The following is a 206562-nucleotide window of genomic DNA, read 5'->3' on the forward strand; positions in this document are numbered from 1 at the left end:
CGACGCGCTCGGCCGGCTCGCCGCGGAACTGGCGGAGCGGGACGCCCGTATCGCCGACCTGGAGTCCGCGCTGGCCGGCGCCAGAGCCGCCGCCGCGCACACGCACCACGCGCAGCCCCACAAGAGCGAGGGTCCGGAGGAGCGGCGATGACCACCGGAGCGGCCGTCCCCGGGCCGGACGGCGCCCTGCGCTGCCCCTGGGCCCTGTCCACCGTCGACTACGTGTCGTACCACGACGAGGAGTGGGGCCGCCCGGTCCACGGCGACGACGCCCTCTTCGAGCGGCTCAGCCTGGAGGCCTTCCAGTCGGGCCTGTCCTGGATCACGATCCTGCGCCGCCGCCCGGGCTTCCGCGCGGCCTTCGCCGGCTTCCGCATCGAGAAGGTCGCCGCCTTCACCGAGGCCGACCGCGACCGCCTGCTCGCCGACCCCGGCATCATCCGCAACCGGGCCAAGATCGACGCCACCCTCGCCAATGCCCGCGTACTCGCCGACTGGCCGGGGGGCGAGCTGGAGGACCTGATCTGGTCGCACGCCCCCGATCCGGCGTCCCGCCCGGCCCCGAAGACCCTCGCGGACGTCCCGGCGGTGACCGAGGAGTCGACGGCCCTCTCCAAGGCCCTGAAGAAGCGAGGGCTCAGATTCGTGGGTCCGACGACGGCGTACGCGCTCATGCAGGCGTGCGGCCTGGTCAACGACCACTTGGAAACGTGCGTGGCGCGAGACGCCGGGTAGGGGCGCGGGGAACTCAGCGCCCCAGGTACTTCGGCTTCTCCTTGTTCACGAACGCCTGGACGGCGATGGCGTGGTCCTCGGACCGCCCCGCCCGGGTCTGGAGCTCGTCCTCCTTCTCCAGCGTCTCGGCGAGGGAGTGCGTCAGCCCGTAGGCCACCGCCTCCTTGATCGCCGCATACGCCACCGTCGGCCCCGAGGCCAGCGCCCGCGCCACCTTCTCGGCCTCCGCGCGCAGCTCGGCGCACAGGACGACCCGGTTGGCGATGCCCAGCTCCAGCGCGTCCTGCGCGCCGATGCTGCGCGGGAAGAGCAGCAGGTCGGCGGCGCGGCTCGGGCCGATCACCCGGGGCAGCGTCCAGGAGATCCCGGAGTCGGCGGTGAGAGCCACGCCGGCGAACGACGTGTTGAAGGAGGCGCTGTCGGCCACCAGCCGGTAGTCCGCGGCGAGCGCGAAGCCGAACCCGGCGCCCGCCGCCACACCGTTCACCGCCGCGACCACCGGCTTCGGCGCCCCGGCGAGCGCCCGCACGATCGGGTTGTAGTGCTCCTTGACCGTGGTCATCGTCTGCCCGGCCCCGGTCTCCCGGTCACTGGCCAGCAGCCCGATGTGCTCCTTGAGGTCCTGGCCCACGCAGAACGCCCGGTCCCCGGCGGCGGTCAGCAGGATCGCCCGTACGGCCGTGTCGCCGGCCGCCGATTCCGCCGCCTCCCGGAGGGCGACCTTGGTCGCGATGTTCAGCGCGTTCATCGCCTCGGGGCGATTCAGCGTGATCGTCGCGAGTCCGTCGCTCACCTCGTAGAGCACGGTGTCGGCCATGGCGCATCCCCTCCGGTTCGCGGCTGGTGACGTACCGCTCAGTACGTCCATGTCTGAGGACAGCATGGCGGAGATCGCCGGCCAAGGACCGGACCGGACGTGTGACCTGCGTCAAAGAAAACCCGAGCGGAAACGGTCGGCGGATCTTCGTGCGGGGGCGCAGTATCGCAGCCACATCGCCGAATTGGGTGGTTTTGCTCGCGCGCGTTGCCCAAGCGATGCCGACTGATGTTGGTCATCGGGTCCTGCGATGCGGGATAATGGCTTGGAAGCAATGTGTTCGATGCCGGTGTCGCGTGTCCGTTTCGGATGGCGGGTGCCCCCGTGGGGCCGTCGGCAGACGATGAGCTGGTTTCAGGAAGGGGAACGAGCATGGCGGCCATGAAGCCGCGGACGGGTGATGGCCCGCTCGAGGTGACCAAGGAGGGGCGGGGCATCGTCATGCGCGTTCCGCTCGAAGGCGGCGGTCGACTCGTCGTCGAGCTGACCCCTGACGAGGCCGAGGCGCTTGGCGACGCCCTCAAGAAGGTCGTCGTCTGACGCCCCAGCGATCAGTCCTTCCGGCTGCCCCGGCATCGTACGCGGTGCCGGGGCAGCCGCGTTCCTCCGCCCCCGCCTGCGGCTTCAGCGCTTGACGGCGCACAGCAGGCCGTCGCCCACCGGCAGCAGCGACGGGACCAGCTCCTGGCTCTCCCGCACGGTGCGCAGCAGCTCGCGCAGCCGCAGCACCTCGGTCGGCTGCGGCCCGGAGTCGACCGTACGGCCGTTGGCGAACACGCCCTCGAAGACCACCAGGCCGCCCGGCCGCAGCAGACGCAACGATTCAGCGAGGTAGTCCGGGTACTCCAGGCGGTCCCCGTCGCAGAAGACGAGGTCGTAGCCGGCGTCCGCGAGACGCGGGAGCACGTCCAGCGCGCGGCCGGGGATGAACCGGGCCCGGTTGCTGGCGAAGCCGCAGACGCGGAAGGCCTGCCGGGCGAACTGCTGGTGCTCCGGCTCCGGGTCCACCGTGGTGAGCACCCCGTCCGGCCGCATCCCGTGCAGCAGATGGATACCGGACACCCCGCAGCCCGTGCCGATCTCCGCGACCGCCTTCGCGTCCACGGAGGCGGCGAGCAGTCGCAGCGCGGCGCCCGTGCTGGGCGACACCGAGCGCAGCCCTGCCTCGCGGGCCCGTTCGCGGGCCCAGCGCAGCGCTTCGTCCTCGGCGACAAAGGCGTCGGCGAACGCCCAGCTCGTCTGCCGGTTGCCGGTAATGACCCTCTCCTGTCCCCGTGGTTGCCTGGGCGTGACTGTATCCGTTGGCGGCGGGAACCCGCAGATGGGACCGGGCGTTTACGAGGATGAGCCGGTGACCGGGGACGCGACGGGGGGCGACAGGTGGATCAGGACGCCGAGCAACTGCTGACGCAGGCGCATGAGCCGTATCAGCGTGTATCAAATTCTCGTAAAACCGCTTATCCGGAGCTAACGGGCGAGGTGGCTATGGTAGGGGCTCCACTGGACACCACCAGAGCCGACAGGGGAGGTGCGGCTGCGCCCGGGGACCGGGGTGGAGTGCTGCGGCGCTTCCTCGGGTCGGCGGGCAGGCCGAAATCCGTGACCGACACCGCTGCCGACAGCCACGCCGCCGGTCCCGCCGCAGGCGAGACCCAGACCGCGACCTTCGCCACCGACGCGGACGGGCAGGCGTGGACTCCGCCCGCGTGGGAGGAGATCGTCAGCACGCACAGCGGCCGGGTCTACCGACTCGCCTACCGCCTGACGGGCAACCAGCACGACGCCGAGGACCTCACCCAGGAGGTCTTCGTCCGTGTCTTCCGTTCCCTGTCCACGTACTCGCCGGGCACCTTCGAGGGCTGGCTGCACCGCATCACCACGAACCTCTTCCTGGACATGGTCCGGCGCAAGCAGCGCATCCGCTTCGACGCCCTCGGCGAGGACGCGGCCGATCGCCTGGCCAGCCGGGAGCCCACCCCGCAGCAGCTCTTCAACGACGCCCACTTCGACGCCGACGTCCAGCAGGCCCTCGACACCCTCGCGCCCGAGTTCCGCGCCGCCGTCGTCCTGTGCGACATCGAGGGACTGTCGTACGAGGAGATCGCCGCGACCCTCGGCGTGAAACTCGGCACGGTCCGCTCCCGCATCCACCGCGGCCGGTCCCAGCTCCGCAAGGCGCTCGCGCACCGCTCCCCGGAGGCCCGCGCGGCCGAGCGGCGCTCCTTCCTGGCCCCCCGTGTCCCCGCTCTGGGGGGAGGGGGCGCGACCGCGTGAGTGGATCTCGGTCGAAACCTGTCGAGGAGGCGCGCCTCGCAGAGCAGCACCTGGGAGACCGGCTCTCCGCCCTCGTGGACGGAGAGCTGGGTCATGAGACGCGTGAGCGCGTCCTCGCGCACCTGGCCACCTGCGCCCGCTGCAAGGCGGAGGCGGACGCCCAGCGCGCGCTGAAGAACGTCTTCGCGGAGGCGGCCCCGCCGCCGCCCTCGGCGAGCTTCCTGGCCCGTCTCCAGGGCCTCCCCGGGGGAGGTGACCTGGACGGCGGCGGCACGCCGTCACCCGGGGGCGGATTCCTCGGCGGCGGACCCGCCACCGGACCGTCCGGCGAGTCCGACGTCCCGGGGCCGTTCGGAGTGAGGCGCGGCGAGCGCCTCCCCTTCGGGTACGTGCCCGCCCGCGCACCCGGCTTCCTCCCGGCCCGCGCGGACCGCGCCGTCCCACCCGAGGACCGCGGCTTCCGCATCCATCCCGTCGGCCGCCCGGACGACGGCCGCTCCGCCTCACGCGGGCTGCGGTTCGCCTTCGCCGCCGCCGGCGCGGTGTCGCTGGCGGCGGTCGCCCTCGGCGGCGTCACCACCACGCTCCCCGGCGACCTGACCACGGACGCCCGCGGCGGCTCCGGCACGGGCAGCAACGTGACCCCGGCCCGCTCGGCCGGCACCGGCGCGGGCGGAGGCGCGGCCACGCCGGACAGCCAGCGCCGCCGCCCGGTGGGACCGCTGCTCGCCCAGGGCGGTGCGCTGCCCGGACCGGCCCCGGCCGCACCCACCACCCTGTCCGCGCCGCTGCTGCCCGGGGTGCCGTCCCTGGCCACCGAGCAGGACCGGGCGGAGCCGGTGCGCGCCGCGACCGCGCCGATGCTGGCCGGTGTGGCCGCCGTCTCCCCGCTCATACGCCGGCTCGACGAGACCGTGGCCCTGCCGCTCGCCGACTGGTCCACCACGCCCGGAGTCGCCGGCGCCGGCCTGCTGTCCGCCCCCGTCCCCGACACCACCCCCGCTCCCTCCGCCTCCCCGGCTTCCCCGGCCGCTCCCGCCGTGCCCCAGCAGTCGCCCTGAGCGGCCACTGCGTCCCGGCCCGCGAACCTGGTTGAATCCTGTGAGACCGCTCCCGCGGCGACGACCCGGGGGCGGTGGACGACGTTCCATGGCCGCGGCAGCGCGCGGTCGCGGCCCAGCCGTGGGGAGAGCATGAACGAGGGGAACCGTGTCGCGTCGGTGGACGGACCGGAGGGGGCGGCGAGGGTGACACCGGCCGACCGGACCCGAGCCCAGGACGCCGTGCCGGTGGCCACCGCATCCGACGGCGACTTCGAGCTGGCCGAGCCGACGCGGCCGCCGGCCGACGCGGACGCAGGGGAGACCCCCGGGACGGGTGCGGGCGGCGACGGCGGGGGAGGCGTCCGGGGAGACGCCGGAGGAGCAGGCACCCCGGGAGACGCCGTGGCGGCGACCGGTGAGACCTCCTGGGCGGCTCCCGCCGAGCGGCCCAGGCCGCTGCACGACCCCGACCCGTACAGCACCCCGCCGTACGGCGAACCCGGCCCCTGGGCGCCCGCACCGCCGGTGCAGCATCCGGCGGCGACCCCGGCGCACGGGACGGCCGTATGCGCGCCGACGGCCGCGCCGATGGCCGCACCACCGGCGCCCGTGCCCATGCTCGCGGCCACGGCGCACGCACCGGCACCCGTGCCGACCGCGACCGCGCCGCACGTACCCGGCCCCGCACCGGCACCGACCGCCGCCCCGGCACCGGCCGCCCCCGCACCGGCGCCCAGCGCCTCCGTTCCTCACGGCACCGCCCCCGCCGACCCCGTCCCGCAGGTCGCCGACCCCTGGGGCCGCTACGACCCCTGGGCCGCCGGTTCCGCCCAGGAGCAGGCGTCGGCCCGCGGGCCGCTGCAGCAGACCGGTGAGGGCGTGCCGACGGAGAAGCAGCGCAAGAGGAGCGCGCGGCGCGTCCTCTTCGCGTGGACCCTGGTCGTCGCCCTGTTCTCCGCGGGCGTCGGCGGGGTCGCCGGCGCCTATGTCCAGCGGGAGGGCCTCGGCGGCGACGTACGGCTGCCGCAGGCCGGGAGCGTGCCGGCCGGCCGGGCGCCGGACAGCGTGGCCGGGATCGCGGCCCGCGCCCTGCCCAGCGTGGTCACGCTGCACGTCCGGGGGGCCGACGAGGCGGGCACCGGCACCGGCTTCGTGCTCGACACCGTGGGGCACATCCTCACCAACAACCACGTGGTCGAGCCCGCGGGGACAGGCGGCGAGATATCCGTGACGTTCAGCACCGGCGACACCGTCAAGGCCAAGGTCGTCGGCCGGGACAGCGGCTACGACCTCGCCGTGGTCCAGGTGCGCGGGGTCCACGGACTCACCCCGCTGCCGCTCGGCAACTCCGACGACGTCGAGGTCGGCGACCCGGTCGTCGCCATCGGCGCCCCCTTCGACCTCGCCAACACGGTCACCTCCGGCATCATCAGCGCCAAGGAACGGCCCATCACCGCCGGTGGTGAGAAGAGCGACGGCAGCGATGTGTCGTACGTCGACGCGCTCCAGACCGACGCGCCCATCAACCCGGGCAACTCCGGCGGTCCGCTGCTCGACTCCCGGGCGCAGGTCATCGGCATCAACTCCGCCATCCGTTCCGCCGGCAGCGGCTCCGAAGCCGACGGCGGCCAGGCCGGGTCCATCGGTCTCGGCTTCGCCATACCCGTCAACCAGGCCAAGCGCGTCGCCGAGGAACTGATCAACGACGGCCACGCCACGCACCCTGTGATCGGCGTCACCCTCGACATGGGTTACACCGGCGACGGCGCCCGCATCGACAGCCAGAGCGCGGGCGGCGGCCCCGCCGTCCTCCGGGGCGGCCCTGGCGAGCGGGCCGGGCTCAGGGCGGGCGACGTCATCACCGAGGTCGGCGGAGAGCGCGTCCACAGCGGTGAGGAGCTGATCGTCAAGATCCGCGCCCACCGGCCGGGGGACCGGCTGCGGCTCACGGTCGAGCGCGGCGGCGGCGAGCGGGAGGTGTCACTCGTGCTGGGCGCGTCGGAGCAGAACTGACACAAGTCTCACCTCGGGACGGTACCGGTCGGACAGGAACGCCGGGTACCGTTGAGCGACCGAGGACATCGCAAGGAGCGTCAGGTGTTCAATGACATAGGACCACTGGAGCTGGTGACGATCGCCGTGCTCGCCGTGCTCGTCTTCGGTCCGGACAAGCTCCCGAAGGTCATCCAGGACGTGATGCGCACGATCCGGAAGATCCGCGAGTTCTCGGAGAGCGCGAAGCAGGACATCCGTAACGAACTGGGTCCCGAGTTCAAGGATTTCGAGTTCGAGGATCTCAACCCCAAGACGTTCATCCGTAAGCAGCTCGACAACGACGAGCTGGGGCTCAAGGAGATCCGCAACGGGTTCGACCTGAAGAAGGAGATGGCGGAGGTCACGGACGCGGTCCACAGCCGCGACGGTTCGCCCTCCTCGCCCTCCTCCTCGTCGCCCTTGTCGTCGTCCGGTGGACGCGTCGACATGACCAAGAAGCCCGAGACGCCCGGGGACGACGAGCGCCCGCCCTTCGACGCGGACGCCACGTAAGCGCGTCCACCGGCGCTCCTCCCTGCCGACACGCGCACGCGTGCGTACGCCGTGCACGTGACGCGTTCCATGACGCACGCCCGTCGCACACGACCTGATCAGGCTGTTCGCGCGACCCACGCATCCAGCGCCCGCCCTGCCGCCTCCGGCGGTTGTGGATATGCTGCCGAGTTGTTGTGCGGACCGGACACGTACGCCCGAATGGGGGGCGGGTCTCCCCGGTCCGACGAGAGCGAGGAGGCGTCCGGGCAGATGGAGACGACGAGTCGGGTGGGCGCGAAGGCGCCGGCCGCGGAGGGCGGACAGCAACTCCCCTCCGCCCGGCGTACGGTCGACGGTTACCTGCGGGCGCCCTTCCCGTGGTACGGGCTCGACGAGGCGTTCACGGGGCCGCGCTGGCTGATGCAGGTCGGCACGGCCGCCGACGGTGCCGTCGAGCACGGTTCGATCGGGCACGGCGACGAGCCCTCGGTGCGGGCGGAGACCGGCTCCGCCGGCGAGCCCCGGGAGAAGTTCGCGGTCGTGGTCACCGTCGCCGCGCAGCCGTCCCGGCGGAGCGCCGACGGTACGGGGCTGCTGGAGGCCACGTCGGTGTCCTCGGCGGCATGGCTGGCCGGGGTGGGGCTGCTGTCGTTCACCTGGCCCGGGCAGATGGACCACAGCCTGCGGGACGACTGGCTGGACCAGCAGACGGAGACGGCGTGGGCCCTGGCCGACGACCTGGAGGGCCCGGAGTGGTCCAAGCTGTCCCTTCCCGTGGACGGGGTGGCGGCCTCCTTCCACTACCGCGAGTCCGAGTACGGCTGGGTGCTGGCCGGCAGCACGGAGGCGGGGGTCCACCTGGGCGCGTACGGGCGGGGGATGAGTGCGTACGGCCTCGGCTTCTCGGTGATCAAGGACATCGCCGCCTACGCCTGACGGTTCGGGCCGGGGCGTGCCGCCGCCCGGGCCCGCCCGTCCGTTCAGTGGGTCAGGCTCGTGAAGATCGTCACGATGGCCCCGAGCTGGGCCAGGATCCAGGTGATCCCTACGGACAAGCCGCGTAGCTGGTGGATGGACAGCAGCAGGGCGAAACCGCTGGGCCAGTACTTACGCTCCCTCCGGAACGTCGCCAAGTCCATCCAGACGCTGGTGAGCGTCAGGATGGCGAGGAGGAGCGCGGCGTACAGGAGGAGCTGGCGGGGGTCCGTGTCCATGAAGTGGATGAGCGCGGCGGCCAGCACCGCGGGAAAGCCGTAGGCGGCCGTGAGGAGCCAGGCCCGCGCCTGGCTGCGGTGTCCGGGCAGCAGACGCCACAGCGCCCCCAGCGTGAAGCCGGCGACCGCCCACCCCAGCTGGTAGAGGACCAGGTCCGCGATGAACTCCGGAAGGCCGATGGGGGAGTACAGGGCCTGCTGTCGCGCGTAGGAGTCCTGTGCCTCGTAGTAGACGAGCAGCGCGGTGGCCGGCGTCCCGAACCAGAAGGCCAGACGCGCCGCGCGAACCGCGTTGGACCACCAGTGTCCTTCCGGTCCCCAGGCCAGCGCGACGTCCAGCACCGAGATGTGCTCCGGCGGGTCGTCTCCTTCGTACGCGGTGACCACCCACTGGTGCTGCTCGTTCAGTTTCTCTTCCAGCTGCTCGCAGGTCACTCCGTCGGCGTGACCCTGGTCCAGCAGGTGCATCTGGTGGTTCGCGTTGCGGTACTGGCGGGCCCTCTCCAGCAGTTCGCTCCTGTCCTGCTCGCCGGCCAGCCGCGTCCTGCGAAAGCTCTCCCCCAGCCGGCTCAGCACGGACCACCGCCGCCCCAGGGCGAGAAGGGCGTACAGGGCGAGGATGTTCAGGCCCAGCCAGATGCCGTACAGCGCGCCCGCGCCCGCGAACCTCGCGGCCCGGACGCCGACGAAGAAGGCGAACAGGGAGACGGTCAGCAGGAGATCCGGCTTGCTCGGCCCCAGCGGGAACCGCTCGTGTCGCCGGCGGCCGGCTGCCCCGGGCGGTCTGCTGCGGAAGCGCAGCAGAGCCAGCAGGGCGATACCTGTCAGCACCCAGCTGTAGGCGAAGAGCCATCTCAGGTCGGTGTAGAAGAAGTTCGCGAACATCTGGCTCAGGGCCGCGTTGTGAGCAGCGGGGTCAGGTTGCTCGACGAGCCAGTTGACGCGTTTCCACCGTCGTTCGTTCACCCACCAGGCGCACGCGAGGAGTGCCACGGCGACGGCGGCCAGCAGGCTTCCCACGACGGCCACGCACCGGACCGGGTCGTCGTCCCAGCACCTGGTCCAGCGTCGCCCCTGGAGCAGTCCTCCCTCGCGTACGAAGCGCCAGGCCCAGGCGGCCATCGCGGCCAGCCACAGCCACACGGTCACCAGCCCCAGCAGGGCGAGCCCGAAGCGGCCGAAGGCGGTCGTCGTCTTCGCCCCCAGGCCCGCGGGAAGCCCGAAGACATCGTGGGCCAGGATCACCAGCAGGCCGGTGCCCGCCACCGCACATGTGGTCGCCGTGACGGCGAGCGCCTGACGATGGCGGCTGTCTGCCGGCCGGGCCGGCGCGTCCGGGCCGGTGCCGGCCGGGGTCCGTGACGCGCCCAGGCTCCACGGGCGGGCGGCGAAGACCAGGGCCACGCCCGCGGGGATGCACAGAAGGGCGTGCGACCGGGGGGAGAACCGGCCCTGCGGGACGAACAGGAGCAGTGCCAGAGCGACCCCCGCGCTCAGACCGGCCCACTCCAGCAGCGTGCGCGTGAAACTGACGTCCTGTCCGGAGCCGCTGTCCGGGGCGTCCGCGGTGGGCCGCCGGGCCTCCTCCGCCGGCGCTGGTCGCCGTGCCGCTCCGGGCCCGGTGGCCGCCTCGGCGGGCTCGGCACGGAGTGCGGCCACAGCGATCAGGATCGAGGCGCACAGCCACCACGAGGCGATGCCCGCGGTGGCCCAGAGCGACTGACCGAGCCTCATCGGCAGCAGGCGCTGCCAGGGTGGATCGACCTCCACCTGTACCTCTTCGGGCAGCTTGTTCTTCCACACCAGGTGGTTCTCGGTGGAGAGCGACGCGTGTTCCACGAGGTCGTTGAAATTGAGGCCGCCCAGATCGACCTCGATCCGCTCCCACCGGACGGTCTGGAGCGTCGGCGGCCACAGGTAGATCATCCATGTCCTCCCCGTGGGGATGACCTGCCAAGGACCCACGAGGACGGGATTTTCCGAGGTGATCCAGTTGTAGGCGACGTAGCGCACCGTGACCGCGGCGTCGGTGGCGGTCACCACCGGGTGGTGGGCGCGCCATTCGTTCCGTGCCCCGGGGGCCTCGTCCCCGAGCAGCAGGCATCGCATCGCCTGGCGGTACTGCGGGGACTTCTCACCGAACGTCAGATGCCTGGCGTGCGGCCACTGTCTGGGCACCCGTACCGTCATGTCGGAAGTGAGCCGGGGAGTCGAGCGCTTGTGCTGCTCCAGCCGCAGGGTGGCGCTGACGGTGCTTCCCCTGAGGCCGTCCGACATGCAGTCGGTACCGGCGTCGCGCTGCCGTGCCTGAGCCGGACCGCACCCACCGGCCCATGCCACCAGCACCAGGAGCGGCAGCAACAGCCGCCACCACCGAGTCATCGCCATAGGGCCGACACCTCTCCATGTCCCCGGCGAATGTAGACAAAGCGTTGTACATGTCATGCTCGGACACACGGCGGGCCGCCGACACACACCTGCTTGGGCGTGCCATTGGCATTTGCGGGGGCCGGTTCGGCGTCCGACAATGGAAGCCCGGTGACCGTCACTCGATTGACGGAGGACCCATGACCGACACCGAAACGGGCGTCCCGCGCAATCCGCTTCCCCGATTCGAGGAGGCCGAAGGACTGGGGCCCCAGGACGCCGAGTTCGTCGAGGATCTGGTGGCGGTGCTGGCCAAGCACGGGAATCTGAACCGTTTCGGCCTCTGCCTGTTGCACGACCACTTCCCGCTCCGCGCCGGCGAAGTGCTGGTGGAGACGAACGACCCCGCGGCCCGCACGCTGCACGCCCATGTCGAGAAGGCGGACAGGACGCAGCACGCCAAAGCATCGCAATGGCGGTTCGTGCCGCATGCCGGCCGCGAGCCGGGCGCGGGGTCCGAGGGCGGCTCCTATCAGGAGATCATGCTGTGCACCACGCTCGATCTCTGCCCGGGGCGCGCGGACGACCGCGACGGTCGTTGAGCACGCCGGGTACGACGCAGGGGCGCCGTCCGTGAGGACGACGCCCCTTCGGCGTGGCAGACCTAGAACTTGTTCTTCGGAGTGATCCCCAGCGACAGCCCCGCCAGCCCCCGCTGCCGCCCGCCCAGCTTGCCGGCGATCGCGCGCAGTGCGGAGCCCGCCGGGGAGTCCGGGTCGGTCAGGACGACCGGCTTGCCCTCGTCGCCGCCCTCGCGGAGGCGGACGTCGATCGGGATGTTGCCGAGGACGGGAACGGACGTGCCCGTGGTGCGGGTGAGGCCGTCGGCGACGAGCTGGCCGCCGCCGGTGCCGAAGACGTCGACCATCTCGCCGCAGTGCGGGCAGGGCAGGCCGGACATGTTCTCGACCACGCCGACGATCTTCTGGTGGGTCTGTACGGCGATGGAGCCGGCCCGTTCGGCCACCTCGGCCGCCGCCTGCTGCGGGGTCGTCACGACGAGGATCTCGGCGTTCGGGACGAGCTGCGCGACGGAGATCGCGATGTCACCGGTGCCGGGCGGGAGGTCCAGCAGCAGGACGTCCAGGTCGCCCCAGTAGACGTCCGCCAGGAACTGCTGGAGGGCGCGGTGCAGCATCGGGCCGCGCCACACGACCGGGGCGTTGCCCGGGGTGAACATGCCGATGGAGATGACCTTCACGCCGTTCGCGGACGGCGGCATGATCATGTTCTCGACCTGGGTGGGCCGGCCGTCGGCGCCCAGCATGCGCGGCACGCTGTGGCCGTAGATGTCGGCGTCCACGACACCGACCTTCAGCCCGTCGGCGGCCATCGCCGCCGCCAGGTTCACCGTCACCGAGGACTTGCCGACGCCGCCCTTGCCGGACGCGACCGCGTAGACCCGGGTGAGGTTGCCCGGCTTGGCGAAGGGGACCTCGCGCTCGGCCTGGCCGCCGCGCAGGGCCGCCGCCAGCTCCTTGCGCTGCTCGTCGCTCATCACGTCCAGCGTGACGTCGACGCGGGTGACGCCCTCGACCCGGGAGACCGCCTCGGTGACGCGCTGCGTGATGGTGTCGCGCATCGGGCAGCCGGACACCGTCAGGTACACGGTGACCGCGACCGCTCCGTCCGCGCCGATCTCCACCGATTTGACCATGCCGAGTTCGGTGATCGGGCGGTTGATCTCGGGGTCGTTCACCGTCGCCAGTGCCTCGCGCACCGCGTCTTCCGTAGCCATAAGGACGATGGTACGGCGCGCCGAGGGGCGTCCGGGATGCCCCTCAGCGGTCTTCTGTGTCACGTCCCGGCGGTCGTTCCGCCCGTTCCGCCGGGAATACGACGTGACCTGGGTGTCCGTCGTGGCGGCGACGCTCCTCCAGCTCCTTGACCAGGTCCTGGAGCTCGGAGCGGATCCAGTCGCGGGTGGCCACCTCGCCCAGCCCCGTGCGCAGGGCGGCGACCTCCCGGGTCAGGTACTCGGTGTCGGCGATGGACCGCTCGTTCTGCTTGCGGTCCTGCTCCAGGTTGACCCGGTCGCGGTCGTCCTGCCTGTTCTGCGCGAGCAGGATCAGCGGGGCCGCGTAGGACGCCTGAAGGGACAGCATCAGGGTGAGGAAGATGAACGGGTACTCGTCGAAGCGCAGATGGCGGGGCGCGGCGATGTTCCACACCACCCACACGATGATGACGACCGTCATCCAGACGATGAAGCGCCCGGTGCCCAGGAACCGGGCGATCTTCTCCGACAGCCGGCCGAAGGCCTCCGGGTCCCACTCGGGCAGGATCCGCCGGCGCGGCGAGCGCGGCTGGTCCAGCCGGGCCCGGGGCCGGCCGGCGGCGGTGGCGCCCGCCGGATGACGCTCGCGGGTCGCGGTCTCGCGCTCAGGAGCCATGCGTGGCCGCCCCCTCTCCTTGATCGAGCCCCTCTTCGAGGTGGAACTCCGTCTCCCGCCAGTCCTCGGGCAGCATGTGGTCCAGTACGTCGTCCACGGTCACCGCGCCGAGCAGCGACCCGGACTCGTCCACCACGGGCGCCGCCACCATGTCGTACGTCGCGAAGAACCCGGCGATGACGTGCAGGCCGGCGTCCGGGGACAGCGCCTGCAGATCGTCGTCCACGAGCGAGCTGACCAGGGTGTACGGCGGGTCGCGCAGCAGCCGCTGGAAGTGGACGGTGCCCAGGTACTTGCCGGTGGGGGTCTCGTCCGGCGGGCGGCAGACGTAGACCTGGGCGGCGAGGGCGGGGGACAGGTCCGGGTTGCGGACCCGGGCGAGCGCGTCGGCGACGGTGGCGTCGGGCCGCAGCACGATCGGCTCCGTCGTCATCAGGCCGCCGGCCGTGTGCTCCTCGTACGACATCAGGCGGCGCATGTCGGCCGCGTCGGCGGGCTGCATCAGGCTCAGCAGCCGCTCCTTGTCCGCCTCGGGCAGTTCGGCGAGCAGGTCGGCCGCGTCGTCCGGGTCCATGGCCTCCAGCACGTCCGCCGCTCGTTCCTCCTTCAGCTTGCCGAGGATCTCGATCTGGTCGTCCTCCGGCAGCTCCTCCAGCACGTCGGCGAGCCGGTCGTCGTCCAGGGCGGCGGCGACCTCGGCCCGGCGTTTCGGGGAGAGGTGGTGCAGGACGTTGGCGAGGTCGGCCGGGCGTAGCTGCTCGAAGGTGGCGAGCAGGCTCTCGGCGCCCTGTCCGTGCTCCTCCAGGGAGAACCCGGTGACGGCGGACCACTCGGCCGTCAGCGTCTCCCCCCTGGCCCGGCGGAAGGCGCCGCCCTTGCGCCCCTTGCGCAGGAAGACGCGGTCGACCTCCCAGTCCCGGCGGGCGGGCAGCTGCTGCACGGACACGTCGAGGACGGTGACCTCCTCGCCGGTCTCCACCAGCGTCACGCGTCGGTCCAGCAGCTCGCCGAAGACCAGCCGCTCGGTGGGCCTCTGCTCGAAGCGGCGGACGTTGACCACGCCGGTGGTGATGACCTGGCCGGACTCGATGCCGGTGACCCGGGTCATGGGCAGGAAGATACGGCGCCGGGTGGACAGCTCGACGACGAGCCCGAGGACGCGCGGGGGCCGTCGCCCGACGCGCAGCATGACGACCAGATCGCGGACGCGACCCACCTGGTCGCCGGTCGGATCGAAGACGGGAACCCCGGCGAGGTGCGAGACGAAGATCCGGGGGGCGCCGGCTGCCATGGCTCTGCTTCCTTTGCCTGGGAATCGCTGGGAGTCTGCGGGGGAGTCGCTGAGGACTGCTCTGGGTGGAATTTGCTCGGATTTGCCCGCGCGGGTGCGCTTCAGGCTAGCCCGTACCGCTCGGATACGCCCTGGTGGGGGGTCCGGACGGACTGGCTCCGCCGGGCGGGCGGGGCACCGGTACGCTGCGGTACGCCGCTCAGGAACCGTCAGAAAGGCGACCTCACCTGTGACTGCGATGCCCCGGGGCCGTACCCGCCGGACCGCGCTGCTGACCGCGACCTGCGCCTTGGCCGTGACGGGAGCGATGGCGTTGTCGGGGTGCGGTGGCGACGACGACCCGGACGCGGGCACCAACGGGGTGGGCAAGCTGCCCGCAGGCACGATCCAGGCGAAGACGCGGGCGGCGGCGGAGACGGCGTCGGCCGTGCGGCTGGCCGGGACCGTGGTCACCAGTGGCCGTACGTACCGGCTGGACATGCGGCTCAAGGACGACGGCGGGACCGGGTCGGTGACCTCGCAGGGGGCGACCTTCAAGCTCCTGCGGGTCGGCGAGGAGCTGTACCTCAAGGCCGACGCGGACTTCTGGAACCACGCCGACGGCAACGACGGTGCCGCGGGCAAGCTGGACGGCAAGTACGTGAAGGTGCCGCAGGGGGATCCCTCGTACAAGAAGTTCAGCGGTTTCACGGACAAGGACGTCCTCCTCGACGGTCTGCTGACGCTGCACGGCGCGTTGGCGACGGACGGCCACCACACCGACGGGGCGGGTACCCGCACGATCCGCATCACCGGCGACAAGGGGTCCGGAGGCACGCTGGACGTGTCCCTCCAGGGCACGCCCTATCCCCTGCGCCTGGTCCGCGCCGGCGACGCGGGGACGCTCCGCTTCTCCGACTGGGGCAAGAACTTCACCGTCGAGGAACCGGCCAAGTCGGACACGGTGGACTACGGCAGACAACTGCCGACGTCGTAGGGGAGCGGCGGGGCCGTGGGACGGTTGCCGGCGGTGCGGCCGGTCACTTGCCCTTGCGGCGTCTGAGCAACAGTTTCGGCAGGCCCGCCGGCACCGGTCTGCGAGTGGTCGCCGGAGTCGGCACCGGGCGTTGCGCCAGGTCGCCGTCCGGCAGCGGCGCCACCGGCCCCGTCGGCACCAGGCGGAGCACCCGGCACTCCCGGGCCCAGCGGGCCGGCATCCGTTCCCCGTCGGGGGCGTTCAGCCGCTTGCCCTTCAGCTCGGCGACGGCCGCCTCCCACTCCGGCGAGCCGGACGGCAGCTCGGACACGGTCGCCGTGAACGTCACCAGCCGGCCGCCCTTGTCCTTGCTGCGCACGCTCACCTCGGCGGAGCCCCCGTCGGCGAGCCCCTCCAGCGGCTGCTCACCGGGCCCGTCACCGACCACGCACACCGCACCCTCGTGCCACACGTGCCACAGCGCCCGCGCGGCGGGGGTCCCGGCGCCCCTGACCCAGATCAGGCCGGACTTCTTCGCGGCCTCCTCGATGAGGGCCCGGTCGAGCAGCTCGCTTGTCATGCGTCCCAGCCTAACCAGGCCGTACCGGCCCGCTCACAGCCAGCCGTTGCGCTTCAGCGTGCGGTGGATGCCCAGGCAGAGCGCGGCGGTGATGCCCATGATCACCGGGTAGCCGTACCTCCAGTGCAGCTCGGGCATGTACTGGAAGTTCATGCCGTACACCCCGCACACCATCGTCGGTACGGCGATGATGGCCGCCCACGCCGTGATCTTGCGCATGTCCTCGTTCTGCGCGACGGACGCCTGCGCGAGGTTGGCCTGGAGGATGGAGTTGAGCAGTTCGTCGAAGCCCAGCACCTGCTCCTGGACCCGGGCGAGGTGGTCGGCGACGTCCCGGAAGTACTTCTGGATGTCCGGGTCGATCAGCCGCATCGGCCGCTCGCTCAGCAGCTGCATCGGCCGCAGCAGCGGCGCCACCGCCCGCTTGAACTCCAGCACCTCACGCTTGAGTTGGTAGATCCGTGCGGAGTCCACGCCGCGCGAGACGCCGCCCCGGCGGCCGGGTGAGAAGACCTCGGTCTCCACCTCGTCGATGTCGTCCTGGACCGCGTCGGCGACCGCGATGTAGCCGTCCACGACGTGGTCGGCGATGGCGTGCAGCACGGCCGAGGGGCCCTTGGCGAGCAGCTCCGGGTCGTCCTGGAGGCGGTGCCGCAGGGCGCGCAGCGAACCCTGGCCGCCGTGCCGGACGGTGATGAAGAAGTCCCGGCCGGTGAAGCACATCACCTCGCCGGTCTCCACGACCTCGCTGTTGGCGGTGAGCCGGTCGTGCTCGACGTAGTGGATGGTCTTGAAGACGGTGAACAGCGAGTCGTCGTACCGCTCCAGCTTCGGCCGCTGGTGCGCCTGCACGGCGTCCTCGACGGCCAGCGGGTGCAGCCCGAACTCGCCCGCGATACCGGCGAATTCCGCCTCGGTGGGCTCGTGCAGCCCGATCCAGACGAACCCGCCGTCGCGGCGCACCAGCCGCATGGCCTCGTGCGGGCTGAGCGGCCCCGGGCTCTGCACGCGGGCGCCGTCGCGGTAGACGGCGCAGTCGACGACGGCCGAGGGCGTGCCGGGGGCGCGCGTGGCGTCGTACGACGTGCTGGTGTCCTTGCGCAGCGAGACACGGGACGACGGGCGGACCACGGCGCGCAGGTCGCGGATCATCGACATGGGCAGGCTCCTTCGCGGGCGGGCAGCGAGGGCACGCGGCGACGGGTGGAACTACCCGGAATGGGGACGTCCTGTGTGCGTGTGTTTGGCACGTCCACAAAGCGGGGAGCACCGCACCGTCACGGTGGCGACTTCGCTGCTGACGCAGAACTGATTCAGGTCAGACAGATCAGGCAAAGCGAAACGAAGTGCTCTTCCGAACGACGGAGCGCGAGGGAAGGCGGCGGCCAGCCGGTAACTACATCAGCAGCCGGAAGAGCGAGTGGTACTGCACGGTCGACTTCGATCCATGACAGCCCCACCTCCTCCGGCCGGTCCCTCGTAAGGGAGTCTCTCGGCGTCGGGACCCGATAGCACGCTTCGGCGTGCTGGCCCCGAACCACCGGCTCAGAGTACCAGCCGCCCGTACTGTCAAGGCGCCGCTTTGCCCGCTGCTGACGAGTTCTATGCTCAGCGCATGGCTGATGTTCTTCCTCTGGTCGAGGCCCGGTTGACCACCGCGCTGGGCGAGCCGGACGCCCGCGCCGCGGTCACCTTCCTCGGCACGGACCGCATCGAGGTGCTCCGCTTCCAGGAGGGGGACGTCGTCCGGTACGCCACCCTCGGCATGTCCCAGCACCCGATGGCGGACCCCACGGCGGTGCTCGCCGACCCGGTCAAGGGTCCCCGTGCCGAGCTCGTCCTGTCGGTCCGCGCGGGCCTCGCCGACACCGACAAGGTGCTCCGCCCGCTCGCCGTGCTGGCCGCGACTCCGCAGGTGGAGGGCCTGGTGGTGACCCCGGGTGCCTCACTCGACGTGGGGGAGCCGCTGTGGCCCGGCGCCCCCTTCACCTCGGTGCTGGTGGGCGAACCCGGCGGGCTGGTGGAGGACCTGGAGCTGGACGCGCCGATGGACCCGGTGCGCTTCCTGCCGCTGCTGCCGATGACGCCGAACGAGGCCGCCTGGAAGCGGGTGCACGGCGCCCAGGCCCTCCAGGAGCGCTGGCTCGGGCACGGGACGGACCTGAGGGACCCCGCCCGCCGATCCGCCCCGCTGGACTGACACGGCACCGGCCGTGAGTGACCCATCTCACCAACACAAGGCCGGATCCGGTCAGTTGGCGAAGACGCCGACCCCGTCCTCGGTCGCGTGCCCGGGTTCCAGTTCCTCGGCGTCGTGGACCAGGGCCTTACGCCGTACGACGACCACGAGCGCGCCCAGCACGGCCGTGACGGCCGCGACCACGAACGGGACGTGGATGTCGGTCCACTCCTCGATCTTCGGCGCGAAGTAGGGCGCCGCCGCGGCGGCGAACCAGCGGACGAAGTTGTAGCCCGCGCTCGCCACCGGGCGCGGGGCGTCCGACACCCCGAGGGCCAGCTCGGTGTAGACGGTGTTGTTCACGCCGATGAAGGCACCGGACAGGATCGTGCAGACGACGGCCGCGGTGTGACCGCCGTAGCCGAGCACGAGCACGTCCGCCGCCAGCAGCATCAGCGAGCCGCCGAGCACCTTCAGCGAGCCGAACCGCGCTTGCAGGCGGGGGGCGACGATCACCGAGAAGACGGCGAGCAGCAGACCCCAGGCGAAGAAGACCGCGCCCGAGCGGTACGGCGTCATGTTCAGCACGAACGGCGTGAAGGCCAGCACGGTGAAGAACGTGTAGTTGTAGAAGAACGCCGAGACCGCCGCCGAGGCCAGGCCGCCGTGACCGAGCGCCTTGAGCGGGTCCAGGACCGAGGTCTTCCGTGCCGGCTTCGGCTGCTCCTTCAGGAACGCCGTGATGCACAGGAAGCCGACCGCCATCAGCGTGGCCGTGCCGAAGAAGGGGTAGCGCCAGCTCACGTTGCCGAGGACGGCGCCGAGCAGCGGGCCGCAGGCCATGCCGAGGCCTAGCGCGGACTCGTAGAGCAGGATCGCCGCCGCGCTGCCCCCGGCCGCCGCGCCGACGATGACCGCGAGGGCGGTGGAGACGAAGAGCGCGTTGCCGAGCCCCCAGCCGGCCCGGAACCCGACGAGCTGGCCGACCGAGCCGGAGGTGCCGGCCAGGCCCGCGAAGACGACCACGAGGGCGAGACCGAGCAGCAGGGTCTTGCGGCCGCCGATGCGGCTGGAGACGAAGCCGGTCAGCAGCATGGCGACGGCGGTGATCAGGAAGTACGAGGTGAAGAGCAGGGACACCTGGCTGGCGGTGGCGTGCAGGCCCTGCGCGATCGACGGCAGGATCGGGTCGACTAGGCCGATGCCCATGAAGGCGACGACGGAGGCGCCGGCCGTGGCCCAGACCGCCTTGGGCTGTCGCAGGATGCCGCCGGCTCCCGCGTCGAAGGGGTCCATGTGCTTCTCCCGTCCTCACATAGATGGTTGGGTTATGCACATAGTAAGTTAGCGCAGCTAATTAATGCAAGATGCATCTATCGTGGGCGTGGGGCATCGGGGCGGCACTTCGGTCCGGACGGGTGATCGTCCTTGACGTGGGCGTGCTGGGGTAGGACCGTGGAGCCCTATGAGGGGCGAACCCAGTTGCCCGAGGTGCGGTGGCCGGGTCAGGGCTCCCGGACTCTTCGCCGATGCGTGGCAGTGCGATGTGCACGGCACGGTGTATCCGCTGCAGCCCGTGATCCCGCCCAGCGTCGAGGCGCTCAACGTCGTCGTCCACCGCACTCAGGTGCCGGTGTGGATGCCGTGGCCGCTGCCGGTCGGCTGGCTGTTCACGGGTGTGGGGTACGCCGGTGACGACCGCAGCGGCGGCCGGGCGACCGCGGTGGCCTGCTCCGGCCCCGGACCGCTCGGCGGGCCGGGCGAGCTGATCCTGATCGCCGAGGAGCTGGGCGTCGGCCTCGGCGCGCACTACGCCGGCATCGACGGCCCGGATCCGGGGTCGTACATGAACGTGGAGAAGCCGCCGGAGGCCAAGGTGCTGGCCGCGGGCCGGCCCACCCCGCTCTGGCACGTCTACCGCACCCCCGACGACCGCGCCGTCTTCGCCGGCGAGGCGCTCGGGATGTGGCTGTGGGCGGTGATGTGGCCCGAACAGTCCGGTCTGCTGATGTACGACGAGCTGGTGCTGACCGACTTGCGGGAGGCGGGGGCGGAGCTGGACCTGGTGCCCTGCGGAGCGTTGTCGCCGCGCTTGCTCCGGCCGTAGCGCCCATGGGGGTGCCGGGTTCTGTCCGTTCGCGGCTGCGGGTGCGTCGTGGCTTGTCGCGCAGTTCCCCGCGCCCCTAGGGGGTTGCGGTAGGGGGCGCTCACCGGTTGCGGGTGTGACAGTGGGGCTCGGAAACACCGCTATCCTTAGGTGTCCCCTTGCTTCCGTCCGTGTCCTGGAGTTGTCGTGCGTATTGATCTGCACTGTCACTCCACCGCTTCCGACGGCACGGACACGCCCGCTGAGCTGGTGCGGAACGCCGCCGCCGCAGGCCTGGACGTCGTCGCGCTGACCGATCACGACACCACGCGGGGGTACGCCGAGGCGATCGGTGCGTTGCCCGAGGGGCTGACGCTGGTCACCGGGGCGGAGCTGTCCTGCCGGGTCGACGGCGTCTCGATGCACCTGCTGGCCTACCTGTTCGACCCCGAGGAGCCCGCTCTGCTCGCCGAGCGCGAGCTGGTCCGGGACGACCGGGTGCCGCGGGCCAAGGGCATGGTCGCAAAGCTGAACGCGCTGGGCGTGCCGGTCACCTGGGAGCAGGTCGAGCGGATCGCCGCCGGTGGCTCGGTGGGGCGCCCGCACGTCGCCTCGGCGCTGGTCGAGCTGGGTGTCGTACCGACGGTGAGCGACGCGTTCACCGAGGAGTGGCTGGCCGACGGCGGGCGTGCCTTCGTGGAGAAGCACGAGACCGACCCCTTCGAGGCGATCCGGCTGGTCAAGGCCGCGGGCGGGGTCTGCGTGTTCGCGCATCCGGCCGCCGCCAAGCGTGGCCGTACCGTGCCGGAGTCCCGGATCGCGGAGATGGCCGAGGCCGGCCTGGACGGCATCGAGGTCGACCACATGGACCACGACGCCGAGGCCCGGGACCGCCTGCGGGGCCTGGCGAAGGAGCTGGGGCTGCTCGTCACGGGCTCGTCGGACTACCACGGCAGCCGCAAGACCGTGGCGCTGGGCGCGTACACGACCGACCCCGAGGTGTACGGGGAGATCACCCGGCGGGCGACGGGCGCGTTCCCGGTGCCGGGGACCGGCGGAGCCTGAGGCCCCGAAGGGCCTCCCCGCCGTACCGCTTCACACCCGCGGTCCGTACTGCCTCATGCCCGCGGTCCGTACCGCCTCACGCCCTTAGTTCCTCTTCCCGCAAGGCCTGTACTTCCCCCATGTTCGACATCGCCGTCTTCGGCTCCCTGTTCCTGACCCTTTTCGTCATCATGGATCCCCCCGGGATCACCCCGATCTTCCTCGCCCTGACCGCCGGGCGGCCGGCCAAGGTGCAGCGGCGGATGGCCTTCCAGGCCGTCTGCGTGGCGGGCGGGGTCATCGCCGTCTTCGGTGTCCTGGGCCACCAGATCCTGAACTACCTGCACGTCTCCGTGCCCGCCCTGATGATCGCGGGTGGGCTGCTGCTCCTGCTGATCGCGCTGGACCTGCTGACGGGCAAGACCGACGAGCCGAAGCAGACCAAGGACGTGAACGTGGCGCTCGTACCGCTGGGCATGCCGCTGCTGGCGGGGCCCGGGGCGATCGTGTCCGTGATCCTCGCCGTCCAGAAGGCGGACAGCCTGACCACGCAGCTCTCGGTGTGGTCCGCGATCCTCGCGATCCACGTGGTGCTGTGGCTGGTGATGCGTTACTCGCTGCTGATCATCCGGGTCATCAAGGACGGCGGTGTGGTCCTGGTGACGCGGCTCGCGGGCATGATGCTCTCCGCGATCGCCGTCCAGCAGATCATCAACGGGGTCACTCAGGTGATCCGGGGGAGCTGAGCCGTCTGCGGCTCGGCTCCCCCGGAAAGCTTGAGTGGCGGAGGCCCGCGCGCGGGCTACGAGGCCGGGGTGTCGGCCGGGCGGATCCACAGGCGCTGTCCGATGGCGGCGGCCTGCTGCACGATCCGGTTGACGGAGGCGGCGTCCACGACGGTGCTGTCCACGGCGGTGCCGTCGACCTCGTCGAGTCGCATGATTTCGAAGCGCATGGGCTTCTCCCTTCGTCTGGTCATCCTCCTGCGGAGAACTACTTGGTGTGACCTCTGGTGTATCCAGCGTCGTACGTAGTCAACGCGCCGGTTGTTACGAACATTCCCTACGCTAAAGAAATTTTTCGAACAACTAATTACCGACCGGTAAGCGACATGCTCACGACGGGAGAGGGACCCGCTGGGACCGGTTGTGTTCGCACTGTGACCACCGGGACAATGGAGCTGATGAACGACGACCTGGCCGCCCTCGGCGCCCGTATCGACCGCACGAACGAGCTGCTGGAACGCATGCTCGCCGAGGTGGCCAAGACGCCCTCGACCCATGCGATCTTCGTCGACGCGGGCTACCTGTACGCGGCCGCCGGTCGGCTGGTCGCCGGGACCGAGGACCGCCGCGCCTTCGACCTGGACGCCGAGGGCCTGATCGACGCCTTCATCGACAGGGCGCGCACCATCTTCGCGGACAGCCGGCTGCTGCGCGTCTACTGGTACGACGGCGCCCGGCGCCGCATCCACACCGCCGAGCAGCAGGTCATCGCCGAACTGCCCGACGTCAAGGTGCGCCTCGGCAACCTCAACGCCAACAACCAGCAGAAGGGCGTCGACTCGCTGATCCGGACCGACCTGGAGTCACTGGCGCGGCACCGCGCGATCAGCGACGCGGCCCTCCTCGGCGGCGACGAGGACCTGGTCTCGGCGGTGGAGGCGGCACAGGGCTACGGCGCCCGCGTCCACCTCTGGGGCATCGAGGCGCCCGAAGGGCGCAACCAGGCCGAGCCGTTGCTCTGGGAGGTCGACAGCCAGCGCACCTTCGACCTGGAGTTCTTCAAGCCGTACGTCTCCCGGCGCACGGCCGCCGCGTTCGAGGCCGTCGGCGGTGCCCGCCCCAGCCGTGAGGACGTGCGTTTCGTCGGCGCCCAGATCGCGGCGAGATGGCTCGCCTCCCGGGGCCGCGAAGCGCTGGTCGAACTGTTCCCCGGCCATCCCTACCTGCCCGGCTCCGTCGACCAGGACCTGCTGGTCGAGGCCGAGGAACTGCTCCAGTACTCCCTGCGCGGCCAGGCGGACCTGCGGCGGGCGCTCAGGGACGGGTTCTGGGAGCATCTTCAGTCGCAGTACTAGGCGTTCGTCCTACCGCCGGGTGCCCGGGGCGTCGTCCCAGAAGTCCGCGAGCGCGCGGGCCGTCTCCAGCGGGCGGTCGGTGTTGGGGGAGTGCTCGGCGCCCTCGACGACCGTCCGGCGCGCCCTCAGCCGTACCGCCATGTCGTCGAGCAGCGGCAGCGGCCAGGTGTCGTCCCGTGCACCCGACAGCACGTGGAACGGCAGCGGTACGGCCGCCAGTTCGGCGACCCGGTCCGGTTCCGTGCACAACTGGCGTCCGGTGGCGAGGAGTTGGGCGGGCTTGGTGCCCAGCCAGCGGCGCCGCAGGTCGTCCCGGTCGTCCAGGCCCGCGTCGAGCGCCGGCGTCTCCGTCTCCTCCGGCGGCTCCATCGCCTGGATCGTCTCCCACACCTCCGCCATGCTCAGCACCATGAGCGCGTCCCGCAGCAGTTTCACGCGCTCCTGCTGGGGCGTCGAGATCTGCGCCGGACCCGAGGCCATCAGGGTGAACGACAGGAAGGGGGTGTGGTCGAGCAGTACGGCCGCGCGCGCGATCTGGCCGCCGAGGGAGTGGCCCAGCAGATGCACCGGACCGCCGATCGCCTCCACCTGCGCGAGCACGTCCCGCGCCAACTCCTCCTGCGCGTAGGCGGACTCGTCCGTCGCCGGGCCGTCCGACTCGAACTGGCCCCGCCCGTCCACGGCGACGGTCCGGTACCCGCGTTCGGCGAGCGGCGCGTGCAGCGGATTGAAGTCCTCCTTGCTGCCGGTGAACCCCGGCAGCAGCAGTGCCACGCCCTTCGGTTCGGCACCGACGGCCACGGGTGCGTCGACCACGGCGAATTCACCGCGCGCCGTCCGGAGGGAGTACGCGCGGGCGCCGGGGGGCGGGACGAAGGTGGGGGGCCTGCTCATGGGGAGAGGTTATCGGGAGGGAGCGGGGGCGGCCGTTCGGGAGGGGCGGGTGACGCGGTGCGGGGTGACGCGGGAGGTGGGGTGGTGGCGCTGGACGGGGCGGTGGCGCGGGGGCGGGCGCGAGGTGCGGGGGCGGGCGCGAAGTGCCTCCTAAAACACCGGTGGCCGGGTTCACTGTCGTGAACCCGGCCACCGGACCGGCACTTACGCTGCCGCTGTGCCGCCTACGCGGCGCACGGTCAGGCCTCCGGAGCCTCCACGGCCGCCGTGGCCTTACGGGTCCGGCGCGGCTTGGGCGTCGTCTCGGCGCCCTCACCGGCCGCCTCGGCAGCGGACGCCGCGGTCTTGCGGGTCCGGCGCCGCGGCTTGACCTCCGGCTCCTCGGTGGCCTGCGCCGGAATCTCCGGAGCAGCCGCCTCGGCAACGGCCTTACGGGTCCGTCGCGCCTTCGGAGCGGCGACCGCTTCCCCGTCGACCGCGTCCACGGTGGCGACGGTCTTGCGCGTGCGGCGCGGCTTGGCCTCGGCCTCGGCCGTCTCCGGCTCGGCTGCGGCAGCCTTGTGGGTGCGGCGCGGCTTGGCCTCGGTGTCCTCGGCGGTGTCCACGGCGGCCTCGGCGGCAGCCGCGGTCTTCCGCGTGCGACGCGGCTTGGCCTCTCGGGTGCCGTGGCGGCCGTCTTGCGGGTGCGGCGCGGCTTCGCCTCCGTGCCTTCGGCGGTGTCCACGGCGGCCTCGGCGGCAGCCGCGGTCTTCCGGGTCCGGCGCGGCTTGGCCTCGGCCTCAGGGGCGTCGGGCGTGGCCGGCTCCGCTGCCTTGCGGGTGCGGCGGGGCTTCGCCTCCGTGGCCTCGGCCGTCTCCGGCGCGGCCGTGGTGGCCTTGCGGGTGCGGCGCGGCTTGGCCTCGGTGGCTTCGGCGGTGTCCACGGCGGCCTCGGCGGCAGCCGCGGTCTTCCGGGTCCGGCGCGGCTTGGCCTCCGCGGCCTCGGCCGTGTCCAGGGCCGACTCCGCCGGGCCGGTGGGCTCGGCCGCCTTGCGGGTGCGGCGACGGGGCTTGGTCTCCGCGGCCGGGGCCGCCTCGGAGACGGGCTCCGACACCGGGCTGTCCGCGGCCACGGGCTCGGCCACCGGGGCCTTGTCCACGGTCGGTTCGGTCACCGGGGACTCGGCCTGAGCCGGGGCCGCAGCGGACTCGGTCACCGGGGACTCGGTCGCGGCCGACCTGCGGGTGCGGCGGCGGCGCGGCTTCTCCGGGGTGTCGAGGGCAGCGGGGCCCTCGGCCGTGGTCACCGTCTCGACGGCGGCCTCGGGGGCCGTCGTCGGCGTGGCGGCGGCCGTCACCGGCTCCGCCGACGCTCCGCCGCGCGTACGGCGACGGCGGCGCGGGGTGCGGGTCTCGGCCTGCGTCTCCTCCGTACCGGAGGTCCGCGTGGCCTCGGCGGCCGGCGCGGCCGGAGAGGCGTCCAGCGGGGTGCCACCGCGCGTGCGGCGACGGCGACGCGGCGTACGGGCCGGGCGCTCACGCTCGGCAGGGGCCGACTCGGCACGGCCACCGCGGCCACCACGGCCCCGCGCGCCCCGTCCGCCGGTCTCGCCCAGGTCCTCCAGCTCCTCCGCGTCCAGACCGGCACGGATCCGCTCCGAGCGCGGCAGGGTGCCCTTCGTGCCCTCGGGGATGCCGAGGTCGGAGAACAGGTGCGGGGAGCTCGAGTACGTCTCCACGGGGTCGTTGAAGTCCAGCTCCAGCGCCTTGTTGATCAGCTGCCAGCGCGGGATGTCGTCCCAGTCGACGAACGTGATCGCCGTACCCTTGGCGCCCGCGCGGCCGGTCCGGCCGACCCGGTGCAGGTACGTCTTCTCGTCCTCGGGGGACTGGTAGTTGATGACGTGGGTGACGCCCTCGACGTCGATGCCGCGCGCGGCGACGTCGGTGCAGACGAGGACGTCGACCTTGCCGTTGCGGAAGGCCCGCAGGGCCTGCTCGCGGGCGCCCTGGCCGAGGTCGCCGTGGACCGCGCCGGCGGCGAAGCCGCGGTTCTGCAGCTGCTCGGCGATGTCGGCGGCCGTGCGCTTCGTACGGCAGAAGATCATCGCCAGCCCACGGCCCTCGGCCTGCAGGATGCGGGCGACCATCTCGGGCTTGTCCATGTTGTGCGCGCGGTAGACGAACTGCTTGATGTTCGCGACCGTCACGCCCTCGTCGTCCGGCGCCGTGGCGCGGATGTGGACGGGCTGCGACATGTAGCGGCGCGCGAGGCCGATGACCGCGCCCGGCATGGTCGCCGAGAACAGCATGGTCTGGCGCTTGGCCGGAATCATGTTGATGATCTTCTCGACGTCGGGCAGGAAGCCCAGGTCGAGCATCTCGTCGGCCTCGTCGAGGACCAGACTCTTGATGTGGTTCAGGTTCAGCTTCTTCTGGCCCGCGAGGTCGAGCAGACGGCCCGGGGTGCCGACGACCACGTCGACGCCCTTCTTCAGGGCTTCCACCTGGGGCTCGTAGGCCCGGCCGCCGTAGATCGCCAGGACGCGCACGTTACGGACCTTGCCGGCCGTCAGCAGGTCGTTGGTGACCTGGGTGCACAGCTCGCGCGTGGGGACGACGACGAGCGCCTGCGGGGCGTCCGTGAGGGCCTCGGGGGCGGCGCGTCCGGCCTCGACGTCGGCGGGGACGGTGACGCGCTCGAGGAGCGGCAGACCGAAGCCCAGCGTCTTGCCGGTGCCGGTCTTGGCCTGGCCGATGACATCCGTGCCGGAGAGGGCGACGGGGAGTGTCATCTCCTGGATGGGGAAGGGGGTGGTGATGCCGACGGCCTCCAGGGCCTCGGCGGTCTCGGGGAGGATTCCGAGTTCTCGAAACGTCGTAGTCAGGGTGCTGCCTCTTCTGTGTGCGCGGTGCGAGGCGAGCGAGCGGGGGTCATGTCTGACCGTGCCGGGGACGTCGGCTGCCGTACGGACGAACCACTCGGGCAAGCCGTATGACACGGGACCTCTGCCGACGCTCTAGCGCTCGTACCGCTGAGGGGTCCCTCCTGCCGTCGTACGATCATTGCCGTACGGCCTTGGAGGGCTGTCGGGTCGGAGCCGATCGGGCCACCGACCGGGCATCCTCATGCGTGCGGCCTGTCGTGACACGTCGAGCATCGTCGACGCACTCTGGCAGGCGCATTACCACCATACCCCGGAATCGCGCACATGCGATGGCCGATTTGGTCACGTAGTCGTGGTCACACTCGTTGACCAGGGCTTGAGCGGAGCGTCGAGCGGACTATTGTGCGCCTCATGACTAGCTCTGACAAGCCTGAGAACGCGTCCGCCGAACCCGCCGAACCGACCGGTGTCGCCGCCCAGGACTGGGCGCAGGCGTCCGCCGACCCGCAGTACCGCGCCGCGGTCGTGGATCTGCTCGGCGCGCTCGCGTACGGGGAGCTGGCGGCGTTCGAGCGGCTCGCGGAGGACGCCAAGCTGGCGCCGACCCTCGCGGACAAGGCGGAGCTGGCGAAGATGGCCTCGGCCGAGTTCCACCACTTCGAACGGCTGCGGGACCGGCTGACCGAGATCGGCGAGGAGCCCACGGCCGCGATGGACCCGTTCGTCGCCGCGCTCGACGGCTTCCACCGGCAGACCGCGCCATCGGACTGGCTGGAGGGCCTGGTCAAGGCGTACGTCGGCGACTCGATCGCGAGCGACTTCTACCGGGAGGTCGCGGCCCGGCTCGACTCCGACACGCGCGAGCTGGTGCTCGCCGTCCTGGACGACACCGGGCACGCCGGGTTCGCGGTGGAGAAGGTGCGGGCCGCCATCGACGCCGACCCGCGCGTGGGCGGCCGGCTGGCGCTGTGGGCGCGGCGGCTGATGGGGGAGGCGCTGTCGCAGTCCCAGCGGGTGGTGGCCGACCGGGACGCGCTGTCCACGATGCTCGTGGGCGGGGTGGCCGACGGGTTCGACCTCGCCGAGGTCGGCAGGATGTTCTCGCGGATCACCGAGGCCCACACGAAGCGGATGGCCGCGCTGGGCCTGGCGGCGTAGCGCTCCGTGGGGGCGGGCCTGCCGCTCTCCCGGCCGCGGGCCGTCGCGGCTGCTCGCGCGGTTCCCCGCGCCCCTGCCGGGGCGCGGCCCTTACGCCGTGGCTGATCGGCGGCGGAGGCGGCCCGCGGGGCGGAGGAGCAGGGACAGGGACGCGACCGAGATGACCGCGGCGCCCAGGAGGCTGAGCAGGGCCGAGCCGGGGCCCAGGGCGCTGTGGGTGACGAAGTCCCCGAAGAGGGCTCCGGCGATGCCCGTGCAGTACACCAGCGGGCGGGCCGGCAGCCGGTGGGCGAGGCGCTGGGTCGCCGCCCACGCGAGGATCAGACCGAGCACGGCGGAGCCGAGTGCTTCGAGGATCATGTCGGGGGTCCCTCCCACGGCCGGTCTGGCTCGACGGTCGTAGCCCGTCATACCCGTGACCTGCGGATTGCAATCCTGCGCTGTGAAGGGCCTGTGCTCCATCCGTGCGCACGTCATGCGGAAGGGCCCGGCGGCACACGGCCGCCGGGCCCTTCTCACGACTGCGGCCTAGAGCGCGCCGAAACCGACCTTGCGCACGGTCGGCTCGCCGATCTCCACGTACGCCAGACGGTCCGTCGGTACGAGGACCTTGCGGCCCTTCTCGTCCTGGAGGCTGAGCAGCCCCGTCTTTCCGGCCAGCGCCTCGGCCACCACGCGCTCGACCTCCTCGACGCTCTGACCGCTCTCCAGAACGATCTCGCGGGGCGCGTGCTGCACGCCGATCTTGACCTCCACGGCTATGTCCCTCCGACGGTCAGTGATGTGCGCGATCTTCCGCGCCCTACGCTGCACACATTAGCCCGGTGAGGGGACGTACACGCTGTGGGCCGGAACGCCAGGAGCGAACACCGAGCGGGAACAAACGGCCGTCAGTGGTGCTCGCTGCCGTGCAGCGGAAAACCGGCGATGCCGCGCCAGGCCAGCGAGGTCAGCAACTGCACCGCCTGGTCGCGCGGCACACTGCGGTCGCTGTGCAGCCAGGAGCGGGCGACCACCTGGGCGAGACCGCCGAGACCGGAGGCGAGCAGCATCGACTCCGCGCGCGAGAGGCCGGTGTCCTCGGCGATGACGTCGCAGATCGCCTCGGCGCACTCGTTGGTGACCTTGTCCACGCGCTCGCGCACCGCGGGCTCGTTCGTCAGGTCCGACTCGAAGACCAGGCGGAAGGCACCGCCGTCGTCCTCCACGTAGGCGAAGTAGGCGTCCATCGTGGCCCGGACGCGCTGCTTGTTGTCGGTCGTCGACGCCAGCGCGCCGCGCACCGCCTGGATCAGCGACTCGCAGTGCTGGTCCAGCAGGGCGAGGTAGAGGTCGAGCTTGCCGGGGAAGTGCTGGTAGAGCACCGGCTTGCTCACGCCGGCCCGCTCGGCGATGTCGTCCATCGCCGCCGCGTGGTAGCCCTGCGCGACGAAAACCTCCTGAGCGGCACCCAGCAACTGGTTCCGCCGGGCTCGGCGCGGCAGACGGGTGCCCCGTGGGCGTGCCGCCTCAGTTTGCTCGATGGCTGTCACGCCGCCTCCCAAAGTCGTCCACATGCGGTGTAGGCCGCGCGGCCATCGTACTTTTCGGTAACCGTGGTGTGCGCGGTGCGAGCGCAGAATTTCACGTACCGGACGGATGGCGAAAGCCGTACGGCCCGTCGAACGGGGTCGGGCGGGGGCCGTGCGGTCCTGCGAGGTCAGCCGGCATCGCCCCTCGTCGGCATGCGTGATCGCCCCTCGTCGACGCGGCGGTGGCCGTCCTCGGTGCGGCTAGCGGTAGTCGTCCTCGTCGAGCGAGACGACGCGCGCCTGTTCGACGAGATCGGCCTCGTTCCCGCGCGCGGGGTCCAAGCCGGTCAGGGGGTCGTCACGGTCGGGCGCGATGTCCGCGTGCTGCTCGGCGGCGTCCACCTCGGGCGCCTCGACGTCCCTCTCCACTGCCGCGTCGGCCTCCAGGTCCTCGATGTCCACGATCGCGTCGGGCTCGGTGGGGTCATAGGCCATGGTGGGCTCCCTTCCTACGAACGTCCCTGTAAGCGGCAGGGGCCACACGCGGGTGCCCTCTGTACGAGCCTAGGAGACGGCTGATCCGGACGCCATGCATCAGGCCCGTTCGGTGCCTGGTTCTCCGGATCCGGGCGGTTCAGTCTGTGACGGCGAACACACCGACCTTGACGTGATCACCTCGTAACATTGCCGCATGTCTTCGACCGAGTCGCCCTCCGTGCCGGCCGCCAGTGTGCTCCCCAGGGTGGCGCCCGTCCCGGCCGGCGAGGGCGAGCGGCTGCGCTCCGTGGGCCTGCCCGGCGCCACCCTGACGGTCCGTTCCCGGCCCCCCGCGCGCGAGGACCTGCCGCCCGCGCTGTACGTCCACGGGCTCGGCGGATCCTCGCAGAACTGGTCGTCGCTCATGGCCGAGCTGGACGGCGTCGTCGACAGCGAGGCGGTCGACCTCCCGGGCTTCGGCGACTCCCCGCCCCCGGACGACGGCGACTACTCCGTCACCGGGCACGCGCGCGCGGTGATCCGCTATCTCGACGCGGCCGGCCGCGGCCCGGTCCACCTCTTCGGCAACTCGCTCGGTGGCGCGGTCGCCACGCGCGTGGCCGCCGTACGCCCCGACCTGGTCCGCACGCTCACGCTCGTCTCGCCCGCCCTGCCCGAGATGCGGGTGCAGCGCAGCGCGGTGCCGACCGCACTGCTCGGCGTACCGGGCATCGCCGCGCTCTTCATCCGGCTCACCAAGGAGTGGACGGCGGAGCAGCGCGTACGCGGCATCATGGCGCTCTGCTACGGCGACCCGGGGCGGGTCTCGCCGGAGGCGTTCCAGTACGCCGTGGAGGAGCTGGAACGACGGCTGCGGCTGCCGTACTTCTGGGACGCGATGACCCGCTCGGCGCGCGGGATCGTCAATGCCTACACGCTCGGCGGGCAGCACGGGCTGTGGCGCCAGGCCGAGCGGGTGCTCGCCCCGACGCTGCTGATCTACGGCGGCCGGGACCAGCTCGTCGGGTTCCGCATGGCCCGCAAGGCCGCCCGCGCCTTCCGTCACTCCAGGCTGCTCTCCCTGCCGGACGCCGGGCACGTGGCGATGATGGAGTACCCCGACGTGGTGGCGGGCGCGTTCCGGGAGCTGCTGGCGCAGACGGCCGGTTCCCGCGACGGCGCCGACGCGGCCGTCGCGGGCGCGAGGAGCTGAGGTCCGGGGTGGGACGTCACAGCCGCCGCGGACCGGCCCCGAAGAGCGATTCCGCACGGCGGGGGGAGCGGCGCGGTGCGCGCTCCGAGGACGGGCGTGGTGCGCGCTCCGAGGGTGACAGAGGGGACAGGGGCGGCGCGGCCCGGCTGCCGGGAGCCGGCCCCACGGGTGCGCCTCGTCCGTCCGACGGCACTCCGGCGCAGGGTGTGCCGGGGTTTCCCGGTGGCACTCCGGCCCGTGGAGTGCCGGGGTTTCCCGGTGGTGCTCGGGCGCAGGGTGCGCGGAGCGGGCACCCCGAGCAGCGGGAAGCCGGCGGCGGCTGGGGGGAGTTCGCCGGGCGGCCGGCCGGCACCGGCGGGCCCGGTGTCGTGCTGCCTCGGCAGCGGCAGGCGGAGCCGGGTGCCCCGGGGCCGGGTGGGGCGCGGCGCCGCCCCGGGCCCCGGCAGGAGTACCTGGAAGCCTTCGACGGCTCCGGAGACGGCCCACGCGACACCGGGGACGCCGGGGCCTCCGCGGCCGGCGGCGGTGTGCCCGCGCAGCGCGGCGGGAACAAGGGGTGGGCCTTCACCGGCATCGCGGCGGCCGCCGTCACCACCGTGCTGGCGGTGGTCGTCGCCGGACAGGTGACCAAGGGGCAGGGCGACGCCGGCGCGAGATCGCGGTCCGCCGCCGACCAGGCCGGTGCGGCGGATCTCCCGGGCGACGTCCGGGGCGCACCGACGCCCTCCGTCGCGCCGAGCGCGGTGACGCTGACGTACGACCAGAAGATGGGCAAGAAGTACCCGCTCGGCGCCGCGTCGAAGGGCTCGGGGAAGTTCGACGCCGTGCCCGGGGTCGACAAGGCACCGGGCACCGGGCAGAAGTACCGGTACCGCGTCGACGTCGAGCAGGGGCTCGGCCTGGACGGCGCGCTGTTCGCCGAGGCCGTGCAGCGGACCCTGAACGACAAGCGGAGCTGGGCCCACGGCGGTGCCCGTACCTTCGAGCGGATCTCCTCCGGCAAGCCGGACTTCGTGATCACGCTGGCCAGCCCCGGCACCACGGCGAAGTGGTGCGCCAAGTCGGGCCTGGACACCACGGAGGACAACGTTTCCTGCGACTCGGCCGCGACCGAACGCGTCATGATCAATGCGTACCGGTGGGCTCAAGGAAGCAAGACATACGGTGACCGGATCCATGCGTACCGGCAAATGTTGATCAACCATGAAGTCGGCCACCGGCTCGGCAACGGACACGTGAGCTGCCAGAAGGACGGCGAGCTGGCGCCCGTCATGCAGCAGCAGACCAAGTTCCTGGACCACGACGGAATCCACTGCCGGCCCAACCCTTGGCCGTATCCCGGGAGTTGACAGGCGCCGCTTGTGTCACATTGACATCAGCCGCACGGTCGTTCATATTTCTGCCCATGTGGTCTAGTCATGCCGTCTGCAGCAGCGCCGCCATCGAGCTGGCGCTCATCGGCGTGACCGCGCTCTGCGTGGCCGACATTCACTGTCGCTGACGCCGCCTCCCCGGCGTTCGCGTCGCGACTCTTCTCTCCCTTTCGTCCGTGACCGTGTCACGGACTTCTTCGACGACCCGACGCCGGGGCCGACGTCTGTCCGCAGACGTCTCACTCCTCGTCCACATGTCTCATCTGTCGAGAAACCCTCGACCAACCACGCCACGTCACCCCGAGAGGTCGTCATTCCGATGCGTCAACCGTCCGTCATAGCGCGCCGCGTGGCAGCGGCATCCGTCAGCCTGGTCGTGGCAGCGGGCGCCGCCGCCTGCGGCCCGGAGGACAACGATGCCAAGGGCGCCGGTGGCGACTCCACGCCCCACAAGGGCGGCACGCTCACGGTCCTGAACTCGCAGCCGCAGTCCGACTTCGACCCCGCGCGGCTGTACACCTCCGGCGGCGGAAACGTTCCCTCACTGGTTTTCCGCACCCTCACCACGCGCAACCGGGAGAACGGCGCGGCCGGCGCCAAGGTCGTCCCCGACCTCGCCACCGACACCGGGCGCCCCAACAAGGACGCGACCGTGTGGACGTACACCCTGAAGAAGGGCCTGAAGTACGAGGACGGCACGCCGATCACCTCGGCCGACATCAAGTACGGCATCGAGCGCTCCTTCGCCCCCGAGCTCTCCGGCGGCGCCCCCTACCTGCGGGACTGGCTGGTCGGCGCCGCCGGCTACCAGGGGCCGTACAAGGACAAGAAGGGCCTGTCCGCGATCGAGACGCCGGACTCCCGGACGATCGTCTTCCACCTGAACAAGCCCGAGGGCGAGTTCCCGTACCTCGCCACGCAGACGCAGTTCACCCCGGTGCCCAAGAGCAAGGACACGGGCACCAAGTACGAGTCGCACCCGGTCTCGTCCGGCCCGTACAAGGTCGTCGAGAACGAGAACGACGGCGAGCACCTCGTCCTGGAGCGCAACACGCACTGGTCGGCGGCGACCGACGAGGAGCGCAAGGCGTTCCCGGACCGGATCGACGTGCGTTCCGGCCTGGACTCCTCGGTGATCAACCAGCGGCTGTCCGCGTCCCAGGGTGCGGACGCTGCCGCCGTCACCACGGACACCAACCTCGGCCCGGCCGAACTCGCCAAGGTGACCGGCGACAAGGAGCTGGCCGCGCGCGTGGGCACCGGCCACTTCGGCTACACCGACTACCTGGCCTTCAACCCGAAGGTGAAGCCGTTCGACAAGCCCGAGGTGCGCCAGGCGATCGCCTACGCCATCGACCGGTCCTCCGTGGTCAACGCGGCCGGCGGCAGCGCCCTCGCCGAGCCCGCCACCACCTTCCTGCCGAACCAGAAGTCCTTCGGCTACACGCCGTACGACCCGTTCCCGGCGGGCGCCTCCGGCAACCCGGCGAAGGCCAAGGAGCTGCTCGCCAAGGCCGGTTACAAGAACGGCCTCACCCTGACGCTGACCCACTCCAACAGCAAGGACTTCGAGACCAGCCCGGAGATCGCCACCGCCGTCCAGGACGCCCTCAAGAAGGCCGGCATCACGGTCAAGCTTCAGGGCCTGGAGGAGAACGACTACGGGGACAAGATCCACAACGTGAAGACCGAGCCCGGTCTCTTCCTCGCCCACTGGGGTGCCGACTGGCCCTCCGGCGGCCCCTTCCTCGCCCCCATCTTCGACGGCCGGCAGATCGTCAAGGACGGAGCGAACTTCAACACGGGCCAGCTCAACGACAAGTCGGTCAATGACGAGATTGACGCGATCAACAAGTTGACCGACCTTGACGCCGCCGCGCAGCGCTGGGGCGCACTGGACAAGAAGATCGGCGAGAAGGCCCTCGTCGTGCCGCTCTTCCACCCGGTCTACAAGCGCCTGTACGGCAAGGACGTCAAGAACGTCGTCATCAGCGACTGGACCGGCGTCCTGGACATCTCCCAGGTCGCGGTGAAGTAGCGCCGTGAGCGAGGCACTTGCCGTCGTCGAGACCGCCGGGACGGGCACCCCCGTCCCGGCGGTCTCGGGGGCACGTCAGTTCTGGCGGCGGCTGCGGGCGCAGCGCGCCGCCCTGGTCGCCGCGGCCGTCGTCGCGCTGCTCGTCCTGGTCGCGCTCGCTGCGCCGCTGCTCACCGCGCTGGAGGGCCAGGACCCCACCACCTACCACCCGTCCCTGATCGACTCCGCGCGCGGGGGCGTGCCCATCGGCTCCTTCGGCGGCATCGGCGCCGACCACTGGCTGGGCGTCGAACCGCAGACCGGACGGGACATGTTCGCCCGGCTGGTCTACGGCGCCCGGGTGTCGCTGGGCGTGGCGCTCGCGGCGACGGTGGTCCAGGTCGCCATCGGGGTCGCGGTCGGCGTGGCCTCCGCGCTCGGCAACCGCTGGGTTGATCAACTGTTGAGCCGGGCCACGGACGTCATCGTTTCGATGCCCTTGATGATCATGTCGTTGGCGCTGCTGGCCATCGTGCCCTCCAGCTTCCCCCGGCCGGTCCTGGTGACCCTGGTCATCGGCCTGATCGCCTGGGGCACCATCGCGAAGATCGTGCGGGCCCAGACCCTCTCCCTGAAGGGCCTCGACTACGTCTCCGCCGCCCGGCTGAGCGGCTGGGGCACCTGGCGCGTCGCGCGCCGCGAACTCCTGCCCGGCCTCGCCGCGCCCGTCATCACGTACGCCGCGCTGCTCGTGCCCGCGAACATCTCCGTCGAGGCGGCACTGTCCTTCCTCGGCGTCGGCGTGAAGCCGCCCACGCCGTCCTGGGGCCAGATGCTGACCGCCGCGGACGTCTGGTACCAGGCGGCACCCCAGTACCTGCTGCTGCCGGCCGGCGCCCTGTTCGTCACCGTCCTCGCCCTCACCGTCCTCGGCGACGGCGTGCGCACCGCCCTCGACCCGCGCGCCGCCTCCCGCCTGCGCGTCGGCACCGGACGCAAGGGCTCCACCGCGGCCGGCAACGCGCCCGGGAACGTGTCCGCGAACGCGACCGACGGCGCGACCCGCGGGGCGGCCGGGAACGCGACCGAGAAGGAGGCCTCCGCATGAGCGGCTTCGGTGGATTCCTGCTGCGCCGGGCCGCCGGCGCGATCGTCACCCTGCTCGCCATCTCGGTGATCGTCTACGTCGTCTTCTACGTCACCCCCGGCAACGTCGCCCAGATCACCTGCGGCCCGCGCTGCTCCCCGGAACAGGTGCACCAGGTCGCCGAACAGCTCAAGCTCGGCGACCCCCTCTACCTGCGGTACTGGCACTTCCTCCAGGGGCTGTTCGCCGGCCAGGACTTCTCCACGGGCACCTCGGTCGAGCACTGTGCCGCGCCCTGCCTGGGGCAGTCGTACCAGACCGACCAGCAGGTGCTGGACATCATCCTGGCGAAGCTGCCGGTCAGTGTGTCCCTGGTCATCGGCGCCATGGTGCTGTGGCTCCTGCTCGGCATCGGCACCGGTGTGCTGGCCGCCTGGCGCCGCGGCCGGGTCTCCGAGCGCGTGCTGACCGCCGTCACCCTCGCGGGCACGGCCACACCCGTCTTCGTCATCGGCCTCGTGCTGATGATCGTCGTCTGCGGCGAACTGCGGCTGCTGCCCTTCCCGCAGTACGTGAACTTCTCGGACGACCCCGAGCAGTGGGCGTGGAACCTCCTGCTGCCCTGGCTCTCGCTCGCCCTGATCGAGGCGGCGGCCTTCGCCCGCCTCACCCGCGCGGCCATGCTGGAGACCCTCGCCGAGGACCACATCCGCACCTTCCGCGCGTACGGCGTCGCGGAGCGCTCCGTCGTCGGCCGGCACGCCCTGCGCGGCGCCCTCGCGCCCGTGATCGCGCTGAACGCCAACAACGTGGGCTCCGCCGTCGGCGGCGCCGTCCTCACCGAGACCCTCTTCGGCCTGCCCGGCATCGGCCAGGAGCTGGTGCACGCGGTCAAGGTCGTCGACCTGCCGGTGGTCGTCGGCATGGTCCTGGTGACCGGCTTCTTCGTGGTCCTCGCCAACGCCGTCGCGGACGTCCTGTACGCGGTGGCCGACCGACGGGTGGTACTCGCATGAACCTGGTGGAAGCGGCGGACGCGAGCGTGGCAGCGACGGACGGCGCCCTGGTGGAGGTGAGGGACCTGACCGTCGAGTTCGGCGCCCTGCGCGCCGTCGACGGGCTCTCCTTCCGCCTGGCGAAGGGCGCGGCCCTGGCCCTGGTCGGCGAGTCCGGCTCCGGCAAGTCCACGGTCGCGGGCGCCCTGCTGGGCCTGCACCGGGGCACCGGAGCCCGGGTCGGCGGCTCGGTGCGGGTCGCGGGCACCGACGTACAGGCGGCCTCCGACGAGGAGCTGCGCCGGCTGCGCGGCGCCAAGGCGGCCATGGTCTTCCAGGACCCGCTGTCCTCGCTCGACCCGTACTACGCCGTCGGCGACCAGATCGCCGAGGTCCATCGCGTCCACGCGCGCGTGTCGCGTCGCGCCGCACGCGCGCGTGCCGTCGAGGTGCTGGAACGGGTCGGGATCCCGGACGCGGCACGGCGGGCCCGGTCCCGGCCGCACGAGTTCAGCGGCGGCATGCGCCAGCGCGCCCTCATCGCCATGGCCCTCGCCTGCGAGCCGGACCTGCTGATCGCCGACGAGCCGACCACCGCCCTCGACGTCACCGTCCAGGCGCAGATCCTCGACCTGCTGCACGGGCTGCGCGAGGAGACCGGGATGGGCCTGCTGCTCGTCACCCACGACGTGGGCGTGGCCGCCGAGAGCGTGGACGACGTCCTCGTCATGCGGAACGGCCGGGCCGTCGAGCGCGGCCCGGTCGGCGCGATCCTCGCGGCACCCGCGGAGCCGTACACCCGTGAACTGCTCGACGCCGTCCCGCGCGTGGACGCCCGCCGCACCGGCTCACCGGCCGGCGACGAGGTCGTGCTGGAGGCCACCGGCGTCCGGCGCGAGTTCGGGCGCGGCAAGCGGGCGTTCGCGGCCGTGGACGACGTCTCGGTGACCGTCCGGCGGGGGGAGACCCTCGGCGTGGTCGGCGAGAGCGGCAGCGGCAAGACCACGCTCGGCCGCATGCTCGTCGGGCTGCTGGAGCCCACCGCCGGGGAGATCCGCTACGAAGGGCGCCCGCACACCGGCGTGAACCCGTCCGTCCAGATGGTCTTCCAGGACCCCGTCTCCTCCCTCAACCCGCGGCGCAGCGTGGGCGAGTCCATCGCCGACCCGCTCCGCGCGCGCGGCGAACGGGGGGAGGAGCACATCCGGGGGCGGGTGACCGAACTGCTGGAGCGCGTGGGGCTCGAAGCGGCGCACTACGACCGCTACCCGCACGAGTTCAGCGGCGGACAGCGCCAGCGGATCGGCATCGCGCGGGCGCTCGCCGCCGAGCCGCGCGCCATCGTCTGCGACGAGCCCGTCTCCGCGCTCGACGTCACCACACAGGCGCAGGTGGTCGCCCTGCTCGGCGAACTCCAGCGGGAACTCGGCCTCGCCCTGGTCTTCATCGCGCACGACCTCGCCGTCGTCCGCCAGGTCAGCGACCGGGTCGCGGTGATGCGGCGCGGCCGGCTCGTCGAGTACGGACCCGCCGACGAGGTGTACGACAGCCCGCGCGAGCCGTACACCAAGCAGCTCCTGGCCGCCGTACCCGCGCTCGACCCGGAACTCGCGGCCCGGCGGCGCGCCGCCCGGCGCGAACCGGCGGCGGTGTAGGACGCGGGCGCCCCAGCGGCCCCGCGTCCCGGGTTGGCGTAACGTTTCGCGCTCGCACGATCACCGGCTGATCCCCTAGCGCGACGGAACGCGACCCGCACGCGAAAGTTACGACCGTTCACCCCTTTTGGTGGTGCGACGGACAACCGTCCGTCGCACCACCGCCTTGTCCCCTTACGTTCGTCCCGCTGCGAGCCGCCAGGACAACGGCGGCTCCCCAGACGGGAGATCGGGGGTGCACACGTGCGCATAGGACTGCTTACCGAGGGTGGCTATCCCTATGTGGGCGGTGACGCCATGCTCTGGTGCGACCGGCTCGTGCGCGGTCTCGACCAGCACGAGTTCGACGTCTACGCGCTCAGCCGCGGCCGGCACCAGGAGGCCGAGGGCTGCGTTCCGCTCCCACCGCAGGTCAGCCGGGTCCGCACAGCGCCGCTGTGGACGGCCGAGGACCATGGGACCGCGTACGGGCGACGCGCACGCCGGCGCTTCGCCGAGTGCTACGGGGAGCTGGTGGCGGCGGTGTGCGCCGGGGCCGACGGGAGCGGGGCCCAGGGCGCGGGAGGTGACGGGGCCGGCTCCGGGCGCGCGCCGGACATCCGGTCGCAGGACGCTTCCACCGATCTGGCGGACCGTTTCGGCAGCGCGCTGTACGCGCTCGCCGAACTCGCCCGCGAGGAGGGCGGACTCGTCGGCGCCCTGCGCTCCGACGCGGCCGTGCGCACACTGGAACGCGCCTGTCGCGCCCCTCGCGCCCTGCGCACGGCGCGCGAGGCGCGCGTACCCGATCTGCTCACCGTCGCCGCGCACCTCGAACGCGCCCTGCGCCCCCTCTCCCTCGACTGGTACGGCGACGACGGCCTCGGCGCGGCCGACCTCTGCCACGCCACCTCGGGCGGCCCCGCCGCCCTCTGCGGCCTCCTCGCCCGGCACTTCTCCGGCGTACCGCTGCTCGTCACCGAGTACGGCGTGCAGCTGCGCTCGCACTACCTGACCCTCGGCCCCGACACCGCCGCCCCCGCCGTGCGCGCCCTGCTCGGCGCCTTCCACGGGCGGCTCGCCGCCGAGGTCTACCGCGGAGCCGAGATCCTCACCCCGGGCAACGCCCACGCCCGCCGCTGGCAGGAACGGTGCGGCGCCGACCGCGCCCGGATCCGTACGGTGTACCCCGGCATGGCGGCCGACCGCTTCACGGAGGTCGGCGAGTCCCCGGACCGCGCCGATCCGCACACCCTGGTCTGGGTGGGGCGCGTGGACCCCGCCAAGGACCTGGTGTCGCTGCTGCACGCCTTCGCGGAGGTGCGCAAGGAGGAGCCCGAGGCGCGGCTGCGGATCGTCGGCGCGCCCTACGGCACCGAGGGCGAGGCGTACCTGGGCCACTGCCGGGCGCTCGCCGCGCAACTCTTCCCGGACGAGGCGGAGGGCGCGCACGCCGTGGGCGACAACCCCGTCTCCTTCGAGGAGATCGGCGCCCCCGACGTCCCGACGCTGCCCGACGCGTACGCCGCCGGAGCGGTCGTCGTCCTCTCCAGCGTCGTGGAAGGCTTCCCGATCAGCCTCGTCGAGGCCATGTTCTGCGGCCGGGCCACGGTGTCCACGGACGTGGGCGCGGTGGTGGAGGTCATCGGCGGCACGGGACTGGTCGTGCCACCGCGCAACCCCAGGGCGCTCGCCGAGGCGTGCGTGGCGCTGCTGCGCGACCCCGAGCGCCGTGAGCGCCTCGGTGCCGCCGCACGCGCCCGGGCGCTCGAACTGTTCACCGTCGAGCAGAACATCGCGGCATTTCACGGCATTTACCTGGAGATCGTCTCGCACTGCCCGGTCCGCCGGGTGGTCCTGGACGAGTCCGGCGAACCCCTGCCGTTCGCCGCCCCCGCCGAGTCCCACGTCCCCGGCCACTGGACCGGCCCCACACCCCGCGTCCTTCCCCGCGGCCTCCCCACCTGGGCCACGAACACCCCGGTCCGGGCGACCCCGCTGGCGACGGAGGGCGCCCGATGAACGAGTGGGACAGCACCCGCACGCCCGGCAGGGCTCTCGCCGACGCGGAGTTCGGTCCCGGGCTGGTGGGCGAGCGGGGGGAGCCGGTCGCGGTGGACGCCGTGGACGGTGTCGCCGCCGATGGACTGGGTGGCCTGGAGGGTGGGCCGGGTACGGGCCCGGACCGGCCGGGGATGCCGATCGGGGCCGATCCGTGGGACGCCCGGTCGGGGGAGTGGCTGGCGGGCGCGCCCGACGACGTCGTAGGAGGGGAGCCGTCGACAGGGGCCGCCAGCACGACCTCCGCGCGGGTGCTTTCGGCGGAGGCCGCCACGAGGCCTGCGGCGCGGGTGCCGTCGGACATCGCGCACGGCACCGGTGACGCGACCGGGCGGACGGACCGGCAGGGCCAGCCCCTTGAGCAGGTCCCGGGTTCGCCGGACGTCCCTGCTGGGCAGCGCTCCGTGCGGGAGTTCGTATCACCGGCCGCCTCCGCCGAGCAGCTCGCGCAAGCCCCCGGCACCGCGCCCGCCCCCCATGCCGTACCGGACGCCAGGGCCGGAGCGAGCACCCCACGGCGGGCCCCCGCACCCCGCCGAGGGTCCGTCGACCCGGTGAAATCCCTGCTGCACCGGCACCGGGAACTGTGCGAGCGGGCCGTGGACCCGTTGGAGATCGCCGCGGGGCTGGAGGCGCACGGCGTCACCGACCGCACCGCGGCCCGCTTCCGCCACCGTGACGTCTTCTCGCTCGCCGAAGAGCTGTACGCGCGCGTGCCGCGCACCGCCGAGTCACGCCCGGAGGCCGAGCCCCTGCCGGTGCCCCGGGTCCGCGTCGGCTGGGTCCTGCTCGTCCTCCTGCCCGGAGCGCTCGGCGCGGCCACGGTCACCGGACTGCGCCTCACCCAGGGACACTCCCGCGGGCTGGTGGCCCTCGGGGGCGTCCTCGCCGTCGCCCTCGCCACGCGGGCGGCACTGCGGCACGGCCCGCTCGCCGGCCCGCCCGGCAGGCGCGCCTGGGGCACCACCGTCGGCACGCGCGCGTGGACGCTCTGGCTGTTCGGGTACGCCCTCGCCGGCGACGGCCTCCTCCACGCCGTCCTGACGGGCGGCCCCGACACGCCGCCCACCACGGCCCCGGACGGCCCCTGGCCCACGGCCACCGCACCCGTCCTGGCCCTCCTGGTGGCCTGCGCCCCGGCGGCCTGGTCGGCGCACCTCCTCGCGGCCGGCGCCCGCCGCAGGCTCGCCCGCAGCCGGGGCCTGGAGGACTTCACGGCAGCCGCGAGACCCCTGCTGCTCGGCGTGCTCGCCCTGTTCCTGGGCGCCCTCGCCGCACTGCTCGCCCTCTGCGGCGCCCTCCTGCACACGTCCGCGGCCTACCCGCAGGCCCTCACCCTGGGCGCCCTGCTCCTGCTCGCCCGCCTGCTCACCGTGCACCGCCACCGGCACGCCCCCGCCCTCACGCTCGGCGCCGCCGCGGCCACGGAGGCGGCGGCCCTGGCGCTGCCACTGGCCGGCCGGCTGCCCGGCTGCGCCTTCCTGGCGGTCCCCGTCGAGACCCTCGCCGGCGCCTGGGGCGAGGCCGCCGTACCGGCTCTCGCCTGCGGCACCGCGGCCCTGGCCCTGCTCTGGCACGCGGGCCGCACCCTCACCCAGGCCTCGGCCCACGCGCCGACGGGAGCTCCCGACTGAACCTTCCGCCACCGGCCCGACGCACCGCCGGAGGCAACCGCACGACCCCCCTGAAGGAGAACACCAGATGACCACCTCCCGACCCGGAGCGTCCGCGACCGCCGGAACGCCCGGCGCAGCCGAAGGAGCCGTCGAGACGGCCGGTACCACCGGCGCGCACACCCCGGGAGCCGCCCGATGAGGGTCCTGCTGATCGGAGCCAACGGATTCATCGGCCGCTTCGTCGCCGACCGCCTGCTCGCCGACCCGGCCGTCCAGCTCACCGCGCTCGGCCGCGGCGACGACGCCGACGTCCGCTTCGACCTCGCCACCGGCAGCCCGGGCGCGCTCACCCGCTTCCTCGACGCGGTCCACCCCGGAGTCGTCGTCAACTGCGCCGGCGCCACGCGCGGGGGCGCCCGCGACCTCACCCGGCACAACACGGTCGCCGTGGCCACCGTCTGCGAGGCCCTGCGCCGCAGCGGCTGCGGTGCCCGCCTGGTGCAGATCGGCTGCGGTTCCGAGTACGGCCCCAGCCAGCCCGGTTCCTCCACGGCCGAGGACGCCGTACCGCGCCCCGGCGGCCCGTACGGCGTCAGCAAGCTCGCCGCGACCGAACTGGTCCTCGGCTCCGGCCTGGACGCCGTCGTGCTGCGCGTCTTCTCGCCGGCCGGCCCCGGCACCCCGGCCGGCTCCCCGCTGGGCCGGCTCGCGGAGGCCATGCGCCGCGCCATGCAGTCCGGCGACGGCGAACTCAAGCTCGGCGGCCTCGGCGTCCAGCGCGACTTCGTCGACGTCCGCGACGTCGCCCGGGCCGTGCACGCCGCCTCGCTCTCCGCCGCGCAAGGCGTGATCAACATCGGCTCCGGCCGTGCCGTCCGGCTCAGAGACGCCGCCGCCGTCCTCGCGCGCGTGGCCGGATACGGCGGCGCCCTCCATGAACTCGACGCCCCGCCCGGGCCGTTGCGCGGCGCCATCGGGCACCCACGCGCCGAGTCCGAGCACGGGCTCCCGGTGGCGTACCCGTACCCGGACGGCTGCGGCAGCTGGCAGCAGGCCGATGTACGCACCGCGCGCGACCGGCTCGGCTGGCGGCCGCGCATCAACCTCGAAGAGTCCCTGGCCGACATCTGGATGGAGGCGGCATGCCGCATCTGACCAGCACCACAGCGGGCGCCACCGGCACCGGCGTCCGCACCGCCCTCGGCATTCCCGGCTACGCCCACCCGCTCGTCGCCCCGGCCCAGTGGGCGGAACTCACCCGCCCCGGCACCCCGCTGGACTGGGTGGTCCTCGACGTCGCCGCGGGCCCCGGCACCCGCCCCGACCCGCACTGCCTGGAAGCCGCGGGCCGGCTGCGCGCCGCGGGCGTCCGCGTCCTCGGCCACCTGGACCTCACCTACGGCGCCCGCGCCTTCGCAGAGCTGCTCTCCGACGCCCACCGCCACCTCGACTGGTACGGCGTCGACGGCTTCCTGCTGGACCGCTGCCCCACCGAGCGCACCGCGCTCCCCGAGGTACGGCGCGCGACCACCACGCTCCGGGCGATCAGTGACACCGCCCACATCGTCCTCGGCCACGGCCGCCACCCGCACCCCGGCTACGCCGAGAACGCCGATCAGTTGGTGACCTTCAGCGGCCCCTGGTCCGACTACCGCTGGTCGCAGGCGGCCGAGTGGACCGCCGACTACCCGCCCGACCGCTTCTGCCACTTCGTGCACGGCGTGCCCCGCGGTCACCTGGACGAGGCGCTGCGGATCGCCCGCTGGCAGGGGGCGGCCACGATCTACTTCACGGACCGTACGGACAGGGACGGTCGCGTGGACCCCTGGGAGAGCATGCCCGGCTACTGGGACGACATCGTCTCGCGAGTCGGAATGGGTGTCTCGGAATGAAGAAGGCCGTGGCAGTGTTACGAGTAGAACAACTGTAGTGATCGACCGACCAACGGAGTCCCCGTGTCGCTGCCACCCCTGGTCGAGCCAGCTCCTGAGCTCACCGTAGACGAGGTCCGCAGGTACTCCCGCCACCTGATCATCCCCGACGTGGGCATGGACGGGCAGAAGCGGCTGAAGAACGCCAAGGTGCTCTGTGTGGGCGCAGGCGGCCTGGGCTCGCCGGCGCTGATGTACCTGGCCGCCGCGGGCGTGGGCACCCTCGGCATCGTGGAGTTCGACGAGGTCGACGAGTCGAACCTGCAGCGCCAGATCATCCACAGCCAGGCCGACATCGGCCGTTCCAAGGCCGAGTCCGCGCGCGACTCCGTCCTCGGCATCAACCCGTACGTGAACGTGATCCTTCACGAGGAGCGGCTCGAAGCCGACAACGTGATGGACATCTTCAGCCAGTACGACCTGATCGTCGACGGCACCGACAACTTCGCGACCCGCTACCTGGTCAACGACGCGTGCGTGCTGCTGAACAAGCCGTACGTGTGGGGTTCGATCTACCGCTTCGACGGCCAGGCCTCGGTGTTCTGGTCCGAGCACGGCCCTTGCTACCGGTGCCTCTACCCGGAGCCCCCGCCCCCCGGCATGGTCCCCTCCTGCGCCGAGGGCGGCGTCCTGGGCGTGCTGTGCGCGTCCATCGGCTCCATCCAGGTCACCGAGGCGATCAAGGTCCTCACCGGCACCGGTGAGCCGCTGGTCGGCCGTCTGATGATCTACGACGCCCTGGAGATGCAGTACCGCCAGGTCAAGGTCCGCAAGGACCCCGACTGCGCGGTCTGCGGCGAGAACCCGACCGTCACCGAGCTCATCGACTACGAGGCCTTCTGCGGCGTCGTCTCGGAGGAGGCCCAGGCGGCGGCGGCCGACTCCACGATCACTCCGAAGCAGCTCAAGGAGTGGATCGACGACGGCGAGAACATCGAGATCATCGACGTCCGCGAGCCGAACGAGTACGAGATCGTCTCCATCCCGGGCGCCAAGCTGATCCCGAAGAACGAGTTCCTCATGGGCACCGCCCTGGAGGGCCTCCCGCAGGACAAGAAGATCGTCTTGCACTGCAAGACGGGTGTCCGCAGTGCGGAAGTCCTCGCGGTCCTGAAGTCCGCGGGCTTCTCCGACGCGGTCCACGTCGGCGGCGGCGTCATCGGCTGGGTCAACCAGATCGAACCGGAGAAGCCGGTCTACTGATCACGGGTCTCGCTCACCAGCGAGGCTGACGAAGCCCACGGCTCTGACCAGCTCAGATGCCGTGGGCCTCTGTCGTTGTCGGTCGGGGTCATCACACCGGCGCCATAGCCGCTGTCGCGGTGATGCTTGATCGTTTACGGGGCAGGGCTGCCCTGCTGGAACGGCCTGTTCCTGACTATGCAGACTCGGCAGCCATCGATCGTGAGTGCGGTGTGATCGAAAGTGGCCCTCGGGGCGGGTGATTCTGGCGTGGCGGAGCATGAAGACAGGGCCTCTGGCACGCGTCTTTGGGTTCCGCGTCGAGCCGACCCCCGGTCGCAGACGCATGTCAGCCGTCGCCTGGTCCGGGGTCCGGGGCTGTCCTCGATCACCGTACGCAACTTTTGCGAACCAGGACATAACAAGGTGAGGTTCCGCACCGGATACGCCGGCGCGGAACCTCACCTTGAAGAACGGTTCACCCGGTCCAGTTCATCGCCACGGTGTGCGGCTGATCAGTCCTTGCTCAGCGCGACCACGGCGGTCTGCGTCACCGTCACGGTCTGGCCGTAGTGCGGGTCCTGGGCCTGAGCCTGGGCCTGCACCTCGACGTCGCCCTTCTGGAACGGGGTGGTTCCGGTGGGCGTGGCCGTCGCGGTCCAGGCGACCGGGGCGCCGGGCTCGCAGGCCACCTTGGTGGCGTAGGAGCCCTTGATGAGGATGCGGTGGGCGACCTGAGTGACAGTGCCGGAGACGTCCACCTGGGTCGGCTCGTTGCAGCTGACGGTGCCGCCGATGGTGGCCTTGCCGTTCAGGTAGCTCGCCGTGCCCTTGAGGTCGATGGCGACGCCCAGGTCGAGTGCAGCCGGCGGCACCGGGTTGTCGATGTGGATCTCGCCGCGCAGCGCGGCGGTGCCGCCCTCACAGTGCTGCTCGTAGGTGGCGTCGAGTTTCTGCACATAGCCGTTCGGGCCGAAGACCACGTCTGCGACGGAAAACGATCCGGTCAGCGTGTTGCACCCGCGTCCGTTGCCGTCGATGGAAAGGCCGGGCTCCGCGGCCTCGTTGAACGGATAGCGGGTGGCGCCGGTGTAGTCACCGGGCGCGAGCTGTTGCCCGGCGGGGGCAGCGAGATCGAGGTACCACCAGTCACCGTTGGCGCCGTCGACGCTGACGGAGATGTGGTTGTCGTCGCTCGAACCGTTGACGTTGAGGGTATCGCCGGCGGCCGGCGAGTAGGAGTACGACTGGCCGCCGCTGATGTAGTCGCCCGCGTCGCCGCTGAAGCTCATCGAGCCGGACGATACGGTCAGTGCCTGCGCTTCGTGCCCGTGCAGCAGGCCGGTGCTCGCACCGGCGAAGGCCAGAGTGAGCGCGAGCGCGGTGGCAACTCTGGTGAAGGCGCGGTTGGACACGCGAAGGTTCAAGGGTCCCCCTGGGACGTGTGGACAGAGGAATGCGAGTGGAGGCGAACTTCGATGACACCTCCCCACATGCACTCAGCGCACAGCGGATGCCCAGACGTCACAGGTTGCGCGCATGTCGCTTCTCACGCGTCGAGTTGGACCGGCGTGCACAACCCTTGGTCGGTGTCGTGAGTCTTTCCATGCCCCATACGGGCCCGCCTCGTGCACCGCTGCCGCACACGACTGCTCATTGCCGTCGCCGTCCGCCGCCGTTGACGTCATTCGTGGATGTCGGAACGCTGCGACCGCATGCAAGCATGTCACCGTGATCACCATTGACGTCAGCGAGGTGACCGACGAGCGCGCCCTGCACCTGCTTCTGAAGCGGGAGCTGCGCTTCCCGGACTTCTACGGCATGAACTGGGCTGCCTTCTGGGACGCAATCACTGGCCTAGTCAGGATCCCGGACCATGTGCGCTTCCTTGGGTGGGAGCACCTGGCGGCCGGCGTTCCCAGCGGGGCCGTCATGCTTCGGCAGGCGCTCGGCAACTATCAAGCCACGTACCGCCCGAAGTTCGTCGCTGAGTATGCCTAGCATGAGCAATCTCCGGGCTTGGGCATGGTGCTACCAGCAGGTCACGGGGTGCATCGCCTGGAGGGCCGGTCTACTGACCGGACCTCCCGCCGGGCGGTGAGCCAGTAGGAGCCCATGGAACCTGACCAGGTCAGCTGGCGTGGGCTCCTCTTCGTTTGCCGGATGCACAACCGATACACGGCTCAGCGGCGGCGGATACACGGTCATCGCGATCCGGACACACGGGCCCGGGACTGTGGGTGACATCCCACTTTCCCCGGTTCGGAGGTCGTCCGATGCTGCTGTACTCCCCGCCCGGCCGGCGGCCGCGCCATGCGCCGCCGTGGATCGCGCTCATCTCGCTGCCGGCCCTGACCGCCCTCGCCGTCACCGTCACCGTCGCCGCCGCCGTCGGCGTCGGCCGGCCCGGGTCCACCGACGGCCACAGCGCAGCGCCGGACCGGCGTGTCGCCACCTTGGCGGCAGAGCTGCCGTGGCCGGCCGACGGTCAGTCGAGCGTGGAGGTCGAGGGGCTGGGCAGCCTCGGGACGCGGGGTGAGCAGACGCCGGTACCGATCGCCAGCCTCACCAAGGTGATGACGGCGTACGTGATCCTGCGCGACCACCCGCTGCACGGCACGCAGCAGGGCCCGGAGATCACCGTCGACCGGCAGGCGGCCGACGAGTCGGTGTCCGGGACGGAGTCGACGGCTCCGGTGCAGGCGGGACAGCGGTTCTCGCAGCGCCGGCTGCTCGAACTGCTGTTGCTCCCGTCGGCCAACAACATCGCGCGGATGCTGGCACGTTGGGACGCGGGCAGCCAGGAGGCGTTCACCGAGAAGATGAACCGGGCAGCGTCCGGGCTCGGCATGGACCGCACGACCTACACGGGCGCGAGCGGCATCGAGACGACGACCGTCAGCACCTCGTGGGATCAGCTGAGACTGGCCCGGGAGGCGATGAAGAACAGTGTGTTCCGGAAGATCGTCGCCACCCGGAGCACGACCATGCCCGGGATCCCGGGGGCGGTCACGAACACGAACACTCTGCTGCGGATCCCCGGGGTCGTGGGCCTCAAGACCGGCTCCAGCACCCCGGCCGGCGGGAACCTGGCGTGGGCGGCGACGGCGGACAGCGACGGCCGGGAGCGGCTGGTGCTGGGGGTGGTCCTGCACCAGCGGGCGAACACGTCCCCGGAACAGGGACTCCAGGCGGCCCTCGAGCGCAGCGAGCGACTGATCACAGCAGTCCGCGCGGCGCTGGCCTCGGGACGGGGGGCGTCGGCGTGAGCGGGGGTGCGGGCACAGCGCCGCAGGTATCAGCCGGGCCTGAGCAGGGAGGGCCTGAGCAGGGAGCCGGGGCCGGACAGCGGACCGAGCCCGAGCAGGGGACCGGGGCCGAGCAGGAGACCGGGCCCTCGCAGGGGACCGGGGTCGCCAGGGCCGGAGGCCTTGCGGCGCCGTGGTCGTGGCGGCGCGGGCGGGTGACGGCGGGGCTCGCGCTGCTGTGCACGGCCGTGCTCCTGCTGCACCGCCGGATACCCAACGGCCCCGGCCGGCTGCCCAGCCTCGTCGAGACCTTTCTGCCCTGGGTGGGCGCGGCCGTGCTCCCGCTGCTGGCGATCGCCTTGGTCCGACGGTCGGCGACGGCGCTGGTCGCCGTGTTGTTGCCGGCCGTGACCTGGGTGTCCCTCTTCGGCGGCACGCTCGCCGACAAACGCGGCACGGGTGGTGACCTGACCGTGGTCAGCCACAATGTGGGTGACGCCGACCCCGAACGGGCCGGCCGTGTACTGGTCGCCTCCGGCGCCGATGTGATCGGGCTGGAGGAGCTGACCGACGCGAACGCCCCCGCGTACGAGCGGGTGCTGGCCGGCGTCTATCCGTACCACCGGGTGGACGGCACCGTCGGCGTGTGGAGCAGACGGCCGTTGCGGGACGTGCGGCCGGTGCCGATCATGGCGTGGACGCGGGCGATGCGCGCGACGGTCGAGACACCGGAGGGGCCTGTCGTCGTGTTCGTGGCCCACCTGCCGTCGGTGCGGGTACGGCCTGCCGAAGGGTTCGCGACGAACTGGCGTGACCACGCCGTGGTGCGGCTCGTCGACGCGGTCCGCGAAGCCCCGGAGCGGCGGCGTATCCTCATGGGCGATTTCAACGGAAGCCCGGACGACCGCGGACTGGCCCCGGTGACCTCGGTGATGCGGTCGGCGCAGCAGGCGGCCGGCGCGGGCTTCGGTTTCACCTGGCCGGCGGCCCTGCCGGTGGTGCGGCCCGACCAGGTGTTCACGCAGGGGGTCGAGCCCGTGGCGGCGTGGACGCTGCCGCGGACCGGCAGCGACCACCGACCGGTCGCCGCTTCGGTCGACTTCCGGCCGTAGTCTTCCTGACTCCGGCGATGGCTGGTGAGCAATTCGTGCGTATGTGGCGAGTGGGGCAGGTGTGGCAGGCGTGTCCGAATCCGTGAACGTGCTCCTCGTCGAGGACGACACCGTGATCCGCAGGGCCGTGGGGCTCGTGCTGGAGCGCTACGGCTACACCGTGACATCCGCGGAGGACGGGCTGACGGGCCTGGATCTGTTCCGCGCGGGCGGCCACGACCTGCTGCTCCTGGACGTGATGCTGCCGGGCCTCGACGGCATCGGACTGTGCCGGCGGGTGCGGGAGACGAGCTCGGTGCCGATCCTGATGATGTCCGCTCGCGGTGACGCGATCGACGTGGTCGGGGGCCTGGAGGCAGGCGCGGACGACTACGTCGTCAAGCCCGTCGAGCCCTCGGTCCTGCTGGCGCGGATACGCGCGCTGCTGCGCAGGGCCACCTTCACCCGCGCCGAGCCGGCCCCCGAGCCGGCCGTCGGCGGCCACCAGGTGCTCACCTTCGGAGACCTGACGCTCGACACGGAGGGGCTGGAGGCGCGCGTGGCCGGCGAGCCCGTGGCCCTGACACCGACCGAGCTGCGGCTGTTGCTGGAGTTCGCCGCGTATCCGGGGACGGTGCTGGAGCGGCAGAGGCTGCTGCGCGACGTGTGGGACTACGGCTGGGACGGCGACAGCAGGGTCGTGGACCTGGGCGTGCAACGGCTGCGGAAGAAGATCGGCGCCGAGCGGATCGAGACGGTCCGCGGCTTCGGCTACAAGCTGGTGCGCTGACATGACCCACCCGTTCGCCTCACTGCGTTGGAAGATCACCGCTCTGGTGGCCACCGCCTGCTGCGTGGTCGCCCTGGTCATCGGTGTCCTCGTGCACTCCGCGACGTACGAGCGCTCGATCGCGGAGGGCAGGGCCAAGGCCCTCGCCCAGCTCGCCGACGCGGAGCGGCACGAGCCGGGCGCGTACGACGTCCTCACCAGTCCCCGGGAACTGCCCCCTGCCCTCCGCGACGAGGTACGCGCGGCCGGCGGCAGGCCCCAGACCCTGTACGACACACACGTGGCCAACGTGCCGTGGATGTGGGCCGCCGAGGAGTCCCAGGGCCGGTGGACGGGCGTCCGCGTCATCATGGACCTCGACTGGCTCAGCCGTAAGGCCCTCGACCGGCACATGGTGTATGCGGCGATCGCGGCGCTGGCTGTGGTGCTGCCGCTGTCGGCGCTGGCCACGGGGCTCCTGGTCCGCAGACTGCGCCGGGTCGCCGCCACCGCTCGCCGCATCACCGACGGCGAACTGGATGCGCGGACCGGCGGCCCGGGGCGGGGCGGGGACGAGATCGCGGACATCTCGGTGGCCTTCGACCAGATGGCGGGGAGCCTTGAGCGGCGGCTGCGCAGCGAGCAGCGGTTCACCGCCGACGTGGCGCATGAACTGCGGACCCCGCTGATGGGGCTGGTCACCTCCGCGGAACTGCTGCCCGGGAGCGAGGCGACCGACCTGGTGCGGGACCGGGTCCGGGCGCTGAGCACGCTGGTCGAGGAGCTGCTGGAGGTGTCGAGGCTGGACGCGGGCGCGGAACAGGCTGACACGGTGACCGTCCCGCTCGGCGAGGTGGTGGCGGACTCGGTACGGCGCACCGGCCTGACGGTGCGGATGTCGGCGGCGGACGCCGGGACGGTACGCACCGATCCGCGGCGCTTGGACCGGATCCTCGCGAACCTGGTCGGCAACGCCCACCGGCACGGGCGGGCACCGGTCACCGTGACGGTGGACGGCGCCACCGTCGTCGTACGCGACCACGGCCCGGGCTTCCCGGCGGAACTGCTCGCCCACGGGCCGCAACGTTTCCGCACCGGAGCGGCCGAGCGCGGCCGGGGCCACGGCCTCGGGCTGACGGTCGCGCTGGGCCAGGCCCAGGTCATCGAGGCGCGTCTGGAGTTCGCCAACGCGCCCGACGGAGGCGCGATGGCCACGCTGCGTCTGCCGCCCGGCTGACCGACGCCCCGGTTCCGCCAACCGGCCCTCGCGGACGGCCCGGCACCGACGACGCGGCGTCCGGGCCCGGCCCGCCTCAGGAGCAGACCGTGCCGGCCTTCGGTTTCTTCCCGTCCAGCAGGTAGCCGTTCACCGCGCTCTGCACGCACTCGTTCTTGCTGTCGTACGCACCGTGCCCCTGGCCCTTGTACGTCAGCTCCACGCCGACGCCCTTGCCGAGCGCCTCCACCATCTTCCGTGCGCCCTCGTACGGAGTGGCCGGGTCGCCGGTGTTGCCGACGACGAGGATGGGCGCCGCCCCGGGTGCGCTGACGTCGGGATGGTCGGCGGCGCCCGGCACGGCCCAGTCGGTGCAGCTGACCATGCCCCAGGCCAGGTAGTCCCCGAAAAGCGAGGACGCGGCGTGGAACTCGGGCAGACTCCGCCGGACGTCGTCCGCGGTGTACCGGGGCTTGTCGTCCGCGCAGTTGATGGCGGTGTTCGCCGCGGTGAGGTTGCTGTACTCGCCGTTCTCGTTGCGGCCGTTCATCGAGTCGGAGAGCAGCATGAGGATCTTGCCGTCGCCGTCGTACGCCTGCTCCAGCCCCTCGGTGAGGTACTCCCAGAAGTCCTTCGAGTACAGGGACTGCGCGATGCCGTTGGTGGCGGCGGTCTGCGTCAGCTGACGCGGGAAGATGCCCGGGATCGGCTTCTTCTCCAGGTCGGCGAGGAGTTTCGCGATGCGGTCCTTCACCTTTTGCTCGGTGCTGCCGATCGGGCACTCCTCGGGCTTCGAGGTGCAGTCCTTCGCGTAGTTGTCCAGCGCGAGCTGGAAGCCCCTGGCCTGCCCGAGCGCGCTCTGCTCGGGGTCCTGCGTGGGGTCCACCACCGCGTCCAGGACGGCCCTGCCCACCCGCTTCGGGAACAGGTGGGCGTAGACACCGCCCAGTTCGGTGCCGTAGGAGATGCCGAAGTAGTGCAGTTTGTCGTCGCCGAGGACCTGGCGCATCAGGTCCATGTCGCGGGCCGCGTCCGTGGTGCGCACGTGCGGCAGGATCTTCTCGGAGTTCTTCTCACAGGCCCCGTTGAACTGCTTGGTCCGGTTCAGGAGCTGGACCTGTTCGGCGTGGTCGTCCGGGGTCGCGTCCTGCTGGAAGTACTCGTCGAGCTGGGCATCGCTCTCGCACTCCACCGGTGCGCTGCGGCCGACTCCGCGCGGGTCGAAGCTGACCAGGTCGTAGCGGGTGCCGAGGGCCGCGTAGTCCGCGCCGAACGCGGGCAGTGTGGTCACGCCGCTGCCGCCCGGGCCGCCGAAGTTGAACACGAGCGAGCCGATCCGCCTGCTCGCGGGGCCGGTGGCCTGGGCGCGGATCATGGCGATGCCGATGGTGTCGCCCTTCGGCCTGCTCCAGTCCAGCGGGGCCTTCATGGTCGCGCACTGCCACTTGGCGCCGTTCGGCAGCGGGGAGGGAGGGCTGCCGCCGCCCTCCGCCTCGGAGGGGGCCGGGCAGTCCTTCCAGTCCAGTTTCTGCGCCGTGAGGTCCCCGTCCTCGCCACTGCCGCCGCATCCGGCCAGCACAGCGGAGAGCAGCACAGCGGTGGTGGTCAGCGCGGCGGCGCGCAGCCGGAACGGGTTCGCCATACCCCCATCGTGGGGGCGCGCACGCCGGGGCGCGCGGGACGCGGGCCGTACGAGGTACCTCACCGGCGGGCCCGGACGGGCCCGCTTACAGGGCGCCCTTGCGGGTGAGGTGGTTGAAGGCAAGCCAGCCCGGCAGCACCGGCAGCCACAGGGTCAGCAGCCGGAACAGCAGGACGGCCGGCGCGGCGACCTCCTTGGGCAGGCCCACGGCGATCAGGCCGACGGTGAGGGTCGCCTCGACCGCGCCCACGCCGCCGGGAGTGGGCGCCGCGGAGCCGAGCGCGTTGCCGGCGAGGAAGACGACGGCGACGCTGGCGATGCTCAGCGACACCGATCCGTCGCCGAAGGCCCGGATGGAGGCGTCCAGGCACATCACGAAGCACGCGGTCAGCAGCAGCATGCCGCCGATGCCGGTGATGAGCTTCTGGGGCCGCTGCAGCACGTCGAGCATCCGCGGCACGACACCGGCGAACAGCGACCTCACGCGCGTGACGACGAATTTCCGCAGGAACGGCACCGAGGTGACCACGAGGACCAGGACCGCCACGGTCAGCAGACCCGCGATGACCGTGCGGGACGGCGACAGCGACGGCGTCTTCTCCGTGCCGGTGAGATAGCCGAAGGACAGCAGCATCAGGATGTGGCAGCCGAGTCCGAACAGCTGCGAGGCGCCGACGCTCGCCACCGCGAGCCCCGGGCGTACGCCGGCGCGCTGGAGGAAGCGCGTGTTGAGGGCAACACCGCCGACCGCGGCCGGCGCCACGATCTTCACGAACGACCCGGCGACCTGTGCCGCCACGGTCCGCGGGAACGGCACCCGTTCCGGTACGAAGCCCAGCAGGGCCATCGCGGCGGCGACGTAGCTGAGCGCGGAGAACAGCACCGCGGCGGCCACCCAGCCCCACTGGGCCTGCGCGAACAGCGTGCCGAACTCGATGTGGGTGAGCTGCGTCAGCAGGTAGTACGCGCCGATCGCACCGGCGATGAAGCTGATCAGGGTGCGCGGCCGGACCCGCTCCAGGCGGGCCGGTTCCACGGGCGCCTGGGGCCTGATCCGCAGCACCTGGTGCCGGATCTGGGTGAGCAGATCCTCCTCGCGGGCCTCTTCGAGGGCTTCGTCGATGGCCCGCTTCTCCGCGCGCTGCTCGGCGCGGACCGCCTTCTTGTCGGGCTTCTCGAGCCCGGGCGGGGCCGTCTCGGGCGCCTCCTCCAGACGGGCCAGCTTGGCCTGCCGGGAGGCTTCGAGCACGGCTTCCCGTTCGCGCTCGGCCCGCTCCCGGGCCAGTCGGCGCAGCGTCGCGCGCGTGGAGCGCGTCAGCGCGATCGGCTGGAGCATCGGCAGACAGTCGGCGACCGCGTCCGGGCCGAGCACCTTCACCGCCGAGGCCACCGCCCGCTCGGCACCGACCCGCAGACCGAGCGTGGTGACCAGCTGGGCGACGTCCATGCGCAGCAGCAGATCACCGGCCGCGATCTCGCCGCCGCGCAGTTCGGTGAGGATCACCCTGCCGGAACGATCCACCAGAATCGCGTCTCCGGCCAGCCTGCGGTGCGCGATGCGCCGGGACTGCAGCGCCCGCACCTGGTGCCAGGTGTTGCGCAGCAGGTCGTCGGTGATGTCCTCGTCGGCCAGCGAGTCCAGCGTGCGCCCGCCGGTGTGCTCGTAGACGAGCATGACCGCGTCCGGGCCCAGTTCCGAGGTGGCGATGAGCTTGGGCGCGTTGGCGCCGGCCGCGATCGCCGCGTACGCCAGCAGCGCCTCCTGCTCCAGTGCCTGGCGCAGCGACTGGAGGCTGGAGCGGGTGGCGAAGCCGCGCAGGGTGAGATTGCGCCAGGCCCGGTAGAAGAAGCCCTGGGCCTGCTGTTCCCGGTCGACGACCGTGACGTCCAGCGGCGGGCCGTCCTCCAGGGAGACGAAGTAGCGCCGGCCCCGGTCGCCGTTCTCCGTCTCCACCACTTCCTCGCGGGCCGCACCGACGGGGTGGAAGCCGACGTGCCGCAGGCCCGCCATCAGGGTCTGGCCGGTCGGGCGGACGTTGGGGGAGCCGACCGCGTACAGGGTGCCGTAGGCGATGGTCCAGCCGATCAGCACCGTCAGGATGATCGAGAAGGGGGTCGTGTAGCCGGTGACCAGCATCGAGAACGCGTCGAGCAGCAGCACGATCCACAGCACCGCGCGCCATCTGGGTCTGCGGGACATGCCGACGGCCGTCATATAGGCGATCACGGGCGCCAGATAGCCGTGCACCGGGTCGGTCAGGGCGTGGATGTCGCCCGGCGAGGGCTGGGTGAGCGCCTCCTGGATCGAGTCCGGGGCGGCCCGGGCGACCCACAGGTCGGTGGCGAGCGTCACCCCGTGCGCCAGGACCGCCGCGAGGACGCCGTCGGCGATGCGCAGCCCGTCCCGTTTGATCAGCCGTTCGATCGCGAACGCGACCGGCACCAGCAGGATCGCGATGCTGGACGCGAGCCCCGCGATCTTGATCAGCAGGTCCGGGGCCTGCCCGGTGCCCTTGTTGATGTCCTGTTCGAGGCCCGAGGTGGTGCCGTGCGCGAACGCGGCGATCGCGAGCAGCACCACGATGCCGAGCAGGCCCACCAGGAGCCGCATCAGGTCGGAGGGGCGGTGCACGCGCGCGGGGAGCAGCGGTTCGTCGCGCTCCACCTGCTCGGCGTGGGGGTCGTCGTCGGCGCACGGACGGCGGTCCGAGGGCGCGGTCCCGGGGACGTGCGCCGCCTCGGCGGGCGGTCCCCCGGCGGTGTCGAGCGCGCTCTCGCCCTCGTCCGCCTCGGGGGCGTCTTCCCGCGCGCGCGTGCCGTCGTCGTCCTTGGGCTGAGTGTCGTCCTGCTCGCGCTGGCCGATGTCGTCCTGCTCGCGCGGACCGGCGTCGTCCCGTTCGCGCGGACCGTTGCCCTTCCGCGTCTGCGGACCGATGTCTTCCTGTTGCGCGCCGGTGCCGCCGTCGTCCGCGCGGGCGGGACCGGGACGCGCGGAGGCGTCAGGGGTGCCCGCCGCTCCTTCGGGGTGCACGCCCTGCTCCTTCATGGTCTCTTCTTGGTCTCGTATCACCAGTCACCGCCCGCACGATGGTGGCATGCCCCACCGACACTCACGGGCATCAGGGTGCGGATGCGCGGGCGCACAGTCTGCCCCAAGGACCGCGCGGGGGCGAGAGGACCGTTCCTCACGGCCCCCGCCGGAACGTCGGCGGGGTGCGGCAGGATGGGGTGGATGAGCGAGCAGAGCCCTCCCGAAGACGCCCGCGCGGAGTACGCGGACGCGCTGCCGGCGTACGCGGACGCGCCGCCGGAGGACTCGGACGCGCTGCCCGAGTACGCCGAGCGGGTCCTGGACGTCGCCGAGCGGATTCCGCCGGGCCGGGTCATGACCTACGGCGACGTCGCGGAGTGGCTGGAGGAGGGCGGGCCGCGCCAGGTCGGCCGGGTGATGGCCCTCTACGGCGGCGCCGTCCCGTGGTGGCGTGTCGTACGCGCCGACGGCGTGCTGCTGCCCGGACACGAACTGCGCGCGCTCGCCCACTACCGCGCGGAGGGCACCCCGCTGAAGCAGGCGGGCAGGAGCACCGAGGGCCATCTGCCACGGCTCGACATGCGACGGGCCCGATGGGACGGCGGCGCGGGTGCGGAGGGTCACACCTGACAGCTTCCGCCATCGGATGCCGCCGCGGAGGGCCTGTGATCCGTTCGGGGGACATGGGGGACGTCCGTGGCATGCCGTACGTTCGTGAGATGTGGGACGCGCGTGACGCGAGCGCCGCGAGGGAAGAAGCGGAAGCCCTGCTTCCGTCCGGAGCGGCGGCGTAGCGTCGGCAGCACGTGTCCACGTCATCCCGCGGTCACCGCCTCGCGCGCGTGACCGCCTGCCCGCCAGTACGACCACCAGGACCGGCACATCACGTGAGCTCCTCTTCCTCCACCAGGCGCCCGCCGCACCCACCGGTGCGGCAGGGGAGCCGTGGCGCTTACCGACTGGTCCGTACCCCTCCGGCCGTCGTGGATCCCCCTCGTCTTGACGCGGCGCAGCGTGCCGTGGTTGACCACCGGACCGGACCGCTCCTCGTCCTCGCCGGTCCCGGCACCGGCAAGACCACCACGCTGGTCGAGTCCGTCGCCGCCCGGATCGCCCGGGGCGGCGACCCCGAGCGGATCCTGGTGCTCACGTTCAGCCGCAAAGCCGCCGTCGACCTGCGCGACCGCATGGCCCTGCGCATGGGTGCCGCCCGCGCCCCCAGGGCGACCACGTTCCATTCGTACTGCTACGCGCTGGTCCGCGCCCACCAGGACAGCGGCCGGTTCACCGAGCCGCTGCGCCTGCTCTCCGGCCCCGAGCAGGACGTCACCGTCCGCGAGCTGCTCGCCGGCCAGCCCGAGCTGGAGCGGCTCGGTCTGACCCATGTGCGCTGGCCGGACGAACTGCGCGCCTGCCTGACCACGCGCGGCTTCGCCGACGAGGTCCGTGCCGTCCTCGCCCGCAGCCGTGAGCTGGGGCTCGGCCCGGACGCCCTGGACGCCTTCGCCCGCCGCATCGGCCGCCCCGACTGGCGGGCGGCGGCCGCGTTCCTCGCCGAGTACCTCGACACCCTCGACCTCCAGGGCGTGCTCGACTACGCGGAACTGGTCCACCGCGCGGTCCTGCTCGCCCGCCGCCCGGAGACGGCGGCACGGCTCGCGGCCCAGTACGACGCCGTGTACGTCGACGAGTACCAGGACACCGACGCCGCCCAGGTCCGGCTGCTGCACGCCCTGGCCGGCGGGGGGCGCACCCTGGTCGCCTTCGGCGACCCCGACCAGTCGATCTACGCCTTCCGGGGTGCCGACGTGAACGGCATCCTCGACTTCCCGGCCGCCTTCCGGCGCGCGGACGGCCGTCCCGCCCCCGTCGCGGTGCTGCGCACCTCACGCCGCTCCGGCGCCGCCCTGCTGGCCGCGACCCGCCTGATCACCCAGCGCATGCCGCTGTCCCGGCTGCCCGCCGAGAAGGTCCGCGCCCACCGGGAGCCGGCCGCCGTACGGGACGGCGGCCGGGTCGAGGTCCACACGTACCCGACGCCCGGCGCGGAAGTGGACAACATCGCGGACGTCCTGCGCCGCGCGCACCTGGAGGACGGCGTGCCCTGGAGCGACATGGCCGTCCTCGTACGCGCCGGCTCCCGCCTCCCGGCCCTCCGCCGTGCCCTCACCGCGGCCGGCGTCCCCCTGGACGTCGACGGCGACGAGCTGCCCCTGCGGCACGAGCCCGCGGTCGCACCACTGCTCACGGCCCTTCGCGCGGTGGCAACGGCGGAGGCACGGCACCGGGACGAGGAACCGGCCGGGGCTCCGGAGGGGGGCGAACCGGCTGGTGAGGAGACGACCGGGGAACGCGCCGGCGGGGCCGGGGAAGGCGCGGCTACCGACGCCTCCGGGGAACGGGCCGGTGCGTCCGGGGAACACGTCGATATTGTCGGCGGACGTACCGGTGCCGCCGGGGAACGCACCTCCGCCGTCGCGGAACCCGCTCCGGGCGCCTCCTGGCTCGACACCGAGACCGCCCTCACCCTGCTCACCTCACCGCTCGCCGGCATGGACGCCGCCGACCTGCGCCGTCTCGGGCGTGCCCTGCGCGAGGAGGAACGGGCCGCCGGGAACCCCCTGCCGCCCCCGTCCGACGAGCTGCTCGCGCGGGCGCTCGCCGAACCCGAGCGCCTGGCCGTGCACGACCCGGCGTACGCGCGCGGAGCGCAACGCCTCGGCGCGCTGCTCCGCAAGGTCCGCGAGCGCCTCGCCGGCGGCGGTACGGCCGAGGAGGCGCTGTGGGACCTGTGGCAGGGCACACCGTGGCCCGGACGGCTGGAGCGGGCCGCCCGGCGCGGCGGCGCGGCCGGCCGCAACGCCGACCGGGACCTGGACGCCGTGTGCGCGCTGTTCGCCACCGCCGCGCGCGCGGAGGAGCGCATCGGCGGCCGCGGCGCCCTGAACTTCCTGGAACAGATCGAGGCCGAGGACATAGCCGCCGACACGCTCGCCCGCCGCGCGGTACGCCCGGACGCCGTCCGCGTGATGACCGCGCACCGCGCCAAGGGTCTGGAGTGGCGCCTGGTCGTCGTGGCGGGCGTCCAGGAGGGACTCTGGCCCGACCTGCGGCGCCGCGGCTCGCTGCTGGAGGCCGACCGCATCGGCCGCGACGGACTCGCCGAGCCCCTCACCCCGGGCGCGCTGCTCGCCGAGGAGCGCCGCCTGTTCTACGTAGCCGCCACGCGCGCGCGTGACCGCCTCGTCGTCACCGCCGTGAAGGCACCGGCCGACGACGGCGACCAGCCGTCCCGGTTCCTCACCGAGCTGGGCGTCGAGCCGAGGGACGTCACGGGGCGTCCCCGCCGGCCGCTGTCCGTCGCCGCGCTCGTCGCCGAGCTGCGCGCGACCACGGTCGACCCGCGCGCGTCGGCCGCGCTGCGGGAGGCCGCCGCCCGCCGGCTCGCCCGGCTCGCCGCGCTCGCCGACGAGGACGGCCGCCCGCTGGTGCCGTCCGCACACCCCTACCGCTGGTGGGGCATGTTCGAGCCGACCGAGAGCAAGGTGCCGCTGCGCCACCGGGACCAGCCCGTGGTGCTCTCCGGCAGCGCCCTCGACCAGCTCGCCAACACCTGCGCGCTGCAGTGGTTCCTGGGCCGCGAGGTGAGGGCGGACGCCCCCGCCACCACCGCGCAGGGCTTCGGCAACGTCGTCCACGTCCTCGCCGACGAGGTCGCCTCCGGCCGTACCCCCGCCGACCTCGACGTCCTCATGGAACGCCTGGACTCCGTGTGGAACGCGCTCGCCTTCGACGCGCCGTGGAAGTCGCGGCAGGAGAAGGACAACGCGCGCGTGGCGCTGGAACGCTTCCTGAACTGGCACGTGCTGGACCGGGCGGGCCGCACCCCGGTGGTGAGCGAGCACGACTTCGACGTCACCCTCGAAGCGGGCGACTACCAGGTCCGCATCCGCGGCCAGATGGACCGCGTGGAGACGGACGCCGAGGGCCGCGCCTACGTGGTCGACTTCAAGACCGGCAAACAGGCGCCCACCGCCGGCGAGGTGGAGCGGCACCCCCAGCTCGCCGTCTACCAGCTCGCCGTCCGCGAAGGCGCCGTCGACACGGCCTTCGACGGCGTACGCCCCGAGCCGGGCGGCGCCGAACTCGTCCACCTCAGACAGGGCGCCGCCAAGCGCGACGGGGGCGACGACCTGCCCAAGGTGCAGACCCAGGAGCCGCCGACGGGGGAGTGGGTCGGCGAGCTGCTGGCCACCGCCGCGGGGAAGGTCCTCGACGAGCGGTTCACACCGAGTGCCGGCCAGCACTGCACGCACTGCGCGTTCCGGGCATCGTGCAGCGCGCGCCCGGAGGGACGGCACGTGGTCGAGTGACCCGACCGCGACGCGAGCGACGTGGCCCCGACCAGGGTGACGTGGGTCTCACCCAGGGTGACGTGACCCTGGCGAGGGTGATGTACGGCACCACAGGGGCTGACCTGCGCTTCTTCCGTCCCGGGCGGCCGATCCGGTCTCGATTGTCAGTCCCCGCCGCTAGCCTCTTTCGACATGCCCGCCCGTATCACCGACCCCGAGCAGCTCAAAGAGCTCCTCGGCATCCCGTTCACCCCGGAGCAGACGGCCTGCATCACCGCGCCGCCCGCCCCGCAGGTGATCGTGGCCGGTGCCGGGTCGGGCAAGACCACCGTGATGGCGGCCCGCGTGGTCTGGCTGGTCGGCACCGGACAGGTCGCCCCCGAACAGGTCCTCGGCCTGACCTTCACCAACAAGGCCGCCGGCGAGCTGGCCGAACGCGTCCGCAAGGCGCTGATCAAGGCCGGCGTCACCGACCCCGATGTCATCGACCCGGACAACCCCCCGGGCGAGCCGGTCATTTCGACGTACCACTCCTTCGCCGGCCGCCTGCTCACCGACCACGGCCTGCGGCTCGGCCTGGAGCCCAGTTCACGCCTGCTGGCCGACGCCACCCGCTACCAGCTCGCCGCGCGCGTGCTGCGCGAGGCCCCTGGCCCGTACCCGGCACTGACCCGCTCCTTCGCCGACCTCGTCAGCGACCTGCTCGCACTCGACTCCGAACTCGCCGAGCACCTCGTGGACCCCGAGGAACTGCGCACCTGGGACAGCGGCCTGCTGCGCACCCTGGACGGGGCCAAGCTCACCAACGCCGACCTGCGCAAGATCCCGGAGGCCGCAGCGGCCCGCCGGGAACTCGCCGAACTCGTCCAGCGCTACCGGGCCGCCAAGCGCGCGCGGGACCTGCTCGACTTCGGCGACCAGATCGCCCTGTCGGCCCGCCTCGCCCGCATCCCCGAGGTGGGCCGCCTGCTGCGCGACGAGTTCCGCGTGGTGCTCCTGGACGAGTACCAGGACACCTCCGTGGCCCAGCGCGTCCTGCTCGCCGGCCTGTTCGGCGCCGGCACCGGCCACCCGGTGACCGCCGTCGGCGACCCCTGCCAGGCCATCTACGGCTGGCGCGGCGCCTCCGTCGCCAACCTGGACGACTTCCCCGACCACTTCGCCCACGCCGACGGCAGGCCCGCCACCCGGCACGCGCTCAGCGAGAACCGCCGCAGCGGCGGGCGCCTGCTCGACCTCGCCAACGACCTCGCCGCACCCCTGCGCGCCCTGCACGCGGGCGTGGAGGCCCTCCGCCCGGCCCCCGGCGCCGAGTACGACGGCACGGTCCGCTGCGCCCTGCTGCCCACCCACGCCGAGGAGATCGACTGGATCGCCGACTCCCTCGCCCACCTCGTGCACACCGGCACGCCACCCGGTGAGATCGCCGTACTGTGCCGAACCGCGACCGACTTCGCCGAGATCCAGGGCGCCCTCGTCGCCCGTGACATCCCCGTGGAGGTCGTCGGCCTCTCCGGCCTGCTCCACCTGCCCGAGATCGCCGACCTCGTCGCCGTGTGCGAGGTCCTCCAGGACCCCGGCGCCAACGCCGCCCTGGTGCGCCTGCTGACCGGACCGCGCTGGCGCATCGGGCCCCGCGACCTCGCCCTGCTGGGCCGCCGCGCCCGGCTGCTGGTCGCCCACGCGCGCGTGGACGGCACCGACGACCCGGACCGCCGGCTCGCCGAGGCCGTGGAGGGCGTCGACCCGTCCGAGGTGATCTCGCTCGCGGACGCCCTGGACACCTTCCTGGAAGCGCCCATGGAGAAGGGCGACGACGACGGGCTGCCGTTCTCCCCGGACGCGCGCGTGCGCTTCGCCCGGCTCGCCGCCGAGCTGCGCGACCTGCGCCGCTCGCTGTCCGACCCGCTGATGGACGTCCTGCACCGCGTCCTCGCCGTCACCGGCCTGGAGGTGGAGCTGTCGGCGTCCCCGCACGCGCTCGCCGCCCGCCGCCGCGAGACCCTGTCCAACTTCCTGGACATCGCCGCCTCCTTCGCCGCGAGCGACAGCGAGGCCACCCTGCTGGCCTTCCTCGGCTTCCTGCGCACCGCCGCCCAGTACGAGAAGGGCCTCGACAACGCCCTGCCCGGCGGCGAGAACACCGTCAAGGTGCTCACCGCGCACAAGTCCAAGGGCCTGGAGTGGGACGTCGTGGCCGTCCCCGGACTCGTGACCGGCACCTTCCCCAGCGGCCAGGGCCGCGAGAAGTGGACCGCGCAGGCCAAGGTGCTGCCGCACGCCCTGCGCGGCGACACCGACACCCTGCCCGACGTGCACTCCTGGGACTCGCGCGGCATGAAGGCCTTCCACGAGGCCATGAAGGAGCACCAGCACACCGAGGAACTCCGCCTCGGCTACGTCACCTTCACCCGCCCCCGCTCGCTCCTGCTCGGCTCCGGCCACTGGTGGGGGCCCAGCCAGAAGAAGCCGCGCGGCCCCTCCGACTTCCTCCAGGCCCTGTACGACCACTGCGCCGCCGGGTACGGCGAGATCGAGGTGTGGGCGGACCCGCCCGCCGAGGACGCGGAGAACCCGGCCCTGCGCGCGGCCACCGCCGACCAGGTGTGGCCGCTCCCGCTGGACGCCGCCGCCCTGGCCCGCCGCCGCGCCGCCGCCGAGACCGTCCTCGCCCACCTGGACGCCCTCGCCGCCGGACCCGCCGACGGGCGCCGACCGGCCCTGCACGACCCCGCCGGCGCCGACCACCCGGACTGGCCCGCGCCACCGGACGACGACCCGTACGGCGACGACCCGTACGGCGACGACCCGTACGGCGACGATCCGTACGGCGAGGAGCGGTACGCGGGCGTCCCGCACGAGGAGGATCTTCCGCACGACGATCCGTTCGGCGACGACCCCTTCCACGCCGAGCCCTTCGACGGCGACCCCTCCCACGCCGAGCCCCTCCACGACGACCCCTTCGGCGGCGAGCCCTTCGACCGGGACTCCTGGCACGCCGAACGACCCACGGTCCCGCACCAGGCGCCCGCCCCGCAGGACCGTCCCCGGGTCGCCGAACCGCAGCCCACCACCGCCCTCACCCCGGAGGAGGCCCGCACCATCGCCTCCTGGGACCGTGACCTGGACGCGCTCACCGGAGAGCTGCTGCGCGCCCGGCAGACCGTCACCGAGGTCCCCCTGCCCACCACGCTCACCGCGACCCAGCTGCTGCGGCTCGCCGAGGACCCGGACGGGCTCGCACAGGAACTCGCGCGCCCCATGCCGCGCCCCCCGCAACCGGCCGCGCGCCGGGGCACCCGGTTCCACGCCTGGGTGGAAACCCGCTTCGAGGAGCTGACCCTGCCCCTGCTGGAACCGGACGAGCTGCCCGGCGGCGACGCCGAGATCGCCGACGAACGCGACCTGGAAGCCCTCAAGGAGGCCTTCGAACGCACCGAGTACGCCCGGCGCACCCCGTACCGGGTCGAGACCCCCTTCCAGCTCACCCTCGCCGGCCGCGTCGTCCGGGGCCGCATCGACGCCGTCTACCGGCACGGCGACGGCGACGGGGCGACGTACGAGATCGTCGACTGGAAGACCGGCCGCACCGGCACCGCCGACCCGCTCCAGCTCGCCGTGTACCGGCTGGCCTGGGCCGAGCAGCAGGGCATACCGCCCGAGTCGGTCACCGCGTCGTTCCTGTACGTGCGCACCGGCGAGGTCGTACGCCCCGAGGGCCTGCCGGACCGGGCCGCGCTGGAGCGGCTGCTCACGGGCGAGGCGGAACGCACACCGGAGGCAGGCTGAGTGTGACGAACCGCCCGCCGAGGATGCCGGCGCGGGCGGATAGGCTCGTGAGCATGAGCCAGACCCCGGACAGCGCCGTCCGCACGTACATCGAGCAGCACCGCGCCGCCTTCCTCGACGACCTCACCGCGTGGCTGCGCATCCCCTCCGTGTCGGCCCAGCCCGAGCACGCTCCCGACGTACGGCGCAGCGCGGACTGGCTCGCCGCCGAGCTGAAGCGGAGCGGCTTCCCGACCGCCGAGGTCTGGCAGACCCCCGGTGCCCCCGCCGTCTTCGCCGAGTGGCCGTCCGGCGACCCGGAGGCACCCACGGTCCTGGTCTACGGTCATCACGACGTGCAGCCCGCCGCCCGCGAGGACGGCTGGGACAGCGACCCCTTCGAACCGGTCGTCCGCGAGAACCGCCTCTACGCGCGCGGGGCGGCCGACGACAAGGGCCAGGTGTTCTTCCACACACTCGGCGTCCGCGCCCACCTCGCCGCGACCGGCCGCACCGCGCCGGCCGTCAACCTCAAGCTGCTGATCGAGGGCGAGGAGGAGTCCGGCTCCCCGCACTTCCGGACCCTGGTGGAAGAGCGCGCGGGGCGCGTCGCCGCCGACGCCGTGATCGTCTCCGACACCGGCATGTGGTCCGAGGACACCCCGACCGTGTGCACCGGCATGCGCGGCCTCGCCGAGTGCGAGATCCGGCTGTACGGACCCGGCCAGGACATCCACTCCGGCTCCTTCGGCGGCGCCGTGCCCAACCCGGCCACCGCCGCCGCCCGCCTGGTCGCCGCCCTCCACGACGAGCACGCGCGCGTGGCGGTCCCCGGCTTCTACGACGGCATCGTCGAGCTGACCGACCGCGAACGCGAACTGTTCGCCGAGCTGCCCTTCGACGAGGAGCGCTGGCTGCGCACCGCCAAGTCCTCCGCCCTCCACGGCGAGGCCGGCTACTCGACCCTGGAGCGCATCTGGGCCCGCCCGACCGCCGAGGTCAACGGCATCGGCGGCGGCTACCAGGGCCCCGGCAGCAAGACGATCATCCCCGCCACCGCCATGGTGAAGCTGTCCTTCCGGCTGGTCGCCGGCCAGGACCCCGACCAGATCGAGAAGGCCGTCCGCGCCTGGGCCGCCGAGCAGGTGCCCGCCGGGATCCGGTACGAGATCGACTTCGGCTCGGCCACGCGCCCCTGCCTGACCCCGCTCGACCACCCCGCGCTGCAGTCCGTGGCCCGCGCCATGGGCCGCGCCTTCCAGGGGCCGGTCCGCTTCACCCGGGAGGGCGGCTCCGGACCCGCCGCCGACCTCCAGGAAGTCCTCGGCGCCCCCGTGCTCTTCCTGGGCATCTCCGTCCCGTCCGACGGCTGGCACGCACCCAACGAGAAGGTCGAGCTGGACCTCCTCCTCAAGGGCGTCGAGACCAGCGCCTACCTGTGGGACGACCTGGCCCGGAACTGGCGTACCGCACCCTGACCGGCCGGCGCCGTACGGCCGGGCACCGCGCGCGGGGCACACTGGAGGGACCGCCCCGACCGTCCCGCCGCCCCGGCCGCACCCGGCCCGGTGCCCTCCCGCCCTACGTCCCGCCGAACCGCCCGCCGAAAGAACCGCTGCACTGGGGGAGTTGGAAGCACCCGTGACCACCTGGACCGACCACACAGCCGACCGACCCATCTCGCTGACCGCCCCGAGCGGCATCGACCGCGCCGCCCACCACCGGCTGGACGAGGCCTGGCTCGCGGCGGCGTGGAGCCACCCCACGACCCGCTGTTTCGTGGTCTCCGGCGGTCAGGTGCTCATCGACGAGACCCCGGACGGCCGGACCGAACTCGTCATGACGCCGTCCTTCGAGGCCCCGCTCACCGAGGCGCACCGCTACTTCCTCGGCATCGACGAGGAGGGTGTCAGCTACTTCGCGCTCCAGAAGGACGCGCTGCCCGGCCGCATCGACCAGTCCGCGCGCCCCGCGGGCCTGCGGGAAGCCGGCCTGCTGCTGTCCCCGCGCGACGTCGGGCTCATGGTGCACGCGGTCGGGCTGGAGAACTGGCAGCGCACCCACCGCTTCTGCTCCCGCTGCGGCGAGCGCACGGTCATCGCGGCCGCCGGCCACATCCGCCGCTGCCCGGCCTGCGGCGCCGAGCACTACCCGCGTACCGACCCCGCCGTGATCATGGCGGTCACCGACGAGGACGACCGCATCCTGCTCGGCCGTCAGGTGCACTGGCCCGAGGGCCGCTTCTCCACGCTCGCCGGGTTCGTGGAGCCCGGCGAGTCCATCGAGCAGGCGGTGCGCCGCGAGGTGTCCGAGGAGGTCGGCGTCACCGTCGGCCCGGTCGAGTACGTCGCCAGCCAGCCCTGGCCCTTCCCGTCCAGCCTGATGCTCGGCTTCATGGCCCGCGCCACGTCCACCGAGATCGACGTGGACGGGGACGAGATCCACGAGGCCCGCTGGTTCTCCCGCGAGGAACTGCACGCGGCCTTCGAGTCCGGCGAGGTGCTGCCGCCCTACGGCATCTCCATCGCGGCCCGCCTGATCGAAATGTGGTACGGCAAGCCCCTGCCGACCCGCAGCTTCGTCTGAGACGGCGAACGGCGGCTCCCGAGCCGGTTGGGACTCGGGAGCCGCCGTTCGGTGCGGCTCGGGCTCAGGCGGCGAGCTTCTGCTTGACCTGGGCCAGCGACGGGTTCGTCAGGGTGGAGCCGTCCGCGAAGAGCACGGTCGGGACAGTCTGGTTTCCGCCGTTCGCCTTCTCGACGAAGGCCGCGGACTCGGGGTCCTGCTCGATGTTGATCTCGGTGTAGGCGATGCCCTCCCGGTCCAGCTGGCTCTTCAGCCGCCGGCAGTAACCGCACCAAGTCGTGCTGTACATCGTCACAGTGCCCTGCATGTCTCTCGCGCTCCTCAGGCAGCTCGGAAAAGGTCGTCCAGGGTGTGAACGTAAGGGACCGGCCCGCCATTCCCGAGCGACTGGGCCGCCATTTCGGAGCGACCGGGCCGCCGTTCGGGAGCGACCGGGCCGCCGTTCCCGAGCGGCTGGGCCGCCATTGCGGAGCGGCTGGGCCGCCATCCCAGAGCGGCTGGGCCGCCATCCCAGAGCGACCGGGCCACCCTTCCCGAGTGACCGGGCCACCCTTCCAAAGCGTCCAGCGTGCCAGCCCCGGGCGACCGAGCCCGATTCCAGGGCGCCCGGCCCGCCAGTCCCCGGCGACCGGACCCGCAGTACCGGGCCACTGGTCCGCCGATCCCGGACGCCCGGCCCGCCCGCCCCGGCGTGCCCTCCCGGCTGTGACGCCTGCCGCATTAGTACGACTGCGAGCCCCAGCCTGTGGACAACCGGCACAGCCGTCCCGGACGACCTGGCAGCATGGCGGTGTGACAGCAGCAACGCATTCCACCCTTTTCCCGCAGGGCACCGGTGGCTCTCCCTGCTCGGCTCAGCCGAGCGGGGCGGACGCGGTGCTCGAAGGGCTCGACCCCGAGCAGCGCGAGGTGGCCACCTCCCTGCACGGTCCGGTGTGCGTGCTGGCCGGAGCGGGCACCGGCAAGACCCGGGCGATCACCCACCGCATCGCCTACGGGGTGCGCGCCGGCATCCTCCAGCCGTCCACCGTGCTCGCCGTCACCTTCACCAACCGCGCCGCCGGAGAGATGCGCGGCCGGCTGCGCCAGCTCGGAGCCCAGGGCGTCCAGGCCCGCACCTTCCACTCCGCCGCCCTGCGCCAGCTCCAGTACTTCTGGCCGAAAGCGATCGGCGGCTCCATGCCCCGGCTCGTCGACCGCAAGATCCAGCTCGTCGCCGACGCGGCCGCCGCCCTCGGCACCCGGCTCGACCGCAACGAGCTGCGGGACGTGACCGCCGAGATCGAATGGTCCAAGGTCACCCAGACCGTCCCCGCCGACTACCCGTACGCGGCTGCGAAGGCCGGCCGAGAGGCCCCCCGCGACCCGGCCGAGATCGCCCACCTCTACGCCGCCTACGAGGACCTCAAGCGCGACCGCGCGGTCATCGACTTCGAGGACGTCCTGCTGCTCACCGTCGCCATCCTCCAGGACCGGCACGACATCGCCGAACAGGTCCGCGCGCAGTACCAGCACTTCGTCGTGGACGAGTACCAGGACGTCAGCCCCCTCCAGCAGCGGCTGCTGGACCTGTGGCTCGGCGACCGCGACAACCTGTGCGTCGTCGGTGACGCCAGCCAGACCATCTACTCGTTCACGGGAGCAACCCCCGACCACCTGCTCGACTTCCGCGCCCGTCACCCCGGCGCCACCGTCGTCAAACTGGTCCGTGACTACCGCTCCAGCCCCCAGATCGTCCACCTCGCCAACGGCCTGCTCGCCCAGGCCCGGGGCCGTGCCGCCGGCCACCGGCTGGAACTCGTCTCCCAGCGCCCCCCGGGGCCCGAGCCCGTCTACACCGAGTACACCGACGAGCCCGCCGAGGCCGAGGGCGCCGCCCGCCGCATCCGCGAGCTGATCGACGCGGGCGTCCCGGCCGCCGAGATCGCCGTCCTGTTCCGCACCAACTCCCAGTCCGAGACCTACGAGCAGGCGCTCGCCGACGCCGGAGTGCCCTACCAGCTGCGCGGCGCCGAGCGCTTCTTCGACCGGCCCGAGGTCCGCAAGGCCGGCATCGCCCTGCGCGGCGCGGCCCGCTTCGGCGGCAACGACTCCCTCCTCGACGACGTCGTGGACCTGCCCTCCCAGGTGCGCGCCGTCCTCTCCGGCGAAGGCTGGACCAGCGAACCCCCGGCCGGCTCCGGCGCCGTCAGAGAACGCTGGGAATCCCTGGCCGCCCTGGTCAACCTCGCCCACGACCTCGCCGCGGCACGACCCGGAGTCACCCTCGCCGACTTCGTCGCGGAACTGGACGAACGGGCGAACGCCCAGCACGCCCCCATCGTCCAGGGCGTCACCCTGGCCTCCCTGCACGCCGCCAAGGGCCTGGAGTGGGACGTCGTCTTCCTCGTCGGCATCGCCGAGGGCATGCTGCCCATCACCTACGCCCGCACCGACGAGCAGATCGAGGAGGAACGCCGACTGCTCTACGTCGGCGTGACCCGCGCCCGCGAACGCCTCCACCTGTCCTGGGCCCTGTCCCGCTCACCCGGCGGGCGCCCCAACCGGCGTCCGAGCCGCTTCCTCGACGGTCTGCGCCCCGGCACCACCCCCACCGTCGGCCACACCGGCGCCGGCACGGGCGCGGGCGTCGAGCGCGGGACCGCCGCGAGCGCCGCCGTCACCCCCCGGCGCACCCAGCGCACCCCCGCCCGCTGCCGGGTCTGCCGCCGCACGCTCACCGACGCGGGCGAGATGAAGCTGATGCGCTGCGCGGACTGCCCCTCCGACATGGACGAAGGCCTCTACGAACGGCTCCGGGAGTGGCGCGCGGTACAGGCCGAGCGCAGCGGCCAGCCGGACTTCTGCGTCTTCACCGACCGGACGCTGATGGCCATCGCGGAGGCGTGCCCGGAGAACCCCGCCGAACTCGCCCGCATCCCCGGCGTCCTCAACCGCAAGCTGCGCAGCTACGGAGCCGATGTTCTGGCCATCTGTGCAGGTCAAGAACCCGGTGGAGACGACGTGGGCGACTGATCCCAACTCGTCGAAAAAATAGTTTGCGCATGCCCCGCGAATCCCCATAGGTTCTAGGCACGGAAGCAGCGGCCTTCTCCAAGGCCCGGGTTCCGTGATGTACTTGCATATCCGAACGGGACCGGTTCACCCCGGTCCCTTGAGACGCCGAGAGGAGGCGAGTCCAGTGATCAGCATCAACACCAGCACCACCGTCAGCACGGCCAAACTGACCGATCGCTCGACCGTCTCCACGTGCATGCTCGGCGCCTCGAACCAGGGCACCGGTCTGTCCGGCATCCGTGCCGTGCGTCCGGCGTCCTCCCCTGCCCTCGCGGGTCTTCCCGTCCGCGAGCGCAATGAGCGACCGACCAAGGCACTGGAAGCAGTAGCGGCACAGGCGCACGCCTATGCCTTTGCGGCGGCCGGTGCCGGATTCCGGAAGCAGACGACGCAGCACCACCTGATGTGGGCCTTCCGTGGGCCAGAACCCTGGAGTGATCCAGCCTGATCGCCGATCAGGCCGGCGCCTTCAGGGCCGCGGAACCCCATCCGGGATCCGCGGCCCTTCTGTTTTCCCCGAACGGGGACGACGGAACGAAGGGGCCTCGGGACAGGAAGAGAACCCGGTACCCAGCCGACACCCGGTCAACCGGCCGGACCGACCAGACGAGGAAAACCACCCGTGCAACTCGAAGCGCACGCCCCGTCCGTACCGCCTTCGCAAACGATCCCCCCGCCCGGCCTCACGGAGGACTCCACCTTGACCCCCCTCACCGCGCTCACCGCGCTCGACGACGCCATCGAGAACCTCGGCGTACCGGTCCCCTGCCGCTCCTACGACCCCGAGGTCTTCTTCGCCGAGTCGCCGGCGGACGTGGAGTACGCCAAGTCCCTCTGCCGTACCTGCCCGCTGGTCGAGGCCTGCCTCGCCGGCGCCAAGGAGCGGCGTGAGCCCTGGGGCGTCTGGGGTGGCGAGCTGTTCGTCCAGGGCGTCGTCGTTGCCCGGAAGCGGCCCCGTGGCCGCCCGCGGAAGAACCCGGTCACGGCATGAACACCGCAGGAACGATCGACCGACCCCTCACGCACGACCCCAAGAAGCAGGCCCCGATGAAGCCGTCCACCAGCGAGCCCGCCGGCTCCGCGACCACAGACTTCACCACCACCGGCGCGACCGAAGCGCGCCAGAACAGGAACCGTGAGATGCAACTCATGCAAGAAGCCCTGGCTCGTGCGCATATGCACGAGCGACTCCATGACGCCGCGCGCGAACGCCGGGCCGTGCGCCTGGCGGTCGCCCAGCGGATGCAGCGGCGAGCCGAGCGTGCCTCGCTGCGCGCCCGCCGCGCGCTCGCCATGGCCGTCATGCAGTAACGAACACACCTGAGCAGCGGTGGCTTCCCGGAACAGGGAGGCGAAGCCTTCCCGCGGGGGCCGGTCCGGCCGAACGGACCGGCCCCCGCGGTGCGTTGCGCAGGCGATCCGCCGACGCCGGGGTTATCGTCACCGGGTGACGAGTCTTCCCGGCGGAAGTGATCAGGGCGGCTCCACCGCGGAGCGCCGCCGCCTCGTGTGCGCCCGCTGCGGTACCCCCGCCGACGGCCCCCCGCCGGCCACCTGGACCTGCTCCGTGGAGAACGGCGTCCGCCAGTACTTCTGTGACGCCTGCTCCCGGGAGAACCTCCGGGCGATCGAGGGGCGGCTGGACTCGGCCTGGTGGTGAGCACCCTTTCTCCCGGGCCCCCTCCCCCTCCCCCCGCCCCACCCCTCGGAATCTCAAGGCACGCCGATCACGCCCCCGCCGCCGACTCCTCCTCGTCGGTGTCGTCCTCGGGCAGGTCGGGATCGAAGCCCGGCAGCCACTCCTGCAGTTCGTCGCGGAGTCGTACCGTGGCACCCAGTTGGCACAGGACCCCGATCGTGCTGAGGGTCACCCGGTGTATCAGCAGGTAGGCCGGCGGCAGGTTGAGCCGCTTGCCGAGCTGGTAGGCGGGGGAGCGGGGGTCGGCGATGCGGGCGGCCTGGCTGCGCATCCAGGAGCGGGTGAAGGTGAAGGCCTCCACGCGGGCCGGCTCGATGATCGGCAGCAGGTAGTCGAGGACCGCGTCCGGGTCCAGCTCCACGGTGTCCTTCACGAAGCCCTCGGCGCACAGCAGCTCGTAGACCGTCTCCGCCTCACCGTCCAGCGTCATCCGCAGTGAGATGCCGATCGGGTTCGGCAGGCCGCCGGGGAGCCGGTCGACGGTGCCGAAGTCCAGGACACCCAGTCGCCAGTCGTCCGGTCCGTCCGGGCCGCCCGGCAGCAGACGGAAGTTGCCCGGGTGGGGGTCGGCGTGCAGCAGGCCGGTGCGGGCCGGGCCGGAGAAGAGGAAGCGGGCCAGGAGCTGGCCGGCCCGGTCGCGCTGCTCCTGGGTGCCGTCCGCGATGACCTCGGACAGCGGGATGCCGTCGATCCACTCGGTCACCAGCACCTGCTCGCACTGGTGCACCACCGCCGGGACGACCACGTCCGGGTCGTCCGCGAACTCCTCCGCGTGGGCGCTCTGCGCCTGGGCCTCCAGCCCGTAGTCCAGCTCCTCCGAGACGCGGTCCCTCAGCTCCGCGATCAGCGGCTTGATGTCCATGCCCGGGATGAGCGGGCCCAACAGCCGGGCGAACCGGCTCAGTTGGCCGAGGTCGGAGAGCAGGGCCTCACCCGCGCCCGGGTACTGCACCTTGACCGCCACCTCACGGCCGTCGTGCCACACCGCCCGGTGCACCTGGCCGATCGAGGCGGCGGCGGCCGGTTTGTCCTCGAACTCCTCGAAGAGGTCGCGCCAGTCCGGCCCGAGCCGCTCCTGGAGCACGCCGTGCACGGTGCGGGTGGGCATCGGCGGGGCGGCCTCCTGGAGCTTTGTCAGGGCCGCGCGGTAGGGGCCGGCGATCTCCTCCGGCAGCGCCGACTCGAAGACGGACAGTGCCTGCCCGAACTTCATCGCGCCGCCCTTGAGCTCGCCGAGCACCTTGAAGAGCTGCTCCGCCGTGCGCTGTTGCAGCTCACGGCCGACGATCTCCGCGGACTCGCCCACGATCCGCTTGCCCAGCCCCCAGGTCGCCCGGCCGGCGAAGCCGAGCGGGAGCGCGGCGAGCTTGGCGGTACGGGTGACCGCCTTCCGGGGAAGATCAGACATGCGCCCTCCAGGTCCCAGTCGGCCGTGCCGCGCCTGCTTCGCGTCGCCGCTTCGTCGACGGCCGTTGCACCGCCATTGTCGCGCGCGTTTCGCCATCGGTTGCGGAGTGCTCCCGTTTCTCTCTCCTGGCCGCTCCGCAGGCGCATTCCGGATGCGGCCGGACCGGCCGGGCGCGCCAGTCCAGACCGGGCAGGGACGCCTCCCAGCGAGTACCAGTGGCGGACGGTGACCCCCCGTCGAGGAAGGCCAGGGCGTGCGCCGCGGCGAGCCCGGCCACCGCCGTGGCCAGGGTCACATCGCAGGCCCCGACCCGGCGGGCCCTGCCGGAGCGCCACTGGGTGACCAGGCGAGGCCAGGCCGGATCCCGGTCCGTGCGGTCCCGGTCCAGGCAGCCGGCGCAGCCCGACTCGCCGGGCAGGACGAGCGGGCCGACGACACCGGTGCCCTCCACGACCCCGGCGTAGAGATGAGGGGTGCCGGTGGTCATGAGCGGTTCGGCGGTGAACGGGTCCGGGGCGTGCACGGCGACGTCGTCGCGGGGCGCGAAGATCACCAGGGAGAAGCCGGGCTCCTCGGCGCCGGAGCCCGGGGAGTGGGCGTGGCGCGGTGGGCGGTCGGGTGCGGCGCGGCGGACGGCGGTCCGGGCCGCCGCGTCCCGGCGGTCGCCGAGCGACTCGGCGGTCAGTCCGCCCGGCGCCACGTCCCAGGGCTCCACCCGGCCGACGTCGCACACGTCGACCTCGCCGACGCCGGCGGCCGACAGCGCGGAGGCGAGCAGGGCGCCCACCCGGCCCGCGCCCCGCACCCGGACGCGCAGTGCGCGCCGGGCCGCGAGCCGCGCCAGCGCGCCGCCCGGCTCGGGTGTGAGGAGGGACAGTGAGGCGAGGTCGGGGCGCAGTCGTTCGAGGACGTCCGTCTTCTCCCGCAGCGCGTCCGCGGCCGGTCCGCCGCCGCGCGCGTCGTCGACGAGGCCCGCGCGGGCCAGCCGCTCCACCAGTGCGTCGACGTGGCCGGCCGGCACGTCGGCCCGGCGGCCCTCCTCGCGCAGCAGCGGCAGCCCGCGGGTGCCGTCGAGCAGGTCCAGGAAGCTGCCGGTCGCCGTGGCGACCGGGCCCAGTGTCAGGGCGTGCGCCGGGGTCATCCCGAATTGCACGGTGTTGCGATCGCGCCAGCCGCGCCGCAGCGCGGGCTTCATCACCGGATGCATGACTGGCCCCCCGTGTCCGTGAATGCGTGTCTGCGCCAGCATGCCTGGGCCGGGGTCCGGGCGTCGGGAGTTATCCACAGGCTGGGGATGTTCTTCATATCAATCAGACGGGGTGAAGTGGTGCAAAAAGGATGGACGGATCGGTCGTAGGAATCAAACACATGGTGGGGGATCCGGAGTGAACCGTCCCCGGCCCGGGACTTTGCCCCTGTCCAGCGGGTAACGTCGGGGCGTGCCCGCCGACCCACTGCACCGCGCCGGTGAACCACAGCGCAGCACGACGAGCCAGCCGCCCCGCGGCTCGGGGACGAGCGCGATCGAGGTCCGCAGGAGCGCCCGGCGCCGCCGGACGGTCTCCGCGTACCGCGAGGGCGACCGCACCGTCGTGCTGATCCCCGCCCGGATGTCGAAGGCGGAGGAGCAGCGCTGGGTCACCGTCATGCTCGACAAGCTCGCCGCCCAGGAGAGCAAGCGGGTGCTGGGCGACGCCGAGCTGGCCGAGCGTGCCGAGCGGCTGTCCGCCCAGTACTTCGAGGGCCGGGCCAGGCCCGCCTCCGTACGCTGGGTCACCAACCAGAACACCCGCTGGGGTTCGTGCACCCCGGCCGAGGGCAGCATCCGGCTGTCGCACCGGTTGCAGGGGATGCCGGAGTACGTCGTCGACTACGTGCTCTGCCACGAGCTGGCGCATCTGCTCGTCCCCGGCCACGGCGCCGACTTCTGGCGGCTGCTGGAGGCCTACCCGCGCACCGAGCGGGCCCGCGGCTACCTCGAAGGGGTGGTCGCCGCCGCCCGGCTGCCGCATCTGCCGGGCGAGCGCGACGAGCAGGACACCTGAGCCGCCTACCGGGCGTCCGGCGTCCTTTCGGGGTGGCCGAGAGCCGTCCCGCGCGCCGAGCCACCTCCGTGTGAGCGACCGGGTGCGGTTGTGTACCGGGTCTGTACCGACCAGCACCCTCGGGGGTCGCTGTCGGTCTTTGCCGTTAGCCTGACGCGACGCACTCACATTCGGGATGGGGGACGGTCGTAACGCATGGCCAGGGAATTCCAACGCGGCCACAAGGCCAGGATCAGTGACCTCACCGCGGGCACGGATCTGTACGTAGGCGTGCAGATCTCCGGCCCCGGACTGACCTTCGACATCAGCTGCTTCGGTCTGGACGCCGACGAGCGTCTCTCGGACGACCGGTACTTCGTCTTCTTCAACCAGCCGAAGTCCCCGGAGGAATCCATCCAGCTGCTGGGTGCCCAGGCGGGTGACACGGAGTCGTTCCGGGTCACGCTCGACCGGATCCCCTCGCACATCCGCAAGCTGTCCTTCACGGCGACCCTCGACGGCGCCGGACAGATGTCCCAGATCGCTCCCGGATACCTGCGCATCGTGGCGGGCGGCGAGGAGGTCGCGCGGTACTCGTTCAGCGGCGCGGAGTTCTCCACCGAGCGGGCCGTGATGCTCGGTGACTTCTACTTCAAGGACGGGTGGCGGTTCGCCGCAGTCGGACAGGGCTTCGACGGCGGTCTGGAGGCGCTGCTGAGGAACTTCGGCGGCGAGGTGCTGGAGGAGGAGGCACCCGCCGCCCCGCAGCAGCCCCAGTCCGGCGCGGCCCCGGGCTTCGCCCCGCCCGCCCAGACCACGCCCCCGCCCGCGTTCGGCGCCCCGAACCGCCCCGGCCCCCGCACCCCCCCCGGCGCCCGCCCCGCAAGGCTTCGCCCCGCCCCCCGGCCACACCCCGCCCCCTGCCCCGGCGCCCGGCCCGAACGTGCACGTCGCGCCGACGGTCGTCGCCCCCCTGACCCCGCCCGGAGGCGGCACCGTCCCGCCGCCGGCCGCGCCGCAGGCCCCCGCACCCGCGCCCTACGGACAGCCGCCGCAGCAGCCGTCGTACGGCGGCCAGCCCGGCGCGCCGATGCCCCCGGGATACGGCCAGCAGCCCGCCCCCTACGGCGGTCAGCCGACCGCTCCCATGCCCCCGGGCTACGGGCAGGTCCCCGGCCAGCAGCCCGCCGCCTACGGAGTGCCGCAGGGCGCGCCCCAGGGCGGTGCCGGGGTGACGGCCGCGCTCCAGGCGTTCAAGGAGACGCCGACCGGCCAGCGCTGGACGCAGCAGAACAAGAAGCTCATCCGCGTCGACCTCGGCATCGGCGGCCAGCCCGTGCTGGCCAAGCAGGGCAGCATGGTGCTCTACCAGGGCAAGGTCGACTTCAGCTACAAGGGCGCCGGGTTCGCCGGGCGGATCGTCGGCAACGCCACCGGCCAGGAGATGCAGCTCATGCGCTGCACCGGCCAGGGCCAGGTGTTCCTCGCCGAGAGCTCCACCCATCTGCACCCCGTCGAGCTCCAGGGCGACGCCATCTGCGTGTCCGCCGAGAACGTCCTCGCCTTCGACGAGAGCCTCCAGTACGAGGTCCGCCGCATCGAGGGCCACGGCATCCCCGGCGGCGCGCTGTTCACCATGCAGTTCCAGGGCACCGGCACGATCGTCGTCAAGACGCACGGCACGCCCGTGGTGCTGCCGGTCACGCCGACCACCTTCGCCGACTGCAACGCCGTCGTCGCCTGGTCGGCCGCGTCCCAGGTGATCGTCTCCAGCCAGGTCCGCATGCGACGCAACGCCTACCCGGGCGACACCGGGGAGAGCGTCAACCTCCAGTTCCGGGGCGCGCCCGGCAACTTCATCGTCGTCCAGCCGTACGAGGTCTAGAGGGAGCCCGTCATGAACCAGCCGCTCGCGGGCTTCGCCCCCGCACCCGTCACCGCCCGCATGGAGAACCACGGCGACCACATGCTGAAGGTCGCCCTGCAGACCGGGAACGACCTCCTCGCGCGCGTGGGCTCGATGGTCGCCTACGAAGGCTTCATCCAGTACGAGCCCAACCCGCCGGCCGTCCGCCAGATCGCCCGCGACTGGGTCACCGGCGAGGGCGCGCCGCTGATGAAGTGCTCCGGCGACGGTCTGCTCTACCTCGCCGACTACGGGGCGAACGTCGTCGTGATCAACCTCAACGGTGACGGCATCTCCGTCAACGCCACCAACCTCCTCGCCTTCGACGCCCACCTCACCTGGGGCGTGGAGCGCGTGAAGGGGCTCGCGAAGTTCGCCGGCCAGGGCCTGTGGAACACGAAGATCTCCGGGCAGGGCTGGGTGGCCCTCACCTCCCGGGGCAAGCCGATCGTCGTGGACTGCGGCGGCGGCGAGGACGAGACGTACGTCGACCCGGACGCGCTCGTCGCCTGGTCGCCCAACCTGAAGGTGAAGGGCAAGCGCAGCTTCAAGGCCCAGTCGCTGATCGGCCGGGGCAGCGGCGAGGCCTACCAGATGGCCTTCTCCGGCCAGGGCATCGTCGTCGTCCAGCCCAGCGAGGACAGCACCGACCGCCTCCGGATCCGGGGCTGAGGGGGAGCCAGAACACCATGCAGAGCCCGCTTTTCGCGCACAACGACGTCCAGACGCAGGAGCGCTGGAGCCTGCAGAACCCGCAGATGCTCCGGGTCACCCTGGAAGGTCACGACGACCTGCTCGCCCGCAAGGGCACCATGGTCGCCTACCAGGGCCTGGTCGAGTTCGACGCCGAGTACCGCAGCAACAGCCAGGCACGCGCGCGTGCGCACACCGGCGAGGGCCTGGACCTGATGCGCTGTCACGGACAGGGCACCGTCTACCTCGCGAACCTCGCCCAGCACGTGCACATCATGGACGTCGAGCAGGACGGGCTGACCGTCGACAGCTCCTACGTCCTCGCCATGGACTCCTCGCTGCACCACGAGGTCATCGCCGTCGACAGCCTCTACGGCATCTCCGGGTCCGGGAAGTACCAGCTCAACATCACCGGACGGGGCCGGGTCGCCCTCATGACCTCCGGGGCGCCGCTGCTGATGCAGGTCACGCCCGACAGGTACGTCAACTGCGACGCCGACGCGATCGTGGCCTGGTCCACCGGACTGCGCGTGCAGATGCAGGCCCAGACGCACTCCTCCGGTGTGTGGCGCCGGCGCGGCAGCACCGGTGAGGGCTGGGAGCTGAGCTTCATGGGCACCGGCTTCGCGCTGGTGCAGCCCAGCGAGCTGCTGCCGCCGCAGAACGCGGTGATCGGGCAGGGCCTCGCCGCCCAGTTCGGCATGGGGCAGCAGGGCGCGCGCGGCCAGAACCAGGGCAACGTCTGGAGCTGATCGCTCCGCTGGTCCCGCCGAGGGGTTCCGGGGGCTGCCGGCCGTATTCGGCCGCGGCTCGTGTGCGGCTGGTCGCGCAGTTCCCCGCGCCCCCTGAGGGGCGCGATCGACCGCCCAGGCAAGGGGCGACCGCCCACGGCGGTCGCCCCTTGCCCGTGTTCACAGGCGGGCGCGGGCCGCTTCCAGCAGCCGTGCGACCGACTCGTCCGCCACGTCGGCCACCTCGTCGTAGGCGTACCAGCGCAGGTCGAGCGACTCGTCGCTGATCTCGTGCACCGCGCCGGGCGGGGCGAGGACCGCGTACTGGACGTCGAAGTGCCAGTGGCACGGCGCCGGGATGGGATGCCGGTCCAGCCTCACCGGGCCGCCGGGAAGGAGCGACAGCCCGGTGATACCGGACTCCTCGGCCGCCTCCCGCAGGGCCGCCGCCTCGAGCGTCGGATCGCCCGGCTCACAGTGGCCGCCCATCTGCAGCCACATCCGCAGCTTCCGGTGCAGCGTGAGCAGCACCCGGCCGCGCCCGGGGTCGATCACCAGGGCGCTCGCCGTGAGATGACCCGCGTGGCAGGCCTTCCACAGGCCGTCCGGGTGGGCCGCCAGATGGTCCAGGTAGGCCTGGCGCAGCTCTTCCTGGCCCTCGTACTCCTTCAGGACGAGGACCGCGTCGTCGTACAGGCTCACTCGGCGTCGTCGTCCTTGCTGTCGTCCGCCTCGGCCTCGTCCTTCTTGCCGCCCTCCGTCTTGCGCAGGTCGGGCTTGCCCGCGGAGCCGCCCGCCGCCTCGCCGAGCATCTTGTCCAGCTCGGAGAAGTCGAGCTGCTCGCGGTGCACGAAGCCGTCCGGGTCGTCCAGATCGGTCGCGGTCGGCAGCATGTCCGGGTGGGCCCACAGGCCGTCCCGGCCGTCGACCCCGCGCGCGTCCGTGAGCGAGGCCCACAGACGGGAGGCGTCACGCAGCCGGCGCGGACGCAGCTCCAGGCCGATCAGCGTGGCGAACGTCTGCTCCGCCGGGCCACCGGTCGCGCGGCGGCGGCGCAGCGTCTCGCGCAGGGCGTCGGCGGACGACAGACGCGGCTTCGCGGCGGCGTGGACCACCGCGTCCACCCAGCCCTCCACGAGCGCCAGGGCGGTCTCCAGACGGGCCAGGGCGGCCTTCTGCTCGGGCGTGTCCTCCGGCTGGAACATGCCCTGCTGGAGCGCGTCCTGCAACTGCTCGGGGTTCTGCGGGTCGAACTGGCCGACCACGTCCTCCAGCTTGGCCGTGTCGACCTTGATGCCGCGCGCGTAGCCGTCGACCGCGCCGAACAGGTGCGAGCGCAGCCACGGCACGTGCGCGAACAGCCGCTGGTGCGCGGCCTCGCGCAGCGCCAGGTACAGCCGCACCTCCTCCTGCGGAACGCCCAGGTCCTTGCCGAACGCCTCCACGTTGGCCGGGAGCAGCGCGGCCTTGCCGGCCGGGCCCAGCGGCAGGCCGATGTCGGTCGAGCCGACGACCTCGCCCGCGAGCACGCCCACGGCCTGCCCGATCTGCGTGCCGAACATGGCGCCGCCCATCGAGCGCATCATGCCGATCAGCGGGCCCGCCATGGCCTGCATCTCCTCCGGCAGGACGTCGCCCATGGCCGCGCCGACCCGCTCGGCGACCGGGTCGACCAGCTCCTGCCAGGCGGGCAGGGTGGCCTCGACCCACTCCGCGCGCGACCAGGCCACCGCCGAGCCGGAGCCCGACGGCAGGGACGTCGCGTCGTCCAGCCACAGGTCGGCCAGGCGGACGGCGTCCTCCACCGCCTTGCGCTCGGACGGGCCGACGCTCGCGTCCTTGGTGCCGTCAGACGTGCCCTGGGCGACCGTCTGGCGGGCGATCTGCTTGGCCATGTCCCAGTTCACCGGGCCGCCCTCGTACGAGAGCATCTGGCCCAGCTGCTGGAACGCGGCGCCCAGGTCGGTGGGGTTCAGGGAACCGAACATGGCTGCGAGCGGGTTGTCGGCGCCGGGGCCGCCAAAGCCGCCGGCTCCGGGCAGGCCGCCGAAACCGAACGGATTGGCCGGTCCCTGCCCACCACCGCTCTGCTGGTCCTTCTTCTTGCCCTCGTCGCCGTCTTCCGGCTCCTCCGGCGGAAGGCCGAAACCGAATGGGGTGTCACTCACGGGATTCCTCGGCTGGTAAGGCCACCGGTTTCGCTCCGGCGGCGCGGCTGCCCGACAACACCACCCAGCGTAGACACCCCGACCCGATCGGGCCTCGGTGCTTCGCCCACGGAACGCCTGCGGCAGGATGGATGCACCTGGTACGTACGCGTCACTCGCGCCCGTACTGAAGACAACCGCTGGAGACGCCCGGTGAGTTCCCCAGATCCGCAGGTTCGCGCAGCGCGAAACCTCTCAACCTCTCCCGCCGTGCGCGGGCCCGTCGTCGCGGTGACCGGCGCCGCCACCGGGGTCGGCGCCCTGCTCACCGAGCGGCTCGCCGCGTCGCAGGAGATCAGACGGGTCCTCGCCATCGACGAACGGCGGGGCGAGTGCGCCGACGCGCAGTGGCACATCCTCGACGTCCGCGACCCCGCCATCGCGGACAAACTGCGGGGCGCCGACGTCGTCGTCCACCTCGCGCTCGACCTCGACCTGGAGACCGATCCGGCGGCGCGCACCGCTTACAACGTCCGGGGGACACAGACCGTCCTGACCGCCGCCGCGGCGGCCGGTGTGCACCGGGTGGTGCTGTGCACCTCGGCGATGGTCTACGGCGCGCTGCCCGACAACGAGCTGCCGCTGTCGGAGGACGCCGAGCTGCGCGCCACCGCCGAGGCGACCGGCGTCGGGGACCTGCTGGAGATCGAACGCCTGGCGCGGCGGGCCCCCCGCGCGCACCCGGGCCTGAACGTCACGGTGGTGCGGCCGGCCGTCCTGGTCGGCGGCACGGACACCGCGCTGACCAGGTACTTCGAGTCGCCGCGGCTGCTGGTCGTGGCCGGGTCGCGGCCCGCGTGGCAGTTCTGCCACGTCGAGGATCTGTGCAGCGCCCTGGAGTACGCCGTGCTGGAGAAGGTCGACGGGGAGCTGGCCGTCGGCTGCGACGGGTGGCTGGAGCAGGAGGAGGTCGAGGAGCTGAGCGGCATCCGGCGGATGGAGCTCCCCTCGGCGGTCGCGCTCGGCGCGGCGGCCCGGCTGCACCGGATCGGGCTCACCCCGTCCCCGGCCGGGGACCTCGCCTACACGATGTACCCCTGGGTGGTCAGCGGGAGCCGGCTGCACGATTCCGGATGGCGGCCGAAGTGGACGAACGAGGAGGTGCTCGCCGAACTGCTGGAGGAGGTGTCCGGCCGGCACACCGTGGCCGGGCGGCGACTGGGGCGGAAGGACGCGACGGCCGCCGGTGCGGCGGGGGCGACGGTCGCCCTGCTGGGCGCGGCGGCCGTCGTACGGCGGGCCCGGAAGGCGCGGCGACGCGTCTGAGGTGCGTGGGGCAACCGGTGCTCCGCTGTAGGAGCCTCCAAAACGTCCCGCGCGCGTGCCTGCGGAAACTCGTATTCCCCGTTGTCACCCCCGTGGGGCACGATGGGGGGCATGGCGCTTACGAACGATCACCCCGGTGAGCAGGCGGCTCCGAACCCCATCAAGCTGATCGGCATCCGGGAGACCCCGCTCTCCGTGGACGAGGTGTTCCAGGCCGTCGGGGACGACGCGGCCGGGGGTGTCGCGCTGTTCGTGGGGACCGTGCGGAACCACGACGGGGGCGCCGACGTGGACACGCTCGGGTACTCCTGTCACCCGAGTGCCGAGGCCGAGATGCGGCGGATCGCGGAGAAGGTCGCCGCCGACCACCCCGTGCGGGCGCTGGCCGCCGTCCACCGGGTGGGGGACCTCCGGGTCGGGGATCTGGCCGTCGTCGTCGCCGTGGCGTGCCCGCACCGCGCGGAGGCCTTCGACGCCTGCCGCAAGCTGATCGACGACCTCAAGCACGAGGTGCCGATCTGGAAGCACCAGAAGTTCTCGGACGGCACGGAGGAGTGGGTCGGCGCCTGCTGACCCCGGCCCGGCCGCAGGCCCGGTCCGGACACCTGTTCGTTCGGCCGGAGCCCCCCTCAGCTCCCGGCCGGCCGCCTGCCGATCCGGCCGGCGCTCGCCGATCCCGCCTCACGCCCGCGGCTCCCGGCCCGGCTCGCCGACCCCGCCCAACGCCCGCGCCGCCCGGCGTCCGGCGCCCGCAGACGCCCGCCCAGCGCCCGCAGCCCACCCGGTGCCGCTGATCCGTCTGGTCTTCGCCGGTCCCCCGAAGGCGTCACACCGGGCACACGCTTCCCTCCGGTTGCGTAACCGGCACCCTAGCGTGAGCGTTGTTCATGCAAATGGTTAATCTGCTGATCAGTCATTTGCGGACGCTCGTGGCGTATGGGAGGTCGGCATGGGGGTGCTTGTCTGGCTGCTGATTCCGCTTGTGGCTGCGATCGGCGGTGGGCTGTGGGGAACGTGGGCCAACCGAACCCGCAGGACGCGGAGCGACGGCCCTGAGCTGGACGGATACGCCCGGTTCCGCGAGGCCATGGAGAAGTCGCACACGGGTGCGCGCGGCGCCTGACGGGGGTGCCCTGACGGTGCGCTGACAGACGCGTCCCGTACTGTCGTGACATGCCACGCCGCACCGCGACGATGCTCGCCTCGACCCTGATGCTGATCGCGCTCCTGTGCGCGGGAGTCCTCATCCCCGTGCCGTACGCGGAGATGTCTCCCGGCCCGACCGTGAACACGCTCGGAGAGCACGACGGCGAGCCGGTGCTGCAGATCGCGGGGCACAAGACCTATCCGACGGACGGCCATCTGAACATGACCACCGTCCGGGTCACCAGCGCCGACTACCGGATGAACCTCGTCGAGGCCGTCTACGGCTGGCTCGCCCACGACAGCAAGATCGTCCCGCACGACACGCTGTACCCGGACGGCAAGACGGAGGAGCAGTCCACCCAGGAGAACGCCGAGGAGTTCAGCCAGTCCCAGGAGAGCGCCAAGGTCGCCGCCCTGAAGGAGCTGGGCGTCCCGGTGAAGTCCTGGGTGATCGTCTCCACGGTCGTCAAGGGCTCCCCGGCCGAGGGCAGGCTGCACGCCGGCGACGTGATCAAGGCAGTCGACGGTACGGCGGTCAAGCAGCCGTCCGACGTCGCCAAGCTGGTCACCAAGCACAAGGCGGGGCAGAAGGCCGTCTTCACCGTCGTCCCCGCCAAGGAGCAGGCCGCCGCCGAGAAGGCGAACAGGACGGCGACCAGGACGCAGGACGTCACCATCACGACGACGACCTCCCACGACACCGGGGCCAAGCGGGCCATCGTCGGCATCTCCGCCGGGACCGACCACACCTTCCCGTTCACCATCGACATCAAGCTCGCCGACGTCGGCGGGCCCAGCGCCGGTCTGATGTTCGCCCTCGGCATCTACGACAAGCTCACCCCGGGCAGCCTCACCGGCGGGAAGTTCGTCGCCGGCACCGGCACCATCGACGACAAGGGCGCGGTCGGCCCGATCGGCGGCATCGAGATGAAGACCGTCGGCGCGCGCGACCGCGGCGCCCAGTACTTCCTGACCCCCGCCGACAACTGCGCGGCGGCCGCCAAGGACACCCCGGGCGGGCTCACCCTGGTCAGGGTCAAGACCATCGGCGACGCGCTCGACGCGCTGAAGGACATCCGCAGCGGGGACACCGCCGCCCTGCCGAAGTGCACCACCAAGGGCTGAGCGGGCCGTGACACGGCTGGGGGCGCCCCTGACGATCAGGGGCGCCCCCAGCGCCGTACCCCGGACGGGACGGGGTCCGTCCGCGAAACGGGATCAGTCGGCGAACGTCGCCGCCAGGGCGTCCGCCAGGCCCGGCACCAGGTCGGGACCGGTCAGGACCTCCGTCGGGGAGTCCTTCTCCCGCAGCCGCAGCGCCGACTCGCGGCTGCCGTCCCGCAGCACGGCCACCGTCATCCGGACCTCCTGGCGTTCGGGGTGCTCGGCCACCCACCTGGCCAGCCCGGCCTCGTCGAGACCGGAGGGAACCTGGGCCTCGGCGGACGGCGGCAGCATCAGGCGCTCCACCGCGAGCGCGCAGCCGGTCACCGCGTCGGGCCAGGCGATGGTGCCGAGGAACTCGTCGAGCGGCTTGCCGGACGGGAGCTCGTCCTGCTCGATCGGGGTGAGACCGGTGGTCTCGGGCTCGTCCTCCAGGCCCAGCTGGGCCGCGAGCGAAGGTTCCTGAGCCCGCAGCCGTGCGGTGTCTACGAGGGCGAAGAGGCGAGCGGGCTGGTCCCAGCCGAGGCCGGAGACGTACTCGTCGATCTCGAGTACGGCCCGGGTGAGCGGGCTCGCTGCCATGGGAGTGTTGGACATGGTCACAATCCTGCCTCGTTCCCGGCCGGAATCGGGAACCGAGTAAACCGTGAGTAAGTTGCATAGGTGTGGGCCCGCGATCACGGGGGGCCACGGCGGGCCCGCGAACCCGAGGGTCTGACGGATCGACAGCGAACTTCGAGGTGCGCACCTTGGCTTTCCAGATGCCGGACCGCGGCGGAGGCCCGACGGGGCCACGGATCAGAGCGGGCCGCCCGTCCCGGAGGGTGAGGACCCTGCTCGTGACACTGGGCGTCCTCGCCGTGCTCGGCATGGTCTTCACCATGTTCGCGGGCTTCTGGACGGACTGGCTGTGGTATCGGTCGGTGCACTACTCGTCCGTGTTCACCACCACCCTGTCGACCAAGATCGGGCTCTTCTTCGTCTTCGGCCTGCTGATGGCGGCCGCGGTCGGCCTCAACATCTGGCTCGCGCACCGGCTGCGGCCCCCGCTCAGCGCCATGTCCATGGAGCAGCAGAGCCTCGACCGCTACCGCATGGCCATCGCGCCGTACAAGAAGTGGCTGCTGCTCGCCGTCACCGCCCTGGTCGGACTGATCGCGGGCGCCTCGGCGGCCGGCCAGTGGCGGACCTGGCTGATGTGGGTGAACGGCGTGCCCTTCCACCAGAAGGACCCGCAGTTCCACCTCGACGTCTCCTTCTACGCCTTCGACCTGCCCTGGTACCGCTTCCTGCTGGGCTTCGGCTTCGCCGCCGCCATCCTGTGCCTGATCGCCGCCGCGCTCACGCACTACCTGTACGGCGGGCTGCGCGTCACCAGCCCGGGGGCGCGCGCCACCGCCGCCGCGACCGGACACCTGTCGGTGCTGCTCGGCATCTTCGTCGCCCTCAAGGCGGTCGCCTACTGGCTGGACCGGTACGGCCTCGCCGTCAAGTCCAGCGACTTCAAGGCCACGGGCAACTGGACCGGCCTGCGCTACGTCGACGCCAACGCCTACCTGCCGGCCAAGACGATCCTGTTCTGCATCGCCGTCATCTGCGCGCTGCTGTTCTTCGCCACCCTCTGGCGCCGCACCTGGCAGCTTCCGGTCATCGGCTTCGGCCTGATGGTCCTGTCGGCGATCCTGATCGGCGGCCTGTACCCGGCCATCGTGCAGAAGTTCCAGGTCCAGCCGAACGAGCAGGCCAAGGAGGCGCCGTACGTCCAGAAGAACCTGAAGGCGACCCGCGAGGCCTACGGCATCGACCAGGCCAAGGTCACCGAGTACCCGGGCAAGTCCACGACCCCGGACAAGACCAAGCTGCGCGACCAGGTCGACGCCACGGCCAGCATCCGCATCATGGACCCGAACGTCGTCTCGCCGACGTTCCAGCAGCTCCAGCAGATCAAGGCCTACTACGGATTCCCGACCAACCTCGACGTCGACCGGTACACCAAGGACGGCAAGGAGCAGGACACCGTCATCGGTCTGCGCGAACTGAACCTGGACGGCATCCCGAAGAACAACTGGATCAACGACCACTTCCGCTACACGCACGGCTTCGGCGTGGTGGCCGCCAAGGGCACCGAGGCGGACTCCGAGGGCCGGCCGGTCTTCACGGAGAAGAACCTGCCGTCCCAGGGCGACCTCGGGACGTACGAACAGCGGATCTACTACGGCGAGAAGACCACCACGTACTCGATCGTCGGAGGCCCCCAGAAGGAGGTCGACTACTCCGACAACGACCGTGAGATGACCACCAGCTACCAGGGCAAGAGCGGGGTCAACCTCGACAACCCGGTCAACCGGGCCGCGTACGCGGTGGCGTTCAACGAGCCGCAGATCCTCTACTCGGGCGCGATCGGCAAGGGCTCACGGATCCTGTACAACCGCACGCCCAAGGAGCGCGTGGAGGCGGTCGCCCCCTGGCTGACCATCGACGGCGACGCGTACCCGGCGGTCGTGAACGGCCGCATCCAGTGGATCGTCGACGCGTACACGACGTCGAACGGCTACCCGTACTCCTCCCGTACGACCCTCGGTGACACGACGGCCGACTCGCTGACCGCGACGAACAACTCGCGCGCGGTGGTGGCCCAGCAGAACCAGGTCAACTACATCCGCAACTCGGTGAAGGCGACCGTCGACGCGTACACCGGCGAGGTCAAGCTGTACCAGTGGGACACCCAGGACCCGGTGCTGAAGACCTGGATGAAGGCCTTCCCCGACACGGTGGAGCCACGCAGCGCGATCTCCGCGGAGCTGATGGACCACCTGCGCTATCCGCAGGACCTGTTCAAGGTGCAGCGCGAGCTGCTCACCCGCTACCACGTGACGGACGCGCAGACCTTCCTCACCGGCAGCGAGGTGTGGGAGGTCCCGGACGATCCGACGAACAACTCGGGCAGCGCGGTGCCGCCGTACTACCTGAGCATGAAGATGCCGGGCCAGAGCGAGCAGGCGTTCTCGCTGACGACGACGTTCACACCCAACGGGCGGGACAACCTCAGCGCCTTCATGGCCGTCGACTCCGACCCGCGCACCAGCGACTACGGCAGGATCAGAGTCCTGAAGCTGCCGACGAACACGACCGTCGACGGCCCCAAACAGGTGCAGAGCCAGTTCAACTCGGAATCGGACATCGCGGAGACCATCAGCCTGCTCAGCCGCGGGCACTCGAAGGTCGAGTACGGCAATCTGCTGACCGTGCCGCTGGACGGGGGCCTGCTGTACGCGGAGCCCGTCTACGTCCGCGGTGGCTCGCTCAAGTACCCGTTGCTGAGGAAGGTCCTGGTCACCTACGGGGGCAGGACCGCCTTCAAGGACACCCTGGACGAGGCCCTCAACGAGGTGTTCGGGGTGAAGAGTTCGACCAGACCGCCGGAGACCACCCCCCCGCCCAACACCAGCAATCCGACGGTCAAGCAGGCGTTGGAAGACGCCCAGAAGGCGTTCGACGCCGGGCAGGAAGCGCTGAAGAACGGGCCGGACTGGGACGCGTACGCCAAGGCGCAGAAGGACCTCCAGGACGCGCTGAAGCAGGCCGAGAAGGCCCAGTCCACGACGGGCGGCACCGGCGGCAAGAACGGCGACAAGAAGCAGAGTTGATCAAGACCGCCTCGCGCCGTGGTACGGTTGACACACAACGGCGCGGGGTGGAGCAGCTCGGTAGCTCGCTGGGCTCATAACCCAGAGGTCGCAGGTTCAAATCCTGTCCCCGCTACTGAAGTCGAAGGCCCGGATCCAATACGGATCCGGGCCTTCGTGGTGTGCGAACTCATGTACTGAGGGGAGGGACGGCCGCGCCGCCGTGGGGAGTTGGGCGGTATGTGTTTGACTTGTCTCTCTGTGGGCATGTCGACAAAACGCTCAAGTGACCTCACGGGCTGCGGTATACCGGGTGTACCCAGGTTGCAGGTGGTGCGACGATGGACGTTATGGGGGACAAGGCAACTCTGTTCGAGTCAGGGCGATTTGTGCAGCCTTCCGACATGGAGCCGGCCCGCGACGAGATGGTGGACATGGGGGACGCCGCCGAGGAGACACGCCTCGCGCTCGCCGCGCAGAGCGGTGACGCCGAGGCGGCCAGCGTCCTCGGAGCCATGCTGCTGCGCCGCGGCGACCTCGACGGAGCCGAACCCCACCTGCGCGCGGCCACCGCGGCCGGTGACCGGGCCGCCGCCAACAACCTGGGCGTCCTGCTGCACCAGCGCGGCTACCCCGAGGAGGCGGCCGGCTGGTGGCGGATCGCCGCCGTCGCCGGTTCCGCCGCCGCCGCGCACGCGCTGGGCCGCCACCACCGCGAGCGCGGGGACGAACCCGCCGCCGAGTACTGGCTGCGGCAGTCCGCCGAGCAGGGCCATGCCCTCGGCGCCTACGCGCTCGCCGACCTGCTGGAGCACCGCGGGGACGTCGGCGCGGAGCACTGGATGCGTGCCGCCGCCGAGCGCGGGCACCGGGAGGCCGCCTACCGGCTGGCGCGCGCGCTCGACCGCACGGCCGGACCCGGGGACGAGACCGGGGGTGACAACGCTGTCGCGGAGGCCGAGCAGTGGTACCGGCAGGCCGCCGCACGCGGGCACCGGCGGGCCGCGCTGCAGCTCGGGGCGATCCTGGAGAAGCGCGGCGAGCTGAAGGAGGCCGGGCGCTGGTACCTGACCTCCGCCAAGGACGGCGAGCCGCGGGCCGCCTGCGCACTGGGCTTCCTGCTGCGCGACGCCGGCGACACCGAGAGCGCGGCCGTGTGGTGGCTGCGCGCCGCCCAGGACGGCGACGGCAACGCGGCCAACGCGCTGGGCGCGCTGCACGCCGAGCGCGGCGAGACCCAGACCGCCGAGCGGTGGTACCGGGCCGCGCTGGACGCGGGCGACGACAACGGCGCCTACAACCTCGGGCTGCTCTGCGCCGAGCAGGGCCGGACCGCGCAGGCCGAGCAGTGGTACCGCCGGGCCGCGTACGCCGGACACCGGGAGGCCGCGAACGCGCTGGCCATCCTGCTGCTCCAGAACGGCGACCCGACCGGGGCCGAGCCGTGGTTCTCCAAGGCCGCCGAGGCCGGAAGCGTGGACGCCGCGTTCAACCTCGGCATCCTCTACGCCGGGCGCGGCGAGGACGCGATGGCGCTGCGCTGGTACGAGCGGGCGGCGGCCGCCGGGCACGCCGAGGCCGCGCTCCAGGTCGGGATCGCCCGGCTGCGCCAGGGCGACGAGCAGGAGGCCGAACGGCATCTGCGCTGTGCGGCGGGCAGCGGCAGCGCGGAGGGCGCATACCGGCTGGCCGCCCTGCTCGACGCGCGCCGGCCGCCGGAGCCCGCGCACGAGCTGGGGGAGACCGTGCAGGAGAAGACCGAGTGCGAGGAGTGGTACGAGCGTGCCGCCTCGCAGGGGCACCGGCGGGCGCAGGTGCGGGTCGGCATGCTCGCGGCGGCGCGGGGAGACGTCGTGGAGGCGGCGCGGTGGTACCGGGCGGCCGCCGAGGCCGGCTCGCGCAACGGCGCCTTCAACCTGGGGCTGCTGCTCGCCCGCGAGGGGAGCGAGCCCGAGGCGGCGGTGTGGTGGACCCGGGCCGCCGACGCCGGGCACGGGCGGGCGGCGCTGCGGCTGGCCCTCGTCTACGCGCGTCGCGGCGAGCTGGCGGAGGGGCAGCGGTGGGCCGACAGAGCGGTCGCGCTGGGGCCGGCGGAGGTGTCCGAGCGGGCGGGACGACTGCGGGACGCGCTGCGGGAGGAGCTCTCGGCGTGACGCTGGACACCCCGGCCTCAACTGATTTGCTTCTCGATGCTTCCCTCACGTAGTGTCGTGTTCACCGACGCGGGGTGGAGCAGCTCGGTAGCTCGCTGGGCTCATAACCCAGAGGTCGCAGGTTCAAATCCTGTCCCCGCTACTGAAGGCCGAGGGCCGGAATCCAGAGATGGGTTCCGGCCCTCGGTGCTTTCGTGCGCGAAGGGCCTCCGTGCGCGCAGACGCTCGTACGTACGCGAAGAGCCCCGGCGGATGCCGGGGCTCCAGGGAAGCGGGTGTGCTACGCGCCCGCGCAGTTCGGGCACAGCCCCCGGTACGTCACCTCGACGTCCGACACCGTGAAGCCGAAGCGCTCGGTGTCGGGGAGGTCGGCGAGGGGGTTGCCGGTCGGGTGCACGTCACGGATCGCGCCGCACCGGGCGCAGACCAGGTGATGGTGTGGCTGGTGCGCGTTCGGGTCGTACCGCTTGGCGCGCTTGTCCGTGGTGACTTCCAGCACCTCGCCGAGCGTGACCAGCTCGCCCAGCGTGTTGTAGACGGTGGCCCGGGAGATCTCGGGCAGCTTCGCGACAGCCCGTGCGTGGACCTCGTCGGCCGTCAGATGGACGTGCTCGCCGTTCAGGACCTCGGCCACCACGCGCCGCTGCGCGGTCATCCGCCATCCGCGTCCACGCAGCCGTTCCAGAAGGTCGCTCATGGCTACCAGCCTAACAGGAAGGGTCCCCAGATCGGGAACAGGTGTGACTTTGGATCGTCGTTTGACTTAGACAATGTCCATTGTAGGATCGGAACCGGCTTTGGCCACAGGACAGGACTAGTCAGTGATGACGCAGGAGGCGCACGTGACGCAGGGACCGCTCACCACGGAGGCCGGTGCCCCGGTCGCCGACAACCAGAACAGCGAGACGGCGGGCGTCGGCGGGCCGGTCCTCGTCCAGGACCAGCTCCTGCTGGAGAAGCTGGCGCACTTCAACCGCGAGCGCATCCCGGAGCGTGTGGTGCACGCCCGTGGCGCCGGCGCGTACGGCACCTTCACGGTGACCGCCGATGTCACGCCGTACACGCGCGCCGCGTTCCTCTCCGAGGCCGGCAAGCAGACCGAGGTCTTCCTGCGCTTCTCGACCGTGGCCGGCAACCTCGGCGCGGCGGACGCCGTCCGCGACCCGCGCGGCTTCGCGCTGAAGTTCTACACCGAGGAGGGCAACTACGACCTCGTCGGCAACAACACCCCGGTCTTCTTCATCCGGGACGCGATCAAGTTCCCGGACTTCATCCACACCCAGAAGCGCGACCCGTACACGGGCAGCACCGAGGCCGACAACGTGTGGGACTTCTGGTCGCTGTCGCCCGAGTCGACCCACCAGGTGACCTGGCTCTTCGGTGACCGCGGCATCCCGGCGTCGTACCGCCACATGGACGGCTTCGGCTCGCACACCTACCAGTGGAACAACGCGGCCGGCGAGGTCTTCTGGGTCAAGTACCACTTCAAGACCGACCAGGGGATCAAGAACCTCACCGCCGAGGAGGCCGAGGTCCTCGCGGGCAAGGACCCCGACTCGCACCAGCGCGACCTGCGAGAGGCGATCGAGCGCGGCGAGTTCCCGAGCTGGACCGTGGGCGTGCAGATCATGCCGGCGGCGGACGCGGCGACGTACCGCTTCAACCCGTTCGACCTGACCAAGGTCTGGCCGCACGCGGACTACCCGGTCATCGAGATCGGCAAGCTGGAGCTGAACCGCAACCCGCAGAACATCTTCGCCGAGGTCGAGCAGTCGATCTTCTCCCCGGCGCACTTCGTGCCCGGCATCGGCCCGTCGCCCGACAAGATGCTCCAGGGCCGGCTCTTCGCCTACGGCGACGCCCACCGCTACCGCGTCGGCATCAACGCCGACCACCTGCCGGTGAACCGCCCGCACGCCACCGAGGCGCGGACCAACTCCCGTGACGGCTTCCTCTACGACGGCCGGCACGGCGGTGCCAAGAACTACGAGCCGAACAGCTTCGGCGGTCCGCAGCAGACCGGCCGTCCGCTCTGGCAGCCGTTCGACGGCTTCACGGCCGGCACCGGCAACCACCCGACGCCCCTGCACGCCGAGGACGACGACTTCGTGCAGGCGGGCAACCTCTACCGGCTGATGTCGGAGGCGGAGAAGGAGCGACTGATCGCCAACCTGGCGGGCGCCATCTCCCAGGTGTCCCGCGAGGACATCGCCGAGCGCGCGATCGGCAACTTCGCGAGCGCCGACGCCGACTTCGGCAAGCGGCTGGAAGCGGCGGTGCGGGAGCTGCGCGGCTGAGCCGAGCGCCCTCGCGGCTGGGCGGGCCGGACCCCACGGTGCTCGGGGTCCGGCCCGCTTCGCATGTCACAGCGCGGGCGTGGGCTCGCGGGCCGGCAGCCAGCGGCGGACGATGTCGCGGACCGAGACGATCCCGGCCACGTCGCCGCGGTCGAGGACGACGAGGTGGCGGAAGCCGCCGTGCGCCATGGCGCGGGCCGCCTCCTCGAGGGTCCAGGTGGGGGTGGCGAAGACGACGTCGGTGGTGGTGTGGGCGTGGGCGCGCTCGGCGTCCGGGTTCTGCCCGAGGCCGACGGAGTTGAGGATGTCGCGTTCGGTCAGGATGCCGATGCCGCCGGCATCCGGGTCGAGGACCACGGCGGCGCCGACGCGGCGGGCGGACATCAGGGCGGCTGCCTGGCGGAGGGTGTGGGCGGGGCCGAGGGTGAGTATCACCGTGCTCATGGCGTCACGGACGAGCATGGACGGACCACCTCCTAGGAACCCCTGGGAACAGTTCAGGGATTCACAAATTCACAAGTGGGGGTGGGTTCAGAGTGCCAGGTAAAGGGAGGGTCAACAAGGGGGCGCGCGGCGCCAGTTGAGGGCGTAGCGGGGGTACTCCCGTTCCTCTCCCGGTTCCTCACGGGCGCGGGTTGAGATACTCCAGCAGCTCGTCGTGGAGGAGGCCGTTGGACGCCCCGGCGTTGCCGCTGTGCGGGCCCGGGCGACCGTCGAGGCCGGTGAAGGTGCCGCCCGCCTCCGTCACGATGACCGCGTTGGCGGCCATGTCCCACAGGGACAGCTCCGGCTCGGCGCAGATGTCCACGGAGCCCTCGGCGACCATCATGTACGGCCAGAAGTCGCCGTAGGCGCGCGTGCGCCACACCTGGCGGGACAGGTCCAGGAAGCCGTCCAGGCGGTTCTGCTCCTCCCAGCCCGACAGCGACGAGTACGCGAACGAGGCGTCCGCGAGCTTGCCGACGCGCGAGACGTGGATACGGGTCGCCGAGGTGAGGTTGCGGCCCGTGAAGGCGCCGTGGCCCTTCGCGGCCCACCAGCGGCGGCCGAGAGCGGGCGCGGAGACGACGCCGACGACGGGCTCGTACCCGCCCTGCCCCGCCTCCATCAGGGAGATCAGGGTGGCCCAGACCGGGACGCCCCGGACGTAGTTCTTCGTGCCGTCGATCGGGTCGATCACCCAGCGGCGGGGACCCGTGCCCTCGATGCCGTACTCCTCGCCGAGGACGGCGTCCCGCGGGCGGGCGCGCTGGAGCTGGCCGCGGATGAGTTCTTCCGCCGCCTTGTCCGCTTCGCTCACCGGGGTCATGTCCGGCTTCGTCTCCACCTTGAGGTCGAGGGCCTTGAAGCGGGCCGTGGTGGCGGCGTCGGCCGCGTCCGCGAGGACGTGGGCGAGGCGGAGGTCGTCGAGGTAGTCGGGCATGTGAGGAACGGTATCGCTTCCCGGCGCCGGCAGGCTGCCTCCGCGCGGCCGGCGCAAACCCTTGACAGTGCATACAAGCGCGTCAAATCTGGGCGCAGAGTCGCTGTGGCCCAGGGAGGCGAGGATGCCTGCTGCCCGGGAATCGCTGTTGGACGCCGCGTACACGGCGCTCGCGCGCCGGCCGTGGTCCGCTGTGCGGATGGTCGACGTCGCCGCGTCGGCCGGGGTGTCCCGGCAGACCCTGTACAACGAGTTCGGCAGCAAGGACGGCCTGGCCCGGGCGCTGGTGCGGCGGGAGGCCGACGGATACCTCGCCGGCGTCGAGCGGGCCCTCGCCGGTTCCGCCGAGGCGCGGGACCGGCTCACCGCCACCGCCGAGTGGACGGCCACCGCGGCCCGGGACAACGCGCTGGTCCGCGCCATGCTCACCGGTTGCTGGACCGAGCGGCTGCCGAGCCCGCCGCTCACCGCCGTACCCTCCGCCACCGCGATACCGGCACAGCGCCGGGCGGACGGGCCGCTGCCCGCGCCCCGCGACTTCGTGCGGATCGTCCGGGACCGCGCGGCGACCGCGCTGGCCGGTCCCGGCGCCGACCCGGCCGACACCGCCGACCTGCTCCGCTCCTGTGAGCTGGTCGTACGCCTCGCGCTGTCCTGCGTGGCGGCGCCGCCGGGGGAGGGCGGGATGGCGGAGCTGGTCCGGGCGGTGCTGCCACGGCACCTGGTGTGAGGGCGGCCTCAGACACCGTCCTCGTAGGGCCCGCCCCGGAAGTACAGGGCCCCGTAGTGGCGGGGCCGGTCCCCGCGTGCGTGCGCGGCGTCGGAGCGGTCGGCGGGTGCGGAGCGCCGGGCGAGGTCCCGCAGCCGGTCCAGGCCGGCCAGCACCTCGGCACGGTGGCCGGACTCCTTCATCCACCGGGGCAGCCGCGCGAACATCGCCATGGTCGGACGCGCGGGGCCCCGCTCGCGCAACCCGGCACCGACGTAGGCGGCCAGCGCTTCGAGATGCTCCTCGTTGAAGGCCCACAGCACGCGGCCGAGGCACCGGGTCTGGAGCCACAGGGGGCGCCGGAAGAAGGGGTCCTCGGTGCCGCCCGGCTGGGCCCCGACCAGTCCCCGGCCGCGCAGGTCCGCCGTCCAGCGGGCGATCGCGCCGCAGCCCGCGCAGGTCAGCCGGCGAGGCAGGACCAGCAGCTCGCTGAAGTACGGCGGCGCAGGCAGGTCCGGCCGGGGGATGACCAGCGCGCGGCCACCGCAGCCCGGGCAGACCACCAGCACCCGGCCGGTGTACTGGACCAGCCAGCGGCCCGAGTCGTGGTGCCGGGACGGATCCGTGCCCTCCATGCCCCGCCCCCTAGTGCGCCGATCCCTAGTGCGCCGACCCCGACAACTGCAGCCCGATCACCCCGATGATGACCAGGCTGATCGACACGATCTTCAGGGTGGAGACCAGGTCGCCGAGGAAGACCATGCCGTAGATGGCGGTGCCCGCCGCGCCGATGCCGGTCCACACGGCATAGGCGGGGCCGACGTCCAGCTTCTTCAGGGACAGGGTGAGCAGGCCGAAGCTGCCCAGGGCGAACGACGCGAAGGCGATCGTCGGCCACAGGCGCGTGAACCCGTGCGAGAGCTTCAGGCACACGGCGAAGCCGGTCTCCAGTATCCCGGCCACTATGACCAGCAGCCACGCCATGTGTGGTCCTCCCGTTGATCCGGATCTCCGGCTCGGTGCGATTATGCACTTACCGGCCTCGCACCCCGGCAAACAACGCGAGGCTCAGTCGCCCTCCTTGCGCTCCCTGGTGGCCAGCAGCCGACGCAGCGAGTACAGCCGTGCCGGGTCCGCGTGTCCCTCCTCCACCCACGCGTCCAGCGCGCAGTCCGGCTCGTCGTGGCTGCACGCGCGCGGGCAGCCCGCCGTGCCGGGTTCGAGGTCGGGGAAGGCGTGGATGACCCGGGACGGGTCGATGTGCGCGAGCCCGAAGGAGCGGACCCCCGGCGTGTCGACGACCCAGCCTCCCCCACTCTCGGCTCCGCTCGAGCGGGAGGTGCCCCCACCACCGGTGAGCGGCAGGGCGAGGGCGGAGGTGGTGGTGTGCCGGCCCCGGCCGGTCACCGCGTTGACGTGTCCCGTCATACGCCGGCGCTCCTTGGGCACCAGCGCGTTGACCAGGGTCGTCTTGCCGACGCCCGAGTGGCCCACGAACGCGGTGATCTTGCCGTCCAGGTGCTCGCGGACCCGGTCCGCCGCGTCCCCGGTCTCCAGTTCCTCGCGGCTGGTGACGACGTACGGGATGTCGAGGGCGCCGTACAGCTCCAGCAGCTTGTCCGGCGGGGCCAGGTCCGACTTGGTCATCACCAGCAGCGGCTCCAGACCGCCGTCGAAGGCCGCGACCAGGCAGCGGTCGATCAGCCGGGGGCGGGGTTCGGGATCGGCCAGGGCCGTCACGATCGCGAGCTGGTCGGCGTTGGCGACGACCACCCGCTCGAACGGATCGTCGTCGTCGGCCGTGCGGCGCAGCACCGACGTCCGCTCCTCGATGCGGACGATCCGCGCGAGCGTGTCCTTCTTGCCGGACAGGTCCCCGACCAGGGCCACCCGGTCGCCCACCACGGCCGCCTTGCGGCCCAGCTCACGCGCCTTCATCGCCATCACGACCCGGTCGTCGACCAGGCAGGTCAGCCGCCCCCGGTCGACGGTGAGGACCATGCCCTCTGCCGCGTCCTCGTGCTTGGGTCGGATGTTCGTCCGCGGCCGGTTGCCCTTGCGGTTGGGACGGCTGCGGATGTCGTCCTCGTCGGTGTGCTTGCCGTAGCGGCGCATGGCGTACGTCCCTACTGCCCGAGCATCCCGGTCCACAGCTCGGGGAAGTCCGGCAGGGTCTTCGCCGTCGTCGCCACGTTCTCGATCAGCACGCCCGGCACGGCCAGGCCGATGATCGCACCGGCGGTCGCCATGCGGTGGTCCTCGTAGGTGTGGAAGGTCCCGCCGTGCAGCGCGCGCGGGCGGATGTGCAGGCCGTCGGCCGTCTCCGTGACGTCACCGCCCAGCTCGTTGATCTCCTTGGTGAGCGCGGCCAGCCGGTCCGTCTCGTGCAGCCGCAGATGGGCCACGCCCCGCAGGGTGGACGGCGAGTCGGCGAGCGCGGCCACCGCCGCGATGCCCGGGGTCAGCTCGCCCACGTCGCCGAGGTCCACGTCGATGCCGTGGATGGTCCCCGAACCGGTGAACTGGAGGCCGTACTCGGTCAGTTCGCAGGAACCGCCCATCTCGGTGAAGATCTCCCGCAGCCGGTCACCCGGCTGGGTGGTACGGGCCGGCCAGTCCGGGATCACCACCTTGCCACCGGTGACCAGGGCCGCCGCCAGGAACGGCTGCGCGTTGGACAGATCCGGCTCGATCGTCAGGTCCCGGCCGAGCAGCGCGCCCGGCGTCACCCGCCACACGTTCGGCTCGCCGCCCGACTCCGGGGTGTCCACCTGGGCGCCGACCGCGCGCAGCATGTCCACCGTCATCCGGATGTGCGGCATCGAGGGCAGGCTGGCGCCGGTGTGGCGGACCTCCACCCCCTGGTTGAAACGGGGGCCCGACAGCAGCAGCGCCGACACGAACTGCGAGGACGAGGAGGCGTCGATCGACACCGGGCCGCCGTCCAGGGCGCCCCCGCCGTGCACGGTCAGCGGCAGCGTGCCCCGGCCGTCGTCGTCGATCCGGGCGCCGAGCACCCGCAGCGCGTCGATCACGCCGTTCAGGGGACGCTCGTACGACCGCGGGTCCCCGTCGAACCGGACCGGGCCGTCGGCCAGCGCGGCCACCGGCGGCAGGAACCGCATCACCGTGCCCGCGTTGCCGACGTCGACCGTGGCCGGGCCGGACAGGCCCGTGGGCAGCACCCGCCAGGCCTCGCCGGTACCGTCCGGGCCCACTCCCTCCTCGATCTCCACGCCCATGGCCCGCAGGGCACCGGCCATCAGCAGGGTGTCCCGGGACCGCAGCGGGCGGCGCAGCCAGCCCGGCTCGGAGGCCAGGGCCGCGAGAACCAGGGCGCGGTTGGTGACCGACTTGGACCCCGGCACGTGGACCGTCGCGTCGACGGCTCCGCTCGCGTGCGGGGCGGGCCAGAGGGCGGTGGAGGAGGTGTTCGGGGCCATGGGGCCACTTTATAAGGAGGGTGCGGTCTCAACCTTCCAGCAGCCAGCGGCCCCCGCCGATCAGCGAGCACAGCGACACCGCGTGGAACAGGAACAGCCACAGGCCCGCCGGTACGTGCGTCAGCCGCGAGAGCTGGTCCGCGTCCGAGTCCCCGGCCCCGCCCCGGGACCGCTTGGCCTGCAGCTCGAACGGCGGCCGTACCCCGCCGAACAGCAGGAACCACACCACCGCGTACGCGAACGCCGCCTGCACCTGCGACCCCGCCAGCCAGGACACCAGCAGGAACGCCCCGCCGGCGAGGAGCACGGTCAGCACGCCGTACGCGTTGCGGATCATCACCAGCATCGCCACCAGCAGGGCGGTGGCCACCCACAGCAGGAGGGTGATGCGCCCGGCGGCCAGCAGGGCGGCCCCGCCGAGGCCCAGCAGCGAGGGGGCCGTGTAGCCCGCGGCGGCCGTCAGGATCATGCCCAGCCCGTGCGGCTTGCCCCGGCTCACGGTGAGCCCGCTGGTGTCGGAGTGCAGCCGGATCCCGGTGAGCTGCCGGCCGGTGAGCAGGGCGATCAGGCCGTGTCCACCCTCGTGCGCGATGGTGATCGCGTTGCGGGATATCCGCCACACCGGGTGCGGGACGACCACGGCGAGCGCGGCGGCCAGCGTGGCCAGCACCACCCACAGGTCGGGATCGGGCTGGGTTCCGGCGAGCCGGTCCCAGAGGCCGGGCAGCGCGGTGGCGGCGAGGCTGTCCATATCTGCTGGTGGCTCCCTTTCGCTGGACGGAATCTGGCAGTGTGGCACGTATGTGCGGACGGTATGCATCGAGTCGTAGGCCCGAGGATCTCGCGGGGATCTTCGAGGTCGAGAAGTGGGAGCCCGAGGAGACCTTGGAGCCCGACTACAACGTGGCGCCGACCAAGGAGGTCCACGCCGTCCTGGACCGCCCTCTGAAAGACGCGGACTCCCCGCGTCCGGTTCGCCAGCTGCGCACGCTGAAGTGGGGCCTGGTCCCGTCCTGGGCGAAGACCCCGGAGGGCGGCGCCCGGATGATCAACGCCCGCGCCGAGACCGTGCACGAGAAGCCCGCCTACCGGCGCGCCTTCGCCGCCCGCCGCTGCATCCTGCCGGCCGACGGCTACTACGAGTGGGTCACCGGCGAGCAGGAGCGCGACCTGGAGGTGGAGGGCAGGAAGAAGCGGCCGCGCAAGCAGCCGTACTTCGTGCTGCCCGCCGACGGCTCGGTGTTCGCGATGGCCGGGCTGTACGAGTTCTGGCGCGACCGGACCCTGCCCGACGACCACCCACGGGCCTGGTGGGTCACCTGCTCGGTGATCACCACCGAGGCGGAGAAGACCCCGCTGGCCGTGGCCCCGGCCGAGGGCCCGCGCTCCCTCGCCGAGATCCACCCCCGGATGCCGCTGATGCTCACCCCGGACCGCTGGGACGCCTGGCTCGACCCCTCCCGCACCGACCCCGACGACCTGCGCGACCTGCTCGCCCCGCCTCCGGCCGGCCTGATGCGGGCCTACCCGGTGTCCACCGCCGTCAGCAACGTCCGCAACAACAGCCCGGAGCTGCTGAAGGAGCTGGAGGGACCGGAAGAGGGCACACTCTTCTGACGTGACGCACGTGACAGAGGTGACCACGCAGACGGTCGGAACGGACGCCGGGGACGCCCGGATCACCTGGCACCCGGCGAAGAGGGCCCGGCTGGTGCTGGCCGTGAGCCACGGCGCCGGCGGCGGCATCGAGGCACGCGACCTCCGGGCGCTCGCGGCCGCGCTGCCCGCCGACGGCGTGACCGTCGCCCTCGTCGAGCAGCCCTGGCGGGTCGCCGGCAAGAAGGTCGCTCCCGCGCCGAAGACCCTGGACACCGGGTGGCGGGGCGTGTGGCCCGCGCTCGCGGAACCCGGCCTGCCGGTGATCTCCGGGGGCCGCAGCGCCGGCGCCCGGGTCGCCTGCCGCACGGCGGCCGGGCTGGGCGCGCACGCCGTGCTCGCGCTGAGCTTCCCGTTGCACCCGCCGGGCAAGCCGGAGAAGTCCCGGGCGGACGAGCTGCTCGGGGCCGGGGTGCCCACGCTGGTCGTCCAGGGCGGCAACGACCCCTTCGGGAAGCCGGCGGAGTTCCCGGAGGGTGACTTCCGGCTCATCGAGGTGCCGCACGGCGATCACGGGTTCGCCGTCCCCAAGCGCGCGGAGATCACCCAGGAGCGGGCGATGGAGATCATCACCGGCGCGGTACGGGAGTGGATCGCGTCACTCGGGTGACCCGGGAATGTTGGGCGGGGGACCGCTGTTGAGCCGGACGGAAGTGCCGACGGCTTCGGCACCGACGTCGCAGGAGAGGAAGTCCGCCGCATGGGTTCGACCATCTGCCCGGCCCGCAGCAGCCGCACTGACCTGGACTGGTCCGTGCTGCACGCGGCCAAGACCGCTCCTATTCGAGCGGCGGCAGGGACGGGTCGTGTTCTATCCTCCGAAACGAGTGGGATCGGTTTCGGTCCCGCCCGGGATCTTGAGGAGGTGGGTCCGGTCACCGGTACCGACGCAGGGACCGACAACGGCCAGGCGGAGCGGCCCGAGGGCCAGGGCGTCAGCGCGGACGCGTCCGACGAGTCGACCACGGCTCGCAGCGCGCGCTTCGAGCGGGACGCGCTCGAATTCCTCGACCAGATGTACTCGGCCGCGCTGCGCATGACGCGCAACCCGGCCGACGCCGAGGACCTGGTGCAGGAGACGTACGCCAAGGCGTACGCGTCCTTCCACCAGTTCCGCGAGGGCACCAACCTCAAGGCGTGGCTGTACCGCATCCTCACGAACACCTTCATCAACTCCTACCGCAAGAAGCAGCGCGAGCCCCAGCGCTCCGCCGCGGAGGAGATCGAGGACTGGCAGCTCGCCCGTGCCGAGTCGCACATGTCGACGGGTCTGCGCTCCGCCGAGTCGCAGGCGCTCGACCACCTGCCCGACTCGGACGTGAAGGAAGCGCTCCAGGCCATCCCCGAGGAGTTCCGCATCGCCGTCTATCTCGCGGACGTCGAGGGGTTTGCCTACAAGGAGATCGCGGACATCATGGGGACACCCATCGGTACGGTGATGTCCCGGCTGCACCGGGGCCGCCGTCAGCTGCGCGGCATGCTGGAGGACTACGCCCGTGAGCGCGGGCTGGTCCCGGCCGGCGCCGGAGAGTCGAACGAAGCGAAAGGCTCGGGCTCATGAGCTGCGGAGAGCCGCACGAGACGGACTGCAGTGAGGTCCTCGACCACCTGTACGAGTTCCTCGACAGCGAGATGCCGGACGTCGACCGCGACAAGTTCCAGCACCACTTCGAGGAATGCTCGCCGTGCCTGGAGAAGTACGGCCTGGAGCAGGCCGTGAAGAAGCTGGTGAAGCGGTGCTGCGGGCATGACGACGTGCCCGCCGACCTGCGGGCCAAGGTCATGGGACGGATCGACCTGATCCGCTCCGGGCAGACCGTGCCGGAGCACGATGTGACCAAGGCCCCGGCGGCACCGCAGGAGTCCTGACACGCCGGGGCATATCACCCGAACGTGCTAATCCTCAGGTCATAAGCCCCGCACCCCCCGATGCCCGTCCTAGGCTCCGAGCCCGGAGGAGGCACGGTCGGGGAGGGGCGAGATGGACGCGGTACCGGCAAGGGCACGCGGCTATGTCGTCGCCGTCGCCCTGTCGGCCGTCTTCTGCCTGCTTCCCCTGCCGCGGACGCACACCCCCTGGTGGGAGCTGGCCCTGCTCGCCGCGCTGTACGCGGCCTGCGAGCACGCCGTACGCCGCCGCTTCGGCGGCACCTTCTACCCGGTGCTGCTCGCCGGCGCGTTCCTGCTGCCCCCGGCCGCCGCCGCGCTCGTCCCGGTGCCCGCCGCGCTGCTCACCCCGGTCGAGCACGGGCCCGCCCTGCTCCGGCGCGTGTGGCGGGCCGCGCAGCCCGCGCTCGCCGTGTGGGCCGCCGCCCGGACGCACCGCGCCCTCGGCGGCGAGGACGCCGTCGTCGGCTCCGACTTCCCCACCGCCCTGCTGCCGGCGGGCGCGGCCGTCCTCGCGTTCTGCCTGGTGCTCACCGCGCTCGACGGCGGCCTGCGCGCGGCGGCCGGGCTGGTGCCGCTGCGGCGGGCCTGGCGCGGGCTGCTGGCGCGCTCGCTGGCCCCGGTCGCGGTGCACGGACTCGCCGGCCTGATGATGGCCGTGCTCTGGCGCAGTCCCTACGGCCCGGTCGCCGCGCTCCTCGTGCTGCTGCCGATGGGCGTCTCCTGGTGGGTCTTCGCCCAGTACCACCGCGAACGCGCCGCCCACCAGGCCACCATCCGCGCCCTCGTCCAGGCCGTCGACATCAAGGACGGCTACACCCGCGGTCACAGCGAACGCGTCGGACACGCCTCCGTGCTGATCGCCCGCGAACTCGGCATGGACGACGACCGCGTCGAGGTGCTGCGCTTCGCTGGCATCCTGCACGACGTCGGCAAGCTGGGCGTGCCCACCCGGCTGCTGCGCAAGGACGGCCCGCTCACCCCGGAGGAGCGGCGGATCATCGAGCTGCACCCCGAGTACGGCCACGAGATGGTCCGCGGGATCTCCTTCCTCGGCGAGGCCCGCGCGGCCATCCTCCACCACCACGAACGGCTCGACGGCAGCGGCTACCCGTACGGCCTGGCGGGCAGCCAGATCCCCGAGTGCGCCCGGATCGTCGCCGTCGCGGATGCCTTCGACGCCATGACCTCCACCCGCTGCTACAGCAGGGCCCGCCCGGTCGAGGCCGCCGTCGCCGAGCTGGAGCGCTGCGCCGGGGCGCACTTCGACCCCCGTATGGTCGGCGCGCTCGTCCGCGCCCTGCGCCGCTCCGGCTGGCACCCGGCGGTCACCGCCGACGAACCGGCGCACGGCACCCCGCCCGCGGAGCGGGCCCCCAGCACCGGGGCGCCCCGATGACCACCCTGCGGCTGATCCACGGCGCCGCCGCCCTCGTCGCGGCCGGCTCCCTCGCCGTCACCCTCTGGACCGGCCTGCACGACCAGGGCGTCGCGCTCGCCTTCGGCGTGCTCATAGCCGTCGGCGAACTGACCCGGTGGAGCGACGAACAGGGACAGCGGCAGGCCGCGCCCCTCGGTGCCGCCGGCGCCCTGTCGTACGCCCTGCTCGGCGCCGACGCCGGGCGGCCCGGCCACCACGGCGCCGCCCAGGTCGTCACCGTCGTCCTCGTCGCCACCGTGCTCGGCGCCGTCCCGCACATCTGGTCCGGCCGCAGCCCCACCGTCGACCACCTGACCCGCCGGATCCTCACCGTCGGCTTCGCCGCCGTCTGCTTCCAACCCCTCTACGGCCAGGGCGTCTTCGCCCATTGGGGCGGTCCCGCCTACGCCCTCCTGCTGCTCACCCTGCTCGCCCTCACCTCCCTGTGCGGGGCGGTCCTGGCCGCCGCGCTCGCCCACTGCCGCACCCACTGGCCGTTCGGCCCCCTGCTGCGCGAGGAACTGCGCGGACTGCTCGGCATCGGCTCCGCGATCTGCTCGACCGGCGCGGTGATGGCGCTCGCGGTCGCCGTCGTCGGTCTGTGGGCGCTGCCCGTGTTCTGCCTGCCCATGCTGCTCGTCCAGCTCTCCCTGCGCCGGTACGCGGCCGTCCGCGCCACCTACCGGCAGACCATCGCCTCCCTCGCCCGCGCCACCGAGATCGCGGGCTGCACCCCCGCCGGGCACGCCCACCGCGTCGCCGCGCTCAGCCTCGCCGTCGGCCGGGACCTCGGCCTGACCGGGCCCGAACTGACCGTCCTGGAGTACGCGGCGCTGATGCACGACATCGGCCAGCTCAGCCTGGTCGACCCGGTCCCGGCCGGCGCCACCGCCGGCCTGCCCGCCGCGGAGCAGCGGCGCATCGCCCTGCTCGGTGGGGCCGTCGTCCGGCAGACCGGCGTGGACGCGGCCGTCGCCGTCGTCGTGGAACGGCAGGCCGACCCCTACCGGGAACAGCCGCTCGCCGCCCGCATCGTCCGGGCCGTGAACGCCTACGAGGAGAAGACCCGGGACGCCGGTCCCGAAGGCCCGCTGCGCGCACTGGAGGAGCTGCGGCTCGGCACCGCCGGGGACTACGCTCCCGAGGTCGTGGAGTCGCTCGCCCGGGTGCTGGCCAGGCCTCCCGGCGTGCGGGAGCGCGTGCCGGTGCGACGAACGGGACTGTCTGACCCCGCGCCCGGCTGGGTAACCCATGGGTAATGAGCGCCTTTCCCGCGGCACGTGGTTGGATGCGAGGGAGAGGGTGTCCGGGGGCACAAGCCAGCCCACAGCGGGAAATGGAACTGGCAGGCGGGAATCGTGAGGATCTTCGGCAAGGGACGGCACCGGCCCTCCGCCTCCTGGCGGCAGGCCACCGACCGCGCGTTCACACTCATCGGCGACGGCCGGTACGAGGACGCGGGCGAGCTGCTGACACGCGCCGCCGACCTGGAGCCCTGGCTGTCGGAGTCCTGGTTCAACCTCGCCCTGCTGCACAAGTTCCGGCACGACTGGGAGCAGGCGCGCGCGGCCGGACTGCGCGCGGTCGCCCTCCTCGACCGGGAGACCGGGGCTCCCGACTGGTGGAACGTCGGCATCGCCGCGACCGCCCTGCAGGACTGGCCGCTGGCCCGCCGCGCCTGGCAGGCGTACGGGCTGAAGGTGCCGGGGGGTGCCGCGGTCTCCGCGGAGCCCGTCGGCATGGAGCTGGGCAGTGCGGCCGTACGGCTCTCCCCGGAGGGGGAGGCCGAGGTGGTCTGGGGCCGCCGGCTGGACCCCGCGCGGATCGAGGTGCTGTCGATCCCGCTGCCCTCCTCCGGGCGGCGCTGGGGCGAGGTCGTGCTGCACGACGGCGTCCCGCACGGCGAGCGCACCACCTCGACCGGGCACTCCTACCCGGTCTTCGACGAGATCGAGCTGTGGGCGCCGTCGCCCGTGCCCACCTGGGTGGTCCTGCTGGAGGCGGCCACCGAGGCCGACCGGGACGCGCTGGAGCAACTGGCCGCGGACGCGGGCTTCGCGGCGGAGGACTGGTCGTCGTCGGTACGGCTGCTGTGCCGGATGTGCAGCGAGTCCCGTATGCCCTCCGACGAGGGCGAGGGGGTGCACCTGGACCCGCACGACCACAGCGAGCCGGGGCATCCCGGGCCGCTCGGACACCGGACGGACGGGCAGCTGTGGGTGCCGGAGCGGGAGTGTGGCGTCGCGGCCCCGGCATCGCTCGTGCGGGGGCTTCTCGACGGGTGGGTCGCCGACAGTCCGGACTCGAGGGACTGGCGCGATCTGGAAGAGGTCTGCTGACCGGGCGCCGTACCCTGTATCAGCAACATCTCTCCCTGTTCTTTGAGGAAGGCGTACGTCGGTCATGGCGCAGCAGGACACCGATCAGCAGCACGCGGGCGTGCTCCCCGTCGACGACGAGGGCTACGTCGTCGACACGGAGGACTGCGAGGAGCGCGAGAGGACCTGGCGCGAGCGCGGCACCTCCCGGCCGATCACGGTCGTCGGCAACCCGGTGCTGCACAAGGAGTGCAAGGACGTCACCGAGTTCGGCGAGGAGCTGCAGCAGCTGGTCGCCGACATGTTCGCCAGCCAGCGCACCGCCGAGGGCGTGGGCCTGGCCGCCAACCAGATCGGCGTCGACCTGAAGGTCTTCGTCTACGACTGCCCGGACGACGAGGGCGTCCGGCACGTCGGCGTGGTGTGCAACCCGAAGCTGGTCGACCTGCCCGCCGAGAAGCGCCGGCTGGACGACAGCAACGAGGGCTGTCTGTCGGTGCCCACGGCGTACGCGTCGCTCGCCCGTCCCGACTACGCCGAGGTGACCGGCCAGGACGAGCGGGGCAACCCGATCAAGGTCCGTGGCACCGGCTACTTCGCACGCTGTTTGCAGCACGAGACCGACCACCTCTACGGCTACCTGTACATCGACCGGTTGTCGAAGCGGGACCGCAAGGACGCGCTGCGGCAGATGGCGGAGAACGAGCCACGCTACCCCGTGGTCGCCAACGACTGATCAGCGCTGCGCAGTTGGGGCGCCCCGGCCGGGATCCTTCCTGGCCGGGGCGCCTTCGTGTTGCCGCGATTAGCTCGTTCGTGCGTCGTACAACCAGTCCCTTCTGTGCTCCTGATGATCTCTAACCAGTCAGACAGGGGGAGATTCGCGGCACCTTGGGGTGGTGAATGGAGCAAATCCGTTCCCACGACGGTCAGTTGTGGTGCTGAATGGAAGTGCGGGATACGCAACGGCGCACGCCCGGCACAACGGGAGGGGTGTGCGCTCCTGGCGGCTGAGAGGGGTTTGTTCGTGCAAGCTTTCCCACACAGCACCACAGCGACGCAGACGGCGGTCGTAGTCCCACCCTCACTGGCACTCCCGGTGATCGAGTCCGCCTTTCCCCGGCAACTGCATCCGTATTGGCCGAGACTCCAGGAGAAGACCCGGCTCTGGCTCCTGGAAAAGCGGCTCATGCCGCCGGTCAAGGTCCGGGAATATGCCGATGGCCTGTGCTACACCGACCTCATGGCGGGCTACTACACCGGCGCCCCCGGCGAGGTCCTGCAGGCCATAGCCGACTACAGCGCCTGGTTCTTCGTCTGGGACGACCGCCACGACCGTGACATCGTGCACGGCCGGGCGGGCGACTGGCGGCGGCTGCGGCACCGGCTGCACGCGGCTCTGGACGCACCCAGGCACCATCTGCACCACCCCGACCCGCTGGTGGCAGGCTTCGCGGACAGCGTGCTGCGGCTGTACGGCTTCCTGTCGCCCACCTGGAACCAGCGGTTCGCCCGGCACTTCCACGCGGTCATCGAGGCCTACGACCGTGAATTCCGCAACCGCACCGAGGGATACATACCCGGCGTCGAGGAATACCTCGCCCTGCGCCGGCTCACCTTCGCGCACTGGATATGGACCGACCTCCTCGAACTCAGTGCCGGATATGAACTCCCCGACGAGGTGCGGAAGAATCCGGCGTACCGCCGGGCGGCCCTTCTCAGTCAGGAATTCGCCGCCTGGTACAACGACCTCTGCTCACTGCCGAAGGAAATAGCGGGCGACGAGGTGCACAATCTCGGAATCAGCCTCATCACCCATGCGGGGCTGACGCTCGAAGAAGCGGTGGACGACGTCCGGCGGCGCGTCGTGGAATGCATCAGCGAATTCCTCGAAGCGGAGCAGGACGCCCTGAGGTTCGCCCGCGAGATCGACGACGGAACGGTCCACGGAAAAGAGTTGAGCACCGCCGTGCAGGCCTGCGTCGGCAATATGCGCAACTGGTTCAGCTCCGTCTACTGGTTCCACCACGAGTCCGGCCGGTACATGGTCGACAGCTGGGACGACCGCTCCACGCCCCCGTACGTCACGAACGAAGCGGCAGGTGAGAAATGACCGTCGAGTCCGTACAGCCCGCGAACACCGGGACCCCCGGGACGTCTGAGAACCCCGAGACCCCCGACCTGCGCGAACCGCCCCTGGCCGGGGGTGCCGTGCCCGTCCTCGGGCACGGTCTGAAACTGGTCCGCGACCCGCTCGCCTTCATGTCCGGGCTGCACGAGCACGGAGACGTCGTGCGTCTGAAGCTCGGCCCCAAGACGGTGTACGCCGTCACCACCCCGGCCCTCACCGGAGCACTGGCCCTCAACCCCGGCTTCAAGATCGACGGCCCGCTGTGGGAGTCCCTCGAAGGCCTGCTCGGCAAGGAGGGCGTGGCCACCGCGAACGGCCCCCGGCACCGCCGGCAGCGGCGCACCATACAGCCCGCGTTCCGGCTCGACGCGATACCCGACTACGGGCCGATCATGGAGGAGGAGGCGCACGCGCTGACCGACCGCTGGAAACCCGGCGGCACCATCGACTGCACCTCCGAGTCCTTCCGGGTCGCCGTCCGCATCGCGGCCCGCTGCCTGCTGCGCGGCGACTACATGGACGAGCGCGCGGAACGGCTCAGCATCGACCTCGCCACCGTCTTCCGTGGTATGTACCGCCGGATGGTGGTCCCGCTCGGTCCGCTCTACCGGCTGCCGTTCCCGGCCAACCGCGAATTCAACCGGGCGCTGGCCGATTTGCATCTGCTGGTGGACGAGATCGTCGCCGAGCGGAGGGCATCTGGTCAAAAGCCGGACGATTTGCTGACGGCATTGCTGGAGGCGAAGGACGACAATGGCGACCCCATCGGGGAACAGGAGATCCACGACCAGGTCGTCGCCATACTCACCCCCGGCAGCGAAACAGTGGCGTCCACGATCATGTGGCTGCTCCAGGTCCTCGCCGAACACCCGGAACACGCCGAGAAGGTACGGACCGAGGTCGAATCCGTGACCGGTGGCCGACCGGTCGGATTCGAGCACGTCCGCTCACTCACGCACACCAACAATGTCGTCGTCGAGGCCATGCGACTGCGGCCCGCCGTATGGATATTGACGCGGCGCGCGGTGACCGACACCGCGCTCGGCGGCTATCGCATTCCGGCGGGGGCGGACATCGTCTACAGCCCGTACGCCATCCAGCGTGACGCCCGCTCCTACGCCCGCCACCTCGACTTCGACCCCGACCGCTGGCTGCCCGAGCGGGCCAAGGAGGTGCCGAAGTACGCGATGAGCCCGTTCAGCGTGGGCAACCGCAAGTGCCCCAGCGACCACTTCTCCATGACCCAGCTGAGCCTGATCACCGCGGCGATCTCCGCGAAGTACCGCTTCGAGCAGGTCAGCGGGTCCGACGACACCACCCGCGTGGGCATCACGCTCCGCCCGCAGAACCTGCTGCTGCGGGCGATGCCCTGGTAGGCCACCTGGTACCGGCGCGCGCTCAGGCGGCCTCCGGGCCGCGGAACGCGCGCCGGTAGGCGTTCGGGGTCGTACCCAGCGCCCGGACGAACTGGTGCCGCAGCGCGGCGGCCGTACCGAACCCGGTGCGCCAGGCGATGGCGTCCATGGTCTCGTCCGTGCCCTCCAGCAACTCCTGTGCCAGCAGCACCCGTTGGCGAAGGATCCACCGGTACGGCGTGGTCCCGGTCTCCTGCTGGAAGCGCCGGGCGAAGGTGCGCGGCGCCATGTGGGCGCGGGCGGCGAGCTGCTCGACGGTCACCTCCTGCTCGAGGTGGGCCTCCATCCAGGCGAGCACCTCCCCGACCGTGTCGCAGGGCGCCTTCGGCAGGGGGCGCTCGATGAACTGCGCCTGCCCGCCGTCCCGGTGCGGCGGCACCACCATCCGGCGGGCGATCTTGTTGGCCACCTCCGGCCCCTGCTCCTTGCGCACGAGGTGCAGACAGGCGTCGATCCCGGCGGCGGTGCCGGCGGAGGTGATCACCGGGTCCTCGTCCACGTACAGCACGTCCGGCTCGACCGTGAGCCGCGGATAGCGCCGGGACAGCTGATCGGCGTGGTGCCAGTGCACCGCGCACCGCCGCCCGTCCAGCAGTCCCGCCGCGGCCAGCACGAACACCCCGGAGCAGACGCTGAGCACCCGGGTGCCCCGGTCCGCGGCCCGCCGCAGCGCCGCCAGCAGCTCCTCCGGATACGCGCGCTCCGCATAGGTCTCACCCGCCGGCACGGCGATCAGGTCGGCCTCCTCCAGCCGCTCCAGGCCGTACGGCGTGGACACGGTGAACCCGCAGTGGGTGCCCAGGACGGGCCCCTCCGCCGACACCACGGCGAAGTCGTACACGGGCAGCCCGTCGTCGCTGCGGTCGATGCCGAACACCTCGCACACGACACCCAGCTCGAAGGGATGCACCCCGTCCAGCAGCACTGCGGCCACGTTCTTCAGCATGCTGCCAGTGTGCCTCGGCAGTGGCAGTAATTCGAGGCTCTACGGCAGTCCTGCCACTCCCGGTAAGGGGTGTACGGCGCGACAGTGGTGTCCATGAACGGAAACCAGATCGAAGGCCTGATCGGAATGCTCGCCACCCTCGGGATCCTGGTCCTCCTGGTCCTCCCGTCCGTGCTCGGCATCGTGCGCGACCGGCGCATCGACCGCCAGCTCGGCGCGGCCGGGCGGCGCGGGACGCCCGGGCCCGCCGAGCCGGCGGAAGAGCCCGAGCCCCGCAGGAGGCGCCACGGCGCGGCCCGCCCCGCCTGACAGCAACCACGTACGACGCCGGAAGGCCCGCCCCGAAGGTCAGAAGTCCTCGTCGAAGTCGACGGTGCCTTCGACCGCGACCTGGTAGGCCGAGGGGCGGCGTTCGAAGAAGTTGGTCAGCTCCTGGACGCCCTGCAGCTCCATGAAGGAGAAGGGGTTCTCCGAGCCGTACACCGGGGCGAAGCCGAGGCGGGTGAGGCGCTGGTCGGCGGCACACTCCAGGTACTGGCGCATGGAGTCGGTGTTCATGCCGGGCAGGCCGTCGCCGCACAGGTCGCGCGCGAACTGCAGCTCGGCCTCCACGGCCTCCCTGAGCATGTCGGTGACCTGCTGACCGAGCTCCTCGTCGAAGAGGTCCGGCTCCTCCTTGCGGACGGTGTCGACCACGTCGAAGGCGAAGCTCATGTGCATGGTCTCGTCGCGGAACACCCAGTTGGTGCCGGTGGCGAGACCGTGCAGCAGGCCCCGGCTGCGGAACCAGTAGACGTAGGCGAAGGCGCCGTAGAAGAAGAGTCCTTCGATGCAGGCGGCGAAGCAGATCAGGTTGAGCAGGAAGCGGCGCCGGTCGGCCCTGGACTCCAGGCGCTCCAGCTTCTCGACCTCGTTGATCCACTTGAAGCAGAACTCGGCCTTCTCGCGGATGGAGGGGATGTTCTCCACGGCGGCGAAGGCGGCGGCGCGGTCGTCCGGGTCGGGCAGGTAGGTGTCCAGCAGCGTCAGATAGAACTGGACGTGCACGGCCTCCTCGAAGAGCTGGCGTGACAGGTACAGGCGCGCTTCGGGGGAGTTGATGTGCTTGTACAGCGTCAGCACGAGGTTGTTCGCGACGATCGAGTCGCCCGTCGCGAAGAACGCCACCAGGCGGCCGATGAGGTGCTGTTCTTCCGGTGTCAGCTTCGCGAGGTCGGCGACGTCGGAGTGGAGGTCGACCTCTTCGACGGTCCAGGTGTTCTTGATGGCGTCCCGGTAGCGCTCGTAGAAGTCGGGGTAGCGCATGGGGCGCAGGGTCAACTCGAAGCCCGGGTCGAGGAGGTTCTGGTTTCGGGTGGTCATTACTGGCAGGCCTCGCAGGACTCGGGGTTTTCCAGGGAGCAGGCGATCGCGTCGGGATCGGTGACCTGCTGGACGGGGACGGTGGCCTGCGCCTGGGCGGCGCGGGCGATGCGCGTCGCGGGGCGCGAGCGCAGGTAGTACGTCGTCTTCAGCCCGGACTTCCAGGCGTAGGCGTACATCGAGGAGAGCTTGCCGATGGTGGGCGTCTCCAGGAAGAGGTTGAGGGACTGCGCCTGGTCGAGGAACGGGGTGCGCGCCGCCGCCATGTCGATCAGACCGCGCTGCGGGATCTCCCACGCCGTGCGGTACAGGGCGCGGACGTCCTCGGGGATCCAGGCGAAGTCCTGCACCGAGCCGCTCGACTCGCGCAGCGCCTCACGGGTGCGGGCGTCCCACACGCCGAGCTTCTTCAGGTCGGCGACCAGGTAGGAGTTCACCTGGAGGAACTCGCCGGACAGCGTCTCGCGCTTGAACAGGTTGGACACCTGCGGCTCGATGCACTCGTACACGCCCGCGATGGAGGCGATGGTGGCGGTCGGCGCGATGGCCAGCAGCAGGCTGTTGCGCATGCCGGTCTCGGCGATCCGGGCGCGCAGTGCCGCCCAGCGCTCCGGCCACGTCAGCTCCACGTCGTAGTGGTCGGGGTGCAGCACACCCCGGGCGGTGCGGGTCTTCTCCCAGGCCGGCAGCGGGCCGTTGCGTTCGGCGAGGTCGGCGGACGCCTCGTACGCGGCGAGCATGATCCGCTCGGCGATCCGGGTGGAGAGGGTCTTCGCCTCGGGGGAGTCGAAGGGCAGGCGCAGCTTGAAGAAGACGTCCTGAAGGCCCATGGCGCCGAGGCCGACCGGGCGCCACCTGGCGTTGGACCGGCCCGCCTGCTCGGTCGGGTAGAAGTTGATGTCGACGACCCGGTCCAGGAAGGTGACGGCCGTGCGGACCGTCTCGTCCAGCCGCTCCCAGTCGATGTTCCCGCCCTGCACGAAGGCGCCGAGGTTGACGGACCCCAGGTTGCAGACGGCCGTCTCGCCGTCGTTGGTGACCTCCAGGATCTCGGTGCAGAGGTTGGAGGAGTGGATGACGTTGCCGGGTTCGGCGGTCTGGTTGGCGGTGCGGTTGGCGGCGTCCTTGAAGGTCATCCAGCCGTTGCCGGTCTGGGCGAGGGTGCGCATCATCCGGCCGTACAGGTCGCGGGCCGGGATGGTCTTCTTCGCCAGGCCCGCGGCCTCGGCCTCGCGGTAGGCGGCGTCGAACTCCTCGCCCCACAGGTCGACCAGCTCGGGCACGTCGGCGGGGGAGAACAGCGACCACTGCTCGTCGGCGTTGACCCGGCGCATGAACTCGTCCGGGATCCAGTGCGCGAGGTTGAGGTTGTGGGTGCGGCGGGCGTCCTCGCCGGTGTTGTCCCGCAGCTCCAGGAACTCCTCGATGTCGGAGTGCCAGGTCTCCAGGTAGACCGCCGCCGCGCCCTTGCGCCGGCCGCCCTGGTTCACCGCCGCCACCGAGGCGTCCAGCGTCTTCAGGAACGGCACGATCCCGTTGGAGTGCCCGTTCGTGCCCCGGATCAGCGAACCGCGCGAGCGGATGCGGGAGTAGGACAGGCCGATGCCGCCGGCGTGCTTCGACAGCCGGGCCACCTGGTGGTAGCGGTCGTAGATGGAGTCCAGCTCGTCCAGCGGAGAGTCCAGCAGGTAGCAGGACGACATCTGGGGGTGTCGCGTACCGGAGTTGAAGAGCGTGGGCGAGGACGGCAGGTAGTCCAGGCGGCTCATCAGCCGGTACAGCGCCGCGACTTCGTCCACGGAGCGGGTCGTGTCGTCCTCCGCCAGGCCGCTCGCCACGCGCAGCAGGAAGTGCTGGGGCGTCTCCACGACCTTGCGGGTGACCGGGTGGCGCAGCAGGTAGCGGCTGTGCAGGGTGCGCAGACCGAAGTAGCCGAACCGGTCGTCGGCCGTGGGGTCGACCAGCGCGTCGAGGCGCTCGGCGTGCAGCCGCACGAACTCGGCGGTTCGGTCGGCGATCAGGCCCTCGCGCCGGCCGACCGCGATGGACTCGGTGAAGGACGTCACGCCCTGGGAGGCGGCCTCGTCGCGGATCGCGAGGGTCAGCAGCCGGGCGGCCAGCTTCGAGTAGGCGGGGTCCTCGGAGATGAGCCCGGCGGCGGCCTCCGTGGCCAGCTCCCGCAGCTCCGCTTCGTCGGCCCGCGCGGACCGGCCGCGCAGCGCGGCGGCGGCGACCCGGCCCGGGTCGGCGTCGGGCAGGTCGGCGGTCAGCTCGGTCAGGGTCCGCAGCAGCGCGGCACCGGGACCGTCGGTCTCCAGCTCGCTGACTGAAGCCGGGTCGGCTGGCGCGATGGTCACGTGGGGCTCTCCCTCGCTCGGCACGGGGCCTGGCGGGGGGCGGGGGCAGTCACGAGCGCGCACGGCGTCGCGTCCACCGGCCCACTCCACGAGGCCCGGACGTCAGAACCACCCGGGCCTGGACGGCCGGGTGCGCCGCCGGCAGGTCTTCGGACTCGACAGGCGTGCGGAGGCACGCGAGTACACCGTTGCGGGACAGTTCCGGATTCGCACCGGATTCCCCTGCGACGACAGCGAGGACGAGCATACATCTAGTGCCGGGCTGCCATGTCACCCCCAGATGTAGTGCTGATCCGGTCTCAGAGGGTCAACTCGTACGCCAGGAGCGTGAGGTCGTCGCGGCCCGGCAGGGGGTTCCAGTCCCGCTCGGGGGCACGGACGAGACCGATGCGGGTGTAGATGCGGTGGGCGGTGTGCATGGTCCGCTGGGTGGAGAGGACCACGCGCACGCACCCCTCGGTGGCCCGCGCGCGCTCGATGCAGGCCCGCACCAGCGCCTCGCCGACTCCTTGGCCCCGGGCCGCCGGGGCGACCGCGAGCATCCGGATCTCGGCCTCTCCCGGGCCCGCGATGTCGGTCATGGGGCCGCCGGAGCGGACGAAGGTGACCCCGCCGAGGAGGACGCCGTCACGGACGGCCACGAGGACGTCCGCGGCGGCGGCCCGCTTGGCCACGTCCCTCAGCTCGCCGAGGTACCAGCCGCTCTCGTCGAAGGCGAGGAGGCCGTCGCCGAGGTAGGCCTCGGCGGTGATCTCGCCCAGGGCGTCGTACTCGTCGGGAGCGGCCCGCCGGATCACGAAGTCCATGACACCGAGTCTGCCGCAGGGGCACGGCGAGGGTGCCTGGGAATCCGTGGGGGCGCTTGCCGGGTTGCGGGGCGGACTGCCGGTGTCTTCGCCGGTCTCGGAAGGAGCCCGCGCCATGACGGCGTGGCGCCGGGTCCGACCGAACTTCAAGCGCATGGCCAGGCAACGGTGCGCCGAGGAAGCGCCGCGCGGCATCCTGCCACGCACCAAGAACGACCGGGTCCGGCCGTGACTGCTCGCGGACGACAAGGTGGTCGTCATCGCCGACGGGCCGGAAGAGGCGGTCCTGGACGAGCGCCTCCAGGAGGGCAGGGCCCGGCACCGCCGCCCCGTCCGCGTCGGGCAGCGCCCGTACCCGCCCCGGGGCAGTGTTCCCCGGGGCGGGATCCGCGAGCCCTTCTGCCGCCGGCAGCAGGTCCGGGCGGCGACGGCCGGGCGCACGCGTGAACGGGGCGCCCGGCCGGGACGTGGGCTAGTGAGCGCTGCCCGCGGTGGCCGGCGGCAGCTCCACCTGGACACCGGGGTCGCCGGCGTCCGCGGTGTAGTCCTCCGGCCGGGTCTCGTCGACGCCCTCAGGGGCCTTGACGGCCTTCAGGACGAGGGTGAGGAGCACGGTCACCAGGACGTTCAGGACGAACGCGGTGAGGCCGATGTAGCCGATCTCCCCGATGCCGGGGATCTCCTTCGCGGAGCCGCCGAAGTGCTTCTGCGTCGGCGAGGCCACGCCGTAGGCCCTTGTAGATGTTGCGCGTGAAGAGGTTGGCCGCCGCGATGGACATGATCGCCGCCGGGACCAGCGCGCCGATGCCGATCGCGGCGAACGCCACGCCCGCGAACCAGTCCGGGAACATGCCCTCGAACAGCTGCGGGATGGCCAGCTGGCCGTTGGTGACCTTCACGCCGGCCGCGATCGCCATGAACCCGAGCAGGGCGAGCAGGCCCAGCATGAGCGAGTACAGCGGCAGGATCGTGGTGTTGCGGCGGATCACCTCACGGCTCCTGGACGACAGGGTCGCGGTGATCGAGTGCGGGTACATGAACAGCGCCAGCGCGGAGCCGAGGGCCAGCGTGGCGTACGTCCACTGTCCCGCCTCGCCCGGCGCGAGCGCCCCGCGTGGCGCCTTCGTGGCCGGGTTGACCTGGCTGAAGGCCTCACCCGCCTTGGCGAAGATGTCGTCGAACCCGCCCAGCTTGATCGGGATGTAGATGATCGCCACCGCGATGACGATGTAGATCAGCGTGTCCTTGACGAACGCGATCAGCGCGGGGGCACGCAGACCGGACGAGTAGGTGTAGGCCGCCAGCACACCGAAGGCGATGAGCAGCGGCAGGTCCTTCACGAACCAGTTGGTGTTCTCGCCGCCGCCGACGCCCATCACGTCCAGCACCGCCTGGATGCCGACGAGCTGGAGCGCGATGTACGGCATCGTCGCCAGGATGCCGGTCACCGCCACCGCCAGCGACAGGCCCTTCGAGCCGAACCGTCCGCGCACGAAGTCGGAGGTGGTGACGTACCCGTGGCGGTGCGAGACCGACCACAGACGGGGCAGGAACGTGAAGATCAGCGGGTACACCAGAATCGTGTACGGCACCGCGAAGAACCCGGCCGCGCCCGCCGCGTAGATCGCCGCGGGAACGGCGACGAAGGTGTACGCCGTGTACAGGTCACCGCCCAGCAGGAACCAGGTGATCCAGGTGCCGAAGGACCGGCCGCCCAGACCCCATTCGTCCAGGGAGTGCTCGTTCTCGGCCCTGCGCCAGCGCGCGGCCAGGAAGCCCACGACCGTGACGGCCAGGAAGAAGAAGATGAAGACGCCGAGCGCGACGCCGTTCACACCGTCCTTCACTTCACCGCACCCCCGTTCGTGTCCTTGCGGCCACGCTGGTCACGCTGCCAGAGCTTGTACGCCAGCATCGTGAGCGCGGTGGAGATCAGCACCCAGAGCATCTGGTACCAGTAGAAGAACGGGATCCCGATGAACGCGGGATCCGTCTTGGCGTACGAGCCGACCCACAGCATCGCCACGAAGGGCGCGACGAGACACAAGGCGATGATCACCCTGACCGGTGTCACCACCGGTGGTCTCACTTCAGGCGTTTCGGACATGCCACGGCTCCGTCCCTCGCTGATCACCTGTGTAATGAGCAGGCAATCTAGGTGACGGTGTCGCGAGAGTGGAAGACCTCGTCCGCATATCGGTATATCGATTCAGCGAACATGCCGGGCTCCGGCAGTCCGGAGGTTACTCCGCCGGCCGCTTGAGCCGGGCCACGAACTTGTACCGGTCCCCGCGGTACACCGACCGCACCCACTCCACCGGCTTGCCCTCGCGGTCCAGCGAGTGCCGGGAGAGCATCAGCATCGGCAGGCCCACGTCGGTGCCGAGCAGCCCCGCCTCCCGCGGCGTGGCCAGGGAGGTCTCGATGGTCTCCTCGGCCTCGGCGAGGTGGACGTCGTAGACCTCGGCGAGCGCGGTGTACAGGGACGTGTACTTCACCAGCGAGCGCCTGAGGGCCGGGAAGCGCTTGGCCGACAGGTGGGTGGTCTCGATGGCCATCGGCTCGCCGTTGGCCATGCGCAGCCGCTCGATGCGCAGCACACGCCCGCCGGCCGTGATGTCCAGCAGCTCGGCGAGCCGGTCGTCGGCGGTGACGTACCCGATGTCCAGCAGCTGCGAGGTCGGCTCCAGGCCCTGGGCGCGCATGTCCTCGGTGTAGGAGGTGAGCTGCAGCGCCTGGGAGACCTTGGGCTTGGCCACGAAGGTGCCCTTGCCCTGGATGCGTTCGAGCCGGCCCTCCACGACCAGCTCCTGCAGGGCCTGGCGCACCGTGGTGCGGGAGGTGTCGAACTCGGCGGCCAGCGTGCGCTCGGGCGGGACCGGGGTGCCCGGCGCCTGCGTCTCCGTCATGTCGAGCAGGTGCTTCTTCAAGCGGTAGTACTTCGGCACGCGCGCGGTACGGGTGGTGCCGGCCTCGTTCTCCGCACTGCTGACGTCGGTGCTCATGCTCTGCCTTCCCGGCTCCTGATGCCGAAAGCGACCGACATCCCCATCGGCCACGGCTCACATCGTGGCACGGGTTGCCGTGTCAGTACTCCACCCGCACGCTCCGTGATCTCCTCTATATACCGTTGCGCCCGCTGTTGGTCTAGTCCATCGGGAGGGTGAGCCCGGTGAGCCCGCTGGGCGGGCCCGCCCTCCCACGGGGCGCCCCGGGCTAGATCCCCTGCCAGTCCGGCTTGTTGGCGTACGTGTGCCGGAAGTAGTCGGCCAGCTTCAGCTTGGACGCGGCGGCCTCGTCGGCGACGACCGTGGCGTGCGGGTGGAGCTGGAGCGCGGAGGCCGGGCAGACGGCCGCCACCGGGCCCTCGACGGTCGCGGCGACCGCGTCCGCCTTGCCCTCGCCGGTCGCCAGCAGCACCAGGTGGCGGGCCTCCAGGATCGTCCCGATGCCCTGGGTGATGACGTGGTGCGGGACCTGCTCGATGTCGCCGTCGAAGAAGCGGGCGTTGTCGATCCGCGTCTGCTCGGTCAGCGTCTTGATCCGGGTGCGCGAGGCGAGCGAGGAGCACGGCTCGTTGAACCCGATGTGCCCGTCGGTCCCGATGCCGAGCAGTTGCAGGTCCACCCCGCCGGCCTCGGCGAGCGCCCGGTCGTAGGCCTCGCACGCCGCCTGGACGTCCCGCGCCGTGCCGTCCGGCCCCATGAACGCTTCCATGCCTATGCCCAGCGGCTCCAGCACCTCACGGCGCAGCACCGAGCGGTAGGACTCGGGGTGCGCCGCGGGCAGTCCCACGTACTCGTCGAGCTGGACTATCCGCGCCCGGGAGGCGTCCACGGCGCCGGAGCGCACCTTGGCGGCCAGTGCCTGGTAGACGGGCAGCGGGGTGGAGCCGGTGGCCACGCCGAGCAGGGCGTCGGGCTTGCGTCGCAGCAGCTGCGCCATGGCCTCGGCGATCAGCTCGCCGCCCGCCGCGGCGTCCGGAACGATGACAACTTCCACGCTGGGCCTGCCGTTCTGAAGAGGGCTCTGTGCGTCTCTATGTGGTTTAGACCAATCTAACAGAATCGGCGTTCCGGGGCGCGGGAAAACGGGGTCGGACGCGGGGCCGGGCAGCCCTCAGACGAGGGAACCTCCCGTCGCGTCCAGCCAGTGCCCGGTCACCCAGCGGCCGTCCTCCGAGACCAGGAAGGCCACCACGTCGGCGATGTCCGCCGGCGTGCCCACCCGGCCCAGCGCCGAGTAGCCGGCCGCCCGCTGCCACGCCTCGTCGCTCGCGCGCAGCCAGGAGGCGTTGACGTCGGTGTCCACGATGCCGGGCGCCACCGAGTTGACCGTGATCCCGCGGGGGCCGAGCACCTTGGACAGGTCCCGGGTGAAGACGTCCAAAGCCGCCTTCGTCATCGAGTACGCCATCAGTTCGGGCATGGCGGCCGTCCGGGAGAGGCCGGACGATATGGTCACCACCCGGCCGCCGTCCCGCAGCCGCTCCGCCCCGAGCCGGGTGAGGAAGAACGGGGCCTTCACGTTCACCGCGAAGAGCCGGTCGTACTCCTCCTCGTCGATGTCCGCGAACGGGCGGGCCGTGCCGATGCCCGCGTTGTGCACGAGGATGTCCAGCCCGTCCGCGTGCCGGTCGAACTCCGTCCATAGTCGTGCGGCGTCGCCGGGCGCCCCCAGTTCCACCCCGAGCGGGAACGCGGAGCCGCCGGCGGCCTCGATGGCCGCGACCGTCTCCTTCGCGGCGGTCTCGTCGCGCCCGTAGTGCACCGCCACCCGCGCCCCGTCGCGCCCCAGCCGTTCCGCGATGCCCCGTCCGATGCCCCGGCTCGCGCCCGTGACCAGCGCCGTCTTCCCCGTGAGCACGCCCATGTCCGCCCCCTTCAGATTTGTATAGCGGTCGCTACAAAAAGAACGTACACCACCCCGCCGACAATTTTCTAGGGGGCGCTATAAAATAGTCCCCATGGCGACGGGTCAGGACACGCGGACAGAGGGCGGCACGGGCAGGACGCGGGGCCGGCCGCGCTCCTTCGACCGGGCCACCGCGCTGGAGAAGGCGCTGATGGCGTTCTGGGAGCACGGGTACGAGGCCACCTCGGTCTCCGACCTCACCCGGCTCATGGGCATCGGCGCGCCCAGCCTGTACGCGGCCTTCGGTGACAAGCGGACCCTGTTCGACGAGGTCGTCCGGGTCTACGCCGGCTCGCACGGCGCCTTCACCGACCGCGCCCTCGCCGAGGAGCCCACGGCGCGGGCGGGCGTCGCCCGCATGCTCCGCGAGGCCGCCGCCGAGTACACCGACCCCGCCCACCCGCACGGCTGCCTGATCGTCCACGCGGCCACCAACTGCACCAGCCCCGAGGTGGAGACGCTGCTGCGGGACATGCGCAACGCCAACATCGCCACCGTCGAGAGCCGGATTCGGGCGGACATCGCGGCCGGGCTGCTGCCGGCCGGCACCGACGCCGCCGCTCTCGCCCGGCACACCGGCGCGGTGATCCAGGGCATGTCCCAGCAGGCCCGCGACGGCGCACGCCGGGAGGAACTGGAAGCACTCGCTGAAATTGCCATGGCCGTCTGGCCCCACGATTGACCCGAGCGGGCTAGGCTGCGTGGCATCGCGTGCCGGCGCCCCCGCGGCGCGGACGCCCCCACACCATGGACACGCCGTGGTGGTCTAGTCCACAATCGGGAACAACACGCTTCCGTCTTCCCCGCACAGGAAGACGGATCGAGGAACCGGCGCTCTCTGCCCTGACTGCCCCGGCTCCTCGGCCTTCGGCCGACCGGGACCGCACACCCCACGGCCGATGATGCTCCGGGCTGCGGTGCCGGGAGGGTTGAGGGTCCCTTCCAGGCGCCGCGGCCCGCGGGTGTTTTTTCGGCCACTCCCAAGGCCCCGGGTACGCTCGCAGACGTGCCCTCCATGAACGAACTCGTACGCCAGCACACCGCCCTCGACGACTCCGACCTCGAGTGGCTCCACCTGCTGGTCTCGGAGTGGCAGCTGCTCTCCGACCTCTCCTTCGCCGACCTGGTGCTGTGGGTCCCCACCCGGGACGGCACCCGGTACGTCTCGGTCGCCCAGATGCGCCCCAACACCGGCCCGACCTCCTACCAGGACGACATGGTCGGCCACCTGGTGCCGCGCGGCCGGCGGCCCATGCTGGACGCGGCCCTGGACGAAGGCCGGATCGTGCGCGAGGGCGACCCGGAGTGGCGCGAAGAGGTCCCCGTACGGGTCGAGTCCATCCCCGTACGGCGTGAGGGCCGCGTCCTCGGCGTGATCGCCCGGAACACCAACCTGCTCACCGTGCGCACCCCGAGCCGCCTGGAGCTGACCTACCTCCAGAGCGCCTCCGACCTCGCGCAGATGATCGCGGCCGGCGCCTTCCCCTTCCCGGACCAGCAGGTCGACATGGACGCCTCGCCGCGCGTCGGCGACGGCCTGATCCGGCTGGACGCGGACGGCATCGTCCAGTACGCCTCACCGAACGCCCTGTCCGCCTACCACCGGCTCGGCCTCGCCGCCGACCTCGTCGGCCACCACCTCGGCCAGACCACCGCCGAACTCGCCCCGACCCGGGGGCCGGTGGACGAGGCGCTGGCCAAGGTGGCCAGCGGCTGGGCGCCGCGCGAGTTCGAGATCGAGGCCCACGACGGGGTCATCCAGTTCCGGGCCATCCCGCTCAAACCCAAGGGCACACGCATCGGTTCGCTCGTGCTGCTCCGGGACGTCACCGAACTGCGGCGCCGCGAACGCGAGTTGATCACCAAGGACGCCACCATCCGGGAGATCCACCACCGGGTGAAGAACAACCTCCAGACGGTCGCCGCCCTGCTCCGCCTCCAGGCCCGGCGCATCGAGTCCGAACGGGGCCGGGAGGCGCTGGAGGAGGCGGTCCGCAGGGTCGGCTCCATCGCGATCGTCCATGAGACGCTGTCTCAGAACCTGGACGAGCGGGTGGAGTTCGACGACATCGCCGACCGGGTGCTGGCCATGGTCGCCGAGATCTCGCCGGGCAAGGTGACCGGCCGACGCAGCGGACGGTTCGGCATACTCGACGCCGAGGTCGCCACTCCGCTGTCCATGGTCCTCACCGAGGTGCTGCAGAACGCCCTGGAACACGGCTTCCGTGAGGGCGACACCGGCACGGTCGAGGTCTCCGCGGTGCGTGGCGGCACCACCAAGGAGGCCCGGTTGCTGGTCACCGTCCAGGACGACGGGGTCGGACTGCCCGAGGGCTTCGACCCGCACCGCTCGGGCAACCTCGGCCTGCAGATCGTACGAACGCTGGTGGAGGGCGAGTTGGGCGGCTCGTTCGACATGGTGCCGGCGCCGGAGCGCGGGACGCGGGTGATCCTCGACATTCCGGTGCGGGCGCAGAAGTGAGCCGCCGGGCCCGGCGCACCGGGTGACGGACACGCGCCGGGGGAGCGGGCGCCGGGGAGCCTGCGCTGGCAAGCGACACAGCAAAAAGCCCCGGACCGCCATTGGTCCGAGGCTGTCGCTCGTTGCTGCTCTGCTTGTATCGCGATGGGGGTCCCCCCGGCTCGAGCGTAGCCGAGAGTTGGGGGAGCATCGGGGGAACTGCGCGCTGCGACTCGGGGGCGGGAGATGCGTACGTGCTGTGCGCGCCGCCAAGCTCAGGCTGTCAGCAGGGGTGGGTATGTCAGGCGGAGGCCTGACGAGCCCGGTTGCGGGCGGCGCGGCGCTTCATGGCACGGCGCTCGTCCTCGCTGAGACCACCCCAGACGCCGGAGTCCTGACCGGACTCGAGCGCCCACTGCAGACACTGCTCGATCACCGGGCAGCGACGGCAGACGGCCTTGGCTTCCTCGATCTGCAGCAGCGCAGGACCGGTGTTGCCGATGGGGAAGAAGAGCTCGGGGTCTTCCTCGCGGCAAACGGCGTTGTGACGCCAGTCCATGGCTGCTACCTCTCCTTGGTATTACGTGCAGGTTGCTTGTGAATGTGAACGCTTTCACGAATCCCTCAACAAGTGAAGGGCCGACCGCCGAGTCTTCACCCGGCGTGGTCCTGTGTTTGAAGAGGGGTTCTGGTGATCAGTGGAGGCCGGTGTTGCGGGCCGTCCCGATCGCCACGTAGAGACTCGCAAACCTCAGCGGCGGATACAACCCCTTCCGGAAAGTTTTTTTTGATTCCTCGGTGTCGACTAGGTCACAGCCGTACTTCCATGGGGTGGACCCTGGCCTAAACGTTCGAGTGAAAGGACTTTCGCCCGTTCCGCTCACACAATCACACGCAGTGCACGGCGTACGCCTGTGAACGTCACGCTCGTACGCAGCCCCAGGTGGTCACCGTCCATCTGAAGGGGGAGAGGCGCCTTCGAATGCAAGGTGAACCGGTCCAGATCGTGCAAGGAGACAGCGTGCTTCCCCTGCGGTCCCCGCTCGGGGGACGAAGTGAGCAACTGGGTGCCATACCGGGCAACCGCGGCCGTGGACAGACGGCTGAGGCCGAGCACGTCGATGCCTGTATCGAACGACGCCTTAGGTGACGTGTACATCGGGCGATTGCCGAGATACGTCCACGGGGACGTGTTCGAGACTATGGCGACGACGAGATCCTCGATCGGGTCCGCGCCGGGCTGTTCCAGTGTGATCGTGCCGTGCCGGCGGTTCGGCTCACCGAGGAACTGCCGGACCACCTGACGGACGTACAACGCGTGCGTCGACTTCTTCCCGCGCTCGCGCTGCTGCTCCACCCGCCCCACCACGCCCGCGTCGAAGCCGAGCCCGGCGTTGAAGGTGAACCAGCGGGCCGGCACCGCCTCGTCCTCGGTGCCCGGCGTGCCCGAGGTCAGGCCGAGGCCGACGACCCGCTCGGTGCCGTCGCGCAGCGCGTCCAGCAGCGCTCCGGTGGCCTCGACGGGGTCGTTGGGCAGGCCCAGCGCGCGGGCGAAGACGTTCGTGGAGCCGCCGGGGACGACGGCGAGACCGGGGAGGTGGTCCGGGGCGGGACCGGCGTGCAGGAGGCCGTTGACGACCTCGTTGACCGTGCCGTCGCCGCCGAGGGCCACCACCAGGTCGATGTCGTCGCTCTCCGCAGCCTGCCGGCCGAGGTCGCGGGCGTGGCCGCGGTACTCGGTGGTGACCGCCTCCAGCTTCATCTCGCTCGCCAGCGCATGGATCAGTACGTCACGCCTGCGTGCGCTTGTGGTGGTTGCCGCCGGATTGACCACGAGAAGTGCACGCATGCATGGCAGCGTACCTACTGGGGGGTACCGGGCCCAGACCGAGTTAGGGATCCGGTAAGAGACCGGGGCGTGAGCCTGGACACTCGGGGGTGCGGGGCACGGCGGCGCGCCGGAGGCGGAGGGCTACCCTGCTGAGGTGAGCAGTCAGCAGAATCCCGCCCCGGACACCGCCAAAGCCGCCACGGCCGACGCAGCCGACCCGGCCGCCGGGCCGCGCCCGCGCCGGCTGACGTACGCGGCGGCGCTGGCCGCGCTGGAGGGCGCGGCGCTGGTGGCCGGCGGCGTGTGGGTGCTCGTCCTCGGGCTCACCGGTGACCCGGACGACCGGCAGCAGGCCGTGACCCTGGGGATCACCCTGGCCGTCCTCGCGCTGCTGCCGCTGCTCGCAGCGCGCGGTCTGCTGCTGCGGCGCGGCTGGAGCCGGGGGCCCGCGCTGATCACCCAGCTCATGGCCCTTCCCGTGGCCTACAACCTGGTCCGGGCCGACAGCATGGCCATCCCGGCCGGTGTCGTGCTCGGAGTGGTCGCCGTGGTGGCGCTGGTGCTCCTGGTCAACGGCGAGACGACCCGGGCCCTCGGGATCAAGGGACCGGGCCGGGGCGAGTAGGGCTCACCGGGCGGGGCCGGTCCGGACCGAGCCTCGCCGGGCAGGGCTCACTCCCCGCTCACTCCTCCACGAGGAGCTTCTCGCGGAGCTGGGCCAGGGTGCGGGCCAGCAGGCGGGAGACGTGCATCTGCGAGATGCCGACCTCCTGCGCGATCTGCGACTGGGTCATGTTCCCGAAGAAGCGCAGCAGCAGGATCCGCTTCTCGCGCGGCGGCAGGTCCTCCAGCAGCGGCTTGAGGGACTCGCGGTACTCCACGCCCTCCAGCGCCTCGTCCTCGGCGCCCAGGGTGTCGGCGACCGCCGGTGACTCGTCGTCCGTGTCGGGGACGTCCAGCGACAGCGTGGAGTACGCGTTCGCGGACTCCAGGCCCTCCAGGACCTCCTCCTCGGAGATGGCGAGCTTCTCGGCCAGCTCGTGGACCGTCGGGGAACGGCCGTGCAGCTGGGACAGCTCGGCCGTCGCGGTGGTCAGCGCGAGCCGCAGCTCCTGGAGCCGGCGCGGTACGCGGACCGCCCAGCCCTTGTCGCGGAAGTGCCGCTTGATCTCGCCGACGACGGTCGGCGTGGCGTACGTGGAGAACTCCACGCCACGCTCGGGGTCGAACCGGTCGACGGACTTGATGAGACCGATCGTGGCGACCTGGGTGAGGTCGTCCAGCGGCTCCCCGCGGTTGCGGAACCGGCGTGCCAGGTGCTCCACGAGCGGCAGGTGCATACGGACGAGCTGGTTGCGCAGCTCCGCGTACTCCGTGCTGCCCTCCGGCAGTGTGCGCAGCTCGACGAACATCGCCCGCGCCCCGCTGCGGTCCTGGGGGTCGTGCTGTACTGCCTGCACGGCCTCCGTGCCCAGCGCGTCGTCCTCGGCGTATCGCTCGTGCTCGCTCATCGTCCCGCCCGTAGCCCTTCCCCGAGCCCTGGCCCCCGCGCGGACGGCGGGTCCGGCGCCGTCGCGTGCCTTCGGTGGCGTGCCGGTGGCACCGTCACCGTCGACCCGCGCGGAGTCGTCCTCCGGGTGCGGTCTGGCCTGCTCGGGGATGCCGTCGATGCCGTCCGCCATGCGCCGGGAACCGTCCCGGGGGCCCGCCCCGGAGGTCTCGGCGTCGCCCGACCAGGAGGCACCCCCGTCCCCGGTCGGCAGCTCCCGTGTGCCGCGCTCTTCGTCCCGCACCGGCCCGTCCCCGTTCCTCACGCCGGCCCGGGGCCGGCGCCACGCTGTTTGTAGAGGCTGATCGACACCGTCTTGTCCTCGTCCACGGCGGACGAGACCTTGCCCGCGAGGGCCGACAGCACGGTCCAGGCGAAGGTGTCCCGCGAGGGGGCGTGGCCGTCCGTGGTCGGCGCCGACACCGTGACTTCCAGTGAGTCGTCGACGAGCCGGAAGACACAGCTCAGCACCGAGCCGGGCACGGCTTGCTGGAGCAGGATCGCGCAGGCCTCGTCCACGGCGATGCGCAGGTCCTCGATCTCGTCCAGGGTGAAGTCCAAGCGGGCCGCGAGACCGGCCGTGGCCGTCCGCAGCACCGACAGGTAGGCACCCGCGGCCGGCAGCCGGACTTCCACGAAGTCCTGGTTCGCCGCGGGCTCGCCTGCGATCTGGGACACCCTCACCTCCATGGTGGTACAAGCTTTACAGGGCCGAGGGTCGCCCCCCGGGGTAACGCGTAGATGGTTCAAGCGGTGACGCTATCGCGCTCCGAACGTTTCTGTCCCCGGGACCCCAACCCCCTGGCGTCACTCACAGTAAAGCTGTGGATACGCTCCGTGTCTAGGGGGTTTGCGTGCCCAAATGGGAAGAGCGCGCGCCGGGTTGACGTACCCAGACGTCAGACGCTCGAACCGTCGTGCGGCAGCCGCCGCATGCAGTGTCACACGAGAACGCGGTCGGACGGGACGCTCCCGGGGAGAACGCTCTCAATGACACGGTCGAAGGGGCACTTCAGGGGACGCGGTCGTGGGCACTCCGGGACGATGCTCGAAGCGCGCCCGGAAGCGGTCGGGGCAGGGATCGGACAGGTCAGACGAGTACGTGGTCCACGAAGCACCACCGCCAGTCCTCGCCGGGCTCGAAGGTCCGCATCACCGGATGACCGGACTGCGCGTGGTGCTCCGTCGCGTGCCGACCCGGCGAGGAGTCGCAGCAGCCGACGTGGCCGCAGCTGAGGCACAGCCGCAGCTGGACCGGGTTCGTGCCGTCCCGCAGGCACTCCGGACAGGTCTCGTCGAGCGGCTCCGGTTCCGGGTGCGGCAGCGCGTCGGCGTGCGTGCACTGTTTCATGATTGCCAGATTACGACGGTTGTGCGGGTTGCCGCGCGAAAGACGAGGGTGGGCGAGGACATGGACGTGATGCCCCTGCTGGTACTGGTGGCGGGCAGTGCCGCGGTGGCCGCGGCGGCCCGGCGCACCCCGGCGCCGGCGCCCCTGCTGCTGGTCGCGGTCGGTCTGGCGGTCTCCTACATCCCCGGCGTGCCGTCCTACACCCTCGATCCGCACATCGTCCTCCCGCTGCTGCTGCCCCCGTTGCTGTACACCTCGGCGAGCGACAGCTCCTACCTCGGCCTGCGGGCGCAGATGCGGCCGGTGGCGCTGCTCTCGGTGGGATACGTGCTCTTCGCGACCGTGGCCGTCGGCTGGGCCGCCTACCTGCTCATCCCCGGCCTGCCGCTGACCGCCGCGCTGGTGCTGGGCGCGGTGGTGGCACCGCCGGACGCGGTCGCCGCCACGGCGGTCGCGCGCCGGGTGGGCCTGCCGTCCCGGATCACCACCGTCCTCCAGGGCGAGTCCCTGCTGAACGACGCCACGGCGATCACCGCCTACAAGGTGGCGCTCGGCGCCGCCATCGGGGAAGGGGCCACCTGGGCGGGCGGGATCCGCGAGTTCGCGCTCGCCGCGGTCGGCGGTGTCGGGATCGGTCTCGTCCTCATGGCGCCCCTGCACTGGCTGCGCACCCACCTGACCGAGCCCCTCCTGCAGAACACGCTCTCCCTGCTCATCCCGTTCGTCGCCTACGGGGTCGCCGAGCAGGCGCACGCCTCCGGGGTGCTCGCGGTGGTGGTCGTCGCCCTGTACCTCGGCCACCGCGCGTGGGAGGTCGACTTCGCCACCCGCCTCCAGGAGGCGGCGGTGTGGAAGATGGTCGCCTTCGTGCTGGAGTCCGCGGTGTTCGCCCTGATCGGTCTGCAACTGCCGATCGTCCTGAAGCGGCTCGGGGAGTACGAGGGCGCCTCCGCCGCCTGGTACGCGGTCGCGGTCTTCCTGGTCGTGGTGGTGGCCCGGTTCGTCTGGGTCTACCCGGCCACCTTCCTGCCCCGGATCATGTCGAAGCGCATCAGGGAGCGCGAGCAGGATCCCACCTGGCGGGGCGCGATGGTCACCTCGTGGGCCGGCATGCGCGGTGTCGTCTCCCTGGCCATCGCCTTCGCCATCCCGCCGAGCATGCCCGCCGGCCCACGCAACCTGATCCTCTTCCTGACCTTCACCACCGTCATCTCCACCCTCGTCGTGCAGGGCGTGACGCTGCCGCCGCTGATCCGGCTGCTGAAGTTCCCCGGCCGCGACCGGCAGGCCGAGACGCTCGCCGAGGCCAACGCCCAGGCACAGGCCTCCCGGGCCGCCGAGGCCCGGCTCGACGAACTCCTCTCCGACGAGCGCAACGCCCTGCCACAGCCGCTCGCCGACCGGCTCCGCATGGTCCTGGAGCGCCGCCGCAACGCCGTCTGGGAACGGCTCGGGCAGGTCAACCCGATCACCGGCGAGTCCGTGGACGACACCTACCGCCGGCTGTCCCGCGAGATGATCAGCGCCGAGCGCGAGGTCTTCGTCCGGCTCCGCGACCTGCGCTACATCGACGACGAGATGCTGCGCGCCCTGCTCAGACGCCTTGACCTGGAGGAGGCGGCGGCCTACCGGGAGGCCGGTTAGCGCTCCGGGGCCGTGGTCGCGGGTTCCGGGAACGGCCGGCCCGTGACCACGGCGGCGACCGTCGTCCCGCGCGCGAAGGCGTTCTCTTCCGCCAGGGCGACGAGTCCGAACAGCAACTTGGCGACATAAAGGCGCTCGACGGGCAGCCCGTGCCGCTGCTCGAAGTCCTGTGCGAACGTCTCGAGTTCCGGTGTCGTACGGGCGTAACCGCCGCCGTGGAAGCGGTCGTCCAGGGACCAGGTGCCGCGCCGGGCGCCGAAGGCACGTTCCTGCAGGGCCTGTACTTCGGCCTCCAGGAAGCCGCCCTTCAGGACCGGGACGCCGAGCGCGCGCTGGCCGGCCGCGAGTCCGGCGGCGAGGCCCGCGAGGGTGCCGCCGGTGCCACACGCGACGGCGACGACGTCGGCCTGGCCGCGCAGTTCCGTGCCGAGGGCGCGGCAGCCGCGCACCGCCTCGGCGTTGCTGCCGCCCTCGGGTACGACGTACGCGTCCTCGGCGCCGCACGCGCGCAGGATCTCGGCCAGGGTCCCCGGTTCGGTCTTGCGGCGATATGTCGATCTGTCGACGAAGTGCAGTCGCATGCCGTCGGCCGCACACCGGGCCAGGGACGGGTTGAGCGGGCGGTCGGCGAGCTCCTGGCCGCGGACCACGCCCGTGGTCGGCAGGCCCAGCAGACGGCCCGCGGCGGCGGTGGCCCGCAGGTGGTTGGAGTAGGCCCCGCCGAAGGTGACCAGGGCGCGGCCGTCGGCCGCCGCGATGTTCGGCACCAGCTTGCGCCACTTGTTGCCGATCAGCTGCGGGTGGATGAGGTCGTCGCGCTTGAGCAGCAGCCGGAGCCCACGGCGCTCGAACCGGCCGTCCCGCACCTCGCGGAGGGGCGAGGGGAGGCGGGGGCTGAGCGGGTCGGCGCTGGTCACGGCTTCATTGTCGCCCGGTACGGGGGGTGGACGGGGGTGGGGTCACCCACCGGCGCCGACGGGGTTGCGCTGAGCGCCCCGAGGGGGCGGGACTGCGCGGCCGGCCGCGGCGGACCGGCGCGGCCCACGGACGGCCCCACCCCCACGGCGCTAGTCCTTCAGCCGTTCCCGCACCCGCTCCCTCAGCCAGGACATCTCGAAGCCGCGGGGGTCCACCTTCCCCGGCTGCCACTCCCGGTGGCCGATGACCGACCGTTCCGTCCACCCGTGGTGCCGGCACAGCGCCGCCGCCACCCGCTCGATCGCCTCCAGCTGTTCCGCCGGCCACGGGTCCTCCCCGTCGCCGAGGTTCTCGCACTCGAAGCCGTAGAAGTGCCGGTTGCCGTCGGTGTTGGCCTCGTTGTCCGGCGGCAGCCCCTTCTCGGCGATCACCGCGCGCAGCACCTCGTCGTCCCCGAGCCCGGCGTGGTTGGCGCGGCCGTAACCGACCAGGTGGACCGTGCCGTCCTTGGTGATCACGCCGTGGCACAGCGGTCCCGGCAGGTCCGGGTGACCGTCCCGGCACACCTCCACCGTGCGCGCGCTGCCCTTGGTCACCGTGTGGTGGATCATCACGCCGTGGACCGGACCCCAGGGGCCCTTGTGGTTGCGGTTGTGGTGCTGCCAGTCGCCGACCTCCACGACCGTGACGCCCTCCGCGATGAGAGCGTCCAGGAACCCGCTCGCCGACATGGGTGGGGCCATGCCCGACTCCTTCGTGCCGTGCCCGTGCGGCCGCCGGTCGCGGCCGCCGGATGTCCTGCCTGCTTCTACCGAAACCGGACGTCCCGGAACACATCGTTCGTACGGTGTGCGAGCCGATCCGGACAGACGGGGCATGCCGAGCGGGTCGGGGCGAGGTCCCCCGTTGTGCCCAGTAATCCGATGATCCATTCCCGCTCTTTCGGGTAATGGCGCGGGCACGCGCCGTGATGGGACGCTCGATGCGAGACCGGTGCCCGGTGCGCTTCGGCACCGGGCATACATGGGAGGGCATTTCTCTATGTCGGTAGGCGAAGAGGTCCGCACGGATCAGGGCAGGCCGCAGCAGTCCCTCGGGACGGCGGCCGCGCGGAACCTGGCCACCACCACCAAGTCCGTTCCGCAGATGCAGGAGATCAGCTCCCGCTGGCTGCTGCGCACGCTTCCCTGGGTGGACGTCCAGGGCGGCACGTACCGGGTGAACCGGCGCCTCACGTACGCCGTCGGCGACGGCCGGATCACCTTCGTGAAGACCGGCAACCAGGTGGAGGTCATCCCGAACGAACTGGGCGAGCTGCCGGCCCTGCGGTCCTACGAGGACGAGGAGGTGCTGACCGAGCTGGCCCGCCGTTGCCGGCAGCGCGACTTCGCGCCCGGCGAAGTGATCGCCGACTTCGGCAACCAGACGGACGAGGTCTACCTGCTCGCCCACGGCCGGGTGGAGAAGGTCGGCACGGGTCCCTACGGCGACGACGCCGTCCTCGGTGTCCTCGCCGACGGCGCCTACTTCGGCGACCAGGCGCTGGTCGACCCGGAGGCGATCTGGGAGTACACCGTCCGCGCGGACACCTCGACCACGGTGCTGATCCTCAGCCGCCAGGACTTCCAGCAGGTCGCGGAGCGCTCCGACTCGCTGCGCGCGCACCTGGAACGGCTGCGCTCGATCCCCGAGCAGCGGACCAACAAGTACGGGGAGAAGGCGGTCGAGCTGGCGGCCGGCCACTCCGGCGAGCCCGACATCCCGCACACCTTCGTGGACTACGAGCCACGGCCCCGCGAGTACGAACTGAGCATCGCGCAGACCGTGCTGCGCATCCACTCGCGCGTGGCCGACCTCTACAACCAGCCGATGAACCAGACCGAGCAGCAGCTGCGGCTCACGGTCGAGGCGCTGAAGGAGCGCCAGGAGCACGAGCTGGTCAACAACCCGGAGTTCGGTCTGCTCAGCAACTGCGAGTACGACCAGCGGATCCAGCCGCACGACGGCGTGCCGAGCCCGGACGACCTGGACGAGCTGCTCAGCCGCCGCCGCGGCACCAAGCTCCTCCTGGCCCACCCGCGCGCCATCGCCGCGATCGGGCGGGAGCTGAACAAGCGGGGACTGGTCCCGGAGACCATCGACATCGCCGGCAACCGCATCCCCACCTGGCGCGGGGTGCCGATCTACCCGTGCAACAAGATCCCGATCAGCGACGCCCGCACGACCTCCATCATCGCCATGCGTACCGGCGAGGCCGACCAGGGCGTCATCGGCCTCAGGCAGTCCGGCATCCCGGACGAGATCGAGCCGAGCCTGTCCGTCCGGTTCATGGGGATCAACGAGCAGGCCATCATCAAGTACCTGGTGACGGCGTACTACTCGGCCGCGGTCCTGGTGCCCGACGCGCTCGGCGTGCTGGAGAACGTCGAGATCGGTCGATGGAGGTGACGTTTCCGCACGTCGCGGCCGTGTCCCCGCCCTCCGGGGCGGGTAGGCCCTCGGGGTACGCGTCCGGCAGAGCCGGTGACGGCGTACTCCGCGGACCTGGCGAGGGGGAGGCATGGCCGAGTTCATGACGGAGACCGAAGAGCGTTCCCCCGGTGTGCCGCGTCCCGGCACACCGGGGGAGCCACCGGAGAAGGCCGGGGGCGGCGCCGCCGGTCCGCTCGACGGGCAGGAGGCGGCGGCCCAGCTGGAGCGCGCCCGGGCGCTGGTCGACCCGGAGTTGCGCGCGGCCGTCGAGTCGCTGCCCGGCTCCATGCGCCGGATCGCGCGCTACCACTTCGGCTGGCAGCAGGCCGACGGCACCCCGGCGGCGGGCAACGCGGGCAAGGCGATCAGACCCGCGCTCGTGCTGGCGGCCGCCGCCGCGCTCGGCGGTCCGGCGGCCCGCACGGCGGCCGTCCCGGCGGCAGCGGCGGTCGAACTGGTCCACAACTTCACGCTGTTGCACGACGACGTGATGGACCGGGACACCACCCGCCGCCACCGGCCGACGGCGTGGACCGTGTTCGGCGACGCCGACGCGATCCTCGCCGGGGACGCCCTCCAGGCGCTGGCCCTGCGGCTGCTCGCCGAGGATGCGCACCCGGCCTCCGTGCCGGCCGCGGCCCGGCTCGCGGCCTGTGTCGTGGAGCTGTGCGAGGGCCAGCACACCGACACCGACCTGGAGCGTCGCGCGCCGGACGCGGTCACCCTGGACGAGGTGCTCGCGATGGCCGAGGCCAAGACCGGCGCCCTGCTGGGCTGTGCCTGCGCGCTCGGTGCGCTGTACGCGGGCGCGGACGAGGAGGAGGTGGCCGCGCTGGACGGCTTCGGCCGGCAGGCCGGGCTCGCCTTCCAGCTCATCGACGACGTCATCGGCATATGGGGAGACCCGCGGCACACCGGCAAGCCGGCCGGCGCGGATCTCGCCGCCCGCAAGAAGTCCCTGCCGGTGGTGGCGGCGCTCACCTCCGGCACCCCGGCGGCGGCCGAGCTCGCCGCGCTGTACGGGACGCCGTCCCGCGAGGGGGACGCGGAGGCCGGGGAGATCGCGCGGACGGCGCTGGCGGTGGAGCGGGCCGGCGGCCGGGACTGGGCGCAGGCCGAGGCGGCCGACCGGATGGCCCGGGCCATGCAGGAGCTGGCCCGCGCGGTCCCCGATCCGGAGGCGGCGGGCGGTCTGCTGGCGCTCGCCGAGTTCGTGACCCGGCGCACCAGCTGAGGCCGCCCGTCCCGGCGGCCGAGCAGACCCCGGAGTCCCCGGGCCCGTGCGGCTCCTGACCCCGCACGGTCATCGGGGGCTCCGGCCCGGCGGGCCCCGCACAGCCCACTGTGTGCGGGGCCGCCGATCCCTCGACGACGGACGTCGGGGGCATCGCGGAAAGGAGCGGAGCGGGCGGTACCGATCTACCCTGAGGACATGGACAGCGAGGAACACGTCTGTCCCGTCTGCGGACAGCCCGTGGAAACGGTCGTCAAGCGGCACAAGACCCTGGGCGCCTGGGTGCCGGTCTGGGGCCCCGGTCCCTGCCGCAACCCGGATTGCGCGGCGTACGCCGAGACCGGCCGTCCCGCGGACTCCGGCCGATCCGCTGAGACCGGCCGATCCGGCCGGAGTGGCCCCCGGCCCGCCGGGCACGAGCGGTCCGCCGATGCGCAGGAACGGCCGGGTGGCGGCAGCGGTCCGGAGGACCCGTCGGCGGCGGGCACCGAGAACAGCGCCGTCTGAGCAGGGGGCGGGCGGGGGCGCCGTAGCGTGGGCGCATGCCGAAACTGCCGTACATCCTGCACATCACCGAGCGCTCCCTGTGGGAGGCGGCGCGCGAGCGCGGCGCCTATGAGATGTCCACCCGGGGCCGCACCCTCCAGGAGGAAGGCTTCATCCACTGCTCCACCCGCGAGCAGCTCCCGCGCGTCGCCGACTTCCTCTACGGCGGCTACGACGGCCCGGACGAGCTGGTCGTGCTGGTCGTGGATCCGGCGCGGGTGGGGGTGCCGGTGAGGTACGAGTCCGTCGAGCCGGGCGGGGAGGAGTTCCCGCACGTGTACGGGCCGGTGCCGGTCGAGGCGGTGGTGGACGTGGAGTCCTGGGGCTGAGCCGGGAGGCAGCGCAGGCAGGCCCCGCACGGTCCCGCGTGGCGGCTAGCGGGCGCCGGCGTCCTGCTCACGCAGACCACCGCCGGCCGGCAGTCCGCCCGTCTCCGGGTCGCGGCCGGTCAGGCAGTACGTCCCGCCGGCCGGGTCGCGCATCACCGTCCAGTGGGCGCCGTCGCGCACCGCGGCCGCGCCCAGTTCCTCGTGCCGCGCCCGGACGGCGGTGATGTCCGTGCAGGCCAGGTCGAGGTGGGCGGAGGCGGGGCGCTCCTCGTCGAGCCGCTGGAGCAGCAGCCGTACCGGCAAGCCCGCCGGCGGCCGCAGTACGGCGAACTCCGGCCGGGAGCCGGCCTGCCGCTCCCACCCGGTCAGCGCGGCCCAGAACGCGGACTCGGCGTCGTACCGGGACGGCGGGATGTCGAGGCACACCTGGTCCAGGCGGCTGCAGGACACCACCGGCGGCCGTACCGTCTCCCCGTGCCAGGGCACGGCGCAGAACAACTGCCCTGCCGGAGAGCGCAGTACGGCCCAGTCGCTGTGGTCCGCCACGAGATCGGCGCCGAGTCGCCGGGCGCGTGCCGTCAACTCCCGTACGTCGTCGGCGCACAGGTCGATGTGGGCGCCGCCGTCGCCCTCGGTGACGCCCTGGAGCTTCACGCCGGGGTCCGCCGCCTCGGGCAGCAGGGTCACGAACTCGCCGTGTTCGCCCCGGAACGCCGAGAGCCGGGTGCCGGTGACGGCCGTCCAGAAGGCACACGCTTCGGCGAGGCGCGCGGCGGGCCGGTCGGCGAAGGCGTACGTCCAGCGGATGGTCATCCGGGGAGTCTAGGCGGAGCGGTGTCCGAACAGGGCCACGGGCAGCGGGAGTTCAGCGGGTCAGCCCGTGGGGCGCTCGATGAAGCGGAGCTGGTTGCCGGCCGGGTCCCGGAACGCGCAGTCGCGCACCCCGTACGGCTGGTCCATCGGCTCCTGGAGGACGTCGGCGCCGGACTCGCGTACCCGCTCGTACAGCGCGTCGCAGTCGGGCGTGGTGAAGATGACACCGCGCAGCAGACCCTTGGCGAGGAGTTCGTTGAGCGCCTGCTTGTCGGCGGGGGAGGCGTCCGGGCTCGCGTCCGGCGGCTCCAGGACGATCTCCACGTCAGGCTGGAGCGGGGAGCCCAGGGTCACCCAGCGCATCCCCTCGAAGCCCACGTCGTTGCGGATCTCCAGACCGAGCACATCGCGGTAGAAGGCGATGGCCTTGTCGTGGTCGTCCACGGCAAGGAAACACTGCGCGAGTTTCACGTCCATGGACTCACCCTAGGACCGAGGGACGGCTCGCGCCTCAGTACGGGCGGCGGCGCGGCCGGGTCAGCCTGCGGGCGACACAGGGCGGGATCGCCGCGGTCTCCTCGTGATCGCGGGCGCGGTAGGCGCTCGGTGTCTCGCCGACCAGCTCGGTGAAGCGGGAGCTGAAGGAGCCGAGCGAGGTGCAGCCGACGGCGAGGCACACCTCGGTCACGGTGAGATCGCCCCGGCGCAACAGCGCCTTGGCCCGCTCGATCCGCCGGGTCATCAGGTAGCTGTACGGCGTCTCCCCGTACGCCTTGCGGAAGCTGCGCTGGAAGTGACCCGGGGACATGAGGGCGTCACGGGCCAGCTCGGTCATGTCGAGCGGCTCGGCGTACTCGCGGTCCATGCGGTCGCGCACGCGCCGCAGCCGTCGCAGGTCCTCCAGGGCGGTCACCCGCTCAGCTTCGCACAGGACCGCGCGACGGAGTCCCGCGAGTCGGACGGAGCGTTCTCCTCCAGTTATCCGGGCATTGACCTGCCCTTGCTTGCCATTGGGGAATGGACCACATCACGTTCCTCGTGGCGGTCGTCATCGTCACGGCACTGGCGTTCGACTTCACGAACGGGTTCCACGACACCGCGAACGCGATGGCCACCTCCATCGCCACCGGCGCGCTCAAGCCCCGGACCGCGGTCCTGGGCGTCCTCGGCCTGTCCCGCGCCGAGGAGGCCGGTGACGGCGGGTCCGGCACCGGCCGGGCCCAGGCGGGGTTGTGCTTCCTCGCGTGCGCGGCGGTGGTGGCGTACGGGATCCATCTGATCGTGCCGCAGTTCCACTAGGGGAGGCTGGGTCGGGTCGCCCTGACGCGGGCGGCACGCGGGCCTCAGGACGCCAGAGCGGCCCGCCCGGGTGTCCGGGCGGGCCGCTCTCGCGTGGATTCCGGCCTGCGGCACAACCGGCCGCGGGTACGGGATCAAAGGGCCTCGGGTCAGGCCTTCTTGGTCTCCCAGAAGATCTTGTCGATCTGGGCGATGTAGTCCAGCGCCTTCTGGCCCGTCGCCGGGTCGGTGGACGCCTTGGCGGCCGAGAGGGCCTTCAGGGTGTCGTTGACCAGCTGGTGCAGCTCCGGGTACTTCTCGAAGTGCGGGGCCTTGAAGTAGTCGCTCCAGAGCACGGAGACGTGGTGCTTGGCCAGCTCCGCGCGCTGCTCCTTGATGACGGTGGCGCGCGCCTGGAAGTGGGGGTCGTCGTTGCCGGCCATCTTCTCCTGGACGGCCTTCACCGACTCCGCCTCGATGCGGGCCTGGGCCGGGTCGTACACGCCGCAGGGCAGGTCGCAGTGGGCGCTGACCTTGACCTTGGGGGCAAACAGGCGGGAAAGCATGGAGCATTCCTTCCTCGTGATCGTCTTCTCAGGTGCGACATTACTCCCTGAGCAAGGCGATTTCTCGGGTGCCCCCTAGGGCTTAGGACAAAAGTCCAGGGTGAGACTGAGACTGGTGGAGGAACGGACCGGGGAGGTGCCGGGGATGCCGGAGCTGTCGCAGGAGACCGAACGGGGGAGGGCCGTGGCGCCCTTCGGACTGGCCGAGGTGACCGGCCCGTCCATGGTGCCCACGCTGCACCACGGGGACCAGCTTCTCGTGCGGTACGGGGGTGCGGTCAGGCCCGGAGACGTCGTGGTCCTGCGTCATCCGTTCCAGCAGGACCTGCTGGTCGTCAAGCGTGCCGTGGAGCGGCGCGAGGGCGGCTGGTGGGTGCTCGGCGACAACCCGTACGCGGGCGGCGACAGCACGGATTACGGGGTCGTGCCCGAGGAGCTGATTCTCGGGACGGCCCGGTTCCGGTTCCGGCCGCTCCGGGCCGGTCAGCGCTCGCCGCTCGCGCTGCTGCGCTGGGCGCTCTCGGCGGCGAGGCCGCTGCTGCCCGTCCGGTCGGCCTCCAGGCGCTTGCGGGCCCGGTAGGCGGCGACGTTGGCGCGGGTGGCGCAGCGGTCCGAGCAGTAGCGGCGGGAGCGGTTGGTCGAGGTGTCCAGGTAGGCGTTGCGGCACGGGGTGGCTTCGCACAGGCCGAGCCGGTCGACGCCGTACTCGGTGAGGTGGAAGGCCAGGCCCATCGCCGCGATCGCCGCGTAGCCGGCGGTGGCGTTGGACGGGTGGTCGGCCAGGTGCATGTGCCAGAGCGGGCGCCCGTCCTCGTCGCGGAGGTCGTGCCCGGAGATCTGCGGGCTGACCGGGAACTCCAGCAGGAGGGAGTTCAGCAGGTCCACGGCCAGGGTCTCGTCGCCCTGGTCGGCGGCCTCGAAGACCCCGCGCAGCCGCGCCCGCACCGACCGGAAGCGTGTGACGTCGGCGTCGGTGGCGCGGCGGGCCGCCGACGAGTTGTCACCGAAGAGATCGCGGACGGCCTCGACCGTGGTCAGGGTGTCCCTGCCCCTGGCCGGTTCCTCGCTGTTGACGAGACGGACGGCGTAATCCGAGTAATAGGCCAGTTCCACTTGTAGTCCTTACGGAGGCGCTTTATCGTCGGGTCTGCGGTCGGGTAACAGCCGGTCGTGCTTCCAGGGTATTACGCGAACCGAGGGGAGTCGGGGTTCCATGACGACGAGTACCGGGACCGACTGGGCGGCTTGGCAGGAGAGCTGGGACCGGCAGCAGGAGTGGTACATGCCGGACCGTGAGGAACGCTTCCGGATCATGCTCGACATGGTCGAGGCGCTCGTCGGTACGGCCCCCCGCGTGCTGGACCTCGCGTGCGGCACCGGCAGCATCACCGCCCGGCTGCTGCGCCGCTTCCCCGACGCCACCAGCACCGGTGTGGACCTCGACCCCGCGCTGCTCGCCATAGCCCAGGGCACCTTCGCGGGCGACGACAGGGTCTCCCTCGTCACCGCAGACCTCAAGGACCCCGACTGGCCGGCCGCGCTGCCGTACGACTCCTACGACGCCGTAGTGACCGCCACGGCCCTCCACTGGCTGCACAGCGAACCCCTCGCGGCCCTCTACGGTCAGGTCGCGGGGCTGGTCCGCGACGGCGGTGTCTTCATGAACGCGGACCACATGATCGACGACACCACGCCCCGGATCAACGCGGCCGAGCGCGCCCAGCGCCACGCCCGCATGGATCAGGCCAAGCGGGACGGCGCCCTGGACTGGACCGACTGGTGGCAACTGGCCGCCCAGGACCCGGTCCTCGCCGAGCCGACCGCCCGCCGCTTCGAGATCTACGGCGAACACGCGGACGGGGACGTGCCGTCGGCGGCGTGGCACGCGCGCACCCTGCTCGCCCAGGGCTTCAGCGAGGCCCGGCCGGTGTGGTGCTCACCCTCCGACACGCTGCTCCTCGCCCTCAAGTAGACCGGCGCCCGTCCCCACCGACGAAGGGCGAGGGCGGTACGGAGATCCCGTACCGCCCTCGCCCGGTGTGGCGTCGGAGCACCCGCGTCGGAGCACCCGTCCCAGCCGTTTCAGCGCACCCGTCTCAGAGCACCTTGGACAGGAACGACTGCGTCCGCTCGTGCTGCGGGTTCGTCAGGACGTCCCGCGGGTGGCCGGATTCCACCACCACACCGTCGTCCATGAACACCAGGCTGTCGCCCACCTCGCGGGCGAAGCCCATCTCGTGGGTGACCACGACCATGGTCATGCCGGACTCGGCGAGGTCGCGCATGACGTCCAGGACGTCACCGACCAGCTCCGGGTCCAGGGCCGAGGTCGGCTCGTCGAACAGCATCAGCTTCGGGTCCATCGCCAGCGCCCGGGCGATCGCCACGCGCTGCTGCTGGCCACCGGAGAGCTGCGAGGGGTAGTGCCCGGCCCGGTCGGCCAGCCCCACGCGCTCCAGGAGCTGCATGGCGCGTTCCCTGGCCTGCGTCCGGTTCGCGCCCTTGACCTGCACCGGCGCCTCCATGACGTTCTCCACGGCCGTCATGTGCGGGAACAGGTTGAAGCGCTGGAAGACCATGCCGATGTCACGGCGCTTCATCGCGACCTCGCGGTCGCGCAGCTCGTACAGCTTGTCGCCCTGCTGGCGGTAGCCGACCAGCTCGCCGTCGACGTACAGCCGTCCGGCGTTGATCTTCTCCAGGTGGTTGATGCACCGCAGGAAGGTCGACTTGCCGGAACCGGAGGGGCCGATGAGGCAGAACACCTCGCCCGGCTCGACCTCCAGGTCGATGCCCTTGAGCACCTCGACATGGCCGAAGGACTTGTGCACGCCCTGCGCCTTGACCATCGGGACGGTGGTCCGCGGCGCGCCGTCCTGCGTCTTGCTCAGCTTGTCGGTCATGCCATGCCTCCCTTGGGCCGGCCCAGGGACAGCATGTTCGTCTTCACTTTCTGCCAGGGCGTCGGCGGCAGCTGGCGGCTGGAGCCGCGGGCGTAGTACCGCTCGATGTAGTACTGGCCGACGCTCAGCACCGAGGTCATGATCAGGTACCAGGCCGCGGCGAGGAAGTACATCTCCACCGGGGCGCCGGAGTTCTGGCCGATGTCCTGGGCGTAACGGAAGAGCTCGGGATACTGGACGGCCGCCACGAGCGAGGTCGTCTTCAGCATGTTGATCACTTCGTTGCCCGTCGGCGGCACGATCACGCGCATCGCCTGCGGGATGACCACCCGGCGCAGCGTCTTGCCGTGGCTCATGCCGAGCGCGTGGGCCGCCTCGGTCTGGCCCTCGTCCACCGCCAGCAGGCCGGCCCGGCAGATCTCGGCCATGTACGCCGCCTCGTTCAGACCCAGGCCGAGCAACGCCGTCAGCAGCGGCGTCATGAAGTTCGACCAGTAGTCCTTGTAGAACGGCATCAGGTTGATGTACTCGAAGACCAGGCCCAGGTTGAACCAGAGGAACAGCTGGACCAGGACCGGGGTGCCGCGGAAGAACCAGATGTAGAACCAGGCGATGGACGAGGTCACCGGGTTCTTCGACAGCCGCATCACCGCGAGGACGATGCCGCCGACGATGCCGATCAGCATCGACAGCACCGTCAGCAGGAGGGTCTTGCCGACACCGGTCAGGATCCGGTGGTCGAAGAAGTAGTCCGGTACCGCGTGCCAGTTGATCCTGCCCTGGCCGAACGCGTAGATGATCGCGACGAGGAGCGCGATCGCGATGACGGCGGAGACATAGCGTCCGTAGTGCCGGACCGGAATGGCCTTGATGGCCTCCGCGCCGGCCGGGGGCGTGTCCACCGGCCCCGCCGTCTTGTCGATGTCAGTCACGGGAATTGCCTCTCAGTGGCCGCTTGGTGCCGCGGGTCACTTGCCGCCGTTGATCACGGACTCCTTGACGGCGCCGTCCTGCGCGCCCCACTTCTCGAGGATCTTCTGGTACTCGCCGTTCTTGATGATCGCGTTCATCGCGGCCTGGAGGGCGTCGCGCAGCTGGGTCTCCTTCTTGGAGACCGCGATGCCGTACGGGGCCGCCTCGACCTGGTCGCCGACGATCTCGAAGTCCTTGCCGCCGCCGGAGGTCTTCACCGCGTACGCCGCCACCGGGAAGTCGGCGGACACGGCGTCCGCGCCGCCCGAGCGCAGCCGGGTCTGGGCCTGCTGGTTGTCGTCGAAGGCCTCGATGGCGAGCTTCTTGCCGCTCGGACACTTCTTGGCCTGCTGCTTGGCCAGGTCCTCCGAGGTGGTGCCACGCTGGACGGCGAGCTTCTTGCCGCACAGGTCGTCCCAGGTCGTGATGCCCTTGGTGTCGCCCTTGCGGGTGTAGATCGAGACACCGGCGGTCAGGTAGTCGACGAAGTCGACGCCCTCACCGACCTTCTTGCCGGTGTCCGGGTCGACGCCATCCTGACGGTTCTTGTTGTCCGTCATGGCCGACATGGCGATGTCGTAGCGGTCCGAGCGCAGACCGGTGAGCAGGGCGTCGAAGGTGCCGTTCTGGAAGTCGAACGTCACCCCGAGCTGCTTGCCGAGGGCCGCCGCCAGGTCGGGGTCCAGGCCGACGACCTTGCCTGCGGAGTCCTTGTACTCCACCGGGGCGTACGCGATGTCGGAACCGACCCTGATCTTGCCCTTGCTCCGGATGTCCTGCGGGAGCTTGTCGGCGAGCGGGGCGCTGCCGGCGGAAGCGCTGCCGGAGTTCTCGTTCTTGTCCTTGGTCTGGTCACCGCAGCCGGTGATCAGCAGGGCCCCTGCGACCGCGATCGCACCGGCCGCGGCCAGACGGGAGCGCGCTGCGGTCGTACGACGGGTGGAGCTTGCGGTCATCGTGGTTCCTCCGGCGGATGGGAAGAGTTGCCGATGGGTCGACGGAAACACACACCTTCGGGTGTCGCGACCTCGTGGGTTTACGGCATCTTGCCATTCGGACTACGCCATTCAGGGGCGTCGCTATGTCAAAATCGGATAACGGGTGACCCCCGAACCGCATCAGGTCGGTACATCCCCGGTCCATCACCACCGAACCATCTGCGGGAATCCAGCGCTCCGGCCGCAAAATCTTCAGCCTGTCTCAGAATGTGGTCACTCCTTCGCCCGTCCTATCGGTCGCGCTTGGGCGTTTTCGGGCCATTCCGGTCCGTCGGGCGCGCGTCGCCTGCGTGGCGCGTACCGGATCCGGAATGTGACCTTGCACCTAATGGACTCGTCGCGGGCGCCGTCCGTCCGGTAAGAAGGTTCTTTACACCCCTCATCCGGGGCTCAGGGCGCGTGTGCGGCGCGCCCGTCGCGTATGAGCTCGTACGTATCCGCAATCGAGCCGTACGCGGTGCCCGCCCACCCCTCACCAGGAGTGGTCGACCCTCAAACCATGCATACCTAAGGGGTAAAACAAAGTGGCAGCGGAGATCGTCAATCCTCGCAGCGACGGCACAACGGACCAGGACGGCGGGGCCGAGCCCCTCGATTCCTTCGATCCGGCGTTCGCCCTGCACCGCGGCGGCAAGATGGCCGTGCAGGCCACCGTGCCGGTCCGCGACAAGGACGACCTTTCCCTCGCGTACACGCCCGGCGTCGCTCGCGTGTGCACCGCGATCGCGGAAACGCCGGAGCTGGTCAACGACTACACATGGAAGTCCAACGTGGTCGCCGTCGTCACCGACGGTACGGCCGTGCTCGGACTCGGGGACATCGGTCCCCAGGCCTCCCTCCCCGTGATGGAGGGCAAGGCGATCCTGTTCAAGCAGTTCGGCGGCGTCGACGCGGTGCCGATCGCGCTCGACTGCACCGACGTGGACGACATCATCGAGACCGTCGTCCGGCTCGCTCCCTCCTTCGGCGGAGTGAACCTGGAGGACATCTCGGCACCCCGGTGCTTCGAGATCGAGCGCCGGCTCCAGGAGCGCCTGGACATCCCGGTCTTCCACGACGACCAGCACGGCACGGCCGTCGTGACGCTGGCGGCGCTGCGGAACGCGGCGCGGCTCAGCGGGCGCGAGATCGGCCAGCTGCGGGCCGTCATCTCCGGCGCGGGAGCGGCCGGTGTCGCCATCGCCAAGATGCTGATCGAGGCCGGCATCGGGGACGTGGCGGTGGCCGACCGCAAGGGCGTCGTGTCGGCCGACCGGGCGGACCTGACCCCGGTCAAGCGCGAGGTGGCCGGCTTCACGAACAAGGCCGGCCTCACCGGCTCGCTGGAGGACGCCCTCGCGGGCGCCGACGTCTTCATCGGCGTCTCCGGCGGTACGGTCCCCGAGAAGGCCGTCGCCTCCATGGCCAAGGGCGCCTTCGTCTTCGCGATGGCCAACCCGAACCCCGAGGTGCACCCGGACGTCGCGCACAAGTACGCCGCGGTCGTCGCCACCGGGCGCTCGGACTTCCCGAACCAGATCAACAACGTGCTGGCCTTCCCCGGGATCTTCGCGGGCGCCCTCCAGGTGCGGGCCACGCGGATCACCGAGGGGATGAAGATCGCCGCCGCCGAGGCGCTGGCCGCCGTGGTCGGTGACGATCTTGCCGCCGACTACGTGATCCCGTCCCCGTTCGACGAGCGGGTCGCCCCCGCGGTCACGGCGGCGGTCGCCGCTGCCGCGCGGGCCGAGGGCGTCGCTCGTCGGTGACATCGCGCTGAGCCGCGCTGAACGGCCCCGTCCGTCAGGGCGGGGCCATGTTCCTTTCCCGCCCGCCCGCTCGTATCCGGCGCCGAGAGGGTGCCCTGAGGGCGCTTGTGCCGGGCTGCGCCGCAAGGGTGCCCTTCTGCAAGAGGGCATGTGTCACAGGGCCGCATGGTTCCGTCGGCTGATCAGCCCACCTATCGTCGGCAGCATGTTCGCTGTCTACGCCGCCCGAATCGACCGCGACCAGCCGCTCCGCGGCCTCGAGTTGGGGGAGCGTCCGGCTCCCGAGGCCCGTCCCGGCTGGAGCACCGTCACGGTGCGGGCCGCTTCCCTCAATCACCATGACCTCTGGTCCCTGCGGGGCGTCGGCCTCCCCGAGGACCGGCTGCCCATGATCCTCGGCTGCGACGCCGCCGGCGTCGACGCGGACGGCAACGAGGTCGTCCTGCACTCCGTCATCGGCCAGACCGGCCACGGCGTCGGCCCCGACGAGCCGCGCTCCATCCTCACCGAGCGGTACCAGGGCACCTTCGCCGAGCAGGTCGCCGTGCCGACCTGGAACATCCTGCCCAAGCCGAAGGAGCTGTCCTTCGCCGAGGCGGCCTGTCTGCCGACCGCCTGGCTGACGGCGTACCGGATGCTGTTCACCAACGCCGGGGTACGACCCGGTGACTCCGTCCTCGTGCAGGGCGCGGGCGGCGGTGTCGCCACGGCCGCGATCGTCCTCGGCAAGGCCGCCGGGCTGCGGGTCTTCGCCACCAGCCGGGACGAGGCCAAGCGAAAGCGGGCCCTGGAGCTGGGCGCGGTGGAGGCCGTGGAGCCCGGGGCGCGGCTGCCGCAGCGGGTGGACGCCGTCATCGAGACCGTGGGCGCCGCCACCTGGTCCCACTCCGTGAAGTCGCTGCGGCCCGGCGGGACGCTCGTCATCTCCGGTGCCACCAGCGGGGACCGGCCCTCGCACGCCGAGCTGACCCGGATCTTCTTCCTGGAACTGAAGGTGGTCGGCTCCACCATGGGCACCAAGGACGAGCTGGAGGACCTGCTCGCCTTCTGCGCCGCGACGGGGGTACGGCCCGTCATCGACGAGGAGCTGCCGCTGGACCGGGCCCGTGAGGGCTTCGAACGGCTGGCGTCCGGGGAGCAGTTCGGGAAGATCGTGCTGACCAACTCCTGAGGCTCGGTGGGTCGTCGGGCTGAGAGATCGAGAGGCGGGTCCGGTGTCGGGCCCGCCTTTTCCACGGCTCGTTTGTCAACCAGGGTTGACGGTTGAGTGGTGTCAACCTACATTGACAGCATGAGTGAGGCAACCGATCTCGCCGAGCGTGCCGGTGACCGTGATCCGCGGGTCGGACTGCGGGCCGTGGCCGCGCTGCGCCGGCTGCTGGAGCAGCTGGAGGCGGTGCAGGTGCGCAGTGCGCGCAATCAGGGCTGGTCGTGGCAGGAGATCGCCGCGGAGCTGGGTGTCAGCAGGCAGGCCGTGCACAAGAAGTACGGGAGGCATTGATGTTCGAGCGGTTCACCAAGGACGCCCGGGCGGTGGTCGAGGGGGCGTTCGTGTACGCCGAGGACGGCGGGGCGCGGTCCGTGGACGCCGAGCATCTGCTGCTCGCGCTCCTCGACCGCGAGGGCAGCCGGGCGTCCTTCGCGCTGTCCGCCCTGGGGCTCGCGGAGCCGGAGGCGCGGGAGCGGGTACGGCGCGACGTGGGGGAGGCCCGGCGGCGGGCCGGGCTGACCCGGGCCGATGCGGATGCCCTGGCCGGGCTGGGGATCGATGTGTCGGAGATCGTGGCGCGGGTGGAGGAGGCGCACGGCGTCGGAGCGATGTCCGGTGACCGTGGGCGGGGTGGAGGTGGGGGCCGGCCGGGGCGGTCGTCGGTCGGGCGTCGGCCCGGCTTCGGTCGAGGGGCCAAGGGGGTGCTGGAGCGGGCGTTGCGGGTTGCCGTGGCTCGGCGTGACCGGGGTATCGGGGATGAGCATCTGCTGTTGGCGCTCACCGTGCTGCCGGGGGTGGCGGGGGAGGTGCTGGCGGATCACGGGGTGACGTTCGAGGGGGTGTCGCGCGTGTGCCCGCCGGCTCGGTCGGCTGGAGGGTGAGCGGGGGGCGCCCGCCCGATTCGGTCGGCTGGGAGGTGGGCGCCCGGGGGCTCCGCCCGGACCCCGGGTGTTTGCCCGCCCGCCCGCCCGACTCGGTCGGCTGTGGGGTGGGCGCCCGGGGGCTTCGCCCCGGACCCCGGGTGTTTGCCCGCCCGCCCACCCGATTCGGTCGGCCGGGAGGTGGGCGCCCAGGGGCTCCGTCCCGGACCCGGATGTGCGCCCGCGCCTCCACCCGACTCGGTCGGCTGGGGAGGCGGTGTCCCGGGGCGGTCGGCTCGTGCGGCCGGGAGGTGGGCGTCCCCGGGGCGGTCGGCTCCGTCGGCTGGGAGGTGGGCGTTCAGGGCGGCCGGCTCGGCCGGCCGGGGTGTCAGGGTTTGGGGGTGTGGAGGAGGGCCGCGATGTGGGCCGCCGCCGTGGAGAGGTGGTGGCGGGCCTCGCGGAGTTGCGTGGGGGTGACCCCGTGGTCGCGGGCCGCGTCGCGGATGTCGTCGCGGAAGCGGTCCAGGAGGCGGTCCAGGTCGCGGGCCGGGTCGCCGGTGGCGTCCTCGTGGGCCCAGGACGGTTCGTAGTCGGCGGGGAAGTCCTCCCGGGGAGAGGTGTGGTGCGGTTCTTCGGTGGGGCGGGCGAAGGTCCAGTCCCTGCCGAAGTCCTTGCCGAAGTCCTTTCCGAAGTCCCCGAGCTCCTTGGCCAGTTCCGTCAGGCCCTCGCGGACGCCGGTCGGCCAGTCGCCGCGCGTGAAGTGGTCCTGGACACGGTCCTGGACGCGGCGGGCGATGCGCTGCATCTCCTCCTGCGCCTGGGCCCGTGCGCGTGCCTGTGCCTCCTGGGCCTGGCGGCGGGCCCGCTGGGCCTCCTCGCGGGCCCGGCGGCTCTCGTCCTTGGCGCGCCGCGCCTGCTCCTTCCACTCCTGCTTGACCCGGCGCATCTCCTCCTTGGCGGTCTTCCAGGCCTCCTTCTCGCTCATGTCGCCGTACTCCCCGAAGGCGTACTCGGCCCCGGATGCCTTCGGGCCACGGCGGGCCTCGGAGGCGGCGGCGCGCACCTCGCGGCGCAGGTCGCCGGCCGCGCCGCGGACGTCGGCCCTTATCTCGGCGGCCAGTTCCGCGACCGACTCGCGGATCTCCAGCTCCAGGTCGGCCAGCTCGCCGCTGCGGTCGGCGAGTTCGGCGCGGCCCGCGTCCGTGATGGCGTACACCTTGCGGCCGCCCTCGGTGGTGTGCCGGACCAGGCCCTCCGCCTCCAGCTTGGCCAGCCGGGGGTACACCGTGCCCGCCGAGGGGGCGTAGAGACCCTGGAAGCGCTCCTCGAGAAGCCTGATCACCTCGTAGCCGTGGCGCGGGGCCTCGTCGAGCAGCTTGAGCAGGTACAGGCGGAGGCGGCCGTGGGCGAAGACGGGAGGCATGTCAGAGCACCTTCTTGTCGGTCGTGCCGTCGGCCGGGTCGCCGGTGGAAGCGGTGGCATCGGTGGCGTCCCCGGTGGCGTCCTGGCCGGAGACGGAATTGTCTCCCGGGGCGGCGGGGGCGTGGTCGGCCGGGTGGGGCTTGGTGTCCCAGGGGGTGCTCTCGTCGTCGTCCCTGGGTGGGCGGCGCAGCAGGGCGATCGAGCCGGAGACCGTGGTGGCGCGCAGCTTGCCGGTGCCGGCGCCCAGGCGGCCGGTGATCTTGTGCGCGCCCCACTGGCCGTGCACCCGCAGGCCGTCGAAGGCGTTGGAGATCTTGCCGCTCGCGGTGTTCGCCTCCACCTCGGCGTCGGCCGGGTGCGGCAGGCGGATGGCGATCTCACCGGAGACGCTGGTGAGGCCGACGTCCGTCGGGCCGTCCGGGTCCAGGTCGACGATCATGGAGCCGCTGACGGTGTCGGCGCGCACGGAGGGGCCGGAGCCCTCGACCACGGTCAGGTCGCCCGAGACCGAGTGGTACCGCAGGTCGCCGGTGACCGCCTGGGCATCCAGGTTCCCGGAGACGGTGTCGGCGCGGACCGGGCCCGAGACGCCGACCAGGGTGGTGTCGCCGGTCACTCCCTTGATCACCGCGGGGCCGCGGACGCCGGAGACGACCGCGGCGGCGCCGACCACGCCCACTTCCACGCGCGTGTCGGCGGGGACCGCGAGGGAGACGACGGCGCTGCGGCGCCAGCCCTTCCGGTCGAGCCACTTGAGGAAGCCCTTCCAGGGCAGGTCCTCGTAGGCCACCGTGAGGGTGGTGCCGTTCTGGGTGACGATCAGGGGCGGGCCTTCCAGCTCCGAGACCTCCAGGCGTGCCGAGCCCTCGTCCGTGCCCACCACGTTCACCGTGCCGTTGACGATGCGGACCTGGAGGTCGCGCACGGGGGAGTCGAAGGTCAGCTTCTGGGGTTCGGTGACGGACCACTCGGACATGGGGCCTCCTCGGCCGGGCGGGGCACGTGTCGCGACACGCCATATCGCGTTCTCTGAGATTCACGATATATCGTGCCTGCGGGAAGTCAAGGCGCTCTTTCGGGGGTCGCTGCGGCGGGGGCCGGCCCGGGGGCCGGGCGGGGGGCCGGGCGGGTCCCGGTCACGGCCCGGCTGGGCCCGGCCCCTGCCTGGCCGCCCCTGGGCCCGGCCCCTGCCGGCCGCGCCCGGGCCCGCCCAGGCGGCGGCATAGGCTGGTGGGAGTTGTTGTCAGGCCGATGGCCGATGTACCTGCTGGAGATGGGCACCGATGTACTTCACCGACCGCGGTATCGAGGAGTTGGAGAAGCGGCGTGGCGAGGAAGAGGTCACCTTCGAGTGGCTGGCGGAACAGCTGCGTACGTTCGTGGACCTGAACCCGGACTTCGAGGTGCCCGTGGAGCGGCTGGCCACCTGGCTCGCGCGGCTCGACGACGAGGAGGACGAGTAGGGGCGATCATCGGCCGATCCATCGCCGGCACCCCTCTTCCCCTCCCCCTCTCCGTCCCCGGGAGTTAGCCTTCTCCTTCCATCGGCGAACGGGGGCGTCATGGCTGGAGGAATCGAACGCGTGCGCCTGGACGACGGAACCGTCGTCTGGGCCAGGATCAGCGCCGCCGACCAGGAGGAGCTGGACGAGGGCGGCTACTGGGACACCGGGCTCGGCGACCGGGTCATCGACATGGCGGGGGGACTGGCCGGCACGGTCGGTGGCGTCGTGCGCTCCCTGCGCGCCGGTCTGGACACGCCGGCCCCCGTCGAGGTCTCCGTCAGCTTCGGTATCGAACTGACGGCGCAGTCCGGCAAGATCGTCAGCGCCATCGCCGAGGGCGGCGGCACCTCCTCCCTCACCGTGTCCCTGACCTGGACCGAACCGGCCGCGGCGGCGGGCGGCACGGACCCGGCGACGGCGGGCGGCGCGGTCGTACCGTCGCAGTCCCCGGCCCCCGGCGCCGTATGAGCGCCTTCGGCGAGATGGTGCGCCCCTCCCTCGCGCGCATCGGCGCACCGGGTGACGGGTATGCAACGGACCGTGACTCGTACTGGGGGTCGGGGTTCTTCATAGCCCCGGGTTGGCTGTTGACCTGCGCCCACGTCGTGGGAAAGGGGGGAGCCGCGGTGTGCCGAGGGGAGAGCGCCCTGAGCGTGACCTGGCAGGAGCGCACCGCCGACGGCGCCTGGGAGCCGCGCGACGGCACCGGGACGGCGGTCGTCGTGGCGCCCCGGCCCGAGGCCGGGCGGCCGGCGCGTGATCCCTGGCCGTTCCCCGACCTCGCGCTCGTCCGGGTGACCGGCGCCGACAAGGTGCGCTGCCTGTGGCTCGGCGACCGGGAAGCCGGCCCGCGCACCCCGCTCGGGCTCTACGGCTGGTCGGTGCAGACCGGCGAGCTGGGCATCCGGCAGGGCAGCGGCGAACTCGCCGGTTCCGACGCCCGCGCCCTGTTGCTCACCGGCATCCTGCCCATCGGCGGACTCTCCGGCGGGCCGGTGCTCGACCTGCGGCACGGCTCCGTCATCGGAGTGATCAAAGGGCGTCGGCGGGAGGAGGGCGTCGCCGTCCCGGTCACCGCGCTGTACGAACTGCTGGACTCGCGCGAGGCCGGGCGCGCGGTGCGTGAGGCGCTGCGCGCCCACGACCTCCATCACGCGAGCCTCCTCGACGCCCCCTCGCCGTACCCGCACTGGACCGCCGTCCAGGCCACCCTGCCAGGTCACGCGCCCTCCGTCTCCGGGATCACCACCGAACTGCGCACCCGGCTGTACGGCCATCTCGCCCATCTGCCGCCGCCGGCCGGAGCGGGTGAGGTCGTCCACCTCGTGGAGGACGTGAAGGAGCAGGTGCGGGGCGAGCGGCTGCCGTCGCTGGTGCTGCCCAACGTCCGCACCTGGCGCGAGGGCGCCGCGCTGCTGTACGGCCTGCGCATGCTCGACCCCGGCGGCGGCGGTGGAACGCTGGTCGACCTGGACGCCGTACTGCTGTACGCCGCCCGGGTGGCCCGCAAGGCCGCGCGCGAGCACGCCGGGGAGGTGGCGGAGGGGCGGCTGCGGGCGTTCACCGCGTGGATAGCCGGGCAGGCCGCCGGCCACCGGCACTGGGCGGTAGGCGAGGCCATACGCGCGCTGCTGGAGGGCGCGGAGGGCGCCGAGGGAGCGGCGCGGGCCGACGGTTCGACCACCGCCGCGACCGGTTGGCCGTCCGGCGGCCCTTCCGACAGCCAGAGCGGCAGCCGGCCCGGTGGCCCGCCCGACAGCCGGCCCGGTGGCCCGTCCAACGGAGTGCCCGTGGCGAACGGGGCGGTCGTGACTCCGGCGCAGGCCATTCCGGCGCAGAGCGGAGCCGTCGACGTGCCGACACCGGTCGGAGCCCTAGACGCGCCGTCCGCCCTCGAAGCGCCGTCCACCGTCGAATGCCCCGGCACTGCGACACCCACCGAGCCCGGCGCGGCGCCGCTCCCCGCCGGGTCCGCCGAGACGGCCGAGTGGGGCCGCGCGACGCAGCCGCAGGTCACCGCCCCCGCCCTCCTCACCCCCTCCGCCGACACCCGCACCGACGTCCTCGTCAAGGTCGGCCCGGCCACCTACGGCCGGCATCCCTGGAGCGTGCAGCTCATCTACGGCGGGCAGGACGTCACGCCGGTCGCCGGGGACGACCGGGGCGTGCGGGCCGAGGAGCTGGCGCGGGTGCTGCGCGAGCCGTTGGCCAAGGCGCTGAACGTGGGGGACCACGGGGAGCATCTCGCCGCGATCGAGGTCTTCCTGCCCCGCAAGCTGTTCGATCTCCCGGTGGACGACTGGCAGTTGCTCCCCGATCCCCGCGCCGCCGCAACGGACGAGGACGACGAGGACGACGACTTCGTGGACGAGCGGGCCCTGCCGCTCGGGATGCGGCGGACCGTCGTCGTCCGGGACGTCCGGCGCAACGGCCTGCCCCCCTCCCCGGAGTGGCGCCGCCGCTGGAAGGGCGTCCTGCGCGGACCGCTGGCGCACGGGACGCTGCACGGGCGGCCCGCCGCCGAGGGGCATCCGCCGGGGGTCCGGGCCGGGGGCAGGTTCCCGTACTACGGCGCCCTGTCGGCGATGAGCGACGCGTCCGTGCCCGTCTACTGCGGTCCCGTCGGCAGCGGTGAGGGCTACGCGGCCATGCGGGACGCGCTGCGCTCCGGGCACTCGGTGGTGCTGTGGCGCCGTGACCTGCATGATCACGACGAGTGCGGGGACTTCCACCGGCAGGCCGCCGACCTGCTGGGGCTCGCCGGGCACGCGGACGGGCTGCACGGTCCGGTTCGCGATCTGCGCATCCGCCTGGCCGACCCGGACACCGCACGGGCGCAGGGCCTGCGCGGCAAGATCGCCGTACTTTTCGACCCGCCGCCGGACCGGCCGCCGTACGGGACGGAGAGCATGCGACCGCCGCCGCTGGCCGCGCCCGGCGGCTGACCCGTCGGCGGCCCCCGCCGCTCCCGGTGGACGTCCCGTCAACTCTGTTGAGTCGCACGGCTGTTCGCGGGAAGAGGGAGGGGGCGTCGTACGCCGCGAACCTCGGCGGGCGCGGCCGGCGGGCGGTAGCCTCGTACGTCGGACGGCCGGGCCCGCTGCATGATCACCAGAGCCGGGAGGAGCCCAAGGTGAACGACTGGCGGATCTACCGCGGAGTGGGTCAGCCGCACGACGGCATGCGACGGTTGCCGGCGCCGCCGCCCTGGCGTGACTTCGCCGCCTCCCGGGACGGCGGGGACAGCGGCCCGGAAGATCCCAGCAGCCCCCGCCGGCTCGGCGTGCGCCGCCGTCTGGTCGAGAACTACGCGCCCCGGCCGGCCGAGGTCGACGCGGTCAACGCGGCCCTCTATCTGCGCCGGCCCCTGCTGGTGACCGGCAACCCGGGAACCGGCAAGTCGACCCTGGCGTACGCGATCGCCCACGAACTCGGCCTGGGCAAGGTGCTGCGCTGGCCCATCGTCAGCCGTACCACCCTCCAGGACGGCCTGTACCGGTACGACGCCATCGCCCGGCTCCAGGACGTCCAGCTCGAGCGCGCCCGCGGCGACGACCGCGGTGCCGAGGCCTCCGGGATCGGCTCCTACATCCGCCTCGGACCCCTCGGCACCGCGCTCCTGCCCGCGGAGCAGCCCCGCGTCCTGCTCATCGACGAGCTGGACAAGAGCGACCTCGATCTGCCCAACGACCTGCTGAACACGCTGGAGGAAGGCGAGTTCTCGGTCCCCGAGCTGGAACGGCTGGCCGACCGGGAACCCGTCGTCGAGGTGCTCACGCACGACGGCGACCGGGTGGCCGTGCGCGGCGGACGCGTCGCGTGCACCGCGTTCCCGGTGATCGTGATGACCTCCAACGGCGAACGCGACTTCCCCGCCCCGCTGCTGCGCCGCTGCGTCCAGCTCGAACTGGACCCGCCCGGCGAGGAGCAGCTCACCGCCATGGTCGAGGCGCACCTCGGCACGGACGGCGTCGCCGCCGGCAGCGATCTCATCCGCCGCTTCCTGGAGCGGGAACCCGGCGAGGTGCTCGCCGCCGACCAGCTCCTCAACGCCCTGTTCCTCACCCAGCACGATCCGCACGCGCAGGGCCTCACCCGGGAGCGGATCGCCGAGATGCTGATGCAACCGCTCGACCGCACGAGGTGAGAGGCGGATGCCGGGGATGCGCCTGGACGAGCTGATCGGCAAGCTGCGCCAGGGCGGGCTCCAGCCGACCGCCGAGGACGTGGCCGACGCGCTCTGGCTGGCCGGGCGGCTGGGCACGGCCGCGTCCGGCGACCCCGACGGCACGTCCGGCCCGGGGCCGGGCGGCCCGCCCGGCTCTTCCGGTTCCTCCGGCGCGGGCGGCGCGTCCGGTCCGGGGGCGGCGGACGTACCGCCGGACGACCACCGCGCGGACGGCCCCGGCAGCCCGCAGGCGCTCCGCGCGGACGCGCCCGCCCCCGCCGTCCCGCTGCACACCCCGAGCCCCGCCCCCTACGCCCGGACCGACGGCGACCCCGCGGCCTTCCCGGTCCGCGCCCCCGCCGCCGGCGCCCTGCCCGGACTGCTCGGCCTGCAGAAGGCACTGCGTGCCCTCGGCCGCTACCGCACCCCCTCCGCGCGCGGCCGGGACGAGCGGATCGACGAGGCGGCCACCGCCGACCGGGCCGCCGCCAGCGGCATCCTGCTCCCCGTCACCCGGCCCGGCCGCCACCGGCGCTGCGACGTCCAGCTCCTCATGGACACCGGGCCCGCCATGGCCGTGTGGGGCGAGATGGTCGAGGAACTGCGCCAGGCCTGCCAGCAGTCCGGCGCGTTCGCCTCCGTCCGCGTCCACCACCTGTACGCCGACGGCTCCGGCACCCCCCTCGTCGGTACGACCGTCGGTCCCGGCCGGCGTACCCGGCTGCGGCCCGCCGACGAGCTGCACGACCCCAGCGGACGCCGGCTCACCTTCGTCATCAGCGACTGCGTCGGCCCGCTGTGGCAGAACGGCACCGCGCAGCGCCTGCTGCACGGCTGGCCGCGCACCGCCCCGCTGGCGGTGGTCCAGCCGCTGCCGCCCCGGCTGTGGGGCCGGACCGCGCTGCCCGCCGAGCCCGGGCTGCTGGTCCGCACCGGCGAGTCCGGAGGACGCCTCGACTTCCTGCCCGAGGACGAGCCGTGGGAGGAAGCGGAGGAACCGCCGCCGGGCGCGCGGCCCGTGCCCGTGCTCCAGCCCACCCCGGAGGCGTTCGCGGCCTTCGCCCGGCTGCTCGCCGGGACCGGGCCGACCCGCGAGCACGCCTGGGCCGGCTTCGCCCACCCCGCCACCGCACCGGGGGCCGTCGCCGCCGCACCGCCGGCCCGCAGCGACGAGGAGCTGCTGCGCGCCTTCCGCGCCGGCGCCTCACCCGGCGCCCTCCGGCTGGCCGTCTACCTCGCCGCCGCGCCCCTCACCCTGCCCGTGATGCGGCTGGTCCAGCGGGCCATGCTGCCCGACACCGGCCCCATGGAACTGGCCGAGGTGCTGCTCGGCGGACTGCTGCGGCAGCTGCCCGGCACCGAGGAGCAGCCGTGCTTCGCGTACTCGCCGCGCATGCAGGACCTGCTGCTGTCCTCCCTCGACCAGGACACCGCCGGGCTCGTCCTCAAGCACTGCTCGGCCTATGTGGAACGCCACTTCGGCAAGGGCACCCGCAACTTCGCCGCCCTGGCCGCGGCCAGGCTCGCCGACCACGACCCGGACGCCGGTACCGCACGCCCCGCCGAGGACGGCGGTGCGCGGGACGGCGGCAGCGTGGAGGCCGAGCTGTTCGCCCGCATCCCGGCGCGCGTGCTGCGCTTCTACCTGCCGGACCTGGTCACCCCCGATCCGCTGGCGGAGGCCGAGCGGCTGCTCGACCGGTGGCGGCAGCTGGCCGACCCGGAGATGCTGCGCCGGGCCCGGGAACAGGCGCGCGTCGCCGCGGCGGGCACGGGTGCCGACGGTCCCGGCCCCACGGCCCGGGCCCGCCTGGTCCTCGGCCGCGTGCTGCGCGCGGAGGCCGGTACGGCGGGCGCGCGGGCGGCGGGGCGGCGCGCCGGGCTGCTGCGCGAGGCGGCGGCCGAACTCGCCGGCGCGTACGGGACGGCTCCCGCCGACAGCCGGGAACGGGCGGAAGCGGCTCTGGAGCTGGCCTCGTGCCGACGGGAGCTGTGGCGGCTGACGGCGGAACGGGACCACCTGACGGAAGCGCTCGGCACCCTGGACGGCGAGGTCCCGCCCTGGCCCCGCATAACGGCCGTCGCCCGCCGCTGGCGGCCCGGCCTCGGGGAACCCGGGGGCGCGGCTTTGGGCGAGAGCGGCTCCGGTGGGCCGGCCGAGCGCACCGCCGACGAGGACGCCTTCTCGCGGGACGGCGCCGGTGGGGTGGTCCCGGGCCGAGGCGCGGCGGGCTTCGGCGGCCCCGGTGAGAGTGGGGCCGCCGGCGGTGAGCTCGCTGACGGGGCGTCCGGTGAGGACCGGTCCGGTGACAGCGGGCTCCGTGACGGGGCGCTCGGTGAAGACCAGGGCCACGATGTCGGTCCCGGTGACGCGCGGATCGGTGACAGCCAGATCGACGCCGACGGTTCCGGTGACGCTGGGGCCGGCGACAGCGGCTCCGCTGACAGCGAGGTCGGCCTCGCCGGTTCCGGCGACGCCCGGGACACCGGGGGCGCCGGGGTCGCTCGCGGCCGTACCGGTGATGACGGCGGTTCCGGGTACGGCGTCGACGGCACGGACACCGCCGTACCCGCCGCCGGCGAGCCGCCACCGGAAGGCGTTCCCGAGTCCCCCGCGAGCCGGGACGGCGTGCCCTGGGAGGTGACCGCCCACCGGGCCCGGCTGTTGTTGCGCGGGCGGGTTCTGCTCGATCTGCGGCATCCCGGTGCCGCCGTGCCCGAACTGCGGGAGGCCGGCGCGGTGTTGGCCCGGGAGCGGGTGCCCGACGCCGTACGGGGACCCGCGCTGCTCGACCTCGCGCGGGCGCTGCGCGGGGCCGGCGCCGAGGACGCCGAGACCCGGCGGGCGTTCGGCGAGGCGCTGGCCGCCGCCGGGGACGATCCGGACCTGCTGCTGCCGTGCCTGGCCGCGCTGGCCGCGTTCCACGACGCGGCCGGGGAGACCGGGGAGGCCGACGCGGCGTACGAGCGGGCCGCGCTGCTCGCCCCCGCCGACGGCCCGCTGCGCGTCCAGCTCCTCACCGCCTGGGGCGAGTCACTGCTGCGGCGGGCCTCGGCCGGTGACGGGGCCGGTGTGGTGGACCGGGCCGAGTACGTGCTGCGCGAGGCGCTGAAGTCGCTGCCCGCCCGGTCCGCGCACCGCGGCCGGCTCCAGGGCCTGGTCGGCAGCGCGCTCGCCCAGCGCTTCCGCCACGTCGGCTTCCTGCCCGACCTCTTCGAGAGCCGGCACCTGCTCGGCCAGGCGGTGCGCGCGGCGACCGACGCGGCCGTACGGGCCGAGGTCTGGCTGCAGTTGGGCCGGGTGCGGCTGGAGGGCTGGTACCACGCGGGCGCGCCGGTGCTGATGGAGGCGTTGCAGGCGTACGAGAACGCCGAGCGGGAGGCGGAGGCGGCCCACGGCGGTGACCCCGGCTCGGTGACGGCCGCGCGAGCCCGGCACGGCTGCGGGGCGGTGCTGGCGCTGATGGGGCGGCCCGGCGCGGCCCGTGGCGCGTTCCGGGCGGCCGTGGAGCAGTGGCAGCGGCTCGTCGGGGCGCTGCGCGAGGTCGACTGGGCCGATGTCGAGCTGACCCGGCGGGCGGAGCGGCAACCGCCGCCCGCGGACGCCCGGTCGCTGCCGGAACCGGACTGGCGGGAAACGGCCCCGCCGTGGTGGCCGTGGTCCCAGGACTGGACCGACGCGCGCGAACTTGACCGGAGTTGAACCGTCCAGGGTTTCTGGTTCCGGCCTGTCGGGAAGAAGTGGGCAGCCACTGCGGCTGTGCGGGGCGGGCGTAGGGCAGGGAGGAGCCGAGGGTGGGGGAGCTTAGGACACGGGGGGCCGGCCTCGGCGAGGACGCCGAAGAGGTCGTGCTCCCGCCCGACCTCACCGACGTCGACCTGCGGACACTGCGTGCCATGGACGATCCGGCGGTGCTCGCGGCGGTCGCCGGGGTGCTCGCCGACCCGGACGGGCTGCGCCGGGTCTGGTACACCACCGGCGGGGACGACGAGATCATGCCGGGCCGGCCAGGGCGTGCGTTTTCGGCCGGTCCCGCACGGCAGCCCTTACGCGGCGAGGACACCGTGGCATGACCCCGGGAGCCGTGGGGCCCCTGGGGGACATACGGCCGGCCGCCCCGGCCGCCCCCGCTTCCGGGCCGGTCCCGCCCGAGGTCCTCGACGCCCTGGCCCGCACCCGGCCGCTGCCCGCCGTCACCGCGGCCCTGCGCGCCGCTCTGCACGCCCGGCGGATGCTGCTGCTGAAGGCCCTCCTGGTCCGCTTCGACCGGGTGCGCGGCACCCTGCCTGCCACGGTGCGGCGGCGTTTCGAGGACGACTGGGCGCTGCTGGAGCGGGCCGAGCGGTCCGACGCCCCCGCCGTCCGTGCCGTCCTCGACTACCCGACGACCGGTGCCTGGCTGGCCACGGCGCTCGCCGCGCCCGACGGCCCGGAGTTCGCCGACGGGCTCGCCGGACTGGGCGCGGTGGCCGTCGCCGCCGCCCTGCGCGCCGGCTGCCGCTTCACCACCACCCGCCCGCTGCCCGCCGGCATCCTGCCGCTGCCCGGCATCGGGCTGCTGCGCTGCGCCCGGGGCCGGGCCCGGCTCAGCGGCAGGTCCGGAGCCCTCCGCGTCACCGACGGCGCGGGCCAGACCCTGCTGCTGCCCGGGGCCGCCCCGGCCGGACCCGGCACCCGGTGGACCGCCGACGGCGCCCTGGCCTGGTCGGCGCTGCACACCCTGCCCGGTGGCACCGCCGTACTCGACGACGTCGACCCCTACCGGGTGCCCCCGGACGGCATAGGGCCGGCGGCACTGCCCGCGGCCGAGCGGCCGTACTCCGACCCGGCCGCGTGGGCCGCCCGCTGGCGCGACGCGCACGCCCTGCTGGCCGCGACGCACCCCGCCCGGGCCGCCGAGACCCTGGGGCTGGTCCGTGCCGTCGTCCCGCTGGTGCCGTCGGCGGCCGGCGGACCGCCGCTGAGCGCCACCGTGCGGACCGCGCCCGGCGCCGTCCTCGCCCAGCTGCCGGCCGACCGGCGGGAGCTGGGCGAACTGCTGGTGCACGAGACGCACCACACCAAGCTGGCGGTGCTGGACGAGCTGGTCCCGCTGTGGCGGCCCGGCGGCAGCCTGCACCGGGTGGGCTGGCGGCGGGACCCGCGCCCGGTGCCGGGGGTGCTCCAGGGCGCGTACGCGCACCTGGCGCTGCTGGACCTGTGGTCGCGGGCCCGCACCGGACCCGCCTGGGTGTGGCGGCGGCGCGCCGCCGAACGGTTCGAGACGTGCCGTGAGCAGGTCGCCGAGGCCTTGTCGGTGCTGGCCGAGTCCGATGAACTTACCCCCTGCGGAAGGGAGTTCGTCCGGCACATGGGCAGTCACCACGCGCGCCTCGCGGGGAGCGCCCGCGCGCCGGGCTGACGCTCCGTCGCAGGCCTATTGCGTTACGTTATGCGTGCGGCCGCCCAGCAGACCGGTGGCCGCGGTGGAAGCAGGGAGCGGCGATGGCGGAACAGCGGCGGCCGGGCGCGAACGGTGCGGCGGCACCCGAGCACGTGCTCGTGGTCTTCCCGGGGTACTACCGCTCGTGGGCGGCGTGGATCGCGCAGTGCCTGGAGCGGCACGGACACCGGGCCACCCTCCAGCGCTGGGACCCGCCGCGCGAGGTCGCGCTGGAGGACTCGCTCGGCGACCTGCTGCTGGCCAGCGGAAAGGTACTGCTGGTCCTCAACGACTGGTTCTTCGAACTGGGCCCCCGCCCGCCGGGCGAGTGGAACGACGCGCTGCGCGGCTTCGTCGCCGCCCACGCCGACCGGTTCGCGGCCGTCAACCTCACCAACCGGCCGCTGCTGCCCGCCACCGCCGTCCTGGAACCGGCCAGCCTGTGGGCGCTGAGCGAGGAGGCCGCCGAGGACCGCCTGCTGCGCCGCCTGGGCCTGGAACCGCTCGCCCGCCCCCGCACGCTCGCCGGCCGGATCCGCTACCCGGACGAGCGCTGCGAGATCTGGGGCGAGGTGCCGCGCCGCAACCCGCGCTTCACCGGCCGCGACGACCTGCTGGGCGAACTCCACCAGCGGCTCGCCGACGCCGAGCGCGGCGCCGCCGCCTGCACGCTCGTCGGCATGTCCGGCATCGGCAAGACCCAGCTGGCCGCCGAGTACGCGCACCGCTTCAGCACCGACTACGACCTGGTGTGGTGGGTCAACAGCGACGACCGCACCATCCAGCGCGACCGCCTCGGCGAACTCGCCGTCGAACTCGGCCTGCGCATCGGCAGCGAGCCCGGCGAGCGCATCCGCGCGGTCCGCAACGCGCTCAGGCGCGGGGAGCCGTACGCGAACTGGCTGCTGGTCTTCGACGGCTGGGACGACATCGAGGGCGTGACCTCGCTGCTCCCGCAGGGCACCGGGCACGTGCTGATCACCTCCCGCAACCGGGGCTGGAGCGAGCACACCGACGTGCTGGAGATCCCCGCGTTCCTGCGCCCCGAGTCCACCGCCTACCTGATGCGCCGCGCCCCGCACATCAGCGCCCACGAGGCCGACGAGGTGGCCGCCGAGTTCGGGGACGTGCCGCTGCCGCTGGTGCAGGCCGCGTCCTGGCTCGGCGAGTCCGGCATGGAGGCCGCCGAGTACCTGCGGATGGTGCGCGAACGGCGGCTGTCCACCGTCGACGAGCCCGTCACCGGCGAGGGCTTCCCGCAGTCCTCCCTCACCTCCTGGGCCATACTGCTCAACCGGCTGCGCCGCTCCCAGCCGCAGGCCATCGAGGTGCTCGGCCTGTGCACCTCCTTCGCCCCCGGACGCATCCCGCTCGGCCTCATCCGCGCCTACCCGCGCGCCGAACTGCCCGAGGAACTGCGCTGGATGTCCACCGACCTGCCCGCGTGGACCCGGGCCCTGGACACCCTCGTCAACTACTCGGTGCTCACCCGCGAGACCCGCGGCCCGCTGGCCGCCGAGATGGGCCCGCACCAGGAGTCGGTGCACATGCACCGGCTCGTCCACGACATCGTCTCCAAGCTGACCGGCGACGGCAGCCACGAACTGCACCGGCGGGCGGTGCGCACCCTGCTCGCCGAGGCCGACCCCGGCAACCCCGCCGACAGCCGCAACTGGCCGCGCTACGCCGAACTGCTGCCCCACCTCGAACCCTCCGGCGCGCTGGAGAGCCGGCAGCCGCGCGTGCAGGAGCTGGTCCTGAACTGTCTGCGGTACTGCACCCGCAGCGGCGAGTACAGCGGCGGCCTGGAACTGGCGCAGCAGGTGCGCGAGCACTGGTCCCGGTTCATGGACCCGATCGACCAGCCGATGCTCGACCTGGCCACCCAGGAGGGCAACATGCTCCGCAACAGCGGCCGGTTCCGCGAGCTGTACGAGCTGCACCGGGGCGTGCTCAAACAGCTCCAGGCCGCGCCCCGGCGCAACGAGATCGGCGAGCTGGTCAGCAAGAGCGCCATCGCCTCCGGCCTGCGCTCCCTGGGCCGCTACCAGGAGGCGTACGACCTCCAGCGCGAGGTCCTCGACGGCAACGAGCGGCTCCTCGGCCCGGACGAGCCGCCCACCCTGGTCGCCCGGCACAACCTCGGCGTCACCCTGCGCATGCTGGGCCGGTACGCCGAGGCGCTGGACCTCGACCTGGAGACCCTGGCCCGGCGCGAGAGCGTGCTGCGGGCCCGGCACATCAACACCCTCCACTCCGGGAACGCGGTCACCCACAGCCTCCGCCTGCTCGGCCGCTACCGCGAGGCGCTGGCCCGCCAGGAACCCGTCGTACGGCTCCATGTGCAGGTGCTCGGCCCGCAGCATCCGCAGACCCTCGAAGCCCGCTCCCAGCTCGCCATGTGCCGGCGCCGGGAGGGCGGTCACGCGCCGGACGTCGGCCCCGGCATGGCCAGCCTGCTGGACCAGCTCATCCAGCTGCACGGCCGCGAGCACTACCGCACGCTGGCGTTCCTCACCAACTACGGCAACTACCTGCGGGAGCACGGCGATCTCAGCCAGGCCCGCGACCTCATCGACGAGGCGGAGGCCGGCTACCGGTCGCTGCTCGGCCCCGCGCACCCCGTGGCCACCGGCATGCTGTCCAACACCGGGCTGGTGATGCAGGCGGCCGGTGAGCGGGGCGAGGCCCTGTCCATGTTCGAGTCCGCGCTCGCCGGCCTCGGCGCCACGCTCGGCCCGGACCACCCCTGGGTCCTGGGCTGCGCCCTCAACGCGACCGGCGCGCGCAACCTCAACGGCCGCATCGAGGACGCGATGGAACTGAGCCGCGACACCCTGCGCCGGTCCCGGCACACACTGGGCCACGAGCACCCGCTCACGCTGTCGTGCCAGGTCGCTCTCGCCGCGGACCTGAGGGCGGCACACGAGCAGGAGGAGGCGGGGAAGCTGGAGGAGGACGCCCTGTTCGCCCTCACCCGCACGCTGGGAGCCCAACACCCCCACACGATCTCGGCCCGCCAACGGACCAGGCCCTACTGGGACTTCGAGGCGTACCTGGGCTGAAAGCGTCCCGCAAGGGGCGCGGGGAACCGCGCGAGCAACCGAGGACGGTCCGCAGCCGCGCACCATCCGCTACCGCCCCGCCGGGCAGGCGAAGAGCCCGGTACCGAGTCGGAACTCGGCACCGGGCTCTCAGCTTGGCTGACCGCCGGAGGCACTACGCGTCGAAGACCTCACGCACGAGCTGCTCCTGCTCCGCCTGGTGCCGCTTCGCGGAGCCGACCGCCGGGGACGAGGAGTGCGGACGCGAGATGCGCCGCAGGCGCTCGCCGTGCGGGACGTCCGCGCCGACCGCCAGGTCCAGGTGGTCGATCAGGTTGAGCGCGATGAACGGCCACGCACCCTGGTTCGCCGGCTCCTCCTGCGCCCACAGGTACTTCTCGGCGTTCGGGTACTTGTTGACCTCCGCCTGGATCTCGGCACCCGGCAGCGGGTACAGCCGCTCGATGCGGATGATCGCGGTGTCCGTCACGCCCCGCTTCTGCCGCTCGGCCTCGAGGTCGTAGTACAGCTTGCCGGCCACGAAGACGACCTTGCGGACCGCGGCCGGGTCCGCCGCCGTGTCCCCGATGACGGGACGGAACTGACCCGACGTGAACTCCTCCGTCTTCGACGCGGCGGCCTTCAGGCGCAGCATCGACTTCGGGGTGAAGACCACCAGCGGCTTGTGGTGCGGGTTGTGCACCTGCCACCGCAGGAGGTGGAAGTAGTTCGACGGCAGGGTCGGCATGGCGACCGTCATGTTGTTCTGCGCGCAGAGCTGGAGGAAGCGCTCGACCCGGGCCGAGGAGTGGTCCGGGCCCTGGCCCTCGTAGCCGTGCGGCAGGAGCAGGGTGACGCCGGACGTCTGGCCCCACTTCTGCTCCGCTGCCGAGATGTACTCGTCGACCACCGTCTGGGCGCCGTTGACGAAGTCGCCGAACTGCGCCTCCCACATCACGAGCGCGTCGGGACGGGCCAGCGAGTAGCCGTACTCGAAGCCCATGACCGCGTACTCGGACAGCAGGGAGTTGTAGACGTTGTAGCGCGCCTGGTCCTCGGCGAGGTACTGGAGCGGGGTGTACTCCTCGCCCGTCTCACGGTCGATGAGGACCGCGTGGCGCTGGCCGAAGGTGCCGCGCTGGGAGTCCTGGCCGGACAGCCGGACCGGGGTGCCCTCCAGCAGCAGGGAGCCGACGGCGAGGGTCTCGCCCATGCCCCAGTCGATCGTGCCGTCCTCGACCATCGCCGCCCGGCGCTGCAGCTGGGGCAGCAGACGCGGGTGGACGTGGAAGGAGTCGGGGATGTTGACCTGGGACTCGGCGATGCGCTTGACGACCTCCGAGGAGATCGCGGTGTTCACGGCGACCGGGAAGTCCGCCTGCGGGTCCGGCACGGGGCCGGTGGCCTGTTGGGTCGTGACGGCCTCGCGGACCTCCGTGAAGACCTTCTCCAGCTGACCCTGGTAGTCCTGGAGGGCCTGCTCGGCCTCTTCCAGGGTGATGTCGCCGCGACCGATCAGGGACTCGGTGTAGAGCTTGCGCACCGAGCGCTTCTTGTCGATCAGGTCGTACATCAGCGGCTGGGTGAAGGCCGGGTTGTCCGACTCGTTGTGACCGCGGCGGCGGTAGCAGATGAGGTCGATCACCACGTCCTTGTTGAACGCCTGGCGGAACTCGAAGGCCAGCCGCGCGACGCGGACCACGGCCTCCGGGTCGTCGCCGTTCACGTGGAAGATCGGGGCCTCGATCATGCGGGCCACGTCCGTCGCGTACATGGAGGAACGCGAGGACTCGGGGGCCGCGGTGAAGCCGACCTGGTTGTTGATGACGATGTGGACCGTGCCGCCGGTGCGGTAACCGCGCAGCTGCGACATGTTGAGGGTCTCGGCCACCACGCCCTGGCCCGCGAAGGCCGCGTCGCCGTGCAGGGCGACGGGCAGCACGGTGAAGTCCGTCCCGCCCTTGTTGATGATGTCCTGCTTGGCGCGGGCGATGCCCTCGATGACCGGGTCGACCGTCTCCAGGTGGGACGGGTTGGCGGCCAGCGAGACCTTGATCTGCTCGCCGTCCAGGCCGGTGAAGGTGCCCTCGGCGCCCAGGTGGTACTTGACGTCGCCGGAGCCGTGCATCGACTTCGGGTCGAGGTTGCCCTCGAACTCGCGGAAGATCTGCGCGTAGGACTTGCCGACGATGTTGGCGAGGACGTTCAGGCGGCCGCGGTGGGCCATGCCGATGACGACCTCGTCCAGGCGGGACTCGGCGGCGGAGTCGATCACCGCGTCGAGCAGCGGGATGACGGACTCGCCGCCCTCCAGCGAGAAGCGCTTCTGGCCGACGTACTTCGTCTGCAGGAAGGTCTCGAAGGCCTCCGCGGCGTTCAGCCGGCGCAGGATGCGCAGCTGCTCCTCACGCTCCATCTTGGAGTGCGGGCGCTCGACGCGGTCCTGGATCCACTTGCGCTGCTTGGGGTCCTGGATGTGCATGAACTCGATGCCGGTGGTGCGGCAGTACGAGTCGCGCAGCACGCCGAGGATGTCGCGCAGCTTCATCATCGACTTGCCGGCGAAGCCGCCGACCGCGAAGTCGCGCTCCAGGTCCCACAGGGTGAGCCCGTGCTCGGTGATGTCCAGGTCGGGGTGCTTGCGCTGCTTGTACTCCAGCGGGTCGGTGTCGGCCATGACGTGGCCGCGGACCCGGTAGGAGTGGATCAGCTCGAAGACGCGGGCGGCCTTGGTGACGTCGTCGTCGTGGCTGGCGTCGATGTCCTTGAGCCAGCGGACCGGCTCGTAGGGGATGCGCAGCGCCTGGAAGATGTCGTCGTAGAAGCCGTTCTCGCCGAGCAGCAGGTTCGCGACCTGGCGGAGGAACTCGCCGGAGGCGGCGCCCTGGATGACCCGGTGGTCGTAGGTCGACGTGAGCGTCATGACCTTCGAGATGCCGAGCTTGTTCAGGGTGTCCTGGCTGGTGCCCTGGAACTCCGCCGGGTAGTCCATGGAGCCGACGCCCATGATCACGGACTGGCCGGGCATCAGGCGCGGCACCGAGTGGACGGTGCCGAGGCCGCCGGGGTTGGTCAGGGAGACCGTGACGCCGGTGAAGTCGTCCATCGTCAGCTTGCCCTCGCGGGCACGGCGGACGATGTCCTCGTAGGCCTGCCAGAACTCGAAGAAGTTCAGCGTCTCGGCCTTCTTGATGGCGGCCACGACGAGCTGGCGGTCACCGTTCGGCTTGACCAGGTCGATGGCCAGGCCGAGGTTGACGTGCGGCGGCTTGACGAGGGTCGGCTTGCCGTCCTTCTCGCCGAACGACCAGTTCATCGACGGCATGGCCTTGATGGCCTGCACCATCGCGAAGCCGATCAGGTGCGTGAAGGAGATCTTCCCGCCCCGGGCGCGCTTCAGGTGGTTGTTGATGACGATGCGGTTGTCGAACAGCAGCTTCACCGGGACGGCGCGGACCGAGGTGGCGGTCGGCAGCTCCAGGGAGGCGTTCATGTTCTTGGCGACGGCGGCGGCCGGGCCGCGCAGCGTGATCAGCTCCGGTCCCTCGGGGGCCTCGGCGGCGGGGGCGGCCTTGGCCTTGGGCTGAGCGGGCGCCTGTGCGGGCTGCGCCGGCTTGGCCGGGGCGGGGGCCTTCGCCGCGGGGGCCGGGGCCGGGGCCGGTGCGGGGGCCGCGGCGGGCTTCGGAGCCGCGGGGGCGGCCGGGGCGGCGGCCTGGGGGGCCGGGGCCGCGGGCCGGGCCTGCGGGGCCGTGGTGGGGGTCTCTGCGGCCCCCGTGGCCGCAGTACCCGCCGGAGCCGGGGTGGCAGGTGCACCCGGCTTGTAATCGGCGAAGAAGTCCCACCAGGCACGGTCTACCGAATTCGGGTCCTGGAGGTACTGCTGATAGATCTCGTCGACGAGCCACTCGTTCGGACCGAACGCGGCAGCGGGGTTCTTCCCGGCTTGGTCGTCGGTGGAGATGCTCGAGTTACTGGGGGACTGTGGCGACACGGCGGCAACCGCCCTCTTCCGCTTCACAAGGTGATGGACAGCGGGAATAAAGGCTACGCCTCCCTGGCCGGGAAGGTCAGGTCGAGCAAGGTCATCGTCGCGTAAGTCACATCAAGAATCTTGTTTCAGGGCTTGAAATGGCGGGAAACAAGCGTGGTTCCACACGTCGGAGGGTGTGCGGGCCCGGGCCCTGCGCGTCTTCGTTCGACGGGTGGCGCGGGCCTGCCCTGATCACACGTGTCCGGCTGCGCGGACCGGCGGTCGACCGGCGTGGATCTTGTTGTTCGCTCGGACTTTACGTCAACTTGGGGTGGAAGTCAGTCCCGGAAGAGTGACGATGATCCGGCAGCCCCGCTCGGATTCGGCCACACCGATCCGGCCGCCGTGCAGATCCACCGCCCACCGGGCGATCGCCAGGCCCAGCCCCGTGCCGCCGTCGCTGCCCGGACCGTGCGGCCGGGTCACCGCACCGCGGTTGAACCGCTCGAACACCCGGTGCCACTCCGACCGGGGGATGCCGGGGCCCTCGTCCAGGACCTCCAGCTCCAGCGACTCCGGCTGCGGCCCGCGCCGCGCCCGCACGGTGACCCGGCCGTGCGGCGGGCTGTGCTTGACCGCGTTGTCGATCAGGTTCGCGACGACCTGGTGGATGCGCTCGGGATCCGCGTGCGCGGTCAGCTCCGGCGGGGAGACGTCGAGGTGCAGATGGACGTCCGTGCGCGTGTGGCTGCCGGAGCCGGTGGCCATGCCCGCGCGCGCGGAGGCGACCATGTTGGCCTCCTTCAGCACGCCGGACAGGTACGGCCACACCTCGAACCGCCGCAGCTTCAGCGGTACGACGCCGTTGTCCAGCCGGGACAGGTCCAGCAGGGTCTCGACCAGGCGGCCGAGCCGCTCGGTCTGCTTCAGGGCCGTCCGCATGGTCTCCGGGTCGGCCTCGGTCACCCCGTCGACGATGTTCTCCAGCACCGCGCGCAGCCCGGCGATCGGGGTGCGCAGCTCGTGCGAGACGTTCGCGACGAGCTCCTTGCGCTGGTTGTCCTGGGCCTCCAGCTCGTCGGCCATGACGTTGATCGTCTGAGCCAGGTCACCGAGCTCGTCCCGGCGGTTCTCGCGCACCCGGCGGGTGTAGTCGCCCTGGGAGATGGAGCGGGCCACCGCGTTCATCTCGTCCAGCGGCATGGTGAGCGAGTGCGCCACGAACTGCGTGATCAGCAGGGTGGCGATCATCGAGAAGACCGTGATGAAGCGCAGCTCCGTCTTGGTGTGCACCGCCACGATCGACAGACCCGTGGTGATCAGCACCGAGATGACGACGAGCACGCCCAGCTTGGTCTTGATCGAGAACGGGCGCACGCCGCCCCAGGGATCCTCGCCGAGGGTCCCTGGGCTCCTCCGTGCGGCCTGGCGCCCGCCGCCGCTCATGGGGTCGGCGTCTCCAGCGCGTACCCCACGCCGTGCACCGTACGGATCCGCTCGGCGCCGATCTTCCGCCGCAGCGCCTTGATGTGGCTGTCGACCGTGCGGGTGCCGGAGGCGTCCGCCCAGTCCCACACCTCGGCCAGGAGCTGCTCCCGGGAGAGCACCGCGCGCGGGGTGTTCGCCAGGCACACCAGCAGGTCGAACTCGGTGGGCGTCAGGTGGACGTCCTCGGACTTCACCCGCACCCGGCGCTGTGCGTGGTCGATCTCCAGCTCGCCGAGCCGCAGGATGCCGGAGCGCGGGGTGGTGGCGGCCAGCGCGGCCCGCTCCACCCGGCGCAGCAGCACGTGCACGCGTGCGGCCAGCTCCCGCATCGAGAACGGCTTGGTCATGTAGTCGTCGGCGCCCACGCCGAGCCCGACCAGCATGTCGGTCTCGTCGTCCCGCGCGGTCAGCATCAGCACCGGCACCGGCCGCTGCGCCTGCACCCGCCGGCACACTTCGAGCCCGTCGAAGCCCGGCAGCATGATGTCGAGGATCAGCAGATCGGGCTGCCAGGCCTCGGCGGTGTCGACCGCGGCCGGACCGTCGGCCGCCGTTTGCACCAGAAATCCCTCGGCGCGGAGCCGGGCCGCGATGGCGTCGACGATCGTGGGGTCGTCCTCGACGACCAGCACCCGGCGCTGTGCGCCCGGGGTGGTCGTCGCCGCGCCGCTCTGGGAGGTGTGTGTCTGCTCCATCGCCCGCCCCTGTTGTTGCTTTCCGGAATCAGTGGGGTGATCCCATGTCTGCGTTTGACGCTTGAATGATCGGCGTCAGGGCAGCACATTACGGTGACCGACCGCGCTGTCGCTATCCAGGTCGGACGGCGAGGTGGATGGCGTCCGGAACGCCCCGGGCAACCGGCACCTCTTCGGTACGCACCTGCTGGAACCCGGCATTCCGCAAGCTTCCTTCAAATTCCGGAGAGGGCTCGGCCGACCACACCGCGAGCACCCCGCCAGGCCTCAAAACCCTTGCGCAGGCAGCGAGTCCGGCCGGTGAGTAGAGGCTGTCGTTGTCCTCGGTGACGGTCCAGCCGGGGCCGTTGTCGATGTCGAGACACAGCGCGTCGAACGTGTCCGATGTCTCATTGACGTACCGCACGAGATCCGCTTCCACGATCGCGGTGCGCGGATCGGCGAGCGCGTCGGCGGACAGCTCCGCCAGCGGTCCGTCCCGGTGCCAGTCGACGACGGCCGGTTCCCGCTCCACCACGGTGATCCGCCCCCACCGGGGGTCGGCGGCGGCATGTGCGAGCGAGAACCCCACGCCCAGCCCGCCGATCAGCACCTCCGGCGTGGGCCGCCCGTCCAGCGCGGCGCGGGCCGCGTCGACCAGCAGCCGCTCCGAGCGGCCGTCCGAGGTGTCCATCAGGAAGCAGCCGTTGGCGATGATCTGCAGCAGCGCACCGTGTCTGCGCAGCACCACCTCGCCGTACGGGCCGTCGCGTCGGTCCAGGACCACGGGAGTGTCGTACACGGCAGTCATGACCCCATCCTGCTTGAACGGAGCCTGGCATTCACGGGAATTGCGCATGACCCCCACGGACGGGTGGTCCGCGCCGGGCCGGACGCGGCCGGCGGGTGAGAGGTTGCCGTGAATCCGCTCCCGGGTGGCGTCGGTCATAGACAGCGGGCACGCCGGGCACGAAGGGTGGGGCGGGACGGAAGGAGCGCCTCACCGTGGAACGGAGCACGACGGGCCCCACGCCGGACGCGTGCCCGCCCGCGCCGGGCACGCCCCTTCCCGACGGCACGGCCGCCGTCCCGGCCCCGGTCCTCGCGGGCCTGCTGGACGGCATGCCCCGCCAGCGCGCCGCCATCCCCGAGGCGGCCCCCGCCCCGGCGCGCGGTACCCCACCGCCGCACCGGCCCCCGCCCCGCCCGTGGCACCTGCTGCCGACCCCCCTCGGCACCCCCTTCACCTTCGCCTACGCGGCCGTCCTGGCCGTCACCTCCCTGTTCGCGGCCCACGCCGACCCCGGCCTGGTGCACACGCTCCACCAGGACTCCAGCACCGACGTGGCCCACCTGGTGCGCACACCCGCGCTCGTGCTGCTGGCGAGCGCGCTGTGGGTCGCGGGCGGGATCCTCTCGCCGTACACGGTGGCGTTCCTGCTGGTGCTCACGGCACTGGAGCGGCGTATAGGCGGGGCGCGGGCCGCCTGCGTCTTCCTGGCCGGCCACGTCCTGGCCACCCTCGCCACCGAGGTGCCGGTGGGCCTCGCCGTCCTGCTGGGCCACCTGCCCGACACCTCGCTGCACCGCCTCGACTACGGCATCAGCTTCGGCGTGGCCGCGAGCACCGGTGCCCTGACGGGCCTCCTGCGTCCGTGGCTGCGCTGGCCGTTGCTGGCCCTGGCGGCCGGCGGGCTGCTGAGCGACCTGCTGGCGTACGCGGACCCGCTGACGAACTGGGGGCATGTCATCGCCCTGACGATCGGTGTGGCCGCCTGGCCTCTCGTCCGACGCCGGCACCAGCGGGCCTGAGGCGCGGGGGAGCCGCGCGAACCACCCCAACGCGCCCGCCCCCGCGCACGTTTCCGCAGCTCATCCCGCCTGGGCGCAGGTGATCGCTCAGAGCGAACAGAGCCCCGGGAACAATAGACCTCGCCAGAACATTGAGTCGGCATAGCTCAAGTTGACTGCCGAAGGGGAGATCATGGCTGCTGAGTCACCGGCGTTCACGCTGAACCTGCCCGTGCTGCCGCTCGACGACGAGGTCGTGCTGCCCGGCATGGTGGTCCCGCTGGACCTGAGCGACGCCGAGGTGCGGGCCGCGGTGGAGGCCGCGCAGGCCGCCGCCCGCTCCGAACCCGGAAAGCCCAAGGTGCTGCTGGTGCCACGCATCGACGGCACGTACGCCAAGACCGGCGTCCTCGGCACGGTGGAACAGGTCGGCCGGCTCGCCGACGGTGACCCGGGAGCCCTGATCCGCGGCCGCAGCCGCGTCCGCATCGGCGCCGGCACCACCGGCCCGGGCGCCGCGCTCTGGGTCGAGGGCGCACGTGTCGAGGAGACGGTTCCCGAGCCGCTGCCGGGCCAGGTCGCCGAACTGGTCAAGGAGTACAAGGCGCTCGCCACCACCTGGCTGAAGAAGCGCGGCGCCTGGCAGGTCGTGGACCGCGTCCAGGCCATCGACGACGTGTCGGCGCTGGCCGACAACTCCGGCTACTCGCCGTTCCTGACGACCGACCAGAAGGTCGAACTGCTCGAGACCGCCGACCCGGTGGCCCGGCTCAAGCTCGCCACGCAGCAGCTCCGCGACCACCTCGCGGAGCAGGACGTCGCCGAGACCATCGCCAAGGACGTCCAGGAAGGCGTCGACAAGCAGCAGCGCGAGTTCCTGCTGCGCCGTCAGCTCGAGGCCGTCCGCAAGGAGCTGCGCGAGCTCAACGGCGAGAAGGAGGGCGAGGAGTCCGACGACTACCGCGCCCGCGTCGAGGCCGCCGACCTGCCGGAGAAGGTCCGCGAGGCCGCCCTCAAGGAGGTCGACAAGCTGGAGCGCGCCTCCGACCAGTCGCCCGAGGGCTCCTGGATCCGCACCTGGCTGGACACCGTCCTGGAGATGCCGTGGAACGAGCGGACCGAGGACGCGTACGACATCCAGGGCGCGAAGGCCGTGCTGGACGCCGAGCACGCGGGCCTGGACGACGTGAAGGAACGCATCACCGAGTACCTGGCCGTGCGCAAGCGGCGCGGTGAACGGGGCCTGGGCGTCATCGGCGGGCGGCGCGGCGGTGCCGTGCTCGCGCTCGTCGGCCCGCCCGGTGTCGGCAAGACCTCGCTGGGCGAGTCCGTGGCGCACGCCATGGGCCGCAAGTTCGTCCGCGTCGCCCTCGGCGGCGTCCGCGACGAGGCCGAGATCCGCGGTCACCGCCGTACGTACGTCGGCGCGCTGCCCGGCCGGATCGTGCGCGCCGTCAAGGAGGCCGGGTCCATGAACCCGGTGGTCCTGCTGGACGAGATCGACAAGGTGGGCTCCGACTTCCGGGGCGACCCGGCCGCCGCCCTCCTCGAAGTGCTCGACCCGGCGCAGAACCACACCTTCCGGGACCACTACCTGGAGGTCGAGCTGGACCTGTCCGACGTGGTCTTCCTCGCCACCGCCAACGTCCTGGAGGCCATCCCCGAGGCGCTCGCCGACCGTATGGAGATCGTGCGCCTGGACGGCTACACCGAGGACGAGAAGGTCGTCATCGCCCGGGACCACCTGCTCCCGCGCCAGCTGGAGCGGGCCGGCCTGGACAAGGACGAGGTCACGCTGGACGAGAGCGCGCTGCGCAAGCTCGCCGGCGAGTACACGCGGGAGGCGGGCGTGCGGACCCTGGAGCGGTCCATCGCACGGCTGCTGCGGAAGGTCGCCGCCCAGCACGAACTGGGCGAGCGCGAACTGCCGTTCACCGTCACCGACGGTGATCTGCGCGGGCTGATCGGCCGGCCGCACCACGTGCCCGAGTCCGCCCAGGACCCGGCCGAGCGCCGTACGGCCGTCCCCGGTGTGGCGACCGGCCTCGCGGTCACCGGCGCCGGCGGCGACGTGCTCTTCGTGGAGGCGTCCCTGGCCGACCCGGAGACGGGCGGGGCGGGGCTGACCCTGACCGGTCAGCTCGGGGACGTGATGAAGGAGTCGGCGCAGATCGCGCTGAGCTTCCTGCGCAGCCACGGCGCCGAGCTGGAGCTGCCGGTGGCCGACCTGAAGGACCGGGGCGTGCACATCCACTTCCCGGCGGGCGCGGTGCCGAAGGACGGCCCGAGCGCGGGCATCACGATGACCACGGCCCTCGCCTCGCTGCTCTCCGGCCGCCTGGTCCGCACGGACGTCGCCATGACCGGCGAGGTCTCGCTGACCGGCCGGGTGCTGCCCATCGGCGGCGTGAAGCAGAAGCTGCTCGCCGCCCAGCGCGCCGGGGTGACCACCGTCATCATCCCCAAGCGCAACGAGCCCGACCTGGACGACGTCCCGGCCGAGGTGCTGGACAAGCTCGACGTCCACACCGTGACCGACGTCCGCCAGGTCCTGGAACTGGCGCTCGCGCCCGCCACGAGCGACGCGACGCCGGAGGTTCCGGTAGCGGCGTGACGGACGCTGCCGGATGAGGCAGGGCCCGGGTCCCGTGAGGGAGGCCCGGGCCTTCGCCATGCGCCGTGCGGTGTCAGAGCGCGGTCAGCGACTGCTCCGCCCACACCGTCTTGCCGATCCGGTCGTGCCGGGTGCCCCAGCGCTCGGCGAGCTGGGCGACCAGCAGCAGGCCCCGGCCGCCCTCGTCGAAGATCCGGGCCCGGCGCATGTGCGGGGTGGTGCCGCTGGCGTCGTAGACCTCGCTGATCAGCGTCTTGCCCTGGTGGATCAGCCGGAGCCGGATGGGCGGGCGGCCGTAGCGGATGGCGTTGGTGACCAGCTCGCTGACCATCAGCTCGGTGGTGAACGCGGCCTCGTCCAGGCCCCACGCGGAGAGCTGGTCGGTGGCGTACCGGCGGGCCAGGGAGACCACGGTGGGCTCGTCGGACAGTTCCCAGGAGGCGACCATGTCCTCGTGCAGGCCCCGGGTACGGGCCACCAGGAGAGCGATGTCGTCGTCGGGGCGGTGGCTGAGCAGGTCGGTGAGGACCCGGTCGCACACCGACTCCAGCGACTCCGCGGGACGGCCGAGCGCGATGAACATCTTGTCCAGCGCCTCGTCGATGTCGTGGTCGCGGGCCTCCAGCAGCCCGTCGGTGTAGAGCGCGAGCAGACTGCCCTCGGGCAGCTCCGTCTCCATCGCCTCGAAGGGCAGCCCGCCGAGCCCGAGCGGCGGCCCCGGCGGCACGTCGAGGAAGCGTACGGCGCCGTCCGGGGTCACCACGGCGGGCGGCGGATGCCCGGCCCGGGCCACGGAGCAGCGGCGCGAGACCGGGTCGTAGACGGCGTACAGGCAGGTGGTGCCGATGCCGCCGACGGTGTCGGCGCCCGGGTCGGCGCTGCCCTCGTCGGCGGCCAGCCGCAGCACCAGGTCGTCCAGGTGGGTGAGCAGCTCGTCGGCGGGCAGATCGACGTCGGCCAGGGTGCGCACCGCCGTGCGCAGCCGGCCCATGGTGGCCGAGGCCCGGATGCCGTGGCCCACCACGTCACCCACGACCAGCGCCACCCGCGCCCCGGACAGCGGGATCACGTCGAACCAGTCGCCGCCCACGCCGGCCCGGCTCGCGGCCGGCAGATAGCGGGTGGCGATCTCCAGCGCCCCCTGGTCGGGCACCGGGTGCGGGAGCAGGCTGCGCTGCAACGCCACGGTGGTGGTGCGGGACCGGGAGTAGCCGCGGACCTGCTCCATGCCGGCGGCCGCCTTGGCGGTGAACTCCTCGGCGAGCCGCAGGTCCTCCGGGCCGAAGAACCCCCGCTGCCCGTGCCGGCCGAACAGGGCCACGCCGAGCGTGCTGCCCTGGGCGAGCAGCGGGACCGCGAGCAGGGAGCGCGTCCCGGACGTGCGCAGCCACGAGGCGCCCGGGTCCAGCGCGGCCCACTCGGCCACGGCCGGGTCCGCCATGTCGTACAGCATCGGTCGGGCCGCCGTCAGACACCGGGCGGGCGGTGAGTCCGCCGGGCAGACGACCACCTCACCGATGCCGGCACCGGCACCGGTTCCGACGCCGCTGCCGTGGCCGCGCCCGCCGCCGCCCCGCACCGCGCGCAGGGCGGCGCGGCGCAGGACCACCTGCTCCGGCGGCCGGCCGGCCGCCTCGGCGGTGTTCCACGGGGAGTCCAGGAGGTCCACCGCCATGAGGTCGGCCAGCCGGGGGACCGTGACCTCGCCGAGTTCCTGGGCCGCGCGGGCCTGGTCCGCCGCCGTGCCGACGGGCGCGCCGGACTCGCCCGAGGGGCGCGGCCCGCCGGCGGTCTCCTGGGCCGGCTCCGGCACGGACAGGCAGACGGCCCGTACCCGGCCGTCGGCGTCCTTCAGCGGGGTGAGGACCGTGGCCGGGCCGAGGTCCGGGCCGAGCCGGCCCCGCGCCTCCTGCGGCCGGCCGCACTCCAGCGCCCGCCGCATCGACCGGTCGGCCTCCTCGCTCGCGGTGCCCGGCGTGATGTGGGCGAGGCGGAGCCCGCGCATCGCCGCCTCGGGCAGGGCGAGGGCGTGTTCCATCCGGCGGTTGGCGCGCACCAGGCGCAGGTCCGCGTCGAAGATGGCCAGCGGAAAGGGGGACTGGAGGAACGTCCACTCCTCCAGGGGTTCGCCGCGCGGGGGTTGGGTCCGGGCCGTCACCGCGCTCACCACGAGCCAGTCGGTGGCGCCGGTGCGCGAGGTCCGGCGGTGGGCGAGCACGCCCAGCTCCAGGAGCCTGCCGTCCTGGTGGCGCAGCGGGACGGTGCCGTTCCAGCGGGTCCGGCCGGCCAGCGCCCGCCGGACCGCCGCGGCGTCGGCGGCGAGCAGCGCGGTGGCGGGCCGGCCGACCACCGCCGGGGAGTCGTAGCCGAGCAGCCGCCGCGCGCCCTCGCTCCAGCCGGTGAGGATGCCTTGCTCATCGATGGTGGCCGTGGCCGTGTACGTCGACTGTCGCTCCATCGCCGCTCATCTCGCCCTTGCTCGGCAGGCTCTCCTGACCAGCATGATCCCGGGCGGCGCGGAGCACCAACGCAACGCGGCGCACACGGTGGCCCCGCCGTCGGGCGGGAGCCACGGTGTGCGCCGTTAGCCGTTAGCCGTGAGTCGTCGGCGGTTGGCGGTCAGCGTTCAGCCGTCAGCCGAGGGCCAGGGCCTGCACCCGGTCCAGGGCGCCGTTGAACTTGTCGTGGTCGCCGACCGTCGGGCCGGAGGAGGTGTACTGCCACATCGTGTAGTACGACCAGCCGGCCGGCAGCGTCCCCGGGTCGGAGGCGTAGCGGGCGATCCACAGCGGGTTGTTCACGGCGAAGCCGCCGTAGTTGCCGGTGCACTGGGTCCACCAGCTCGTGGCGGTGTAGATCACCGGGTAGCGGCTGGTGCGCGCCTTGTACGTGTTGATGAAGTCGGCGATCCAGCTGACCATCTGGCTCGCGGTCTTGCCGTAGCAGGCGGCGCCGTACGGGTTCCACTCGATGTCGAGGGCGCCGGGCAACGTCTTGCCGTCCCGGGACCAGCCGCCGCCGTGGTCCACGAAGTAGTTGGCCTGGGTGGCGCCGCTCGTGGTGTCCGGGGTGGCGAAGTGGTACGAGCCGCGGATCATGCCGACGTTGTAGGAGCCGTTGTACTGCTGGGCGAAGTACGGGTTCGTGTAGTACGTGCCTTCCGTGGCCTTCGTGTACGCCCAGCGGACCCCGCTGTTCCACAGGGTCGACCAGGCCACGTTGCCCTGGTAGCCGGAGACGTCGACGCCCTCGGTCTGGGTGACGTCACCGGTGCTGGGCGTGCCGTCCTGGCCGTCGTGGGCGAGGACGCCCATGCCCATGTGGGCCGAGCCGCGGCTGGGCGTGCTCGCGGCCTGGGCGGAGGTGAGCGGGAGCGTGAGGGAGAGCGCCGCGAGCAGGGCCGTGAGGAGGACGGCGAGGGGGCGCGGGTGGATCGGCAGGGGGGAGCGGGGGGAGCGGGTGGAGCCGGGTCTGAGCACGGGCATGACGTGCCTCCGGGGAGTGGAGTGGGGGGAGTGACGTGGGGGACTGCGACACCGACCGTCGGCCCACTGGCGTGGGCATGCCATTAACGACGTGGTAAAGAAGCTACGCACGTAGATGAAGGCGTGGGAAGAGGGTCCGGACGACGCCGTTGGTCTACGCCTGCGAAATACTGACAGAGCTGCGGCAATGACGACTTTTGACAGAAACTTTCAGGACCGCGAAACCGAGCAGGGGTGCTGACGTGCACGAGGACGGAAGCGACGGCGCGCACGGCGCCGTCGGCCACATGACGCCCAGTGGTGCAGACCAGGAATTCCTGGCGCTGGAGCGCGAGTTGACCGTGCTGTTCCGGCGTGCCCGGGCCAACCAGGGCGAGATGGCCCGGGAGGTCCACCCCGACCTGGAGTCCTCCGCGTACGGCCTGCTCATCCGGCTGGACGAACTGGGCGGACAGCGGGCCACGGAACTCGCCGCCTACATCGGGGTCGGCAAGGCCACCATGTCCCGCCAGCTACGCGCCCTGGAGAACCTGGGCCTGATCGCCCGCGAGCCCGACCCGGCCGACGGCCGCGCCTGGCTCGTCACCCTCACCGACGAGGGCCGCCGCCGCGTCGGCACGGTCCGCGAGGCCCGCCGCGCCCGCTACGTCCGCCAGCTCGCCCACTGGGACCGCCACGAGGTCGCCGAACTGGCCCGGCTGCTGCACGAACTGAACGGCGTCATGGCGAAATAGCGCAGCACCGGCGTCACGGCCCGGCACGGCGAACCAGTCGGCACCACGGCCCTGCCGGGCGCCACCGCACGGCCGGGCACGACAGCAGCACCGGCCCGGCATCGGCGCGTGGTCCGGCACCGGCGCACGGCCCGGCACGGGCCCGGCTCTGGTACCGGCCCGGCTCTGGTGGCAATTCGGCATCGGTGGCGGTTCGGCCGTGGCGTGCGGTCCGGCACCGGTATCGCGGCCGGCCGGCACCGGTATTGGTGCGCGTCCTCGCGCCGGTAGCGCCGGCAACTCGGCACCGGCCCGGTTCTGGTACTGGCCCGGCTCTGGTGGCAACTCGGCGGCGGCTCGGCCATGGCGTGTGGTCCGGCACCGGTTTCGAGCACGGCCGGTACCGGCATCAGTGCGCGGCCTCGCGCCGGTACCGGCGGCAATTCGGCAGCGGCGGCGGCTCGGCCGTGGCGTGCGGTCCGGCACTGGTATCGCGCACGGCCGGCACCGGCATCATTGCGCGCCCTCGGACGGGTACCGGCGGCAACTCGGTATCGGCCCGGTCCTGGCGCCAACCCGGCATCGGCGGCGGCTCGGCTCTGGCGTGCGGTCCGGCACCGGGTTCGCGTACGGCCGGCACTGGCATCAGCGCGCGGCCTCGCGTCGGTACCGGCGGCATTTCGGCAGCGGCGGCGGCTCGGCCGTGGCGTGCGGTCCGGCACCGGTATCGCGCGCGGCCGACACCGGCATCAGTACGCGGTCCCGCGCCGGCACCAGCGGCAACTCGGCACCGACCCGGCCCTGGCACCAACCCGGCATCGGCACCGGCCCGGCCCTGGTGCGTGGCCCGGCCCTTGCGTGCGGCCCTATATCAGCGCGCGGCCCGGCCCCAGCCACGGCATCCCGCCCAGCCCCCAAGGTCCCGCCCCGCCCCCGGCGTCACACCGGCCCCGGCGTCACACCCCGCCCCCAGCGTCACACCTCGTCCTGCCCCGCCCCAGCGTCACGCCCCGCCCCGCCCCGCCCCTCACAGCTCCACATACACCACCGTCGCGTCGTCGTGCGTCTTGGCGCGGCCGAGGAACGCCCGTTCCTCCCGGTCCGCCGTCTCCAGTTCCCGTACCCGTTCCACCAGCGACCGGGCGCCCTCCTTGGCGACCAGGTCGAGCAGGGCCGTCCAGTCGCCCTCGCGGAACGTCTCCGTCCAGCGCGTCGCGCCGTCCGTCAGTGCCGCCAGCGCCCGGACCTGCCGCCGGGGCAGGGTGCCGGTGACCGCCCGGGCGGCCACGGCGGGGTCGGCGGCGGCCGTGAAGAAGCCGCCCTCCTTGTTGCGCAGGTTCGCGTCGACCAGGGCGTCCGTGGCGAGCGCGGAGCGGGGGAGGCGGGCGAGCCGGTCGTCCAGCACCGGGGTGACCGTGCCGTCGGGCCCCCGCACCAGCAGCGCGGAATCGGACAGCACCAGGTACTCGACCGTGTCGGCGGACCAGCGGGTCAGGACGACGGTTGCCTGGGGGGTTCGCGGGTGAGAAAGCTCACAGGTGTCCGCATGGGCGTCGGCGGTGCGCCGGATCGCCCGCGCGAGAATCTCCGAGAGCGTCAGATCTCGACCGGAAACGGTCAGTTCGGTCAGGGCGCCGCCCAGTCGCGCGGTGAACCAGGGGACGGAATGCAGACAGCCCGTCCCGCCGCTGGGCGGAGTCACTCCGTCCAGGACGACCGCGCAACCTCCCTGTCCGGAGGCGGGTAGTCCGACACCGGCGAAGTCCTCGTTGGGGCGGGACGCGTCGCCGGGCTCCGAGACGAGATCAGTGCGCATCCAGCCAGTCTGCACGAGCCCTTCACACGCTGCGCCAAAGGCTGGCACCTGCCGGTGTTTTCTTACGACCCCGCAGGTCAGGCGCCTGGTTTGGGCGGGAATGATGTACTCCGGGAAGACGTGCTGGCGAATATTGCCAAAGCCTGCCGCGTGCGTCCAACCGGCCCGCCGCGCAAGACCGTCGCACGCGCCAGAGGAACTTGCCCGCCAACTCCCCTCCGATGTTCACTCCTTCGGGTGGCGGGTCAGGTGATGCGCGACCACTGCCCACCGGCGCTGGGAGGGTCGGGAACCGTACGAACCGGGTGTACGCACCACTTGGCACCGAGCTGACGGGGTGCCACCCGGGCCCCTGGGTAGACGAGTTCAGGAATGCGAGCACCGGTGCAGAAGAAGCGGCCTCGGCGCACAGGCAGGCAGACGGCCCCCGAGGGGACCGTCCCCCAGACCCCCGTGGGCTCCGGTCGCCCCACCCATGTGCGCACCCGGCTGATCGTCGCCGTCGCCGTGGTGGCCGCCGCGGTCGCGGGAGCCGGGGCGCCCGCACTGCTCACCGCCTCCCAGGACGTGAGCGAGTCCCAGGACCTGGTGACGCTGGCCGCCCGCACCCAGGACGCGCTCACCCTCGCCCACTCCCTGGCCGACGAACGCGACGAGGTCACCTCCTACGTCGCGGCCGGCCGGCCCAAGGCCAAGGCGCCCTCCGAGGACCGCAGCGCCCGCGTGGACCGGCAGGTCGAGGAGCTGCGCGCCGACACCGACACCCCGGCGAGCCTGCGCACCGCACTCGACGGCATCGACGCGCTCCGCCGGAGCGCCCTCACCGGCAAGACCAGTGCCCTCCAGACCCACCAGGCGTACTCGGCGACGATCACCGCGCTGCACCGGCTCGCCGAGCAGCTCGCCGAGCAGACGCCCCCGCGGGCCGGCTCCGGCGCCCACGCCCTCGCCGAGCTGGACTCCGCCGTCCAGCAGTCCGCCGCCGCCCGCGGCCTGCTGCTGGCCGCGCTGAACATCCCGTCCAGCACCCAGACGGTGATCGACCCCACGACCGGCCTGCCCACCACGACGGCCACCAGCAGCGACGCCGACCGCAAGCAGCGCGACGCGCTCACCGCCGCGGCCCAGCAGGCCCGGCTGCGCGCCGACGCGGCCCTCGTCGGCTTCCGCGAGACCGCGCCGAAGGCGGCCGTGGACTCCTACGACTCCACGGTCACCGGTCCCGAGGTCAACTCGGCCGACAAGTACCTGGCCTCGCTCACCGACCAGCCGACCCTCGCCGACAGCGAGCTGACCACCAGCACCAAGAAGCTGGACGCGGCCCTGTCCGCCCGGGTCGACCTGATGCGCGGCGCCGAGTCGGCGCTCTACGACCACCGCACCAAGGACCTCGCGAAGCTCCGGGACGACGACGTCACCGCCCTGGAGATCCGCGTCGCCGTCCTCGGCGCGCTGATGCTGGTCGCGGTCGGCATCGCCACGGCCATGGCCCGCACCCTGACCCGCCCGCTGTCGGTCCTGCGCCGCGGTTCGGCCCGCCTCGCCGAGTCCGGGGACCCGGCGGCCCAGGAACCGATCGCCTTCACGGGCCGCAACGACGAGTTCGCCCAGGTGGTCCGCTCGGTCAACGCCCTGCACGCGCACGCCGTGACGCTGCACGAGCGGGTCAGCACCCTGGAGACCGACCGCAAGCACCTGGTGGGCCAGCGCCAGAAGATGGCCGACGCCCGCGAGGAACTGCGCGCCGAACTCGCCGAGTCCACCGCCCAGCTGGAGCGGCTGCGCACCAGCATCGGCTCCACCTTCGTCAACCTGGCCCTGCGCACCCTCGGCCTGGTCGAGCGCCAGCTCGCGGTCATCGAGGGCCTGGAGGACCGCGAGCAGGACCCCGACCGCCTCGCCACCCTGTTCAAGCTGGACCACTTCGCCACGGTCATGCGCCGGCACAGCGAGAACCTCCTGGTCCTGGCCGGCACCGAGCACGTCCAGCAGCATCCGGGCCCGGTGCCGCTGGTCGACGTGGTCCGGGCGGCGGTCAGCGAGATCGAACGCTACGAGCGCGTCCGCATCGCGGCCCTCCCGCCGCACGCGCACGTCGCGGGCTTCGCCGCCGACGACCTCTCCCACCTGCTGGCCGAACTGATGGAGAACGCCACCTCGTTCTCCCCGCCGGACCTGCCCGTCGAGGTCTCCGGCTGGCTGCTGGAGTCGGGCGAGGTCATGCTGTCGGTCCAGGACGAGGGCATCGGCATGACCGCCGACCGCCTGGACACCCTCAACGCCCGCCTCGGCGACTTCGACCCCGAGTCCCTCTACGACCAGGAGGGCGAGGAGGGCCTCGGTCTCGGCCTGTACGTCGTCGCGCGCCTCGCCCACCGGCACGGCGCCCGCGTCCAGCTGCGCGAGCAGAAGCAGGGCGGCATCGCGGCGGTGGTGGTCCTCCCGGCCTCGCTGCTCGTCGAGGCCCCGCCCACCGCGCTCCCGCCCCAGAGCGCCGCCCCCGGCGCCACGGGCACCTTCAGCCTTCCCGGCGCCGACGCCGAGGCCAACTCCAACGTCCTCCCCACCCGCACCAAGCACCAGGACCCCTTGGTCACCCTGGCGGAACAGGCCGTACGGGAGGCCGCGGAGGCACCGGAGCCCGCACCGCGGGAGACCCACGAGCAGGCCGCCCAGCCCGCCCAGGACACGGAGACCCGCCCCAAGGCCCCGGCGGAGACGTACGCCGAGACGACGATGGAGCTGCTGCTCCCGAACGCACCGGCGGAGCCCACGAACTCGGTGACCGGCAGCCTCGACGACCCGCGGGCCGCCGACGGCGAGCACACCCCACCGGGGCCATCCGCGCCCGACGACGAGACCCGCACCGGTGGTGCGGGTGGGAACGCGGGCGCCGAAGGCGCGGCCGAGGTGCACGCACCCGGTGAAGCGCCGCAGGCACCCCGCGAAGCCGAAGAGGAGCGGCTCACCAGCAAGGGTCTCCCCAAGCGCACACCGAAGATCACCGCCCCCACCACCCCGCCCCGCCAGCGCAGCACCAGCGTCGACGCCGAAGCCCTGCGCCGCAGGCTCGGCGGCTTCCGCACCGGCGCCCAGGCCGGCTACCGCGACGTAGAGGCGGAGATCGCCGAACAGACGGCCAACAACCGGCGGCCGACCAGCCACGCACACGCCGAAGAAGCCACGGGGGGCACAGCCGAGGAGGCAAGCAGTTGACCGCGCCCACTACCTACGGACTGAGCAGCGAAGCCCGCAACCTGCACTGGCTGCTGACCAACCTGGTCGAGGAAGTCCCCGGCATCCAGTCCGTCGCCGTGGTGTCCTCCGACGGACTGCTCCTGCTGTCGTCCGACCCGGGTCACACGGAGGACGCCCGCCAGTCCCGCGACACCAAGCGGACCGGCCCCCGGGGCTCCGCCGCCGACCTCGCCACCATCGTCTCCGGCATCGGCAGCCTCACCGTCGGCGCCGCCAAGCTGATGGAGTTCGGGGGGGTCAAGCACACGATGGTCGCGATGGAGGAGGGCAGCCTGTTCGTGATGTCGATCAGCGACGGCTCGCTGCTCGGCGTGCACGGCTCCGCCGAGTGCGACATGAGCGTCGTGGCGTACCACATGGCGCTCTTCGTCGGCCGCGCCGGCCACGTCCTGACGCCCGAGCTCCGCAGCGAACTGCGCAAGAACCTGGAAGCCGAGTCGACCGGGAGCGACCGATGACCGGCACCCCGAAGAAACCAGGCAAGACGCAGCTCCCGGTGCGCGGCGGCGACCGCAAACCCGCCCGCGTCCGCCCCTACTCGCTCACCGGCGGCCGTACCCGCTTCGGCCACGTCCTCCTCGTGGAGACGTTCGTGGCGGCGCTGGAGGCCCCCGAGGAGCGCAAGGAACTGACGAACGGCTCGCTCACCACCCGGGTCATGCCGGAGATGCGGGCCATCGTCGAACTGTGCCGCCGTATGCGCACGGTGGCCGAGATCGCCGCGCTGCTGAAGATGCCGCTCGGCGTGGTCCGCGTGCTCCTCAGCGATCTCGCGGACCAGGGAAAGATCCGTGTGTACGGCACCGGAACCGGTCACGGCACCGGCCGCCCGGACCGCGCTCTGCTGGAAAGGGTGCTGAGTGGACTCCGCCGTCTCTGACGCCACCGCCTCCTTCGGGGGCACCCCCCTCGTCGCCGGGTTCAACGAGCCGGACGAGGATCTGAAGTCCTGGCAGACGGACCGGACGCGCGCTCCCATCGCGACGAAGATCGTGGTGGCGGGCGGGTTCGGCGTCGGCAAGACCACGCTCGTCACCTCCGTCTCGGAGATCACGCCCCTGCAGACCGAGGCGCTGATGACCGAGGCCAGCGAGGGCACCGACGATCTGTCCGCCACGCCGGGCAAGCTCACCACCACCGTGGCCATGGACTTCGGCCGCATCACGCTCGACGACGACCTGGTGCTCTACCTGTTCGGCACGCCGGGCCAGCAGCGGTTCTGGTTCATGTGGGACGACCTGGTGCGCGGCGCGATCGGCGCCGTCGTCATGGCGGACACCCGCCGTCTGAAGGACTGCTTCCCGGCCCTCGACTACTTCGAGAGCTGCGGACTGCCCTACGTCGTCGCGGTCAACCACTTCGACGGCAGTGAGCGGTTCGAGCCGGAGGACGTGCGGGAGGCGCTGACGATACCGGCGCACATTCCTGTCATGATCATGGACGCGCGGCGGCGGATCTCGGCGATCGAGACCCTCCTGGCCCTCGTGGGCCACGCGCTGGACGAAACCCCCGAGTAGTCCTCACACCTCGTCCTCATCCCGTAGGAGGCACCACCCGCATGCGGAAGATACTCGTCGTCGGAGCCGGCCAGTCCGGCCTCCAGCTCGCCCTCGGCCTGCAGTCGCACGGCTACGAGGTCACCCTGATGTCCAACCGGACCGCGGACGAGATCCGCTCCGGCCGGGTCATGTCGACGCAGTGCATGTTCCACACGGCACTCCAGTACGAGCGCGATCTCCAGCTGAACTTCTGGGAGTCCCAGGCCCCGAAGATCGAAGGACTCGGCGTCTCGGTCGCCGCGCCCGGCTCGCACGACCCGGGCCCGACCCAGCGGGCGATCGACTGGGTGGGCAGGCTCGACGGGTACGCGCAGTCGGTGGACCAGCGGGTGAAGATGGCCGGCTGGATGGAGACCTTCGCCCAGCGCGGCGGCCAGCTGGTCATCCACGGCGCGGCGGTCGGCGACCTCGACTACTTCTCCCGCACCTACGACCTCGTCCTGGTCGCGGCGGGCAAGGGTGAGCTGGTCTCGATGTTCGCCCGCGACCCGGAGCGCTCCCCGTACAGCGAGCCCCAGCGGGCGCTGGCGGTGGCGTACGTCCACGGGCTCGGCCCGCGCCCGGAGCACCCGGAGTTCGACGCGGTCCGCTGCAACCTGGTCCCCGGTGTCGGCGAGCTGTTCGTCATGCCGACGCTCACCACGTCCGGCCGCGCCGACATCCTGTTCTGGGAGGGCATACCCGGCGGCCCGCTCGACGTCTTCCACGGCGTCAAGGACCCGGCGGAGCACCTCTCCCTGACCCTGGAACTCATGGAGAAGTTCACGCCCTGGGAGTACGCGCGGGCCACGAAGGTCGAACTCACGGACGCGGGCGGCACCTTGTCCGGCCGCTACGCCCCGACCGTCCGCAACCCCATCGGCCGGCTGCCCTCGGGTGGCCTGGTGCTGGGCGTGGCCGACGTGGTCGTCGCCAACGACCCGATCACCGGCCAGGGCTCCAACTCGGCGTCCAAGTGCGCCGCCGCGTACCTCGCGTCGATCCTGGAGCACGGTGACAAGCCGTTCGACGAGGAGTGGATGCGGCAGACGTTCGACCGGTACTGGGCCACCGCCCAGCACGTCACCAAGTGGACGAACGCGATGCTGGCGCCGCCGCCGGAGCACGTCCTGAACCTCATCGGCGCGGCCGGGCAGTTGCAGCCGGTGGCGGATCGATTCGCCAACGCCTTCAACGACCCCGCCGACTTCGAGGACTTCTTCTACGACCCGGACAAGACGTCCGCGTACCTGGCCTCGCTCACCGGAGCCTGACGGGTCCGTCTTCGCTACTGGCCGCGCCCGCCCGCACCCGGACGTACGGCGCCCAGGACCGGATAGCTGGCGATCGGTGACACCGTGACCTTCTCGCCGGGCCTGGGCGCCTGGACGACCTTTCCGCCGCCCACGTACATCGCCACGTGCGTCGCCTCCGGGAAGTACACCACCAGGTCGCCCGGCCGGAGCTGGTTCAGCGGTACCCGCCTCAGCCGGTCCCACTGCTCCTGGCTGGTGCGCGGGATCGGTGTTCCCGCGTGGGACCACGCCTGTGACGTCAGGCCCGAGCAGTCGTACGCGTCGGGGCCCTGCGCGCCCCACTGGTACGGCTTGCCGAGCTGGTCCATGGCGTAGCGGACGGCACGGTCGCCGGCCGGGGTGGCCGCACGGTCGGCGGGCAGGGCGCCCGCGGTGGTCAGGCGCTGCTGGGCCGCGGTGACCCCCTGCTGTTCGAGCCGGGCCACGGCCGCGAGCTGGGCCGGGGTGAGGCCCGCCAGCATGCGTTCCACCTCGGCGAGCTTCGCCCGGACGTCGTCGCGCTGCCGCTTCTGCCGGCCGGCCAGGCCGAGCTGGGTGTCGAGGGCCTTGCGGGCGGCGCGGGCCAGCGCGTCCTTGCGCCGCTCCGCGGCGGTGAACCGAGCCACCGTACGGGCCTGTTCGCGTGCCAGTTCGCCGAGGACATGACCCTCGTCCAGCGCGTGCTGCGGGTCGGGCGCGAGGAGCACGCGCGCGTACGGGCCGAGGCCGCCGCTGTTCTGGTACTGCTGCCGGGCCAGGCGCCCGGCCGCGATGCGGCTGCCCTGGAGGGTGAGCCGGGCGCGGGCGAGTTCGCCGTCGAGCCGGGCCACCTCGGCGCGCTGCCGCTCCAGTCGCACGGTCGTGGCGTTGTAGGTCTCGGTGGCCTGCTCGGTCCTCCGGTAAAGCTGCTGAAGGTCGGTCAGCAGCTCGGCCACGGACCGCTGGGGGTCCGGCGTGGCCACGGCGGGCGCGGGCGCGAGGACCGCCTGGGCCGCCACCGCCGCCGTACAGGCCAGACGTAGAAGCCTTCCTGACACGTCATCACCTCCGCTGCGAGGGAAGCGGAATCTCCGCTTCCCAGCGCAACCCGATAATCAGACGTGTCGGTGCCGGCTGGATACGAAGCCTGCGCGGTTCGGCGCAGTGGTTTCACCCGTTCGCGTCGTCCGGCTTGCCGGACGGCGTGGCGTCCGGCTTGGACCAGGGCCAGCGGAGCTTCCCGCCCGACTTGTCGTCCGGGTCGTACCGGTACTTCCACCCCTGGATCAGTCCCAGCCTCCTGCTGTGCCCCCGGGGCACGCGGCGGTAGACCAGCACGGTGGGCGGGCCGCCCCCGGGGTCCGGGACGGGGATGCGGTACGTCTTCGGGGGGTGCCCGGTGGGGCCGACCAGGACGGGCAGCACGCGCCCGTCCATGGGCCCGCCCTCGAAGGGGGTGTCCTGGCTCTTCACGGCTCCAGTCTCAGCCATCCGCCGACAGCGCGGTGACCAGCGCGGCCGTCTGCGGGTCCCGGCCCGCGGTGACCGTGAGGACGGCCACGAACTGCTCCACCAGCCAGTCGCGCAGCTCCTCCACCGGGGGCTGCTTGCCCTCGTCCAGCCAGATCAGGGAGGCCGCCTCCACGGCCGTGATCCACATCCGCACGGTCATGCGCAGCCGGGGGCCCGGGTCGGTGATGCCGAGGTGCTGGTGGATGTGCGCGGCGGCGGACCGGCGCACCCCGTCCACGATGGCGGTGGTGCGGGAGGTCTCCACCACGCTGCCGCCCTGGAGCAGCGCGCTGAAGCCGGTGTCGTGCTCGTCCACGAAGGCCAGATAGCGGTCCAGGGCGCGGGCCAGCCGGGGCAGCAGGGGGCCTTCGCGGGGTTCGGCGAAGCACTGCCGGAGTTCCTCGGCGGCGGAGCGCAGGGCGGCCTCGTAGAGCTGCTGCTTGCCGCCGGGGAAGTACCGGTACACCAGCGGGCGGGACACCCCGGCCGCCTCCGCCACGTCGTCCAGGGAGACGTCCTCGGGCGCGCGGTGCGCGAAGAGGCCCAGGGCGGCGTCGAGAAGCTGACTTCGTCGCTCCTCGACGCTGAGGCGACGGTATGCGGGGGTGGCCGACGGGGTCATGCATCGCAGCCTAATCGCCGCGCGGCTTCGCCCGTCTTCCGTCCGCCGGCCGGCAGTGGTCGCCGGCCGGGCGGCGGGAGCCTGCCGCGTGGTGCCGTCGCCCTCGCACGGTTCCCTAGGCCAAGAGGCCCGACGACCTCCACAGGCGCCGTCCGACCCCCCGCAGCACCCCGATGTCGTCCAGGAAGTCCGTCAACCGCTTCGCGCCCGTCTGCATGACCTCCCGCCGGTGCGCACTGGCCTTCACCTGCGCCATCGCCTCCCGCTTGTCCAGGCCGACGTTGGTGTAGACCTCCGGGTTGACGAAGGCGACCGAGAAGACGCGGGCGAACTCGCCCGACGTGACCCGGGTGAACTCCTGGGACCACTTCGGCGCCGTCACCATCTGGCGCCGCAACTCCTCACGGGCGTACCGGACGTGCCGCGCCTCCTCCACCACGTGGATCCGCGTGACACCCCGGATCAGCGGCTGCACCCGCTCGTCGGGGAACGTCAGCCGCTGCATCCAGTCCAGCACCTCCTCGCCGAGCAGCGTGGCGGTGAAGGAACCGGGGGTCGTGGAGATCGTCTTGAACAGGCGGCCCAGGTTCTGGTGGGCGCGGCTCACCGGGTACCAGGGCGTGCCGCCGTGCGAGATCAGCCGGGCGAACATTTTCGAGTGCCGGCACTCGTCCTCGATCTCGGTGAGCGCGTACCGCACGTGCGCGCTCGTCGCCGCCTTGTCGTAGATGTGCCGGACGAGCAACTGCATGAGGATGATCTCGAACCAGATGCCGAGCGAGGCCAGCGCGGCGGCCTCGTGCCGGGAGAGCAGGATGCGCTGTTCCTCGCTCATCCGCTTCCACATCGGGGTGTCGTACAGCGACACCAGTTCCGGCGGCCAGAACCACTTGCCGTCCTCGAAGGGCGCGTCCCAGTCCAGTTCCTCGTCCGGGTCGAAGGAGTGCTTGGCGGAAGAGACGAGCAGCCGTTCGGCCACCTGTTCCCGGTCCTTGAGCAGGCCGAGCGCGTCGCGCAGCCCGTCCAGCGCGTCCGCTTCCGTCAGGGTCGTCATGGCTCCCTCACCTCGTTACCCGGGGGTAGTCGTCCTTGCCTCTTATGAGACTGCCTGTCAGCAAGACCGTCAATCCCTTCCGCACGACTTGTTGACTCGGCGTCTACGTGTGAGCCTGCGGGGTATGCCGACCCATGAGCTCTACGCCAACGACCCGGGAGACTCGTCCTGGCAGGTCCCCGCCGCCGGCGCGGCCCGGTTCAGCTGGGAGTACGACGACGGCCGCGACCGCCTCCTCGCCCTGTACCAGAAGGGCAAGGACAAGCAGTGGGACGGGCGGACGCGGATCGACTGGGACCTGGAGGTCGACCCGTACGACGCGCTCGGCACGCCCGACGAGGCGATGTCCCTGTACGGCACCCCGTACTGGGACAAGCTCTCGGAGCGGGACAAGGGCGAGCTGCGCCGGCACTACGCCTCCTGGCAGTTCAGCCAGTTCCTGCACGGCGAGCAGGGCGCGATGATCTGCGCGGCGCGGATCGTGGAGTCGGCGCCCGACCTGGACGCCAAGTTCTACTCCGCGACCCAGACCATGGACGAGGCCCGGCACGCCGAGATCTACGGCCGGTTCCTGCACGAGAAGATGGGGCTCGTCTACCCGATCAACGACAACCTCCAGTCACTGCTCGGCGACACCCTGCGCGACAGCCGCTGGGACATGCCCTACCTCGGCATGCAGGTGCTGATCGAGGGCCTGGCGCTGGCCGCCTTCGGTCTGATCCGGGACACCACGAACAAGCCGCTGCCCAAGCAGATCCTCACGTACGTCATGCAGGACGAGGCCCGGCACGTGGCCTTCGGACGGATGGCGCTGCGCGACTACTACAAGCAGCTCACCGACGCCGAACTGCGCGAGCGCGAGGAGTTCGTCATCGAGGGCTGCCATCTGATGCGCGACCGGCTGCGCGGGGTGGAGGTGCTGGAGAACTTCGGCATCCCCAAGGCCGAGGCGGAGGAGCTGAGCGAGCGGTCCGAGTTCCTCCGGCTCTTCCGCAAGCTGCTGTTCAGCCGCATCGTCCCGTGCGTGAAGGACATCGGCCTGTGGGGCAAGCGGCTCCAGCAGGCCTATGTGGACATGGGCGTACTGGAACTGGGCGACTCCGATTTGGACCTGCTGATGGCCCAGGACGAGGAACTGGCCGAGCGGCTGGACGCCGAGCGCTTCGCCGCCGAGGAGCGGGCACGGGTGGCCGAGGTGGAGACGGCGATCGCGTCGGGGGCGGCGGAGGACTGACGGGCGCGGAACGCGGTGCCGGTTCGTCACCCGGGTGCAGTAGCGTGCTGGCGTGTCCATGCCTCCACCGCCGCAGAATCCCGGCCCCTACGGCCAGCAGCCCCCTTACGGTCAGCAGGCCCCGGGTCCGTACGGCCAGCAACCCCCGTACGGTCAGCAGGCCCCGGGCCCGTACGGTTCGCCGTACCCGCCCCAGCAGCCCTATCCCCAGCAGCAGCCGTACCCGGCCCAGCAGCCGTACCCCGGCTGGGGGGTGCCGCCCATGGCCCCGCCGCCGAAGAAGCGGCGGGTCGGGCTGGTCCTCGGCATCGTGGGCGGTGTCGTCGCGGCCGTCGTGGTGCTGCTCATCGTGCTCGGGATGGTGGCCGAGAGCGGCTTCCCCGCGGCGGAGAACAAGCTCACCCTGCCCGGCAAGCTGCTCGACGGGACGTACGAACTCGTCGACGACCTCTCCGGGTCCGAGGGCAAGAAGATCAGCGACGAGGCCGACGGAGCCTGGGACGCCAAGGACACCCACGGCGTGGTCGGCACCTACAGCCCCGGTGGTGACGAGGCCAAGGGCACCCTGGTGGTGTCCGGCATGTACGGCCGGTTCAAGAACACCGAAGAGGCCCGTACGAACATGATGAAGGGCGCCGGCGAGGGCGACGGCGCCACGATCGCCGTACCGGCGAAGGAGTTCCGGCTGGACGGCGTCACCATCAGCTGCGAGGTGATGACCGAGGAGCACCTCGGCACGAAGATCACCGTGCCGGTGTGCGCCTGGGCCGACGGCAACACCGGGGCCACGGTCGCCGAGGTGGCCACGGCGGCGATGGACCAGGCTCCGGCGGACGTCGACCTGGAGGCGTTCGCGCGCAAGACCCTCACGATCCGCTCGGAGATGCGCAAGCCGATCGGCTGACGCTCACCGCCCCAGCACCGCCCGCATCACCTCCCGCGCGATCGGCGCCGCGTCCCCGCCGCCGCTGATCTCGCCCCGGTCCGCCGAGGCGTCCTCCACCACCACCGCGACCGCCACCTGCGGCTCCAGCGCGTCCTCGGCCTGCGCCCAGGAGACGAACCAGGCGTACGGCACCCCGGCGTTGCCGATCCCGTGCTGGGCGGTGCCGGTCTTGCCGCCGACCAGCGCGCCGGGGATGGCGGCGTTGGTGCCGGTGCCCTCCTCCACCACGCCGGCCATCAGCTCCTTCATCCGGGCCGCGGTGGCCGGCCGCATCACCTGCCGCCCCGGCCGGGCCGCGCTGCCGGAGACCGTCTCGCCGCCGTGCCGGGTGGTCCGCTCCACCAGGTACGGCGGACGCAGCCGGCCGCCGTCCGCGACGGCCGCCGCGACCATCGCCATCTGCAACGGCGTGGCCCGCGTGTTGTACTGCCCGATCGAGGACAGCGCGAGCTGGGCCTTGTCCACCCGCGTGTCGAAGGTGCTGGGCGCCACGGTGAACGGGATGCGCACCCCGGTGTCGTTGAACCCGAACGCCTGGGCCGTGGTCGACATGTCCCGCACCCCCACGTCCACGCCCAGCTTGGCGAAGACCGTGTTGCAGGACCACTCGAAGGCGTCCCGCACCGAGGCGTCCCGGCAGCCGTCGCCCTCGTTGGTCAGCCGGGTGGTGGTGCCGGGCAGCCGGTAGGGATCGGGGGAGTCGGTGCGCTCGTCGAGGTCCGTGACCACCCCCGCGTCCAGCGCCGCCGCCGCGGTGACCACCTTGAACGTCGACCCCGGCGGATAGGTCTGCCGCACCGCCCGGTTGAGCATCGGCCTCTCCGGGTCGTCGTTGAGCCGCGCCCACGCCGACGTCACCGCCTCGCTGTTGCCGGACAGCTCCGAGGGGTCGTACGACGGGCTGCTCACCAGCGCCAGGACCCGGCCCGTGGCCGGCTCGATCGCGGCCACCGCGCCCTTCCGCCCGGCGAGCCCCCGGTACGCGGCCTCCTGCGCCTGCCGGTTCAGGGTCGTGACGACGTCACCGCCGCGGTTCGGCGCCCGCGTCACGTCGTTCCACAGCGGCAGCGGCGCGAGCATCGGATCGCTACCGGAGAGCACCCCGTCCTCGGCGTGCTCCAGGAACGCGGTGCCGTACTTCTGCGAGGAGAAGCCGGTGACCGGCGCGTACAACGGGCCGTTCCGGTAGGTGCGTTCGTAGCGCAACTGCTCGCCGGTGTCCACGGACCCGGTGACCGGCTCGCCGCCCACCAGGATGTTCCCGCGCGGCACCTGGTAGCGGGCGATCGCCGCCCGGCGGTTGGCCGGATTGCCGTCGTACTCGTTCGACTGCACGACCTGCACCCGCGTCGCGTTGGCCAGCAAAGCCGCCAGCAGCAGGGCGCAGAACACGCAGGCGTGCCGGATGTACTTCGCCATGGGACGCCCGCCATCGGGCAGGCCGTACTCGGTCACGGTGCCTCCCGGCCGTCGTACTGACTGCGCGCCGAATCGCTCACCCGGACCAGCAGCGCCACGATCGCCCAGTTGGTGACCACCGAGGAGCCGCCCTGGGCGAGGAACGGCATCGCCATGCCGGTCAGCGGGATCAGCCCGGTGACCCCGCCCGCGATCACGAACACCTGCAACGCCACGATCGAGGCGAGCCCGACCGCCAGCAGCCGGCCGAACGGCTCGCGCAGCGCCAGGCCCGCCCGGTAGCCACGCTCCACCAGCAGGGCGTACAGCAGCACGATCCCCGCGAGACCCGCGAGGCCCAGTTCCTCACCGGCGGTCGCCAGGATGAAGTCCGACTTGGCGGCGAACCCGATCAGGATGGAGTGGCCGAGTCCGAGCCCGGTGCCGAGGAACCCGCCGGCGGCGAAGGCGAACAGCGACTGGGAGAGCTGGTTGGGGCCCTGCCCGGCGTCGATGGTGGCGAACGGGTGCAGCCAGTCCTCGATCCGCGCGCCCACATGCGGTTCCAGCCGCCCCACGGCGAACGCTCCGAGCACCGCCAGCAGCAGCCCGACCGCGATCCAGCCGGTGCGCCCGGTCGCGACGTACAGCAGCACCACGAACAGCCCGAAGAACAGCAGCGAGGTCCCCAGGTCCCGCTCCAGCACCAGCACGCCCACGCTCACCAGCCAGATCGTCAGGATCGGCCCGAGCACCCGCCCGGTCGGGAACTGCAACCGCCACAGCCGGCGCCCGGTGTACGCGAGCGCGCTGCGGTTGGCGGCCAGATAGGCGGCGAAGAACACCGCGAGCAGCACCTTCGCGAACTCGCCCGGCTGGATGGAGAACCCCGCGATCCGGATCCAGATCCGGGCCCCGTTCACCGGCGGGAACAGGATCGGCAGCGCCAGCAGCACGAGGGCGGCCACCACACAGACGTACGCGTACCGCTGGAGCACCCGGTGGTCGCGCAGCACCAGCACGACGGCGATGAACAACCCCACCCCGAGCGTGGACCACACCAGTTGCGTGGGGGCCGCCTGGTCGCCCGGCGTCTCCAGGTCCAGCCGGTAGATCAGGACCAGCCCGAGCCCGTTGAGCAGCACGCCGATGGGCAGCGGCAGCGGATCGGCGTACGGCGCCCGGATACGGACCGCGACATGGGCGAACAGGGCGAGCACGCCGAGCCCGGCGCCGTAACCGACGGCACCGGGCGGCACGGTACCGGCCCGCGCCAGCCCCACCGCGCAGTAGCCGTACACGGACAGCAGGACGGCCAGCACGAGCAGGGACAGCTCGACGCCCCGGCGCCGGGGGAGGCGCGCGGCACGCGCGGGAGCGGGAGCCGCCGCCAGGGTGGTTCCTGCCTTCGTCATGCCCGGAACCTACCTAAATAGGGCGTCTTGTGTGCGGAGGGCGGGGCCGCGCCCCCACCTCGAGCCCTACTCGGCCACCGGCAACCTCAACGTCGCCACCGCGCCCCCGTCCACCGCGTTGGCGAAGGAGAGCCGCGCCCCCAGCACCTCCGCCTGCCCCACCGCGATGGTCAGCCCCAGCCCGTGGCCCTTCGCCCCGCCCTCCGTACGGAACCGCTGCGGCCCGTGCGCGAGGAGATACCCCGGATAGCCGCCCCCGTGATCCCGCACGGTCACCACCGGCCCGTCCACCGTCAGCACCACCGGAGGCGCCCCGTGCTTGTGCGCGTTGGCCACCAGATTCCCCAGCACCCGCTCCAGCCGCCGCCGGTCGGTCTCCACCCGCGCGTCCCGGAGGATCCGCACCCGCGTCCGCGTACCGGACGCCCGCACCACCCGCTCGGCCAGCGCGCCCAGCTCCTCCGTGTCGGCCTCCAGCCGCTCCCGTCCGGTGTCCAGCCGCGAGATCTCCAGCAGGTCCTCGGTGAGCGTGCGCAGCGCCGCCACCCGGTCCCGGACCAGCTCCGTCGGCCGCCCGGGAGGCAACAGCTCCGCCGCCGCGTGCAGCCCCGTCAGCGGAGTGCGCAGCTCGTGCGCGACGTCCGCGGTGAACCGCTGCTCGCTCAGCAGCTTGCCCTGGAGGCTCGACGCCATCGAGTCCAGCGCCGCGGCCACCGCCGCCACCTCGTCCTGCGGACGGGTCGGGTCCTTCGTCCGGGGGTCGTTCACCCGGGCGTCCAGATCGCCCGCGCTGATCCGCCGGGCCACCCGCGCGGTGCCGTGCAGCCGCCGGGTCACCCGGGTCACCGCGAACAAGCCGACCAGCACGGTCGCGCCGATCGCCAGCACCGACGACCACAGGATCGACTGGTCGAGACCGGCGATGGTGCGGGACTGCTGCGAGTAGTCGACCTCCACGGCCAGCGCCCGGTGCCCGGCCGCCGGCCCCGCCGCCCACATGGTCGGGCGCCCCCGGTACGAGGCCACCATCGTGCCCCGGTGCCCGGACACCGCGAGCGTCCGCAGCGACGCCGGCAGCCCCTTCGGGTCCACGCCGGCACCCGGCAGCAGCGTGTCGCCGGCCTCGTACGCCTCGGTGGCGTCCGCGAGCCGGGACAGCGCCAGGTCACGGGCCTGGCCGACGGTCTGGTTGCGCACCGAGACGTGCACGAGCACACCGAGCAGCGCGGCCAGCGCGCAGCACATCACCGTGATGAACGCGGCGGCCTTGACGGCGAGGGTCCCGGCCCAGTGGGGGAGCGCGAGCCTCATCACGGGCTCTGCGCCGGAGAGGGGGACGGGGACGGCGTCTTGCCGTGCCGGCCGTCGCCGACGTGCAGGTACTCGTCGCGGGAGAACACCATCGCGCGCTGGCCCGGGTCCCACAGCCAGGTGGTGCGGTACTCGTAGCCGGAGATGTCGGCCGGCGAGCGTTCGATCAGCGCCCGGCCGGCCAGCTCCACCCCGATGATCGCGTCGTTGTCGGCCAGCACCTGCACCAGTTGGTGCCCCTCGACGGTGTACACCCGCACCGCCGTCTGGTTGGTCGGGTACAGCCGGAAGCCGAGCGTCAGATCGGCCCGGCCGTCCCCGGTGAGGTCCCGGTAGTACGGCTTCAGCAGCGGACACCGGGCCCGGACCCCGCCCGGCCGGCACTCCTTCATCCGGTCCACGGTCGCGTGGTACGCGCCCTTGGACCCGTAGTCGTCGGGGCGCGCCTTCAGCTCCGCCTCCACGACGTCCACGGGGTCGACCTTCCGGATGTCGTCACCGGGAACCGTGACGCCCTTCACGGTCGCCCTGGTCGCCACGTCGTACGGATAGGCCGGGCTGGACGCCGGGCGCAGGTCGGGCCAGAGCTTGGCGGGGCTGACGGCGGTGGGGGTCGACCCGGCGCCGCGCAGTTCCCCGGTGTCCCCGCAGGCCGCCGCGGTCGCCGAGAGCAGGGCGACGACGGCCACGGCGAGGGCGGTGCGCACGGGACGGCGGACTGGCATGGTCACATTCTGACGGAAGTGAGCTTTGTGCTGCTTCGAGGGTCGGGTGAGGTTTGATCGTGCCCGGGACGCCGCAGGCCTGCTCCTGCTTGCTCCGGATGCCGGCGGAGCTGATCGTGCTCGGGGCGCGGGCATGGATGTTCGTGCCCGGGGTGCAGGCGGGGATGTTCGTACCCGGTGCACGAGGGAGGCTACTCGGCCAGCTCCTCCAGCAGCCGCACGGTCGTCAGCCCCGCCCGCAGGTACTCCACGAACAGCTCGTTGTGCAGCGCCCAGGCCGAGCGCCTGGCCCGGATCAGCTGGATCGCCTGGTCGGCCGAGTCACCCCGCTGCACCAGGGCGTGCGCGATCACCAGCCCCGAGCGGTTGTACCCGTGGTAACAGCGCACGAGCACCCGCCGGCCGGCGTCCAGCGCCTCGTTCGCCGCGCGCGCCAGCCGGATCACCCCGGCGAGCTGCGTCCCGTCCAGGGGACCGTCCGGGATCGGCCACACATGGTGCTCCACGCCCGGATCGGGGCCGTACCCCGGCAGCCGCAGCAAGGACTGCACCACATCGAACTCGTCATGGACGACGGCGAACTCCAGGCCTCCGGACCGGCCGCGGAACTCGTGCCCGCCCATCCACAGGCCGGGCACGATCTCGCTCCACGGGCTGTCCGGAGCCGGTACGTCGGGCTGCTTTCCGCGGGTCCGCAACGGCGCCTCCCCAACTCCCCCTCACGGGCCGCCCTCCACGGTAACCGGTCTTGCCCCCGGAGCACCCCGCCTGTTCCCATGGTCGAGGGGTGATGGCGCATGAGCGGACTGCGCGTGGTGCCGGCCTTCCGGCACGGCCGGGAGCGGCTGTACGTCTGCCGCGAGGACGGCAGCAATATCGCCTGGTACGACCGTGAGACAGGCCGGGTCAACCTGCTCGGCGAGGACAGCAGGGACGATGTGCTCCACGCCCTGAAGCCCTTCCTGACCGGCCCGGTGACCGTGGGCCCGCCCCCGGTCCCGACCCCCGCCGAACTCGCCCGGCTGACCCTGCACCCGGACGACGACCTGGCCCCCAACCGCCCCGGCGAGGCCCTGCTCGTCGCCCTCGACCGCGACCCCGGCCCCGTCCACCGGCTCCGCCCCGACCCGCGCCGCCGCGCCCTCACCGCCGAGCAGACCGTCGGCGAGGCCCTGGACGGCCTGGAGGGGGCCGGCTGGCACACCCTGCACTCCCTCTCCCTGCCCGGCGGCGACCGCATCCATCACCTGGTGATCGGCCCCGGCGGCCTGTTCGCCGTCCACGCCCTCCACGCCCGCAGGACCCGGGTCCTGGTCGCCGACCCGATGGTCACCCTGGGCCGCCGCGAGGCCGAGCCGCTGCTGCGCCGGCTGCGCGCCGACGCCGACCGCGCCTCCTACGCCCTGACCGCCGAGGTCCGCCCGCTGCTGGCCCTCGTCGGCCCGTCCGAGGTGACCGTGACGGCGCAGCCGCGCGGGGTGCGGATCATGACGGACACGGAGCTGGCGGGCCTGGCCCGGCTGGGCGGTGTGCTCAAACCGGCGGACGTGGAAGCGCTGCACGGGATGGCCCGGGACCGGAACACGTGGGGGAGGCTGTAGCGAGGGCGGCCCGCGCGGGGTGCGGATCATGACGGACCCGGGGCCGACGGGCCTGGCCCGGCTGGGCGGGGTGCCCAAGCCGGCGGACGTGGCAGGCTGCGTGGGGTGGCCTGGGACCGGGATGCGTGTGGGCGCTGCGTGGGGTGGCCGGGGACCGGGACGGGTGTGGGCGCTGCGTGGGATGGCCTGGGACCGGAACACGAGAGGCGCCGCACTCGATGGCCCGGGACCGGAACGCGAGAGGCGTTGCACGGAATGGCCCGGGACCGGAACGCGAGAGGCGCTGCACGGAATGGCCCGGGACCGGAACACGTGGGGGAGGCTGTAGCGAGGGCGGCCCGCGCGGGGTGACGTGCCGTTACGGCAGCGGAGCCGCCGATCGCCGGTCCAGCAACGGTTCCATCAGGTCCCCGTGGTCCTGCAGGCGCGGCGCCATGTCCTCCGCGTGGATCTCCAGTTGTCCGGGACTCCGGCAGTCGGCCACCTCCTCCCAGGTCACCGGCGCGGACACCAGGGGCAGGCGGCGGGCGCGCACGGTGTACGGGGTGGCCGTGGTCTTGCGGGCCGCGTTCTGGCTCCAGTCGACGAACACCTTCCCCGGCCGCAGGCTCTTCGTCATCCGGTGCACGACCAGCCGGGGCATCGCCCGCTCCGCCTCCACCGCCAGCGCCTTCGCGTACTCGGACGTCTGTTCGGAGGAGCTCCCGCGCACCGCCGCGAGCACATGCAGCCCCTTGGACCCGGCGGTCTTCGGGTACGCCTCGATCCCGTCCACCGCGAGCCGCTCGCGCAGCCACAGGGCGACCTCGCAGCAGTGCACGATCGTCGCGGGCGCGCCCGGATCGAGGTCGAAGACCAGCCGGTCGGCCTCCTCCGGGGACTGCACCAGCCACTGGTGGGTGTGGAACTCGGTGACGAGGTTCGCCGCCCAGACCAGGCTCGGCAGGTCCTGCACCACGACCATCCGGGCCGGGCTGTCCGCCGACGACCGCGGGACCGCGGCCGTGGTGACCCACTCGGGCGTACCCGGCGGCACGTTCTTCGTGAAGAAGAGCTGCCCTTCGGGGCCGTCCGGATAGCGCAGGAAGGACACCGCCCGGTCGCGCAGGTGCGGCAGCAGGGCCGCCGCGGAGGTCGCGTAGTAGTGCAGCAGCTCCCCTTTGGTGAAGCCGGTCTCCGGATACAGCACCTTCTCCAGGTTGCTGAGCGCGACCCGGCGCCCCTCCACCTCTGTGATAGGCGTCATAGGATGACAATCCCAGACGAACCGGAAAAATCGCCAAAGGGAAGGTCCGGCACGTGCGATCGATATGGAACGGCGCCATCTCCTTCGGGCTCGTCAGCATTCCGATCAAGCTGGTGAACGCCACGGAGAGCCACGCCATCTCCTTCCGGCAGATCCACACCGAGGACAACGGCCGCATCCGCTACCGCAAGGTCTGCGAACTGGACGACCGTGAGGTCAGCCAGGCCGAGATCGGCAAGGCGTACGAGGACGCCGACGGCTCGATCATCCCGATCACCGACGAGGACCTCTCCCACCTCCCGATCCCGACCGCTCGCACGATCGACATCGTCGCCTTCGTCCCGGCCGAGCGGATCGACCCGCTCCAGATGGGCGCGGCCTACTACCTGGCCGCCGGCGGAGCCCCCGCCGCCAAGCCGTACACCCTCCTGCGCGAGGCCCTCAAACGCAGCAACAAGGTCGCGATCGCCAAGTACGCCCTGCGCGGCCGGGAACGCCTCGGCATGCTCCGCGTGGTCGGCGACGCCATCGCCATGCACGGCCTGCTCTGGCCGGACGAGGTCCGGTCCCCGGAGGGCGTCGCCCCCGACACCTCCGTCACCATCCGCGACAAGGAACTCGACCTCGCCGACGCCCTGATGGACACCCTCGGCGAGGTCGACCTCGAGGACCTGCACGACGAGTACCGGGAGGCGCTGGAGGAGGTCATCGCCGCGAAGGCCTCCGGCGAGGCCCCGCCCGAGGCCCCGGAGCCCGCGGCCGGCGGCAAGGTGCTGGACCTGATGGCCGCGCTGGAGAGCAGCGTCCGGGCCGCCCGCGAGTCCCGCGGCGTCCCGCCCCCCGGCGAGGAGGCCGAGGTCAGACCCCTGCGACAGGGGAGGGCCGAGCCGAAGGAGACGGAGGGAAAGAAGTCGACGGCGAAGAAGACGGCCGCCGCGAAGAAGGCGGCACCCGCACGCAAGTCGACGGCCAAGGCGGTGGAGGGGACGAAGAAGGCGGCGAGCGCGAAGAGCACGGCGACCGCGAAGAGCACGTCGACCGCGAAGAGTACGGGGGCGAAGAAGACGGCGACGAAGAAGACGGCGTCACGGAAGCGGTCGGCGTGAGAGTACGGGGACGGTTCGTCCACGTCTGCGCGGGCCAGCCGTGGCTGATCGCGCAGTCCCCCCTGCCTTCAGGCTGGAGACGGTGCTGGGCGCGCTCAGCGCCCCCCTGCGGCTGCGGATCGTCCGCGACTTCTCTGGGAGTTGGAAAAGTTCGCTGCTGCCGAGGATGCGCGAGGCGGACGTCACCCATCAGCACCAGTACGGCCAGGAGCGCCGCAGCCACGTCCGGGTGGCCGACCTGAACGCCCGCTTCCCCGGCCTGATGGACCTCGTGGCCGCGTGGACCCCACCGGAGGCCGACTGAGCCGGTACCGCCACCCGAACGACGCCGACCGGACCCACCCGGCGATCGTCACGGCGTGCACGCTGGGCCCGGCAGCCGTCCTGGCCGTAATCCAGTCCTTCGCCCCCGCCCAAGTCCCGCTCGGTCGTCGCGCTGATCTCCCGGGCCCAGAGGCTGACGGACGGACGTACGCCACCCACCAAGACATCCGTGTCCGATTCACGCTCTTTACGCAGACCCCTCCCCCTGCCGAACCTGCCCTCAGGGTCTTGGTCGCGCGAAGGGGGGAGGCGCCTACTGCCCGGGCGCCGGCGACGATGGATGCTGCCTCGACGGCCACTTTGCTGGCCGCGTTCACCACCGCGTTGGTGGCACTCATGGGCTACTGGATCAACCAGCACGCCAAGCGCCGTGAGCAGAAGAGCCGTATGTACGCGGAGGCGCTCCAGGTCATTCACTCGTACGAAGACCTCCCCTACCTGATCAGATGCCGCCCCGCATCAGATCCGGAAACGAGGGCGGCGCTGGCCCAGCAGATCAGCGACGTCTTCACGAAGATCAACCTGCACCAGAACCTTCTGTTCATGGATTCCTACGTCGTCGGCGAGGCGTACGCCGACCTGTTCCAGCAGACCCGCCGCCATGCCGGCCCCCACCGCCTGGAGGCCTGGAACACACCCCCCGTCGCGACCGACCAGGAAATGTCCGGGAGGGCGTACTTCCCCTACGACAACCAACCGGAACAGGAAATCTGCCTCTTGGCGATGAGAAGAGAACTGACCCCCTGGGGCTGGCTGCTTCGCCCCCACACCCACAGACAAATACGCCACCTACGCCACCGACGCACCCCATGGTCCGAGCCCGACTTCATGAGGGAGACCCGGGCCAGACTCCTGTCGCCTCGGGGCGGAGGGGCCAACGACTAGATCGCGGGCGCAGCAGGCACGAGCAGGTGATGAGGTAGAACTGCCTGCGGTCTCCCGTAGGAGCTCAACAGTCGGGGAAGACGAGACGCAGCACGACCTCGCCGTCATCGATCTCCCCGGTGGGCTCGAAGCCGAACTTCTGATAGAAGGGCCACGGTTCACCCTCGCCGGGATCGTAGCTGGTCAGCAGCTCGGTGGCGCCGTCCGCACGAACCAGGGCGGCGATCTGCGTGAGAGTCTCCCGGCCGATCCCCCGCCCCTGGTGCCGCTTGTCGACGAGGAGACGCCAGATGAAGTGCCGCCCCTTGTAAGGACCAGCCGGCGGCTTCCACGACAGCATCACGAACCCGACCGGCTCGTCACCGACGTACACCGCGCGGTACCAGGGATTGGCCTCCGGGTGCTGTGCCGCCTGCTTGAGCGACTTGGACACGGAGGCGACGAACTGCTTCTGATCACGTCGGACGCGGAGGGCACGAACGGCATCCCGGTTGTCGTCGGTGATCTCCCGCAGGTGCACGCCTGGAGACCTCATGCCACATCCCTTCCTGCACGCGGCGGAGCCGCCGCCGGTCGGCAGTCAGCGTGCGCATTGCACTGTCAAGGACGTCAGGTCGGACGTCCTCGCAGCATATTCGGCGCCGCGGATCCGGACCGGGACCGGCACGCCGGTCTACGCCCGCTCCGAAGTAGCCGCTGTGACCTGGTCAGACACGCTCAGATCCTGTCCACGAACAGTCCACGGACCCCGTCCCAGGGCCGCTCAGTGCTGCATACGCGTGCACAAACGGACTGCGCCGTGGGGTTGCTCTAGTCGTTGAGAAAGGGGCTGTGGCGTTCGGTGAGTGGGCCAACGCCGAGGTCTTCACGCATGAGCCTGCGCATCTTGGCGGCTGCTTTGCCGCGTGCCTCCCAGCGGGCGCGGTCTTCTGGGCTGCTGACAGCGGTGCCGTCGATGTAGCCGTCGCGGATGCTTCGAAGGCAGTGGAACACGCTGTTGGAGGCATTGACGACGGGTTGGGGCGCGACGAGCCACATCCGTTCCGAGGCGATGGCTATGCCGGACTCCCGAAAGGCTTCGCGCAGCGCGTGCGCCCGCTCGTCGTCGGACGGGTGCTCCCGCTCGGCGAGGCCCCGCAGGGTCTCACCGAGGACCTTCACGATGGTCGTGTACTGCGTGTAGACGTCGAGCCGCAGCCGAAGAGCCTCTTTGGCATCCTCGCGCTTCCACCGATTCCGATCGGCGATGAGAGTAGCGACGATACCGATCGCGGCCCCGGCCAGGGTGGAGAGCAGTGGCAACCAATCCATGCGGGCCAGCTTGGGCCATCCCCTAACGGCAACACCAGGCGGGCTGCGAGGACGAACCTGCGCCGCCGGCGCTGAGCCGACCCCGATCACCCCGGCCCTCTCCACCCCGTCGCCGGCCTCCCAGACTCCGGCCGCATCCCGCGCGACCGTCCAGCTCACCCCCGGAACCGTTCTCGCCCTCGTCGGCGGCGGCACCGCCGTGGTCCTGGTCGTCGGTGCCGTCCTCGTCTCCATGCTCCTCGCCGTCGCCCTGACTGCTACCTCGGTTGCCGTCTGCGCAGTCGTCACCCGCTCCCTTCTCACCCGCCGCTGATTTCAACGGCTGCTCCCGCCCGGCTTGCCTTTGCTGTCTAGCCCCCTGGACAGGCAAGCCGGGCGGCCACCCAACACCCGACCACTCAAGGAGGAACCCGCACATGCGCCCGCCGGCTCCCATGGGAGCCATCCGTCACCTGGCGGCCCTCGCCCGGCATGGCGACGTGAGTGCTTACGCCCGGCAGATCCAGCGTCTCGGCGGCTGTGAGCAGCCCGTGCGAATGGAGGGCTACCGGCTGGACGTCCACGCCGCCACGGGCGAGATCGTCCGGGAAGTCATCGGCCGTGACTTGCCTGCCGGACAGCTCCTCATTCGCTGCAACAACCGCCGTGCCACCCGGTGCGCCGCCTGCGCCGAGACGTACCGCAAAGACACCTTCCATCTGGTCACCGCTGGCCTGAGCGGCGGCAAGGGCATCGGTCCGGCCGTCGCCCAACACCCGCGCGTCTTCGCTACCTTCACCGCCCCCTCCTTCGGCCCCGTCCACAACCGCCCTGCCGCTGGCCGCTGCCGCTGCGGACGCTCCCACCCAGAGGACGACCCCGCCCTAGGTACACCGCTGAACGCGGAGCGGTACGACTACCGGGCGGCTGTCCTCTGGAACGCTCACGCCGGTGCCCTCTGGGCCCGCTTCACCACCTACCTGCGTCAGCAGCTCGCTTCCTGCGCGGGCGTTACCCGGACCGCGCTGCGTGACTGCCTGAAGGTGTCGTACGCCAAGGTCGCCGAGTACCAGCGGCGCGGCGCCGTCCACTTCCACGCCGTCATCCGCCTCGACGGCCCGGACGGTGCCGAGTCCACCCCACCGACCTGGGCCACGACCGAACTTCTCAACGACGCGATCCGCTCGGCGGTCCGCCTCGCCGAGGCACCCGGCCCCATCCTCGACGGCCGCACGTACACCTTCCGCTTCGGTGCTCAGCTCGACATCCGCCCCATCCGCTCCGCCGACTTCGCAGGCAGCTCGGAGCTCTCCAGCCGGGCCGTGGCCGCCTACATCGCCAAGTACGCCACCAAGGGCGCCGAGACCGCCGGCACCCTGGACCGTCCCGTCCGTAACCCGATCACGGACCTGATCGGCTCCGGCGTCACCGACCACGCCCGCCGGATGATCCTCACCTGCTGGCACCTCGGTGGGCTCCCCGAACTCGAAGCCCTGCGCCTGCGCAAGTGGGCCCACATGCTCGGCTTCCGCGGGCACTTCTCCACCAAGTCCCGGGCCTACTCCGTGACCCTCGGCGCCCTCCGCCAGGAGCGCGCCGACCACAACGAAGCCTTGGCCCGCGCACGCGCCGCCGAGGCGGGTCACCCGCTGCCCGACCCGGACACCGTCCTCGTTCTCTCCCACTGGCGCTTCGCAGGCACCGGGTGGACGAACGCGGAACTCCTCATCGCTCACGGCACCTCGCCTCGCTCGACCGACTCACAGACGGAAGGAGAACCGACATGGCCCAGCGTGTTCCCGACGAGTTGATGACCGTCCGCCAAGTGCTCGATGAGCTGGGTGGTGTCTCTCGCCGGACCTTCTATCGATGGCGCGAGCTCGGTCAAGGGCCCGCAGCATTCAAGCTCCCGAATGGAGAACTTCGCGTGTGGCGCAGCGACTTCACGACGTGGTTGCGGCAGCTGGAGGCAGCGGCGTGAAGTCTCTCGACGTGAAGGTTTGGGGCGTGCGGAAGAGGAACACCAAGAAGTCGTCCTATGACGCCCGATGGACCGTTGCCGGGAACGTCTTCTCCGAACAGTTCCGAACTAAGGCGCTCGCGGACCACTACCGTTCCAAGTTGCTCCGCGCCACTCATGCCGGCGAAGAATTCGACACGGTGACGGGGCTGCCCGACTCGATGGTCGAGAAAGCGGCCTCGATGACCTGGTACGCCTTCGCTCTGAAGTACCTGGCCATGAAGTGGCCGCACGCGGCGCCGAACACGCGCAACGGGATTAATGAGGCCCTGACCGCCGTGACGATGGCCCTTCTCGACGATCGCCCTGGGCAGCCATCCGAGGAACTGATCAGGAAGGCACTCCGCAACTGGGCCTTCGTCCTTCCCGGTCCGGAGGAGCGTGAATTGCCGACCGAGATTGCGAACACCTTGCACTGGGTGGCCAGGGCGTCGCGCCCGCTCTCGGATCTCGGTGACGCCGCGATCGGCAGGGCGGTCCTCGACTCGCTAAAGCTGAAGCTCGACGGGACAGCGGCGGCCGCGGAGACCGTTCGGCGCAAGCGTCGGACACTCGTCAACGCGATGCACTACGCGGTAGACCTCGGCGAGTTCAAAGAGAACCCGATTACGGGCATCCGTTGGAAGAAGCCGAAGGTCGCCGGAGAGGTCGACCCCCGGGTTGTCGCCAATCCTGAGCAGGCTCGTTCCCTGCTGACTGCGGTTTCGTATGTCGGTGGGTACGGCCGTGCGCGTGGTCGCCGACTCGTCGGCCTGTTCGCCTGCATGTACTACGGCGGCCTGCGCCCGGCTGAGGCAGTCGGCCTCACCAGTGCAGACCTGAAGCTGCCCGAGGTCGGCTGGGGGACGGCACTGCTGAACCGGACGCGTCCCAGTGTCGGCAAGCAGTGGACGGACTCCGGTGAGACCCACGACGACCGGGGCCTGAAGAACCGGCCGGTGGAAGAGGTCCGGCTCGTACCGATCCCGCCCCAGCTCGTCGCCATCCTCCAGCAGCACCTCGCCACCTTCGGCACCGCCGAGGACGGGCGGCTGTTCACCAACGAGCGCGGGGGAGTGGTCGGCTCCTCGACGTACTACCGCGTGTGGCAGGAAGCCCGTGCATTGGCGCTCCCGCCGGCCGCGGTCGCCTCGCCGCTCGCCGCGCGCCCGTACGACCTACGGCACTCGGCGCTGTCGACCTGGCTCAACTCCGGAGTGGACCCGACCGAGGTGGCCGAGCGTGCCGGCAACAGCGTCGAGGTCCTGCTGAGCCGCTATGCCAAGTGCATCGACGGACGGAAGGAGATCGCCAACCGGAAGATCGAAGAGCTGCTACGCGAGTACGAGTGAGTTGAGCTCATCACTGGGCTTCAGCCCCCTGGACCTTCCCAGGGGGCTTCGCATTTCAAAGCTGCGACATTACGCGCGCCTATCCCGCTCGGCCAGTGCGGCACGGTACAGCTGAACGGTCTCGCCGTCTGAGAGCCGCACGGCAGCCCCATAACTTCCCGCCTCACGGCTGAGCCATTGGACTCTCTCTAGCAGTTCAGTGCCGGGGGTACCTCGCCGCCAGGCCACAATGTGGTGATCCTGGTTGCGCGGCAGGCGAATGGGCAGGTACTCCAACTTTCGGGCGCGCAGAATCTCGGTGATATGCGTGAGAGCCTGTTCCCGCAAGCTTCGATGCTTCCCGATACGGCGGAGTTCTTTCATCGAGAAGAGCGCGATCTCGCCGCGGCCCGCAAACGTCTCGATGATGCGCACGGTTTCGGAATCAGCGCGCAGGCGTTCAACTGCGGTTGTCATAGTCCCCCCTTGGGCATGGCAGCACGGGGCAGCCTAGAACGCGACTGGCAGGGATGCGTGGTGAACGTGCACTCAACATCGCACGGCGCGACTCTCGGCCTGCCGGTCGGCCAGGCAGGTGATCCGCCCTCCGGTGCTCAGCGGCGGCGGTTCCTGGCTTGCCCGATGACCTCCCCGCGCGGTGGCTGACCAGGGAGAACGCTTCAAGATCCTGTCCACGAATAGTCCACGGACCGTGTCGCAGGGCTGCTTCGGACGGCACACGCCTGCACATACGCGAAGACCCCGGCCTCAGCGTTTCCGCTGGTGACGGGGTCTTTGGGCACCTCATGCTGGGTGCCCCCGGCAGGATTCGAACCTGCGCACACGGCTCCGGAGGCCGTTGCTCTATCCCCTGAGCTACGGGGGCGTGTCAGGCGCTGAGCTCTCGCTTGCGCCGACGGGTAGAACATTAGCAGGTCCGGCGGGGTGATCAGGAACCCGTTTCCCCGGGTGGGGGTCGGCGGGTCCCCTGTACGGGGTGGAAGTGGGGAAAACCCGGACGCGGTGGCCGGTCCGGACCTACTCTCGACTTGTGCCAGGCGCTTCGGGTCGGGTGCTTGTTGTGGACGACAACAAGGTCATCCGACAGCTGATCAGGGTCAACCTCGAACTGGAAGGGCTAGAGGTCGTGACCGCGGCCGATGGTGCCGAGTGTCTGGACGTGGTCCACGAGGTGCGGCCCGACGTCGTGACGCTCGACGTCGTCATGCCCCGGCTGGACGGGCTCCGCACCGCCGCCCGCCTCCGGGCCGATCCCCGTACACACCACCTGCCCCTCGCCATCATCAGCGCGTGTTCGCAGTACGAGGTCGAGACCGGTCTCGATGTGGGCGTGGACGCCTTCCTCGCCAAGCCCTTCGAGCCCGCCGAGCTGGTACGGCTCGTGAAGCAGCTCATGGAGCGACGGATCGGGCCTGAGAGCCATGGCGAGCATGACGAGCATGAGGGGTCGGGTGGAGCTGGGGGCTCCGGGCGAGATGGCGGAGGGGGTGGCAGGGGAGACGGCGGGCGGGATCCCCGCGGTGGGGGGCCCGGTCCGGCCGGTCCAGGTGGGTACGGTCCCGGTGCCGGCGGTGGGGGAGACCCTGGCAAGGGCGGCCCCGGCAGCGGAGGCCCGGGTGACGGAGATCGGGACGGGGGTGGCGATGGCGTCACCCCCAGCCACGCAGCCGCCCTTGACCACGCTGACACTCTCCGCGACAGGGCCCACACTGCCAGCCCTGGCCACGCAGCCACCATGGACCGCCCGGCCACCCTGGACCACGGCATCACCCTCGACCACGGCGCGACCCACGACCACAGCGTCACCTTCGACCGCGCAGCCACCGTGGACCACGCTGCCCCCCTCAACCCCAGCGCCACCCTCGACCACAGCCCCACCCTCGACCATGCAACCCCCGCCCCCGAACCCACCTCCGGCCCCAGCCCCAGCGCCAGCGATGGTCTCCCCCGCCGGATGTCCTTCGGAAGCTAGGTCAAGCCGTGGTCGGGATAACCGGGTAGGGACAGCCGGTACGGACAGGCAGTAAGGCAGCCGGTACGACAGCCGATACCGATAACCGCCTCGCATACCCACCCCCCTCCTCCCCTACGCTTGTCCCGTGACCCCCGTCGAGCTCTCCCGCACCGTGTTGCACGCGGTGCGTCGTGCCGTCGATGACGGGGTGCTGAGTGTGACCGTGCCCGAGCGGGCCGTGGTGACCGAGCCGGGGCCCGGGGGGTGCGGGGACTTCGCCACCACCATCGCGCTCCAGCTGGCCCGGCCGGCCGGGGAGCCGCCGTTGCGGGTCGCCGAGATTCTGCGGGCCCGGCTCGCCGAGGCCGAGGGCATCCGGGACGTCGTCGTCACCGGGCCCGGGTTTCTCAACATCAGCCTCGACGAGCAGGTCGACCCCGTTGCCGCGCTGGTCCGGGAGATCCGGGAGAAGGGCACCCGGTACGGGTACGGAGACGCCCTGGCCGGACAGGTCGTCGCGCTCCGCGTGCCGTACGAGGTGCGGGCCGAGGTCGTCGCCGACGCCGTCGTACGCCTCGTGGCGACCCAGGGCGGGCGCGCCACCGTCGAGCACGGCGAGCCCGTCAATCTGCGGCCCGTGCCCGCGCCGGAGGACCCCGCCCCGCTCGGGCCCGACGCCGCCCAGTGGGCCCTCCTCCACCCCGCCCCGCACGACCGGCCCCGGATCAGCGCCGATCACCTCATCCAGCGGGAGAGCAACCCGCTGTTCCGTGTGCGGTACGCGCACGCCCGCGTCCGTGCTCTCAGCCGCAACGCGGCCCGCCTCGGCTTCTGCGCCGAGCCCGGCCCGATCGGACTCGTCGACCCTCCCGGTGCCGGCCCCTTCGGCATCCGTGGGCAGGGTGGCGGACGTCGTCCGGGGGTTGCCGCGGAGGCTGTCGCCGACCCCTTCGGGACCTCCGCGAGCGCCGGTGGCCGCAGCCTCCTCGGAGCCCTCGCGCATGCCGATGCCGGCCCCCTCGCCACCCGCGCGAACGCCGACACCGGCCTGCTCGCTCCGATGAACGCCGGCACCGCCCCCCTCGCCCCTGAGAACCCCGGCGCCGACTCGCTCGCGGTCCCCACGGCCGCCGCCGGCAACGCCGAAAGCACCCCCGCCGCCCCCACCCCCCTCCTGACCCCCCTAGCC

General features: G+C 72.1%; 183 protein-coding genes, 3 tRNA genes, 5 pseudogenes and 1 riboswitch (1 of these 192 running past the window's edge). Of the genes and pseudogenes, 111 read left to right on the forward strand and 80 right to left on the reverse strand.

The genetic code is table 11. The annotated features are described in order from the left end of the window. On the forward strand, positions 1 to 151 hold the 3' portion of the coding sequence (locus tag OO52_RS35170) for a DivIVA domain-containing protein (RefSeq protein WP_030649772.1). The gene continues 215 nt to the left of window position 1, outside the view; 151 of the gene's 366 nt are visible here — the last part of the coding sequence; its start codon lies off the left edge, out of view; its stop codon occupies positions 149 to 151. Continuing rightward, positions 148 to 735: a DNA-3-methyladenine glycosylase I gene (locus OO52_RS35175; RefSeq protein WP_030649767.1), complete on the forward strand. Its 588-nt coding sequence runs from the start codon at positions 148 to 150 to the stop codon at positions 733 to 735. Before OO52_RS35170 ends, OO52_RS35175 begins: the two co-directional genes overlap by 4 nt. 13 nt (positions 736 to 748) lie before the next feature. Here the strand turns inward: OO52_RS35175 and OO52_RS35180 are convergent, their stop codons facing one another. Further along, entirely contained in the window at positions 749 to 1552 is an 804-nt protein-coding gene (locus OO52_RS35180) for an enoyl-CoA hydratase-related protein (RefSeq protein WP_030649764.1), read from the reverse strand. Positions 1553 to 1924: 372 nt separating this feature from the next. Between OO52_RS35180 and OO52_RS48305 the strand changes: the two genes are divergently transcribed. Further along, positions 1925 to 2092 (forward strand): DUF3117 domain-containing protein, encoded by a 168-nt coding sequence (locus OO52_RS48305; RefSeq protein ID WP_018544333.1) that lies wholly within the window; start codon positions 1925 to 1927, stop codon positions 2090 to 2092. An 84-nt stretch (positions 2093 to 2176) separates the two neighbouring features. Here the strand turns inward: OO52_RS48305 and OO52_RS35185 are convergent, their stop codons facing one another. Beyond that, complete coding sequence (locus tag OO52_RS35185; protein WP_078629848.1) at positions 2177 to 2875, reverse strand: O-methyltransferase; 699 nt, start codon at positions 2873 to 2875, stop codon at positions 2177 to 2179. A 234-nt stretch (positions 2876 to 3109) separates the two neighbouring features. Here OO52_RS35185 and sigE point away from each other — a divergent pair, with 234 nt between their 5' ends. From sigE to OO52_RS35210, 5 genes are all read left to right on the forward strand, one after another. Further along, on the forward strand, positions 3110 to 3826 hold the full coding sequence (sigE, locus tag OO52_RS35190) for an RNA polymerase sigma factor SigE (protein ID WP_199820008.1): 717 nt from the start codon (positions 3110 to 3112) through the stop codon (positions 3824 to 3826). Continuing rightward, positions 3823 to 4887: a zf-HC2 domain-containing protein gene (locus OO52_RS35195; RefSeq protein ID WP_030939378.1), complete on the forward strand. Its 1065-nt coding sequence runs from the start codon at positions 3823 to 3825 to the stop codon at positions 4885 to 4887. The genes sigE and OO52_RS35195 overlap by 4 nt, the downstream gene beginning before the upstream one ends. Positions 4888 to 5019: 132 nt before the next feature. Continuing rightward, the gene (locus OO52_RS35200; protein WP_078877264.1) at positions 5020 to 6882 is read left to right on the forward strand and encodes a trypsin-like peptidase domain-containing protein; all 1863 of its coding nucleotides are present in this window, start codon (positions 5020 to 5022) and stop codon (positions 6880 to 6882) included. An 84-nt stretch (positions 6883 to 6966) separates the two neighbouring features. Further along, positions 6967 to 7416 (forward strand): sec-independent translocase, encoded by a 450-nt coding sequence (locus tag OO52_RS35205; RefSeq protein WP_030649756.1) that lies wholly within the window; start codon positions 6967 to 6969, stop codon positions 7414 to 7416. 252 nt (positions 7417 to 7668) lie between these two features. After that, positions 7669 to 8334: a hypothetical protein gene (locus tag OO52_RS35210; RefSeq protein ID WP_030649755.1), complete on the forward strand. Its 666-nt coding sequence runs from the start codon at positions 7669 to 7671 to the stop codon at positions 8332 to 8334. A 44-nt stretch (positions 8335 to 8378) separates the two neighbouring features. Here the strand turns inward: OO52_RS35210 and OO52_RS35215 are convergent, their stop codons facing one another. Next, positions 8379 to 11000 carry a DUF6185 family protein gene (locus OO52_RS35215; RefSeq protein ID WP_030649754.1) on the reverse strand — a complete coding sequence of 874 codons (2622 nt, stop codon included), beginning with the start codon at positions 10998 to 11000 and terminating at the stop codon, positions 8379 to 8381. Positions 11001 to 11179: 179 nt separating this feature from the next. Between OO52_RS35215 and OO52_RS35220 the strand changes: the two genes are divergently transcribed. Further along, entirely contained in the window at positions 11180 to 11581 is a 402-nt protein-coding gene (locus tag OO52_RS35220; RefSeq protein ID WP_030649753.1) for a hypothetical protein, read from the forward strand. A 62-nt stretch (positions 11582 to 11643) separates the two neighbouring features. On the opposite strand, the gene OO52_RS35225 is transcribed toward OO52_RS35220, so the two are convergent. From OO52_RS35225 to OO52_RS35235, 3 genes are read right to left on the reverse strand one after another with little or no spacing between them, the layout of a single operon-like run. Next, a complete protein-coding gene (locus OO52_RS35225) occupies positions 11644 to 12777 on the reverse strand; it encodes an Mrp/NBP35 family ATP-binding protein (RefSeq protein ID WP_030649752.1) in 1134 nt (377 codons plus the stop codon). A 43-nt stretch (positions 12778 to 12820) separates the two neighbouring features. Beyond that, positions 12821 to 13432: a DUF1003 domain-containing protein gene (locus tag OO52_RS35230; protein ID WP_030649751.1), complete on the reverse strand. Its 612-nt coding sequence runs from the start codon at positions 13430 to 13432 to the stop codon at positions 12821 to 12823. Beyond that, the gene (locus OO52_RS35235; RefSeq protein ID WP_030649749.1) at positions 13422 to 14723 is read right to left on the reverse strand and encodes a magnesium transporter MgtE N-terminal domain-containing protein; all 1302 of its coding nucleotides are present in this window, start codon (positions 14721 to 14723) and stop codon (positions 13422 to 13424) included. The genes OO52_RS35230 and OO52_RS35235 overlap by 11 nt, the downstream gene beginning before the upstream one ends. A gap of 229 nt (positions 14724 to 14952) precedes the next feature. Between OO52_RS35235 and OO52_RS35240 the strand changes: the two genes are divergently transcribed. Beyond that, a complete protein-coding gene (locus OO52_RS35240; RefSeq protein WP_030649746.1) occupies positions 14953 to 15699 on the forward strand; it encodes a hypothetical protein in 747 nt (248 codons plus the stop codon). Between the two features lie 43 nt (positions 15700 to 15742). Here OO52_RS35240 and OO52_RS35245 read toward each other — a convergent pair whose 3' ends face one another. Together OO52_RS35245 and OO52_RS35250 are read right to left on the reverse strand one after the other, a co-directional pair. Next, positions 15743 to 16258 carry a hypothetical protein gene (locus OO52_RS35245; protein WP_030649742.1) on the reverse strand — a complete coding sequence of 172 codons (516 nt, stop codon included), beginning with the start codon at positions 16256 to 16258 and terminating at the stop codon, positions 15743 to 15745. A 33-nt stretch (positions 16259 to 16291) separates the two neighbouring features. Continuing rightward, the gene (locus tag OO52_RS35250; RefSeq protein WP_030649739.1) at positions 16292 to 17416 is read right to left on the reverse strand and encodes a magnesium and cobalt transport protein CorA; all 1125 of its coding nucleotides are present in this window, start codon (positions 17414 to 17416) and stop codon (positions 16292 to 16294) included. A gap of 457 nt (positions 17417 to 17873) precedes the next feature. Here OO52_RS35250 and OO52_RS35255 point away from each other — a divergent pair, with 457 nt between their 5' ends. Continuing rightward, positions 17874 to 18458 (forward strand): suppressor of fused domain protein, encoded by a 585-nt coding sequence (locus tag OO52_RS35255; RefSeq protein WP_030649737.1) that lies wholly within the window; start codon positions 17874 to 17876, stop codon positions 18456 to 18458. A gap of 51 nt (positions 18459 to 18509) precedes the next feature. Here the strand turns inward: OO52_RS35255 and OO52_RS35260 are convergent, their stop codons facing one another. Beyond that, positions 18510 to 19733 carry an MFS transporter gene (locus tag OO52_RS35260; RefSeq protein WP_030649727.1) on the reverse strand — a complete coding sequence of 408 codons (1224 nt, stop codon included), beginning with the start codon at positions 19731 to 19733 and terminating at the stop codon, positions 18510 to 18512. A gap of 169 nt (positions 19734 to 19902) precedes the next feature. Here OO52_RS35260 and OO52_RS35265 point away from each other — a divergent pair, with 169 nt between their 5' ends. From OO52_RS35265 to OO52_RS35275, 3 genes are all read left to right on the forward strand, one after another. Further along, positions 19903 to 20544, forward strand: coding sequence for a DUF6758 family protein (locus OO52_RS35265; RefSeq protein WP_030649725.1), 642 nt, complete (start codon positions 19903 to 19905; stop codon positions 20542 to 20544). Between the two features lie 186 nt (positions 20545 to 20730). Continuing rightward, the gene (locus OO52_RS35270) at positions 20731 to 21588 is read left to right on the forward strand and encodes a PHP domain-containing protein (protein WP_030649722.1); all 858 of its coding nucleotides are present in this window, start codon (positions 20731 to 20733) and stop codon (positions 21586 to 21588) included. Between the two features lie 119 nt (positions 21589 to 21707). Then, a complete protein-coding gene (locus OO52_RS35275) occupies positions 21708 to 22313 on the forward strand; it encodes a MarC family protein (RefSeq protein ID WP_030649717.1) in 606 nt (201 codons plus the stop codon). A gap of 56 nt (positions 22314 to 22369) precedes the next feature. Here the strand turns inward: OO52_RS35275 and OO52_RS51740 are convergent, their stop codons facing one another. Further along, positions 22370 to 22522: a hypothetical protein gene (locus OO52_RS51740; protein WP_107054713.1), complete on the reverse strand. Its 153-nt coding sequence runs from the start codon at positions 22520 to 22522 to the stop codon at positions 22370 to 22372. 228 nt (positions 22523 to 22750) lie between these two features. On the opposite strand from OO52_RS51740, the gene OO52_RS35280 reads away from it, so the two are divergent. Further along, a complete protein-coding gene (locus tag OO52_RS35280; RefSeq protein ID WP_037629895.1) occupies positions 22751 to 23647 on the forward strand; it encodes an NYN domain-containing protein in 897 nt (298 codons plus the stop codon). 9 nt (positions 23648 to 23656) lie between these two features. On the opposite strand, the gene OO52_RS35285 is transcribed toward OO52_RS35280, so the two are convergent. Together OO52_RS35285 and OO52_RS35290 are read right to left on the reverse strand one after the other, a co-directional pair. After that, positions 23657 to 24541, reverse strand: a complete 885-nt coding sequence (locus OO52_RS35285; RefSeq protein ID WP_030649712.1) for an alpha/beta fold hydrolase — start codon at positions 24539 to 24541, stop codon at positions 23657 to 23659. A gap of 239 nt (positions 24542 to 24780) precedes the next feature. Beyond that, positions 24781 to 27314, reverse strand: a pseudogene (locus OO52_RS35290) (DEAD/DEAH box helicase). Between the two features lie 504 nt (positions 27315 to 27818). On the opposite strand from OO52_RS35290, the gene OO52_RS35295 reads away from it, so the two are divergent. Next, positions 27819 to 28565, forward strand: a complete 747-nt coding sequence (locus OO52_RS35295; protein ID WP_231406414.1) for a ferritin-like fold-containing protein — start codon at positions 27819 to 27821, stop codon at positions 28563 to 28565. Positions 28566 to 28655: 90 nt separating this feature from the next. Here the strand turns inward: OO52_RS35295 and OO52_RS35300 are convergent, their stop codons facing one another. The 4 genes from OO52_RS35300 to OO52_RS35315 form a co-directional block, all read right to left on the reverse strand. Then, entirely contained in the window at positions 28656 to 28925 is a 270-nt protein-coding gene (locus tag OO52_RS35300; protein WP_030649702.1) for a hypothetical protein, read from the reverse strand. A 168-nt stretch (positions 28926 to 29093) separates the two neighbouring features. Next, a complete protein-coding gene (locus OO52_RS35305; protein ID WP_030649699.1) occupies positions 29094 to 29321 on the reverse strand; it encodes a DUF3107 domain-containing protein in 228 nt (75 codons plus the stop codon). A 134-nt stretch (positions 29322 to 29455) separates the two neighbouring features. After that, entirely contained in the window at positions 29456 to 30097 is a 642-nt protein-coding gene (locus OO52_RS35310) for a TetR/AcrR family transcriptional regulator (RefSeq protein WP_030649695.1), read from the reverse strand. A 240-nt stretch (positions 30098 to 30337) separates the two neighbouring features. Further along, a complete protein-coding gene (locus OO52_RS35315; RefSeq protein ID WP_030649692.1) occupies positions 30338 to 30571 on the reverse strand; it encodes a hypothetical protein in 234 nt (77 codons plus the stop codon). Positions 30572 to 30767: 196 nt separating this feature from the next. On the opposite strand from OO52_RS35315, the gene OO52_RS35320 reads away from it, so the two are divergent. The 12 genes from OO52_RS35320 to moeZ all read left to right on the forward strand — a co-directional run bounded on the left by OO52_RS35320 (position 30768) and on the right by moeZ (position 45683). Beyond that, a complete protein-coding gene (locus OO52_RS35320; RefSeq protein ID WP_030649689.1) occupies positions 30768 to 31766 on the forward strand; it encodes an alpha/beta fold hydrolase in 999 nt (332 codons plus the stop codon). An 8-nt stretch (positions 31767 to 31774) separates the two neighbouring features. After that, the gene (locus tag OO52_RS35325) at positions 31775 to 33115 is read left to right on the forward strand and encodes a DUF3152 domain-containing protein (RefSeq protein WP_199820038.1); all 1341 of its coding nucleotides are present in this window, start codon (positions 31775 to 31777) and stop codon (positions 33113 to 33115) included. Between the two features lie 56 nt (positions 33116 to 33171). Then, a complete protein-coding gene (locus OO52_RS54360) occupies positions 33172 to 33267 on the forward strand; it encodes an Ms4533A family Cys-rich leader peptide (RefSeq protein ID WP_309550493.1) in 96 nt (31 codons plus the stop codon). Positions 33268 to 33458: 191 nt separating this feature from the next. Beyond that, a complete protein-coding gene (locus OO52_RS35330) occupies positions 33459 to 35177 on the forward strand; it encodes an ABC transporter substrate-binding protein (protein WP_030649683.1) in 1719 nt (572 codons plus the stop codon). 4 nt (positions 35178 to 35181) lie between these two features. Continuing rightward, the gene (locus tag OO52_RS35335; protein ID WP_030649681.1) at positions 35182 to 36264 is read left to right on the forward strand and encodes an ABC transporter permease; all 1083 of its coding nucleotides are present in this window, start codon (positions 35182 to 35184) and stop codon (positions 36262 to 36264) included. Beyond that, positions 36261 to 37259: an ABC transporter permease gene (locus OO52_RS35340; RefSeq protein ID WP_030649678.1), complete on the forward strand. Its 999-nt coding sequence runs from the start codon at positions 36261 to 36263 to the stop codon at positions 37257 to 37259. Before OO52_RS35335 ends, OO52_RS35340 begins: the two co-directional genes overlap by 4 nt. Then, complete coding sequence (locus OO52_RS35345) at positions 37256 to 38893, forward strand: dipeptide ABC transporter ATP-binding protein (protein WP_037629862.1); 1638 nt, start codon at positions 37256 to 37258, stop codon at positions 38891 to 38893. The genes OO52_RS35340 and OO52_RS35345 overlap by 4 nt, the downstream gene beginning before the upstream one ends. 243 nt (positions 38894 to 39136) lie before the next feature. Next, the gene (locus tag OO52_RS35350) at positions 39137 to 40894 is read left to right on the forward strand and encodes a DUF3492 domain-containing protein (protein ID WP_078877406.1); all 1758 of its coding nucleotides are present in this window, start codon (positions 39137 to 39139) and stop codon (positions 40892 to 40894) included. After that, positions 40891 to 42567 carry a hypothetical protein gene (locus OO52_RS35355; protein ID WP_420711455.1) on the forward strand — a complete coding sequence of 559 codons (1677 nt, stop codon included), beginning with the start codon at positions 40891 to 40893 and terminating at the stop codon, positions 42565 to 42567. Before OO52_RS35350 ends, OO52_RS35355 begins: the two co-directional genes overlap by 4 nt. A gap of 177 nt (positions 42568 to 42744) precedes the next feature. Then, the gene (locus OO52_RS35360) at positions 42745 to 43704 is read left to right on the forward strand and encodes an NAD-dependent epimerase/dehydratase family protein (RefSeq protein WP_030649666.1); all 960 of its coding nucleotides are present in this window, start codon (positions 42745 to 42747) and stop codon (positions 43702 to 43704) included. Next, on the forward strand, positions 43692 to 44441 hold the full coding sequence (locus tag OO52_RS35365; protein WP_030649663.1) for a spherulation-specific family 4 protein: 750 nt from the start codon (positions 43692 to 43694) through the stop codon (positions 44439 to 44441). The genes OO52_RS35360 and OO52_RS35365 overlap by 13 nt, the downstream gene beginning before the upstream one ends. Before the next feature lie 63 nt (positions 44442 to 44504). Beyond that, the gene (gene moeZ / locus OO52_RS35370) at positions 44505 to 45683 is read left to right on the forward strand and encodes an adenylyltransferase/sulfurtransferase MoeZ (RefSeq protein WP_030649660.1); all 1179 of its coding nucleotides are present in this window, start codon (positions 44505 to 44507) and stop codon (positions 45681 to 45683) included. Between the two features lie 494 nt (positions 45684 to 46177). Here moeZ and OO52_RS35375 read toward each other — a convergent pair whose 3' ends face one another. Continuing rightward, the gene (locus OO52_RS35375; protein WP_030649657.1) at positions 46178 to 47089 is read right to left on the reverse strand and encodes a hypothetical protein; all 912 of its coding nucleotides are present in this window, start codon (positions 47087 to 47089) and stop codon (positions 46178 to 46180) included. A gap of 304 nt (positions 47090 to 47393) precedes the next feature. On the opposite strand from OO52_RS35375, the gene OO52_RS35380 reads away from it, so the two are divergent. The 5 genes from OO52_RS35380 to OO52_RS35400 all read left to right on the forward strand — a co-directional run bounded on the left by OO52_RS35380 (position 47394) and on the right by OO52_RS35400 (position 52007). Beyond that, positions 47394 to 47663, forward strand: a complete 270-nt coding sequence (locus tag OO52_RS35380) for a barstar family protein (RefSeq protein WP_030649655.1) — start codon at positions 47394 to 47396, stop codon at positions 47661 to 47663. Between the two features lie 275 nt (positions 47664 to 47938). After that, positions 47939 to 48931: a D-alanyl-D-alanine carboxypeptidase family protein gene (locus tag OO52_RS35385; RefSeq protein ID WP_078877408.1), complete on the forward strand. Its 993-nt coding sequence runs from the start codon at positions 47939 to 47941 to the stop codon at positions 48929 to 48931. Between the two features lie 194 nt (positions 48932 to 49125). After that, complete coding sequence (locus OO52_RS35390) at positions 49126 to 50022, forward strand: endonuclease/exonuclease/phosphatase family protein (protein ID WP_078877410.1); 897 nt, start codon at positions 49126 to 49128, stop codon at positions 50020 to 50022. A gap of 43 nt (positions 50023 to 50065) precedes the next feature. Continuing rightward, entirely contained in the window at positions 50066 to 50791 is a 726-nt protein-coding gene (gene cseB, locus OO52_RS35395; RefSeq protein WP_051818721.1) for a two-component system response regulator CseB, read from the forward strand. A gap of 1 nt (position 50792) precedes the next feature. Next, positions 50793 to 52007 carry a sensor histidine kinase gene (locus OO52_RS35400; RefSeq protein ID WP_030649644.1) on the forward strand — a complete coding sequence of 405 codons (1215 nt, stop codon included), beginning with the start codon at positions 50793 to 50795 and terminating at the stop codon, positions 52005 to 52007. A 76-nt stretch (positions 52008 to 52083) separates the two neighbouring features. On the opposite strand, the gene OO52_RS35405 is transcribed toward OO52_RS35400, so the two are convergent. Together OO52_RS35405 and OO52_RS35410 are read right to left on the reverse strand one after the other, a co-directional pair. Next, positions 52084 to 53628, reverse strand: coding sequence for an alpha/beta hydrolase (locus OO52_RS35405; protein ID WP_030649640.1), 1545 nt, complete (start codon positions 53626 to 53628; stop codon positions 52084 to 52086). 85 nt (positions 53629 to 53713) lie between these two features. Further along, positions 53714 to 56674, reverse strand: a complete 2961-nt coding sequence (locus tag OO52_RS35410) for a lysylphosphatidylglycerol synthetase family protein (RefSeq protein ID WP_030649638.1) — start codon at positions 56672 to 56674, stop codon at positions 53714 to 53716. Between the two features lie 186 nt (positions 56675 to 56860). Between OO52_RS35410 and OO52_RS35415 the strand changes: the two genes are divergently transcribed. The 5 genes from OO52_RS35415 (at position 56861) to nudC (ending at position 67368) form a co-directional block, all read left to right on the forward strand. Next, entirely contained in the window at positions 56861 to 57289 is a 429-nt protein-coding gene (locus tag OO52_RS35415; RefSeq protein ID WP_231406411.1) for an MGMT family protein, read from the forward strand. A 257-nt stretch (positions 57290 to 57546) separates the two neighbouring features. Next, the gene (locus tag OO52_RS35420; RefSeq protein WP_106972112.1) at positions 57547 to 61032 is read left to right on the forward strand and encodes an ATP-dependent helicase; all 3486 of its coding nucleotides are present in this window, start codon (positions 57547 to 57549) and stop codon (positions 61030 to 61032) included. A gap of 174 nt (positions 61033 to 61206) precedes the next feature. After that, positions 61207 to 64803, forward strand: coding sequence for an ATP-dependent helicase (locus tag OO52_RS35425; RefSeq protein ID WP_030649629.1), 3597 nt, complete (start codon positions 61207 to 61209; stop codon positions 64801 to 64803). Between the two features lie 53 nt (positions 64804 to 64856). Then, positions 64857 to 66260: a dipeptidase gene (locus OO52_RS35430; protein WP_030649626.1), complete on the forward strand. Its 1404-nt coding sequence runs from the start codon at positions 64857 to 64859 to the stop codon at positions 66258 to 66260. A gap of 163 nt (positions 66261 to 66423) precedes the next feature. After that, positions 66424 to 67368, forward strand: a complete 945-nt coding sequence (nudC, locus tag OO52_RS35435) for an NAD(+) diphosphatase (protein ID WP_030649622.1) — start codon at positions 66424 to 66426, stop codon at positions 67366 to 67368. 64 nt (positions 67369 to 67432) lie between these two features. On the opposite strand, the gene OO52_RS35440 is transcribed toward nudC, so the two are convergent. Further along, the gene (locus OO52_RS35440) at positions 67433 to 67675 is read right to left on the reverse strand and encodes a mycoredoxin (RefSeq protein WP_030649619.1); all 243 of its coding nucleotides are present in this window, start codon (positions 67673 to 67675) and stop codon (positions 67433 to 67435) included. Between the two features lie 398 nt (positions 67676 to 68073). Between OO52_RS35440 and OO52_RS35445 the strand changes: the two genes are divergently transcribed. From OO52_RS35445 to OO52_RS51105, 5 genes are all read left to right on the forward strand, one after another. Beyond that, positions 68074 to 70383: an ATP-dependent DNA helicase UvrD2 gene (locus OO52_RS35445; protein WP_280923286.1), complete on the forward strand. Its 2310-nt coding sequence runs from the start codon at positions 68074 to 68076 to the stop codon at positions 70381 to 70383. A gap of 166 nt (positions 70384 to 70549) precedes the next feature. Beyond that, positions 70550 to 70873: a hypothetical protein gene (locus tag OO52_RS48315; protein ID WP_078865124.1), complete on the forward strand. Its 324-nt coding sequence runs from the start codon at positions 70550 to 70552 to the stop codon at positions 70871 to 70873. A gap of 174 nt (positions 70874 to 71047) precedes the next feature. Beyond that, positions 71048 to 71416, forward strand: coding sequence for a WhiB family transcriptional regulator (locus tag OO52_RS35450; protein ID WP_030649612.1), 369 nt, complete (start codon positions 71048 to 71050; stop codon positions 71414 to 71416). Further along, positions 71413 to 71736, forward strand: coding sequence for a hypothetical protein (locus OO52_RS35455; RefSeq protein ID WP_014674859.1), 324 nt, complete (start codon positions 71413 to 71415; stop codon positions 71734 to 71736). Before OO52_RS35450 ends, OO52_RS35455 begins: the two co-directional genes overlap by 4 nt. 136 nt (positions 71737 to 71872) lie before the next feature. Continuing rightward, positions 71873 to 72085 (forward strand): hypothetical protein, encoded by a 213-nt coding sequence (locus OO52_RS51105; RefSeq protein WP_158712599.1) that lies wholly within the window; start codon positions 71873 to 71875, stop codon positions 72083 to 72085. A 67-nt stretch (positions 72086 to 72152) separates the two neighbouring features. Here the strand turns inward: OO52_RS51105 and OO52_RS35460 are convergent, their stop codons facing one another. Both OO52_RS35460 and OO52_RS35465 read right to left on the reverse strand, forming a co-directional pair. Then, positions 72153 to 73532: an ABC1 kinase family protein gene (locus OO52_RS35460; RefSeq protein ID WP_030939998.1), complete on the reverse strand. Its 1380-nt coding sequence runs from the start codon at positions 73530 to 73532 to the stop codon at positions 72153 to 72155. After that, complete coding sequence (locus OO52_RS35465; RefSeq protein ID WP_030649603.1) at positions 73525 to 74739, reverse strand: TOMM precursor leader peptide-binding protein; 1215 nt, start codon at positions 74737 to 74739, stop codon at positions 73525 to 73527. The genes OO52_RS35460 and OO52_RS35465 overlap by 8 nt, the downstream gene beginning before the upstream one ends. 232 nt (positions 74740 to 74971) lie before the next feature. Here OO52_RS35465 and OO52_RS35470 point away from each other — a divergent pair, with 232 nt between their 5' ends. The 4 genes and pseudogenes from OO52_RS35470 (at position 74972) to OO52_RS35485 (ending at position 78907) form a co-directional block, all read left to right on the forward strand. Further along, positions 74972 to 75577: a M48 metallopeptidase family protein gene (locus tag OO52_RS35470; RefSeq protein ID WP_030649600.1), complete on the forward strand. Its 606-nt coding sequence runs from the start codon at positions 74972 to 74974 to the stop codon at positions 75575 to 75577. A gap of 195 nt (positions 75578 to 75772) precedes the next feature. Beyond that, positions 75773 to 77441: pseudogene (locus tag OO52_RS35475) on the forward strand (TerD family protein). A 12-nt stretch (positions 77442 to 77453) separates the two neighbouring features. Beyond that, positions 77454 to 78134 carry an AIM24 family protein gene (locus tag OO52_RS35480; protein ID WP_030657111.1) on the forward strand — a complete coding sequence of 227 codons (681 nt, stop codon included), beginning with the start codon at positions 77454 to 77456 and terminating at the stop codon, positions 78132 to 78134. Between the two features lie 17 nt (positions 78135 to 78151). After that, positions 78152 to 78907, forward strand: a complete 756-nt coding sequence (locus OO52_RS35485; RefSeq protein ID WP_030657113.1) for an AIM24 family protein — start codon at positions 78152 to 78154, stop codon at positions 78905 to 78907. A gap of 159 nt (positions 78908 to 79066) precedes the next feature. On the opposite strand, the gene OO52_RS35490 is transcribed toward OO52_RS35485, so the two are convergent. Both OO52_RS35490 and OO52_RS35495 read right to left on the reverse strand, forming a co-directional pair. Next, positions 79067 to 79588 carry an NUDIX hydrolase gene (locus OO52_RS35490; protein WP_030657115.1) on the reverse strand — a complete coding sequence of 174 codons (522 nt, stop codon included), beginning with the start codon at positions 79586 to 79588 and terminating at the stop codon, positions 79067 to 79069. Beyond that, a complete protein-coding gene (locus tag OO52_RS35495; protein WP_030657117.1) occupies positions 79585 to 81054 on the reverse strand; it encodes a zinc-dependent metalloprotease in 1470 nt (489 codons plus the stop codon). The genes OO52_RS35490 and OO52_RS35495 overlap by 4 nt, the downstream gene beginning before the upstream one ends. Before the next feature lie 192 nt (positions 81055 to 81246). Here OO52_RS35495 and OO52_RS35500 point away from each other — a divergent pair, with 192 nt between their 5' ends. The 3 genes from OO52_RS35500 to OO52_RS35510 all read left to right on the forward strand — a co-directional run bounded on the left by OO52_RS35500 (position 81247) and on the right by OO52_RS35510 (position 84630). After that, on the forward strand, positions 81247 to 82359 hold the full coding sequence (locus tag OO52_RS35500) for an SDR family oxidoreductase (RefSeq protein ID WP_030657119.1): 1113 nt from the start codon (positions 81247 to 81249) through the stop codon (positions 82357 to 82359). A 111-nt stretch (positions 82360 to 82470) separates the two neighbouring features. Beyond that, entirely contained in the window at positions 82471 to 82932 is a 462-nt protein-coding gene (locus OO52_RS35505) for a molybdenum cofactor biosynthesis protein MoaE (RefSeq protein ID WP_030657121.1), read from the forward strand. Positions 82933 to 83532: 600 nt separating this feature from the next. Beyond that, positions 83533 to 84630, forward strand: a complete 1098-nt coding sequence (locus OO52_RS35510; protein WP_030657123.1) for a YlbL family protein — start codon at positions 83533 to 83535, stop codon at positions 84628 to 84630. Positions 84631 to 84723: 93 nt separating this feature from the next. Here OO52_RS35510 and OO52_RS35515 read toward each other — a convergent pair whose 3' ends face one another. Then, the gene (locus OO52_RS35515; protein ID WP_030657126.1) at positions 84724 to 85266 is read right to left on the reverse strand and encodes a PPA1309 family protein; all 543 of its coding nucleotides are present in this window, start codon (positions 85264 to 85266) and stop codon (positions 84724 to 84726) included. Between the two features lie 164 nt (positions 85267 to 85430). Between OO52_RS35515 and OO52_RS35520 the strand changes: the two genes are divergently transcribed. From OO52_RS35520 to OO52_RS35535, 4 genes are all read left to right on the forward strand, one after another. Continuing rightward, positions 85431 to 88316 (forward strand): UPF0182 family membrane protein, encoded by a 2886-nt coding sequence (locus tag OO52_RS35520; protein ID WP_234329474.1) that lies wholly within the window; start codon positions 85431 to 85433, stop codon positions 88314 to 88316. Between the two features lie 41 nt (positions 88317 to 88357). Further along, a tRNA-Met gene (locus tag OO52_RS35525) sits at positions 88358 to 88431 on the forward strand. A gap of 205 nt (positions 88432 to 88636) precedes the next feature. Next, positions 88637 to 90448 carry a tetratricopeptide repeat protein gene (locus OO52_RS35530; RefSeq protein ID WP_030657131.1) on the forward strand — a complete coding sequence of 604 codons (1812 nt, stop codon included), beginning with the start codon at positions 88637 to 88639 and terminating at the stop codon, positions 90446 to 90448. Positions 90449 to 90516: 68 nt separating this feature from the next. Next, a tRNA-Met gene (locus OO52_RS35535) sits at positions 90517 to 90590 on the forward strand. 138 nt (positions 90591 to 90728) lie between these two features. Here the strand turns inward: OO52_RS35535 and OO52_RS35540 are convergent. Then, the gene (locus OO52_RS35540; RefSeq protein ID WP_030657133.1) at positions 90729 to 91145 is read right to left on the reverse strand and encodes a Fur family transcriptional regulator; all 417 of its coding nucleotides are present in this window, start codon (positions 91143 to 91145) and stop codon (positions 90729 to 90731) included. A 145-nt stretch (positions 91146 to 91290) separates the two neighbouring features. Between OO52_RS35540 and OO52_RS35545 the strand changes: the two genes are divergently transcribed. Next, complete coding sequence (locus OO52_RS35545) at positions 91291 to 92745, forward strand: catalase (RefSeq protein WP_030657135.1); 1455 nt, start codon at positions 91291 to 91293, stop codon at positions 92743 to 92745. 66 nt (positions 92746 to 92811) lie between these two features. On the opposite strand, the gene OO52_RS35550 is transcribed toward OO52_RS35545, so the two are convergent. Both OO52_RS35550 and hisN read right to left on the reverse strand, forming a co-directional pair. Then, positions 92812 to 93207: a CBS domain-containing protein gene (locus tag OO52_RS35550; protein ID WP_030657137.1), complete on the reverse strand. Its 396-nt coding sequence runs from the start codon at positions 93205 to 93207 to the stop codon at positions 92812 to 92814. Between the two features lie 160 nt (positions 93208 to 93367). Next, positions 93368 to 94168 carry a histidinol-phosphatase gene (gene hisN / locus OO52_RS35555; protein WP_030657139.1) on the reverse strand — a complete coding sequence of 267 codons (801 nt, stop codon included), beginning with the start codon at positions 94166 to 94168 and terminating at the stop codon, positions 93368 to 93370. Between the two features lie 124 nt (positions 94169 to 94292). Between hisN and OO52_RS35560 the strand changes: the two genes are divergently transcribed. Beyond that, the gene (locus OO52_RS35560; RefSeq protein WP_030657141.1) at positions 94293 to 94898 is read left to right on the forward strand and encodes a TetR/AcrR family transcriptional regulator; all 606 of its coding nucleotides are present in this window, start codon (positions 94293 to 94295) and stop codon (positions 94896 to 94898) included. 8 nt (positions 94899 to 94906) lie between these two features. On the opposite strand, the gene OO52_RS35565 is transcribed toward OO52_RS35560, so the two are convergent. From OO52_RS35565 to OO52_RS35585, 5 genes are all read right to left on the reverse strand, one after another. Then, complete coding sequence (locus OO52_RS35565; protein ID WP_030657143.1) at positions 94907 to 95512, reverse strand: hypothetical protein; 606 nt, start codon at positions 95510 to 95512, stop codon at positions 94907 to 94909. A gap of 25 nt (positions 95513 to 95537) precedes the next feature. Then, entirely contained in the window at positions 95538 to 95861 is a 324-nt protein-coding gene (locus tag OO52_RS35570; RefSeq protein ID WP_030657145.1) for a DMT family transporter, read from the reverse strand. Positions 95862 to 95945: 84 nt separating this feature from the next. Then, positions 95946 to 96992 carry a ribosome small subunit-dependent GTPase A gene (gene rsgA / locus OO52_RS35575; RefSeq protein ID WP_030657147.1) on the reverse strand — a complete coding sequence of 349 codons (1047 nt, stop codon included), beginning with the start codon at positions 96990 to 96992 and terminating at the stop codon, positions 95946 to 95948. A gap of 11 nt (positions 96993 to 97003) precedes the next feature. Beyond that, the gene (gene aroA / locus OO52_RS35580; protein ID WP_030657149.1) at positions 97004 to 98320 is read right to left on the reverse strand and encodes a 3-phosphoshikimate 1-carboxyvinyltransferase; all 1317 of its coding nucleotides are present in this window, start codon (positions 98318 to 98320) and stop codon (positions 97004 to 97006) included. Positions 98321 to 98348: 28 nt separating this feature from the next. Continuing rightward, entirely contained in the window at positions 98349 to 99071 is a 723-nt protein-coding gene (locus OO52_RS35585) for a M50 family metallopeptidase (RefSeq protein ID WP_030657151.1), read from the reverse strand. A gap of 50 nt (positions 99072 to 99121) precedes the next feature. Between OO52_RS35585 and OO52_RS35590 the strand changes: the two genes are divergently transcribed. The 10 genes from OO52_RS35590 (at position 99122) to OO52_RS35635 (ending at position 109108) form a co-directional block, all read left to right on the forward strand. Then, positions 99122 to 99937 (forward strand): SOS response-associated peptidase, encoded by an 816-nt coding sequence (locus tag OO52_RS35590; protein WP_030657153.1) that lies wholly within the window; start codon positions 99122 to 99124, stop codon positions 99935 to 99937. A gap of 1 nt (position 99938) precedes the next feature. After that, complete coding sequence (locus tag OO52_RS35595) at positions 99939 to 100586, forward strand: alpha/beta hydrolase family protein (RefSeq protein ID WP_030657155.1); 648 nt, start codon at positions 99939 to 99941, stop codon at positions 100584 to 100586. A gap of 255 nt (positions 100587 to 100841) precedes the next feature. Then, entirely contained in the window at positions 100842 to 101537 is a 696-nt protein-coding gene (locus OO52_RS35600) for a sigma-70 family RNA polymerase sigma factor (protein ID WP_030657157.1), read from the forward strand. After that, positions 101534 to 101845 (forward strand): mycothiol system anti-sigma-R factor, encoded by a 312-nt coding sequence (gene rsrA, locus OO52_RS35605; RefSeq protein ID WP_030657159.1) that lies wholly within the window; start codon positions 101534 to 101536, stop codon positions 101843 to 101845. The genes OO52_RS35600 and rsrA overlap by 4 nt, the downstream gene beginning before the upstream one ends. Before the next feature lie 112 nt (positions 101846 to 101957). Further along, a complete protein-coding gene (locus tag OO52_RS35610; protein ID WP_030657162.1) occupies positions 101958 to 103262 on the forward strand; it encodes an HD-GYP domain-containing protein in 1305 nt (434 codons plus the stop codon). Then, positions 103259 to 104542 (forward strand): HD-GYP domain-containing protein, encoded by a 1284-nt coding sequence (locus OO52_RS35615; RefSeq protein ID WP_030657164.1) that lies wholly within the window; start codon positions 103259 to 103261, stop codon positions 104540 to 104542. The genes OO52_RS35610 and OO52_RS35615 overlap by 4 nt, the downstream gene beginning before the upstream one ends. Positions 104543 to 104641: 99 nt before the next feature. Continuing rightward, positions 104642 to 105622 carry a hypothetical protein gene (locus OO52_RS35620; protein ID WP_030657166.1) on the forward strand — a complete coding sequence of 327 codons (981 nt, stop codon included), beginning with the start codon at positions 104642 to 104644 and terminating at the stop codon, positions 105620 to 105622. Between the two features lie 64 nt (positions 105623 to 105686). Next, complete coding sequence (gene def / locus OO52_RS35625; protein ID WP_030657168.1) at positions 105687 to 106337, forward strand: peptide deformylase; 651 nt, start codon at positions 105687 to 105689, stop codon at positions 106335 to 106337. A 291-nt stretch (positions 106338 to 106628) separates the two neighbouring features. Continuing rightward, positions 106629 to 107714, forward strand: a complete 1086-nt coding sequence (gene cyc1, locus OO52_RS35630; RefSeq protein WP_106972118.1) for an epi-isozizaene synthase — start codon at positions 106629 to 106631, stop codon at positions 107712 to 107714. Continuing rightward, positions 107711 to 109108, forward strand: a complete 1398-nt coding sequence (locus OO52_RS35635; RefSeq protein ID WP_030657172.1) for a cytochrome P450 — start codon at positions 107711 to 107713, stop codon at positions 109106 to 109108. Before cyc1 ends, OO52_RS35635 begins: the two co-directional genes overlap by 4 nt. 22 nt (positions 109109 to 109130) lie before the next feature. Here OO52_RS35635 and OO52_RS35640 read toward each other — a convergent pair whose 3' ends face one another. Then, positions 109131 to 110093 carry a GlxA family transcriptional regulator gene (locus tag OO52_RS35640; protein WP_030657175.1) on the reverse strand — a complete coding sequence of 321 codons (963 nt, stop codon included), beginning with the start codon at positions 110091 to 110093 and terminating at the stop codon, positions 109131 to 109133. A 93-nt stretch (positions 110094 to 110186) separates the two neighbouring features. Here OO52_RS35640 and OO52_RS35645 point away from each other — a divergent pair, with 93 nt between their 5' ends. Further along, the gene (locus OO52_RS35645; protein ID WP_231406401.1) at positions 110187 to 110402 is read left to right on the forward strand and encodes a hypothetical protein; all 216 of its coding nucleotides are present in this window, start codon (positions 110187 to 110189) and stop codon (positions 110400 to 110402) included. Between the two features lie 39 nt (positions 110403 to 110441). On the opposite strand, the gene OO52_RS35650 is transcribed toward OO52_RS35645, so the two are convergent. The 8 genes and pseudogenes from OO52_RS35650 to OO52_RS35685 all read right to left on the reverse strand — a co-directional run bounded on the left by OO52_RS35650 (position 110442) and on the right by OO52_RS35685 (position 119490). Further along, positions 110442 to 111455 carry a ribonucleotide-diphosphate reductase subunit beta gene (locus OO52_RS35650; protein WP_030657179.1) on the reverse strand — a complete coding sequence of 338 codons (1014 nt, stop codon included), beginning with the start codon at positions 111453 to 111455 and terminating at the stop codon, positions 110442 to 110444. Beyond that, the gene (locus OO52_RS35655; RefSeq protein WP_030657181.1) at positions 111455 to 113812 is read right to left on the reverse strand and encodes a ribonucleoside-diphosphate reductase subunit alpha; all 2358 of its coding nucleotides are present in this window, start codon (positions 113810 to 113812) and stop codon (positions 111455 to 111457) included. Before OO52_RS35655 ends, OO52_RS35650 begins: the two co-directional genes overlap by 1 nt. A 123-nt stretch (positions 113813 to 113935) precedes the next feature. After that, positions 113936 to 114094: riboswitch (cobalamin riboswitch) on the reverse strand. A gap of 17 nt (positions 114095 to 114111) precedes the next feature. Then, positions 114112 to 114618: a GNAT family N-acetyltransferase gene (locus OO52_RS35660; protein ID WP_030657183.1), complete on the reverse strand. Its 507-nt coding sequence runs from the start codon at positions 114616 to 114618 to the stop codon at positions 114112 to 114114. 472 nt (positions 114619 to 115090) lie between these two features. Continuing rightward, positions 115091 to 116465 (reverse strand): annotated as a pseudogene (locus OO52_RS35665) (sodium:solute symporter family protein). Beyond that, positions 116462 to 116725 carry a DUF3311 domain-containing protein gene (locus tag OO52_RS35670; protein WP_106972114.1) on the reverse strand — a complete coding sequence of 88 codons (264 nt, stop codon included), beginning with the start codon at positions 116723 to 116725 and terminating at the stop codon, positions 116462 to 116464. Before OO52_RS35670 ends, OO52_RS35665 begins: the two are co-directional and overlap by 4 nt. Before the next feature lie 136 nt (positions 116726 to 116861). Further along, positions 116862 to 117623, reverse strand: a complete 762-nt coding sequence (locus tag OO52_RS35675) for a GntR family transcriptional regulator (protein WP_030657187.1) — start codon at positions 117621 to 117623, stop codon at positions 116862 to 116864. A gap of 211 nt (positions 117624 to 117834) precedes the next feature. After that, on the reverse strand, positions 117835 to 118620 hold the full coding sequence (nagB, locus tag OO52_RS35680) for a glucosamine-6-phosphate deaminase (protein ID WP_030657189.1): 786 nt from the start codon (positions 118618 to 118620) through the stop codon (positions 117835 to 117837). Positions 118621 to 118737: 117 nt separating this feature from the next. Next, complete coding sequence (locus OO52_RS35685; RefSeq protein WP_030657191.1) at positions 118738 to 119490, reverse strand: SDR family oxidoreductase; 753 nt, start codon at positions 119488 to 119490, stop codon at positions 118738 to 118740. Between the two features lie 94 nt (positions 119491 to 119584). Between OO52_RS35685 and OO52_RS35690 the strand changes: the two genes are divergently transcribed. Beyond that, positions 119585 to 120214, forward strand: coding sequence for a TetR/AcrR family transcriptional regulator (locus OO52_RS35690; RefSeq protein ID WP_030657192.1), 630 nt, complete (start codon positions 119585 to 119587; stop codon positions 120212 to 120214). Between the two features lie 324 nt (positions 120215 to 120538). Then, complete coding sequence (locus OO52_RS35695) at positions 120539 to 122014, forward strand: sensor histidine kinase (protein ID WP_030657195.1); 1476 nt, start codon at positions 120539 to 120541, stop codon at positions 122012 to 122014. A gap of 280 nt (positions 122015 to 122294) precedes the next feature. On the opposite strand, the gene OO52_RS35700 is transcribed toward OO52_RS35695, so the two are convergent. Together OO52_RS35700 and OO52_RS35705 are read right to left on the reverse strand one after the other, a co-directional pair. Continuing rightward, positions 122295 to 122552, reverse strand: coding sequence for a WhiB family transcriptional regulator (locus tag OO52_RS35700; RefSeq protein WP_003992873.1), 258 nt, complete (start codon positions 122550 to 122552; stop codon positions 122295 to 122297). A 321-nt stretch (positions 122553 to 122873) separates the two neighbouring features. Further along, a complete protein-coding gene (locus OO52_RS35705; RefSeq protein ID WP_030657197.1) occupies positions 122874 to 123842 on the reverse strand; it encodes a diacylglycerol/lipid kinase family protein in 969 nt (322 codons plus the stop codon). Positions 123843 to 123978: 136 nt separating this feature from the next. Between OO52_RS35705 and OO52_RS35710 the strand changes: the two genes are divergently transcribed. Continuing rightward, positions 123979 to 124449 carry a hypothetical protein gene (locus OO52_RS35710; RefSeq protein ID WP_030657199.1) on the forward strand — a complete coding sequence of 157 codons (471 nt, stop codon included), beginning with the start codon at positions 123979 to 123981 and terminating at the stop codon, positions 124447 to 124449. Between the two features lie 58 nt (positions 124450 to 124507). Here OO52_RS35710 and OO52_RS35715 read toward each other — a convergent pair whose 3' ends face one another. The 3 genes from OO52_RS35715 to OO52_RS35725 all read right to left on the reverse strand — a co-directional run bounded on the left by OO52_RS35715 (position 124508) and on the right by OO52_RS35725 (position 126724). After that, positions 124508 to 125617 (reverse strand): RNA polymerase sigma factor SigF, encoded by a 1110-nt coding sequence (locus tag OO52_RS35715; protein WP_234329488.1) that lies wholly within the window; start codon positions 125615 to 125617, stop codon positions 124508 to 124510. A 17-nt stretch (positions 125618 to 125634) separates the two neighbouring features. Then, the gene (locus OO52_RS35720) at positions 125635 to 126051 is read right to left on the reverse strand and encodes an anti-sigma regulatory factor (protein ID WP_009190566.1); all 417 of its coding nucleotides are present in this window, start codon (positions 126049 to 126051) and stop codon (positions 125635 to 125637) included. A 412-nt stretch (positions 126052 to 126463) separates the two neighbouring features. After that, positions 126464 to 126724 (reverse strand): UBP-type zinc finger domain-containing protein, encoded by a 261-nt coding sequence (locus OO52_RS35725; protein WP_030657205.1) that lies wholly within the window; start codon positions 126722 to 126724, stop codon positions 126464 to 126466. A 60-nt stretch (positions 126725 to 126784) separates the two neighbouring features. Between OO52_RS35725 and OO52_RS35730 the strand changes: the two genes are divergently transcribed. Continuing rightward, positions 126785 to 128368 (forward strand): Na+/H+ antiporter, encoded by a 1584-nt coding sequence (locus OO52_RS35730; protein WP_030657207.1) that lies wholly within the window; start codon positions 126785 to 126787, stop codon positions 128366 to 128368. Here OO52_RS35730 and OO52_RS35735 read toward each other — a convergent pair. Both OO52_RS35735 and OO52_RS35740 read right to left on the reverse strand, forming a co-directional pair. Next, a complete protein-coding gene (locus OO52_RS35735) occupies positions 128365 to 129285 on the reverse strand; it encodes a 1-aminocyclopropane-1-carboxylate deaminase/D-cysteine desulfhydrase (protein WP_030657209.1) in 921 nt (306 codons plus the stop codon). The genes OO52_RS35730 and OO52_RS35735 overlap by 4 nt on opposite strands. Positions 129286 to 129435: 150 nt before the next feature. Next, positions 129436 to 130029 carry an N-acetylmuramoyl-L-alanine amidase gene (locus OO52_RS35740; protein ID WP_030657211.1) on the reverse strand — a complete coding sequence of 198 codons (594 nt, stop codon included), beginning with the start codon at positions 130027 to 130029 and terminating at the stop codon, positions 129436 to 129438. A gap of 298 nt (positions 130030 to 130327) precedes the next feature. Between OO52_RS35740 and OO52_RS35745 the strand changes: the two genes are divergently transcribed. The 4 genes from OO52_RS35745 to OO52_RS35760 all read left to right on the forward strand — a co-directional run bounded on the left by OO52_RS35745 (position 130328) and on the right by OO52_RS35760 (position 133867). Next, positions 130328 to 131734 carry a family 2B encapsulin nanocompartment shell protein gene (locus OO52_RS35745; protein WP_030657212.1) on the forward strand — a complete coding sequence of 469 codons (1407 nt, stop codon included), beginning with the start codon at positions 130328 to 130330 and terminating at the stop codon, positions 131732 to 131734. 112 nt (positions 131735 to 131846) lie between these two features. Further along, positions 131847 to 132992, forward strand: a complete 1146-nt coding sequence (locus tag OO52_RS35750) for a family 2 encapsulin nanocompartment cargo protein polyprenyl transferase (RefSeq protein ID WP_030657213.1) — start codon at positions 131847 to 131849, stop codon at positions 132990 to 132992. 198 nt (positions 132993 to 133190) lie between these two features. After that, entirely contained in the window at positions 133191 to 133499 is a 309-nt protein-coding gene (locus tag OO52_RS35755; protein WP_030657214.1) for a hypothetical protein, read from the forward strand. A 35-nt stretch (positions 133500 to 133534) separates the two neighbouring features. Next, a complete protein-coding gene (locus OO52_RS35760; protein ID WP_030657215.1) occupies positions 133535 to 133867 on the forward strand; it encodes a DUF952 domain-containing protein in 333 nt (110 codons plus the stop codon). A gap of 45 nt (positions 133868 to 133912) precedes the next feature. On the opposite strand, the gene OO52_RS35765 is transcribed toward OO52_RS35760, so the two are convergent. The 3 genes from OO52_RS35765 to OO52_RS35775 are packed head-to-tail and all read right to left on the reverse strand — an operon-like array spanning position 133913 to position 135593. Further along, positions 133913 to 134680, reverse strand: a complete 768-nt coding sequence (locus OO52_RS35765) for a VOC family protein (RefSeq protein WP_030657216.1) — start codon at positions 134678 to 134680, stop codon at positions 133913 to 133915. Positions 134681 to 134740: 60 nt separating this feature from the next. Beyond that, positions 134741 to 135157 (reverse strand): VOC family protein, encoded by a 417-nt coding sequence (locus tag OO52_RS35770; RefSeq protein WP_030657217.1) that lies wholly within the window; start codon positions 135155 to 135157, stop codon positions 134741 to 134743. A 34-nt stretch (positions 135158 to 135191) separates the two neighbouring features. Continuing rightward, on the reverse strand, positions 135192 to 135593 hold the full coding sequence (locus tag OO52_RS35775) for a helix-turn-helix transcriptional regulator (RefSeq protein ID WP_030657219.1): 402 nt from the start codon (positions 135591 to 135593) through the stop codon (positions 135192 to 135194). Positions 135594 to 135697: 104 nt separating this feature from the next. On the opposite strand from OO52_RS35775, the pseudogene OO52_RS52250 reads away from it, so the two are divergent. Further along, positions 135698 to 135853, forward strand: a pseudogene (locus OO52_RS52250) (inorganic phosphate transporter); the annotation flags it as partial. A 275-nt stretch (positions 135854 to 136128) separates the two neighbouring features. Here OO52_RS52250 and sodN read toward each other — a convergent pair. Continuing rightward, the gene (sodN, locus tag OO52_RS35785; RefSeq protein WP_014674929.1) at positions 136129 to 136524 is read right to left on the reverse strand and encodes a superoxide dismutase, Ni; all 396 of its coding nucleotides are present in this window, start codon (positions 136522 to 136524) and stop codon (positions 136129 to 136131) included. 145 nt (positions 136525 to 136669) lie between these two features. On the opposite strand from sodN, the gene sodX reads away from it, so the two are divergent. Continuing rightward, positions 136670 to 137104, forward strand: coding sequence for a nickel-type superoxide dismutase maturation protease (sodX, locus tag OO52_RS35790; protein WP_037630898.1), 435 nt, complete (start codon positions 136670 to 136672; stop codon positions 137102 to 137104). Here the strand turns inward: sodX and OO52_RS35795 are convergent. Continuing rightward, positions 137008 to 137637, reverse strand: a complete 630-nt coding sequence (locus tag OO52_RS35795) for a CGNR zinc finger domain-containing protein (RefSeq protein WP_030657224.1) — start codon at positions 137635 to 137637, stop codon at positions 137008 to 137010. The genes sodX and OO52_RS35795 overlap by 97 nt on opposite strands. Positions 137638 to 137737: 100 nt before the next feature. On the opposite strand from OO52_RS35795, the gene OO52_RS35800 reads away from it, so the two are divergent. After that, complete coding sequence (locus OO52_RS35800; RefSeq protein ID WP_030657225.1) at positions 137738 to 138496, forward strand: class I SAM-dependent methyltransferase; 759 nt, start codon at positions 137738 to 137740, stop codon at positions 138494 to 138496. Positions 138497 to 138620: 124 nt separating this feature from the next. On the opposite strand, the gene OO52_RS35805 is transcribed toward OO52_RS35800, so the two are convergent. Genes OO52_RS35805 through OO52_RS35815 form a run of 3 tightly spaced genes read right to left on the reverse strand, consistent with a single transcriptional unit; the run spans position 138621 to position 141355 of the window. Then, a complete protein-coding gene (locus tag OO52_RS35805; protein WP_307820154.1) occupies positions 138621 to 139427 on the reverse strand; it encodes an amino acid ABC transporter ATP-binding protein in 807 nt (268 codons plus the stop codon). Then, a complete protein-coding gene (locus tag OO52_RS35810) occupies positions 139424 to 140359 on the reverse strand; it encodes an amino acid ABC transporter permease (RefSeq protein ID WP_030657230.1) in 936 nt (311 codons plus the stop codon). The genes OO52_RS35805 and OO52_RS35810 overlap by 4 nt, the downstream gene beginning before the upstream one ends. A gap of 36 nt (positions 140360 to 140395) precedes the next feature. After that, on the reverse strand, positions 140396 to 141355 hold the full coding sequence (locus OO52_RS35815; RefSeq protein WP_030657232.1) for an ABC transporter substrate-binding protein: 960 nt from the start codon (positions 141353 to 141355) through the stop codon (positions 140396 to 140398). 566 nt (positions 141356 to 141921) lie between these two features. Between OO52_RS35815 and OO52_RS35820 the strand changes: the two genes are divergently transcribed. The 4 genes from OO52_RS35820 to OO52_RS35835 all read left to right on the forward strand — a co-directional run bounded on the left by OO52_RS35820 (position 141922) and on the right by OO52_RS35835 (position 145236). Further along, complete coding sequence (locus OO52_RS35820) at positions 141922 to 143145, forward strand: NAD(P)-dependent malic enzyme (RefSeq protein ID WP_030657233.1); 1224 nt, start codon at positions 141922 to 141924, stop codon at positions 143143 to 143145. 205 nt (positions 143146 to 143350) lie between these two features. Beyond that, on the forward strand, positions 143351 to 144316 hold the full coding sequence (locus tag OO52_RS35825) for a zinc-binding dehydrogenase (protein ID WP_030657235.1): 966 nt from the start codon (positions 143351 to 143353) through the stop codon (positions 144314 to 144316). A gap of 120 nt (positions 144317 to 144436) precedes the next feature. Continuing rightward, on the forward strand, positions 144437 to 144646 hold the full coding sequence (locus OO52_RS35830) for a helix-turn-helix domain-containing protein (protein ID WP_014674937.1): 210 nt from the start codon (positions 144437 to 144439) through the stop codon (positions 144644 to 144646). After that, positions 144646 to 145236, forward strand: coding sequence for a Clp protease N-terminal domain-containing protein (locus tag OO52_RS35835; protein WP_030657238.1), 591 nt, complete (start codon positions 144646 to 144648; stop codon positions 145234 to 145236). Before OO52_RS35830 ends, OO52_RS35835 begins: the two co-directional genes overlap by 1 nt. A 367-nt stretch (positions 145237 to 145603) precedes the next feature. Here OO52_RS35835 and OO52_RS35840 read toward each other — a convergent pair whose 3' ends face one another. Next, on the reverse strand, positions 145604 to 146638 hold the full coding sequence (locus OO52_RS35840) for a PadR family transcriptional regulator (RefSeq protein WP_030658662.1): 1035 nt from the start codon (positions 146636 to 146638) through the stop codon (positions 145604 to 145606). A 1-nt stretch (position 146639) separates the two neighbouring features. Further along, positions 146640 to 147614 (reverse strand): DUF4097 family beta strand repeat-containing protein, encoded by a 975-nt coding sequence (locus OO52_RS35845; protein ID WP_030658663.1) that lies wholly within the window; start codon positions 147612 to 147614, stop codon positions 146640 to 146642. Positions 147615 to 147921: 307 nt separating this feature from the next. Between OO52_RS35845 and OO52_RS35850 the strand changes: the two genes are divergently transcribed. From OO52_RS35850 to fxsT, 8 genes are all read left to right on the forward strand, one after another. Next, positions 147922 to 148101: a DUF6104 family protein gene (locus tag OO52_RS35850; protein WP_014674941.1), complete on the forward strand. Its 180-nt coding sequence runs from the start codon at positions 147922 to 147924 to the stop codon at positions 148099 to 148101. Positions 148102 to 148200: 99 nt separating this feature from the next. Further along, positions 148201 to 148611 (forward strand): CU044_2847 family protein, encoded by a 411-nt coding sequence (locus tag OO52_RS35855; RefSeq protein ID WP_234339850.1) that lies wholly within the window; start codon positions 148201 to 148203, stop codon positions 148609 to 148611. Between the two features lie 14 nt (positions 148612 to 148625). Beyond that, complete coding sequence (locus OO52_RS35860; protein ID WP_234339853.1) at positions 148626 to 151088, forward strand: trypsin-like peptidase domain-containing protein; 2463 nt, start codon at positions 148626 to 148628, stop codon at positions 151086 to 151088. Between the two features lie 188 nt (positions 151089 to 151276). Then, positions 151277 to 152290, forward strand: coding sequence for an AAA family ATPase (locus OO52_RS35865; RefSeq protein ID WP_030658669.1), 1014 nt, complete (start codon positions 151277 to 151279; stop codon positions 152288 to 152290). 7 nt (positions 152291 to 152297) lie between these two features. Then, positions 152298 to 156014, forward strand: coding sequence for an SAV_2336 N-terminal domain-related protein (locus OO52_RS53230; protein ID WP_030658670.1), 3717 nt, complete (start codon positions 152298 to 152300; stop codon positions 156012 to 156014). Between the two features lie 92 nt (positions 156015 to 156106). Further along, positions 156107 to 156385: a hypothetical protein gene (locus OO52_RS35875; RefSeq protein WP_234317384.1), complete on the forward strand. Its 279-nt coding sequence runs from the start codon at positions 156107 to 156109 to the stop codon at positions 156383 to 156385. After that, on the forward strand, positions 156382 to 157713 hold the full coding sequence (locus OO52_RS35880) for an aKG-HExxH-type peptide beta-hydroxylase (RefSeq protein WP_030658672.1): 1332 nt from the start codon (positions 156382 to 156384) through the stop codon (positions 157711 to 157713). Before OO52_RS35875 ends, OO52_RS35880 begins: the two co-directional genes overlap by 4 nt. A gap of 83 nt (positions 157714 to 157796) precedes the next feature. Then, complete coding sequence (gene fxsT, locus OO52_RS35885; RefSeq protein ID WP_030658673.1) at positions 157797 to 160799, forward strand: FxSxx-COOH system tetratricopeptide repeat protein; 3003 nt, start codon at positions 157797 to 157799, stop codon at positions 160797 to 160799. Between the two features lie 154 nt (positions 160800 to 160953). Here the strand turns inward: fxsT and OO52_RS35890 are convergent, their stop codons facing one another. From OO52_RS35890 to OO52_RS35905, 4 genes are all read right to left on the reverse strand, one after another. Next, entirely contained in the window at positions 160954 to 164769 is a 3816-nt protein-coding gene (locus OO52_RS35890; protein WP_030939251.1) for a multifunctional oxoglutarate decarboxylase/oxoglutarate dehydrogenase thiamine pyrophosphate-binding subunit/dihydrolipoyllysine-residue succinyltransferase subunit, read from the reverse strand. Between the two features lie 300 nt (positions 164770 to 165069). Beyond that, positions 165070 to 166194 (reverse strand): HAMP domain-containing sensor histidine kinase, encoded by a 1125-nt coding sequence (locus OO52_RS35895; RefSeq protein WP_030659026.1) that lies wholly within the window; start codon positions 166192 to 166194, stop codon positions 165070 to 165072. Next, positions 166191 to 166931, reverse strand: a complete 741-nt coding sequence (locus tag OO52_RS35900) for a response regulator transcription factor (protein ID WP_014674952.1) — start codon at positions 166929 to 166931, stop codon at positions 166191 to 166193. The genes OO52_RS35895 and OO52_RS35900 overlap by 4 nt, the downstream gene beginning before the upstream one ends. 112 nt (positions 166932 to 167043) lie before the next feature. Next, positions 167044 to 167721, reverse strand: coding sequence for a spermidine synthase (locus OO52_RS35905; protein ID WP_030659028.1), 678 nt, complete (start codon positions 167719 to 167721; stop codon positions 167044 to 167046). A gap of 194 nt (positions 167722 to 167915) precedes the next feature. On the opposite strand from OO52_RS35905, the gene OO52_RS35910 reads away from it, so the two are divergent. Further along, on the forward strand, positions 167916 to 168722 hold the full coding sequence (locus tag OO52_RS35910; RefSeq protein ID WP_234337968.1) for a rhomboid-like protein: 807 nt from the start codon (positions 167916 to 167918) through the stop codon (positions 168720 to 168722). 172 nt (positions 168723 to 168894) lie between these two features. Further along, complete coding sequence (gene lon, locus OO52_RS35915; RefSeq protein WP_030659033.1) at positions 168895 to 171315, forward strand: endopeptidase La; 2421 nt, start codon at positions 168895 to 168897, stop codon at positions 171313 to 171315. A gap of 73 nt (positions 171316 to 171388) precedes the next feature. On the opposite strand, the gene OO52_RS35920 is transcribed toward lon, so the two are convergent. After that, positions 171389 to 173773: a SpoIIE family protein phosphatase gene (locus OO52_RS35920; RefSeq protein ID WP_030659035.1), complete on the reverse strand. Its 2385-nt coding sequence runs from the start codon at positions 173771 to 173773 to the stop codon at positions 171389 to 171391. 175 nt (positions 173774 to 173948) lie between these two features. Beyond that, complete coding sequence (locus OO52_RS35925) at positions 173949 to 174800, reverse strand: lysozyme (protein WP_030659037.1); 852 nt, start codon at positions 174798 to 174800, stop codon at positions 173949 to 173951. Between the two features lie 242 nt (positions 174801 to 175042). Between OO52_RS35925 and OO52_RS35930 the strand changes: the two genes are divergently transcribed. Next, entirely contained in the window at positions 175043 to 175534 is a 492-nt protein-coding gene (locus OO52_RS35930) for a MarR family winged helix-turn-helix transcriptional regulator (RefSeq protein WP_030659039.1), read from the forward strand. Between the two features lie 1006 nt (positions 175535 to 176540). Here OO52_RS35930 and OO52_RS35935 read toward each other — a convergent pair. Next, the gene (locus tag OO52_RS35935) at positions 176541 to 177329 is read right to left on the reverse strand and encodes a protein phosphatase 2C domain-containing protein (protein WP_030657817.1); all 789 of its coding nucleotides are present in this window, start codon (positions 177327 to 177329) and stop codon (positions 176541 to 176543) included. Positions 177330 to 177713: 384 nt separating this feature from the next. On the opposite strand from OO52_RS35935, the gene OO52_RS35940 reads away from it, so the two are divergent. The 5 genes from OO52_RS35940 to OO52_RS35960 are packed head-to-tail and all read left to right on the forward strand — an operon-like array spanning position 177714 to position 183399. Further along, positions 177714 to 180545 (forward strand): sensor histidine kinase, encoded by a 2832-nt coding sequence (locus OO52_RS35940; RefSeq protein WP_030939255.1) that lies wholly within the window; start codon positions 177714 to 177716, stop codon positions 180543 to 180545. After that, positions 180542 to 181045, forward strand: a complete 504-nt coding sequence (locus OO52_RS35945) for a roadblock/LC7 domain-containing protein (RefSeq protein WP_030657821.1) — start codon at positions 180542 to 180544, stop codon at positions 181043 to 181045. The genes OO52_RS35940 and OO52_RS35945 overlap by 4 nt, the downstream gene beginning before the upstream one ends. Further along, a complete protein-coding gene (locus tag OO52_RS35950; protein WP_030657823.1) occupies positions 181042 to 181467 on the forward strand; it encodes a DUF742 domain-containing protein in 426 nt (141 codons plus the stop codon). Before OO52_RS35945 ends, OO52_RS35950 begins: the two co-directional genes overlap by 4 nt. Then, positions 181448 to 182104, forward strand: coding sequence for a GTP-binding protein (locus OO52_RS35955; RefSeq protein ID WP_030657824.1), 657 nt, complete (start codon positions 181448 to 181450; stop codon positions 182102 to 182104). The genes OO52_RS35950 and OO52_RS35955 overlap by 20 nt, the downstream gene beginning before the upstream one ends. Positions 182105 to 182145: 41 nt before the next feature. Next, positions 182146 to 183399, forward strand: coding sequence for a styrene monooxygenase/indole monooxygenase family protein (locus OO52_RS35960; RefSeq protein WP_030657826.1), 1254 nt, complete (start codon positions 182146 to 182148; stop codon positions 183397 to 183399). A gap of 14 nt (positions 183400 to 183413) precedes the next feature. On the opposite strand, the gene OO52_RS35965 is transcribed toward OO52_RS35960, so the two are convergent. The 4 genes from OO52_RS35965 to OO52_RS35980 all read right to left on the reverse strand — a co-directional run bounded on the left by OO52_RS35965 (position 183414) and on the right by OO52_RS35980 (position 186587). Then, positions 183414 to 184457 (reverse strand): C40 family peptidase, encoded by a 1044-nt coding sequence (locus OO52_RS35965; RefSeq protein ID WP_037630976.1) that lies wholly within the window; start codon positions 184455 to 184457, stop codon positions 183414 to 183416. A gap of 112 nt (positions 184458 to 184569) precedes the next feature. Next, a complete protein-coding gene (locus tag OO52_RS35970; protein WP_030657830.1) occupies positions 184570 to 184872 on the reverse strand; it encodes a hypothetical protein in 303 nt (100 codons plus the stop codon). A gap of 10 nt (positions 184873 to 184882) precedes the next feature. Next, positions 184883 to 185533: a TetR/AcrR family transcriptional regulator gene (locus tag OO52_RS35975; protein ID WP_030657832.1), complete on the reverse strand. Its 651-nt coding sequence runs from the start codon at positions 185531 to 185533 to the stop codon at positions 184883 to 184885. Between the two features lie 115 nt (positions 185534 to 185648). Next, a complete protein-coding gene (locus OO52_RS35980) occupies positions 185649 to 186587 on the reverse strand; it encodes an AurF N-oxygenase family protein (RefSeq protein WP_030657834.1) in 939 nt (312 codons plus the stop codon). A gap of 124 nt (positions 186588 to 186711) precedes the next feature. On the opposite strand from OO52_RS35980, the gene OO52_RS35985 reads away from it, so the two are divergent. Continuing rightward, positions 186712 to 187821 (forward strand): ferritin-like domain-containing protein, encoded by a 1110-nt coding sequence (locus tag OO52_RS35985; protein WP_030657836.1) that lies wholly within the window; start codon positions 186712 to 186714, stop codon positions 187819 to 187821. Between the two features lie 58 nt (positions 187822 to 187879). After that, entirely contained in the window at positions 187880 to 188725 is an 846-nt protein-coding gene (locus OO52_RS35990; protein WP_231407383.1) for a hypothetical protein, read from the forward strand. A 3-nt stretch (positions 188726 to 188728) separates the two neighbouring features. On the opposite strand, the gene OO52_RS35995 is transcribed toward OO52_RS35990, so the two are convergent. The 5 genes from OO52_RS35995 to OO52_RS36015 form a co-directional block, all read right to left on the reverse strand. Further along, positions 188729 to 190186, reverse strand: coding sequence for a penicillin-binding transpeptidase domain-containing protein (locus tag OO52_RS35995; protein ID WP_030657840.1), 1458 nt, complete (start codon positions 190184 to 190186; stop codon positions 188729 to 188731). A 32-nt stretch (positions 190187 to 190218) separates the two neighbouring features. Then, on the reverse strand, positions 190219 to 191580 hold the full coding sequence (locus tag OO52_RS36000) for an FtsW/RodA/SpoVE family cell cycle protein (RefSeq protein ID WP_030657842.1): 1362 nt from the start codon (positions 191578 to 191580) through the stop codon (positions 190219 to 190221). Between the two features lie 66 nt (positions 191581 to 191646). Then, the gene (locus OO52_RS36005) at positions 191647 to 192891 is read right to left on the reverse strand and encodes an ATP-binding protein (RefSeq protein WP_030657844.1); all 1245 of its coding nucleotides are present in this window, start codon (positions 192889 to 192891) and stop codon (positions 191647 to 191649) included. Continuing rightward, the gene (locus OO52_RS36010; protein ID WP_030657847.1) at positions 192891 to 193616 is read right to left on the reverse strand and encodes a hypothetical protein; all 726 of its coding nucleotides are present in this window, start codon (positions 193614 to 193616) and stop codon (positions 192891 to 192893) included. Before OO52_RS36010 ends, OO52_RS36005 begins: the two co-directional genes overlap by 1 nt. A 191-nt stretch (positions 193617 to 193807) precedes the next feature. Beyond that, complete coding sequence (locus OO52_RS36015; protein WP_030657849.1) at positions 193808 to 194314, reverse strand: protein-tyrosine phosphatase family protein; 507 nt, start codon at positions 194312 to 194314, stop codon at positions 193808 to 193810. A 99-nt stretch (positions 194315 to 194413) separates the two neighbouring features. Here OO52_RS36015 and OO52_RS36020 point away from each other — a divergent pair, with 99 nt between their 5' ends. Beyond that, positions 194414 to 195217: a nuclease-related domain-containing protein gene (locus OO52_RS36020; protein ID WP_030657851.1), complete on the forward strand. Its 804-nt coding sequence runs from the start codon at positions 194414 to 194416 to the stop codon at positions 195215 to 195217. A 358-nt stretch (positions 195218 to 195575) separates the two neighbouring features. Here OO52_RS36020 and ligD read toward each other — a convergent pair whose 3' ends face one another. Then, positions 195576 to 196463, reverse strand: coding sequence for a non-homologous end-joining DNA ligase (ligD, locus tag OO52_RS36025; protein WP_030657853.1), 888 nt, complete (start codon positions 196461 to 196463; stop codon positions 195576 to 195578). 53 nt (positions 196464 to 196516) lie between these two features. On the opposite strand from ligD, the gene OO52_RS36030 reads away from it, so the two are divergent. The 3 genes from OO52_RS36030 (at position 196517) to OO52_RS36040 (ending at position 198778) form a co-directional block, all read left to right on the forward strand. After that, complete coding sequence (locus tag OO52_RS36030; RefSeq protein WP_030657855.1) at positions 196517 to 197569, forward strand: Ku protein; 1053 nt, start codon at positions 196517 to 196519, stop codon at positions 197567 to 197569. A gap of 25 nt (positions 197570 to 197594) precedes the next feature. Then, positions 197595 to 197873, forward strand: a complete 279-nt coding sequence (locus OO52_RS36035; protein ID WP_078877223.1) for a hypothetical protein — start codon at positions 197595 to 197597, stop codon at positions 197871 to 197873. Between the two features lie 296 nt (positions 197874 to 198169). After that, positions 198170 to 198778 carry a hypothetical protein gene (locus tag OO52_RS36040; protein ID WP_158712600.1) on the forward strand — a complete coding sequence of 203 codons (609 nt, stop codon included), beginning with the start codon at positions 198170 to 198172 and terminating at the stop codon, positions 198776 to 198778. 64 nt (positions 198779 to 198842) lie between these two features. Here OO52_RS36040 and OO52_RS36045 read toward each other — a convergent pair whose 3' ends face one another. Both OO52_RS36045 and OO52_RS36050 read right to left on the reverse strand, forming a co-directional pair. After that, a complete protein-coding gene (locus OO52_RS36045; protein WP_031029359.1) occupies positions 198843 to 199313 on the reverse strand; it encodes a GNAT family N-acetyltransferase in 471 nt (156 codons plus the stop codon). Positions 199314 to 199588: 275 nt separating this feature from the next. Beyond that, positions 199589 to 200089: a hypothetical protein gene (locus OO52_RS36050; RefSeq protein WP_234339851.1), complete on the reverse strand. Its 501-nt coding sequence runs from the start codon at positions 200087 to 200089 to the stop codon at positions 199589 to 199591. Here OO52_RS36050 and OO52_RS36055 point away from each other — a divergent pair. From OO52_RS36055 to OO52_RS36070, 4 genes are all read left to right on the forward strand, one after another. Next, a complete protein-coding gene (locus OO52_RS36055) occupies positions 200088 to 200402 on the forward strand; it encodes a SpdD-like protein (protein WP_234339852.1) in 315 nt (104 codons plus the stop codon). The two genes, OO52_RS36050 and OO52_RS36055, sit on opposite strands and share 2 nt — an antisense overlap. A gap of 103 nt (positions 200403 to 200505) precedes the next feature. Beyond that, a complete protein-coding gene (locus OO52_RS36060) occupies positions 200506 to 201879 on the forward strand; it encodes a replication initiator (protein ID WP_030657864.1) in 1374 nt (457 codons plus the stop codon). Beyond that, entirely contained in the window at positions 201879 to 202049 is a 171-nt protein-coding gene (locus OO52_RS36065) for a helix-turn-helix transcriptional regulator (RefSeq protein ID WP_030939262.1), read from the forward strand. Before OO52_RS36060 ends, OO52_RS36065 begins: the two co-directional genes overlap by 1 nt. Then, on the forward strand, positions 202046 to 203419 hold the full coding sequence (locus OO52_RS36070) for a tyrosine-type recombinase/integrase (protein WP_030657865.1): 1374 nt from the start codon (positions 202046 to 202048) through the stop codon (positions 203417 to 203419). Before OO52_RS36065 ends, OO52_RS36070 begins: the two co-directional genes overlap by 4 nt. A 69-nt stretch (positions 203420 to 203488) precedes the next feature. Here OO52_RS36070 and OO52_RS36075 read toward each other — a convergent pair whose 3' ends face one another. Together OO52_RS36075 and OO52_RS36080 are read right to left on the reverse strand one after the other, a co-directional pair. Next, the gene (locus tag OO52_RS36075; RefSeq protein ID WP_158712601.1) at positions 203489 to 203875 is read right to left on the reverse strand and encodes a hypothetical protein; all 387 of its coding nucleotides are present in this window, start codon (positions 203873 to 203875) and stop codon (positions 203489 to 203491) included. A 337-nt stretch (positions 203876 to 204212) separates the two neighbouring features. Beyond that, positions 204213 to 204284, reverse strand: a tRNA-Arg gene (locus OO52_RS36080). 111 nt (positions 204285 to 204395) lie between these two features. On the opposite strand from OO52_RS36080, the pseudogene OO52_RS48330 reads away from it, so the two are divergent. The 3 genes and pseudogenes from OO52_RS48330 to OO52_RS36095 all read left to right on the forward strand — a co-directional run. Next, positions 204396 to 204905 (forward strand): annotated as a pseudogene (locus tag OO52_RS48330) (response regulator); the annotation flags it as partial. A 249-nt stretch (positions 204906 to 205154) separates the two neighbouring features. Then, positions 205155 to 205391: a hypothetical protein gene (locus OO52_RS51755; RefSeq protein ID WP_030657868.1), complete on the forward strand. Its 237-nt coding sequence runs from the start codon at positions 205155 to 205157 to the stop codon at positions 205389 to 205391. A 127-nt stretch (positions 205392 to 205518) separates the two neighbouring features. Then, the coding region (locus OO52_RS36095) for a hypothetical protein (protein WP_078966022.1) at positions 205519 to 206562 on the forward strand (1044 nt) is incomplete at its 3' end.

Origin of the sequence: Streptomyces flaveolus, assembly GCF_000716535.1 — a bacterium.
GTDB classification, from domain to species: Bacteria; Actinomycetota; Actinomycetes; order Streptomycetales; family Streptomycetaceae; genus Streptomyces; species Streptomyces flaveolus_A.

What these genes read in the sequence shown, in the direction of transcription:
- OO52_RS35175 (WP_030649767.1), top strand. Translation starts at nt 148, where the DNA reads ATGACCACCGGAGCGGCCGTCCCCGGGCCGGACGGCGCCCTGCGCTGC.
- OO52_RS35180 (WP_030649764.1), bottom strand. Translation starts at nt 1,552, where the DNA reads ATGGCCGACACCGTGCTCTACGAGGTGAGCGACGGACTCGCGACGATC.
- OO52_RS48305 (WP_018544333.1), top strand. Translation starts at nt 1,925, where the DNA reads ATGGCGGCCATGAAGCCGCGGACGGGTGATGGCCCGCTCGAGGTGACC.
- OO52_RS35200 (WP_078877264.1), top strand. Translation starts at nt 5,020, where the DNA reads ATGAACGAGGGGAACCGTGTCGCGTCGGTGGACGGACCGGAGGGGGCG.
- OO52_RS35210 (WP_030649755.1), top strand. Translation starts at nt 7,669, where the DNA reads ATGGAGACGACGAGTCGGGTGGGCGCGAAGGCGCCGGCCGCGGAGGGC.
- OO52_RS35215 (WP_030649754.1), bottom strand. Translation starts at nt 11,000, where the DNA reads ATGGCGATGACTCGGTGGTGGCGGCTGTTGCTGCCGCTCCTGGTGCTG.
- OO52_RS35220 (WP_030649753.1), top strand. Translation starts at nt 11,180, where the DNA reads ATGACCGACACCGAAACGGGCGTCCCGCGCAATCCGCTTCCCCGATTC.
- OO52_RS35225 (WP_030649752.1), bottom strand. Translation starts at nt 12,777, where the DNA reads ATGGCTACGGAAGACGCGGTGCGCGAGGCACTGGCGACGGTGAACGAC.
- OO52_RS35230 (WP_030649751.1), bottom strand. Translation starts at nt 13,432, where the DNA reads ATGGCTCCTGAGCGCGAGACCGCGACCCGCGAGCGTCATCCGGCGGGC.
- OO52_RS35235 (WP_030649749.1), bottom strand. Translation starts at nt 14,723, where the DNA reads ATGGCAGCCGGCGCCCCCCGGATCTTCGTCTCGCACCTCGCCGGGGTT.
- OO52_RS35245 (WP_030649742.1), bottom strand. Translation starts at nt 16,258, where the DNA reads ATGACAAGCGAGCTGCTCGACCGGGCCCTCATCGAGGAGGCCGCGAAG.
- OO52_RS35250 (WP_030649739.1), bottom strand. Translation starts at nt 17,416, where the DNA reads ATGTCGATGATCCGCGACCTGCGCGCCGTGGTCCGCCCGTCGTCCCGT.
- OO52_RS35255 (WP_030649737.1), top strand. Translation starts at nt 17,874, where the DNA reads ATGGCTGATGTTCTTCCTCTGGTCGAGGCCCGGTTGACCACCGCGCTG.
- OO52_RS35260 (WP_030649727.1), bottom strand. Translation starts at nt 19,733, where the DNA reads ATGGACCCCTTCGACGCGGGAGCCGGCGGCATCCTGCGACAGCCCAAG.
- OO52_RS35265 (WP_030649725.1), top strand. Translation starts at nt 19,903, where the DNA reads ATGAGGGGCGAACCCAGTTGCCCGAGGTGCGGTGGCCGGGTCAGGGCT.
- OO52_RS35275 (WP_030649717.1), top strand. Translation starts at nt 21,708, where the DNA reads ATGTTCGACATCGCCGTCTTCGGCTCCCTGTTCCTGACCCTTTTCGTC.
- OO52_RS51740 (WP_107054713.1), bottom strand. Translation starts at nt 22,522, where the DNA reads ATGCGCTTCGAAATCATGCGACTCGACGAGGTCGACGGCACCGCCGTG.
- OO52_RS35280 (WP_037629895.1), top strand. Translation starts at nt 22,751, where the DNA reads ATGAACGACGACCTGGCCGCCCTCGGCGCCCGTATCGACCGCACGAAC.
- OO52_RS35285 (WP_030649712.1), bottom strand. Translation starts at nt 24,541, where the DNA reads ATGAGCAGGCCCCCCACCTTCGTCCCGCCCCCCGGCGCCCGCGCGTAC.
- OO52_RS35295 (WP_231406414.1), top strand. Translation starts at nt 27,819, where the DNA reads ATGACTAGCTCTGACAAGCCTGAGAACGCGTCCGCCGAACCCGCCGAA.
- OO52_RS35300 (WP_030649702.1), bottom strand. Translation starts at nt 28,925, where the DNA reads ATGATCCTCGAAGCACTCGGCTCCGCCGTGCTCGGTCTGATCCTCGCG.
- OO52_RS35315 (WP_030649692.1), bottom strand. Translation starts at nt 30,571, where the DNA reads ATGGCCTATGACCCCACCGAGCCCGACGCGATCGTGGACATCGAGGAC.
- OO52_RS35320 (WP_030649689.1), top strand. Translation starts at nt 30,768, where the DNA reads ATGTCTTCGACCGAGTCGCCCTCCGTGCCGGCCGCCAGTGTGCTCCCC.
- OO52_RS54360 (WP_309550493.1), top strand. Translation starts at nt 33,172, where the DNA reads ATGTGGTCTAGTCATGCCGTCTGCAGCAGCGCCGCCATCGAGCTGGCG.
- OO52_RS35330 (WP_030649683.1), top strand. Translation starts at nt 33,459, where the DNA reads ATGCGTCAACCGTCCGTCATAGCGCGCCGCGTGGCAGCGGCATCCGTC.
- OO52_RS35340 (WP_030649678.1), top strand. Translation starts at nt 36,261, where the DNA reads ATGAGCGGCTTCGGTGGATTCCTGCTGCGCCGGGCCGCCGGCGCGATC.
- OO52_RS35345 (WP_037629862.1), top strand. Translation starts at nt 37,256, where the DNA reads ATGAACCTGGTGGAAGCGGCGGACGCGAGCGTGGCAGCGACGGACGGC.
- OO52_RS35355 (WP_420711455.1), top strand. Translation starts at nt 40,891, where the DNA reads ATGAACGAGTGGGACAGCACCCGCACGCCCGGCAGGGCTCTCGCCGAC.
- OO52_RS35360 (WP_030649666.1), top strand. Translation starts at nt 42,745, where the DNA reads ATGAGGGTCCTGCTGATCGGAGCCAACGGATTCATCGGCCGCTTCGTC.
- OO52_RS35365 (WP_030649663.1), top strand. Translation starts at nt 43,692, where the DNA reads ATGCCGCATCTGACCAGCACCACAGCGGGCGCCACCGGCACCGGCGTC.
- OO52_RS35385 (WP_078877408.1), top strand. Translation starts at nt 47,939, where the DNA reads ATGCTGCTGTACTCCCCGCCCGGCCGGCGGCCGCGCCATGCGCCGCCG.
- OO52_RS35400 (WP_030649644.1), top strand. Translation starts at nt 50,793, where the DNA reads ATGACCCACCCGTTCGCCTCACTGCGTTGGAAGATCACCGCTCTGGTG.
- OO52_RS35405 (WP_030649640.1), bottom strand. Translation starts at nt 53,628, where the DNA reads ATGGCGAACCCGTTCCGGCTGCGCGCCGCCGCGCTGACCACCACCGCT.
- OO52_RS35410 (WP_030649638.1), bottom strand. Translation starts at nt 56,674, where the DNA reads ATGAAGGAGCAGGGCGTGCACCCCGAAGGAGCGGCGGGCACCCCTGAC.
- OO52_RS35415 (WP_231406411.1), top strand. Translation starts at nt 56,861, where the DNA reads ATGAGCGAGCAGAGCCCTCCCGAAGACGCCCGCGCGGAGTACGCGGAC.
- OO52_RS35425 (WP_030649629.1), top strand. Translation starts at nt 61,207, where the DNA reads ATGCCCGCCCGTATCACCGACCCCGAGCAGCTCAAAGAGCTCCTCGGC.
- OO52_RS35430 (WP_030649626.1), top strand. Translation starts at nt 64,857, where the DNA reads ATGAGCCAGACCCCGGACAGCGCCGTCCGCACGTACATCGAGCAGCAC.
- OO52_RS35440 (WP_030649619.1), bottom strand. Translation starts at nt 67,675, where the DNA reads ATGCAGGGCACTGTGACGATGTACAGCACGACTTGGTGCGGTTACTGC.
- OO52_RS35455 (WP_014674859.1), top strand. Translation starts at nt 71,413, where the DNA reads ATGAACACCGCAGGAACGATCGACCGACCCCTCACGCACGACCCCAAG.
- OO52_RS35460 (WP_030939998.1), bottom strand. Translation starts at nt 73,532, where the DNA reads ATGTCTGATCTTCCCCGGAAGGCGGTCACCCGTACCGCCAAGCTCGCC.
- OO52_RS35465 (WP_030649603.1), bottom strand. Translation starts at nt 74,739, where the DNA reads ATGCATCCGGTGATGAAGCCCGCGCTGCGGCGCGGCTGGCGCGATCGC.
- OO52_RS35480 (WP_030657111.1), top strand. Translation starts at nt 77,454, where the DNA reads ATGAACCAGCCGCTCGCGGGCTTCGCCCCCGCACCCGTCACCGCCCGC.
- OO52_RS35485 (WP_030657113.1), top strand. Translation starts at nt 78,152, where the DNA reads ATGCAGAGCCCGCTTTTCGCGCACAACGACGTCCAGACGCAGGAGCGC.
- OO52_RS35505 (WP_030657121.1), top strand. Translation starts at nt 82,471, where the DNA reads ATGGCGCTTACGAACGATCACCCCGGTGAGCAGGCGGCTCCGAACCCC.
- OO52_RS35510 (WP_030657123.1), top strand. Translation starts at nt 83,533, where the DNA reads ATGCCACGCCGCACCGCGACGATGCTCGCCTCGACCCTGATGCTGATC.
- OO52_RS35515 (WP_030657126.1), bottom strand. Translation starts at nt 85,266, where the DNA reads ATGTCCAACACTCCCATGGCAGCGAGCCCGCTCACCCGGGCCGTACTC.
- OO52_RS35520 (WP_234329474.1), top strand. Translation starts at nt 85,431, where the DNA reads ATGCCGGACCGCGGCGGAGGCCCGACGGGGCCACGGATCAGAGCGGGC.
- OO52_RS35530 (WP_030657131.1), top strand. Translation starts at nt 88,637, where the DNA reads ATGGACGTTATGGGGGACAAGGCAACTCTGTTCGAGTCAGGGCGATTT.
- OO52_RS35540 (WP_030657133.1), bottom strand. Translation starts at nt 91,145, where the DNA reads ATGAGCGACCTTCTGGAACGGCTGCGTGGACGCGGATGGCGGATGACC.
- OO52_RS35550 (WP_030657137.1), bottom strand. Translation starts at nt 93,207, where the DNA reads ATGCTCGTCCGTGACGCCATGAGCACGGTGATACTCACCCTCGGCCCC.
- hisN (WP_030657139.1), bottom strand. Translation starts at nt 94,168, where the DNA reads ATGCCCGACTACCTCGACGACCTCCGCCTCGCCCACGTCCTCGCGGAC.
- OO52_RS35560 (WP_030657141.1), top strand. Translation starts at nt 94,293, where the DNA reads ATGCCTGCTGCCCGGGAATCGCTGTTGGACGCCGCGTACACGGCGCTC.
- OO52_RS35565 (WP_030657143.1), bottom strand. Translation starts at nt 95,512, where the DNA reads ATGGAGGGCACGGATCCGTCCCGGCACCACGACTCGGGCCGCTGGCTG.
- OO52_RS35570 (WP_030657145.1), bottom strand. Translation starts at nt 95,861, where the DNA reads ATGGCGTGGCTGCTGGTCATAGTGGCCGGGATACTGGAGACCGGCTTC.
- rsgA (WP_030657147.1), bottom strand. Translation starts at nt 96,992, where the DNA reads ATGCGCCGCTACGGCAAGCACACCGACGAGGACGACATCCGCAGCCGT.
- aroA (WP_030657149.1), bottom strand. Translation starts at nt 98,320, where the DNA reads ATGGCCCCGAACACCTCCTCCACCGCCCTCTGGCCCGCCCCGCACGCG.
- OO52_RS35585 (WP_030657151.1), bottom strand. Translation starts at nt 99,071, where the DNA reads ATGGACAGCCTCGCCGCCACCGCGCTGCCCGGCCTCTGGGACCGGCTC.
- OO52_RS35590 (WP_030657153.1), top strand. Translation starts at nt 99,122, where the DNA reads ATGTGCGGACGGTATGCATCGAGTCGTAGGCCCGAGGATCTCGCGGGG.
- rsrA (WP_030657159.1), top strand. Translation starts at nt 101,534, where the DNA reads ATGAGCTGCGGAGAGCCGCACGAGACGGACTGCAGTGAGGTCCTCGAC.
- OO52_RS35610 (WP_030657162.1), top strand. Translation starts at nt 101,958, where the DNA reads ATGGACGCGGTACCGGCAAGGGCACGCGGCTATGTCGTCGCCGTCGCC.
- OO52_RS35615 (WP_030657164.1), top strand. Translation starts at nt 103,259, where the DNA reads ATGACCACCCTGCGGCTGATCCACGGCGCCGCCGCCCTCGTCGCGGCC.
- def (WP_030657168.1), top strand. Translation starts at nt 105,687, where the DNA reads ATGGCGCAGCAGGACACCGATCAGCAGCACGCGGGCGTGCTCCCCGTC.
- OO52_RS35635 (WP_030657172.1), top strand. Translation starts at nt 107,711, where the DNA reads ATGACCGTCGAGTCCGTACAGCCCGCGAACACCGGGACCCCCGGGACG.
- OO52_RS35640 (WP_030657175.1), bottom strand. Translation starts at nt 110,093, where the DNA reads ATGCTGAAGAACGTGGCCGCAGTGCTGCTGGACGGGGTGCATCCCTTC.
- OO52_RS35645 (WP_231406401.1), top strand. Translation starts at nt 110,187, where the DNA reads ATGAACGGAAACCAGATCGAAGGCCTGATCGGAATGCTCGCCACCCTC.
- OO52_RS35650 (WP_030657179.1), bottom strand. Translation starts at nt 111,455, where the DNA reads ATGACCACCCGAAACCAGAACCTCCTCGACCCGGGCTTCGAGTTGACC.
- OO52_RS35660 (WP_030657183.1), bottom strand. Translation starts at nt 114,618, where the DNA reads ATGGACTTCGTGATCCGGCGGGCCGCTCCCGACGAGTACGACGCCCTG.
- OO52_RS35670 (WP_106972114.1), bottom strand. Translation starts at nt 116,725, where the DNA reads ATGTCCGAAACGCCTGAAGTGAGACCACCGGTGGTGACACCGGTCAGG.
- OO52_RS35675 (WP_030657187.1), bottom strand. Translation starts at nt 117,623, where the DNA reads ATGAGCACCGACGTCAGCAGTGCGGAGAACGAGGCCGGCACCACCCGT.
- OO52_RS35685 (WP_030657191.1), bottom strand. Translation starts at nt 119,490, where the DNA reads ATGGGCGTGCTCACGGGGAAGACGGCGCTGGTCACGGGCGCGAGCCGG.
- OO52_RS35690 (WP_030657192.1), top strand. Translation starts at nt 119,585, where the DNA reads ATGGCGACGGGTCAGGACACGCGGACAGAGGGCGGCACGGGCAGGACG.
- OO52_RS35700 (WP_003992873.1), bottom strand. Translation starts at nt 122,552, where the DNA reads ATGGACTGGCGTCACAACGCCGTTTGCCGCGAGGAAGACCCCGAGCTC.
- OO52_RS35705 (WP_030657197.1), bottom strand. Translation starts at nt 123,842, where the DNA reads ATGCGTGCACTTCTCGTGGTCAATCCGGCGGCAACCACCACAAGCGCA.
- OO52_RS35725 (WP_030657205.1), bottom strand. Translation starts at nt 126,724, where the DNA reads ATGAAACAGTGCACGCACGCCGACGCGCTGCCGCACCCGGAACCGGAG.
- OO52_RS35730 (WP_030657207.1), top strand. Translation starts at nt 126,785, where the DNA reads ATGGACGTGATGCCCCTGCTGGTACTGGTGGCGGGCAGTGCCGCGGTG.
- OO52_RS35740 (WP_030657211.1), bottom strand. Translation starts at nt 130,029, where the DNA reads ATGGCCCCACCCATGTCGGCGAGCGGGTTCCTGGACGCTCTCATCGCG.
- OO52_RS35745 (WP_030657212.1), top strand. Translation starts at nt 130,328, where the DNA reads ATGTCGGTAGGCGAAGAGGTCCGCACGGATCAGGGCAGGCCGCAGCAG.
- OO52_RS35750 (WP_030657213.1), top strand. Translation starts at nt 131,847, where the DNA reads ATGGCCGAGTTCATGACGGAGACCGAAGAGCGTTCCCCCGGTGTGCCG.
- OO52_RS35755 (WP_030657214.1), top strand. Translation starts at nt 133,191, where the DNA reads ATGGACAGCGAGGAACACGTCTGTCCCGTCTGCGGACAGCCCGTGGAA.
- OO52_RS35760 (WP_030657215.1), top strand. Translation starts at nt 133,535, where the DNA reads ATGCCGAAACTGCCGTACATCCTGCACATCACCGAGCGCTCCCTGTGG.
- OO52_RS35765 (WP_030657216.1), bottom strand. Translation starts at nt 134,680, where the DNA reads ATGACCATCCGCTGGACGTACGCCTTCGCCGACCGGCCCGCCGCGCGC.
- OO52_RS35770 (WP_030657217.1), bottom strand. Translation starts at nt 135,157, where the DNA reads ATGGACGTGAAACTCGCGCAGTGTTTCCTTGCCGTGGACGACCACGAC.
- sodN (WP_014674929.1), bottom strand. Translation starts at nt 136,524, where the DNA reads ATGCTTTCCCGCCTGTTTGCCCCCAAGGTCAAGGTCAGCGCCCACTGC.
- sodX (WP_037630898.1), top strand. Translation starts at nt 136,670, where the DNA reads ATGCCGGAGCTGTCGCAGGAGACCGAACGGGGGAGGGCCGTGGCGCCC.
- OO52_RS35800 (WP_030657225.1), top strand. Translation starts at nt 137,738, where the DNA reads ATGACGACGAGTACCGGGACCGACTGGGCGGCTTGGCAGGAGAGCTGG.
- OO52_RS35805 (WP_307820154.1), bottom strand. Translation starts at nt 139,427, where the DNA reads ATGACCGACAAGCTGAGCAAGACGCAGGACGGCGCGCCGCGGACCACC.
- OO52_RS35815 (WP_030657232.1), bottom strand. Translation starts at nt 141,355, where the DNA reads ATGACCGCAAGCTCCACCCGTCGTACGACCGCAGCGCGCTCCCGTCTG.
- OO52_RS35825 (WP_030657235.1), top strand. Translation starts at nt 143,351, where the DNA reads ATGTTCGCTGTCTACGCCGCCCGAATCGACCGCGACCAGCCGCTCCGC.
- OO52_RS35830 (WP_014674937.1), top strand. Translation starts at nt 144,437, where the DNA reads ATGAGTGAGGCAACCGATCTCGCCGAGCGTGCCGGTGACCGTGATCCG.
- OO52_RS35835 (WP_030657238.1), top strand. Translation starts at nt 144,646, where the DNA reads ATGTTCGAGCGGTTCACCAAGGACGCCCGGGCGGTGGTCGAGGGGGCG.
- OO52_RS35840 (WP_030658662.1), bottom strand. Translation starts at nt 146,638, where the DNA reads ATGCCTCCCGTCTTCGCCCACGGCCGCCTCCGCCTGTACCTGCTCAAG.
- OO52_RS35845 (WP_030658663.1), bottom strand. Translation starts at nt 147,614, where the DNA reads ATGTCCGAGTGGTCCGTCACCGAACCCCAGAAGCTGACCTTCGACTCC.
- OO52_RS35850 (WP_014674941.1), top strand. Translation starts at nt 147,922, where the DNA reads ATGTACTTCACCGACCGCGGTATCGAGGAGTTGGAGAAGCGGCGTGGC.
- OO52_RS35855 (WP_234339850.1), top strand. Translation starts at nt 148,201, where the DNA reads ATGGCTGGAGGAATCGAACGCGTGCGCCTGGACGACGGAACCGTCGTC.
- OO52_RS35860 (WP_234339853.1), top strand. Translation starts at nt 148,626, where the DNA reads ATGGTGCGCCCCTCCCTCGCGCGCATCGGCGCACCGGGTGACGGGTAT.
- OO52_RS53230 (WP_030658670.1), top strand. Translation starts at nt 152,298, where the DNA reads ATGCCGGGGATGCGCCTGGACGAGCTGATCGGCAAGCTGCGCCAGGGC.
- OO52_RS35880 (WP_030658672.1), top strand. Translation starts at nt 156,382, where the DNA reads ATGACCCCGGGAGCCGTGGGGCCCCTGGGGGACATACGGCCGGCCGCC.
- fxsT (WP_030658673.1), top strand. Translation starts at nt 157,797, where the DNA reads ATGGCGGAACAGCGGCGGCCGGGCGCGAACGGTGCGGCGGCACCCGAG.
- OO52_RS35895 (WP_030659026.1), bottom strand. Translation starts at nt 166,194, where the DNA reads ATGAGCGGCGGCGGGCGCCAGGCCGCACGGAGGAGCCCAGGGACCCTC.
- OO52_RS35900 (WP_014674952.1), bottom strand. Translation starts at nt 166,931, where the DNA reads ATGGAGCAGACACACACCTCCCAGAGCGGCGCGGCGACGACCACCCCG.
- OO52_RS35905 (WP_030659028.1), bottom strand. Translation starts at nt 167,721, where the DNA reads ATGACTGCCGTGTACGACACTCCCGTGGTCCTGGACCGACGCGACGGC.
- lon (WP_030659033.1), top strand. Translation starts at nt 168,895, where the DNA reads ATGGCTGCTGAGTCACCGGCGTTCACGCTGAACCTGCCCGTGCTGCCG.
- OO52_RS35920 (WP_030659035.1), bottom strand. Translation starts at nt 173,773, where the DNA reads ATGGAGCGACAGTCGACGTACACGGCCACGGCCACCATCGATGAGCAA.
- OO52_RS35925 (WP_030659037.1), bottom strand. Translation starts at nt 174,800, where the DNA reads ATGCCCGTGCTCAGACCCGGCTCCACCCGCTCCCCCCGCTCCCCCCTG.
- OO52_RS35935 (WP_030657817.1), bottom strand. Translation starts at nt 177,329, where the DNA reads ATGCGCACTGATCTCGTCTCGGAGCCCGGCGACGCGTCCCGCCCCAAC.
- OO52_RS35950 (WP_030657823.1), top strand. Translation starts at nt 181,042, where the DNA reads ATGACCGGCACCCCGAAGAAACCAGGCAAGACGCAGCTCCCGGTGCGC.
- OO52_RS35960 (WP_030657826.1), top strand. Translation starts at nt 182,146, where the DNA reads ATGCGGAAGATACTCGTCGTCGGAGCCGGCCAGTCCGGCCTCCAGCTC.
- OO52_RS35975 (WP_030657832.1), bottom strand. Translation starts at nt 185,533, where the DNA reads ATGACCCCGTCGGCCACCCCCGCATACCGTCGCCTCAGCGTCGAGGAG.
- OO52_RS35980 (WP_030657834.1), bottom strand. Translation starts at nt 186,587, where the DNA reads ATGACGACCCTGACGGAAGCGGACGCGCTGGACGGGCTGCGCGACGCG.
- OO52_RS35985 (WP_030657836.1), top strand. Translation starts at nt 186,712, where the DNA reads ATGCCGACCCATGAGCTCTACGCCAACGACCCGGGAGACTCGTCCTGG.
- OO52_RS35990 (WP_231407383.1), top strand. Translation starts at nt 187,880, where the DNA reads ATGCCTCCACCGCCGCAGAATCCCGGCCCCTACGGCCAGCAGCCCCCT.
- OO52_RS35995 (WP_030657840.1), bottom strand. Translation starts at nt 190,186, where the DNA reads ATGGCGAAGTACATCCGGCACGCCTGCGTGTTCTGCGCCCTGCTGCTG.
- OO52_RS36000 (WP_030657842.1), bottom strand. Translation starts at nt 191,580, where the DNA reads ATGACGAAGGCAGGAACCACCCTGGCGGCGGCTCCCGCTCCCGCGCGT.
- OO52_RS36005 (WP_030657844.1), bottom strand. Translation starts at nt 192,891, where the DNA reads ATGAGGCTCGCGCTCCCCCACTGGGCCGGGACCCTCGCCGTCAAGGCC.
- OO52_RS36010 (WP_030657847.1), bottom strand. Translation starts at nt 193,616, where the DNA reads ATGCCAGTCCGCCGTCCCGTGCGCACCGCCCTCGCCGTGGCCGTCGTC.
- OO52_RS36020 (WP_030657851.1), top strand. Translation starts at nt 194,414, where the DNA reads ATGAGCGGACTGCGCGTGGTGCCGGCCTTCCGGCACGGCCGGGAGCGG.
- ligD (WP_030657853.1), bottom strand. Translation starts at nt 196,463, where the DNA reads ATGACGCCTATCACAGAGGTGGAGGGGCGCCGGGTCGCGCTCAGCAAC.
- OO52_RS36040 (WP_158712600.1), top strand. Translation starts at nt 198,170, where the DNA reads ATGGATGCTGCCTCGACGGCCACTTTGCTGGCCGCGTTCACCACCGCG.
- OO52_RS36045 (WP_031029359.1), bottom strand. Translation starts at nt 199,313, where the DNA reads ATGAGGTCTCCAGGCGTGCACCTGCGGGAGATCACCGACGACAACCGG.
- OO52_RS36055 (WP_234339852.1), top strand. Translation starts at nt 200,088, where the DNA reads ATGCGGGCCAGCTTGGGCCATCCCCTAACGGCAACACCAGGCGGGCTG.
- OO52_RS36050 (WP_234339851.1), bottom strand. Translation starts at nt 200,089, where the DNA reads ATGGATTGGTTGCCACTGCTCTCCACCCTGGCCGGGGCCGCGATCGGT.
- OO52_RS36060 (WP_030657864.1), top strand. Translation starts at nt 200,506, where the DNA reads ATGCGCCCGCCGGCTCCCATGGGAGCCATCCGTCACCTGGCGGCCCTC.
- OO52_RS36065 (WP_030939262.1), top strand. Translation starts at nt 201,879, where the DNA reads ATGACCGTCCGCCAAGTGCTCGATGAGCTGGGTGGTGTCTCTCGCCGG.
- OO52_RS36075 (WP_158712601.1), bottom strand. Translation starts at nt 203,875, where the DNA reads ATGACAACCGCAGTTGAACGCCTGCGCGCTGATTCCGAAACCGTGCGC.
- OO52_RS51755 (WP_030657868.1), top strand. Translation starts at nt 205,155, where the DNA reads ATGGACCGCCCGGCCACCCTGGACCACGGCATCACCCTCGACCACGGC.